Origin of the sequence: Dyella telluris, from assembly GCF_014297575.1 — a bacterium.
GTDB lineage: Bacteria > Pseudomonadota > Gammaproteobacteria > Xanthomonadales > Rhodanobacteraceae > Dyella > Dyella telluris.
In genome coordinates, this window is record NZ_CP060412.1 from 57,672 (window position 1) to 282,023 (window position 224,352).

Sequence of the window (224,352 nt, forward strand, 5' to 3'; positions counted from 1 at the left end):
TGCCGGTTGTTGGGCGCATTGCTGGCCAGCGTATCCACCGGCTGCACGCCGGCATCGTCCTCGATGGAAAAATCGAGCCGCTGGGGAATCGCCGTCCAGTTGGCCTGCGCGCTGAGCGTGCCCTGCGTCTGACTGTCGAAATTGCTGTTGCTGTAATCGAGGTACTCCGCCGTACCCACGACATTGGCCTGGATGGTGGAACCCAGTTGTCGATAGGCGAAGTTGACGCCCGGTATCAGAATGCTGCTGCTGGCCGGGTTGTCGGTGGCCAATGCAATGTTGTCACTGTGTTCCACGCTGACGAACGCCGAATAGGCGAAGTCACCGGCCCACGAGCAGCCGGGGATGGCGACCAGCGCGAGCATGGTGGCGCGGGCAAGCCTGTTGTAAGCCGGCATATCCATTCCTCTGACCTTCCCCCTCAAGATGCCGCCGCTCCCTTCGCCGGCATCTCGTTCCCTATCCGTCTAGGGCGCCTGGTTGAACACCACTCCAGCAAGCTTGCTCGGTTCGAAATGACTCAACGCCTGACTGATGGCCCCTGGCGTATCTTTTCCATACCCCGCCACCACCACCACGAAATCCGCGAGGTCGGCGAGGATGCGCGCATCGGGAGCGCCCTTCACGGACGGACCGTCCAGGAACAGGTAACGGTCGGCATAGCGCGAGCGCAGCGAATCGATCACGGCGCGCATGCGATGCGATGTGAAGTACTCACTGCTGCTCTCGCGCGGCTTGCCAGCGGGAATCAGCCGCAGGTGCGGCACACCCGTGTGGTAGATGATCGATTCGATGCCGATGGCCGGATGATCCATCAGGTCGCTCAGGCCACCACGCAGCGGCTCCACGCCCATCACCTTGTGCTGGTTCGGGTAGCGCACGTTGCAGTCGACCAGCAGGCTGGTCTTGGCTTCATCGAACGCAAATGCCGCGGCAAGGTTACGCGCCACGAAGCTGCTGCCCGAGCGCGGACTTACCGCGACCACCAGCGTCACGAAATTCTCGCGTCCGCCCATGGCGAGCAGGCGCGTGCGGATTTCGCGGAAGGCATCGGACTGCTGACGCACTGACTCTTCGCGATGAATCATCCGCCGCTGCTCAAGCTGCACCGGCGCCAGCGCACCACCCGACTCGTTCATGCGCGCAATGGACTGGCTGGACGATTTGCGAAGCTCAAGGTTATGCGCGGCCGCTTCAAGCACTTCGCTGATGCGATCGGACATGTTGTCGTTTTCCGGATTCTTCATGGTCATCCCTTCAGCCGGATCCATACGGCAACGAGGTAGACGGCGATCACGCCCACGACGATCAACCCCACGGTCATGTTCTGCATGCGATCGCGGCGGCGATCACCCGGCGTGGGATAGAACGGGATGGTCGCCAGCACCGGCGCACCGATGGCCTGCTCCAGCTGCCACACCGAGCGCACGCGCGGATCAAACCAGACCAGCGCAAGCAGCAGGCCCAATGGCAGCAGCACCGAAAGCGCCATGCCTGCCAGGCCGAAATGCATGAAGCGCAGGCCGGAGGGCGTCAACGGCAGCACGGCCGGGTTCTGTACCAGGAAATTCAGGCCACGCTGCTCCGCGTCCAGGTTCATCGACACGCGGGCGTTCTCGCGGCGCTTGAGCAGATCCTGGTAGACGTCGCGGTTGACGTTGTAGTCGCGGGTCAGCTCGGCGGTGACGTTCTCCGAGCTGGCGATGCGCGTGCTGCGTTGCAGCTCCGCCTGCAGCATCGACTCGCTCGCCCCCATGCGCGCTGCCGCAGCCGCACTGGCGGCGCGGGCCGATGCCAGCTGGGTCTTGATCTGCTGGTAGGCGGGGTTGAAGGTGACGTTGCTGTCCAGCGCGGTGGGCGTACCGGCGGCCTGTGCGGCTTCCCGGTGCTGCTCGGCGCTGGCCAGCTGCTTCTTGAGGTCTTCGATCTGGTGGCGGATGCGAACCACATCGGGGTACGAATCGGTATAGGTCAGCAGCAGCTTGTTGAGCTGCGCCTGCAGTTCACCCAGCTGCGCCTGCACCACGCCGTCGGCCGTCTGCACCGTGCTTACTTCCGACTCGCCGGTGAGCTGCGAGGCCAGCGATCCTTCCTGCGAGCGGCGCTCCATCATGTCCATGCGCGCCGTTTCGATCTGCGAACGCAACTGGCTGATGCGTGCCGCCGTGTCGGCCTCGTTGCCGGGCCGCGCATCCGGGTTGGCGTCGCGGTAAGACTTCAGCTTGTCTTCGGCATCCGTGAGCTTCTTGCGGTAAGCCTCGACCTGGCTGTTGATGAACTCGTAGGCCTCGCGGCTCTCGCGCTGCTTGGAGGCCAGGCTTTCGCTGATGAATAGCTGCGCAAAGGCGCGGGCCACTTCATAGGTGCGCCGTGCGCTGTTGTCGCTGTAGGTGATGGTGATCAGGTTGTCATGCGTGATCTGCACCTGCGTGCGCGTCTTGATGCCCTCGGCGATGCGATCCTGCTCGACCGGCGTGGGGTTGGTGGCCATCCAGCCACCAGCTTCGAGGATCTTCGACATCACCTTGCGGCTGAAGATCACATCGCGCGCCATGTTCGCGCGGTTCTTGTTCGCCGTCGGTGCTGCCGCACCTTCCATCAGCGGCGTGATGATGCTGCTTTCCTGCGCAAGAATAGTGGTCGATGCCACGAACTTGCGCGGCCACAGCATGCCAGCCGTCAGGGCAGCCAATGCGATGATCGCAAAGGCGATGCCCACCGCCAGGCGCCGGCGTCGCGCTTCGTTGACCAGTGCCGGCACCAGACTTGCCATCGGCCTGAGTTCCCCGCTCATGTCGACGTCCTCCCTCTCCCTTGCACGGTCTTAGAACGACCGCATTGGCACAGTGACAACATCCCCCGGCTGCACCGGGTAGTTGGTGTCGAGATCACCCTTCTGCAGCACCTTGTCCAGGCGCACGGCATAGGGTGTGGTGACGCCGTCGTGGCCCTCGCGGAACAGCTCAGTGCGATCAGGCGCGGCGAATTCGGTAGTGCCGCCCGCGGCCAGCACGGCATCCAGCACCGTCATGCCCTGGCGATAAGGAATCGACACCGGCTGGCGCACGGCACCGGTCACTCGCACGCGAGACAGGTATTCGTGGCTGCGCAGCTCGGTCAGGATCACCGCCACCTGCGGATCGCGGACATACGACGCCAGCTTGGTCTTGATCTCGGCAGAAACTTCTTCCGGCGTCTTGCCACCGGCCATCACATCGCCAATCAGGGGCACGGTGATCTTTCCATCCGGGCGCACAGGCACGCTCACGCTCAGGTCCGGGTTCTGCCAGACCGTGATCTGCAGCTGGTCGTCGACACCGATCCGGTAGGTGGTAACCGCCTGGGCGGCCGGGTCAACTTTCGGCGCTTCCTTGGAACCGCCGCCGGTCGTGCAGGCCGACAGCAATACGGATACGCCAAGAGCAAGCAAGACAGGAAGAACTTTCATGGTGGGCCCCCTGCAGACAAAATGTGAACTGCGTCACTGTCGAGTATATCTACGGCCCGAGATAACTTGACAAAGCCATAGGTTCTATGTCTTGACGCACATGGATTCTGCCGAAAACGCACTTGCGCTACGCCAACCTCGCCATCCTGTGGCCTTGCCAAAGCCAGCGGCGCCGCGAAAGCGCAAAGTCCTTGCGAATACCCCGGCCACGCCCCTCCTCCGGCTTTAGGCCGTTTGGCCGATGACGGGCGTCGACGCACCGAACGACTCGCCCACATCGCAACCTGGCTTTAGCCTATGCAGTCACATCGCCGTGCATGCCTGCCCTTGGCGCAACACCAGATTCCGGGAAGCTCCATGATCCAGACGCCCGCCATACAACCGTTTGAAGCCTTGCCGCTCGCAGGCAAAACCATGCTCATCACCGGCGGCGCGCAAGGCATAGGTCGCGGCATTGCCCAGGCCGTACTGGGCGCCGGTGGCAACGTTTTCATCGGCGACCTGGATGCCGAGGCCGGCAAGGCATGTATGGCGGAATGGGCGGTCGGCAAGCGCGCAGCCTTCGCCGTGGTCGACGTATCGCGCGAAGCCAGTGTCAGCCGCTGGGTTGCCGCGGCACTCAAGCGTTTTGACCACATCGACGGCCTGGTGAACAACGCCGGCATTGCCAACGCACATAGCGGCCCGCTCGGCGAGTTGTCACTCGAGCACTGGAACCGCTACCTGGCCACCAACCTCACCGGCCCGTTCCTGTGCAGCAAGCACGCACTGCCGGCACTGAAGCAGCGCCACGGTTCCATCGTGAATATTGCTTCCACCCGTGCCCTGCAGTCGGAAGCGGATTCGGAAGCGTACGCCGCCACCAAGGGTGGCCTTCTCGCCTACACCCATGCACTCGCCGTAAGCGCAGGGCCGGACGTGCGCGCCAACGTGATTCTTCCGGGATGGATCGCCACCGATGCATGGCGCAAGCCAGCCGAGCGCAGCGCAACCAGGCTCAGCCGGCGCGATCACTCGCAACATCCGGCCGGCCGCGTCGGCACACCGGAAGATATCGGCGCCCTCGCCGTCTACCTGTTGTCAGCGCAGTCATCCTTCGTCACCGGCCAGAGCTTCGTGGTGGACGGCGGCATGACCATCAAGATGCAGTACGCGTAACACGTATGACCGTAGCCCGGATGAAGCGAAGCGGGAATCCGGGAACACGCGTGCGACATCCCCGCACTCTTCGCGCCGCCGCATAACCCAGCCCCAAACCTTCGCAAACACCGATTCGTGACGAATCGCTGGATCCCGGATTCTCGCTGCGCTTCATCCGGGCTACGTCGCTGCCGCACACTCACCCGTAGCCCGGATGAAGCGAAGCGGGAATCCGGGAACACGCGTGCGACATCCCCGCACTCTTCGCGCCGCCGCATAACCCAGCCCCAAACCTTCGCAAACACCGATTCGTGACGAATCGCTGGATCCCGGATTCTCGCTGCGCTTCATCCGGGCTACATCGCCGCCGCACCCACCCGTAGCCCGGATGAAGCGAAGCGGGAATCCGGGAACACGCGTGCGACATCCCCGCATTCTTCGCGCCGCCGCATAATCCAGCCCCAAACCTTCGCAAACACCGATTCATGACGAATCGCTGGATCCCGGATTCTCGCTGCGCTTCATCCGGGCTACATCGCTGCCGCACACACCCGTAGCCCGGATGAAGCGGAGCGGGAATCCGGGAACACGCGTGCGAAAGCTCCGCATCCATCGCGACACCGCACAGCCCTACCCCAAAGTCTTCGCGAAGATTGATTCGTGACGAATCACTGGATCCCGGATTCTCGCTGCGCTTCATCCGGGCTACGGGTTACGGGCTACGTGGTTGCGCAATCTCCGGCATGCACGCGGAATACTCGCCACGCCTTGCGCGGGCCACATCCTGACGCCACGCCACTGCAGAATCCCTACAGCGCTTGCACGGCGGCTTGCTAACGTGTGCAAGCCGCCTGCGGGTGTCTTCGGACGGGGTTTGCAGGTGGCCGCGGCAGCGATGTCGTGAGTAGCGCGGGCCGCATGGGCGTAGGACCCCACGCGACCCGCTGACCACCACCAACTTCGAAGGAGTTGATCATGGCTACGCTTGATCTTAAGGCAACTGCACGCCCGCTTTTCAGGCCGTGCAAGCACCTCACGGCATTTCCTGACAGTTCGCATAGCGCGAACACGACCTCACCTGCGCACCGCGACGCGTCTTCCGCGTCCATGCCCCGCCTAGCTGACACGCGCCCCGTCCGTCGACAACGAGGCGTGCCTCTGCGCGCGACGACGCGAGTCGCGTGCAGAGACGGGCGACCACGCATGGGCCACGCGCCCACTCCAGGGCCGCGCGCGTCGCGCGCAGGCAAGGCGGACAACACGCCGGGATAGTCGGCATTCGTCGACGTGAGCAATGCATCGCTGAAAGATCACCCCCGTGGCGTGACGGCTTCATCGCCGACACGCCACACCCGGCATGCCACGTCGCGCCTTCAGGCGATCTTCGGCAACTGCCAGCCAAACCGTACCGCGGCCACGCGCAGCGCAAAACACACCACGCCACCCAGCGTCGCCGCGACCGCCGGCGGGCACCCCAGCCGACGCGCCACCACCAGCACCGCCGCGCCAAGCAAGGCCGCACTCGCATAGATATCCGCCACCAACACCATCGGTATGCGCGAAAGCAGCATGTCGCGCACTACACCGCCGCCACAGCCCGTGATGGCGCCCAGCAGCGTGGCCATGAACGGATGGATGCCGAACTCCAGCGCCTTCTCCGCACCCGCCACGGCGAACAACGCCAGGCCTGCCGCATCCAACGTGCTCAGCAGCAACGCTGGCAGGGCTTCGACCTGCGCATGCCAGACAAACGTCACCAGCCCCGCGACAAAGGCGAGTACGGGATAGCGCCAGTCGCGCATTGCACTCGGCGGCGTGTCGCCAAGCAACAGGTCGCGAACGATGCCGCCACCCAGCGCCACAATAAACGACAGCACCAGCACGCCCAGCAGATCCAGCCCGGCATGAATGGCGGTCGTAGCACCTTCGATGGCAAACACCACCGTGCCTGCGAGGTCAGCCACCAGCACGATGTGTTTGCGGATCATGCGAACTCCCCCATGGATGACGTCGCACGATGCAACAGCCGCTCGCGCGTCACAAGCACCCAGGCACTAAACAGCTGGAACGGAACGAGCGAGGCAGGCCGAAGTCGCGACACCGCCATGATCTCCAAAGTCTTCGGCAAATAAAGCCGAACGACTCCGCTTGCATGACGACAAGTAGCGCTGTCGAATGCCTTGAAAATGGGCACAAAGAAAAAGGCGCTTAGCTTTCGCTAAGCGCCTTTCGAGTTGGTGGGCCGTGTAAGATTCGAACTTACGACCAATTGATTAAGAGTCAAAGATTATGTATGTAAGTTCATACACTTATAACCATAGTCTTTGCTAACCCCTTGTTTTGACGCCCCTCTAGATCCCCTGACATCCTTGACGATCCCTGTAGGTCCATTTTGGACTGTAGCCCCGCTGTAGCCCGGCGTATTTTCTTGTTGATGATTATTCGTCAACGGGTTTAATATCCCTTTCCCACCCGAGACGTTAGATCTTGGGGGATTATCGGAGAAGAGAAGATATGCCAAAGATGCGCCTGACTAAGCAGGCGGTCGATGAGTTGCCGTTCCCTGAAGTATCCGGAACCCGCATCAACTACATCGACAGCGAATGCTCAGCCCTCTACCTGCGTGTTACGACGACCGCAAAGACCTTCTATTACGTCACCTATAACGCTGCTGCGAAGAAGCGTGAATGGGTGAAGATCGGGCGACCGGATGAGGGTCACACCCCAAACACCGCCCGTGAGTTCTGCCGGAAGGTAGCCCGTGGAGAGATCAATCTCGCGGAGCCGGCAGTCAACGAAGACGAACCCACTACCCTTTCCCTTGTCCCGGAAACCGACTCGGGAGCCGCACCTGCGCCGGAAGAGATGACCTGCCGACAGCTGGCGAAAGACTATCTGGAGCAGTACGCCGTCAATAAGAAAGACGGTGGAAAGTCGGATCGTCGCTTTCTGGAGATCGACTTCCTACCCTCCTTTGGGGATCGGGTCGCGGCTTCTGTGAAGCGTTCGGAGCTTCAGAAGCTCTTTCAGGACAAGGCGAACGGTGATCCTGACCTGGGGAAGAAAGCCGCCCCGGTCGCAGCGAACCGTCTTCGTGCCGTCGTTTCCAAGATGTTCTCCTGGGGTATGCCGACCCTCGATGACGGTGTTCAGGTCAGTCCGGTCATGGGAACCCATCGTCGGAAAGAGCAAGCTCGCGACCGCGTTCTCTCCCATGATGAGCTTCGCCTCGTGTGGAGAAAGCTGTCTAGCTTTCAGTCGGACTTGATTCGCAGTGCGGTGAAGATACTGATCATCACCCTTCAGCGTCGTTCCGAGGTAGCTCTCATGGAATGGAAAGAGATCGACTGGAAGCACCGCATCTGGACTATCCCGAAGGAAAAGTCGAAGAACGGACACTCGCAAACCGTCCCTCTGTCGAAGATGGCAATCCGTGAGCTGGAATACATGAAGCCCCTAACCGGGCACACGCCATACATCTTCTGGAGCAACAAGAGGAACAACGCGAAGGTGCTGGAAGCAGGAGTTATTCACCCGGACTGGATCACTCACGCAATCGCGGACTTGCGCGCCCGCGACGAGGAACTGAAGGTCTTGGACCGTTTCACTCCCCACGATTTCCGTCGTACTGCCGCTACCAATATCGGTGAGCTGATGGAGAGTCGTGAAGCGGTGAAGCGTCTGTTGAACCACGTCGAAGGTGGTGCGACGTCGATTTATGACCGTGCGACGTACACGGGGTTGAAGCGCAAAGCCCTCAACCTTTGGGCAGATCGCCTGTCTAAGATCATCCGAGGCGAGCACATTCCCATCGCGGATCTGGACGAAGCCGCATAAGCAAAAGGGGCACCCTCATCAGGTGCCCCTCTTTCTTTACCAGCTGATTTCAGCCTTGTCGGTTCGCAGTCGCTTGAAGACCGGGTGTCGGAGCGAGCCTGCCGGCGTCACCTCCTGATACTGCACCTCGGCCAGCATACCCATCACCTGACGGCCCGCCGTCTTCTCCATGTCGGCATTCAGGGCTTCCCAAAGCTCGCCACGCTGGGACAGGCTGAAGCCCGAACCCACCTTTACCTGCTCGCCCTTGAAGTCCACGACGATCCCGCCGAGGGTGCCCACCATTGCCCCGGTGCCCTCGAAGAAGCCGATGATCTGCAGATCCATCGTCTCTTCCGCCTTGATCTTCATCCAGGCGTAATCGCGCTTCTTGCGGTAGAAGGCGTCGGGGTCTTTGATGATCAGACCCTCCAGGCCGTTGTTGCGAGCTGCCTCGTACATTGCCCAGATTTCGTCTTCGGATGCCGCCCAATAGCTGCCCGGCAACTCCAGGAACTTCGGCTTGTTCGTTTCCTTGTATGCCTTGAACGCAGCCTCCAGCAGCTTTCGACGCTGACGCTGGGTGCCCATTTCCTCCAGCTGGGCGTCGGACGCCTCCAGAAGGTTCGTGCCGGGCAGACCCAGAACGTCGAACACATGGAGGGTGCCCTCCTCGATGGGGTCATCCGAACGCAGGGCTGAGACCGACTCGTTGAAGGAGCCCGACGTTGCTTCGGCGTCCAGGCAGACGATGCGACCCATCTCCTTCTCGTCCATGACCACACGAACGAAGTCGATGACTTCCATCGTCATCGGGACGAGGCTCGGGATCGGGTTGCCTGCGCGGGTGTAGAAGTCCACGACCCAATCGACGGTATCGACGACGACCAGGGTGCGCATGCCATCCAGCTTCGGCTCGATCATGCGGGGCCAGCCGCTGACCTTCTTCACGTTGAAGGGGTGAGCCAGCATGACGCCGAACTCGGACAGCAAGCCGGGGATGACTTTGTTCACGCTCGATGCCTGAATGCCGATCTTCAGGTTCTTGTCGAGCGCCCACAGGGACCACTTGAGCACCGGCTGCTCGTACTTGGTGCGGATGTCCTCCAGCATCTTGATCCGGCGATCCGTCGCACCCGTGCCCGTGGCGAGCTGAATCTCGCGCATGGCGATGAAGTAGTCAGAGTCCAGGTCGTTGCCCTCGGTGACGTGAGCCACCGAGAAGTCGGTCAGTTGCTTGGGAAGCTGCTTGCTGGTGATGCCGAACTTCACCTGGTCGTCGAACCAGAACTTGAGCAGGCGCTTCAGGTAATCCACCTGGGTTTCGTCGGCGTCTTTGACGAAGTTCTCCAGCAGCTCCAGCTTGGTCTTGCCCTTCGCTGCCCCGATGGCAACGAGCAAGTCGTGGATTGCGTCAATATTGGGCGTCGTGCTCATTTCCAAGTTCCTCAAGTGCCTGGTTGATCGCTCCCTGGATGATGTTCTGGGAGGCAAGGTCGGTGTCGATGTGACCGTTACGCTTCACGGGCGCGGTCACGGGTTCAGCACGCTCGCGCTTGACCTTGATCGGGTCGGCGTCTGCGATGGTGTTGGTGTCGGTCGGGACGAAGCCGCGCTGGGAGTTACCCCGGCGATAGCCGATGCCAGCTCGGGCGGCTTCGGACTGTTTCTGGAACTCGGCCAGGGTCTTGTGACGGTCGCGGAAGTACAGGGCGTGACCCACCTGCATCTCTTCCTTGCGCATCTTGATCGCCGGACAGGTTCGGCTGCAGATGGCGTCCTGGCAGCTCGTGCGCAGGTTCGGGCGCTTCTCCAGCACCGCTTCGATGGTGTGCAGGCAGACTGCATAGTTCGAACGGCCACTGTACTGGTCACACCAGAAGTAATAGCCGTTGCTGCCCGAGCGAGATTCGCCCATCGGCAGCTTGTCTTCATTGATGGGGTCGTTCGGGATGTCCCGAAGCTCGATCTTCTCTTCCACGCTCTTCTCTCCTGTGCGCGCATTTGCGCTTCACGCAATTATAGTATGTGCATACATACCATTACAGCGAAATCGTTAGGGGCTTCTCTGGGTAGCGCTTGGCCACCTCCCCCTTCAGCAGCACGATGTCCACGCCCGTCCTGATCCGCTTAGCGTTCTGGATCGCGGACAGGATCTCCACCGGCTTCGCTTCGCCTGGGTCTTTGTCCTTCGGGAGCATCGCCACGTAGCACTCAAACCCCATCTTCAGGAGGCTCAGACACGCCTTGGCAGCTGCGAAGGTCGCTTTCGCCTCCCCATCCCAGAGGAAGGTCAGGCGCTTGACGCCCTTACCCCTGAGCTTGATGAACTGGCCCAGCTGGTCATTCCCTTCGTTGTTGCCCTCGGACAGGTGCATGCCGAAGGTGCCCACGGCCAGGGTGGTCTCACGCTTGGAGAAGTCCGTGTCCAGGGCGATCTTTGCCCCGATGACGTCAAACGCACCCTCGCAGATGACCACATGGTCTACCCCAGGCACGACGTTCCACCCGTTGTAGAGGTAGGAGCCGGTAGACGCGAAGCCAGGCGGGAACAGGTAGCGCTTCTCGTGCTCCCCAGTGCCGTCTCGCCCCTGGAACGTGACCAGCTCACCCTCCAGGTCGAAGACCGGGATGATCACGCGCTTGCCGTAGTCCTGCTTCATCTTGCGACCGTCAGGGCTGACGACTTCGAAGGAGCCCTCTTCACACCAGCGGAGCCCGAAGTATTCAGCCAGGGCTTTATCCACCCCTCGGCGTGCCAGGTATTCGGGAACCTCCTCCATCTCCGCGACAGGCTTGCTCTCGGGGAGATAGAGGGAATTGAGGTCCGCGATGGTCAGGACTGACGTTCGCTTGGGCCTCCAGCCCTGCTCCTGAGCCAGTTTCCTGAGCGTCAGAAGCAGCTGGTTGCCAGCTTGGGAGTACAGACCCTTGAGGAAAGTCCATTTGGAGAAGGTCTTCTGGGGGCAACCGCCAGAGAAGCAGTTGCCGACGCCAGAATCCGCGTTGACGTAGACACGATAGTCGTTCGACCCGCAGAACGGGCATGCCCGGACGTTGAGCTGACGACCTGAACGACCGTAACTGTCACGGTGGGACACGCCTTCACGGTCGAGCACCCACTCCATGTCGATCTGGTCGAGCAGTTCTTTTGCCTCCTCCCACATGACGCCTATGCCTCGATTTCGATGATGGACTCGATCATTCGTGCCTGTTCAAGGTTCGTCTTGACCCGGACGATGAAGTTGCCCTTCTGGTTACGGGACGCGGCGAAGTAGAGCTTTGCCTCGTTGTTTGCCTTGTCCTCGTCGCTACTGTTGATGGAGATCAGCAAGTCCACAGTTCGGACCTTGTTGATGTCTTCAGCGACGTGCTCCATCTTGCTGACCGTGGACTTGAAGCCCTCACGGTTGGTCTGGGTCGCAGACAGAAGCGCGCAGTTGAACTCGTAGGAGATGGCACGCAGGTCGATGTAGATCATGCGGCTGTTCTCGCGCATCTCCGACGACATCTGATCCGGACGCATCAGGTCGGCGTAGTCCACCACCACCATGTCGTAGTGATTGCCCTTTGCGGCTTCCCGGTGAAGCAGACGACGGAGGTCGCCAGGGCTGAAGCTGCCCGTGGGGAAGTCGAACAAGGAGAACTTGCCGGCCTTAGCAGACGCTGCCTTTACCTTGTCGCGAACGGCACCCAGAGCGATCTGGAGATCCTTCATCGCGGTCTTGGCGATGTTCGCGTCCATACGATCCGCGATGATGCGAGCGGCCACTTCCAGCGAGACGTACAAGACGTTGTAGCCGGCGAGACAGGCATTGACCGCGAACGCGATCAGCGACATGGACTTGCCCGCTTTCGCAGCGCCCATGATCACGCTCAGCTCCTTGCGACCCCATCCCTTGTTGTAGAGAACACGGTCCAGCTCCTTGAAGCCGGTGGTGATCCCGTCATAGGTGATGCGACCCGCCAGAAGCTCCTTGCGGTATTCCGCACGCCCCTCGATCGTTTCGAAGAAGTCGATCTTGGAGTTGTCCTGGTTCTCGCCCACCATCAAGGCTTGCTTGATGGCCTTTTCGATGGCCGGGAAGTCCCGCTTATCGACCAGCTCTGCAGACTTCAGGATGGCCTCGGTCATCGCAGAGTGACGAGCGAACTCGGCCACGCGGTCGATGGTGAAGTCCTTGTCGTCCAGCTCGACTGCGTACAGCTGACGCAGCGCCTGCTTCATGTCCTCAACGAGGTCGCCACGGATGGTCTTGTTCTTGACCGCATCCGTGAAGAGCATCACGAACGCCGTCTTGGACGGGATCATCTTGTACTTGTTGAAGTAGTCGAGAGCCAGGCTCACGATCTGACCGAGGCTTTCGCTGGTCATGTAGCGCGGCTGGACGAGCCCTTCGGTGCGCTGGTTGAAGTCCGTGTCGCGAAGCACCCAGGCAGCGATCTGTTCCTGGAAGTTCTCGTCGAACTCATAGGTAACGCCCTCTTCGGTCGCTACCACCTCTTCTTCGACCGCCGACATTTAAGCCACCTCGGCAACGGTGATCTCTTCGAGGGCGTGCTTGAACAGCAGGCGCTTGACGGCACCGTTGTTGGTGGAGATCAGGATGGTGTAGCGATCAACCTCCAGGACGTAGCCGTTCAGGACGACATCAGCGCCCAGCACGAATTCCAGCTCGGTCTCGGACTCGCGCATCTCCTGCAGCCACTGGTCATGGCTCCAGGGCTTCGGCTGGGGCGGGAGGACGATCTTGGTCGGCGGGGTTACTTCGGGACGGCGGGCCTTGCCGTTCAGGTGGAGGGTCTTGCGACGGGGAAAGTTGTGATCCTTCATTCTCTTCTCTACTGCGTATGTATGTCGATACATACATTGTAGCGAGGAAAAAGTTACGCGATCAGTTCAGCGGGAAGCAGCTTCTCGGCAGTCGCTTGGGACAGCACTCCCTGGTCGATCAGACGCAGGGCGACCATCGAGCTGCCCTTGGCACGGATCATCTTGCAGAGCCATTCGTCGAACGCGCCCTTCCACGGGGCAGTCGAGTCGGCCATGAGGGTCGGGGCGGTGAAGTGCAGCGCTCGGATGGGGAGTTCCTCCTTCCAGCGCATTGCGATGAAGCCGATCAGGGGCAGGACGCCGGGACGGGCCTTGCCGTAAAGCTGACGGACGTTGGGGAGCCTGCTCCACCCGCGATCCACTGCCTCGTTGATCCCGAGACGGACGAACGTGTCATAGGGCATCCCGAGAGCGTCAGCGGCCTGTCGTGCCCCGAATGCGTCTTTCATCTGCTGCTCTTTTATAAGAGACGTGAACAGCTTCGACACAGCGATAGGGGCGCGATAGATGCCGGTGTACTTCTCCTGCGACTCGACGTAGACCTTGTTGCAGAGCTTCCCAAACAAGCGCGTGCGCTTGACGGGGTGCATGCCCCTGTATTCCCACCAGCAGGCTTTCGCAAGCTTGCGCTCGCGCTCACAGATCGCGTCAAAGTCGTTTGGGAACGAGCGCATCAGCGCTAGATCCATGTCCCTGGCTTCCATGTCGAAGCCAGGGAACTCGATGGTATGTGTGATGGTCGCCATAGTTAGTGCTTTGTCTCTGAGCACTAATTATATGCGCTCACATACTTATTTTGTCGCAGGATCTCGATACCGCCTCAAGATCTCCTTGACCAGGCCCGAGCGCACAACGTCATCCTCGGTGAACTCGATGACCTTCACGCCCTTGAGACCCTTCAAACGCTCCATGGCGTCCTTCAGGCCGCTTTCGCCAGGGATGTCCTTTTGGGTGATGTCGCCATTGATGACCACGGTCGAGTTTTCACCGATGCGGGTCAGGAACAGCTTCATCTGCTCCGGGGTGACGTTCTGGGCTTCGTCCAAGATCACGAAGCAGTTGTCGAAGGTCAGGCCACGGATGTACTCCAGGGGCTGAATCTCCACCTTTTCGAGGCGCTGGAGGTTCTCCAGATGCCTTGCGCCGAGGACCGAACTCAGGATGTGCCGGAACGGGGCGAAGTACGGTTCGAACTTCTCGTGGATGGTGCCGGGAAGGAAGCCCAGTCCCTTACCTGCTTCGACTGCCGGACGGGTCACGATGATCTTCTGGATCTTCCGCTGAAGCAGCAGGTTCGCAGCGTGCGCGGTGCAGACGTAGGTCTTGCCCGTGCCAGCGGGACCGATGCCGAAGGTCAGCTGATTGGATTCCATCGAGATGAGATAGTGACCCTGCACCTCATTCTTCGGCACGACTTCCTTGACGTAGCCGTAATCCTCTTCCCCACGGTGACGCTCACTACCCACACGCTCCTTGCCAGTGCGTTCCCGGTTCTCACGTTCCATGCGCTCGTTGCGCTTACGTTCTGCTCGGCGTCCCACGTTTGTCCTTCCTTGGTTGTGAAAAAGGGCGTCCGTCCTAGACACCCTTGGGGTTTAGTGATTCTTGGTGGTGAAGAGCGTCGTTGGTATCCCGGCAAACTCGCTCTTGTCCCGGTAGTAATACTTGCCACCCACCACAGCGAAGTTGGTGATCGGGAAGTATTCGATGACCGTGGCCTTCGTCAGCGTGTCGATGTGTGCCAGGGCGAAGCCGTTGTGCCACTGCTCACCGTTGCAGTAGCTCGCGGAGCGCTTGTGACCGCTGCCTAGCTGATGCCATTCGTATGCACCGTAGATCGGGGAGAACATCGGCCACACTTCATGCTTGTGGTGATGACCGTTGACGCCGGGCAGACCCATGTGGCGCGCATGCGGAAAGTGATGTGCGAGGAAGGCGTCCCAATAGATGCGGTAGTTGTTCTTCACTTCCTTGGTCGTGTCCGACTTCGTGAACGCCGTCATGTCGGCCTGGGCCACGTAGTTCATTTCGAACTCTTCCAGACCCAGCAGCTTGCTGATCGTCATGCCGTGGAGGTCGGAAAGGACCGCACGCAGGGCCGGCGTAGCATCAGCCAGGTGACGCAGGAGGCGGTGCTCGTGGTTGCCTTCGATCAGGTCCATCTGCGTGCCTGGGCAGGCTTCACGGATGGGAGCGAAGATCTTGGTGTGGGCGAACTTGATGCGACCCACCACGTCCCACTCACGCGGATCCACGCCGTACTTGCCGAACTCGGGCAGATCGAAGATGTCGCCCACGAAGCTCACCACGTCGGGCTGCACTCGCTTGGCGGTGTCGATGAGGACGCGCAGGAAGAACGGGTCAATCTCGATGTCGTGGAGGTCCGAACACAGCAGGATGGTCTTGAAGCGAGCCTTGTTGTCGCGGGTGTACTTGTCGCCCCACTCCCGGCGCTCCTCGTTCATGCGCTTGTAGTGGTCAACCGAGGCGTGCTTGGCGATGGCCTTCTCCATCGCACCGACCTGACGTGAGCCGGTGATGCCCGCCTGGCGCTTGAACTCGTGGAAGGTGCCGAAGTGCATCGTCCAGACGGACTCGGCATAGCGTCCGTGGACGCGGTAGTAGTTGCGGGTGATGAACCGTTCGGGGTCCGCTTCCGCCATCGCACGAATGTCTGCGATGCAGTCTTCGGCAGTGCCATCCTTCAGCTTGGGGATGATGGTTTCAGAGAGTGGGGCTTCCTTGCCCCGTGCAGCCTTCACTGGCTTCTTACTCGCTTTCACTTGCCGATTCCTTGTTTTCTGAGCTGTTCCGTCAGCCCATGGTGGCGGTCCTTGCACTCCCAGTAGAGGTGCTGGACTTGTTTGTGGTTGGCTTGAATGGCTTCACGTTCACCGGATTGAAGCTCCGGCAGCTCTTCAGGGCAGTCCTCAAGGTATTTCGCGTTGAGAAAAATCTGCCCTCTTGTTTCCGAGGTTCCAGAGGCGCAGCTCGTCAGCATCAAACACAGGCTGATCCACGCTGCGCTCAGAAAGAGCCGGTATGGGTTCATGGGTGTCGTCCTTCGGCGGATTCCGTGCCTTGGGTTCAGTCACGGGGTATCCGGGCTCCTGTGCCCGGCGCTTGTTGTAGAAATCGACAACGGCGGTGTCAGTCCAGGAGAAGAAGCCGTCCCTGGCTACATCCTTCCCTGTTTGCTCCTCCTGGACTGACATGGCCGCTTGGGCGTTGTCTGCCGTTTCCTTGCTCACCGCAGCGGACTGCTGGGACTTCTCAATGGCGTAGCCACGCTCAGTCCAGGTGTGGCCTCCGTAGAAGCACAGACCCGACCAGGCCACGACGAGCAAACCAATGAGAAGTCCCTGCTTCATGCTGCTTCCTTGAGTTCCTTGCGTTTCTGCCAAACCACGTAGATCGAGGTGCCGATGCTGACGGCCACCAAGGTCAGAGCGATCACTCGGGTCCACTGCGTCATGCCGGCAGTGTCCGAGGCGATCTGTTTGATGGCTGCCACCGTGGGAGCGATCTGGCTGTAACCAGCGGTGATCGCGCCTGCGATACCCGTCACGATGGTCGTGATGGATGCCTTGCCACCCGGCACTTCAGTCACCTTCTGGACGGGTGCCGTGGGCACTTCGTTGGCGGTGTCGATACGGATGGCTTCCTGGATGACAGGAGCTGCCTTCGGCACTTCGATACCGGGCAGAGTCATCTGCGGAGCCGGCACGGAGATCTTCCCGATGGGAGCGATGTCCTCGACCGGGAGGCTCCACAGTCGGATTTCCAGGTTGCGACGGTTCACCAGGCCCGGCAGATCTTCCTTCCAGGTCCGAACCTTGCCGTCAGCAAGCTTCTCGGTCTTGGTGATCTTGACCCACTTGGCCAGCTCAATCGGGACAGCCTTGTAGTCGCCCTGGTTGAGCTTGCGCAGCAGCGTGCTGGACGCGAACTGATCCCAGCCCACGTTGAAGGCGAAGGACACCAGTGCGCCGTACTGATGATCGTTCAGATCAACCAGCACCTTGCTGCACACTACGTCGATTGCTTCGTGGAGATCCTGGTCGAAGATGCGCCAGGCTTCGGCTTCGGTGATGACCAGGCCAGAGCGAACCTCGGGACCGGTGTGGCCGATACCGATAGTCCAGACGCCCTTGCTGTCCTTGTAAGCCTTGAGGACGGGTTTACCGTCAGTGCCAGGAGCGCCCTCGCACACAGCGAGGAACTTGCGGCACTCTTCAGTCAGTGGACGGAAGTTCACGGGGAACCTCCGCTGAGCTTGGGGATGTTGACGTCCGCTGCCTTGGCAGTCAGATAGATCAGCAGGAGCCAGAGACCGATCTTCGTAGCCCACGCGAATACGTGGCCCATGAAAGAGTCGGTCAGCTTGTCCATGCGTCGGTGGAACTGTTCCGTGATACGGATCAGTTCGAGAACCTCTTCGGGCTTTCGGTCCCCGAAGTGGCTGATGAAGCTTTCCCGGACTTCGGATCGGACGACAGACCGAATTGCCTCAAGCAACTCGGCCTGTCGGCCTTTCTCAATGAGTTCCTTCTCACGTCCGGACATTCCATTGTCCAGGTCTTTCTCGCTCACCGCTCAGTCCCTTGTAGCCAGTGTGTATGTATGCGCTTACGTATTCTACAAGGGACGGAAAGGGTTAGCCACCCTTGGTGGAGTTGCCCTTGCCGGTCGGCTTCGACTTCAGCTCTTCCAGCTCGCTGGTCAGCTCGGCAATGCGCTGGGCCTGCTCCTGCAGGTTGCCGTGGATGATCTGCACAGCCTGGCGTGCGGCCTGGACGAACGGACCACGGGCAGCGCCTGCGAGGGTCTGGGTCAGGTCATCGGATGCCTGGGCGAGGAACTGCACGGCTTCCTGGGTTTCCTGCTTGATCACGGGGTTTCTTCCTTGTTGGTTTCAGTGGTGGGTTCGATGATCGTGACGGTTTCGTCCACGACCGGGGGCGGTTCTTCCGAGACGTTCGGAGAGTTGGGGTTCAGGGTGCTCTGCAGGGTCTCGCTTGCGAAGCCCTTTTCGTTTGCCAGGCGGTCGAACGCGAGCTTGAACATGTTGACGACGCCGGCTCCCGAGATGTGCTCCAGCGGAACACCAGTGACGGGATCGAGGTCTTCGGGCTGGGCAAACAGACGCGGGAGCACTTCCATGCCATTGACCCAAAGGGTATCGCGACGACCCTGCACGTCCACGTAGGCACCGTCGATGTAGATGTATTCCTGGCACTCGTAGATCAGCTGGATGTTGCCGCTGACCGGATCCCACTTCATGCGGATCTCCGGGGCGACCATTTCAGCGACGACACCGTTACCCAGCTCCCGGAATCGCTTGTTCACAACATTGGTCATAGGTATGTCCTAAAAGGTGACTATTACATTATACGTATGCAGATACTTACACGGTCAGCCCGGCCCTAAGACCGGGTGACATTTCTTCGAATTGCCTTACACCGTGTTGAAGTAGTTCATGCTGCAACGTGCGGTCACGGTCTGGGACGAGACGCCATCAGAGATGTCGCACGCCACATCCACGTAGCTGCCCCCATTGAGCAGAGCCGTACACTGCGCGCTCACCTGGTTGGTGTTGCTGCCGGCAGTAGCGCCAGATGCGCCACCACCCCACCCGATCACACGCCAGTTGTAGCTGAAGTTGCCCGTGCCACCGGATGCGTATGCGGTGGCCAAGGTGCTCATCACGCGGGTCGTCGGCGTGGTCTTGTTGCCGAGGTTGAACGAGACCGTCGAGCCGGTTGCAGACGCAGTGAACGGGACGTAGTTGGTCGCACCCACGAACTGCGCGAGTTCCAGATACCACGAGTTGTCCGAGACGCCGTAGTTCTGCGAGATGTTCGGGACGAGACCACCACCACGGGCATACGAAAAGAGGTCGCCAGGGCCTCCGAAGACATTCACTAGATCCTGGAGGCTCGGGTTGGCGGGAACGGTAGCCATTACAGGCCACCGTCCGTCAGACGCTTGTCCAACATCTGCACCGCTGCGACGAGGGGAGCCAGCAGCTCGGCCACCGACAGGGTGAGCGTGTCGGGACCAGCAGGGCCGTCACCGGAGGTCACCATCGTCGGATAGTGGTCCTCCATCTCCTGAGCGAAGAACCCGAACTCCCAGTGGCCGTCCTTGAGGTAGGAACGCGGGATCAGCTTCTTGATCTTCTCAAGCTCCTGGCGGGGGTTGAGCTTCTCCGCGAAGCGCTTCAAGCGCGCGTCGGAGTTGATCTTGAAGTTCGGCGCATACACCCAGGCGGAACAGTAAGCGTCACCGTTGGATTGAACCTTGAACTCGCCAGCACCGTTATATGGCCCGTTGGGTCGCATATAGATCGTGCCCGCCGTGCCGTTATTGCCGAGAACAAGGTGGCCCTGGTCGGAGTTGACGTAGCCGTTGCGCGCCTTCAGGGTGTTGCCGCTTGCTTCGCCCCAAATCGTTGCAGAACCGCGTGCGACGAGATCGCCGCGCATATTGAAGTGGCCGTTACGAACGTCAAACCAATGCGAGTATTCGCCCAAAGGCACAGCCTGTCCGGAAATGGTCGGGGCAAAGCCGATACCGTTCCACGACTTGATGGCAAGGTTGTTCGCAGTGATAGAGCAGTTGTCACCGTTACCCGGATAGATGCCGTTGCCGCCACCGTTACCGTTAAACGTGATCTCCTTCATCATTACGCCGCCGACGTTCTTGTCTAGCGGGGTGATAAGAGCAGACGTCCAGATGGTGCCGCCTGCGGCGAGGGAGGCGGTAAACCCAGCCTGCTCGTTATAGAAGCTGAACTGTCCGCCCTGCTTGAAGATGTACGAGTTGGCGTTTCCGAAGTAGACAACGCCATCAGTGGCAGTGCCGTTCCAGCCGGAAGCTCGGAGGGAAGCGTTGTTCGCGATCACCGTGCCATTAACGGTCGTCGTGCCGTCAGGCGCGACCGTGACCCTGGAGATCAGGGCACCGCGCTTGGCCCCAAAGCTGATGTTGAGCGCACCGCCCACCGAATAGAGGGCGATGTCATTGTCACCATCAGAGATCGCATAGCCGCCGCCGTAGCTGCCGCCAGCCTGGTATGCCATAGCGCCGACGCCCTGACCAGGGCCACTCCAGACGTGCGTCGAGACAACGGACTTCGTGACCGTAATCTTGTTCTGAGCCTGGAGCGAAATGTCGGTGCCGTTGATTGCGATGGGCGCGTACTTCGACGCATCCGAGTTGACGGCATCCAGGGACACGCCATCCGTGCCGAAAGGCATGAAGCGAGAGAGGCCAGTCGTGCCGTTCACCGGCTTGAAGTACACGATGTCGGAGAACGTCGGCCCGACAAGGTTCGCCTTGCTATTCGGGTTGAAGTTGCCGTCGTGCCACACATTGCGCCACGGACCCCAAGTCGTTGCGTTGGTGCCCTTACGGATTGCCAGGCCATCGCCAAAGCTGAGCTGCGATGCGTAGCCGCCCGATCCGCCGATGTCCCAACCCATCATGGTCAGAATGTGCGCATAGGTGCCGCCGTTGTTGACGGGCGGGTTATTGACCGACGCAATGCGCTTGAAGCTCGCGAATACCTGCTTAGCCCCGAAGTCGCCCGGAGCATCCACCACGTCGCGGGTGTCCACCACAGCAATCGAGGTTGCGGATGCAGCGGTGGCGGTCTTGTCGAGCTTCGTGGTCGGATCGAAGTTGGCACTCGTCCACAGCTTGTTCCAGGTGGCGAACTGCGAGCCATCCGAGGTGCCGCCGACGAAGGAGTCAGAAGAGCCGGCCTGGATCCACAGACCCGCCCAGCCGCCCGAAACGTCGCGATTGGCGATCTTGTGGAAGTAGCCGTAGTTGTCGTTGGGCGCACCACCTGCAATGCCGATAGTGCTGCTGTTGCCCATATAGCTGGAGTAGCCCATCGGGAGCGCAGCCCAGGCAGCGGCGGTGTTCGTTACGCCGTCGTAGGTCTGGTTGCCAGTTTTGCCCAGCTTCGTGGCGAGCAGCGGAAGCAGACCCAGATCATCGGTCACGTCGATGATCGAGACGTCATCAACCGTCAGCGTGCCGACCGTCTGGTTCGCATTCACGGACAGCTGGAGACCGGTCACGCCCGGCTGCACGGTGTAATCGCCAGTGACCTGAGTCCAGCTCGTCTTGTTGCTGGAGAACGTCGGGGCGATCAGCAGACCACCGCCCGAGTCACCCAGGCGCAGCTTGGAGTTGTTGGATGCCCCGTTGTAGTCGGCGCTGGTCTTGTAGTAGCACGAAATGCGGTAGGTGCGGCCCAGCACAACCGGGATCGTCTGCACCGGCATGCCAAAGCTGACATCACCGCTACCAGGTGCGATCTGAATGGCCGTGCTGCCGCTGCGGGAGTCCGTCACATAGGTCACACGCCCCTGAGCGCCCGACTGCGTGAGATCCCACAGCTTCTTTTCGAAGTTGCCGTCCGAAACGAGGTTGCGACCAGCCGTGAAGTTGATCAGGTCCAGCGAACGCTGGAGGTTCGTCACTTCACTGATGGCGTGCGTATGCGCGCTCGGAGTGAACGTGGTCGGCTTGTTCGCCAGGTTCGCCCAGGTGAAAGCAGCAGAGTCGAGCTTGGACGACTCCAGGGCGGCAACCGAGGTCAGGTTGCGGACATGCCAATCCGTCGCATACCAGATCGAACCGTAGTCCGGCGAGTTCTGGTTGATCTGGAGGAACGGCAGGATCCAGCGAACCGAGCCATTTGCGGGCACGGTATAGCGACCCACCACCTTCACCCAGCCTGCGCTGATGGGCTGGCTCTTGACGTTGGTGTAGGTGTAGGTGCCTGCGCCACCCGGAGCCCACGGGCTGAACTGCGACTGGCGGACGTAGAGATTGAAGGCATTGGTGCCAGGCGTGCCGACACTCGATGCCACGACAGCCGTCATCTCGATCACATCGCCCGGCTGAACCGGAATGGGATCGAAGTTGGGCGTGTGGTCGCGCACAGCCAGCTTTGCCACATAGGGCTGCGGGCAGCCAGCCGGGACGTCCGGATCGGTCGAAGCGACGACCGTGAAGCCCATGCGGTCGTAGCGGGTTTCGAACGTCGGGTTCGGGATCAGGTCTTCACCCGCGTTCAAGGCCGACTTGACCGCGTAGGTCAGCGTATCCAGGTTCGTCTGGAGGCTGCTGATGTCACCGATGCCCAGCGTGACCGCACCAGTGCGACCGGCAACGCTCGTCACCGTCTGCTGGTTGTCGATGCGATCCCAGCCATTCTTGTCATTGGCAACGATCATGTCGCCAATCTTGTAGCTCACCGAGCTGACGGTGCCCGCCACGCTGATGATGTAGAAGTCACCCTTCTTCGGGGTGGCCGGCAGCGTGCCCTTGGAAGCGTCCCACGAGCCCATGTAGACCAGGGTGCCCGTCGATGCAGCCTGCATCGTTTCCGCCCAGTGGCGAGCGGAGAACTTGCCCGGCTGGACTTCGGTGTTGCGGGGAGCGTCAGCCCACTGCTGAGCCAGGTCGCGAGCGGTCTCGGCAGCCGTCTTCGCACCGCCTGCAGCCGACGAGGATGCGGCAGCGCTCGTTTCCGAGGACTTCGCGTTGGTCTCGCTCGTTTTGGCGTTGGTCTCGGAGGTCTTTGCGTTCGTAGCCGAGGTGGCTGCAGCCGTAGCCGATCCAGCAGCTGCCGTCTTCGATGCAGCAGCATTGGTTTCGGACGTAGCAGCGTTCGTTTCCGAGGTCTTGGAGTTGGTCTCGGAGGTCTTCGCCTTGCTCTGGGAGTCGGCAGCAGCAGCTGCGCTGTCAGAGGCAGCCTGGCTGTCCGTGATGTCCTCGATGTAGAGCGCCTGCAGCTCGATGGTCGCGCCCGTGCCAGCCGTCGCAATGGCCTGACAGGTGGCATAGGGAGCCGTGCTGCCGCTGGTGAACTGGAACGAGACCGTCTGCCACGCGCCGTCCTTGGGGAGGTTCGCGTTCGCAGGGATGTTGGCCATGACGGAGGTCGCCATAGCGTCGTTCACGGTCAGGATCGACAGACCCAGGGTCGAAGTGCCCGCAATGGATCGAGCGACCGCAGTTGCACGATAGGTGCGACCGGACGCATTGCGCAGGTAGCCCTTCGGACGCGGATACACCGGGCTGGTTGCCGTGGACTTGAAGACCGTGCCAGAGCCCGCTTCAACGACGAAGTTGGCATCCGGGATGTCAGTCGATCCCGGACCCACCGAGTTGGTCAGGGTGAAGAACTTACCCTTCTGCGAGAACTCGCGGGGCATGGCGAACATTGCACCGGCAGTCGCAGCGGTCGCACTGTTGGCAGCGTTCGTTTCACTGGTCGCAGCAGCGGTCTTCGACGCAGCAGCAGCGTTTTCCGATGCCTTGGCATTGGTTTCGCTGGTCTTTGCATTCGTCTCGGAGGTTGCAGCAGCCGTTTTGCTGGCAGCAGCAGCATTCTCGGAAGCCTTCGCGTTGGTTTCCGAGGTGCCGGCAGCGGTCTTGCTCGCAGCAGCAGCCGTCGCGGAGCCAGCAGCGTTCGTTTCGCTGGTTTTCGCGTTCGTTTCGGAGGTCTTGGCGTTGGTTTCCGACGTCTTTGCGTTCGTTTCGGAGGTCTTCGCCTTCCCTTCCGACGTGGAAGCATTGGTGGCCGACGTAGCAGCAGCCGTAGCGGAGCCGGCAGCAGCGGTCTTGCTGGAAGCAGCGTTCGTTTCGCTCGTGGCCGCAGCCGTCTTGCTCGCAGCAGCGTTGGTTTCCGAGGTCTTGGAGTTGGACTCGGAGATCTTTGCGTTCTGCTCGCTCGTGCGGGCAGCTGCAGCCGAAGCCGCCGCATTGGTCTCGCTGGTCTTGGCAGCGTCACGCGATGCGTTCGACTTGGCCAGGTTGTCGCGAGTCTGGGCAATCGCACCGCCCAGCTCATCAGCCATCTTGGTGCCGCTGTCCAGGATCTGTGGCAGCGAGTAGACCTCCATCGCCACGCCGTCGAAGCTGGTGATCGTGACCTTGGTCGGATACACCGGGTCATCGGATGCCGGCTTCGTCGCCCAATCGGTCAGCTGACGCTCGCGCAGGAGCGACTTGCTGATGAGCTGGAGCTGGGCAGCAACAAGCTCGGCACCGGGAAGCACCGAGAAGTTGCGGATGACCGCGTAGGTCGTGGTAGCCAGGCTCGCGCCCTTGTAAGGGGACGCGAGCACCAGGGTATCGGCACCAGTGACGTCCGCGATCTCGTAGAACGCAGCGCCGTCGATGGTGAAGAGATCACCAGGGCGGATCGGGTTGCCAACATTCCAGAACGTCGAGGTTCCGGAGATGTTGGCCGAGTCCTTGGTTACTTTGACAGTGCCGGCTCGATACCAGCGGCTGTAGTCCGTCATTCGATCATCCTTGATCTATGGAGGTATGTATGTGCCTACATAGTATAGCAATCAACGAAGACCAAAGATGTAGCCCTGCACGAGGTTCACATGGAAGTTGCCATCACGGTTGCCGCCCGAGGTGGTGTGGACTCGGTAGGCTCGCGACCCGTTGATCATGTCGTCCGGGATCAGGAACGTGTTGACCGCACTGTTGCGGGAGCCCAGGTAGATGTTCACCTGGCGCATGGGCACCCACGAGCTGCCCACCAGCTTCTCAATCGTCACCGTGCCGTTACAGGGGTCACTGCCGCTGTTGTACGAGTTCACTTCCATCATCACGACCGGACGGTGCCATTCACCCGAACGAACCGGGTTGTCCAGCCAGAAGGCGTCAGTCGCACCACCGGACGCAGTGATGTCGCCCGACCAGCTGATGATGTTCGACGCCTGGAACTTGCCCGTGATCGAGCCAGCCGTCAGGTCGCCTCGGATGATGGCGTTGTTGAAGATGGCCGTGCCGTCCTTGCGGATCTGCCAACCATTGTTGCCGTCGTAGTTCCACGACTGGATCGTGTCACCGATCTTGGCGTTGGTAATCGTTCCGTCACGGATATAGGCGGCATCCATCCACACGCCACGGTAGTCACCCGAGGTGATCACCTGGAATGGGAAGACGTTGGCGATACCCGGCGCACCCACGAGGAACTGGTCCGCACGGACGATGAACTGCGAAGTCGGGCCTGCACCCGGCTTGCTAGTCACACCCAGGCCGAAACCTGCCACGTAGCCATTGACGTCGATACGCAGGCTGTACTGGCTCTGGAAGTCCGAGATCGACAGGCGCTGTTCGATAGCCTGGCGCACGGTGCCGCCCGCGTTGTAGGTGTCGTAGCTGAGCTGGTTGACCTGGCTCACCAGGTTGCCCGAGCCGGTGAACACGATGGATTCCAGGTTCGTGATCTTGGCCTGAGCCTTGCCAGCTTCAGAGGTCGAGTCCGCGAACATCTGGCGTGCCCACTCCGTCACGAACTTGCCGTTCTGGAGGTCCGACACAGAGGTCTGGAGCGAACCAAGGTAGCTGGAGTTCGTGATGGTCGCGCCATCCTTGGTGCCCGTCACCTTCAGCGACAGCTGCTCCTGGCTCGTGATGGTCGCGTAGTTGTCCTTGACGAGCGCCTGGATGGTCTTGTCATAGGCGGCGACCGACGAGGACACCTTCTGACCAATGGTCGAGTCGTCGGTGACAGCGGAGCCGTCAGCCTTACCCACGATCTTGGCGATGATGTTGTTGCGGGAGGTCGCTTCAGCGCTGTCACCATCCGAGCGCGCCTTCTGCTCGTTCGTGATCGCGGTTTCAGCCGCACCCATGCGGGTAGCCAGCTTGCCCACGTCCGACGAGATCGCCCCGTCAGCGTCCACACGAGCCTGCTTCTCGGACGAGATGCCCGCAGCCAGGTCGTCCGCCATCTTGGCAGCCAGCGTCGTGCGGGCAGTCGCTTCTGCAGAGTCAGCGTCAGCGCGAGCCTTCGACTCGGAAGCGATTCCAGCCTCAGCCTGCCCCATGCGCACAGCCATCGCGTCCATCGACTTGGCGAAGGCTTCGTCAGCAGCAGCGCGAGCCGTGCGCTCTTCCACGATGCCGGCAGCGATGTTCTCGTTCAGCTCGGCATAGAACGTGGTGATGCGCTGAGCCAGAGCCTCGTCTTCGCTCTGGCGCACATTCTCTTCCACGCTGATGCGCGTCTGGTGGTTGTCAGCCAGCGTCAGGAGACGCCAGGTCTCAGCGATGGTATCGACGAAGGTGGTCATATCCACCTTGCCGTTGAGGTCGCTGCCAGCCAGCAGATCGAACAGCTGCGGGATCTGGTCGATGTTGGTGCGCAGCTCCTTGTCCAGCATGCCGGCGCTGACCTTCTCGCCGTTCTCCTCCATGATCTGCTGGATGGAGGTCTGGGCAGTGCCGATCACACCGTCCTTCGGGAACGGGTCGCCCTTGTTGCCAGCCGTGTCCTTCAGGCGGATCCAGTAACGGAACTGCCCTTCCCCACGGTTCGTATGGGTGAACGAGAACGCGCTGACGGTATCCGCAAGGGTAGCGTCTGCGAAGCTCTTAGACGGCTCCTGGTCGATTCCGAGCGTGTAGTAGATCTCGGTCTGCGCGACTCGCGTGGCGTCGCTCACAGCCCAGCTGAGACGACATGCGAACGGGAGCGTCGTGACATTCAGGTCGAGCGGGGTCACAGCTGCCGTGATAGCAGCCTTCACCTCGACCGTGACGGTCGGAGCCTTGGAGAACGGCGCACGGTTGCCCACGCGGTCGATAGCGACCACGCGCAGGCTGAAGACGTCATCCTTCTCCGCTTCGAACGAATAGATGGTGTAGCCGGCAGTGACCTTGCCCACCGACTTCCACTCGTCGGCGTTCGGGTCCAGGCGGAACAGCTCAGCACCGTCGTAGTCGCCAGTCTTCGGGCGCTCCCAATGCACGTCCACGTAGAAGCGAGCCTTGATGTCGTCGTAGCTCACGTTCGGGGACGCGACCAGGTTCTCCACCTGACCGATGTAGAGGGGCACGCCGTCACCAGGCGGCTTGGGCGCGATCAAACCACTGGTGCTGTAGACCTCAGCGTTGTACTCCAGGGCCGTGATGCTGGCCGTTTCAGCGGTCGGACCACCATTGATGCCCGTCACACGGTAGAGGCGCTTCACAGCCTCCAGCGTGCCGAACAGGAAGTGGGTGCGGATCGGGGCGGACTGCAGCAGCTGGCTGAAATTGCCGTCCAGGTCCACGTAGTCCTGAACACCAGTCTTGGCGGGAGCCTTGACCGGCAGCTCCACCACTACGTCACCCGCCACGAGCTGCACGAAGGCGCTCGTGTTGACGTCAGAGGTGGACCAGGGGTCAACCCAAGCCAGTGCGGTGCCGTCGTCCTGCTCTTCCCACTGGTTGACGCGCATTTCCTTGTAGGACTTGCCGTCAGCACTGCGGACGCGGAGGAACTGGGCCGTCAACGGGCTCACCAGGCCACCCTTGAGCGCCTTGAAGCCGGACACGCGGATCCAGCCACCTGCCGGCGAGTAGGAACCCACTGCGCACGCGGAGCTGAACTGGTTCACTTCCCAGCTGGCTGCGAACAGCAGCACGGTCTGCTTGAGGCCCGCCTGGACAGTCACGTCCTGGTCGAGCAGCAGGTGGTTTGCCGTCGCATCAGCGATCAGGCGACCCGAGGCGACCGTCTTCTGGGCCAGGTGCTTGACCACGATGACGCTTCCCAGAGCACAGCCCAGAGAGTCGTATGCCGCACTGAACTCCACGGTGCGGGTGATCAGGCGGTTCATGTTGAGCTGGAGGTTCAGATCCTCCATCGCACGCTGACGGCTGGTGACGCCGATCATGTCGATGGACGCAACCACCTCACGGAACGGGACGCCGGCGATGTCGTCGGAGATCTTGATCGTGGACTTCTTGAAGTCGTCGTCGCGATCCCAGAAGGTGCCCTCGACTGCGTTCGCGCGGTCGGCAGTGCTGAGCCAGCTGACCTTGAGGCTGTCCTTCACGATGTTCGCTTCGGAGAACATCATCACGGGCTCATCAGCGCGCTCGATGACGACCGTGTAGCGCGTGCCCGTGCGGATAACCTGCGCATGACCGCAGCGGGAGACCAGCTTGAGCGCTTCCCAGATGTTGCTGGCACTGTCGATGACGCCGTTGAACTCCAGGGGAGCCGGTGCCAGCGTGTCGCAGTAGTGCGCCCAATCCTTGAACGACTCCAGGTCGAGATCGTCAGCGGACACATCTGCGCCCAGGCGGTCGTCCAGGAGCATGTCCAAGCAGACCCACGCCGGGTTGCTGCTCGCACCGATCATCCACTGCTTCGTCGCACGATCCCAATAACGGATGCGGCGACCCTTGTTCAGGTAGGTGATGTTCGGGAGACCATTCAACTGGTCGGACAGCTGCACACGCACAGCCACCAGGGCCGTGTTGTTGTAGGCGACCGATGCCGAGGTGATCTCACCGATGGCCTCGAAGTTCACTGCGTCGATGCCCTTGTCATCGGCCAGCTTCGGGTTGGTGCGGCAGACAGCGACCTTGTAGTAGCCAGGCTTGAGCGGAGGCGTGTAGTAGCTGATGCGAGTCGGGTAGCGCGTGTTGGACGAGAACGTGACCTTGCCGTCCTGCGACTTCTGCGTGTAGACCGGATCCTGGATCACCTGGCCAACGATGTTGCCCTGGCTGTCCAGAATGTCATCGCCGTCGATGGTCGAGTTTGCACGGAGCTTCTCGGCAATCTCGGCCTTCAGGGCATTGGAGATCTTCAGCCCAGTGTCGGGGGCAAAGGTCAGCTTGTCCCAGTAGTAGAACTTGTTCGTGTAGCCGGCGATCTCGTAGGTGCCGATGGTGTATTCCCACGCAGCGCCTGGTGCCGGGCTTCCGTCCGCATTGACGCGCATGTAGGCGATACGCAGGTCCACATTGGCCCACTGCGTCTTGCCCTTCTTGTCCACCGTCATCAGGCCCGTGGGTGCGGACATGTCGATGCGCAGACGGTCCACCGTGCCGCTCGTGAAGCGGACAAGGGGGCTCGTGCTCGGGTCGGCGTTGTAGACCGGAACTTCCGGGTTGCCGGTGTCGGTCGCCAGCTCGTTCGTCGAGAACCAGGGGATTACAGCCTGGTCTTCGTCGCCAAGGCGGATCTCCGTCTGGACGTTCTTGAAGGAATCGAGCGGCTGATCGTTGATGCGGATGTCTTCGATGCCCGCGACCGGGCCTTCACCCGCGTTCACGAGCATGTAGACGATCTGGGTCTTCTGCTGGTTTTCGGTGTGCAGGCCGATGATGTTGCCAGCCATGCGGAACTGGCCGTAACAAACGGGGATCGGCATGTCCTCGTTGGACGTGTTCACCGGACCCGACAGGCCATACGTGCTGCTCTCATCCGAGCCACCACCCAGCTTTGCCGTGGGCAGCGGGATCAGGGCGTTCACGAGCATCGAGCCTGCAATCACGATACCCGCTGCGAACGCGCCTGCGTAAGCACTGGAGCCCATGATCGTGGTGGACAGGGACGCACCCCAGCCAGCCGAGAAATACGTGATGACAGCCAGCGCAATGATGCGCAGGGCCATCTTGCCACCGTTGCCACCGTGCATGACCGGGACGATCACCACGCTGTCGCCAGGGTTCAGCGAATAGCTGTCCCACAGCTCATCAGGCACAGCAGAACCGTTGACGCCCGCAACGAAGCGGCCATCAGGAATGAAGTCAGCGATTACCGCGCCTTCGCGGAACTCTTCCCAGCGCGCCTCTTTGATCTCAGGGGCGAGAGGGTTCCGAATTTCGATGACGCGAATGTGGGTGTCGAACTTGTCAACCGACGAAATCGACGAACCCAGCGATACGGTGTTCCCAATCCCGGAACTTTTCCGAAGCAACTCCAAGGCCGTTCTCCATTGTGTGTACGAAGCGATCTTCCGTGATCGCAAAACCGACATGACAAACGTATCGGCCCATGCGGAATAGTACAGCAACGTGTGGCTGCCTCTCCACGGATTTCCACACCGAATCCCGCTGAATCAGCAGGTTCGATTCGTTTAGAAGTCCATTTGTGGAGCTGGTTACGTCCGGGATGATCACGCCCTTGCGTCGATACATCTCCATCAGCAAACCGTAGCAATCCATTCCGTTGTGGTCCCGCCCACCGTAGGCGAACGGGACGTCCAACAGATCGGCATACGCGATCATCGGGTGCCTCGCGGCTTGATGCCTGGGAAGCCTCCGAAGTTGAGGTTGTTGTTATGCGCCTGGCAGCCGTTCGGGCCGACCAGGGTGTAGTCGCAGCTCGGCATGGTGCCGGCGTAGCGACAATACTTGTCCCTGTACTTGTGACCGCAGAAGTCCTTGCGCTGCTTGCGACGCGGGAACTCCATCGCGAGCATGTTGTTCGCGCCCAGGGTCCAGGAGATGTTGCGACCGTCCACCGAAGCGCCCGTGACGATGAACTTCTCCGTGGCTTCGAAGTTGGAGCCTTCGCCGTCCAGGATCACGTACATCGTCACCAGGAAGCCCACACCACCCTGGAACTGGTCCAGCTGGTCGCGCACGAGTCCGGTGATGTCAGTGATGGTCAGCGTCACAGCCGACACGTCGCCCTGGCTTTCCTTCACGGATAGGTCGAACCAGGCGGGCTGGTAATACTCGCCCCGGAAGGTCACGCCACCCGTCTGCAGGATGTCGTCATTGCCCGAGTCGTCCGACACGAGCTTGGTCGTGTGGACGATGCGGATCACGTCACCGCTCTGCTGCTGGGTGAAGCGGTCAACCGGCGTGACAGCCAGGAGCACCTGATAGACGCGCTCGCTGTCCAGCTGCGCGTTGTCGATCATCGCGGTTAGCGAGATGGTCTTCCCTACACGCATCACACTTCCTCCAACGTGATGCCCTGGACATCCCAGCGCAGGTTGGAGCCGAAGCCGACAGGCGTGAACTTCATCTGCTCGCCCGACTTGAAGCGCACGTACATCCGATACGGGGCCTTATCGACCGTCGCTTTCGGGTTCGTCTTCTGCGCGTTCCAGAGCGCGGCCTCGTACTTGTGCTTGTCGAGATAGATGAAGATCAGGGAACCGCCCCTGACGTCGTTCCAGAGCGTCTGGAGCGCATCTGCATCACTCGGAGACAAGTCAGTGAACCCCGTCGAGATCGTGCGACGGAGTTGCTTGCGGGCATGGCGAGGACGGCTAGCAACGTAGCCGCCCTCGAACTCAGTGGACTTACTCGGATCTTCGACCGTCACCGAGTAATACTTCCGGTCCTCGCGCTCGGCAAATGCCGTTACGCGGTCTTCCCAACGAATCGTGGCCATCCTTACCTCACTGCGTTCCGCATTCCTTCGCGGAACGAACCTGCGCTGTTCATGGCTTCCAGAACCACGTCGAGCACCATCTGTTTACCGTCGAAGCGACGGCTGCTTTCCTTTGCCTGCACCTGCTGGCCGGACTGGTTGATGACGTTCACCTGGACGTTCATCTCGGGCTGGGCGCTTCCTGCGCTACCGCCCTTCATCGTCACAGGGATCGTCCTGCCATCCGGAAGCGGGACATACGCTTCAGGGAGGCGACCTTCGCCATACAGAGCCAGCTGCGGCTTGTTGGCGATGCCACCCATCGAATACTTCTTCAGCGGGATCGAACCCTTCGGGCCGAACACGCCACCGTTCGCATGCTTCACGACGCCGCTGTTGGCATCGGCTGCGAAGTCGAACGAGTAGCTGCCACCACCGTTGCCCGAACCCTGGACAGCCGTGGTCTTGCCCATCGTCATAAACGACTCAGCGATGCCGGCGATTGCCTTCTGAAGCTGGATGCGAGCGATCTGCTTCAGGATGTCCGTCGCGAAGCTCTTGAACTGGAACTTGCCGGTCTCGACGAACGTCAGGGTGGCTTCCACGCCCGAGTTCATGGCATTGCCCCAGACATCAGCCATGCGCTCAGCCAAGTTCTGCCAGTCGTCCAGCTGTCGCTTCCACGACGCACGGGTGTCGAACTCGTAGCGGTCGTTGATCGAGCGGATCGCCTCGTTGGACTTTTCCTCCAGGCGCACGCGCTCATCACCCGTCAGCTGGGTCGCGCTGACGCGCTCACGCAGGAGACGGATCTCCTCGTCAGCCTCGGCACGCTTGCGAGCGTTCGGGTTGGCGTTCATTGCCGCGCCGTTCTGGTTGATCGTCTTGACCAGATCCAGCTGCAGCTTGTTGGAGTCGATCTGAGCCTGGACCTGGCGCAAGTTGTCGAACTTGGCAGCCAGCTCGTCGGTCCACTTACCGTTGTTGCGGAGGGTCTGCTCCAGAACAGCCAGCTGACGATTGAGACCAACAGCGCCGGCAGCCTGACGACCGTAGAGATCGCCCGACAGCTGGTCCTTGCTGGCATCGAGGTCAGAGTTCAGACGCGCCTGGATGTCGTCGAGCTGGCCCGTAGCCTTCTCAACTTCAGCCAGCGACTTCTTCTGTGCCTTGAGCTTGACCTGGAGGTCTTCCAGCTGAGCGATGCCGGCTTCCATCTGCTGAACCCAGCCAGCCGTCTCGCCGCGCTTCTTGCCTGCTTCCAGCTCAGCCTTGAACTTGGCCAGCTCACCCTGCCCGCCCTTCAACTCGTCGGTCAGCTCCGCGATCTTGCCCTTCAGGGTCGCGAGTTCGTCCGCACGAGCGGGGCCGGTCTTCTTTTCCTTCTTGTAGGCGTCGAGCTTGCCCTGGTAGTCGGCCAGATCGTCGAATGCCTTCGACTGCTCCTGGAACTCCTTGTTGGTCGCCAGCTCGGACAGGAGAACCTTCTTCTCCTTGCCAGCAGCCTGGGCGAGACCCTCGATCCACTTTTCCTTGCGGTTGAGAGTCTTCTGGCGGGCATCCATGTCCCGCTCTTCCCACTTACGCTGGGCGTCGCTGCGCTCCTGCTCGACGTTGCCACCTTCCTTGTTGGCCTGGGCGGTTCCGGCAGAACGCAGGTTGAAGGTGTCCTTGAAGGCGTCGCCCAGCCCAAACAGGCCGCTTGCAGCCTGCTTCAGACCTTCCAGGCCCGACTTCGCACTGTTCGCCTTGTCGTAGATCCCGGACAGGTATTCCTGGATGCCGCCCTTACCCGACCAGGTGGTGCTCAGCACGAGACCCGAGTTGCGACCGATCTCCTGGTTGAGCTTCTCCAGTTCCGGCGTGAGCTTCTCGACCTTTTCCTTGGCCGCATCGTAGGTGCCAGTCATCTTGGCCCACTCAGCGCGCAGGCCCTGGAAGCCGTTCATCGCCTCAGCGCCGAGCATGCGGCTCATACCGCCGTACTGGCTCTCCTTGAGGGACGCCTCACCAGCGTTCCACTTGTTGATCTGCTCCTGGAGATCGGAAACCTCCTTGAGGCGGTCCTGAAGCTCCTTGGTTGCAGACGCACCCTTCTCGGCAGCGTCATTCACCGACATGCTGGTGGTCGCGCGCTGGAATTCCTTGTTTGCGGCTACCAGCTGCTCGCGCATGTCCTTGATCGACTGAACGGAGCCGGCGATCTCCTCCTTCATGGCCTTCGCCTTGGAGCGAGCATCCATGAACGCGAAGCCGACCGTGGTGACAGCCGTGATCAAGAGACCGATCGGTCCACCCACCAGACCCAGCGCGGTCGTGCCGATAGCCTTGATGCCCGTGCCGATCAGCTTGAACGCGCTCGATGCCTTGGCAGCTGCATTTGCAGCGGCGTTGGCAGCCAGCGAGGTCTCACGATGGTTCAGCTCGATACCCTTGAGGGCTCCTGCAGCCGCTCGGGTGCGAACGATTTCCTTCTCGGTGATCAGCAGCGTGCGAGCGGAGTTGAGGCGCTGAGCCTCCATCTCCTTCTCGATAGCCCACTGGTCGAGCAGCTTCTGGTTGTTGGCGATGCGACGCAGTGCGTCCTTCTCCGCACGAGCAGAGCCGGCAGCACGGGCAGCCTGGAGATCCATCTCAGCCTTGAGCTGGTCGCGATTGATCTCCTTGGTGATCCGGCCAATCTTCATCAGCTGGACGCTGGCCTGGTTGTACTCCTGCTGGATGCCTGCGGTGTTGCCACCGAAGATCGCGGAGAACTTGTCCACGCCTGCGTTCTTGGCCTGCTCGCGGGCGAGCTGCTGCTTCGCCTGGAGATCAGCCAGAGTCGCCTCAGCGGAGCGACGGTGAGCCGTTGCGATGTCAGCGGTCTGCTTCAACTCGACGGCGTTTGCACGCGCCTGGTCAGCGTTGTCGCGAGCCTGGCGTGCCTTGTCGATGTAGCTGTTCAGACCACCGGAGTAGTTGCCGTCAGAGCCGCGCTTGCCCACGACCAGGCCCGCACCGAAGCGAGCCAGCGAGATGGCAGCGATTGCCGTGGCGACGTTTGCCAGGCGCTCCAGGTTGTTGGTCATCAGGCGGATCGAGCCGATAGCCATGTCCGAGAACAGGCCATTGCTCATGTCCACCTTCAGCTTCAGCCAGGCGTTGCTCAGGCGGTTCAGCTCGGCGTTCATGCCGTGCGACGCCTCTTCCCAGCCGTTGCCAGCTTCGGAGATCGCCTGAATCAGGGCCGGCAGCACGTCAGCGGTGACGAGCTTGCCCTGCTGCATGAGCTTGTCGAAGGACTTGCCTGCGTCCTCGGTGCCTTCCTTCATCTTGAGGACGGCATGCTCGAAGCGAGGCACGATACCGGGAATGGCCTGACCCAACTGCAGACGCAGTTCCTGAGCCTGGACCTTACCCTTGGAGAACATCTGCTCCAGCGCGAGCAGTGCGCGGGAGGACTGGTCAGCGCTCAGGTGCATCACGGTCGATGCCTGACCTAGCGCGGTGAACAGTTCCTGCTGCTTGCTCATGGCGATGCCATTGGCGGTTGCAGCAGCGGACAGCTGAGCGAAGCCCTGGCCTGCGGAGGCAAGGTTCAAGCCCAGCTTGTCGGAAGTCTTGACCACGAAGTCGAACGCCTGCGCAGCCTGGCTGAGCGAACCCAGCGCGCCGACAAGCGTGTATTTGATCGACTGCATCGCCACCTGAGCGTCGATCAGGGAGGTCACGCCCTCTTTGATAGCAGTGAAGCCGACGAAGCCCACCATGAGCTTCTTCAGGTCATCCATTGCCTTGAAGGTGGACTTGCTCTGACGCTCCAGCTGTTGCATGGAACGGGTAGTCAGGCCGAACGACGCAGAAGCCCCGACCGTTGCGCGGTCGAGGCCACTCATCTTTGCTGCGATCTCTTCGGTGGTCTTACCGAAGATGGTCAGCAATTCGCCTGCACGTTTGATCTTGGCGGAGAACTGACCACTGTCGAGGTCGAGTTCTACTTCCATCGCAGCAATGTCGGTCACTCACATCATCCTTGATGTTTAGCCGGCGAGTCCTTTGAGCTTGTTCCAGCCCTGGCTATCGAAACGCGGCTTCTCTACAACAACGACACCGATGCTGTCCTCCAGCTCGGATACGTATTCCCTGCGGGTGTCAGCCTCCGCGTGCTCCATGCTTGCCAGCCTGAAAGCGGAAAGGCGTTCCGTCGCCTTATGCCGATTCATCTGCCGGTAGCAGGTCCAAAATGCGTGGATTGGCGTGGACATGGTTTGTTGCCACGTCCACGAGTAGAACCGCATGACCTCAGTTACGAGGAACGGAAAATCGACTGACTCGATTTCCCTTACGGAGTCGGCTCCGCTTGCTGCGTCGGTTCGGCTTCCGCTGCCGGAGCTGCGTCGTTTCCCTTGTCACCTTCGTCGCTGGGGAAAGCGTCGAAGATCAGGTTCACGACGGCGTACATCTGGCGCATGGTCAGCTTGCCGACGAGTTCACCGGGCATGTCCGGCAGCGCGTTGCTGATGATGACCTTGGCAAGGCGTGCGACCTTGGCGTTGTCACCGACTTCCTGCGCTTCGAACAGCTCATCGGCTTTCGCCTGGATGTCCACGAACGACTCAAGGTCGAATTCCTGGATCTCGTATTCCGTCCCCTTGAGAGTCACGACGCGGCGGGGAGCTGCCAGTTCGTCGAGGTTGATCAGTCGCGTCATTTCTTCAATCCATGAAGAGAGGCGGGGAGGTTTCCCTCCCCGCGTGGTTGGTTACGGCGTCGGGAGATCCGGGCCGATGGTGAACAGCACCTTGGTTGCCGGGTCCGGGTAGCCGTTGAACACGGCATTGAACACGCGCTCGTCGTCCACCTTGTAGGCGAACTTCAGAGCGCCGGCAGTGGCTGCCAGCGGGATCACCAAGTCTTCCGACTGGTCGGCGTCGTCCAGGCCGATGGGATGCAGAACCAGCTTCTTGGCCTGGTTCAGGAGGTTGATGCCAGTGCCCACCTGCACGAGCGCCTGCTTCTTGGCAGTCGGACCCGTGCCCTCGGTCACGACGGTCGTGCCGGGCATGATGAGCTTGAGGTTTTCGACCGTGGTCTCGGCCAGCGGGCACGTCACGGAGATCTTGCGACCCATGATGTACTCGGAGATCGGCGTGTTGCCGAACTGGTCCACGTTCACGGCATGGGTGTCCGTGGTGACTTCGACGTCCACACCGCCCTTGGTATAACCCAGGTCAGTGCCATCCAGAGTCACTTTGCACACGCCAATCTTGACGTTCTGAGTGCTGCTAGTGCTAGGCGTTGCCATTTTGCTTCCTTGCCTCTTCGGTTATCTGCGGCTTCCTGCCCCAGGGCGATACGTCTATGTATCTACATACATACTACCACAGGCGAAAACAACCTCAACGGTTGATGGGTGCCCAGGTAGCCTGCAGGTTGATGAGCATTTCGATCATGTCGCCCGGCGTGTCAGGAAAGGTGATCGGATCGTGGGTCGCACGCATGCGCTTGATCTCCAGCTGATCCGGGATGATTCGGCGGTGAATGTCCAGTTCCCGCACGATGGCCTCAGCACGCTTCACGCACGCCGAGTAGTCGGTATCACGCACCACCACCTTGAAGGGCGTGCGCTTGAGGTCCGGGATGTCGTCGTCACGTTCGGTGCCCATCAGGTCGTCCATGATGAGAACGCCAGTTCGGATCTTCTCCGGCATGTTGTGGATGAACAGCGTCTTGGTCGGGATGCCGTGCTTCTTCTCGGTGAGAATCGCGGCTACTGCTTCAAGGATCATTTGCGCCTCTTGTTGCTGATCTGGGTGATGGTGTCTTTGAGCCCGTCCTTCACGCGCTGGGCGATACGGGGTTTCAGCTCTCGATAGGCGCGCTCCAGATACTTCGGACCCACCTTCTTCCCGTTGAGCAGCGCTTTGGCTAGGCTCAACCGTCCGAGGCGATACTCACCGGCATGCTTCTGGTTCCAGATGAAGCCTTCATGCAGCTGCCAGGCGTACTTCGCTGCCCTACCCTGCACGCCGATCTTGTAGGTGAAGCTGGACGAGTTGCTGTCACGACGGGCACGAATGCCCATCTCCAGGTCGCCCTTCTTGAACGGAGCGTAGGAACGAGCAAGGGCGCTCATCTCCTGAGCACCCTCTCGCACTGCTTGCTTGGCGGCGTCCGTGCATCGACGGTCCACTTCCCTGAAGGTCGAGACCGTGGATTGGAGCCCTTTAAGCTTGAGCCCCATCCGCCTTCTCCGTGGTGATCAGGTCCACCTGCCAGTGATCCAGCTTGCCGGGCACGTTGTAGCGAGGGAAAACCCCGCTGATGCGCATCCGGAAGTCCATGAACTCCACCAGGTCGCCTGCCTTGGGCGTGAAGGTCTTCGGGAACAGCATGCGTGCCTTGGTGATGGCCTCGTGAGCCGCACTGTGCGACGCGGAGCTGTCCGTTCGCACGCTGGTCGTGTCCTCGGACTGGATCAGGGTGACGATGGCGCAGCGGATCTTCTGGGCGGGTCCGAACTGCTGCATGCCGTAGAGGTTCGCCCCAACCAGGCGACGAACCTTGCAAGTCGTGTTGGGGATGAACATCAGACAGCTCCCACCACGGCGGTCGAACGCGGGTGGAACACCTCGTCCGCGAGATCCAGGTAGGTCGGCAGCTCCAGACCATCCACCAGGGCGATCTGACGACCGTTGTTCTCGCTGTCCGCGCTCAGGGTGACGATCTGGGCGGTCTCGTGACCATCCAGACGCAGCAGGTTCATCTGCACCTCGTTGAACAGGTCCAGGGCAGCCTTGCGCATGGTCAGGTAGACGAAGTTCTGACTGGTCATCGACTGGCCGGCACGGTTGAGCGTGCGCAGATCGGTGGACAGCGGGACAGCCGTGCCCTGACGCGAGGCGACCATGTAGCGGAACTTCCGCTGGTAGATCTGTGCGACCTGGCCGAAGTGATGCTGGATGCTGTTGCCGACCAGGGGAACGCTCTCTGCCAGCGGCTGACGAGTCGCCTGCCCTGCCAGAGCGTCATCACCCTTTGCAGCGCTCAGGAACTCGACCATCTGGCTGCCGAAGTGCATCAGGCTCGATTCCGCCATGATGCGGGCAGACGTCAGCACGGACGGGAGCACGTTCTGGAACGCACGGTATCCCAGCAGCGACGGGCTGCGATGAAAGTGCGTCTCCAGCGCCCCGTCGAGCGTCATAGTGTGCATCTCAGACGCTTGAGCAGCACGGGTAGCAGTTTCATCGAGAAGCGCCCAGATCGACGCATAGAGCGACTTACGAGCGTCCAAGGTTCACCTCCCAGATGACGTAGCCGCGCAGCAGATCCATGGTCCGGCGATTGACCGGCATGAGCAGCGCCTTCTCGGGGCGGAAGAACATGGTGCTCTCGCCAATCGACTCGGACAGGAGACCCTGCTGTCGCTTGTAGGCGATGCTGTTGGTGTCGAGCAGCTCGTTCGCTTCGGCAACCTGTGCCAGGCGCAGCGAGTCCACGAACTGCTTGGGAAGGTCGAGGTAGTCCTCAGCCTTCAGATTCAGGAGACCAGTCAGGCGCAGGCGCTCGTAGCCACCATTGGCCGTTGGCTTGGTGACAGAGAACGTCAGGCGCGAGATCTGCTGGTAGGCGGTGGACAGAGCCACGACCTTGTTGCGACGGTCTGCCTCGTTGAACGCTTCCACGTTGGCCATGGAGGCACCGTTGACGATGGCCTGGCCGTAGGTCTGGAAGCTGTTCGTGCCAGTCTCCAGAGCGTTGGTCGATTCGATCACATACTCGGAGGTCAGAAGGTAGGTTGCGCCATCCTTCGTGACCTCGGCTTTGATCATGCGGAATCCACGTACAGCGCCGGCAGCAAGCGTGTTCGCTTCTGCGGAGACGCGCACGAACATCTCCAGCTCACCCTCGACGGGGAGCGGGTCCATGTTCTCGGTATGAATCTCGCCACCATTCTCGTCCAGGACGGTAATGACGACGGCTTCGGGTGCAGTCAGATCCAGGCCCGAGTCGTCCTGCAGCTGAAATGCGACCGTTACCGGACTGCCGGCGAAGTACGTGTCCACGATTAGCCCGCCTTCGCCAGGATGGCTTCGATCAGCTCGGCAATGCTGCGACCACGGACGCCGAGGGTGTCAGCGATCTCGCGAACGCCGGCAATGCCACGCTGGTCAGCAACCTTCTCCAGGTCTTCGCGGGTGTACTGGGCCGCTTCCTCGACCTTCTGGTGTTCCTTGGTCGCTTCGTTGGCGGTTTCCACGTCGATCAGGGTCGATTCCACCTTGGCCGGCGTGTCCTTGTTCGCGAGGTAGTCGCTGTTGCTGGTGATCTGCGCTTCCGAGTCGCACAGTTCGATGCGGACCAGGGAGCCCAGCTGACGGGCGACGGAGGGAGCCACGGCTTCGACCGAGAGGCTGTTGAGGAACTCGACGCCACCGAAGGTGCCGTTGAAATTACCCCAGCCCTTCTCGACGATCTTGATGCGCTGTGCAGAATTCATGCTTTGTCCTTGTGCAAAAGAAAAAGGGACGGGCGATAAGCCCGCCCCTTTCGGGTTGCTCTAAGCCGATGGCTTAGACGTTGGTGATGCCCTTCAGGCGAGCCATCGAGCGCGTGGACTTGAGGGCCAGGCCCACATACCACTTCAGGCGGTAGCGCCAGGCGTCCTTGTTCTGGACGGTGCCGAGAGCTTCCAGGCGGATGCCCGCAGCTTCGCCACCGTGCAGACCGTGCAGGCCGTCGTCTTCGTTCAGACGCAGCGCGTACACGCTGGTCGTGGCATCGGCGGAACCCTGGGCTTCCGTGCCGATGTAGTCGTTGACGATGATCGGCATGCCGTTGTGGCACAGCATGGGGCGACCGAAGTTCGGCAGGATCAGCTCGGACGGCGAGGTGCCACCAGCTGCGCGGAGCAGCGCACGGTATGCGCGGACGGTGCCCGAACGCATCACGAGGCAGTCAGCGCCGTTCGGCACCATGTCCACCAGCTCGTCGAGCATGGAGAGGGTCAGCGCGGAACCGTTGGCACCCACGACCTGCACCTGGCTCGAACCCAGACCGTTGGAGATCGCGGCGATACCATCGAATTCCTTCGAATGGACCGAGCGGTCGCCGTTGATGAGGGTCTTCTGGAACTTGGTGCGCAGACCCTTCGCCTTCGCGGCGATCTGCAGGGCCACCTGGTCGTTCACATCGCTCTCGGACGAGGCGAGGAACTTGTCGATGTCCACGTCATGCGCCAGGACGCGGAGCGCCGTGGTGACTTCGGTGAACTTCGCAGCACCTTCCGGCACTTCCTCGTTCGGATCCAGGAACTCGGCTTCGACCACACCGTTCTCACGGTTGTAGACGTAAGCCTTACCATCGGTTCGGGTGAACGGCAGCACGGCGAACAGGTCGTCGCGGTCGATCACCTCTTCGATCACGCCACGGACGAGATCGTTGTTCGAAAGCTTGTCAGCTTCCACTTTCAGCAACGGCATTTAAGACACTCCTTGTCTTGTTTCGGTATGTATGTGGTTACGTACTTGTATTGCTACAACCGAACCCGCCAGTTCCCTTTGGCGTGAACTCAGTTAGAAGCCGCTCGACGGGAGCTTGATGGCACCCGCGTTGACGGCAGCTCGGATGCGATCACGGCCCGAGCCCACGTCCACATCAGCCTTGGCACCGTCCTGGTTCTTGGAACCGGAGCCGGCGCGCATCTGCGAGCGGAGCATGTGGTCACGGTCGGGATCGCCATTGACGATCTTCTCCAGCGCCTTTTCGAATTGCAGCGGCGAACCGTTGCCATCGACCAGGACGGAGCGACCAGCGGCACCGACCGGCTTGTCATAGCCGACGACGTTGCCGTCCTTCACTTCGAAATGTCCGCCGTACACCGTGCGAGCCTTGGCCGGGGTCAGCGTGAGCTGATCGCGGACGAAGGACGAGTCACCGAACGAACGGCCAATCGTCAGCTCGATGATCTGGGCACGCGAGGCTTCCAGTTCCGCCGACATCGAGGTGAGCTTCGTGCTCGTCTCGTTGGTCAGCGCTTCCAGCGCCTTGTTGTGCTCGTCGATCATCTGGGTCTTGACGCTTTCGAACTCACCGCGCTTTTCAGCTTCGGTGCGTTGGCGTTCGGCTTCCAGGCGGTCGCTTTCTGCCTTGTCCTTGAGCAGCTGCTTCACTGCCTCGGGATCAATGCCTTCGAACTTCTTCTGGTGTTCGGTCAGGGACTCTTCCAACTCGCGGATGCGGGTCTTCTTGTCCATGACTTCCTTCAGGAGCTTGGCTTCGGCGTCGGACGGGGTGTTCTTGCCACCCTCATTGCCCGGACCACCTGCGCCCTTGCCCTGATCTTCCTTACCAGCCTCGTCCATCAGGCGGCGATTGCGAAACTTGTTGAACATTCCGTGTTTTCCTTGATGCCATTCACTTGGCAATCTCTTGGCCAGTCACTTGGCCGTTAGTTGTTCCCTGGAGTGGGCTTGCCGCCGCTGTTGTCTTTCGACGAGACGGCACCCTGGTTCGAATCCTTCGAACCGTCCTGGGCTGGTGTATGTATGTTCATACCTACACCATTAAGCGAAGTGTAGGCACTGTCGTCCCAGGAATCAATAGCCTTCTGCAATTCCTGTTTCTTCTCTTCTGCCAGCATCGGCCAGATCTTCTCCACGATGCCGGTCATCAGTGCGCGACGCACCTCGATGGGAGCTGCGAGCAAACTCATGCCCTGCGCAATCGCCATGTCGTCGGACAGACCGCGCACGTCGAAGCTCGTGCTGTACTTCACCGTGTTGGTTTCGGGATCGAGCAGGCTGGTCTTCTCGCCGTTCCAGATGCGCACCAGGGTTTCCATGCGGTTGGAGAACTGCTCCATCGCATTGGCCTTGGCCGAGAGCAGCGCGTTCACACGTTCGAAGTCGTATGCCTTTGCTACGCCCGAGCTGTTGTCGATGCCGACCGAGTTGTCCTGCTTGGTGCGCTCACCGGCAAGACCGACCGTGTGGTAGATCTCGTTGATGATCTGGCGGATCGCCGTGATGATCAGGGATGCTTGGCGCGGATCGGGGCTGATGTAGGTGGGGGCTGCGCCGTGCTCACCGTCGAACAGAAGCACCTGGGAAGTGCCCATCTTCATCAGGTTGCGCTTGGCTTCGTCCTCTTCCTTCGCACTGTCTTCCGGCGACAGACCCACGCCCGGCAGCACACCCTGAGCCGGCATGACGAGCTGGCTGAAGGTCTGGTCGTTGATGATCTGGTCCAGGCACGACAGGTAGTTCGCGGTGCCACGGTCCATGTAGGCGATGTCTTCGATCAGCCCAGGGTTGTGGTAGCGAGCGTCCGACTCGACGTGATCGGCCTTGATGACCGGCACGACGCCCAGGTTGTGATCGCCCTTATCGACGAACTCGATCTTGTCCCTGACGGTCTGCTTGAAGACGAACCACTGGGTCTTGGTCCACAGGCGGAAGCGGGACAGCACGCGGCCCGAGCCCGAGAACGGGTTGTCGTCGTCGCGGTAGACCTCTTCGATCAGGATCCACTCCAGCTGGCCGAAGTCGTCGTAGCCCATGTCCAGGACATGCTTGGGGGTGACGATGTACGAGTAGAGGCGCACCGCACCATTCTTCTCGTCGGCAATCGACGCGATCTCGGAGTTGCTGCGCTTGTTGTTGTCCACCACGACCCAGACGCGACCATAGATCGACGTCTTGCGGGCGACCTCGCGTTCGAACTGGGACAGCGTGAGGCCCGTCAGGGTGGCTCGCTCGCGGAAACGCAGCACCTGGTCGGGGACGTCCGGCTTACGCACGGGTGCCACCTTGAACAGATACTTGTTCACCAGGTCCACTACCTCGCGGGTGTGGTTGAAGCGGTAGGCGCGCTCCACACGCTTGGCGTAGGTCGTGTCACCCTCTCGCGTGAAGCGGAAGATGTTCTTCTTGAACCAGGACCGCTCGCTCTTGTAGGTCTCTTCCAAGAACTCCCAGTGTTCCAGCTTCTCCCGGTAGTCCGGGTGACGGCGCTGGGTGAGCGCCGCCATTTCCTTTGGCTTGTAAGTCATCAGACGTCCTTGTCTAGTGTATGTATATGGTTACATACATCTTTGGTCAAAAGCTAACACCCAGGACCGGCGTCTTGCGGGTCGGGAAGTTGTACTCGATGGCGTAGCCGATACCGTCCGCGATGTGCTCCTTGTTGAGCGACTTGTCGATCTCGGTCGTGCCCTCGCGATACGTCACCTGTTCGAAGGCTTCGATGGTCGCCCTGCACTTCTCGTTGACCTTCAGTCGCACCTGGTTGCTGGCACTGCGGAGCAAGGCGTTCACCGAGTTCACGCGGTCCTGCACGAACGGATGCTTCTTGTGATACATGATCCGCTTGAAGCCTCGGCTGCGGAAAATGTCCAGGGCCGATTCACCACGGGCATGCGAGCGCGAACCACCTGCCGGGTCAGGGAAGATGGTGATCTGGCTCATGTTGCGCCAGTAGCGCTTCTCCAGCTCGTCGCAGACCTCGGTCACGTTGGAGTTGAAGAGCACGATCTCATCGACCACCCACAGCTCGCCGTTCGGCTGAGGCTGAAGCACAGCAGCCGACATCGGGGAGATGTTGAAGTCCTGCCCGATCCAGATCGGCAGCTTCGGGTTGAATGGGTAGTTGCCCACATGCCGGCTGCGTTCGAACGGGTAGTAGACGCGGCCCGACATGGTTTCGAAGCTCGCCTCGTACTCCTGACGGAACGTGCGCGGATCCAGGTCGCTGCGTGCCTGCTCGATCTCTCGCATGGGCACGAACGGGGACGCGATGGTCGGGAACTGCCAGCTCGCCCACTCGGGGTTCTTGCGGTTGCGCTGACGGACGCCCTTGGCGTAGTTCTCGTACAGAAGGTTGTGGGACTTGGGCGTGCCGATGAAGAGCGCCCTGCCCTCCGTCGTCGCCAGGGTCGGACGGAGCACCTGCTCCCAGACCTCGGTGCGCATATCCTGGTATTCGTCGAGCACCACGAAGTTCAGACCCACACCGCGCAGGGTGTCAGGTCGGTCGGCACCCTTCAGGGAGATCAGCGCGCCGTTGACCAGGCGCAACTGCAGGAGCGTTTCGTTGTACTTGTCCACCCAATCCGGAGGCGTGGTCGCCTTCAGATCGTTCCACATGATCTCTCGGGCCATGCCGTAGGTCGGGGCCACATACCAGATCTTGTCGCCGGGATTGGCACGCGCACCTTCGCGACGAAGCTCGGACAGTGCGAGCGTCGTCTTGCCAAAGCGTCGGCCTGCAACCAGGGTGCGGAAACGCGCAGGATTGCGATACACCTCCATCTGGGCACGATGGAGGCGCGTGCGTGCTACCTCGCTCATTCTGCTTCCTCTTCCTCGGACTCCGTGTCCGGTTCCGGGAAGGACTCAGCTGCGGCTTCGATCTCTTCGATGGTGGGCGCGGGTGCCTCTTCGTCGGTTTCCTCACCGAACGAGGACGTGCGGTTGCGGAGCGCTGCCTCTTCCTCGGCAGTCATCTCTTCCACGACGATCTTGGTCTTCTCGCCCGTGCCGGCGTCCGGGTTGATCTCCAACAGGCAATACAGCTCTTCGCGGGCGAGCTTCAGTGAAGCGACCGATTCGCGCAGGGCTTTGGCAGTTGCCTGGAGGGACGCAAGCGAATGGCCACCCTCACGGATGACCTTGAACTCGCGACCGAAGGCTTGCAGGAGGTTGAGCTGGATGCCGGCGAGCTGTTCCTTCGCGTAGATCGAACGGAATGCCATCTTCTCGGCGTATTCGCGCTCCATCGCAGCGATCTTCGCCAGGTTCTCTTCACGAACCTTGTCCAGCTTCTCGCCGCCCTTGATCTTGGCAGCGGTCATGTGTCGGGAGACGGTTTCGATGCGGATGCCGAACTTTTCAGCCACCTCTTTCTGGGTGTGGCCGTTGGCATACATCTCTTCGGCCTTCGCCCACTCCTTCGGAGTCAGACGGCGACCGGCGCTTGCAGCTTTTGCACTCATTACAACTCCATCCTTGGAGATATGAAGACGGGATCTACAGCGCGTCCCATCCTTGGGGGCTGTAGATCCCGTCTGTTAGAAAATCCCGGCTCGGTCCATCGGAGGAGAGAAGAGATGGTCTTTGGCGACCGCTGCCGGGGTGTCCTTTGTATGTATGTGCTTACCTATTATACCGGGCACAACACTAAATTTCACACCTAGCTTCAACTTTCTTCCTATTTCGAGCCGGGTCTTCATTCCGGGATCAACGTAACTCTGAGCCGGGTATAATTCTCTACAGTAGCCCTTTAGTTATTAGTCCTGTAGAAACTAAAGAACTACGGTAAATAGAGGGAAATTCACGCCGGCTCCAGCGGTTCGATTCCCATAAGACGGAACCCTAGATCAGTGGGTTTCAGCAGTGACCGGCTCCGGCTCCTGCGTATCTCCTTCCCATCCCGGATCACGTAGCCCTCTTCCAGCATGGGACGCAGCGTGCAGTGCATGCTCGCCTTCGACGTGACCCAGCCGTACTGCACGACCAGGCTCTCAAGCAGCTGGTCGATGTCCAGGACGCTCCCATCGGGATTACCCCGGCACAGAAGCGTCATCACCTGTAGCTGCCGATTCGTCATCTTCATGGCAGGTTCTCCAATTTCAGCGGTTCGTCCGGACGCTGCCAATCGAAGGCTGCCAGAGGCAACCTGGTCGGGATCTCGCGTCCGTGATCAGGGTTTAGGTAGAAGCCATACATGGGCTGGGAGAACGCCAACTGGTTGAGGTTCTTCAGCAGCTCACGCGCCGGCATTGCGTCCACACGGGTCGTGCCGTTCTCGCGGTTCTTGCCGGTCTTCTCCAGGCTGGAATGCTTGAAGTAGAACGTGCGCAGGTCGCTCAGGGCACGCTCCCTGTACGCTTCTGGCATCTTCTCCAGCTCTTCGAGCAGTGCGACTTGATCGACAGGGTTGGAATCGAACCAGCGCGCATACAGACGCGATGCGGGGTCTTTCAGCTTCGGGGGTTCGGGCTCGACGAACTGGAACCCAGCTCGATGAGCAAACTGGTTGAACTTCGACATGGACGACTGGATCTCGCACACACGCCGGCCATCAATGCGGGCAGCCAGGTTGAGCATGCGGTATCCCACGCCCACGCCTCGGAACATGGTGTCGTTGACCGTGCGAGCGTTCAGCCCGAAGGTCCGGTTCAACCACTTGTAGCGGTAGGTGTTGGTGAGCTTGGTGTCCTGACCATCCGGTTTGATGTTCGGGAACGCCTTGTGACGGTCCCTGAGCAGCCCGCGTGGGTAGCACATGACGCACACACCCACCAGGCGCGAGCCGATGCTCACGCGGTAGTAGCGAGCGCCCATGACGTGCCCTTCCGACTTGTAGTGGAACTCGTGCAGCTGAGCCCAGTCCTCGGCGGTGCCTGGCTCGATCACCATCTCGTGCAGCATCGGGAACGCGGGGCGTGCCGTGTCGTCGCGGGTTGCAATCCAGGTCATGCCGGCAGCCACTCGTACTTGGTCAGGTCCACACGCTCGCCGTAGAGCTTCTCCACGGTGAGGGTCGGCCCGAGATACTTGGTCAGGTCCGTGTGCGTCGTCGCCACGACCAGGGTTGCACCACGGGTGCGGGCAGCCTTGGAGATGTTGAACGCCACGATCTTGGCGGTCTCGCGGTCCAGCACGGCTGCGAACTCGTCAGCCACCCAGACATTCGCGCCCGACTCCAGCACTTTGGCTAGGCGGAAGCGGTAACGCTGACCATCGGACAGCTCAGAAGGCTTTCGCACCCATACGTAGGCGTCGTTCAAGCCGGCCTGGCTCATCAGCTCCAGTGCCTCGCGGGTGTCCGAGCCGATCTGATCAACCAGCGGGACATCCAGGAGGGGCACCTCGTCGATGGAGATGACGTTCTTGCCACCCTCGCGCAGCTGCTGGGCCACGTCGCGGAGCAACAGGGACTTGCCCGAGCCGGACTGGCCCGTGATGTAGAGGATGTCGCCGTCGTTGACCTCGATCTCCAGGTCTTCGTAGATCACAAAGCGCTTGTCGGAAAGACCGAGCCCAAAGGACTCGGCCACTTCCAACACGCGGCTGGATTTCTCAACGCGGGTGTCGAAGGACTTGTTAACCCGCAGCAGCATGGCCAGCCTCGATGTCCAGCATCAGCTCCTGGACGAACGCACCGAACGCTTCCCCACCCTTCTTGCCGGTCTTCATCTCGGCCTGGCCCTGGAATCGCGCCAGAGCACGCTCAAACGCGACAGGAAGCGCGCTGAAGCCCAGCACATGATTCACTGCGATGAACTGCGAGCGCTCTTCTGCGGGCTTCTCAGACGTGATGGTGACGGACGTGGTGCGGGCAGCTTCGATAGCGCCCACGAGGGACGAGGTATCGACTTCAGCCAGGTCGGTGAACAGGAACTCCAGCTCCTTGTCGTCGAAGCCGATGGTCTCCAGTTCGAAGCCTTCGTCCTTCAGCGAGTGCAGTTCGCTGTTGATCATGTCCACGTCGAAGTCACCGAGGGCGACACGGTTGTCCGAGAGGCGCGCAGCCTTGGTCTGTGCCGGGGTCAGGTCACTGCGGACGATGACCGGGACTTCCTTCAGACCCAGATGGATCGAAGCCAGGCGACGACCGTGGCCCTTGATGATCACGCCATCGGCGTCCACCACGATGGGCACGTCAAAGCCCTGGGTCTGGATGACCTTCGCCAGCGCCTCGACCTGGGCCGAGGTGTGGATCTTGGGGTTCTTGTCGTAGGGCTTGATGCGATCAATGGCCCACGATTCGATAGTTGGTTTGTACGGCTTCCCTGCCATAACAGCTCCTGAGTTAATCCTTCTGGCTCCAGTTGGAGCAGAGATAGACGAGTGCGTCGCCGGCATTGGCCAGGGAGTCCTGTCCCGTAAAGCCCTGCCGCTTCATCACCGCCTCCATGATTCGGGTCACACGATCCGCGTCTTCGAGGGGAACCTTGAAGCGCATCATCTGGTGCGTCTGAGGTGCCGACGTCACCTCATCCATCGGGCTGGGCTCCTCGGGTTTGGAGAAGCTCAGATCGAGTTCCAGGTCCAGCGAGTCCAGGTCGATGGAATCGCTCTGGAAGATCTCTTTGAGGTCGTTGTCGCTGAAGGGCATGAACTCGGTCACGTCGCCTTCGATGTCCTTGAGCAGGCTCGACAGCTTCAGCGTGTCTTCCAGCCCGTAGTGACGGTTATCGACAACGGCAATCTCCTTCGCACGCTTGTCGTCAATCGGACCAAGGTTGTAGACGTCGATCTGGTCGTAGCCGATGGCAATCGCTGCGCGGGTCGTGTGCTCGCCGGCAATGACTTCCAGCTCGCCTGTCGGTAGCTCGCGCACAACGACGGGGCGGAACAGACCATTGCGGCGAATGCTCTCTTCCAGTCGTCGCTGGTTGTCCGGGGAGACGTGATTCGCGTTCCACGGACTGAATTGCAGATTTTTTGGATCAACGCACTGCGTTTTCACTCAAACGTCCTGTATAATATGTATGTCCATACATAGTCTAAGGCTTATAGGGAAGCGCCACAAGGCAAACATGAACGTCAAGATCGCAATGAATGCGGTCGTCGCCAAGCTGATCACGGATGATCGCGAACTGAAGCTGGCTGTATCCGACCTCCTCTCCTACAACGTCGCGGGCGCTGAGCACTCTCAGTCGTTCCAGACGGGCGGTTGGTCGGGTCGTTCCACTCTCTTCAGCTATGGCACTTCGACCTTCCCTGCTGGCCTGGTCAGCATGGTCTACACCTGGCTGAAGCAGAAGGGCTACAACCCGCAGCTCATCCGGAAGCCTGCCCCTGAACCTCTGGGCAAGCCCGAACCCATCGTCAACGAGTTCGGCAAGTCCGAGGCATACGACTACCAGTACGAGGCTGTCCGGCAGCTCATCCGTCACCGCGCCATCATCGCCCAGGTCGCAACGGGCGGTGGTAAGTCGAACATCGCCTCCATCGCGGTGGGCTGGATCAAGCGCCCGACCCTCTTCCTGACGACGCGCAAGGTGCTCATGCACCAGATGAAGCGCACGTTCCAGAAGTCGCTGAAGTGGCGCGCTCGCAACGGTGAGCCCGAGATGGCCGGCGTGAAGGTCGGTGTCATGGGCGACAGCGAGTTCAACCCTCGCAAGCACATCAACGTCGGCATGGTGCAGACCATCATGGCCAAGCTGACGTCGGACGACCCGAAGGTGGTCGCCCAGATGAAGGCAATCCTCGCCATGTTCGAATTCGTGATCCTCGAAGAGGCCCACGAGTCCAGCGGTGGCGGCTACTACGAGATCATGGGCAACTGCACCAACGCCCACTATCGCCTGGCGCTGACGGCTACCCCGTTCATGCGTGAGGACGAAGAAGCGAACATGCGCTTGATGGCGTGTTCGGGACCGATCGCCATCCACATCACGGAGAAGATGCTGATCGACCGTGGCGTGCTTGCCCGGCCCGAGTTCAAGTTCATCACGCCTCCGCAGAGCCAGAAGGTCCGTCGCAACAGCGACTGGCAGCGCTCCTACAACTACGGGATCGTCAACAACGAGGCTCGCAACGGGATCATCATCGCGGAATCGACGCGAGCTGCCCGTAACAGCCTGTCCGTGATGATTCTGGTGCAGCGCCAGGAGCACGGCAACAACCTGGAAGCCCAGCTCAAGGAAGCCGGTGTCCGCGCCCGCTTCATCTTCGGTAAGTCCGAGCAGGACGAGCGCGACGAAGCCCTCGCCTCCCTGATGTCCGGTGAGCTTCAGGTGCTGATCGGCTCGACCATCCTCGACGTGGGTGTGGACGTGCCGGCAGTGGGCATGGTGATCCTCGCAGGCGGTGGCAAGGCGGAAGTCGCCCTTCGTCAGCGCATCGGTCGAGGACTGCGAAAGAAGCCTGCTGGCATGCCGAACGTCGCCTACATCATCGACTTCATGGATGCCATCAACAAACACCTGGTCGGTCATGCCGCCCAGCGTCGTCAGATCATCGAATCCACCCCTGGATTCGCGGAAAACATCCTGCCTTCTGGCAGGGACTTCAGCTTTACCTACAAACTCAAGTGAGGAAGAACATGGAACAGAAGATCGAGACCCAGAGCGAGCGCAAGACCCTGATGGTGGACGAGAAGACCTACGACAAGGTGTCGGCGGCTGCCAAGCGTGGCGGTTCCGGTGTCACCCGTGGTGTCGTGGTCGCCGCCCTGATCGACCTGGTGGGTCAGGACCAGCTGGATCGCAAGCTGGCCGAAATCGCTGCCGAGGCGAAGGCTGCCCGCGAGAAGAAGTCCGAGCAGCGCTCCAAGCTGTCGGAGCTGGCCGAGGTGCTGAGCCCGGCTGAGATCGAAGCCCTGCTGCGCCAGGCGCGTCAGCGTCAGGGCAGTTAACGTCTCTTGAACTTGGGGTTTTGCGCGTGCTGTATAATATGTATGCGCATACATCACGCGCATCACCCCAAGCAACAAGAGGCAATATGTTTTGGTATCTACACTCTCTTTCCTTCTACGGACTGCCGTAGCGCTCACCTCCCTCAATCCCCAACCTACGCAGGCTGAAATGCACTGCATGTCCGTCACCGCATACGCTGAAGCTCGCGGTGAAGGTGTTGAAGGGATGGCCCTGGTGGTCGAATCCCTCCTCCAACGAAAGCAGATGACCGGGCAGGACGCCTGCTCCATCGCCAATCGCTACTACGACGGCTTCAAACTGATGAAGCGTCGCCCCTCTCCAGCCAAAACGGATACCGAGAACTGGATCCGTGCAAGCGCAGTCACCGCGCTCACCGTCAATGGCGCCATCAACCTGGGCAGCTGCTCGGGCGCAACCCACTTCTATCGCAAGCTTCCAGGTCGCCGGGCACCCTACTGGGCCAAGCCGGAGCATCGCGTGTGCAAGTTGGGCAACCACATCGCCTATCGCTACGTCATGCGCCCCGCTGTGCAAGGTCAGGTTGCAGGGTGAACGCATAGGGAGGGGTAACACCCCTTCCTAGACTGCGCTTACCACAACAACGGAGACACCCAGATGCCAAGGAAGGCTAAGGGCAACAAGAAAGACCAGGCACCACCCAAGCCTGTCAGCATCATCACGCTCCGGTCGAGCAGTCGCGGGTATCACACCGAGGCTTTGCTGTGGGCCAGCCAGGAAGACATGATCCGCGCCCTCAGTGTCTACAGTGCAACGCCGGCCAACGTCGGGGCTGCGTTCGTAGGCTTCTCGCGCAAGGAGAAGAAGGCCAAGTGGGGCAAGCTGCCCTCCAGCGCTCTCCTGGGCGAGTTCCACTTCTACGTGGGCGGCTGGGACATCGAAATCGTTTCGCACGAAGTCACCCATTCCGCCATCCATCGCATGCGTGTGCTCGACCCCGATGGTGAGGATGTCCTGGACGATGGCGTTGCTGCTGACGGGGAGCCCCTGGAAGAAGTGATCGCCTACGAGTCGGGCTTCTGGACGAGCGACATCCATCGCTGGCTGTCTACGACTGATCCAACTGAACGCCCGGTTGATCACGGGCGCTAACGTAAGTATCCACATACGTATAATGTAAAGACACCAACAAGGAGCAACACCGCAATGGAACTGCAGCATTACATCGGCGTCGCGATCTTCCTGATCGTGCTCATCCTCATCTTCCGTCCGAAGGTGGGCAAGCACGAAGAGAAGATCACCGTCGCCACCTACGACATCGCTGTGCCCGACGTCCCGGCATACGCCGACTTCGAACAGTTCGCCTACGGTCGCAAGGCCGGCGAGTCCGAGAACCTGGGCGAAGTGGCCAGCATGTTCATCAACCTGATCGAGGAAGATCTGCCGGCACGTCCGTCGCAGGACAACCCGATCCGCGTCCTGATCCGTCGCCACGGTGAAGACGTGAGTCCCGTGGAGCTGTTCATTGCTCCCACCCCGATGGGCGTGGGCGGTGGCATCGGTTTCCATCCGGTGAAGCAGATCCGCTAAGCGTCAACCAAGACGCTCTATAGAAAAGGCCGGGAAATTCCCCGGCCTTTTTTGTGGCTCACAGACAGGCTTCTGCTTCGCCTCGTCGCTTGGAGAAGGAGCTGATCGAGGGAAGCGTGCGCATCGCAACCTCCGTGCCCGTAGCCGACTTCGTGGCAGAGAGCGTGCTCAGCACCTGGCCCTGCGCACCCGTGCCGGGATTGGGCATCACCAGCGTCCGGTCGTCACCGTTGGGCACGATATGCGCGAACGTGTTCTCTTCCATCCACTTGGGCTGGACGCACTCAAGATAGGTCTGGGGCGACTTGTCCGTGTGCGCAGTGAACAACGGCTTGCGCTGCTGGATCTCTCCGTAGGACACGCAACCCGTCAGCAGGCTACCGATCACAGCGAACGCCACCAATCCCATCTTCAGCTTCATCACCACTCCTGAGTTCTGTTCTATGTAGTTCTATTTTATCGACGCGGTGCATTGCCACCGGGTCGTTCCGTCTGTGTATGTACGCGCATACGTATAATCAATACATACGAACGCACAGAGAGAGCCATGACGGAAGAAGCCCCTACCCCGCGAAACAGCAAAGCCGATCAGGAGGCAGTAGCTGACGCCCTGGTCGATCAGCTGCACAACACGATTCGCACCCAGATCGCTCGACGCAAGATCCGAGTAGCCGACATCGCAAGAAATTATGGCTGCTCACAGGTCTATATCTTCAACCTGTTGAAGAACAAGGAAAACGTATCCCTGCGCGTCTTGGGCAAGCTCGCCCTGGCGATGGGACTGCAGGTGACGCTCGCCTTTGCACCCATCGAAGGCTGGGAAGACCGCGACAACGACATCCCCGGCACGTCGGGCCGAGACCTCGACTCCATCGACCTGGACAACGAGATCCAGGAACTGCTCAGGAACTTCGCATGATCACGCACATCACCATCGTCGTCGCCGTAGATCGCAAGATGGGCATCGGGAAGGACAACGCCCTGCCCTGGCCCCGTCTGTCCAACGACATGAAGCGATTCCGGGCTATCACGCAGGAGATCGGCACGGTCGTCATGGGCAAGAACACTGCCCTGTCGCTGGGCAAGCCTCTGGACGGTCGCATCAACTACGTCCTCTCGCGCACGAACCCCGAGCTGCCCGAGGGCTTCATCGTGGTCGAGTCGGTGGACGAGCTGGACGAGCTGCACCAGGGTCCGATTGCAGTGATCGGCGGCGCTCAGGTCTATGACGAGTTCTTGCCCGTTGCGGACGAGCTGAAGATCACCTGGGTCCACGAGGAGTTCGACTGCGACACACGCCTGCACCTAGCTCCCGAGTTCCTGGAGCGCTTCCACATGACGGAGCAGGATCACCGGCCACCGAATCCGGGTTCGACGATCCAGCTGACCTTCGAGAGCTACCGCTACGCCACCTCCCCCAATGCTGAGGGCGAGTTCGTGGATATGGGACCGCTCTCCGGAGATCCGGTCGAGTTGCTCAAGTCCTGGGCAGCATAGTCATCAGCGAGGTCTACCAGCTCCCGGACAAGCGCCGGGACTGGTGCCCTCTTGTAACGCTCTGGAAGCTCACGCCAGGTCCGTAGAAGCTCTCCGAGATCCAGATCCTCCCTAGGGAACACCAGCATCCCCCGACCGTCACAGACGGCGCACCGTCCGCCCTGCTCACCGTGGCATGGTCCACACGGGATGCACACCCAGAACCGTCTCCCGATGAAGACGCCCTTCCCACAGTGGAAGCACACGGCCCCTTCCTGATCCATCGAGACACACCGCCCATAGCAGTTGTCGCAGAAGGCAGGTGGCCCCAGCAGGTAGTAGTTCACTCTCCGTCCCATGTGCGAAGGGTAAGCCTGCCCTGTCTCAATCTGCGAGCGTCACCTGGTCGCCTGTATAAGGACAGCCTGGTCGGTGGTCGCCAGCGGTAGGTCAGCCGGTCAATGGGTCGGTTGGTCTCCGGTCGCCTGTATAAGGACTGCCGGGAACCTGGTGCCGGGGTGCCTGTATAAGGTTACGTGGAAATCGTCGCACTTCGGAGGCATCCGGCTGGCGATGTTGCGCGATTTCTAGGACTTCGAAAACGAAAAAGTGAGCTAGATTTCTCTAGCTCACTCTCTCATTGTTTGCTTTGTTCGCTTACGCTTCCAGTGCGAAGCGCTCCCATTCTGCGCGCTTGCTGTCAAGCAAAGCGAAAGACTTGTCAGACACGTCAGAGCTGATCCAGTTGAGCGCACGCAGCGCCTTGAGACTGCTAGAGGCTTGCGTGGGAGCGGTCGAGCTGCCAATGGGGAGTTTCTTCAAAAGCGCATTGGTCACGCCTTTGGTCTGCAATTCGCCAGCATCACGCAGAATGCTGATCGAAGCGTAAAGCGTCACATTGGGCTTCTCACGCTGCAACACTTCGCGCCAATGGCAACCCTTGCCGAGTGCAGTCACGACAGCTTGCAGCTTGTCCTGCGCGTAGATAGCGGCGCGCATGGCGTAGGAGTGGTCAACGTGCGCAGTGTAGGCGGCGAGAATCTTCTCATCCTTCAGCATGCCGACCCACTTATCAGCGCGACGCTTTGCGTTCTTTGCGCTTGTCACTTCGTCGCTGCTCTTATTCTTGTCTGCAATGATCGCAGCAAGCTTGTCAGACTGCGCAGCGTAGTCTGCGCGGAAGTCGATAGCGTCAGCGACAGTAGCAGCGGCGACGGTCTTAGCAGCGGTCTTAGCGGTCTTAGCCATTTTAGTATTCCCTTTGGTTTGGTTTGGGTTAGTGCGGTCTTGCCCGACCGCACAAACATAGTATGCGCATACATACTTCCCGTCAACAGATTTATTCAACTTTTTTTGATGGAAAAAACATGGTGTATGTATTGACATACTATGCAAGTGCATGTTAGTCGCGTGCGCGCTTTCATTCTCTCTCAGTGCATGCTTTTTGCTGCGCTGCATATAGACGTCTATACGTCTGTGTGATAGTCGCGCACTCCTACGTGCGATGCTCCTATGCGACGCGCACGAGCAATCCATGGTTTTCCCACCGAGCACCGGTTTAACCAACGTCTTTCCACCGGGAGCAGGAAAGCCCTGGTGGCCGCCAAACCTAGAGGGAAACCTATGGGACGCCAACTTACCTATAGGGGCACCCATAGCCGGGTAATCCATGGGTCAACCTGCCCTATGCCCAAAAGAAAGCCCAGAGGTGATCTGGGCTTGCTGACTACGGTGGACAGGGCAACTGCAGGAGATTGAGATTTAGCATGGGCTAAGGACGCTCTTTCGCTTCATGGTGCGTTGGGCGCGACGATCCAGGTTTCGGGCTTTCTCACGCTGTCGATGGCGGTGATGCGCTTCGACAAGTTCCAACGCAGAGTAGTTGGTCGTGTAACCACCATTGAATCGTTTGCTAGCTTTCATGCTATCTCTCCATCTCCATGTGTCTCTTATGTCGGGTGTCATCGCAGCTGTGAACTCGTTCAAAGTTCTTTGCGATGTGTGAATTTTGCGCTTATGCGCTATTTCCGAGAACAAATGGAACTAGGTAGAAGTCGATTTCCAGGAGAGACCCTATCAACGTAACTCTAGGGCGAATGCCTGTCTGAAACGCCCTGTATCGAGCCCTAAGCGCCTCCTAGGGTTTCTCTATATCTGCGTCGCTCTGTAGGGCTGCGTGCGCTGTGTGACGCTGTAGGCCGCGTTTAGGAAGACCGTCCTAGGCCAGGTGTAGGAGAACCCATGGGTTAGCCGGCGACACAGTAGAAGAGCGCCCATAGGACGCTCTGTATCGCTCAGTATTGAACGCGCTGCAATGACAGCATCAGTTCACTGATTCGCTGCGCGAGCGCGTCGCGTGACTCGTACATCTCGCATGCAACGCGCTCTTTTTCGATGTCGTCGCTATTGCAGTAAGCGTGCAGATCACGAGTGTCGAGAAGTCCATCGGGTGATTTCTCACTCATCGAGTCGTAGACGTTCAGCGTATACATCGTTTCGTCGCTGTCGATCCACTGGTCATCAATCATCGTGTGCTGTGCTGCGATCACATGCACGACATAGCGTTCTTGAATCAGCATGAACGCGAAATTGTAAAAATCATCATGGTCTTGCACGTTTGCGACAGTGAAAGCTTTCATAGTTGCATGCTCTTGCGTTGTGAGTGAGCAAGCAGTGTCGCGTTGGATGCGAAACCCGACTATCGGCACGTTGAAGGTTGTCATGCCGGAGTAACCATGGGTGATCTGCAGACAAGAGAAAGCGCCTACAAGAGGCGCTCTCGCTATCAGACGTCGAGGTCGATCTCAAAGTCAGACCATGAATCGCGCTTGTCGAACTCAGCGTAAGCCTGCATGAGGGCGCTCGATGCTTGCACGACATTCAGACCCAGCTGTAGGCATGCGTTGCGACTGATCTGCACGTCGTAGAACAGGTCATTGAGGTCGTCATCTTCACGAACGAGGTCAAGCGTCGCGAAGCGAACACCATCGCTCGTGACTTGAAAGGTCGTCGTATCGTTCGCTTCGTCGATGATGATTTCGAAAAGAACCTTGATCTGCATAGCGTTTTGCTCTGTGAGTGAGTGTGTAAGCATCATCTGTGAGGTCGCAACGCCCGAGAATCGGCACGATGCCGGTGATTCCATGGGTTATCCATGCGCTCGATGCGAGAAGAGCGACGCTAGGTCGCTCTGTAGGTTCAGTCGTTCTCGCGATCAATAACCATGCGTTCGACGACGTGTTCCATCGCTGCTGCGATGCTGTCGTGCGTCTCATCGAGGAGCACGCAGTTGACTTGAGAGAACACGTCAACACCTTGGTCGAACGAGAGCACGCGATACTGTCGCGTTTCGAGGTTCTGAAGGAGGAAATAGTGATTTCCTTCATAGATCTTCGCTTGCACGCTGTAGGTTGTGTCAGCGTCATCGACGACCTCAGCGTTGAAATCTTGCGCGAGCAAGTAGCGAACCAGCGCGATGTGATTCGTGTCGATGTCGTTCGTGTCAATCTTCGCTGCAATCTTCATACGTAGGTCTCATGTGAGTGTGCGTCGCTGCATTGCGACGAGACACATGATCGAGTTGGACGCGAGTTCCGAGAATCGGTGTGTTTGAGGACTCATGCCGGCGAATCCATGGGTTGCCCAGGAGGTGCGCATGAGAAGAGCGACACGAGGTCGCTCTATAGGACTCAGAGGGCTTCGAGCACGTCTTCGTCAACACCAGCTTCGCAACAGTTGAACTCGAAAACACCAGCTGCGAGAGACTTCATGTGCTCACGAGCGCGCTGTGCAAGTTCCAGCTGCTGCTCTTTAGGACGTTCTGCGATTGCTTCGCTGAGGTGATAGCTCAAGCGCACGAAGAGGTCATACTGCTCGCCCTCACTCTCTTGAAACGCGAAGAGCGCGAGGTCGTAATCGACGTAGACGAGAGTGTTGTTGAGGAACTTTTCGACGTACTGCTGAGCGTTCATAGGTCTATTTCTCTGTGAGTGAGTCGCTATCTGCGACACACGCATGATCGTGTTGGATCTGATTTCCGACTATCGGCACTCTTGAGGCCAGGATCACCCATGGTCTATCCATGGCTTGCCCTGACTCTCACCCAAAACAAAGGCCCGATGGCACTCACTCCATCGAGCCTCTGTCCCAGCTGACTTGTCTCCCCTACTGAGTCCTGGTCATTCTCAGTAGGGCACAACTAATAAGGTGGTCATGTCCTTGTGGTCCCTTGGCCGCTTACAGGGCGACTGCGTGGATGCCGGCTTCACCGTTCATGGCGCGCTTCATCAGCTCAGCCACGAGTTCTTCGGTCGTCAGGGCGCTGACACTGGTGGTCGCTTCCACTGCCGGACCCTGGTTCGCATGGTCGTCGAAGGTCTCCAGGACATCGAGGATCTCCTCCGCGATACCGTCGATGCGGGGCGTCACCAGGTCGTTCGGACGCTTGCTGGGCTGACCCATCACGATGGGACGCAGCAGATCCTGCAGCAGTGCCAGCTGGACGTTGCCTTCCTCGTCACCCTTGGCCTTGCGGAACTTGGCGAGCATCCCGGCGACCTGGTGGAGATACGCACCGTGCATCAGCACTTCCTCGGCGTGATGAGCCAGCTCCTGACGCAGCTCGTTCTCGGTCATGTTGCGGACCATCTCACCGTGCATCAACAACTGGTCTTTCTTCTGCTGCTCGTTCATGGCTCTGTTTCTCTCTGTGCGCTGCGCGCTTTGTGTTTGTGTGCTTAGTGTATGTATGCGCTCACATATCGTCAAGCGCATACGTATGGGATCTACTTGGCAGTGCGTGACTCGTGGCGGTGCATGAAGACGATCAGGCCGATCCACATGACCAGGCCAATCACCCCACCCACGGCCATCATTGCATCGACCTCGCTGGTGTTCATCAGGACACAGAGGGCCAAGATGAGATAGAGGCTCAGCAGCACCACGTCCAACAGGTTGGCACCTCCCTTCTTGGCCGGCTTCCAACCCTGTGCCATGCGGTAGACATCACCTGTGGCCTGAAAACGGGTCATGCCTGCCTCGATAGGAATGCCGGCGTACTGGTGTGCAATCACGTTCATAGCGTTTGCTCGCTGCGTTGTGTGTATGTGCATACATAGTAGCGCATCAGCAACAACCGACAATCGGCACGTCATAGGACTATTGGCGGCCCCTCCATGGGTTATCCATGGCTCACCCTAGGGCGGCTCCACCCAAAAAAGTGCCCCTGCGAGCGGGCAAGCTCCAGGGGCGTGGTCGAACAATAATCAGAGCCCAAAGGGAGGCCGAGGACGGGAGTCTTTGGCCCACCTACCCTGTTACTGCAGACAGGGTGATTTTAGTCGGTTTCGCGGAAGGGGGCCACCTTGTACTGGTCGTGGATCTGGACGAACCAGGTCTCGGTGATGAAATCGAGGATGCTATGCACCAGGCGCAGGTCAAGCGTCCCCTGGTCCTCGTCCGTGGTCTCCTGGTGAATGCCCATCCAGTCGTTCCGGAAGGACAGAGGAAACAGGACTTTGGTGCCATTGATGGTCAGCTCCATCAGGACAATATCCGGGTCACGCATCAGATCACCATTGGACTCGCCGTAGCTGGCAATGGAGTACGTGGGCTGGCCATAGTGGTTGCTGATGACCTCGACCAACACATCCATCATGCCCTGGGACTTGAACCGCGTATTCCGGCGATGACCTTCCATCAGCAGATCGAACTGCTCATAGGCCCAGGTCATACGGCCAAAGGTTCTGTCTTGTGTGGCCAGCTGCTCGATGGCAGTGATCACTTTATGGTCCGTCATGCTGTGCTCCGTTGTCAGTTGCTGCGATGAGCAAATGATGATTGTGGCGCATGACCCCGACTATCTGGGAGAGATCAGATACCTGCCCTAGGCTGGGCCATGGTTGTGCCATGGGCTCACCTGCGGTCTATCCATGGTCTGCTGATGGTTGGCCCACCGGCCCTATGGTTTGTGGCTGCTCTACGTGTATAGAGAGATAGAGATATGCACGCTTGTCCCTAGAGCCTATGGGAAAACCTATGGTCGGCCATCCATCAACCTATGGCACCTTGGCTGCTGGTCCACCCTAGTCCCAGTGATCATGTCCCTAGTTTTGATTAGTTATAGGGAAATATAGAACCCGTAGGCCGCCTATTTCCCAAGAATCACTGCTCAATAAACCTATTTGTTATGGCCGTCTAAATAGATACGTTTACTTTTGGCCATCCAGAACATGCTCAAAACAGCCAAAAACCATGTTGACGTACTGTTTGAGGGGTTAATGACTAATTTCCCTATGCTAATAAACATGAGGGAATGGCCAACCAGTGTGCCTAGTGCCAAGGCCAACCGCTCCCATGGTTCAACCATGGATAGACCTAGGGGAGAGTGACGGTTGGCTCATGGGATGGCCGGCTATGGGAGAGCCATGGTTGAGCAGAGGAGGTGCCAATACAGGGGAAACCATGGATAGACCATGGGCAAGCCTAGGGCCGGGTTGGCACCACTATCCCTATAGGGAACCAGGTCATCTGGAGCCGGGAGTATCTCTTTCTCTATGGAAGTGCCTATCTGATGCCGGAGCTATCTGACTGACCTAGTACATGTGCTACGTAGGCCAGGATTAGGAAGACCGTGTTTGCTCCGGATGAGCGACAGCTCGGAAACTAGGCAATCTGAGAACTCAGGATATGACGCCCCCTACCCCGTGACGATGCACTGAGTAGGGACACATCCCGGCCTTCAGACTGCCTTGGGGAGTTTGACTCCCTCCCGGTGGTGATCCACAGGGGCAACCTTCAACCTCATGCCATTGCGACAGTCACTGTTGTTCCTCGGTGCGCATGAGCCTGGGCAAGCCAGAACAGGTAACACCGTGTCACTCACCCGCCTCGCTGTCGCACCTATCGGTGACGCCCGAGTCCTGTCTGCGGGAAATCCTTCATCAGGGTCATTGCTACAAGAGCTGCCAGTGGCCGAACGTATGGGTGCCGATAAACCGCTAGCTGACCTGAGTATGTTAGCGCGTACATACCGTGGCGGGCAATGCTGGATAGAGCATGGGTCGGCCGGACTTGGGAGCGCCTGGACATGGAGGGGCCATGGGAAACCCTTGCAATATATGTGGCGCGGGCCGGCACCGTCATTTGCCCTTCCCTTCCACAGGCACCTCGGCTCTCCCATCCCTCTATACCCCGGCCTGTCTCTTCCCATACCCCTATGCGTAGGCCATCCCTACTGCTACTCCCCATAGCTCTCTCCCCTAGGGTGTGTGTGCTCCTCTATCCCTTCTTCCCTATACCCACAAGTCTTCTCCTGCATCCCTATAGCCGGACACAATACCGACCTCGACCTGGTGCGATTCGTGTGTGTCTGTGTCGTTCTCTATGCGTGGGATGAGCGCTCGTTCTTTGTATCGTTCGTGCTGCTTATCTCTATGCGAGAAACGCGCTAGATCGACGCGAGAGACATTTCCCTTATGCGAGCGCTGTGCTGCTACTCGTTCTATGCGGGGAACGTCACAGTGATCGTTTTAGCGTTCGACGATGTTGACGATATGGGTGTGTTTCTCATGCGGGAGTGTTGATTTCGCGGAAAGCGTGTCAAGTTCCCTTTACATGTGTTGGCGATCGAGGCGTTTGCGAATTTAAGTTATTGATCCGGCAGGTTTATTTGGAATTTTGGTGGGTTCGATACAAATAATTTCTGTAACGGAGGGACTTAACAGATTCGTTGAGTGACCGCTTTGCAGGAATTGACCAACTTGCGCCCTTACATCAACACCTATAAGGCTTAAACATGAATCAACATTTCAGTAGTAACGACCCGAACCACCGCATCCAGATGGCACACGTCAAGGAGCTGTCCACCGACAAGCTCAGTGGCGAGTCCTTCAAGTACACCTTCCATGACGTGAAGAAGCTCTGGGAGGGACACTATGGCGGTCCATCGGGCTGGGCACAGAAGACCGCCAAGGAGCGCGACGATTACCTTCAGGGATTGAAGGACTGTGCCAACGCAGTGAAGAAGATCGCGGAGATGGAGCCGGACATGGGACACAAGCGCAGCATGCTTGCTTGTTACCACGGGACCATCTGGATCTATGCCTGGATCAGCCACCTGACCGTCGACGGTCAGTTCTGCGATGACCTCTTGGACGCAGTTGGCTCCTAACCAAAAGAAAGCCCGGTCATGTGCCGGGCTTCTCTGTGTAAGGGTGGATGGTCAGTCGTAGTCTTGAACCTCGCACTGGATCGCCCTGTCGAGGATCAGTCGCATCTTGTCGCCTTCATCCCGCTCGCGGTCAGTGCCACCCTGTAGACGCTGGGAGATCAGCTTGAGCTTGTCGAAGTCCTCAGCCTCGATGCAGTAGTCGATGTAGATCCTGGTGGGTTCCCCGATTGTTGGCTCGGGTGCATCGAGTATCCGGCGAATGTCCTCGTTCGGGTCTGTCGAAAGCTCGCCCACCTTCAATAGTGCTGGGTCATCCCAAACGCCTTGAATCCTCGCCCTGATGGCTTGAAGCTTCTCGTCCTGGCTCAGCGTCACTTGATGCTCCTTAGCTGCCCCTGTGTAAGGCATTCCATGTGCCCGCTCTTCCAGCCAGGCACTCCCTCTTTGTCTGCGTAGACCCGTTCGGTCCCCAGGTAGCCGTCGAACCGGACCCAGGGTGCTTCAGAGGTGCTCTGCACGACGGTTCCACACATGCCAGGTTCGATCCACTTGGGATCGTCCCGGTCGATGGACGCTACACAGACGCGATCACCTGCTTTGAACTTTACCATCGCCCCTCCCCTGCCGCTGGCTTGAGCTTGGGAACACTGTCAGCGTCGCCATAGCTGACGTTGAGGTTCCTGACGATCTGCTCCACCACGCTGCGCTTGACCTCATGGCCGTTGGTTTTGTTGAACTCGCTGATGACCCGCTGGACGATCCAGTCGAGGTTCAACTCATGGGTCGTCTGACGAGCACGCTCCTGCACCGCCTCCTTGATCCACTCCTTCACCTCGGCCTTCGTGATGCCCAGGTCAGCAATGTGTTGGCGCAGGGCGAGCGTGATCTCCCGGCGTCCTACCTCGTCAGCCTTCATGCGTTCAGCGCCTTCTTGATTGCTGTCTGCACCTCACGACGGCCACGGTAGCTCGCCTCCCTGGCGATCTCCTTGAACAGTTCGGAGGCAGTGGGTGCCTTGAAGAACGTGTGGAACAGATCGTTCTCGTGCTTCCACCACGGTTCGGTGGGATTACCAGCTGGCCAGGTCTCCTTGAAACCGAGAGCCTTCATCACTTCCGGGCTGAGCTTGGGTTCGTTGGACTCACTCATGCTCGATCACCTGGTCATCATCGACGCGCTTGAGGATCTCGATCTTGGGCATCTCGACGGGATCGTAGGTCAGCGCGGTGTTCTTCAGCGCTTCCATGCCGGCACGTTGGATCGTCTGCACAACGTAGGCATCGACTTCCGATTTTGCGCTTTCGACCGTTTTCTCCATGTGTTCGTCGAACATGTCCGCGACGAACTTCATGTTGCCCGTCATCTGGGCGCGTGCAGTGGACGCCTTCAGCTGTAGGGCTGCCTTCTGTTTGATGGGCAGCTTCAGCTCACCCAGCATCTTGTGCAGCTCATCCACCTCGCTGAGTGCGGTCTCCAGGCGCTTTCTGACCTCGCCCGCGAACTGCTTGGTTCGGGACTGTGGCGGTGCCAGCTCCGGGACATAGCCATTACCACCAGGCTCGCGATAGCGGAGCGTGCATTGGCTACCCATGCCTACGTTGGGGCTGGACACGAAATGCGCCCACTGGGCTTCGCTCAGATCCACCTCGATGTAGGGCTTGGTCGCTGCATGCACCCAATCGGTAGACAGGTCACGACGAATGGAGCTGCTCGCGATCCGAATACGGATGAAGTGCTGATGGTTGAAGTCCGACCCGTACAGATTGGTCATCCCACTGATGCGAGACGCTCCGATCTGCGCGTAGGCCGGGTGTTCGTAGATCAGCCCACCCATCGGGCCAGCCTCTTCACGAACGGTCGGTTCCAGGAAAATGCGCTTCATGGCTTATGCCTCTTTGCCATTGGTTTCGTTGTACTTCGCGACACGCCAATTGACGTGCTCGGGCTGGATTTCGTCGGGGTTGGATCCGCACAGGTAGACCTGGGCCGGCTCAACCTCATTCAGGGCTTTGCCACGCTGATGAACCAGGGTGATTTCGCTGGGCGGGAGATCCTCCACCACGTCGTCGTCGTAGTTGACGACCAGGACATCCATTGCTTCAGAGGTGGCGACAAACTGGACGACTCCAGCTTGGATCGTGACCACCACGGCGGGCAGCTTCTTCTCAGTGTCGGCGGGCATTCCAGTTCCTTCGTTGTTTCCCGCGATGCGGGTGCTTGTGTTGGTCGTTGAAATGGATCTTGGGCAGGCTGATGACCGAGTAGTCCGGCTTGCGAGGGACGACTTTGGAGAACTCGACGATCTCCACAGCTGCCTTGGCCATCGCTTCAGCAAGCCCCTTCATGGACCCGCTCAGGTCGTCGATGATCAGGATGCGGTGCTTCACTGCTCACCCCACTGCTTCTGCGGGCCGGCTTCGTCCCAGCGCATCACGAAGTTCTCCAGCCAGTCGCGCTGCTCCGAGGTCAGGTAGTCGAGCCACAGAAGCTCGTCAGCGCTGACCCAGGGGAGGCCCTGCTCCTCGCACCAGGCTTTGAACTCGTCGTAGAGGGATTGCCCGTCCATCAGTGAACCCTCACGAACTCGAAGGACTCACGGGCCGGGTTCAGCGGGCGACCCACGCGGTCATCGAAGCCATCGCAGTAGATGCGGTAGCACAGCTCACCCCGATAGTCCTTCTGGAACTCCCGGACGGTGAAGGTGAAGTCGCGGGCGATGGTGCCCATCTTCGGTTCCCAGTTCAGGTAGCGAAGCTTGCGACCTACGTTGTGCTTCATCTCCTCGGGCACGTCGTTCGGATCCACGTACAGCCCGAGATCCTTCATCAGGGACTTGACGTTCACGACATGAACCTCTGGGCGACGATGTTGATGGACGCGGCGATCACGAGAGCGCTCGCGGAGTACAGGAGCACGCACAGGGCGCGGACCAGGCGGGTTTCGTTCTGCTGGGACATGTCAATGAGCCTCCTGGGCGTTCGTGCGGTCTCGATAGAACTTCAGCAAGCTGTCCACGACGTCCTCCACGTCACTCTCGGACACCTGCGGGCGCATGGATTCCACGACTTGCTCCAGCGCTTCGCGGAAGCCCTTGTCGTAGTTGTAGGCTTCGATGGGTTCGTCCAGGTCGTCGTAGAGCGTCAGATCGAGGGGAATGGCGTCCTTGATCGCCTGCATGCAGTCGCGGGTCGTCTCGCCCTTCAGAATCGCCTGGATGTAGTCGCAGTCTTCCTTCTCAGCGTCGCTGAGGAGATCCCATGCCACGCGCTCCCAGCTTTGATGGTTCACGGATCCATCCTTGAGCAAGGGAGTGACCATCAGGGACTCTCCTTCATTGCTCGGACCCATCGCGTAAACCTTGCCTTCGGTGCGATAGAGGTTCTTCATGCAACCTCCGGAACAAGCTTCGGACGAGCTGCGATGCGAGCTTCCTCGGCAGTGATCATTTCCATGCTCGGGGGTGCGGGGAAGCCAACGATGTCGTCCTGGAACACGCGACAGGCGATGCACGCGAGATTGGGATACTTCTCAAGCGTGGCGCGATCCTCGAAGGTGGAACGGCTGTAGACGTTCTCGATGGATTCGACTTCGCTGATCTGGTTCTTGGTCTTGAGGAAGAACGCAGAGCTACCCAGGTGGACTTCGTACTCACAGGTCTCGTCGTCGTAACCCACGATGCAGAGCTGCTGACCATTGGGAAGATCGGCGCGGACTTCGTAATCCACGACACGAGCCGGGTTGCTGTCGATGAACGAGTAGGACTTCAGCATTTCTTCCCACTGGGCATCAGTGAGAGGCGCGAACTTGGGATCCAGCAGGAACAGGAGGTCGCGGTCGAAGATCTCCTGAAGGTCGTCCTCGCAGATACCCCAGTCACGGATGTCCTGGCGGGTGTCGGCACCCTGGATGTTGAACATGTCATCAACGTCTTCCGGAGCATCGACGGGCACGCAGTAGAGCTTCTGCTCGCCATCCACGGAGACGAGGAAGTAGTTGTAGCTCAGGCCCACGGTGCGGTAGCGGTCGGGCATCTCGACAAGGATGGCTTTGATCTTCATCGCTTGCTCGTGGACTTCTTTCACTGCTCGCTCGTACTTGGTCATGTCTCTTCTCTCGTTGCGCGTCGTGCGCTTCTCAGTGCGAGCAGATTAAGAACGGCTCACACACCCGACTATCGGCACGTAATAGGCGCACGACGCTCTCTGTCTCGCTCTGCGCGTCGCGTGACGCTCAAGCTAGACAGTGATGTGATTTCTAGGGGAAGCGCTTAGCGCTCGTTCTACGCAGTCACAGACATCGCCCTGAAAGACGTGTCGCGCTGCGTCTCTTCTCTACCTGGTGAACCCAAGGCTGAACTGATCAGCCAATGTCACGTCATGGAAAACGTGACAAGTTGGCTTACCAGAGACCCTGCAGTGGGTTGACGATCACTTCGACCACCTCGGGCTCATTGAGGTAGCCAGGCCATGCCTTCCCACCCATGCTGTAGACCCGTTGGAGCACTGCTCGGGCGTCGCCATACCCAGTTGGGTTGCTCTCGACTTGCTTCATCAGTTTCTTGTTGTGGATCTGACGGGTCTCAAACTTGATGACGGGTGCCTCTACCACCGTGCAGAACGCAATGTCCTGGCCCGTGTGGTAATGCCGGTAGACCATCAGCCCACCGCCAGGGCTCGTGTAGACCGTATCGAACCCTCGACCGCGAATGTACTTCTCCAGGTTCAGCCACTTCGCCTCACCGAACTGGATCGTCACGTCGTCCGGCCTGGCCTTTGGGGCTCGGAGGAACGCTGGCATCGTCTGCCTGCCCAACTGGTAGACGCGAGCAAGCACAACACGGATGTCGTCGTGCTTCTCCGGGTCTCGCTCGATCAGGGACATGGTGTTCCCGTTGGCGACATCCCGGTGGTCGAACTTCATCAGCGGGAAGTCGATCTTGAACCTGATCGCGAGACCCAGCTCAAGGTGACGATAGACGTTGGAGTCAATCGTCACTCCTTCCAGGGCGAACCCTTTCGCGGCAAGGAGCTTCTCGATCAGTGCCCACTCATCTTGGCCCAGGTGCAGCATCACCAGCGCCCCTCGCTCGGGTTGTCGGTCGGCTTGGGCTTCTTGAAGACGATCCTCTGGTTCTGCTCGCGATACATCCGACGTTTGTAGCGCTCCGCTTCCGTCAGCTTGGACTTGGGCTCATAGAGCGGCAGGAAGACATTCGGGTCAGCCTCCAGGAACTCCGGAATGGGCAGCTCAGCCTTGCCATACACCCAGCGCAAGGCAGCCTTGGGGTAAAGGAGCGTCTGCAGGCCGTGGGCGTCGTAGACAGCCTCAATAGCCTTGCCATTGGGACCGCCACTGGTGTCGAAGTAGACCGCGATTGAGTCCGCTGCGTCGATGCGGATCGACTTCAGCTGGATCGTGATGTTGTCGTCCTCGTGAAAGTAGTCCTCGACCACCGACATGTTCGGGTGGATCTTGCTCTTCTTCAGGGCGAAGCCGTACTCAGCCAACTTCTCTGCGAGCTGCACCCAGTCGGCGCACATGAACTTGATTACCATTGCCCCTCCAGAGGGTTCGTCTCGACAGCCATCGACATCGTTGCGGTGGCGAATTTCATATCGGGTCCATCATCGAGACTGGACTCCCAGGTAGCTTCAAAGGCCAGGCGACGGACGACTTCAAAGAAGTCCTGGGCGAACTTGTCGTAGGTGTCGCGCTGCTGCGGGAACAGGAGCGTCAGATCGTGCCCGTTGATGCCATCGTTGTTGACGACCCGATGTATGACCTCAGCCGTCAGCGACACGCCTTTGAAGCTGCCGTGCTCACGCCGGAAGCTGATCGTTCCAGGCCAATCGGGGCTGGGCGCGCTCTTGAGGATCGCGAAGTGCGTGTCCTTGCAAGCAGCCTCCAGGTTCTTCCCGTTGATGCGGACTTGGAGCTTCTTGTACTTGATCACCACTGACCCTCCAGCGGGTTCGTCGGGCGTGCTGGTTCAGCAGGCTTCGCGAAGCCATAGCGCTCGCTGAACCGCTTGACCATTTCAGGGTTACGCTCCATCTGGTCCAGGCGGGCTTTCAGCTCCTCGACCTCGATCTTCTTCCTCAAGTCTTTCTCGTAAGCCGCCTTCTTGACCGCCTCAATCGAGCCCTCCTCGATCTCTCCGAACTCGTCGAAGATCATCGAGATACCCTTCATTCCACGGATCTCCGACTTCTTGCTCGGAAGGCCAATGGCTTTCGCAGCCTCTGCCAGCTCGTCGTAGATCTCCTTGGCCGGCTTGGGCTTGGGCAGATGGGTGGTCTCGTCCTTACCAGGCGAAGCCAGGCCCATCAGCTCGTGAATGCTCTTGCGCTTAGGCATAGGAATGCCGGGCGCACCGATCTTGATGAGGGCGTAATCATTCAGCGCCCTGCGCAGATCCCTATCCGGACCCTCGTCGTAGATGTCCGGGTAGTGGATGTGCAGATCCCAGTGCTCTGTGTCTCCGCCCATCGCAGCCATTGCTGCCGAGTCGATCCGGATGTTCCGCTTGAACTCACCCGTGAACGTCGCGTAGCGCATCTGGATCTGGATGTAGCCGTCGCTCAGCTTCTCCTCCAGGATGTTGAACCCGCACTGATCAACCACAGCGCGCAGCTTCTCAAGGGAAATGTTGTATCGCGTGGTCATCACCAACGTCCTGCGAGTGGGTTGGAAAGCATCTCCTGACGGGCGCGCTCAGCTGTCTCTTCCGCGAGCGCAGCAGCCTTCATCTGGAGGACTTCTCGGTTCGAATGACTGACGTCCTTCAACTTCGCGACGGCAGTGCGGTAACGGATCGCGTTCGACTTGGGTCCGTCCAGCTCCATCGGGAGGTCAGCTTCAATGACGGTCTTGCCGTCGTACTCTTCGACGTTTGGCCAGCGGACGTCGATGTACTTGCCGCCATGACTGCCGAAGTTGATGAGGATCTGTGTCGGATCGACGTGCTCGTACTGAACCTTGGCCCATCGCAGCACAGTGAGCAGCTGGTCATAGGTGCAGGTGACTGTCGTCCTTTGGTTATGTCGCGCCTTCATTTGCGAGGCGGAACGTATTTCTCGACCACTTCACCGATACGCTGCGTGGTCATGTTGATTTCTACGATCACCCACGGGTATTCGCCCTTGCGCGGACGATAGGTGTGCTCGGCGGGTTGGATCCAAATGGGAGTGGCGGGACTCCGGACGGAGCTGCCGATAAACATCGCGTGATGGTGCATGTCTCTCTCCTCCGCAGGGAGCGCGCATGTATGCACATACGCACTCCCCAAGCCAGGTTTAGAACGCGGAGGCTTCGATGCGACCACGCGACTCACGACGGATCACGTCGCCCAGGAGCGTCAGAACGTCCTTGTGCTTGGTGCCCTCGGCATCGTTGAAGTTGATCACTTCGTCCTGGCCGCCCTTCGTGAACTTGGCGACGGCCTTGTCCAGGATGGACTCGGCACCATTGGAGCTGTCAGCGTTGTCGCCATACAGTTCGAAGTCGGCGCGACGCAGTGCGCCCACGGTGCAGAAGCACTTCGCGTTCAGCGCTTCGGAGTGGACGCCGGTGCGACCATTGCCCTTCTTGTCGGTGGCGTAGGAGCCCTTGATCCAACGGGCCGGGTTCTTCAGGATCAGGAATGCGCCGACGAGAGCCTGGAGCTTGGCGTTCTTGAGCTTCTTCAGCTTGGCGATCTGTTCGGGCTTGAGGATGTTCTTCGACATGGTAAAACTCTCTTCTCTTCAGTGATTTATGGTTGATGGCTAGTTGAAGGACGCGACACGACCCGCCATCTGGGTCAGCGCGTTGCGGTGGTTACTGATACGCATGGCTGCACATCTGCTTGCCATCGGTGCCCAGGCGTGGTGTCAGGCTCTGTCCGGGGACGGAGATGTACTGGCAGCCGGTCTGCGGGTCGTTGACGATGCGAAAGCCCGCGATTTCGTTCTGGCGTTCAGCTCGTGCCTTAGCCTGGCGAGCTGCGAAGCCCTTCGGGTCTTTCCACTGCTGGTATTGCGGGATCGCAATGGCAGCCAGGATCGCGATGATCGCCACGACGATCATCAGCTCGATGAGGGTGAAGCCTTTCGCCTTCATGCCTTCACCCGCTTGCCACGGTAGAAGCCAGCCGGGATGCGGCGAGCAACATTTGCGGGCTGCCAGTGGTATGCGATGCCGTCGATCACGCCGCTCTGACCAGGGAACAGCAGGCCACGGATCTTGTTGTCGTCAGCATCGAACCACTCGGGCGGCAGGTTGTAGATGCCCAGCTCGCTCTGTGCCGTCGCGATAGCCTGGTTCAGATCGACCCACTCCTCCACCTCGGCGGGGGATTGGTCGCGATCAGCGAGCAAGTCCGCGATGTACTTGTTGCTCGCCTCGGCTGCCAGGATCAGGCGGATGGCGGTCTGCTTGGAAAGCCTCACGAAGCGCTCTCCTCACTCAGGACGAAGGCTTCGACCAGCTCGTCCAGACCTTCCTGATTCGCCAGGAAGTTGATGAAGCGACCCGCGACACCATCGGTGCGCTGAATCACTGCCATCGTGCCAGCAACCTTGATCGCCTGGATCTCGGTCAGCTTCACGGTCTTGGTTGCACGAACGCCTTTCGGCATGTCCATCTCCTCTCTCAGTTCAGGTGGTAGATCGTGTTGCGGGTCTCAGCGATCTTCTTGGCGAAGTCCACGGAGACAACGGTGCTCGTCCGGATCCACGAGCCGCTGGGGAAGCGGTCGTCTTCGAAGACCCGTCCATGCAGAACGTGGTTGACACCGACCCGTTGAAGGGTCCAGTTCTTGATCGTGCGAACGGGCTTAGTGGAGCCGGTCACGCTGGATCTCCTTGATGTAAAGCATCGCGTCGTCATAGGCGTCGAGGGCTTCCTCGCTCTTGTCAGCAGCGCGGGCACGACGCAGCGCCTGCAATGCCTGCTCCAGCGTGATCGTGTGCAGGTTCACTGCGCTCACGATGACCTGGTGGCGTCCGTAGAGGTTCAGCGCGCCAGTGATGACTGCGATGGTTTCGCTATCGAAGTCGCTGGTCTTGATCAGGTCGCGTGCGCTGTAGGTCGCGGTCTGTTCGAAGTTGTTTGGTAGGCTCATGTCAGGACTCGGGTTGTCGTATGTACGCGCTGCGATATGTCAGCGCGTACATACTATTAACGACGCAACAACCCTGCTATGCGTGGGTCGAGGGTCTTACGCGGCTTTCTTCGCGGACGCGGTGCGCTTTTCCTTCGCAGTCTTCACCGGGAGGTTCAGACGAGCGTTGAGGTCCGCGACCTTGCTGACCGGGAGCTGGCGATTGGCAGCCTCCGGAATCTCCACGAAGGGCTTCACTTCCGGCCAGGACTCCAGGAGTTGCTTGTAGGTGTTGAAGCCGGCCAACGCAGCTTCCACCTCCTGCAACGCCTTCGAGAAGTCCGTCTTGTAATCGCGGTCTTCAGCATCGAGGGCGTTGCAACGCGCCTCCAGCTTCGCCCCGATGCTCGTCTTCTCCAGGAAGCGGTGGCCGCTGCCATAGTGGGCGTTCACGTTGCCGGGCAAGTAGTCAGCCAGGGCGTAGTTGTGGGCGTAGCCATTGATGACCACAGACACGTTCGCGGAGACCGGCAGGAAGCCGCTCGGGAGCTGCGACATCAACTTGCGCGTCGCCTCGGGGTAGATCAGGTTGTAAAGGTCCAGCGCCAACGCATTGCGCTTCGCCTTCAGCTGCTTCGCCGTATCGCCAAAGCGATGGTCCAGCACCTTGCGAGCGATGTCCTTGCGGACGGAGATGCTCAGCTTGGCGTTCAAGTTCTTGGACATAGGTCTCCCCTTAGTCGTGGTCGTATTCTTCGACTTCGACGCCTGCCGAGGTCACGGTGATCTTGGCGTGGCTGCCAAAGATGGCCTGGAGGGTGTCCTCCATCGGGCCGGACGTCAGCAGGTTCTCCAGCTCGTTGAGGGCCAGGTGGGTATCGGCGCTCACTTCCTCGCACTGGCGGTAGCTGGTCACTTCCAGCCAGCCTTCGCCGTAGTGATGGTTCTCGCGCTCGTCCACGACCGAGTAGTTGAGGCCGTTCACGCTGAACACGCACTCCTCGCCATCGTTGAAGTACGGCACATACTGGGTCCAGCACAGCGCCTTCACTTCCGGATGGTCAGCGAGGAAGCCCTGCAGGATGGGGCCGATGCGACCCTGGAGCTTCTCCTGGAGTTCGGCCTGCATGCGAGCCTGTTCGGCCACCAGTGCGCCCACTTCCTTCAGGGCTACAGTCTTGATTTCATCCAACATATTCCTCAGTCCTCGTCGTGATTGAATGTGATCGCCATGCGGCGCTTTTGTGTGCCACTCATCCAGCCCTCGATAGGCATGGTCTTGAGCCAGTCCTCCATCGTCGGGATGAAGCCGAGGTCTTGGATGATGTGTTCCTCTGCGATGTCGCGGGTGGACACCTTCTTGCCATCGGAATTCGTGATCAACGTGCCAAAGACACGTTCGACCAGGTAGCAGCCCCAGGCGCTGTGCAACATGGCACGATGCCGGACATCGGGGACTGCGATCTTGGAGCTGTCGATGAACTCATGGATGGGCATGTAGTCCTCGATCTGCCCGCCATACTTCTTCTGGGTGACGCGAGCGTGGAGATGCGGCTTCACAGCGCCTCCTTCGGATCCAACTCGATTTCGTACAGGGTCTTGAGACTGCCTTCCGTCCTGCGACCCGAGAAGGACACCTTCATCCGCTTTGCGGGAGCGCCGGGAGGAAGATCAACGATCAGCGGGCGTGTCTTGCGAGGGCAAAGTCCCGCATCCATTCCAAGACCCTTGAATACCTTCACCAGCTGCTTGCGGGTGACGAGGGTCTTCATGCGCTCACCTGCTTGTTCAGCAGATCCTGCAGGACGCGGCTGCGACGCTTGCTGTAACGGACAGCGATGCGCTGGGCGAACTCGTCAGCGTCCACGGTCTCGTTGTGCTTGATGAGGTGGCCGTAGTCGCCCAGGAGGAACTGGAGCGTGATCTTGTCCTGCTCCGGCATCTTGGGCAGACCGACCGTGTGGACGCCCTTGTGGACGCGAGTGATCTGGACCGTGGCCATTACTGCTGCCCCTGCGGGGTGAGCCACTGGTCAGCGATGCAGCTGATACCCTCGTTGTGGGCGTAGCAAGTCACGCCACGCTTCGTGTCGTGCCACACAGTCGGGGCACCCACGTTCCACTCGACCATGTTGACGTTGTAGGGAACGTCAGCGACTGCGCTCTGGGAGCAAGCAGTCAGAAACAGGCAATAACCCACCACGAGCGTCAGCGCTCGGCTCAGATAACGGTTCATTCTCTTCTCTCTGGGTTGAAGCGCTAGCGCGCTTTCTCTATGTGCGCACAGTATGCGCATACATACTCGTAATTGCAACAGCTGGCACTAGGCACAAACACTATCTACCTACCCTCCAGAATCCGACGCGATTCGCTGATATTGGCCAACACACTCAGCTGGCCGAGGTAACGCTTGACGATCCGCTTGGCACGCTTGAGGTCGTTACCCTCCAGTGCCTCACCCTGCTCGATTCGCTCGGCATAGTGGGTGATGGGAAGCCTGTGGAAGTGTTCGATCACATCCGTTCGTGCTGCGTCCGGAATCATTTCCTTCCGGGCGTCACGACACAGTGCGAGCACTGCCCTTTCCACTGCCCTAGCGTTCGTCTCAAGAAGCTCCAGAACCTTAGCTCGGTCCCACATTTCTCGATCCTCTCTCACCCGCAGCACTCTTGCTGCGTGCGATCAGTTTCGATGTGGTAGCTACTTCCGAGAACAGCTGGATCGAACGTGCCTGGTCACTGCCTCAGCCCTGCCCCACGTCGTACTTCTCAAGGAAGAGGTTGCAGTTGAAGGCCATCTTGATGAAATAGGCGTCGGTCTTCAGGCGGTTGAGGTGGCCTTCCCAGCGGGCGTCAGTCATCCAGCCAGGTCGTGCGGCTTCAAGGCCGGCGTGGAACTGCAGGTGCCAGCGCATGTGCTGGGCCAGGTCGAGGGGCTCACCACCATGATATTCGTGGTGATGCACGTCGAAGCGCCCCTTGTATTCCTCGCCATCGGCAAAGACCACGGTGAAATCGGTCTTGTCGTAGCTGCCGTCCTTGGGTGCGAAGCCGGCGATCTGACGCAGGCGGGCTTTCGCGTCCTCCCAAGACGTCACCGTCCACGACTTGCCCGCGTAGAAACCCTCGGCGGGTGCAATGACGATGGTCGCCATCTGAATCTTGCTCACGTTACCTCCTTCCAGTCTGCTTTCCATTTGTCGTCCCAGGTCTTGTAGGGATGACGCTCATAGGTCTTACCTTCGAACTCGACCCGCTTGCCCTTCCCGAAAATCTTCGGGTGTGCCTGGTCGATCTTCTGGTTCAGAAGCTCCTGCTCCGTGTAGGGCAGCTTGCCCTCGCGCTTCAGACCCTCTTCGATGCTGTCCACGCGGCGCATAGCAGCACGGAGATCCGCCCTACCCTTGTTCGGGTTGTTGCCGTCATAGCGGTCGCAGAAGTCACTACAGGACTTCAGCTCAGCCTTGGCCTTCTCCAGCTCTTCCAGCGTGTAGTAGTTCGTCGTCATGGGTTGCTCCCGTTGCTTCATGTCTATTTTCTCAAGACACAGAAAAGCCAGCTAGCGCTGGCTCAAGGGTCTCTGTTGGCTCTCTGTAGAGGGCGGTTCCTATCCACCGCCAAGTCACAGCTGTCACCACCGCTGGCAACTTTCGAGAGTAGGGCGTGCCATTCACCCCTTCCCATCCTTGGGCAGAGAATTCGTTACTTGTTCTTGGTGGTCTTGGCTTCCTTCGCCTCGGGCTTCATGCACCAGTCGAAGTAGATGTCCGCAGTTTGGGTCGCAGACGCATCCGGGTTCTTGTAGACGACATCGACCAGGTTGGCCAGATGGTCATAGGCGACCTGATCCTTCTCGGTGCCAGAGTTCTGCTTGTTGAGGCGATCAAGCATTTCAAACTTAGGCACGCCCTCGTCACGTTCCTTGGCGACGAACTGCATGAAGCGGGCGATGCTCGTGCAGTAGTCGCGATCCGGCTTGGCGGCTACGTTGGTGACGGCGAGAGTGGCAATGAGGGCGATGATGAGGCGACGCATGTGTGTTCCTGAAATTGGCTGAAGAGACCAGGGGCTTTCGCCCCTGGCGTCCGTTGGTGTGAGGGTTAGGCAGCAGCTGCGGTTGCGGCGGGGGTGCAGGCTTCGATGCACTGGACGATCATGCTGTCCGCGCGGATCTTGATCGCCTTGCCCACACGCTCCGCGACCTTCAGGACGGGGAACAGCTGCATGAGCTGATTCGCCTGGCTGCGGGCGGTGCCGATGGTGTAGCCGTTCGCCTGGAGGTGCTCGGTCAGCTCCTTCGACGAGGCTTCGCCCTTCTGCATCAGGAACTCCAGGCCCAGGCGGGTGTAGACCTGCACCTTGTCCTTGTTGTTGCGGAAGCGCACCAGGTTCACGCCCTTGTCCGCGACCTTCTTCGCGAGCCCGTCCATGTCCTTCAGGGCCGTCTGGACCGCTTCGTCGCTGTCCTCGCCCACGGTCAGGGTCATCGCCGCCTTGAGCAGCTCCGGATCCTTGTTGAAGGCGTTGGTGAGGATCTCGGAGGGCTTGTCGCCCGTGAGGCGCGGGGTGCGCTCAGCCTTCGCCTTCTTGACGGCCTCGATGGTCGTCACCTTGTCAGCGGGCTGTTCCTCGTAGTGCTTGCGCTGCTCTTCGGCAAGCTCGGCGTGCTCTTCGATGCGCTCCAGCTCCTCGATGGTGAGGTCAGCTTCCGGCGTCTTGGCTTCGACGACTTCGGTCGTCGTGGTCTTGTCGTCGTTGGTGCCCGTCACTTCTTCCAGGAGGGCTTCCAGCTCGGCGTCGAGCAGGCTCGGGTTGTTGCTCATGGTTGAATCCTCTCTTCTCTCGTTTTGGGTGCGTCGCTCTCTGCGACAAGTGAATGATGTATGCAGATACATAGGGGCATCAACACTAAAACGCAGGCACGTTGTAGGGACTGTGCCGACGCTCTGTAACGCTCTCTAAGCGCGTCGCGTCTCTTATGCGTGCGACGTGTCGCAATTGCAGCGCGTTACGCTAGCAGCGCGTTACGTGAAGCGAGAAACAGAAAAGCCGACTGCAACGTCAAACGCTACAGTCGGCTCATGGGAGAGAACTTCTCAGGCTGCGATGGGCAGCTTGTAGTAGCCGAGGTCGATGCCCTTCCAGAGGCACTGCATCATGCAGTCCACGTCGTACATCGCCGCGTGAGCCTTGGACGGGTCATACGGGACGTTCAACGCCCAGCACAGCTCGCCCAGGTTAGGACTCTTGCCGGTCGGGGTTGCCCAGCGTCCGTTCTCCATCGTGCAGAAGGAGTCGATGTTCGGAACCTCCAGCCCGATGCGTGCCAGCTCCAGGCCAATGAACGGGCCGTCGAACATGACATTGTGTGCCACGAAGACCTTAGCCAGGCCCAGAGCCTTGGCAACGATGGGCGCAACCTTCTCCCAGGTGGGACACTCACGCAGATCTTCCAACACGATCCCGTGGACGGCAGTTGCTGCCGGTGGAATCGTGCGCAGCGGGTTGATGCGCTGCTCAATCTCCTTCACCTTTCGGCGGGTGTCGAAGTCCCAGATCTGGAAGGCGACTTCAATGATTCGGTCGCCCTTCTCGCTGTCGAAGCCAGTGGTTTCGACGTCACCTCCAACAATCAAACGCATTAGTTCAGTTCCTTGTAGCCCAGGCGGGCAAACGATTCGATATAGCCATCGAAGCGACCGCGAGCCACTTCGTAGGGGTTGAGTTCTTCGGAGAAGTCCAAGACCTTCGTGCTACTCCAGGTCATGCGCGTCGTCTCCGACCAGTTCAGCTTGTGCAGCTTCACCACTGGCTCACCGAACGTGTACTCCAGGCAGTACAGGCACCCATCGCTGATGAACAGCCGGCGAGCAGTTGCCTCGCCGGTCTTGTCCGCGAACTCCTTGCTTGCCTCGGAGATCATGTCGAACAGATCGTCGGTGATGAGGCCAGAAACAGCCTGGAAGAGCGTCTGAAGGCTGCTGCGAGCCTGCTCCACCGAGATAATGCCGGTCTGGTAATCGACGACGATCCGCTCAAGCGTGTCGAGCGCCTTACGGTTCAACTCGTCAACAAGCGTGTGGGATTCGCTCACGTCCAGCTCCTTACAGGTAAGCGCCAGTCAGATCACCGGCATCGGTAAGCACGCCCAGGCCGACACCGCACTTGAACACGCCTGACAGGAACTCCTCGTACTGGTCACGAGTGATCAGTTCCGCGAACTTGCTGTCAGCCTTGGCCATGTCGTCGTAGGTGACGTGCATGGAGATGGTGCTCAAGATGGTGGCCTCGACGGCACCGTCAGCAGTGATGGCGACGTTGGTGACTTTTCCTTTGATCATGTCTCTAACCTTCCTAGTGCAACGTGTTCGAAGCCTTGGCTTCGATAGTGTCGAGGGCGTCTTCGATGACGCGAATGCAGATCGCAATGCGGCGGTCGTGGTCGATGACATGCTTGGCGATGCCATGCACGCGGATCGAATGCGGCAATGCACGCACGAGACCCTCGGCCACGTAGTCGAAATGACGGATGTAATGCAGGCAGGACGGGGCCTTGCCTTCGGTCTCGGCAATCTCGATGCCGGGACGGACGTGGATCAGCTGCGCGAAGTAGAGCTGGGTCAGTTCGACAGCGCGCTGGAAATGGCGCTCGACGACGGATCGCTCCTCAATCGTGCCCAGGGTGGCACGCTGAATGTCGGTCAGCGTGTACGCAGCAACGTCCATCGGGGTGCGGTCGGCAATGAAGATGCCGGTCGCAGCTGCGTACTGACCCGCCAAGAATTCAAGAACGCTGTCTTGGATCTTGAGACGCGCCTGGAAGTCGAGGTTTTCCTTGGGGTCTACGCCCTGCTCTTTCAGGAAGCCGCTGACGTTGGTCTCCAGGAACTCAAGATCGAACTCCTTGGCCAGGTCTTTGGCGAGGGTGGTCTTGCCCACCCGATGTGCTCCAATGAAACCGATCATGCGATTTCTACCTTTACTCGCTCGACGCTGAGGGTGCGGGGGTCGCGACCCTTAGCGATCATTTCGTCTCGTAGGTTGTTCACCCGGCTCTTCGTGCTCCACATGTCTTTCCCAGCGGCGGAATGCCACCGCTGGTGAAAGTCGTCCCAGAGCCGGAACTTGATGTCGATGGCCCACTTGGAGCGCTTGACGGCGCTCTGGGTCATACCGCGACTTCGCCCTTGATCGCCGGGTGCGGGTCGTAACCCTCGAACTTGAAGTCCTCGAAGCGCATCTGTGCAGGATCCGTCACGACGTCACGGGTGATGCGGTTGATCGAGAGCTGCGGGTATGCCTTCGGGGCGCGGGTCAGCTGCTCCTTCACCTGCTCGATGTGGTTCGAATAGATGTGGGCGTCGCCAATGATATGTATGAACTTACCGACCTTGAGGCCCGTGATAAAGGCGATGATGTGGGTCAGCAGCGCATACGAGGCGATGTTGAACGGGATGCCCAGGAACATGTCACCGCTGCGCTGATACAGCTGGCAGCTCAGCTCGCCATTGCGAACGTAGAACTGGAACATGACGTGGCACGGTGCCAGGGCCATCGCCGGAATGTCAGCAGGGTTCCAGGCGCTCACGACCAGGCGACGGCTGTTCGGGAACTCGCGGATCTCCTTGATCACATTGGCGATCTGGTCGATGGGCGATGCCTCGACCGTGAAGAGCTTGCTGTTCTCGCGTGCCTCGTCCTCGTGGGCGTGGATCTCGGGCTTGCCAGCCCAACGACGCCACTGCTTGCCATAGACCGGACCAAGCTCACCCGATTCGCTGGCCCACTCGTCCCAGATGGTGACGTCGTTCGCCTGGAGGTAGCCGACGTTCGTGTAGCCGTTGAGCATCCAGATCAGCTCATGGATGATCGACTTGAGGTGGAGCTTCTTGGTCGTGACCAGCGGGAAAGCCTTCGCCAGGTCGAACGACATGCGCAAGCCGAACTGACTGATGGTGCCGATGTTCGTGCGGTCTTCGGACTCGATGCCATTGGCAAGAACGAATGCCAGTGCGCGCTCGTACTCACCGGATTCGCTATCGAAGATGGCGGGATTGATGTGCAGATCCTTCATAACCCACCCTTAGTTCGCGCCAGTGGAACCGAAACCGCCGTTACCGCGATCCGTCGCCTCGTCGAAGTTCTCGACCTCGATCAGCTGCGGGCACACGACCGGCGTCAGCATGAACTGGGCGATACGGTCGCCACGGGCGATGTAGATGTCATTGTTGGAGCGGTTCAGCAGGGACACCTTGAGCGGCCCCTGGTAGTCGCTGTCGATCACGCCGACGCCGTTCGCCATCACCAGGCCACGGGTGCCGAGACCACTGCGGGGAACGATCAGACCCACGAAACCGGGGTTCTTGATCCAGATGTTGATGCCCGTGTCCATCATGTGCTGCTCGCCAGCGAGAAGCTCGATGTCCTCGGTCGCACGCAGGTCGATGGCAGCGGCGCCATCGGAGCCACGAGCCGGCAGACCGAAGTCAGCGTAGAGCGCCTTGTCACGAACGATGGTCGAAATCGGGTGGGTGTAAACGCGGTCGAGGGCCGCGCCAAATGCGTGGTGATTCACTTCTCTTCTCTCCTGATATTGCAGGGGAGGTGGTCCCTCCCCTGCTGTCTTAGCGCTTATGCTGCGCTTGTCTCGTCATTATACGTATGTTGATACATATTTTGACAGGGACGTTCAAAGTTCCCGGAGGTAAGCCCCGAGTTTGTCCGCCCCGCCTACCAGCTTCCCGTTGTGAAGGATCTGGGGAACGCTGCGTGCGCCCGTCTGCTCGTAGAACTTGGCCCGTTCAGCGTCATCGTCCAGGCTGATTTCAGTCCAGGTGATGCCCTTCTGCTTGAGCATGTTCTTGGCCATCGTGCAATAGGGGCAGATGGTCTTCGTGTAGACGATCCACTCCGGCTTTGCCGAGACGACCGGCTCGTCCAGCTCCGCGAACACGTCGCCCCAGGTGCCCTGGGTGGCAGCCTTGGCATACTCGGTGCCACGCTGTTCGAAGAAGTTGACGTGCTCCACCGCGTTCAGCATTTCGTCCAGCCACGGCAGCGGGTTCTCCTTCACCTTGAAGATGCCCTTGTAGCCCAGCTGGATCAGGCGACGGTCTGCGATGTAGCGGATGTACTGCTTGATTTCCTCGGCAGTCATGCCCTTCACGCCACCCATTTCGAACGCCAGGTCGATGAAGGCGTCCTCGTGGGCAACCACGTCACGGCATGCCTGCTCGATCTGAGCCCGCAGCTGTGCGTCGTTGACCTCGGGGTTCTCGCGCAGGACATCGTGGAACAGCCGGATGATGTTCTCGCAGTGGTGCGACTCGTCACGAACCGACCAGGTGATGATCTGGCCCATGCCCTTCATCTTGTTGAAGCGCGGGAAGTTCAGCAGCATGGCGAACGAGGCGAACAGCTGGAGACCCTCGGTGAAGGCACCGAAGACAGCCATCGACAGAGCCAGCTCACGCACGTCCTTCGGCTCGTAGAAGCCCTGGAGATACTCCCACTTCTCCTTCATTTCGCGATACTTGAGGAACGCCTCGTACTCCACTTCCGGCAGACCCAGCGTGTCGATCAGATGGGAGTAAGCCGCGATGTGAATCGTCTCCATGTTGTTGAAGGCGTTCAGCATCATCTGGATCTCGGTGGGCTTGAACCACTTCAGATACAGGCTGTGGTAGCTCTTGCTGATCTCCACGTCCGACTGCACGAAGAAACGGAAGATGTGGTTGAGCAGGTTCTGTTCGGACGGGCTCAGGTTGCGACGCCAGTCCTGCACGTCGTCAGCCATCGGCACCTCTTCGGGTAGCCAGTGCATCTTCTGCTGGGTGTGCCAAGCCTCGTAGGCCCACGGGAAGGAGAACGGCTTGTAGGCCGTCCTCTCAGTGAACAGGGTCTTCCCTGCAGGGATGGTGGGGTTGTAGGTCACAGCGAGAACCTCAGAGCAGCGCGAGCCACAGCACGGAAGATGATGTCCTTCACCTTCTGCACTTCCGGAAGTTCGTCGTAGCTCACGAGGCACGGGTGCGTCTTCGCCTCAGAGTCCTTGACGGGGCCATAGACCCAGCCCTCAGCGATCTTCTGAGCGCTCCAACTCGCATGCAGCTCCACCGGGGACAGACCCGACTTCGCAGCGAGCACGCCATTGCGAGCGCTTTCCTTCTGCCAGGCGGGTGCGATGGACCAGGGCACCTGGCTCTCGTCACCGATGCTGATGCAGTATTCGCGATTGGCTTCGTGTGCCATGCGCGCCGCGTTCTCGTACTGGAACGCCTGCTTGTTGCAGAGCTGATAGCCCTCCAGCGCCCAGATCTTCCGGATCGCATCCTTGCGTGCCAGCGTTCGGCCCAGGTCAGCGTCGAAGTTCGCAGGCGACGCGCATGCGCTCTCGCCCGTGACGGTGAAGCCGTTGCGCAGCTTCAGGGTGCAGATCGTCAGCGTAGTGCCCTCGGGGACGTAGTAGTCCTCCTTGGAGACCAAACCCTCGATATGCTTCTCAGTGACACGCGGGGCGTCCAAGCCCTTTGCTGCCAGATAGTCGTGAATTTCCTGCTCGTTCATTTCTTCAACTTCCTTATTGGCAAGCCAAGCACTCGTCGTACTTGGTCTCTTCGGTGGTGGATTCGCTCTTCTGAGCGACCTTGACGTTCACTGCCTCGGCACGCTTCACAGCGGTCGAACGGCAGTAGTAGAGCGACTTCACGCCGGACTTCCATGCGTACATGTGCAGGTCGTGTAGCTCGCGCTTGTGGGTGTCGGCATGCAGGAACAGGTTCAGCGACTGCGACTGGCAGATGTAAGGCTGACGCTCTGCTGCGTGCTTGATCATCCAGCGCTGGTCGATTTCGAACGCCGTGCGGAAGATCTTCTTCTCCTCATCGCTGAGGAAGTCCAGGTGCTGCACGCTGCCCTTGTTGGCAACGATCGACTGCCAGGTGGCTTCATCGTTCTTGCCATGCAGGTCGAGGCGCTGGGCCAGATACGGGTTGCGGACGATGAAGCTGCCCGAGAGCGTCTTCTGGAGGAAGGCGTTCGTGCTGCGTGCCTCGGTGCTCGGGCTGGTCGTGCCAGCGATCACGCTGATCGAGGCAGTCGGGGCGTGGGCGAGCATGTTGGAGAAGCGACCGACCATGCCGGCGTCCACAGCATCGGGGTTGGAGCCGCGCTCTTCAGCCAGCTTCAGGTTCGCAGCGTCAGCCTGCACCTTGATCCGCGAGTGCATCTCCTTGTTGATCAGGGATGCGAGGTCGCTCTCGATGGCGACACCCATCTTCTGCAGATAGGCGTGGAAGCCCATGACACCCAAGCCAACCGAGCGCTCACGCTTGGCAGCGTAGACGGCACGCGACATTTCGGGCGGGGCGTTCTGGATGAAGTCCTCCAGCACGTTGTCCAGGAAGCGCAGGATGTCTTCGATGAACTGCGGGTTGTCCTTCCACTCGTCCCACTTCTCCAGGTTCACAGACGACAGACAGCAGACCGCCGTGCGCATGTTGCCCAGGTGGTCCTTGCCAGTGAACAGGGTGATTTCGGCGCAGAGGTTCGACTGCTTGACGAACAAGCCCAACTTCTTGTGATGGGCCGGGATGGCACGGTTCACGTTGTCGATGAAGAGCATGTACGGCTCGCCCGTCTCCATACGGAGGTCGAGCATGCGGCTCCACAGATTGCGTGCCTTGATGGTGCGAACGGTATGACCGTCCTTCGGGCTCACCAGGTCGTAGTCCGTGCCCTTCTCCACCGCAAACATGAAGCCGTCGTCCACGACAGCGCCGTTGTGGATGTTGAGCGCCTTACGGTTGGGGTCGCCACCAGTCGGCTTGCGGATCTCCAGGAACTCGTCGATTTCGGGGTGCTTGGTCTGCAGGTAGACCGCTGCACTGCCACGACGCAGGCTGCCCTGGCTGATCGCGAGGGTCATCGAGTCCTGGACCTTGATGAACGGGATGATGCCGGTGGTCTGACCGTTGTGACCAACCTTCTCACCCATCGAGCGCACTTCGCCCCAATAGGTGCCAATGCCGCCGCCCTTGCTGGCCAGCCAGGCGTTCTCGTTGATCGAGTCCAGGATGCCCGGCATCGAGTCCTGCACGTCGTTGAGGAAGCAGCTGATCGGCATGCCACGGGTGGTGCCACCGTTGCTCAGCACGGGCGTCGCCGGCATGAACCACAGTTGGCTGATGTAGTCGTAGAGGCGCTGGGCGTGTGCTTCGTCGTCGGCGTAGTAGCCGGCCACACGGGCGAACAGTTCCTGGTAGGACTCGCCCTTCAGCAGGTAGGAGCGTTCCAGGGTCTCCTTGCCGAAGGCAGTCAGGAGTGCGTCGCGTAGGGGGTCAAGCTTGATCTTGGCGCGCATGTCCACGGCGCGCTGCTTAATTGGGGAATTCATGTCTTTCCGTTTCGTCGTTGAAAGGGCTAGGGAGTGTATGTGCATACATCTCCCTGCCCTGACAGTGGTTGAGCCATTTCTGGCCTTACAGTGCTAGCTCAGTCGGCCCGCAACGCTGCGATAGACAGCAGCCATGCGGTTGAACTCAGCGGTCTTGGTAGCTGCGTGAATGACCGCTACCGCGTCAGCCATGTGCTCGGCCTGCCCCACCGTGATCGACATCTGACCCTTCTTTTTGGACATGGGCCAGTTGATCGTCGGGTATTTGCCGGAAGCCCAGGCGATGATTTCGTCCTTGTCGGCGTACTTGTCGCCCACTGCTTCCTTCACCTCGCGGGGCAACACCTGGATCAGGGGCTGGTCGATGGCAGCGAGCGTGCCCACCGCGATACCCAACGCCCAGGAGGCTCGTGCTGACTGCGTGCCCGTGGGGACTTCGCAGCAGACCAGGTGGATGCCGTGCTCTTCGACTGCCTGGCGAACGCCGGTCACAATCTCGCGGGCTCGTCGCAGATCGTCAGAGTTCTTGCGGACGACCTTCTTGCTCTCTTTGTCTGCCTCCGTCTTGATCAGCTCCACTCGCGTCACCGCGATGTGGGCGTCAGAAATGACAGTGCCCGACAGGTCAACTTCTGCAAACGCCATCCCGGTGTGTGCAAAAGCCGCGTCGAGCCCCAATACCTTCAACTTCATGTTGCCTCTCCGTGGTGTGTATGTCGTTACATACACTCTATGTTAGCGACCCTCTTTGATGAAGTAGCGCGGCTCGTACTCGGCAAATTCAGTCAGCTTGCGAAAGGCTTCCATTGCCTGCTCTGCCTGACCTCGATGCTTGAAACCGGCCATCTTGTGATCCTCCAAGAGCTTGCCCATGAACGTCGTCATGGGCGGTCGCTTCTCAAAGGTTCTCCACACTTCAAAGCGGTCGCGTTTGCTGGGGTTGTTGTGCCTGTCCCTGCTCCAGGCTGGTTCGCGCTGATACATCGTTGGGACTAAAAGAAAGCGCCCCGAAGGGCGCTCTCTCGTGCCGTTCGTGTTAGTTCGGCAAGACCATCATCGTGTTGCTGTCCTTGCCGAGCTGGGTGACAGGCAACTTGCCGTCCCACTTCTCGATCCAGTTCAGCTGTGCGACGCCGGGGTTCTCACGCAGGGCCTTACCACGCAGGGCGATGGCTTGGGCTTCGGCTTCCGCCAACTTCAACCGGGACTGGGCCTGACCATCAGCGACAGCGACTTCCTTCTCGGCTTCGGCCTTTGCCTGGGCCACTTCGTTCTGACGCTGCTCGGCCATCTGGGTTGCCTGGATCTTGGCGTTGATCGAACCGACCACGTTCGGCGGCAGACGCAGCTCACCAATCCAGTAGACCTTCTCGACCACGATGCCGACCGGACCAACTTCGTTCTGCACGTCCGCTTGGACCGACTCGATCAGTGCCGTCTTGCCCTTGCCATAGACCGACTCGATGTCGAGGCTGCCCGCCTGTTTGACCAATGCGTCACGAACCATATTGCGCAGGTAGGTGTCCGTGATTTCGTCGATGCCCTTCCGATACTTCTGGAAGATCGTCGTCACCTTGGTCGGGTCGATGTGGTAGGTGATGCCGACGTCGGCGTTGACCGTCAGACCCTGAGCCGTCTGGAAGCTGATCGACTCGTCCAGGTTCTCGCGCTGCTGCCACGTTGCGGTCTGGGTGAACGTCGGGAACGTGTAAAGCTCCTCGTTCCAGCCCACCCAGTAGCGACCCGGCTGGAGTTCCTGCATCTGCACGCCCTTGTCGGAGCCGTACAGGTTGAACTTCACACCCACGTTGCCAGCGGGAACCTTCGAACAGGCGGCGACCAGGAGAACGAACGTCGCGACCATCAACTTCAGGAACATCTTCTTCATTGAATTGCCTTGTGTATGTATGTGTTTACGTACTTTCAGAACCCGAAATAAGCGGCAGCGATGCGCTTGCCGAAACTCCGGACTCCCCAATAGATCATGCTGATGGAACCTACGACGCCCACGATCACTTCAGCGTCATCCTTGGCCGAGACGAGTCCCGGCGCCACGAACAGGAACCAGATCACCAAAGTCCAGAAGTAAACGTGTCCGTTACGCCAGAACTTCAGCTTGTTGCCCTTTCCTTCCTGCATATCACTCTCCAGGTTTGCTCTCCTTCTCTTTCAACCATCCGATGTCGCCTCGTGCGATAGCAGCCATGATTTCAACCACGAACCACTCGGTCGAATCGGCATCCGGATCGCGCTTCGCCTGCCTGGCGAAGAACAGACCCACACTCTTTGCTTCTTCCTTCAGCTTGTCGCCCCTCGGGAGAGGCTCGTGCTCGTAAGGATTGAAGTTGACGTTCACAGCCAGCCCATACGACCGTCAGCGACTGCGCGAATGACTTCAGCCACGAACCAGTCCGTCTCGTTGATGTCCGGGAGGGCTTCCGTCTTCGCCTTCACGTAGCCCGATGCGAACGTGGCGTGCAGCTTCAGCGCTTCGCCTTTGGGGAGGCCCGTCACCATGTACGGGTTCTCGGCTACGTTCAGCGGCTTGAAGGTGATGGGCTCCGGCTTGGCATGTGCGACAAGCTTGGCGATCTTCACTTCAGCCTTCGCCTCAACGGCCTTGCGGGGAGCGGCGCGGAGACAGCCGCAGGACTTCGTGTTGCCGCCACGCAGATTCTTGGCGAGGACGACGGTCTTGTTGCCACAGTCGCAGACGCAGTGCCATTTGCCACCGTAAGCGGGATGGATGTGCGACAGCGAGGTCACGACCAGTCGGCCAAAGCGCTGACCCGTCATGTTGATGACGTGGCGACCAGCGTGAGATACGGCAAAACGTGCGTGCTTCATTCCTTAGATCCTCTAGTTCTCGGTGTTCGTGTTGATGGTGGTCGTGGTCACAAATCGTCGCCTTCGTCGTAGAAGTGCCACATGTAGGGGATGTCGCAGACCGTTCCGATGTACTCGCCATCGGGAACGCTGTGACCAGTGCCGGCGCAGGCGATGTAGCGATTGACGGTCGGGTTATCCGTCTCGACTTCAGCCCAGAGGCAAGTCACACCGCTCGGGTCTTTGCCGACGTGCATGACTTGCGCGCCCTTGTGAATCAGCAGCGTCGTGCCATGTACGCTCAGCGGAAACTTGAAGATGGTCTTGCTCACTGCACATACCTCTTTTTCTTGTAGTCGTAGCCAATGGCCTTGTAGAACTTCCAGATCGAGTCGTGCTCCGCGATAGGCTTCAGCTCAGCAGGCGCTGGAATCTCAAGCCGCTTCGCAATCTCCTGGTCACGTTCCCAGCGGCTCATCGCGTCATCCATCGTGTGAACGCTGCACCACTCAACCTTTGCAGCGCTCTCCTTGGTCCAGAGAGGGCGACAGTCTTTGTCCATCGGGAAGCGGCGATGCAGCTCACGACGACGAAAGGCGCTGATCGAGGTGATCTGCCGGTAGAACCCATCCTCGACAACTTCAGGCGTTGTGACGACGTGGTATTCCGACTCCCTGCCTGGTCGAACGTGCTCGATCCACCACTTCATTCCGTTTCCAGCCTGGTCAACGTCGCCTTGTTCTTCTCGTAGTAGGCGGGCGTCACGAAGTACACTTTCTCGGAGAACGTCGTGCCTCCAATGGTTGCCCCGATGCGCTCTCCTGCCCCACCTTCCAGCTTCCAGTCGGACATGTAGCCCAGCGTCCGGTCGTAGTCGTGACCGAAGATGCAGGGGTGGACGTTCAATTCACCCACGTTGGAGAAGAACGATTCCCTCGTGACCGGGATAAGGCTCTTCAAGCGCTCGGGGAGAATCTGGAGAACCTCTTGTGCAGTCAGCTTGCTCACGTCCGCTCCTTTTCGCGTTCTTCCAAGCGCGTGACGCGCTCCAACAGGTCGATCAACAGTTCTTGCTTGGCGTATTCATCGACCGGGTGTTCGTGGTCGCATACCGGGCAGACGTGCGCATTGCGGATGATTTCTTCGGGCGTGGGACTTGCCATCCCGTTCTCACCCTTGCACTTCTCGCAGTAGCGATAGGTCACGCAGCCTCCTCGATGATCGACTGACCGCCACTCTTTCGAACGGTGATGTGATCGCGCACCCAGTCACCAATGTCGTTGTGGCTGATCGTGAGCACGGTGCCGGTGGTTCGAGCCTTGTCTTCCAGGATGCCCATCAGACGTTCCAGACCCGACACGTCGAGTGCGTCGTCCACTTCGTCAGCCACGAACAGCTTCAGAGGCTTGTGGGCACGACTCGCCACCAGGTCTTGCAGTGCCATCGCGGTCGCAATACGGACCTTGCGCTGCTCACCACCGGACAGACCCTCGAAGTCCTCGTCGCCGTGCTTGTTGTCAACGTCGATGTGGAACTTCTCGCGCAGCTCGCCCTTCTCGGTCTCACCCACGGTCAGCCAGGTCGCTTCGATGTTTCCATCCGACAGAGCGCCCAGATACGTGGCAGTCCGGTCGTTGAGGAACGGAGTCACGCTATCGAGCAGCTCGCCACGGATACCGTTGGGCGCGAACACTGCGACGGCAGCCTTGGCGACCTCCACCGCTTCGTTCTTGAGATCCAGCTCCTCGCGGGTGGCTTTGCGAACGTCCAGAACCCGGTCGAGTTCCTCGCTGCGCTTCTCCACTTCCTTCTCCCACGGGTTCGTGGCAGCTTTCAGCTCCTCCACGCGCTCGCGGATCGTCTTCGCCAGGGTCAGGGTGGTCTTGATGTCCGCCACGACCGAATCGAACGCCGTCAGCTCGCTCTGTGCGACTGTGAGCGCTGCCAGTAGCTTCGACGTGTCGAGCTTCGCGATTGCTGCCCGATGCGCGTCTAGCGCTTTCTGATGCGTCTCACGCGCTTCCTCGTATTCAGCGTCGAGTGACGCGCAGACAGCACGATGCTCATCCGCAGCGAGCGAGTTCTCCAGGTCAACTTCCTCGATCTGGCGCTTGTGCAGCTCTTCCAACTCCCGGATCGAGGCTTCGTCAGCTGCGATCAGGGAAATCAGGGTGTCGCGTTCCGTCTTCAGCTCACCCGCCTGCTTGGCGATGGTGGTCTTGCGAGCAGCCAGGTCGCCTTCCTCGTAGGTCTTGGAGCACTCACCACAGGCGGTGCCCACCTTGTCGTTGAGGTGCTTCAGCTCGTGAGCCAGGTTGCCCAGTTGCTTGGTGGCGTGTTCCAGCTTCACCTTGTTCTTGCCGACGTTCACAGCCAGCGCAGCAGAACCTGCAGGCGGGAGCGGACGGGGCTTGGGATAGGCAGCTGCCGGGTATGACGGGGCCACCGGAGCAATCGGAGCGGGTGGCGGGGAAGCCACTGACGCAATGTCCGCCTTGATGGACTCGATGCGAGCCTCCAGCCCTGCACGAGCTTCGGGGGTCGCCTTCTCCTTCAGACCCTTCGCCTTGGTCAGCGCGTCATTCACCGACTTCTCGGCTGTGGCGATCTGACCGGCGTTCTCGGATGCCCAGCCGGTGACGTTCTCGCGAGCCTCTTCAATCTGAAGCTCCAGAGCGCCCTGGGTGCGTTCCTGGGTCTCGTAGCGCGTCGCCACTACCAGGGCAGCCTTCTCAGCCTCCTGGGCGCGTTTGCGGGCGATCTCGTAGGCAGCCTCAAGGGCTTTGCCACCCGCAGCCTCTTCGACAAGCTCCTTCAGCTCCTTGTCGGTCATCGCCGGGAGGTTGGGCATGCAGCCCTGCCCCGCGTAGATGGACGCCATGAAGACTTCCTGGCTACAGCCGAGAATCTTCTCCAGCTGTTCCTGGGTGAGCTTGTCGGTGCCGAGGGTCAGGTCGCTCTCGCCCTTGAACAGGTGCAGGCGGCTCTTGCCCTTCGTGTGCTTGCGGTAACGGGTGACGGTGTAGACGTCCTCACCCTCGCGAAACTTGACCTCGACGCGGCAGTTCTTCTTGGCGGTGCGATTGACCACCTTGTCGCCAGAGCGACCGCGTGCAGTGATTCCGTAGAGTGCCCAGCTCAGGGCATCAACGACGCTGGACTTGCCGGCACCGTTGCTGTTCGCGCTGGAATCGTCCTCGTTGATGCCCTGGATCAGGAGCAGTCCACGATTCTCCAGATTCAGCGTGCCCTCTTTGATCGAAAGGAAGTTCTCGATCTGAAGGGTCTCAATGGTGATCTGACTCACCGCTCTCTCCTCGTGCGTATGCGCTTACATACTATTATCGACAAAAGACGACTGCCGACTATCGGTGCATCTCTCAAGAAAGGGCTCTCGTCGGGGCTGCTAAGCCCCAGGGGCAAGAGGTCCAAACCAGGGTTCCGAGTGTTCAGCGCATCGGGTAGCGCAAGCACGAGAGCCCTTTCTTGATCCCACTGATGCGCTCAGTGGGGAAGCGTATTGCCGTCAAGACCCCAGCTTGTGCAGGTATCGACGTTCCAGCTGGTCAGCGACTTCACGTAGGCGTTGGACGACCCACTGCATGCTGCTGACCTCTTTGCCCAGCGTGGCAAAATGAACTGCGTTCTTGATGACCCCATTGAACATGCTGTGGCTCATCCGACCGCGTGCTGGTCGAAGATCACGCTTGGGGTTCATCAGTCATCCTCTCCATCATCGCGCTCTGGACCCGGATCTTGGAAGCAGTTGTACTGGTCATCCCAATCGCCAAAGTGCAGCTCGTCCGGGAAGATGTCGGTGCCCTGCTCCGCTTGCTCGACCCGGTATTGCAACGCAAAGCGGTCGATTCGTGCCTTCTCATCAGCGACCCACTCGTCAAGCGTTATGGGTCTAGGGCCAATGCTCTCTTCCATTCCTGCCATTCCTCGTATTGAGCGCACCAGGTCATGTGGGGCTGCTCGGGGTCTCGCCCGTTCATGGAGGGAGCGAACCCGCCGCAGTTGCAGTAGTGCTTGAAGGACTTCAGCTGCTCAGCTTCTGTGCGGGTCACGTTCTTCTCTCCGTGCGTGCTTTGCTGCTACATGCTTATTATATGTATGTTGATACTTATTTTGTCGTCCCCGCGAAAATAATTCGCAGGGACGTGTTGCTTACCAGCTCATGCGCACGACGTAGTGACCCTCGGGCAGGATGCCCTTGTTGCACAGGTCATTGAGGAAGATGCCCAGGTTGTAGCACTCGAAACCGCCCGACTCGACCGCTTCTGCGATGGTCTCTTCGTCCCACTGGTCCAGCTCCTCACGCTTGACGTCGTGGGCATAGTCCGTGTCGTTGGGCGACTCCAGCATCTCCAGCTTCTTGCCGTAGGCGAGTTCGAAGATACCCTCCATACCCAGCGTGCCCTTCTCGCGGTTGAACGAGTAGGTCAGCCAGCTACAGTCGATGGTGGTTTTGACGTCGTGAGCCAGCTTGTCGATGGTGACGGGCTTCTGCTCGGTGTTCTCGCTCATTGGGTTTCCTTTTCGACTACGTACTTGAGGGCTTCGCGCTGCACGAGGGTCTGTGCGAGCGTGAGGGATTGGTATTCGGAGACACCCTGGAGGACTTCGGCAATCTCCCGGACGCGGCCATTGGGGAGGATCGAGGTCGTCGCCCATTCGATCAGCTCAGCGCATGCCTCACCCACATGCTCCTTCGCCATCGCCTGAGCCTTCGCCATCGCCTCGACGTACATATTGGTGCTCATGCAGCCTGTGCCTCGTTGTATTTCAGGGCGGCGTTCCAGGCGATCCAGCGGTCATTGACCCGGAAGTCGCAGTAGCCGCCATCGAAGTTCTGACGGAAGGACATTGGCTTGCCCCGGAGCTTGCACGTCTTGTAGCCGCTCGTGGTCTGGAGCCAAGCCTCGAATGCCTCACGGCTGGGGTGGTCGAAGCGCTTAGCCATTGGGGTGAGTCCTGCGCCAGATTTCGTCAGCGCGGGTCAGCTCCTCAGTGCCCTTGCCCACCATGTCCACGACAGCCTCGGCCAACGAGGGGAATGACTTGCTCGCGGTGAAGCAGTGCCCGTCCGGCATGACCACCGACCAGAACCAGCGATCAGAGGGCGCAATCGAGCGGGTGACGCTCAGCTTGCACTGCGGGTGGAGGCGCTCGCAGCGCTCGACGCACTTTGCCTCCTGGCGATTGGCCAGGCGCACAGCAGACGCTGCCAACAGGGATCGACCGTGACCACCAACACCGTGAGGAACCAGGGCACCCGCGTCGTTGAGGTTGATCAGCGCCTTGATCGAACGGACCAGGTGCGCGTCGTCGCCACGGAAGTCGTCAAAGATGGGCTGCTCAGTCATTGCCCTTCCCGTCTGCCAGTGCCAACAGCACTTCGGTCACGTTGTTGCCAAGCTTGTGATGATCCGGCGTGAGGACGTGGTTCCAGATGTGGTCGGACTTGGAGTGCTCCATCAGCGTCCGCCACATGAGAGCGTCATGGGCCATCAGCTCGATGAAGTGGAGGAAGGCAGTGCCCTTGCCCAGACGTGCAGCGAAGACAGCGACCTCGCTCTTCGTGGCACCCGCTTCTGTGGAGACCAGTGGCGTGGGCTCGCGCTCTTGCTTCAGGGCGCGGAGCATTGCAGCAGCCTCACGACAGCAGCCGTAGGCGTCGAGCTTGCCCAAGCGGCGAGCCAGGGCTTCGATTTCGTTATTCGTGATCATTGGAGATTGCCTTCAGTTCACCCTTCGAAAGGGCAAGAGCGACGTTGATCGTGTTGAACCAGTCGCAGTGAGTCCGGTCGTCAACCGTGTGGCCCTGTCCTACGACGCGAGCCTTGCTCATTTCGAGCCACACGCGATTGAGCTGGACATACCAGGACGGCGCTTCCAGCCAGTCGTAAGGCGGAATGGTTTCCTGCGTGGGAGCCAGCAGAGCCAGCAGGCGCTTGTTGGAGTCATCGAGCGCTTTGTTCATCGCCTTCAGCCACTCGACGTCTTCGATTGCCGGCTGCTTCAGGAATTCCTCAGCCTCGCGGGCCAGGCTGAAGTAGCTGTAGGTGTTGAAGGCTGCCTGCATGCGCTTGATGAACTTGCGCGGGACCAGCACGTTGTCGTTGTCAGCCACGGATGGCCTCCAGGATGAAGTGAAGGATCGTGCAGAAGCCCATGCACATCAGTCGCTCCTTCCAGTGGTGGAGCTTGTGGGCGCGTTCGTCGGGCTTGCCCAGGTGGGTGTGATGCGGTTCGTCGCAGTGGTGGTCGTCGCCGGTCTGCGTGAACACGAAGCCATTGTCAGAGCGCGAGCCCATCAGACAGCCTCCTGTGCCGGCTTGTGGGCGTAGGCGCTGTGCTGGCAGAACATGTGGAAGAAGTACGCAGCTGCCATCACCGGATGCCCATACCAAGCCAGGAACGAGCAGATCGACAGGTCATAGACCACGTTCATCCACTCGGGGACGGACGGACCCTGCTTCGCCATCGCGACCTTGATCTCCGGCACGAACACGAAGAGGGTCAGGATGACCGTCACCCAGAAGTAGAACTTGAAGAGGTATCGCGCCCCTTCGATGTCGTAGGTGTAGCCGGCGACCATCGCAGCAGCGAAGGCACCGTTCAGCAGGAACCACAGAATTGCGCGCTTAGCCTTCATTGGCCGTTTCCTTCTTGAAGTTGTGACGGCAGCCGAGGCAGCGCTTCGTCTCGTCGGAGTTGCCACAGCCGCCACAAGCGACCAAGCCAAGCTGCGCTTCCAGCTCTGTGACCCGACGTGCAATCGGGCGATGGGAACGCAGGAACTGGACTTCACGCTCCAGGAAGGACGTGCGGGCATCGAGCGACTTGCTCAGGTAGTCCGCCATCCAGTCCATACGCTCGTGGTGGGGCAAGTCGGTGGGACACAGCGCGTGCGCCTGGGAGACCATTCGTGCGGTGATGGCGCTCATTGCTTGAGTTCCTTCACCTGGTCGATCAGATGCGCGTGGCCACGGAACTGGACACCCTTCTTGCCACCGGACAGACCCAACACCGTCAGCCAGCGTTCGAAGTAGGCATTCAGCTCAGCCGAACGCTCATGCTTCCCGTCGTGATACGTGAGGAAGTCCTTGTAGTTCTGCACCTTGTCCGCGATCAGCATCTTTTTGACGTGGAGCAGCGGACCCGGATCGGGAGCACCGTTGAACATGATCCCGAGGGGCGACGAGAACACCTTGTCCGACAGCCAGGCGTTCGCCTTGTTGCGGTATTCCATCGCGACCGCCACGACCCGCAGCGAGTCCGTCATGGTCGTCAGCTCGCGAAGGTTGCCCTTCAGGGCTGCGTCTGACTGGAGCATCGGGTGCAGGCACCAGGCGCGCTGTGTGATCGCACTCGCCTTCAGTGCTTCGAGGATGATCAGACCCTCGTCGATGTGGTTGATCAGCGGAACACCGCTGCGCTCAGCCACCTTCTTGCCGTAGAAGCGCTTGACCGCCTTGTATTCCTTGAAGCTCATGCCGCCTGTGCCTCCTTCAGGATGTCCACGCACAGGGCATGGGCTGCTGCCGGGAGGCTGCGCTTCGTCACGAACTCCTTGATCGAGTTCTCGATGGAGTGTCCACCGCTCGGTGCCGGCGTGGTCGCACGGGTCATCACGGTCTTCTTCATGGCGTGAATCACGACGCCTGCGGCCCCGTAACCCAGCAAGCCCAGGCGGATCGTCTCCAGCTCGGACTCCGTAGCCACCTCGATCTTGACGCGGACGAAGTTGCCATTGACCTCCAGCAGCCCCTCCTCGTCCTCGACGTTATCCACGTCCATGAACTTGGGTGCCGTGGTCTCGTAGTGCTTCACCTGGTCGTCGGTGACGATCAGATAGCCAGCCTTCGAATTCACGTCGCCCCACGTCTGATGCGTGAGAGCGCCCACGGAATACACCTCGTCGCCCATGTGTCGGTGATGGTGGTAGTGACCGCAGAACACGCGATTGAAGCCAGTGCCGGACAGACCCTCATGCGTCAGCCCGTGCTCGGGCAGATGGGGCAGCACGCCGTCGATGGGTGCATGGATGACGGCATCGAGCCAGGGCTCCTGGTCGAACTCACGCTCGTCGAAGGTCAGCTCGTCGCGCCAGGACATCATGGCTTCGATCAGATCCTTGGTCGTGGCATACCAGGGGAACAGGACGACCTTGTGGTCATCGCTGAGGTCCACGACCATCGGTTCGTGTGCGACCTTCACGCCCAGGGCTTCCAAGGCAGTGACGGCGTTGCCCACGCGCATGGACTCGTTGCGCTCCAGGTCGTGATTGCCGGGGATGACGTAGATTTCGAACCCTTCCGCAACCAGCTCGCGGAACAGATCCATGACCGGGTTCAGGACGCTTGGAGCGACCTCGCCCCGCTTGTGGAAGGTGTCACCCGCCAAGAACAGCTTGTTGCCACCGGCTGCCTTGACCGCTGCTGCGTGCTCACGCATGGCGTCGAGGGTGGCTTGCAGACGACTGTTCACGCCCTTGTCGTTGACAGTGGCGAAAGCAGTGAACGAATGGAAATGGTGGTCTGACGATACCCCAAACGGCTTGCTCATTCTCTTCTCTCCTGCGCTATGTATGCGCTTACGTACTATTGTACTTATAGAAACGTCAGCGTCTACGTCCCAGCTTCACTTCCCTGCTCAGTTGCCTGAAGTGATGCACTGGGAGATACCGCTGATCCGACCCGCCTCGCCCGCCGTAGTCCCGGCGCTGATACTTGGTGCGGTCGAAGAAATTCTCGATGGGCGTGATGAAGAGCCAGTTCAGCTTCCTCACCCACACCGCGATGCTTTTGCACCCTCGACGCCTGGCCATTTGGAGATGGTCGTCGTCGATGGCCCATGCAGCTGTCTCGTCTTTCAGAGCCTCACTGATGGACTTGAACTTGTTGGACCCCTCGCGCACCGTTTTGAAGATGTCACCAGGGGTCCGAAACGCGCAGTAGACAGGAGCGCTCGACAGTTCGAAGAACGCTCCATAGACCCGCTTACCCTTACGAACCAGCTCCACTTTCGATTCTCTCCATGTAGATCACCGTGCAGGTGGTCTCCCGGTTGAATCGGTGGGGTCCATAGTTCTTTCGCATCACCTCTTCCAGGTCGAGATCCTCGCCCTCGACAGCTGCTGCAATCGAAAGATGGTTATCGACGCCAAACTTCTCGTTCATCGCCGCAAAGGAGCCGGTGTGAACTTGCTTGACGACTGCCCTGCCGATTTCTTCACCGCCTGCCATGCTCAGCGCGACGGTTTGACCTTCGACCACCCTGGCTCCCCAGGCTGCTCCAACACGGAACGTGTTGAAGTCGCCATGAAGCCCAGCTGGGTCGCGAAACTCGATCCTCACAAGGAAGCTCTCACATTCCAGGAGTCCGAGCTTCGCGCCCACCTTGTTCTCTTCCAGTCGTGTGAGGATGCCGCGAATGGAACACTCCACGTTGCCGCATCGCTCGCACAAGGATTCGAACTGCTCCAGCACCTGACGCCTCTCAAGCGTGTATTTGCCGGACTCCAACCTCTTCAATCGCTTCATCAGGGACTCCCGTCTTGTGATGTTTCTAGTTCACAAAACGGGAGCTGATGGCGTCAAGGTTGGTTACGTCGCTTTTTTCGCTTTCGCTGCATCTTTCGCAGCGACGATCACGGCAACGAGTTCCTTGTACGTCATTTCCGCCTCCAACTTACGAGCCAGCGGGCCGACGTGGTAGCTCTTGCCTTCCCAGATGACATACGAGCCGGACGTCTCGATGTAGCCCTTGGCCTTCATGTACTCCAGGGTGCCTTCGAACACGTCGAACTTGCCCGTGCCGTCTTCCATGAACTTGAAGTCCCACTCGGCGCTCAGGAACGGACGGTTGACCTTGTTCTTCTTGCAGACGGCGGTGATCGCCTGGCCCTCGACTTCCTTGGTCTTCTTGTCCTTCTCCACGCGACGCGAGAGCTGGATGCGAACCGAAGCGAAGAACTCGGGAGCGTTGCCACCCGGCGTCGTCGTGGGATCGCCGTATGCGACGCCCGGCTTCTGACGCTGCTGATTGAGGAAGATGAGGCAGATGTTCAGCTCGCTGGCGTGCTGCATCAGAGCCGGGAAGGACGTCGAAGTCGCCTTCGCGAGTGCCAGGTTGTCGTGCATGCCCATGCTGCTCGACTCGCGCATTTCACCCTTGTCGTCCATCAGCTTGGACTGCGGGACCATCGAGGCGAGCGAATCGAAGACTGCCACGATGGGAGCCTCGTCGGGGATTGCCTTCTTCGCACGAATGGCACGGGCCAGCTTCACCGTGTCGTCGATGGACTGTTCGAACGTGCGGGGCATCTTGTAGACCCAGCGACCCGGCGTCGGGTCGAGACCCAGCGCGACGCCCAGACCAATGTCGAAGGAGCGCTCGTGGTCGTTGAACATGGCGATGCCGCCCATCTGCTGCGCCGACTTCATCACGGCGGTTGCGATAGCGGTCTTGCCTGCGCTGGGCGGGCCGAAGATTTCGATCAGACGGCCACCCGGAAGACCCTTCTCCAGGTCTCCCGAGATAGCCTCATTCAGGGGAGCGTAGCCGGTGTCCAACCATACGGTGACTTCCTGCTGCTCGTCGTTTTCGCCAATTGCTGCGGCGACCAGGGACGCGAGATCCAATTCCTTGCTCATGCTTTCTTCTACCGTTTGTTATTGAAGGGAGAGACGAACTCTTCGTACTTCTGGAGGATCGACATCAGGCCCATCTCCGCGCAGAACTCCTTGAAGGCGTCCTCGTCGTACATCGCAGGCAGGCTCCGCATCGCTTCACGCGGAATGTCCACTTCCATCAGGTTCATCATTCGCTGGTTGCGTGCGAAGTTCGCCTGCTTCTCCTCGCTCTTGGTCAGCTCGGTGACGTGCTTGCGAACACGCGACAGTGGGGTGCTCTTGGGGATGGTCGGTTCGAACTCCGGCCAACGCTCCAGGAGATCCGCGTAGTCCTTGAACTCAGCGGTCAGAGCCTCTGCGCCCTTGTCGCCAATGCCACCGACGCCAGGGAGGTTGTCGCCCTTGTCACCACGCAGGCACTTGCCGAACAGGAAAGCGTTCGGGTCCGCGTAGCCAGTGAAGGTCTGGAAGTTCTCCAGGACGACCAACTTCTCTTTGTTGCGGTCGAACCAGTTGACGTTCTCGCTCACGAGCTGGAGCCAGTCCTGGTCGTTCGTGACGACCGTGACCTTGCCGGTCTTGCTGAGACGAGTAGCCAGGTAGCCGGCCATGTCATCAGCCTCGTAGCGCTTGGCGAACAACTGACGGATGCCAAGGAGCTGGAGAGCCTTCTGCACTTGCGGGCGCTGCGGCTTCAGTGCTTCCTTGATCTTGACCAGCTCGGCGTTGTCATCACGGGTGCCCTTGTATTCGGGGTATTCCTCGTGACGCCAGGTCGGACTGGAATCCCACAAGAACGTGGGCTTGGCGTTGGGGAAAGTCTTCTGCAGGTAGCGTGCGCTAGCCAGGGTGCCGAAGATCGCGGTTGTTTCGACGTCGCCGGACATCAGACGCCGTTCGCTTCCCGCCTGGGCTGCGAACATGACGTTGTTGGCGTCGATCAACAGATGGTGATCCATGTTTCTCCTCCAGAGAGAAAGAACCCCGCGCTGGGCGGGGTTCCTTCGTTCGGCTCTTAGGCCAGGCCGTTTTCCATCAGGAGAGCGTCCAGCTCGTCCAGCTCAGCGGATGCAGCACCCGTCGAGTCGATGGTCATCGGCTCCACCTTCGACAGGCTCGCAGCGCTGGCGTCGATCACACGCTCCGCTGCCGGGGCAGCAGTCGAGGTCTTGGCGGGCGACACGTCCTTCACTGCGCGGCTCGGTGCCGGGAGCAGCTCCTGGTTCGCGTGACCCAGGCGGGCGAAGTTGACACCAGTGACAGCACGCAGGTTGGTCAGCGCCTTCTGCAGACCCGCCTCGTACTCCTGAGCCGCGTAAGCATCCAGGTCACGGGCCTTCGACATCACCGAGGCATCCACCGGACGAGCCTTCGGGCTTGCCATCACGGTGTACTTCGTGTCGCGACCGCTGCCGGTCTTGGTGATCACGAAGTCGTAGCCCTCTTCCAGGCTGAAGACGTCGATGCTGTGCTGCTCGGCGTATTCCTCGGCAATCGCCAGGATCATGTCGAACACGGACGGCGGCAGTTCCATCAGCACCGGCTCGGTCTTCGCATTGGCATGCGAGCCGTTCAGGTAGATGGAGTTGATCAGCACGCGACGCGACGGACGGGCTTCGTCCAGGATCTTCGTGACGGTCTCGTCCAGGCCCGGCTGTGCAGCGGTTTCAGCCATCGCAGCGCAGACGTCGCACGGCTTGCCGAAGGTTTCCTGGGTGCAGATGTAGACCGCCTTGACGCTGCCGTCTTCCGCCTTGATGAAGTGCTGACCGAAGTCGTGGAAGAACTTGCCCACCGGGTCGCTGTTCCAGTTCGGGAGCACGCGCACAATGTTCTTGTCCGACGTCAGCTTTGCCGGCTTCTCGGTGTTGCCACCCTTCGCTGCCAGTGCCTGACGCTTCTTCTTGATGAGATCCAACAGTCCGCTCATTTGGGTATTTCCTTGTTGTAGTGTTTGAGTGTTTGCAGTGGCACTCGACTACGCGGGTTTTCGCTTCGTCGTCATGCTCGTGCATCGTATGCGTTTTGTATGTATCCGCATACGTATTTTTCTAGGCAGAGCTTAGGTGTGTGATCGCGACAGGGCTTCTGCCCGAGCCTGGCGCAATTCGCGTGCGGCGTCGGCACGAGAGTCGCCAAGAACGCGAACCTCGCCCTTCATCTCCTCACGCTTGTTGAAGGCTGCTTGAATCAGCATGTCCTTCCGATGCCGGAATGCTTCTGCATATCCCTTTGCGATCCCGGCGATCATCTTCGCCTCGTTGTACGCCATGACCGCAGCTTTCATCTGCGTGTCCTGCGACACCTTGGCCTTGATCTGTCCTTCCGTGGCTTTCGTGCCCATCGCTGCGGCTTCGTCGCGATACTTGCGATCCAGCTTGGCTTCGGTCACTTCGACGAGGTGCTCAAACTTGCTTGCCTGATGCTCTGCTCGGGCCGCCTGCTCCGCGTAGTACGCGAAGAGCCCTGCTTGACGCATCATTCCCGCATCCAGATCCAAGGGGTTGATGTTGAGGTCGCCCTTGGCGAGGTTGGGGTCAATGAACTTTTCCACTTTGCTTCTCCATTCGTTCCATCATGTGAGCACATCGTTTGTATGTATGTGCTCACATATTATACCCGTTACGAAATTAGCTCGGCGGCCCGGATGAAGATTGCGTCGAGAGTTTCTTGTTTCGCAGGGTCGAACGCGACCATGCCGGGATTGATGCCAAGGATGATGCTCGCGTCCAGCTTGCGGTCGAACACCACCTTCCCAGCCAGGTCCATGATGGATCCACGTTCGTCAGGGCATAGCGTGCGCGAGACGTTCGAACCCAAGGCGATGATCAGCCCCGGCTTGAGGATCTCGATCTCCTTGTCCAGCCAGGGCCGTGACGCGGAAATCTCCTCGTTCGTGATCGTCTTGTCCTTCTTCGGCACCTTGAGGAACGAGGTGATGTAGAGGTCGTTCGTGGTCAGCCCAGCTGCCTTGATCGCCTCCTTCACCGGCAGTGCCGAGTCAGATTCGAACAGCTTGCCCTTCTTCTCGTCCTTCGACGATGGAGCCTCCAGGATCACCATGATCTTGGGTTTGGAGCCGAGCTTAGGCAGCGGTGGCGCTCCCAGTGCGTCTCGCATCTCCAGCAGCGTCCGTTTGAGGATGTCCAACACCGGCCCGTCACAGACGATGGGTCGATCCACCCTGACAGACGCCGCGATCAGACCAGGTAGGCGCTCCAGCTGAGCCTTCACGCGATCAGGGTGCCTGGCTGGCAAAGCTCCAGGCGTGATCGAAGCGAACGCTCCCACCTCCTCCAGGAACTCCCGTTGGCGCTTGTTGCACTTGCCAGGCACATGCTTGTCGAAGTGAGCCCGGTCAATGAACTTGCCGCCCGCAAGCTCCCTGCCATCCAGCACCGCCTTCTCGGAGATCTCCGACAGCCCCTTCACTCGGGAGATGGGCGCTACGAGAGCGTCACCCACCCGCTTGAAGCCATAGGTCGATTCGTTGACGTCGGGCGGGAGGATTTCAATGCCCCGCTTGGCTGCATCCGCAACCAGGCCAGCCAGCTTGTCCTCCTTGTGGATTTCCAGTGACGCAGCGTAAAAGGCGTGGGGGTAGTGAACCTTCAGATACATCGTCCAGACGGAGATGATCGAGTAGGCAACCGAGTGGCTCTTGTTGAAGGCGTAGCCCGCGAACAGCACGATCTTGTCCCACAGCTCCTTAGCCTGGTCTTCACCCATGCCGGCGACATCGACGCAGCCTCGGACGAACTTGTCGCCCTGCTCTGCCATCTTGTCCTTGTCCTTCTTGCCGATGGCCTTACGGACGTTATCTGCTTCCGCGAGGGTGAATCCCGCAAGGTCGCGGGTGAGCTGCATAACCTGTTCCTGGTAGACGATGACGCCCTTGGTCGCCTTGAGCGCGGGCTCCATCGCTGGATGCTCGTAGTGCTCCATGACGATGCCCTGGCGGACGTTCACGTAGTCGTCCAGCAGCCCTGAGTCCAAGGGGCCAGGTCGGAACAACGCAGTCGCAGCAGCAAGCTCTTCGAAGGTCAGGGGCTCGTACTTCGCCATGTCCTTGAGCAGCTTTCGCATGCCGCCCGATTCGAACTGGAAGACGCCGACAGTCTCGCCCCGCCCGAAGGCAGCCATCGTCTTCTCGTCGTCCAGGTGGAGATCGAGCAGGTTTATCCGCTCGCCATAGTCATGGAAGATCTTGTCGATCGCTCGACGCAGGATGTCCAGGTTGGAGAGGCCCAGCACGTCGATCTTGACCAGCCCCTGCTCCTCGACCACGCGCTTGTCCCAGTTGACCACAGTGTCTTCCCCGCGATCCTCGACGACAGCCATGCCCTTGATGGGTCGGCCAGCCACGATCACACCGGCAGCATGCGTGCCCATACTTCGCATCGTGCCCTCGACACGCTGGGCGATGTCGAACGCCTGCGGGTGTTTCTTCTGGTAGGTCTGAAGCTCGGGCATCTTGTCCAGGGCTTCAGCCAGGCTCATCGACTGCCCGTGCTCCTTCGGGATGTAGGAGCTGCAGGCGTAGTCCCGGTCAGGGATGTCCAGAGCCTTGCCCACCTCACGCAGCGCAGACGGGGCACCCAGCGTGTTGTAGTTGGAGATCGACGCTACAGCCGCCTTCCCGTAGGTCTCGCGGAGGTAGGTGATGATTTCGTGCCGGCGCTCAGACATGAAGTCCAGGTCGGCGTCGGGAAGATCGAGACGGCTCGGGTTGATGAAGCGTTCGAACAGGAGGTCGAAGCGGATCGGGTCCACCTCAGTAATACCGATCACGTAGGCGATAAGACTGCCGCCCACAGATCCTCGACCAGGACCGACCGCGATCCCGTTGTCCTTGGCCCAGCGACAGATGTCTGCCACGAGCAGGAAGTAGCCACAGAAGCCCAGCTCCTTCAGGACCATCAGCTCGGTCTTGAGGCGTGCCTGGTAGACGGGCAGCAGCGAAGGATCGGGCTTGTAGCCCAGCACAGGCTTGTCGATGCGGTCGCTCCAGTATTTCTTGCACTGCCTGACCAGCTCGACAAACTCGTCCTCTGCCATCTTCGGGATGGAGATGTCCGCCTTGGTCCAGCGATACGAGAGCATGGGTGTCGGGTCGATGGGTAGCACCGTTCCCCAAGCCAGACCCATCTCAGTAGCCAGGTCGAGACTTCCCATCACCCCTTCCATCAGGGTGTCGAAGTCGCGGATGTGGAGTCCGGCGATCTGCTTCGGGGTCGCACCGTGGGAGTAGCGAAGGTTCCTAGTGATGGCGTTCACCACGTCACGAGCTTTCGCGTCCTCCTCGGTCGCATACATCGCCATGCCGTTGATGATGACGCCATCGCTGCCGACAATCGTATGCTCCAGGACTCGTGCGTTCTGTCGAGCGAATACCGGGGACGCTACTGCGACAAGCTCTAGCACAAGCTGAGACGCGCTTACGTCGTCGCGCATACGCTCAATGAATGCTGTCACGTCGTCGTCAGACATGACGCTAGAAAACGCGCTCAGAGCGTCGCCCGTGGTGACGACGAAGTTGCCCGTCTGCACAAGGCGACGGAAGGCGAACCAGTCGAAGAATCGACCGATCTTCTTGGCGCTCTCGCACTCGGACAGCGCAGCCAGGAGATCCACGAAGCCCTGAGCCTCTTTCACGTAGACCTTCGGGTAGAAGAACTTGCCCTCGTGATCCCAATGCTGGACTCGGAGGGTGCAGCCGGTGATCACTTCCACACCAGCTTTCTTGGACGACTTAGCTAGGTCGATGACTGCGGACACGGACATCGTGTCTGCGATGGCGACGTGGGTATAACCCACCTCCTTGGCCTGCTTGAGCAGATCGTCCGGCTGGAGAATCGACTCGCCTACTGAGAAGTGGGTGCGAGCGCCCCACATGGTCTTATTCACGGGGACACCATATTCACGCCCACGAACTCCAGGGCGTCCTTTGTCAGTTTGTAGTTGGAGGTCAGCGATGCGACCGACCATTCCGCGCCGTCAGCGGTTCGGAGCAGCTCGTTCACACGACTGATGTGTTCCTTACGTGGGACCAGGTGCGATCCCAGGGTCTCGCGCAGCTCGTGGTAAGCCTGCACAAACATCGCCGGGAACTTCACCTCACCCTTGAACGGGTTCGCACCTGAAACGATGCTGCCCAGGTCAAAGCCCTTCTTGTTCCAGCGATCAACAGCTTCCGCAGCCTTCTTCGCAAGGGTCACGGTCTCGCCCGTGCTCGTGAGCACGATGGTCGGGGTGATCTTGGCTTCAGTCTTGGCGGGCTTCTTGGTCGCGAGCTTGCGAGTCGTGCGGACATGAGCAATGGCCATATCGAGCGCGGTCTTGGGCTTCGCTTCACCTTCAGCACGGAGAGCTGCGATTTCTTTACGAACTTCCTCCACCTTTTCCGAACATGCTTTGAAGAACTGGCAGTTGGAGCAGTAAGCGTCAGCGGCGTCGTGGAGGACTACGCTTCCGAAGCAATCAAGTTGGTCAGACATTTACACCTAGCCCAGAAACAGTTGTGCCTTGCGCTCGATTTCGTGGCGGCTACGACGCGCCACGCTCGGGTGAATTTCCATGAGGGAAGCAACGAAACTCAGGGTCAGCTCCTTTCTGGCTCGGGTGGCATAGCCGGCGTTACGACGCAGCTGTGCCCCACGTTGGTATTTGTCGAACTGGTTCAGGACCACTTCGGGCGGGTTGATCACGCACTCCAGGAGCTGACGGGCGTCGGCACTCAATGCCTTCACCAACTTGTCCGTGGAATCCGCATAGGTCACAAGCTCTTCCGGCGTCAGCTCGTCCGAAGCGATCACTGCCCAGAGGCTTTCGCCTTCTTCGTCGTCAGCACGCTGATCCGGATGGAGCACGGAGCCATGAAGGACGGCCTGCTCGTCTCGCGTGACCAGGCGCTGCAAGTTCTTCCAGCTGGCCTGAATGAAGAAGTTGATGAAGGACGCACCCTTCTCGTCGTCGTAGGACTGGTCGCAACGGACGAAGGTCAGAGCCAGCTCTTGCTCGATGTCGTCCAGGTCGTAGGGGGCACCAGTGGCCATCACACGAACCATGAACTTGTTGGCGAGCTTGTTGATGAGCGGGTAATACTGCTCGACCGTCCTCTTCTCGGAGTGGTGGGTCTTGCGGACCCACACCTCCGACGTTGCTTGGACGTTTGTCTGCTCGGTCATGGTTTCGACCTCAGCCGAACATGCGCTGCATGACGCTGGTCGCGAACGCTGCCGACTGGGGCGGCAGACGATTGATGTAGGCACAGGTGATGCCGTACTTGTAGTCGCTGCGAGCCAGGCCCAAGCGGGCTGCAAACTGGAGCGAACGCGGGGACAGCGGGTTCGTGACCTCGCGGCGGTCGAACGAGTTGCGCATCATCTTGGCGAACTCGACCAGCTTCTGTGCGACTTCCTTCGCCACGGTGGTCTTGCCCATGAGAAGAGCGATTTCCTGCTTCTCTTCCATGTAGTCCTTCTTCATCACGATGCCAAAGCGCTCGTAGTTCGCCGCGTTCTGGATCTGGGTGCCGGCGTACAGACCCGACTCGTCACCCGAGCCGTTCGTGTTTCCCGTCGCAACGAAGCGGAAGTCGGGGTGGGGTTTGACCACCTTGTTCGCTGCCTTGATACGCAGGGGCTTGCCTTCCAGCACAGCCTGGTAGATCGAGCAGACCATCGGGGAGGCGAAGTCGTACTCGTCGGCGTTGTAGATCAGACCGTGTTCCATCGCGAACGGAAGCGGGCCGTCTTCCCAGACCATCTCGCCGTTCTTGACGCGCCACTGGCCTTCGATGTCGGCTTCTTCGGTGTTCGCGGTGTGCTGGACGCGGAGGTAGCCACGACCCGTGCGGGCTGCGCACTCTTCGAACAGGGAGGACTTGCCCACGCCCGAGTGACCCCACATGAGGATCGGGATGTTCATCTCCAAGGCCATCATCACCGTCTTGGTGTCGGCAATGTCGAAGACGTACTTGGAGTCGGCGTCGGGGACGTGAGCCTCGATCTCCGGACGATGACACAGCGAAACCTTGATGGCTTCGCCCAGAGCGTTCATGGCAGCCTTCGCGGTCGCGGGGAAGCCGAACAGCTCATGGAGAGCGCCGGTCTTCTTCTCGGGGCCAGCAGTGGTGGGAGCGACGGTCACGGACTTCGCAGCCGCGCCCTTCTTCATGTCGATCTGAGCCTGGGCTTCCGGGGAGAGCGTCGGGGCCAAGGGATACTTCTCCTTGTACGCCTCCAGGGTCATCTCCGGATGGTCTTTCGACAGGTGAACTGCGATTGCGTGGGTGGTAGCACCGCACTCCTGGCAAGTGATAGCAGCCATTGGGTCTCTCCTCTCTTCTCTCTGAATTGTTCGCGCTGCGCGCTTTATGTATGTACGTACATACTCTAAGCGTCGCAGCGCGGGGTTTCAATACTGGTTCGTCAGGTAACAACGATTTTCTTGAGCAGTGCCAGGATGCGCTCCGGGATCTCCTCGACGCGACCGATGACCTCGGCGTTCTTGTAGAACTCCTTGACGGAGTGATCCATCAAGCCAAGGCCGTAGATCTCCAGTCCAGCACGCTCCATCTCCTTGATGACCTTCTTCAGGTGGGAGCCGAGACCGTGCGCGCAGTAAGCAGCGGGTGCGCCATCGGACATGACGATCATCACCTTTCGTGCTTCCTTCTGGGCAACCAGGCGAGTCGCTGCCTGTTCGATAGATTCACCATCGACGTTGTTGCGGAGGATGCCGTAAAGCTCGGGCATGTATGCCAGCGCTTTCTTCTGGGAGTCGTTGAAGCGCTCCTTGAACTCCTTCAGGACGTAGAGTGCGAGCGGTTCCACGCGACCGTATTTGAAGCCACCTGTGCCGCCTTCCCAGATCGCCTTGTAGACCTCGCCTGCTCGTTTGAAGCCCAGCGAGTCCGCAATGCGGTCGTCGAGCGTGGAGAACGCCACGATTTCACAAGCCACGCCGATGCGTTGCAGCAGGGTCGCGAAGATATAGGCAGCGACGCACGCAGCTTCGATCTTGCCACCGGACATTGAGCCCGAAGCGTCGATGACCAGCTGCACTGCGACCGACTTGGTAGTGGTCTCTAGCTTCGTGCGGAACACGCGGTCGTCGCCAGAGATCAGCTTGTGCAGTCCAGCTCGATGGAGCTTGCCCTTCTTCTGGGCAGGCAACCAACGGGCAGCACTGCGGGCGCGGAACACACGCTCGACCTCGGACTGAAGACCCGGCGACATGCTTTCCGCCTGGCGGGGAATCTTGCTTCCGGAGAGGGTCTTCCCGTCCCACTGGTTCGGGTAGGGCAGCCTGCCGACGTAATCCCCGTCTCGACTGTAGGGCAGATACTTGCTGGGCGACTTCGAAAGGTGCGCAGCCAGGTCAGACGAGATTGCCTCGGACATGGTGTCATCCATGTCCTTCACATCATCGGTGTCGAACGCTGCGACGGCGGACTCTTCACGCGAATGTCCACCAAGACCGCCCGTGCCTTCGTTCGGCTCGTCGTCCTCTTCCTCTTCTTCGTCCTCGTCGTCGTAGTCGTCAGCACCCGTGCCGCCGTCTCCGTCACCCTCGCCGTCACCGCCCTCGCCTTCCCTGGAGTCCTCACCCTCTTCGGACTCGTCCTTCTTTTCCTCGGACTCTTCCTCGTCACCACCCTCACCCTCTTCGGACTCTTCGGGCTTCTCTTCGGGCTTGGGCTTTTCCTTCTTCTCGGGCTTGGACTTCTCGCCCTCTTCCTCTTCGGATTTCTTTGCGGGCTTGCCGGACTTGGTGCCGGAGCTGGACGACTTACCACCGCCCTTGCCCGACGCAGACTTTTTCTTCCCACCGCCACCGGAGTCACCCGGCTCGCCTTCACCCTCGGACTCTTCGGACTCTTCGTGCATGGCATCGAAGATCGCCTGGGCGACGCTGACAGCGGTCGTGGTGGAGTTGACGGACTTGATCTCCTTCTCCATCGACTGCAGCACGGTTCCGACCTTCCCCATCAACGGCCACTTGCCGTCCATGAAGTTCGCGAACTCGGTGTAGCCATAGAGCGCACGGATCGCAGCTGCAATGAGGATGCCGGCGAACTTGTACTGATCGGCACCTGCTGCGACTGCCTTCTCGTAGGTGGGAGCGATCATGCGGCTGATCGCGAAGATGCGCGTGTCGCCCAGGTTGCGGCCCGACCCGTAGAACTTGTCGGCCATGCGCTTCTCGATCATGCAGTCTTCGAGAATGTTCCAATAGGCGTGCTTCTCTTCGCTCTTGCCCTTCTTGTGCAGCTCCTTGATGACGTAAGCCATGTCGGTGAAGAGCAGATGCGCGACCTCGTGATCCAAGAAGCCCTGGATCGCAATCATCAGATCGCGGGGTGCATCATCGGGAAGCGACGGCAGGGTCACGCACTGCGGCTGACCGTCTTTGTTGTACGCGACGTGGGCCTTCAGACCCTCCTGGCGGACTTCGATGTTCGAATCCGTCAGGGCGCGAGTGACTCGCCCAATCGTCTCGCGCAGATACTGCACATCCTGCAAACCAGTGGCCATTCTCTCTTCTCTCCGTTATGCGTCGCGCTCGCATTGAATATGTATGCGCGTACATACGAGTATAACGAGAGACAAGCAGGGGCATCTAGTCCCCTGCTCACATTGCCTACCGATTGCCTGTTACAGGACTTTCGTAGCGAGAGGGATCAGCAACGAGAACGCAGCGGTCAGCGCGTGCGCTCCCAGCAAGCGGACGTGAGGCGTCAACGCATGGGTTGCAAAGAGAACTACTGCCGAGGTGCTCTGGACGATATACATCAGTCCGACCTTCGGGTGCTTCGCGACGGTGAGCATCAGCCCATCCATGTCGCGGCTTTGAATCTGGGTGCTTTCGGAGAGAACTTCCTCCAGGGCGTCCGTAGACAATTCCCACGGCTGCATCTGCTGGTTGGGCAAAGCGTCCATCGTGTCCCACTTCAACTGCTTCATATTTTTCTTCCTTCAGGGGTCAACCAAGTTTCTTGTTATGCGTTGCGTAAGAAATTGTAGGAAGCTTGTCGTAAGGAAGGTATTGGCATTTCATGCAGTAGGAAAAGGACTACAAGCTCCCATACGGTGACGTAGTTGGTCACTTTTCAGCCGAGTCACATGGTCGCGAGTTCGATCAACCCAAGAGCGACGGACACGGCACATAGGGCGGCTTTGTTTCGCACCCCTAATCGGTCACTGGCCATGTTGAGGTGCGCATTGACGGTGCGCATGGAAATCCCAAGGCGTTCAGCAACTTCCTCGGCAGTGAGTCCTTGGGCGGATAACTCAACGACCGCAACCTGCTGAGGCGTCAAAATTTCGACGCTCGATTTCACTCCGTCATCCTCTCGACTGAGGGCGTAGTGCATGTGCCCAAAAAAGGCATACATGTCGTTCTCCCTCTGCATCGCGTGCCAGAGAGGAATGTCAGCTTTCGTGGCAAGACACATGATCATCCAGTTCCGAGCGGTGTGTCGGTCCTGGAGGATGACGCCGGAATGGATCCCGTTCTGTCTCCACAGATTTATCGCGCACGGTTCTTCGGTGAGGACTTGCAGCGCTGTGTTGTAGACAGCCTGCCCGTCATCACGCCATGCGGTTACAGGAGCAGTGCTCCAGAGAATGTCGTAAGCATCTTTGCCTCGATTCTCTTTCCATATCTGGATGCGCTGTTCCCAGGCACCCGTAGGCATGTTGTCGAACGTATAGATATGACCGGAAGCGCGGCGGCCTATCACCGCCAGAAACTCATAACCGAGGTTCGTTGCGATCCGATAAGCGTGTTCCCTAAGCCGATTTCCATCCTCGGAAGCCAGTCCGGAGATGTCCCTAGGCATGGGGCAGCCCTCCGTAAGAACCGGAAATTGTGAGGCTTTTCTCTTGTATAAGTCTTTTGGGACGGGGCGAAAAGTCTTGCGATTTACTCGTTGTTAAGCGAACTAACTATTGGTAACGTAGTCCCCGCATATAATCAGTACGTACATACATCGTCACACGGAGAGAAGATTTCATGCCTGCGAACCCGGTATCCAACTACCTGAAAGCGAAGATCGAAGCGACCGGCAAGACGCTCAAGGAGTTGGGAGCGGAAGCCGGCTTCAAGCAAGCGAACGCTTTCGTCCTCCTCAAGAGCGGCGACATGCGTCTGCCGATGGACCGCATCCCTGGCGTTGCGAAGGCCATCGAGGCTGACGAGAAGGAACTCTTCGAACTCGCCCTGAAGCACTACGAGCCCACCGTCTACAAGATGATGCAGAAGCACTACGCAGCCGGCGCAGTCGATCCTGAAGAGGTGAAGCTCCTGGCTGAGATAAAGCGCGCCATCGGCGGCAAGAGCATCAAGCACGATGCCAAGACGCGCTCTCTCATCCAGGAGGTTGTGAAGAACGTCTACGTCGGCGCAGCGCTCAAGAAGGCTTAATTGATCGTCTTCTGGCGATGCTTGCGAAACCAATCTAGCGTCGCTCCCAACTCGTAACGAACGATTCGGCCCGTCTGGATAAAAGGCGGGCCTTTTCTTTGCCAGCGGTTGTTGATGAACCACTTCTCGCTCAGTCCGAGCAGTGCGGCAATCTCTTCGGTCGTCAAAGGCATGTCAGGCGCAGTCCTGGCCATGCGCTCCACACGCTCGTCCAGCGTGAGCGTTCTCAGTGCTCCCATCTCTTCTCTCTCTCGTTTTATGTGTAGGGCCATACGTATGTATGTGCCTACATATAGTCTATGGAAAAGATTTCCCGCTGGCAACACCAACGGGATGATCGGCAACTGCGGTGTCGAGCGGACACAAACACAGAGAGAAGAGAAGAAAGAGACGCCGACCTGAAGTGCAACAACCGCTGTGCCCGATCACTGTAGCCCGAGGGCTGTTCTGTAGCCTGGGCTACAGTCGGGCTACAGTTTTGTAGCCCGGCTACAGTGCTCTTCCCTCTCGATCCCAACCGGACTGTAGCCCGGCTGTAGCCCGAGGCAAGGTGAAGGGCAATTGTTAAAGAAAAAGGGGTTACGATTGCTCGTAACCCCTTGTTCCAATTGGTGGGCCGTGAAAGATTCGAACTTTCGACCAATTGATTAAGAGTCAACTGCTCTACCAACTGAGCTAACGGCCCGTAAACTGATTGTTCTTGCTTCTCAACTGGGGTGGAAGATGGGACTCGAACCCACGACCCTCGGAATCACAATCCGATGCTCTAACCAGCTGAGCTACATCCACCGCAAAACTTGAACTGGCGCGCCCGACAGGAATCGAACCTGCAACCGTCGGCTTAGAAGGCCGATGCTCTATCCGGTTGAGCTACAGGCGCTTGTGCACATTGTGCATAGCATCTGCATGGTCGGGGCAGAGGGATTCGAACCCCCGACATCCAGCTCCCAAAGCTGGCGCTCTACCAGGCTGAGCTATACCCCGATTTCGAACCCTCAACCGCTTTCGCGGGCTGAAGCTTTGAAATGCTACGGGTGACGCCTAGCCTAGTCAATCCGTATCAAAGCACACCGGATTTCCATTCGTACATCCGGTCCGATTGGCGATTCACTGCCTTGCGGTGCAAGCCGTGATGCGAACATCACACCTTGCTGTTAAATGGCGCGCCCGGAGAGATTCGAACTCCCGACCACCAAGTTCGTAGCCTGGTACTCTATCCAACTGAGCTACGGGCGCGTTTTAACTTTTGCCTCTTCGCTTAACCACCGGAGTGGAAAGCGCCGAAGCCAGAAGCGGAATTATTCAGATTCGAGAGCAGTGCGTCAACCTTTTTTTTCAGTTTTTTTTCATTGCCGTGTGGAAACTTTCACGTTCGGCGATGAATGCACTTCACTCGAGCCGCTAAGTTTAGCCATCTGTTTCACATTCGGCTAGACCTTTCGGTGATTTTTTTTCACAGATGTGAAGACGAGTGCCGCGATGCGCATGAGAACGCCATCCGGCAACCATGGTTCGATGATCACCGATCGTCGCTGTGCGCAGGATGAAGCCGTGCCCATGACTGGCAGCTTCCCTGCCCTGCAAAGAAAAAGGCGGCACATGGCCGCCTTTTTCCTGTTCGTGGTGCGTGTCGACGATCAGCGATCGGCAATGCGACTCTGGATAGCCGGATCACCCACCTTGGCGCCGCTGTCGCCACGCGGCGGCGGAGGCGGCGGCGTGGAGCCGGTGCCGGAGTTCTTCGACCAATCCGCCGGCGGGCCCGGGATACGGCCAGCCATGACGTCGTCGATCTGGTGCGCGTCGATGGTCTCGTACTGCAGCAGTGCGTCGGCCATCACGTGCAGCTTCTCGATGTTGTCGGTGAGCAGCTGCTTGGTGCGCGAATAGGCGCGATCCAGGATGGAGCGCACTTCCTCGTCGATCTTGCGCGCGGTTTCGTCGGAGACGTTCTTGTGCTGCGTCACGGCGCGGCCCAGGAACACTTCGTCCTCTTCCTCGCCGTACGTCACCGGGCCGAGCTTGTCGGACAGGCCCCACTTGGTGGCCATGTTGCGGGCCATCTTCGTGGCACGCTCGATGTCGTTGGACGCACCGGTGGTGACCTTGTCTTCGCCGAAGATCAGCGCTTCCGCCACGCGACCGCCATACAGCGAGCACAGCTGCGATTCGATCGCCACGCGGTTCATGCTGTACTTGTCGCCTTCCGGCAAGTACATCGTGACGCCCAGCGCGCGACCGCGCGGAATGATGGTGACCTTGTAGACCGGGTCGTGTTCCGGCACCAGACGGCCGACGATGGCGTGGCCGGCTTCGTGATACGCCGTCAGCTTCTTTTCGTCCTCGCTCATGGCCATCGAGCGACGCTCGGCGCCCATCAGGATCTTGTCGCGTGCCTTGTCCAGATGAATCATGCGCACGTCGCGGGCGTTCTCGCGGGCGGCGAACAGGGCAGCCTCGTTGACCAGGTTGGCCAGGTCCGCGCCGGAGAAGCCGGGCGTACCACGCGCAATGGTCATGGGGTCCACGTCGGGTGCGGTCGGCACGCGGCGCATGTGCACCTTGAGGATCTGCTCGCGGCCCTTCACGTCCGGCAGGCCCACCACCACCTGGCGGTCGAAGCGACCCGGACGCAGCAGCGCCGGATCCAGCACGTCAGGGCGGTTGGTGGCGGCGATGACGATGACACCTTCGGTGCCTTCGAAACCGTCCATTTCCACCAGCAGCTGGTTCAGGGTCTGCTCGCGTTCGTCATGACCGCCGCCCAGGCCGGCGCCACGATGGCGACCGACGGCGTCGATTTCGTCGATGAAGATGATGCACGGCGCGTGCTTCTTGGCCTGCTCGAACATGTCGCGCACGCGGCTGGCGCCGACGCCCACGAACATCTCGACGAAGTCCGAACCGGAGATGGAGAAGAACGGTACCTTGGCTTCGCCGGCGATGGCCTTGGCGAGCAGGGTCTTGCCGGTACCCGGCGGGCCCACCATCAGCACGCCGCGGGGAATCTTGCCGCCGAGCTTCTGGAACTTGCCAGGGTCACGCAGGAACTCCACCAACTCGCCCACTTCTTCCTTGGCTTCGTCGCAACCGGCGACGTCGCTGAAGTTGACCTTGATCTGGTCCTCGCCCTGCAGCTTGGCGCGGGAGCGTCCGAAGCTCATGGCGCCGCGGCCACCCGCACCGGCCTGCATCTGGCGCATGAACCAGATGAACACGCCCACGATAAGGATGATGGGCAGCCAGTTGAGTAGCAGGCCCAGCAGTGAGAAGCCGTTGTTGGACGGCTCCTGGCGCACTTCCACGCCCTTGTCCTGCATCTGCTTGACCACCGAGTTGGTGGACCAGCCCAGGACTGGCGCGACGGTGCGGAACGAGCTGCCGTCCTTCAGCTTGCCGCTGATGGCGGCCGGCTGGTCGGCACTGATGGTGGCCGAGGCCACGTTGCCGTTGTCCACGCTCTGCACGAAGCTGCTGTAAGGCAGATCCGAAGCGGACGCGCCATGCGGATTGAAGCTCTGGAACACCGTCAGCAGTACGACTGCGATGATCAGCCAGAGCAGCAGGTTTTTCGCCATTTCATTCATGCACGGTTCTCGCCCGATTGCCCGCCATGGACCTTTCGCCCTGTGGCTAATGCATACACCTCCCGCGAACGCGCGCGGGAGGCCTTAGGTTTACGCATCGTTACGCGGGTGAAGTCTGCGCGCAAGTTGCGTACGTAATCGTCAAAGCCGGTCCCCTGGAACAACTTGATCAGGAATGACCCGCCCGGCTTCAGCCACTGCCGGCTGAAATCCAGGGCCAGGTCGGCCAGATCCATTGCCCGGATCTGGTCCGCCAAGGCCACCCCACTCATATTGGGGGCCATATCAGACAGCACAAGATCGACCTGCTGACCCTGAAGGCGGCTTTCCAGCTCCCGCAGCACGGACTCCTCGCGGAAGTCCCCCTGCAGGAAGTCCACCCCGCCTATGCCCTGCATGGGCAGGATATCCATGGCCACCACGTGGCCGGTATCGCCCAGGCGCTGGCGCACCAGCTGGGACCAGCCGCCCGGAGCGGCGCCCAGATCGACCACGCGCATGCCGGGCTTGAGCAGCCGGTCCTTGTCGATCAGCTCTTCCAGCTTGAAGACCGCGCGCGAACGCAGGCCCTCGGCCTGGGCCTTCTTCACATAGACATCATCGAAGTGTTCCCGCAGCCAGCGGGAACTGCTTTTGCTGCGAGACATGGGTCGGCAACTGCCACAGATACGGGGGAGATGGCCGCATGATACCCTTTGCGGTCCTATCGCAGTGAATCCGAGACTGAACGCATGGCACTTTCCCCCTCGCAGCGCCGTTACCTGCGCAGCCTTGCGCACGATCTGAACCCGGTCATCCTGATGGGCGCCAAGGGCGCCACCGAGGCCGTGCTCAAGGAGCTGGACCTGGCCCTGTCCCACCACGAGCTGGTCAAGGTGAAGCTCTCCGGTGGCGACAAGGACGAGCGCCAGGAGCAGATCGACTACCTCATCGAAGGCACCCGGGCCGAAAGCGTGCAGCAGATCGGCCACATTGTGGTGCTGTTCCGCCGCAACGAGGACGAGCCCAAGCTCGCCCTGCCGCGCTGAGGCATCGCTGATGGATCTGTCGCTCGACCGCCCCGGCAGCTACCTGTTCGTGCGCCGCGTGGACACGCGCAGCATCACCGTGGTGGACCGCGAACTCACCGCGAGCTTTCTGCTCTCGCCCGAGCGCGCCGTGGAGAACTGGCCGGTCAACGCATCGGGCCAGCTTGATGCCAGCCACGTGGATGCCATTCTCGAGCTCAAGCCGGAAGTGGTGCTGCTGGGCACCGGCGAGCGCCAGGTGTTCCCTGCCCCCGCCTTCATGGCCGGCCTGCTCCGCAAGGGAGTGGGCGTGGAAGTAATGGACAACGCCGCCGCCGCGCGCACCTACGACCTGCTTGCTGGCGAAAGCCGCCGCGTGGTTGCCGCGTTCATTCTTCCGGGCTGACAACCCCGCCATGCTGTAGGAGCGCACCCTGTGCGCGACAGCAGCCTGGCAGGATCACTGCACCCTCCAACGCCGGTCGCGCACAGGGTGCGCTCCTACAAGGGGCGACTGCCCTTAGCGTGAGGGCAGATAACCCAGTGGATCGACCGGGTTGCCGTCCTTGCGGATCTGGAACTGCAGTTCATCGCGCGATGCGCCGGTGGAACCCATCTCGGCGATCTGCTGGCCGGCGGTGACGCGCTGACCTTCCTTCACCAGGCGCTTGCTGTTGTGGCCATAGGCCGACAGGTAGCTGTCGTTGTGCTTCACGATGACCAGCTCGCCATAGCCCACCAGGCCGTTGCCGCTGTACACGACCACGCCATCGGCGGCTGCACGGACCGGGTCACCGGCCTTGCCGCCGATCTCGATGCCGGGAATGGCATCGCCTGACTGGAACCGCTTGATGAGCGTGCCGTCTGCCGGCCAGCGCCAGGTCACGCCGCCGTTGTTGCGGGTGCCGCCGGCAGCCACCGGGGTGGGCGGTGCCGGGGGCGGTGTATTGCTGGCCGTGGCGGCCGGGGCGCCGGCCACGGGAACCACGGGCGTGGTCACGGAGGCGGGGGCCTGGGTGGCGGCATGGGCAGGCGCGGACTGCGCGGCGACCTCGGCGGCGACTTCGGCTGCCGGGCTCGATGCCGTTGCCGTTGGCGCCGGCTGGGTTCCCGGTGCAGGCGTTGCAACATGCGCCGGTGCCGACGGCTTGCCGGTGGCGACGACAACCGGGGCGGCGTGGGTCGCCACCGGGGCGGCAGCGGGCTTGCCGCTACCTGCCGGAGCGAGTTTCAGCTCTTGGCCCGGCCAGATCGTGTATGGCGAATCGATGTGGTTCCAGCCCGCGAGATCGCGAACGTCCACGCGATTGCGGAAAGCGATGGAGTACAGCGTGTCGCCCTTCACCACCTTGTAGGTGCCGCCCGGCGCGGGGCGCGCGGCAGGCGTGACAACGCTCGGCGAGCTGCTGGCCGCCGGTTCCACGACCACGGATCGCTGGGTGCCACAGGCCGCCAGCAGGAGGACGGAGGTCAGACTCAGTGACCGGAGATATCCATTCATGTCGGTCAGCATAACGAGGCGCCGCGGTATTTTCATGCGTACTGCGCCGACGGGACGTGTCGCCCGTCGGCATCGGTTCAACGTGACAGGAACCACCAGGCCGCCAGCGCCGCCAGGATGATCAGCGCCGCCCAGCCGATCCACTCGATGTGCTTGTGCAGGATGCGCTCGGCGCGCTCACCGAACAGGCGAATCAGCAGGGCCAGCAGCCACACGCGCTTGCCACGACCCACCGCCATGCAGACCAGGAACGGAATGACCGGCACGCCGACAATACCGGCCGCCCACGTCACGAACTTCATCGGCACCACCGGCTGCAGGGCCGCCAGCGCCAGCACCACCATCAGGCCAAGCCAATGCTGGTTCATCTGCATGCGCAGGTTGTCCACGCCTTTCTCGATGGGCGCCAGCAGGTGCAGGCTATCGAGCAGCGGCGAAAGCGCGTGAAAGGCCCAGTGGCCCAGCGCATAACCCACCAGCGAACCCAGCAGCGAGAACAGCAGGCTGATGTTGGCGTAGAAGAACGCCTTGTGGCGCTTGCCGAGCATCATCGGCGCCAGCATCACTTCCGGCATGATGGGGAAGATGAAGGCTTCGACGAAACTCAGGCCACACAGGTAATACACGGCCTTGGGATCGCGCGCCCAGGTGAGTGCACGCGCGTACAGCGGTCCGAACAGACGCATTCTCAGTCGCTTCCTTGTTGGCGCATCAGCCGATGCCGCCGAGCAGCGGCACGAAACTGACGGCAGCTAGTTCTTCCTGGACGAAATCGCCCTGCCCGTCGCCGCGCATGCGGATCAGCGTCTGATTGCTCGGTGAACCCACCGGTGCCACCAGTACGCCGGTGGGGCTGAGCTGATCGAGCACCGCGTGCGGAATGGCATCGCCGGCCGCGGTGAGGATGATGGCGTCGAACGGCGCCTCATCGGCCCAGCCCAGCTTGCCGTCGTCGTGCCGCGAGCGGATGTTGGTAAGGCCGAGCTGACGGAAACGGCGACGGGCCTGCCGCAGCAATTCCTCGATGCGCTCCACCGTATAGACCTGCGGCACCAGCTGCGCCAGCACCACGGCCTGGTAACCCGAACCCGTGCCGATCTCCAGCACCTTCCGCGGCATGCCCTGCTTCGCATCGAAGTGCTCGAGCAGCGCTTCAGTCATGCGCGCCACCACCCACGGCTGGGAGATGGTCTGGCCATGGCCGATGGGCAGCGCCGTGTTTTCGTAAGCGCGCGAGTGCAGCGCCTGATCGATGAAGTGGTGACGCGGCGTATTGCGGATCACGTCGATCACGCGCTGGTCGCGGATGCCCTCTTCCTTCAGCTTCACGGCCAGGCGGTCGCGCGCGCGTTGCGAGGTCATGCCCTCGCCTTTCAATGCCGATGGTGGCAACGGATGCACGTTCATGCCCTCACGCCGCCTCGCCCGCCGTCTTGCTGCCCGCCACGCCCTCGTTCAGCGCACCCACCCAGCTGCTGACCTTTTCCAGCGCCTGGAAGCGCGTCAGGTCCACGTGGATGGGCGTCACGGAGACGTAGCCGCGGTGCACGGCGTTGAAATCCGTACCGGGGCCGGCATCGTCGACATCACCCGCCGGGCCGATCCACCAGATTTCCTTGCCGCGCGGATCCTTCTGCCTGATGCACGGCTCGGCGCGATGGCGCTTGCCCAGCCGCGTGACTTCAAAGCCGCGGATCTGATCCCACGGCAGGTCCGGCACGTTGACGTTGAGGATGGTGTCCGCCGGGAGCGGATCGACGCTCAGACGCTGCATCAGCAACAGCACGGCATTGGCCGCCGAGTCGTAGTGCTCGCCCTTGTGATCCTTGCTGACCAGCGACACGGCAATGGCGGGCAAGCCGAGGAAGCGCCCTTCCATCGCGGCCGACACCGTGCCGGAATAAATCACGTCATCGCCAAGGTTGGCCGAGTTGTTGATGCCGGAGACGACCATGTCGGGTTCGTGATCCAGCATGCCGGCCAGTGCCAGATGCACGCAGTCCGTCGGCGTGCCGGCGACACGGTAGTAACCGTTGTCCATGCGCAGCGCACGGATGGGTGCGTCGAGAGTGAGGGAATTGCTTGCGCCGGAGCGGTCGCGGTCAGGCGCCACTACGGTCACCTGGCCGATCGCGCCGAGGCGCTCGGCGAGCACGCGGATGCCCGGTGCATCCACGCCATCGTCGTTGCTTACCAGAACTCGCATGATGATCCGTTCAAAGCCAGTCGCGGCGGCGCTGCCTGGGCAGCACTCGCCGGCTCAAGCCTGAAGTCTACCGGACCGGGCCGGCGGTTTCACATCACGTCGGCTCACGTTTCAGAAGCCTGACATCGCCGCGCCCGCGCTCGTCGACTCAGCCCCGGCGCGACACCGCCGGCACGCGGGTGCATTAGGATTCAAGCCATGAAACCGCGCCAGCCCAGCCCCATCTCCGACGACGACGCCCGCCTGTTCCGCGACGCCATCGGTGAGGTGACGCCCCTCGCCCCGGTGGAACCCGCGCCCTCCGTACCCAAGCCCGAACCGCTGCCTCGCATGCTGGAAGCTGACGAAGCGGCGGTGCCCGGCGAACTGCTGGACATGGCCTTCGACCCCACCCTGCTCGAAGTGGGCGAAGAACTGAGCTACTTGCGGGATGGCTATCCGCCCAAGCTGCTGCGCCAGCTAAAACGCGGCCAGTTCAGCATCCAGGACGAAATCGACCTGCACCAGATGAACGCGGCCACGGCCCAGGCCGTGATCGCGGACTTCCTGGCCGAGGCGAAGCACAACGGCATCCGCTGCGTGCGGATCGTGCATGGCAAGGGGTTGCGCTCGCGCGCGACGGGGCCGGTGCTGAAAGTGCTCACCGATCGCCTGTTGCGGCGTCGGGATGATGTGGTGGCGTTTGCGTCGGCGCGGCCGATGCAGGGGGGGACGGGGGCGGTGGTTGTGTTGTTGAAGGGGTGATGGGGCGGGGTTTGTGCTTGGGCGCCTGGGCGGGTTGCCGGGAAGTGGTGTTGCCTCGCCATTGCATGGAGAGCTGTCGTTTCGGGGTGCTCCACAAAGAGGGGTGAGGACCGGAGGCAGTCTGGAGCAGGTGAAGGGTTGGCCGTCCGGAGCCTCTGACGTTGAGTCGTGCCTCGCCACATCATCGAAACCGTCATCCCAGCGGAGGCTGGGATCCAGTGACTTTGTTCTGGGCCTTCGGTAGTCATGCCGGCGCCAGGTTGCCGCTTACGCAGCGGAGGCGTTTCGACCTCCTGCCGGAGGCCGAGTCACTTTTCTTTTGCTGGCCCAAAAGAAAAGTAACCCAAAGAAAATGGCCTTAAGAGCTGGCAGCATTCCGGTGAGATAAGCCCGAACGGTTGAGGAACGTTGTTGCTTGGCAACCTCCGCCTCTACACAGCGGGTACTTCCAAGCGCTTCGCAACGCGCCGAAGCGCTGAGGACTTAACGCGGAGCGTCGTGCCGCTGCGCGGCCCTTCCTTCCATGCCACTAGGTCGTTCACGTTGAACATCACCTGTCGCTCGTCCTCTCCCGTTCGGGAGAGGACTGGGGTGAGCACTGAGGCGAGAAAGAAACGGGCTTCACACGGTGCGAGACACCCCTGTAGGAGCGCACCTTGTGCGCGACCGCAGCGCCATGTCGATACCGCTCCGTCAGGCTGTCGCGCACAGGGTGCGCTCCTACAGAGAAGCTGAGTCGGCACGCGATGCACCTCCGCGCCATGCGACGCGATGTGCAGCTCCGCTGCACGAGCCGTCGGCTCTGTGCTTTTGACCTTCCGGCCCCCTTGAGCGGCGGTGAGGGGCGGACGACAGGCCCGCAGGGGGATCGGCAGGGATGCCGATCCCTTTTCGACAGGACATGGATGTCCTGTCGAAAAGCCCGGCCGACCCTCACGGACCGGCCGGCTCCACCGGCCGGCGCCGCGATGGGGGTGCCTTTTCTTTTGGTTACTTTTGACGCGAAGCTAATCCCCGTGGGACTTTGGGCAAGCAAAGAAAAGTGACCCGGCCTCCGGCAGGAGGTCGGAACGCCCGCCGCGTAGGCGACCAGGTGGCGGAAACGCGCGAGACCGAAGGCCAAGAACAAAGTCACTGGACCCCTGCCTACGCAGGGGTGACGGCTAAAGAAGGAAACGGTGAGGCGAGCCGCCGCTCCCCACACAGGGAGAAAGACCAACCGGATTAACCGGTGCGCGCCAACTCCCGCACCACCGTCGTCGCATACGCGCCCGCCTGCAACTCAAAACTCAACTCCAGCGAGGTGTCATCCAGCCACCGCCACTGCAGGTTCTGCGGAATCATGCGCAGCGCCCTGCGCTCCTGATCCATCTTCGCCGCCACCAGACCATCGGCAAGGTCTGCATTCTCCGCCGCCATGGCATTCTCCAGCGCGGCCACTTCCCCCTGCGCGGGCACGTCACCACGACCCCACAGGGGCCCCGACGGATGGATGTCTCCGGTCGCCAGGCGCTGCGACAACGTCTCGTCGAACGGCTCGGGCCCAAACCACGAGCGTGACCCGGCGAGCGACCAGATTTCGCCTTCCATCGGCGAATCCCACGCATCGCGCTCCACGCGCGCGGCGAGCACGGCGTTGAAGATGTGCGAGCGCGCGGCCGACAGCAGGAAGTGCCGCTTGTCGCGATCCACGCGACGTCCCGCAAACATCGCGCGCGCCTGCGCCACGTTGCCACCTTCGCGCCCGAAACGCTGTTCGCCGAAGTAGTTGGGCACGCCGCGCTGGGCGATCTGCCTGAGCACCTGTTCGGCCACGGCGCGATCACCATCGACCTGGCGCAGCACCAGCACGAAGCGATTGCCGCGCAGGGCGCCGCGCTTGAGCTTGCGCTTGTGGCGGGTCACTGCGAGTACTTTCACGCCTTCTGTGGTGAGCGTCGACCAGTCCGGATCGGGCTTGCCGGCCAGTTGCACGGAAAACGTCTGGCGCGTGACGGCGTGACGATCCTTCAGGCCGGCGTAGCCCACGTTGAGCGGAGGAATGCCGGCGAACTTGGCCAGCTCCTTGGCCACCCAGTCGGTATTGGCGCCGCGCTTTTCCACCCACAGCAGCGCGTGCTCGCCTTCGCCGTCAGCGTCGTAACCGAGGATCTCCTCGACCTGGAAATCTTCGGGAGCGCTGCGCAGCACGGCGGTCAGCGGCGGGTTGCCATAGGCATAAGGCAGTTCGATATCGGACATGGGACTCCACCGGCTTGGCCGGCTCATGGATCGAAAACATCGCGCGAAGACGCGTATTACATCAGGAACAGCGTGGCGAGGCCGAGAAAGATGAAGAAGCCGCCCGAATCGGTCATGGCGGTGATCAGCACGCTGGAACCCAGTGCCGGGTCGCGCCCCAGTCGCATCATCAACAGCGGGATGCCGACGCCGCAGAACGCAGCCAGCACCAGGTTGAGCGTCATGGCCGCGGTCATCACCGCGCCCAGCCAGAAGTTGTCGTAGAGCAGCCAGGCCACCACGCCAATCACGCTACCCCAGACCACGCCATTGATCAGGGCAACGGCAATTTCCTTGCGCCACAGCCGCCGCGCACTGGCCGGGGTGATCTGGTCCAGCGCGAGGGCCCGCACGATCATGGTGATGGTCTGGTTGCCGGAGTTGCCGCCGATGCCGGCGACGATGGGCATCAACGCGGCCAGTGCCACCAGATGCTGGATCGAACCTTCGAACAGGCCGATGACACGGGAGGCGATGAAGGCCGTGACCAGGTTGATCGCCAGCCACGCCCAGCGGTTGCGGATGGATTTCCACACCGAGGCGAACACGTCTTCTTCTTCGCGCAGGCCGCCACGGCTCAGCGCCTCGCTTTCACTCTCTTCGCGCAGCACGTCCACCATCGCATCGATGGTGATGCGGCCGATCAGGTGGCCGCTGCCGTCCACCACCGGCGCGGTGACCAGGTCATAGCGTTCGAACGCCTGGGCCGTTTCGTAGGCGTCGTCTTCCGGATGGAAGGTGTTGACGTCGGGCGCCATCACCTCGCTGACCGGGCGGTCCGGCGAATTGACCAGCAGCCAGTGCAGCGGGAGCACGCCGGTAAGCAGATTGTCGTGATTGACCACGAACAGCTTATCGGTTTGCGCGGGCAGTTCGTCGAAGCGTCGCAGGTAACGCAATACGGTTTCGAGGCTGATGTCTTCGCGGATGGTGACCATCTCAAAGTCCATCAACGCACCGACCTGATCTTCCGGATAGGACAGCGCCGCCTGCACGCGCTCGCGCTGCTGCGCATCCAGGCTCGCCATGAGCTCGGGCAGCACTTCGGTGGGCAGATCCTCAACGAGGTCGGCGAGCTCGTCGGCATCCAGCGGCTCCACCGCCGCGAGAATCTCGCGCTCGTCCATGTCCGCGATCAGCGACTCGCGCACCGCATCGGACACTTCGAGCAGGATTTCGCCGTCGCGATCAGCCTTCACCCGCTGCCATACCGCCAGTCGATCCACCAGCGGCAAGGCTTCGAGAATGGTGGCGATATCGGCCGGATGCAGCGCATCCAGCAAGGCCTGCAGCCGGGCCTGAGCTTCGCGGAAGCCCTCGTCGCCATCAGGCTCGGGCAACTGCCCGAGGCCGCGCACACGCCTCAGCAGTTCGCCGATATGGTCCAGCTGATCATGCAGACGCGAGGCCGAACCGCGGCCTGCTGTCTCGCTCATGCCATGACCAGCAGCACGCAGGCCTGTGCCGCGATGCCCTCACCGCGACCGGTAAAGCCAAGCTTTTCGGTGGTGGTGGCCTTGATGCTGATGCGGTCGAGTTCGCAGCCCAACTCTTCGGCCACGGCTTCGCGCATGGCGAGTGAGTGCGGGCCGACCTTGGGCGCCTCGCAGATGACGGTGACATCGGCGTTGCCCAGCGCATAGCCCTGTTCGCGCATCAATTTGGCGGCATGGCGCAGGAAGATCCGGCTATTGGCGTTGCGCCACTGCTCCTGGCTCGGCGGGAAGTGCCGGCCAATGTCACCCAACGCCAGCGCGCCGAAGATGGCATCGCACAGTGCATGAATCACCACGTCACCATCGGAATGTGCCACGACACCACGCGTGTGCGGCACGCGCACGCCACCCAGCATCACGTGGTCGCCGTCGCCGAAGATATGGACGTCAAAGCCCTGTCCGATCCGCATCATGGGAACTCCTTGAAGCCCTGGCGGGCTTTACGTCATGCGCGACAACAGGAATTCGGCCAGTGCGAAATCCGTTGCCGTCGTAACCTTGATATTGTCTTCGGCGCCCTCGACCAGCAGCGGCGCGAAACCCGCGCGCTCCATGGCCATCGCCTCGTCGCTCACGGTAATGCCGGCGGCATGCGCGGCATGCAATGCGGCCGACAGCTCAGCGCGACGGAACATCTGCGGCGTGAAGGCACGCCAGCGATGATCGCGCGGCTCCGTGACCTCACTGCGACCCTCGTTGCCGGCACGCTTGAGCGTATCGCGCAGCGGCGCACCCAGCAGGCCACCGCCCGCAGGCATGCCCGCGTCCATCAGCCGGGTGATATCCGCCTCGCGTACGCACGGCCGCGCGGCATCGTGCACCAGCACGAAAGTGTCTTCAGCGACGTCCGCAGGCAAGGCGCGAACGCCAGCCAGCACCGAATCGCACCGCTCCGCGCCGCCGATGGTGGTGCGCACGGGCTTGCCATACAGGTCGTCGATACCCGGCCAATGGGTATCACCCTCGCCCAGCACGACCATCAGCCCGGCGATGCGCGGATGCAGCGCCAGCCGCTCCAGCGTATGCAGGATCAACGGCCGTCCCGCCAACGGCAGGTATTGCTTGGGGATGCTGCCACCCACGCGCGTGCCGCGCCCCGCCGCCGGCACGACACACCAAAGTACCGCGCTCATCGGGCGCCGTTGCTTGACGAGGCGGCAGCGGGTGCCGCTGCGGCGGCTGGCTTCTCGACCACCTGGTAGAACGTCTCGCCCGGCTTGATCAGGCCAAGCTCGGCGCGGGCGCGGGCCTCCACGGCCTGATCGCCGTGCTTGAGGTCGCTCACATCCGCACCGAGGGCCTGGTTGCGCTGGGTCAACCGGTCGTTGTCATCCCCTTGTTTCTTGACGGCGGCGCGAAGGGTTTCCACCTCGTGCACGCCGCCGTGACCGTTCCACAGTTTCACCTGCAGGGCGATCAACACAAGAATCAGGATCAGGGCGACCCAACGCAGCATGGACTAAGCGTCTCCTCAGCCCGGCAGCTTGGCCAGGTTCGGGAACGCGTTGCGGCCGGCATAGACCGCCGCCGAACCCAGTGCTTCTTCGATGCGCAGCAGCTGGTTGTACTTGGCCACGCGGTCGGTGCGGCACAGCGAACCGGTCTTGATCTGGGTCGCGGTGGTCGCCACGGCGATATCGGAGATGGTGGTGTCTTCCGTTTCACCCGAGCGGTGCGACACGATGGCCGCGTACTTGGCCGCGTCGGCCATGGCGATGGCTTCCAGCGTTTCGGACAGCGTGCCGATCTGGTTGACCTTGATCAGGATGGCGTTGGCGATCTTCTTGTCGATGCCTTCCTTGAAGATGCTCGGGTTGGTGACGAACAGGTCATCGCCCACCAGCTGGATGTTCTGGCCGAGCTTGTCGGTCAGGTGCTTCCAGCCATCCCAGTCGCCTTCGCCCATGCCGTCTTCGATGGTGACGATGGGGTACTGCTTGGCCCAGCTGGCCAGCACGTCCACCCACTGCTCCGGCGTGAACACCTTGCCTTCGCCTTCCAGGTCGTACTTGCCGTTCTTGAAGAACTCGGAGCTGGCGACGTCCAGGCCCAGCAGGATGTCGCTGCCCACCTTGTAGCCGGCCTTGTTGACCGCTTCCAGGATGGTGTCCAGCGCTTCCACGTTCGAACGCAGGTTCGGTGCGAAGCCGCCTTCATCGCCCACGGCGGTGTTGAGACCCTTGCCCTTGAGCACGCTCTTGAGCGCGTGGAAGATCTCGGCGCCGGCGCGCAGCGCTTCGGCAAAGGTCGGCACGCCCACCGGCAGCACCATGAATTCCTGCACGTCGACGTTGTTGTCGGCGTGCGCACCACCGTTGATGATGTTCATCATCGGCACCGGCAACGCGCCCGGCTTGCCGGTGGTGCCGTTGATGGTGGCCAGGTACTGCCACAGCGGCTGGCGGTTCTGCGCGGCCACGGCGTGCGCGGCGGCCATGGAAACACCGAGCAGCGCGTTGGCGCCCAGCTTGCCCTTGTTCGGCGTGCCGTCAAGGTTGATCAGCTTGGCATCCAGGCCGCCCTGGTTGGCAGCGTCGAAGCCCTTCAGTTCGCTGGCGATGGAGTTGTTGACGTTGAGCACGGCGTTCTTGACGCCCTTGCCCAGGTAACGCGCCTTGTCGCCATCGCGCAGCTCAACCGCTTCGCGCGAGCCCGTCGATGCACCGCTCGGCACTGCGGCGCGGCCGAAGCCGCCGCCGGCGAGGGTCACTTCCGCTTCAAGCGTGGGGTTGCCGCGGGAATCGAGGATTTCACGTGCGTGGATGCGGGTGATTTCTGTGCTCATGGGATCCGTAGCTTGATGGGGTGAATGAAGCGAGGGGGATACATCCTGCCTGATTTGCGGGGGATGCGCTTCATTCGCCTCCCCCAAGGTCGAATCAGAGCGTGTGTTCGAGGAACGAGTGTCGCTTGGTGACCTGGTCGAGTTCGAGCAGGGTTTCCAGCAGCGCCTCCATCTTGTCCAGCGGCCAGGCGTTGGGGCCGTCGCTGAGTGCCTTGGAGGGATCGGGATGCGTTTCGGCGAACAGGCCGGCCACGCCCACGGCCACCGCCGCGCGCGCAAGCACCGGCACGAATTCGCGCTGGCCGCCGGAGCTGGTGCCCTGCCCGCCCGGCAGCTGCACCGAGTGGGTGGCGTCGAACACCACCGGGCAACCGGTGTCGCGCATCACGCTGAGCGAGCGCATGTCCGAGACGAGGTTGTTGTAGCCGAAGCTGGCGCCGCGCTCGCAAACCAGGATGTCGTCATTGCCGACGGCCTTGGCCTTCTCCACCACGTTCTTCATGTCCCACGGCGCGAGGAACTGGCCCTTCTTGATGTTCACCGGCTTGCCGGCGCGCGCCACGTTCTGGATGAAGTCGGTCTGGCGGCACAGGAAGGCCGGCGTCTGCAGCACGTCGACCACGGCGGCCACTTCGTTCATCGGCGTGTATTCATGCACGTCGGTGAGCACGGGCACGCCGAGCTGGCGCTTCACCTCGGCCAGGATCTTCAGGCCAGCTTCCATGCCAGGACCACGGAAACTGGTGCCCGACGAACGGTTGGCCTTGTCGAAGCTGGACTTGAAGATGAAGTTGATGCCGAGCTTGCCGGTGATTTCCTTGAGCTTGCCGGCCGTATCCATCTGCAGCTGCTCGGACTCGACCACGCAGGGGCCGGCGATCAGGAACAGCGGCTGGTTCAGGCCGACCTCAAATCCACACAACTTCATGCAACGGACTCCTTCGCAAGACGCTCACCCTCGCGCACCGCCTTGAACTCGCGGGCAGCCTGCACGAAGCCGATGAACAGCGGGTGGCCATCGCGCGGGGTGGAAGTGAATTCCGGATGCGCCTGGCAGCCGAGGAACCACGGGTGCTTCTGCTGCGGCAGCTCGACGATCTCGACCAGCAGGTCGTCCATCGACTTGCCGGAGATCACCAGGCCGAGGTCTTCGAACGTCTGGCGGTAACGGTTGTTGAATTCGTAGCGGTGGCGATGACGCTCGCGCACCACGTCCTGGCCGTACAGCTCGCGGGCCAGCGTGCCGGCCTTGAGGCGGCATTCCTGCGCGCCCAGGCGCATGGTGCCGCCCAGATCCGAGCGCTCGCTGCGGGTTTCGACTTCACCAGCGGCCGTGGTCCACTCGGTGATCAGGGCGATCACCGGATCCGGACTGTTGCGGTCGTTCTCGCTGGAATCGGCGTCGGTGAGACCGGCCACGTTGCGGGCGAAGTCCACCACCGCGGCGTGCATGCCGTAGCAGATGCCGAAGTACGGCACGCCCTTCTCGCGAGCGTACCTGGCGGCCAGCACCTTGCCCTCGAAGCCGCGCTTGCCGAAGCCGCCCGGCACCAGGATGGCGTCGGCATTGCCCAGCACCTTGGCGGCACCTTCGGCCTCGACCTGCTCCGAATCAACCCAGTTGAGATTGACCCGGGTGAGCTGCTTGATGCCGCCATGGCGCAGCGCCTCGCCCAGGGACTTGTAGGCGTCCTTGTGCTCGACGTACTTGCCGACGATGGCCACGTTGACCTCGTCCTTCGGGTGTTCCACGGCATCGACCGTGCGCTGCCACGAGGAAAGATCCGCCGGACCGGCCTGCAGACCGAGGCGCTTGACCACGATCTCGTCCAGGCCCTGCTTGTGCAGCCACAACGGCTGCTTGTAGATGATGTCCACGTCCGCGGCGCTGATCACGGCGTTCTCGGGAACGTTGGTGAACAGGGCGATCTTGCGGCGCTCGCCATCCGGCAGCGGCTGCTCGCAGCGGCACAGCAGCACGTCCGGCTGGATACCGATGGAGCGCAACTCCTTCACGGAGTGCTGGGTCGGCTTGGTTTTGATCTCGCCGGCGGCCTTGATGTACGGCACCAGGGTCAGGTGCATGAACATCACCTTCTCCGGGCCGTGCTCGATGCGCAACTGGCGAATGGCTTCCAGGAACGGCAGCGACTCGATGTCGCCCACTGTGCCGCCGATCTCGACCATGGCCACGTCGTAGCCGCGCGTCGCCTCGTGAATGCAGTGCTTGATCTCGTCGGTGATGTGCGGGATGACCTGCACGGTGGCGCCCAGGTAGTCGCCGCGGCGCTCCTTGCGGATCACCGACTCATAGATCTTGCCCGTGGTAATGGAGTTCTTGCCCGTGAGACGGGTGTTGACGAAGCGCTCGTAGTGGCCCAGGTCCAGGTCGGTCTCAGCGCCGTCGTCGGTCACGTAGACCTCGCCGTGCTGGAAGGGACTCATGGTGCCCGGATCCACGTTGATGTACGGGTCGAGCTTCATCATGGTGACCGAAAGGCCACGCGCTTCCAGAATGGAAGCCAGCGACGCCGCGGCGATGCCCTTACCGAGAGAGGACACCACACCGCCGGTGACGAAAATCAGGGGGGTCATGGGATGCAGCCGTGCTGGAAATTTGTATTTTAGAGGAAGAATGGTCTGGCCGCGAGGGTTTGCGGCGGGGTAAATGACTGGAGCGTTCAAGTTGAGGGCCCGGCCAGGCCTTGCGGCCCATCCATTCCGCCCCGTTCCTCGCACCGTCTCGCGCCCCGCCCACCCTCACCGACATGACGGCGCTGGCCGGAATGTCGGGCGTGAGGAGTGAGGACAAGGTCGGCAGGCCGCCGCAACGCCAATCCACCTCAGAAACCACGAGGGCGCCCCACGGCGCCCTTGGCGGAACCACATCGGATATCGGCATGCCACCGGTGTCACCCAATACGCCGGATTCCCCGCGCTCACATGGCCGATCAGGGGCTGCGAGATCCCGCCTCCGCAGCACCACCGCCCACATCCGCCTGCACAGGCGCTTCCGCCCGATACCCACCCCCAAGCGCCCTGGTCAGGGCAATCTGCTGGTTGAGCCGCTGTCCATCGATGAACAACAAGGCCGTCTGCTCGCTGATGACCGGCAAGCGAGCCTCCATCGCGGCAACACGACTGCCCAGTCCGCGGTCGTGCATGGCGTCGACCGAATGCTGCGCGAACCGCGCCGCCTCGACCTTGTCCAGCTGCAGCTTGCGCTCGTCCTCCAGCGCCTGCAGGCGGCTGGCACTGACGGCCACATCGCGCACGGCATCGAGTACCGCCTGGTTGTACTGCTCGATCAACAGTTGGCTGGTCGTTTGCGCGTTGTGCAGGTTGGCATTGAGGCGACCGCCGTCGAAAACCGGTAGATAGAGCCCCGGGATAAGGTTGATCTGCTGGCTCGCGTGCTTGAACAGATTGTCCAGGTGGATGGCGTCCAGCGCGTAAAGCATCTTGATGTCGAAACTCGGGTAGAACGCCGCTCGCGCGGCCGCCACCTGATCCATCGACGCCTGCACGTACCAGTGCATGGCTTGCAGGTCGGGCCGGCGGGCCAACAATTCATAGGAGAGCTCGCCGGGCAAGCCGACCGAGGCGCCGGGTATGGCCACGGCGGTGATATCGGGGAAATCGTCAGGGCCGGCGCCCAGCAAGGCGCGCAGGTTTTCCCTCGTTTCCCTGATCTGCCCGCGGGTGGAAGCGATCTGGCGATCCACGGCCAGCAGCTGGCCACGCGCACCTTGAAGCGGCACTTTCGCTTCCAGTCCACGTGCCGCCTTGCCCTGATGCGCCTGCACGGCATACGCCAGAACGTCCCGCGCCTGCTGCAGCAGATCAAGCAACTGGTAGCTGGCCTGAAGGGCGCAATAAAGCTGAGCCACGCTGGTGGACAAACCCAGCTCCACGTCGGCCAGCTCGGCCACGCGCGCGTTTTCGGCCCCGATCGCGGCCCGGACGGCGGAGCGCCGAGTACCCCAGATATCCGGGCTCAGGCTGCCAAACAGCCCGACCGTACCTTCGGTATACCAGGGCCCGGTCATGCCCAACGCCGGTGCACTCGTGCCGTAAGGGCCAAGGAAGCCGTTTGCCGAGGCCCGTTGGCGGTCCAGCATGGCAAAAGCCGACACCTGCAGGTTGGCACCGGCATTGAGCAGCTCTGTCTGTGATCTGGCCTGGGCAATGCGCAGCCGGGCCGCGGCCATGGTCGGCGAACCCGCCAGTGCCCGGTCGACCAGCGCATTGAGTTGCGGGTCGTTGTAGCGCGTCCACCATCGCGCATCGGGCCAGCCATCGCCGGCCAGATGGATGTCGCTGGCCAATTGGATGCGCGCGATACCCGGCGACCCGGCGGGCGGCAGGTTGTCGCTGCGCACGCGCGCGCAACCCGCCACGGCCACGAGCACGGAGAACAACGCCGTCAGACAGAAAGTGGATTTTTCGATGGTCATCACATCACACCTGTTGGGCTGCAGCCGGCTCAGGGCCGCGCGCCCGGAGCGCCGGGCCATTCGGGCAAGCCATTGATCTCATCCGCCAGCCGCCGGGCCCGTGTTAACCAGGCCGATGAGCCCTCCGGCACGCCCAGCGGTTGCTGCGGAAACGCGTTGGCACCACTCTCGACAGAGCCCGCAAGCCCCTTGGCGTACTGACGCAGCCAGTTGCCGGCCTCCTCCTGCCATGCGCACAACACGTCCTCGGACGGCCAAGGCGTCGAGTCTTCTGCGCCATGGCCAACCAGCGCGTCCCAATCGTCCACCACGCTCCGACTGCGCACCATGGCAAGCTCGCTGCGCGCGAGCAGGCTCCGCCTCATGCCGTCGTCGAGTTGACCTTCCATCGACACACGCCGACGCATGGCCCGGCAGGCATCCATGGCGGCAATGCAGGTCATCCGCTGCTGCAGATAACCCAGCCAGGCCGCGTTGCCGCGCTGGCTCGGCCGGCTTGGTAGCTGGCCAACCCGGTCGATCATTTCGGCGAGCTTGCGCTTGAGCGTTCCTGTCTCGCTCTCCGGCCAGATCAGTGTATATACGAGACCGGCAACGACTGCGCCAAGGAGGATGCCGATCATGCGATCGCGAATTTCCACCAGGTCGGTCGATGGACCGAAGTGCCCCAGAAAGCCAAGGCAAAAGGTAGCCACCATCTGCACGCCAACGTAGGACGTACGCTCCGGGCCGGCAGCAATCCACCCGGCAACGAAGAATACCGGCGTGATCGTGATCAACAGACCGACGATGGTGTCGATGTGTGGCATCACAAAGAGACTGAGCAGAAAGGCGAGGAGCCCACCCAGCACCGCGCCGCCTATGCGCAGCACGATTTTCTCCGATGACGCGCCGACATTCGGATTCGCCACCAGTGCGCACGTGATCATGCTGGTGTGTATGCCGTCCCACTGCACAGCGTGATAGAACACGTAGCAGATCAGGCTCGCCAGCAGCGTCTTCAAGGCAAAATTGGATATACACGGGGTTGGTCATCGCATCCGGCACGAACGCACTGACCTTTTCTGCGGCGCCAGCCGTGTCCGGTGTGGCGCGGACGTGGGCCAGCGCCACCAGGGTCCGGCAGAACCGGTCCAGCCCCATCCGATGGGCCACCGCCTGGTCCGCCGAGGACATCGACCATGCGGGTTGATAAGGCTCTCGCCGGACCATCGCTTCCAGCAGATCCCCCACCTGTGCACGCAGCGTGCGCAACAATGCCTTTTCTTCGTGGCCATGAACGGAAACGCTTCGCGGCGCATCCGTGGATAGGGCAACGAGATAAGCCACGGCATCCAAGCAGTTCGACCAGTAAGCCTGGGTGGCGCGATAGACCTTGTCCTGCGAGACAACAAGCCCATGCAGCTTGCGTAGCACCATGGCGCCCTCGTCACAGGCATCCACGGACGGCAACTCATCCGCCTGCCGTCCTTCTTCCACGTCGCGCAAGCGATCCATCACTCCTGTCAGTTGCCGCCGGAGCTCCCGATTCAACTGCAGCGATGGTTCCTCAAGCGGAAACAGGAACAGATTGAACAGCCACAACACCGCGATGGGATAAAGACAGGCCACGCCGGACCAGAGCATGGCCCGTACCGCCAGCTCCGGAAAATCCAGCGTATCCATGGTTGTCTGTCCGTAAACCAGCACCGTGCCGATAGCGAAGAAGATGAGCCCGGCCTTGTGGACACGCATCAGGTACATGCATGCGAGGAAGATCAGGCTTGAAACAACCATGCGCACGAACGGGTAGTCGTAGGTGAACCTGAGCACCAGCAAGACGGTGATCACTTCGAGCACTGGACCGACGGCCAACACCACGGCGGCGATGCGCGTCACCACGGCGTTCGGCTGCAGGCCGTAGAAAACCACGACAGCCACCGAAAGAACGATCAGCGGCACCTCGAAGGTCATCGAGATCAGCACCACCACCAGACTGGTGCCCAGCAGGCGTAGCGCCCAGTTCATTCTTCCCGGTCGGTCGGCCAGCTCCGTCCGAAGCAAGTTCCAGAACGCCCATACGCCATCGGGAACAACATCGCGCCCCTTCATGGCTTACTTCCCGCTGCCGTTCCGGGGTACATCACCCGAAGGAAGGCGCCTCAACGTGGCAACTGCCGAAGCACCCACGCGAAACAACTCAGGGTCAGCATCGTCGATCCGGATCTTGACGGGAAAACGCTGCGCCACGCGCACCCAGTTGATCGTGCGCTGCACCCGCGGCAGCCCTTCCAGGACCAGGCCGCCGTCACCCGGCAGCACACCGTAACCAATGGAGTCCACCGTACCGTTGAACCGTTTGCTCGTGTCACCCATCAGGTACACCGTTGCCAGGGCGCCAACCCGGATGTCCTGCAGCTCGGTTTCACGGAAGTTGGCCACGACGTACCACTGTCCGGTATCGATCAGGGTGAACAAGGGCTTCATGGGTGATGCAAACTGGCCGACGGTGGTCTTCAGCGACACCACGCGCCCATTGAACGGGGCACGCACCGTGGTCATGTCCAGACGAAGCTGAGCCAGTGCAATTTCCGCGCTGATGACGTCACGCTGCGCCACGAGGGCATCCACACCGGATACGGCGACCGCGGCCTGCTGGGCCTGCAATCGTGCGGACACCAGATCCGCTTCGGCGGCGCGCTGCGTGGTGCGCGCCCGGTCCACGTCCTCGGCCGATACATAACCCGGATCAAGCAACGGCGCCGTGCGCCGCAGCCTTTCGGTTGCCTGCGCCGCCGCCGCTTGTGCGCGCCCAACCGCCGCATGGGCCGAATCCGCGCCGTACTGCTGCGCCTTCACGCTGCGCGAGGTCAGCTCGATCTGCTTGTCCAGCGCCACCAGCGAAGCCCTGGCCCTGCTGAGCTCATCCTGGAACGGCCGAGGATCGATACGAAACAGCACGTCGCCCTTCGCCACCCGCTGATTGTCCCTGACAAGCATCTCGACGATCCGTCCGCTGACATCGGGTACCACGTCGATCACGTCGGCCTGCGCGTACGCATCATCGGTACGTGGCGCCGAATCCAGCCGCCACGCCACATAGCTGCCCATGGCCAGGGCCAGGCCCACGAAGACGAGCGCCGGCCACTTTGCCGTCGGCTTCTTTTGTGGCGACTCAGTCATAGATACGTCTCCGTCAAACCTGCATCAGAAAAAGATCAGCCAAAACAGCAGCGAGAAAAGGGCATACAAGGCCGAATACAGGATGACCGGCGGGCCGAGTACCCGCGGCTTGCCCGCATGGACCAGCATCGCCCTGACCAGAAGGGTCAACACAAGTCCGCCGGTCATGCAGAACAGCCACCCCGGGAAATAGGCCCCCATGACGGGTATGGACGGCGGAAGCGAACACCCCGCAACAGATGCACAGAGGAGCGCCAGGAGCGCGTGCTCTGCACGAAGAACAAGGGCCAAGATTTTCGTTCGCATGTTTTATATCCAGGAACAGACTTCTTCGTGGGGCGCGGTTCGCCCGCCTTGCCATCAGGCCTTCGCACCATTCGTGGCGCGCCCCGCAGCCAACAGGTAAGAGACAAAGCAGATGTTGTGCGCAGCCCCCAGCAGGCCGACCGTCATGGAGAAGACGCGACCATCGCTGTCATGCGGCACAAGGTCGCCGTAGCCGATGGTCAGGAAGGTGATCAGCGTGAAATACGCGTTGTCCAACGCGCTTGCGCTGCCAATCAGTGCGAACTTCTGGCAGATCAGCCACAGTGGCTGCTGGAACAGCAACGAAGTGAACAGGTAAGCCATCCAAAGGGACACGTAGCCACCCTGGCTGCTGGCCCGCTCAAGCCAGCCACTCAATGCGCGAAGCATGAGCGGATACATCAACGTCATGAGCCCCAGCCCCAGCAACATGGCCGCCAGCGACCACCCATTGTGCGTGTGCTTGTCCGGCGCCACGACGATCACGAGCAAGGTGATGAGGTAGACCACCATCGGTGGCTTGCCGACCGCATACAGGTGTTTCAGCGCCACGCCCCATCGTCGGATGCGACCAAGGGGCAGGCTCACCCCGGGCCGTGCTGCCGCGTCGTTCAATGACCTCTCGCTCCCGCTCGCCCTTTTCCGATGCACGCCGTATCGATGGAACCCCTGCGCGCCGAGTCAGAAGAAACCCGCAGGCCGCGGATGCACAGGGATGAATAAAGTGACCGGTGGATCGTATGGCACGACCGCGCGCAGCATCTATCGTCGCCCCGCTTTCCCTGCTGTAGGTTCTCGCTCACTCGCGCGCAAGAAACCAATTTTCGGACGTTCGAACGCAGACCACCCGAGCGCCCACCCCAGAAACGACAAAGGCGCCCGAAGGCGCCTTTGTCTTCCAACGAACGAGCCGGCTTACTCCACCGGCATCATCTGGGACGTCGGATGCATCATGTTCACGTTCATGTTGTGCAACACCCACAGCGAGCCGACCACCACGATGGCCAGGATCAACAGGGTGAACAGCATGATCGCGAAGTTGCCGCGCTGGGACGGCGACATGCCCATGTGCAGGAAGTACTTCAGCTGGACGATCAGCTGGGCCACGCCGAACACGACGATGCCGGGCATCATCAGGTCGTGCGGGACCTTGCCGCTCATCACCACGCCGAACGAGGCCAGGGTCAGCACCACCGACAGGATGAATCCGGTCAGGTAGGACTTGGTGCTGCCGTGGTCGGCATGGTCGGCGCCGTGGTGGGCGTCGTGCGAATGGTGGTTGCCGGACATCAGATGGCCCCCCGCAGGTAGACAAAGGTGAAGACGCAGATCCAGACGATGTCCAGGAAGTGCCAGAACAGGCTCAGGCACGACAGACGACGCTGGGTGTCAGCGTTCAGGCCGAAGCGGCGGATCTGATCCATCATCACCACCAGCCAGATCAGGCCGCAGGTAACGTGCAGGCCGTGCGTGCCGACCAGCGTGAAGTAGCTGGACAGGAACGCGCTGGTGCTCGGGCCCGCGCCCTCATGGACGAGCTTGGCGAATTCGTACACTTCCATGCCGATGAAGCCGGCACCGAACAGGAACGTGACCGCCAGCCATGCCACCACGCCGCCCTTCTGGCCGGCATGCATTTTGAGCATGGCCATGCCGAAGGTGACCGACGAGAACAGCAGCAGCATGGTCTCGCCGAGCACATACGGCAGCTCGAACAATTCCTTGCCGGTGGGGCCGCCCGCCGTGCTGTTGGCCAGCACGGCAAACGTGGCGAACAGGCCCGAGAAGATCAGGCAGTCGCTCATCAGATAGATCCAGAACCCCAGCAGGGTCTTGGATCCATCGTCGTGGTGATGCTCGCCGCCGTGGGTGACGTCGTCGTGCGCGCCGTGGGCGACGCTTACTGCAGGACTGCTCATGGGTTACGCCACCTTCTGACGCTGCGGTGCCGCTGCCGGCGCCACCTGCGTGGTCTGGAACTGCTTGAGCTCGGCGTGGCGCGAACGCTCGATGCGCTCGACCTCGGCCGCCGGGACCCAGTAGTCCACGTTACGGTCATAGGCGCGGTAGATGAAGGCGCCGATCATGCCCAGCAGGCCGGCAGCCGCCAACCACCAGATGTGCCACACCAGGGCAAAACCCAGGACGGTACCGAACGCGCCCATGACCACACCGACGCCGGTGTTGCGGGGCATATGGATGTCTTCGTACTTGGCAGGTTGCACGTAAGCGACTCCGTTTTGTTTGTCTTCCCAGAACTGGTCCAGCGCGTGGACCTGGGGCAGCGATGCGAAGTTGTAGAACGGCGCCGGCGAGCTGGTGGCCCATTCCAGGGTGCGGCCACCCCACGGGTCGCCGCTGGGATCGGTGAGCTTCTTGCGGTCGCGGATGGAGACATAGAACTGCACGAGGGTGCAGAAGATGCCGACCGCAATGACCGCGGCGCCAAGCGCGGCGACGATCAGGAACGGCTGCCAATCCGGGTTGGCGTAGTGGTTCATGCGACGCGTCATGCCCTTCAGGCCGAGCACGTACAGCGGCGCGAAGGCCATCCAGAAACCGACCAGCCAGCACCAGAACGATGCCTTGCCCCAGAACTCGTTGAGGCGGAAGCCGAAGGCCTTCGGGAACCAGTAGTTGATCGCCGCGAACACGCCGAACACCACGCCACCGATGATCACGTTATGGAAATGCGCGATCAGGAACACGCTGTTGTGCAGGACGAAGTCCGCACCCGGCACGGCCATCAGCACGCCGGTGACGCCACCGATCACGAAGGTGACCATGAAGCCCACCGTCCACAGCATCGGCACGTTGTATTCCACGCGGCCGCGATACATGGTGAACAGCCAGTTGAACAGCTTGGCGCCGGTGGGCACCGAGATGATCATCGTGGTGATGCCGAAGAAGGCGTTGACGCTGGCGCCCGAGCCCATGGTGAAGAAGTGGTGCAACCACACCACGAACGACAGCACGCCGATGCACGAGGTGGCGTACACCATCGACTTGTAGCCGAACAGCGGCTTCTTGGAGAACGTGGCGACGATTTCCGAATACGCACCGAAGCACGGCAGGATCAGGATGTAGACCTCCGGGTGACCCCAGATCCAGATCATGTTCACGTACATCATGGCGTTGCCGCCAAGCTCGTTCGTGAAGAAGTGCATGTCCAGGTAGCGGTCGGCCGTGAGCAGCGCCAGCGTCACCGTCAGGATCGGGAACGCGGCCACGATCAGGATGTTGGTGACCAGCGCGGTCCAGGTGAACACCGGCATCTGCATCAGCTTCATGCCCGGCGTGCGCATCTTCATGATGGTCACGATGAAGTTGATACCGCTCAGCGTGGTGCCGAGACCGGACAACTGCAGCGACCAGATGTAGTAGTCGACACCCACCGTCGGGCTGTATTTGATGCCCGACAGCGGCGGATACGCCAGCCAGCCGGTCGCGGCGAAGTCGCCGACAAACAGCGAGACCATCACCAGCACCACGCCCGACATGAACAGCCAGAAGCTGAGCGAGTTCAGGAACGGATAGGCCACGTCGCGCGCGCCGATCTGCAGCGGCACCACCAGGTTCATGAGACCCGTGATGAACGGCATCGCCACGAAGAAGATCATGATCACGCCGTGGGCGGTGAACACCTGATCGAAGTGGTGCGGCGGCAGGTAGCCGGCGGCATCGGATGCTGCCATGGCCTGCTGCGCGCGCATCATGATCGCGTCGGAGAAGCCACGCAGCAGCATGACCAGCGCCACGATGACGTACATGATGCCGATCTTCTTGTGATCCACCGAGGTGAACCACTCCTTCCACAGGTATCCCCACAGACGGTACTTGGTGACGATGGCGAGCATCGCGATGCCGCCGAGAATCACGGCAGCGAGCGTGCCCATCACGATCGGTTCGTGATACGGGACCGCGTCAAGGGTGAGCTTTCCAAACATGGCTTACTTCTCTGCCTGGGTCGGGGAGGTGTTCGAGGACATGGCATCCCCGCCCTCGTGGTGGTGCATGTCCATCTGCATGCTTTCCTGCGGCGCGTCGTGCTGCATCTGCATCTCGCCGTGCATGGCGGCGTCATGCGACATCTCGCCCATGTGCTTGTTGACCACGCTGCCGAACAAGCCCGGCGTCACGTTGCCGTAGTAGGAAACCGGCGTCTTTTCGCTCGGCGTGGCCAGCGTCTTGTAGCCCTCGGCATCCAGCGTCGCCTGCGAGGCCTTGGCCTTGGCGATCCAGTCCTTGAAGCCGTCTTCCGAGGTCGCAATGGCCTGGAAGTGCATGTCCGAGAAGCCTTCGCCGCTGAAGTTGGTCGAAAGGCCGGCGTAGTTGCCCGGCTCCCGCGCGATCAGGTGCAGCTTGGTTTCCATGCCGGCCATGGCGTAGATCTGGCTGCCCAGCTGCGGGATGAAGAAGGCATTCATCACCGAATCGGAGGTGATCTGGAAGTTCACCGGGCGATTGGTCGGGAAGGCCAGCTCGTTGACCGAGGCCACGCCGTATTCCGGGTAGACGAACAGCCACTTCCAGTCCATCGACACCACCTGCACCGTCACCGGCTTGGCGTCCGATTCCAGCGGCTTGTACGGATCGAGCGCGTGCGAGCTCGTCCAGGTGATCACCGCCAGGATGGCGACGATGATGGCCGGGATGGTCCACACCACCAGCTCGATCTTGGTCGAGTGCGACCAGTTCGGCGCGTAGGTGGCGTTCTTGTTGCTCTTGCGATAACGCCAGGGGAACCACAGCGTCATCGCGATCACCGGGATCGCCACCACGGCCATCAGGCCCAGCGCAATCAGGATGAGGGACTTTTCATGGGAGCCGATATCGCCCTTGGGCGTAAGGACTTCCAGATTGCAGCCGCTGAGCAACACAGCGACGCCGACGCCTGCGTAGCGCAGGCGCGAAAAGAGGGCTTGCATGTTCACTGACTACCTGGGGTGCAGCGTGGGGACGCGGCATGGTAGCCATGTTAGGTTCGTGTTGGTACTTGTTTGAGACACAATGCCGCACATGCAACATTTTGCGCATGAGTCCGCGGCCACTTGACTAAAAAAAGCAAGTGCGTGCACCCGCATTCGACGGTCGACTTTGGTAGAAAACCGCAGAAATTTCGGCTTCCACTGCCCCTGCTACCATGCGCCGATGGAACCCACCACGCCCGCGAAACTGACCGCCCTGCGTCATGCCATGCTGCAGCATGACGTCGCTGCCTGCCTCGTCCCCTCGGCCGACCCGCATCTGTCCGAGTACCTGCCGGCACACTGGCAGGCCCGGCAATGGCTGTCGGGCTTCACCGGTTCGGCCGGCACGCTGGTGGTCACCGCCGATCACGCAGGCCTGTGGACCGATGGCCGCTATTTCGCCCAGGCGGCCAACGAGCTGGCGGGCAGCGGCATCGACCTGATGAAGCAGCGCGTGGCGCACGCGCCGGAACACATCGACTGGCTGCTGGAGCACCTTGGTGAAGGCCAGACGTTGGCCGTGGCCGGTGACAGCTTTTCGCTGACCGCGGCGCGGCAGCTGGAGAAGCGCCTTGAACGCATCGGCGCGCGCCTGCGCACCCACCTGGATCTTCCTGCCCTGATCTGGCCAGATCGCCCCGCCCTGCCCGCGGCGCCCGTGGTCGAACACCCCTTGCGTTACGCCACCCAGCCGCGCGGCGACAAACTGGGCCGCGTGCGCACCGCCATGCGCAAGCAAGGCGCCACGCACCATCTAGTGTCCAGCCTTGACGACATCGCCTGGCTGACCAACCTGCGCGGCAGCGATGTGGAGTGCAACCCGGTGTTTCTCGCCCACCTGCTGGTGCAGGCCGAGGGCCACGCCACGCTGTTCGTGGATCGCGGCAAGCTCACCGATGCGCTAGTCAGCGCGCTGGGCGCGGACCAGGTGCGCATTGCCGAGTACGCCACGGTGACCGATGCGCTTTCCGAGCTGGGTGAGCGCGATCGCCTGCTACTGGATGGCAACCGCGTGGTGGTGGCCGTGGCGGCCGCCATCCCGGCCAAGGCCACGCTGGTCGAAGCCGCCAACCCTTCCACCCTGCTCAAGGCGCGCAAGACCGAAGCCGAGCTGGAACATATCCGCGATGCGATGCGTCGCGACGGCGCCGCCCTCGCCCGCGCCTTCCGTCGACTGGAGGATCGCGTCACCGCAGGCATGACGCAGACCGAGCTGGACGTGGACGCCCTGCTGCTGGAGGAGCGCTCGGCGCAGCCGAACTTCGTGGGCGAGAGTTTCTCGACCATCGCCGGCTACCAGGCCAACGGCGCATTGCCGCACTACCGCGCCACACCCGAAGCCCACAGCACGCTCAAGGCCCAGGGCCTGCTGCTGGTGGATTCCGGCGGCCAGTACCTGGGCGGCACCACCGACATCACCCGCGTGCTGGCACTGGGCGAAACCACCGCCGAACAGCGCCGGGATGCCACCCTGGTGCTCAAGGGCATGATCGCGCTGAGTCGCGCCCGGTTCCCCAAGGGCGCCAGCGGTCCGCAGCTCGATGCGCTGGCACGCGCCCCGCTGTGGGCCAGCGGCATGGACTTCGGTCACGGCACCGGCCATGGCGTGGGTTACTTCCTCAATGTGCACGAAGGCCCGCACGGCATCCGGCCTCCCGCCTCGGGCGCCACCCTGGTGCCGCTGGACCCGGGAATGATCACCTCGATCGAGCCAGGCCTGTACAAGCCCGGCCGCCATGGCATACGCCACGAGAACCTGGCCGTGGTGATCGAAGCCGACAAGACCGAGTTCGGCGAGTTCTACGCCTTCGAAACCCTGACCCTGTGCCCGTTCGACCGACGCGCCCTGGAGCCCGGCCTGCTCAACCCCGAGGAACGGGCCTGGCTGGACGACTACCACGCCACCGTGCGCGCCGCCCTGTCGCCCCTGCTGGAAGACGCGGACCTGGCCTGGCTGGAGCGGCACTGCGCCCCGCTCTGAGACCTTATTAATGTAGGAGCGCACTTGTGCGCGACCCGAGGACACCCCGGCGCCGGTCGCGCACAAGTGCGCTCCTACAAGGACTTCCGGAAACGCTTGACCTCCCCGCCCGCTCAACCCATCCTCCCCGCCTTGACCAGCCTGAACGCCCTCGCATGAGCAGTCGCTACAACGCCGCCGACATTGAAGTCCTCTCCGGTCTTGACCCGGTCAAGCGCCGCCCCGGCATGTACACGGACACCTCCCGCCCGAACCATCTGGCGCAGGAAGTGATCGACAACTCGGTGGACGAGGCCCTCGCCGGCCACGCCAAGTCCATCGAAGTGATCGTGCACACCGATGGCTCCGTCGAGGTCTCCGACGACGGCCGCGGCATGCCGGTGGACATCCATCCGGAAGAAGGCGTGCCGGGCGTCGAGCTGATCCTCACGCGCCTGCACGCGGGCGGCAAGTTCTCGGGCAAGAACTACAACTTCTCCGGCGGCCTGCACGGCGTGGGCGTGTCGGTGGTGAACGCGCTGTCCAATCGCGTGGAAGTCACCATCCGCCGCGACGGCAATGAATACCGCATGGCCTTCGAGAATGGCGACCGCGCCAGCGAACTCGAGATCATCGGCTCGGTGCCGAAGAAGAAGACCGGCACCACCGTGCGCTTCTGGGCCGACCCGAAGTATTTCGATTCACCGAAGATCTCGCTGGGCAAGCTGCGCCACCTGCTGCGCGCCAAGGCCGTGCTGTGCGCCGGCCTCAACGTGAAGCTGGTGGATGAAGCCACCGGCGACGTCAACGAGTGGTACTACGAAGACGGCCTGCGCGATTACCTGCGCGACGAACTCTCCAGCGCCGAAGCGATTCCCGCCGAACTGTTCGTGCACCACGTGCAGCGCGAAGCGGACGGCCTGGACGTGGCGCTCGCCTGGCTGCCGGAAGGCGAGCTGGTGCAGGAAAGCTACGTCAACCTGATTCCTACCGCGCAGGGCGGCACCCACGTGAACGGCCTGCGCTCGGGCCTCACCAATGCCATCCGCGAGTTCTGCGACATCCGCAACCTGCTGCCGCGCGGCGTGAAGCTGGCGCCGGAAGACGTGTGGGAGCGCCTGGCCTTCGTGCTGTCGGCCAAACTGCAGGATCCGCAGTTCGCCGGCCAGACCAAGGAGCGCCTGTCCTCGCGCAACGCCGCCGGCATGGTCGAAGGCGTCATCCACGACGCCTTCAGCCTGTGGCTCAACCAGCACGTGGACCTCGGCGAACGCATCGCGCAGCTCGCCATCGAGCGCGCCAGCGCGCGCCTGAAGGCCGCCAAGCAGGTCGTCCGCAAGAAGATCACCCAGGGCCCCGCCCTGCCCGGCAAGCTGGCCGACTGCACCGCCACCGACCTTTCCCGCACCGAACTCTTCCTGGTGGAAGGCGACTCGGCCGGCGGCAGCGCCAAGCAGGCGCGCGACAAGGAGTTCCAGGCGATCCTGCCGCTGCGCGGCAAGATCCTCAACACCTGGGAAGTGGAATCGGGCTCCGTGCTCGCCTCCGAAGAAGTGCACAACCTTGCCGTCGCCATCGGCTGCGATCCGGGCAAGGAAGATCTCTCCGGCCTGCGCTACGGCAAGGTGATCATCCTCGCCGACGCCGATTCGGATGGCCTGCACATCGCCACCCTGTTGAGCGCGCTGTTCCTGCGCCACTTCCCGGCACTCGTGCGCGAGGGCCACGTGTTCGTCGCCATGCCGCCGCTGTTCCGCGTGGACGTGGGCAAGCAGGTGTTCTACTGCCTGGACGAAAACGAGAAGAACGCGATGCTCGAGCGCATCCAGCGCGAGAAGATGAAGGGCCAGGTCAGCACCACCCGCTTCAAGGGCCTGGGCGAGATGAACCCGGGTCAGCTGCGCGAATCGACCATCCACCCGGACACGCGCCGCCTGGTGCAGCTGACCGTGGATACCGACGACGGCACGACCAAGCTGATGGACATGCTGCTGGCCAAGAAGCGCGCCAGCGACCGCAAGGCATGGCTGGAAGAAAAGGGCGACCTGGCCACGCTGGAAGTCTGATGCGTCACTCCCTCCCCCCTTAGGGGCGAGGGAGTACTGACCCACATCAACGCAACGCTCACGCGCCGTCGCTAGACTGCGCAGATGCACGCCGCCTGGACCCGTCTCGCTGTCCAAACGCTTGAAGCCGAGGCCCATCGCTCGGCGGATACGCACCTGATCCGCCTGGATCTTCCCGCCTTCCCCGGCATCCCGCTCTATCTCAAGGACGAATCCGTCCACCCCACTGGCAGCCTCAAGCACCGGCTGGCGCGCTCGCTTTTCCTCTACGCCATCTGCAATGGCTGGCTGGAGGAAGGCCGCCCGGTGATTGAAGCCTCCAGCGGCAGCACCGCCATCTCCGAGGCCTATTTCGCCAGGCTCCTCAACCTGCCGTTCTTCGCCGTGATGCCGCGAAGTACGTCACGGGACAAGGTCGCTCAGATCGAGTTCTTCGGTGGCCATTGCCACTTCATCGACGATACGGACGTCTACGGCGCGGCGCAGCGCCTGGCCAGCGAATTGGGCGGCCATTACATGGACCAGTTCACCTATGCCGAACGCGCCACCGACTGGCGCGGCAACAACAACATCGCCGAGTCGATCTTCCGCCAGATGCAGCGGGAGCCCGACCCTTCGCCACGCTGGATCGTGGTGCCGGCCGGCACCGGCGGCACCTCCGCCACCATCGGTCGCTATATCCGCTATCGCGCCACGCAGGCGGACCGCACGCAGTTGGCCGTGGTCGATCCGGAACATTCGGTGTTTTACGACTACTACTACAGTCGCGACCCAAACCTGCAGCTCTCGCGCGGCTCGCGCATCGAGGGCATAGGCCGTCCGCGCGTGGAACCCTCGTTCATTCCCGGCGTCATCGATCGCATGCTGCGCATTCCCGACGCCGCCAGCATCGCTGCGCTGCGCCTGCTGGAAACCCTGCTTGGCCGATGCTGCGGCGGCTCCACCGGCACCAACCTGGTGGGTGCGCTGCAACTGATGAGCGAGATGAACAGCCAGGGCGAACGCGGCCCCGTGGTCACCCTGATCTGCGATGGTGGCGAGCGCTACAAGGGCAGCTACTACGACACCACCTGGCTGGCGCGCGAAGGCCTGCAACAGCCCGACGTGCTGTCCCGGCTCGAAAGCGTGGTTCGGGACGGCCGCTGGATCGACTGAACGGGGGTGCTTACACTCCACTCTTCTGGCCCACTGACGGAATGCCCATGGCCCTGACACCGCCGATCGACCTTGAGCGCTGGATCGACGAACACCGGCATCTGCTGAAGCCGCCGGTGGGCAACAAGTGCATCGTGGACGGCGACTTCATCGTAATGGTTGTGGGCGGCCCCAACGCGCGCACGGACTTCCACTACGACGAAGGCCCCGAGTTCTTTTATCAGCTGGAAGGCGAGATGGTGCTGAAGGTGCAGGATGAAGGCACGCCACGCGACATCCCCATCCGCGCTGGCCAGATGTTCTATCTGCCGCCCTGCGTGCCGCACTCGCCGCAACGCATGCCCGACTCGATCGGCCTGGTGATCGAGCGCCGCCGCCTGGCCGGCGAGAAGGACGGCTTGCTGTGGTTCTGCGAGCGCTGCAACCACAAGCTGTACGAGGAGTATTTCACCCTCGACAGCATCGAGCACGACTTTCCGCCCGTGTTCGAACGCTTCTATCGTTCGATCGATGCCCGCACCTGCGTGGAATGCGGGCACCTGAACCCGGCTCCCGCCAAGTACGCCTGATACTGACTATTGCCGGTGGGAGCGCACCCTGTGCGCGACGGGTCATGCGATAGCCTGCAACGCCAGTCGCGCACGGGGTGCGCTCCCACAGGTCATCGAAGGGCTTTGCTCAGCCGCGCAGCAACCACTTCCCCGCCATGCGGCGCAGCGATTCGTCACCGGCCGGATCCGCGGCGATCTCGCGAATTGAGCGCCACGCCAGCGCGTGTGATTCCTCGCTGACTTCAAACGATTCGCTGGCACCTGCACGCACCACGTAACGCACGTCGTAGTGCCAGTGCTCCGGCTCCTGCCCGCGCGCAGGAATGCGGTGGCGATCGAGATCGAACGGCGTCGGCTCGACGCTCAAGCCGGCAAGGCCGGACTCCTCTTCGGCCTCACGCAGGGCCACCCGTGAAAGATCGATGTCGCCATCGGCATGGCCACCCAGCTGAAGCCAACGCTCCAGCTTCTTGTGATGCGTCAGCAGCACACGTTCTCCGTCGGCGCTGACCAGCCATGCCGACCCGGTGAAGTGTCCCTCGAGGTTCTCGCGGACAAATCCATGCACGCCGGCTTCCAGCTGCTGCACGAAACAGGACGTATCGGTTTCATTCGGCCATTGCCGGGCGTAGGCGAGGAATTGCTGAAGCAGTTCAGTCACGGATGACAGGATCCTTGGCGATTATCGGTCTGCCGGACACAGAGTCGGCCTGCACATTATTTCAGGTTGCGCCGCTGTCGGCGTACGGGAAGCGATCTCTAGCATCAACCACGTCCACAGCTTGTGGTCGACCACGTCTTGATAGGGACACGTCTGATGCGCCGGTCCGCGACCATCCTGCTATCGCTCCTTGCCTGCCCTGCCATGGCAAGTACGCAGGAAGCCAACTTCACCGGCCCCCTGATTACACCCAATGCGTCAACGCTCCCGGCCGGCATGGTTCTCGTCGAACCCTATGTGATGTACACGGAGACCCACGCGAACTACGACGCACAGGGCGACCGCCACACCGACCGGCCCGGAACCCATCAATGGCTGCTGCTGGTACCCGTCACGCTCGGTATCGCGCCCCGCTTCAATATCCAACTGACCGGTGGCGCCGCGTACAACGTGTCGGGCAGATACCACAGCGATGGCGCCCATCTGGCGGATACCACGCTCACCTTCCAGTACATGTTTTTCGCTCCCGCAGCGGACGGAAGCGGCACTGCCGTCTCAGCCAGCTACGCGCACGTCTTTCCTTCAGGGAAATACGATCGGCTCGACAACAACCCACTCAATGCCACCGGCAGCGGTGCGTCGGTCGATCGTCTGGCCCTGTTCGCACAGCGGTTGTTCTGGCTCGATAACGGACATCCGTTGCGCGTCCGCGCGCAGCTGGCATGGAGCCCCGCGCCGGCACGCGTCAACCTTGATGGCATGAGTGCGCATGGCACCTCCCAGGTATTCCAGGGCTGGGTCAAGCCAGGATCGTCAATGGGTGCCACGGCCGCCATCGAGTACGGGCTCGACCAACACTGGGCGCTGGCCGCCGATCTCGCCTGGAGTCACCAGCGCAGCGGCACGCTGCAGGGAGCGGACTGCTGGCCCGACTCGTACGAGATGGTCGCGCAACGCAAACCGGTGAGCTGGACCTACAGCATCGCGCCCGCCGTGGAATACAACGTCAGCGGAAACCTGGGCTTCATCGCCGGTGCGCAGGTCAGCCTTGGCGGGCACAGGAGCGCGGCCTACGTGACTCCACAGGTTGCCGTAAACATGGTGTTCTGAAGGTGCTGCTGCGCAACACAGATCGCTCGGAAAACCGCGTCGCACGGCCAATCGTGCGCGATGCGCGCGGGCCGCCGAGGCATCCGCAACGCAGCTTGTGCCTCTGCACCCCGCTGGGCTATGGTGGCCTGTCGTCGCAGGGGAAGCGACGTAATGACCATGGCTGACGTCACGGTCTCACGCTCTATAAAAAACGATAGATCCGGTGGTAGGGGAGAAACATGCTGAAAAACCTGTTCGCGACGCATCCGATCCAGGCGTCGCCACACGTCGATGCCGGTGAATTGCCGCACGACGGCCTGCAAGGCGAAGCCAGCCTCAAGCGCGTACTGACGGCAAAGCACCTGGTGACGCTCGGCATCGGTGCCGTGATCGGCGCGGGTATCTTCGTCATCACCGGCCAGGCCGCAGCGGAACATGCCGGCCCGGCACTGATCATCAGCTTCATTGTCGCCGGCATTGCCTGCGCATTCGCCGGCCTGTGCTACGCCGAATTCGCCGCGATGATCCCGGTCTCCGGCAGCGCCTACGCCTACTCGTACGCCACGCTCGGCGAAATCGTCGCCTGGTTCATCGGCTGGAACCTCGTTCTTGAATACCTGTTCGCGGTAGCCACCGTGGCGGCAGGCTGGTCAGGCTATTTCAACGAATGCCTTTCCATCCTGGGACACTGGACAGGCATGTCGCTGGCCCTGCCCGACTATCTTTCCAGCGCGCCGCTCAAGTTCACCGAGGGGCACCACATCGTCACCACCGGCGCCATCCTCAACCTGCCGGCCGTGCTCATCGTCAGTGCGCTGACCTGGCTGTGCTACGTGGGCATCACGCAATCGACCTTCGTCAACTCGCTGATCGTGACCATCAAGGTGCTGGTCATCGCGCTGTTCCTGATCTTCGCGTTCCGCTACATCAACCCGGCCAACTGGCATCCGTTCATTCCGCCGGAAGAAGGCCCGGGCCGCTTCGGCACCAGCGGCATTTTCCGCGCTGCCGTGCTGGTGTTCTTCTCCTACGTGGGCTTCGACGCCGTGTCGACCGCGGCAGGTGAAGCGAAGAATCCGCAGCGCGACATGCCGATCGGCATTCTCGGCTCGCTGGCTATCTGCACCGTGCTTTACATCGCGATGGCACTGACCCTCACCGGCATTGCGCCGTACCACATGCTGGGTACGCCGGAGCCGGTGGCCACGGCCCTGAGCCTCTATCCCCAGCTGACCTGGCTCAAGGCCATCGTGTCGTTCGGCGCGCTGGCGGGCCTGTCATCGGTGATCCTGGTGATGCTGCTGGGCACCTCGCGCATCTTCTTCAGCATGGCGAGGGACGGACTGCTGCCCAAGGGCATGTCCAGCGTGCACAGCAAGCACCGTACGCCGCACGTGGCCACGATCATCGCCGGCGTCACGGCGCTGGTGATCGCTGGCCTTTTCCCGGTGAGCATCCTGGGCGAACTGGTGTCGATGGGCACCCTGCTTGCCTTCACCACCGTCTGCATCGGCGTGCTCATCCTGCGCTACACCCGTCCGGAGCTGCCCCGTTCGTTCCGCGTGCCGGGCGGCACCGTGGGCGTCTGGCTGGTCTGCGTGCTTGGCGCCCTGATCTGCCTGTATCTGTTCTGGCAGTCGTTCCGTGCCAACTGGCCCCTGATGCTGGGCTGGACGGCAATCGGTATGCTTATCTATGTGATCTATGGGTATTCCCATAGCAAGCTCCGCAAGCAAAACTCCTGATCCGACACGAAGGGCCGGCCCAGCGCCGGCCCTCTCGTTTTGACCCGCGCCTCCCGCAGCACCCAGGTCGACGCATGCTCAAACAGTTATTCGCCCGCAAAACCGATTTCTCCGACGCCGACGACGCCTCCCACGGCCCTACCCTGCGCCGCACGCTTGGCCCCTGGGGCATCACCGCGCTGGGCATCGGCGCGGTCATCGGCACCGGCATCTTCGTGGTAACCGGCCAGGCCGCAGCGGAACACGCCGGCCCGGCGGTACTGATCTCCTTCATCCTGGCGGCGATCTGCAGCGGCTTCACCGCGCTGTGCTACGCCGAGTTCGCCACGCTCATCCCGATCTCGGGCAGCTCCTATTCGTACGCTTACGCGACGCTGGGCGAGCTGGTGGCCTGGTTCATCGGCTGGAACATGGTGCTGGAATACGGCATCTCGGCATCCGCCGTGGCGGCAAGCTGGACCGGCTACTTCACCAGCATGCTTGACCAGGTGGGCATCCACCTGCCCATCGCGCTGACGGAGGCACCACTCGCCTTCACCGACGGCCATCTGGTGGCCACCGGTCACCTGATGAACCTGCCGGCGGTGGCCATCGTGCTGGCACTGACCGCGTTGTGCTACGTGGGCATCAAGGAGTCGTCCGGGCTCAACGTGCTGATGGTGGCGCTCAAGGTGGGCCTGATCATCATCGTGGTGGTGGCCGGCTATCGCTACGTGGATCCCGCCAACTGGCACCCGTTCATCCCAGCAAACCAGGGCGACGGCAAATACGGCTGGTCGGGCATCATGCGCGGCGCCGCCATGGTGTTCTTCGCCTACATCGGCTTCGAGGCCACCTCGACCGCGGCACAGGAATGCAAGAATCCACAGCGCGACCTGCCGTTCGGCACACTGGTTTCGCTGGTGATCTGCACCGTGCTCTACCTGGCCATGGCCGCGGTGCTGACAGGGCTGATCTCCTACACCGAGCTGGGCACCAGTGAACCGGTGGTCACGGCCATCAAGAACCACCCGCAGCTCGGATGGCTGCGCTGGGTGGTCGAGATCGGTGCGCTGATTGGCCTGTCCTCCGTCATCCTGGTGATGATCATCGCGCAGCCGCGCATCTTCATGATCATGTCGCGCGACGGCTTGTTGCCGAAGGTGTTCAACCGCATCCATCCCAAGTACCGCACGCCGCACATCAACACGGTGATCACCGGCCTTGGCATTGCCGTGCTTGCGGCAGTATTCCCGCTCGACCTGCTGGCCGACCTCACCTCGATGGGCACGCTGATCGCCTTCGTGGCGGTGTGCGCCGGCGTGCTCATCCTGCGCTACACCTCGCCGCAGCTGCATCGCGGTTTCCGGGTGCCCTGGGCCTGGTTCATCTGCCCGGCCGGCGTGATCAGCTGCCTGGCCCTGCTCTACTTCATGAGCTGGTTCAACTGGTTGCTGATGATCATCTGGACGGTCATCGGGCTGGCCATCTACTTTGGCTACGGCGTACGCCACAGCCGGCTGCACAAGCGCCCGAACCCGGCATAAGGCGGATTCGGCGGCGATTTGACGCCAACGTCGCCGAAAACCTCCCCGGAGGCTACATCACCTCCGGGGAACGAATGATCCCCCCTCGGCGATTATTCGTGAGGCCCAGTCTTTAATGATTTCCTAAGTCTTTGTTTTTTATCGTTTTAACGAGACTTTTTCGAGAAAATCTTGGGGCCTACGGGCCCCAAAATGCCCCGCCAGGAGTATCATCTGTGCTCCGTGGGTTGATCACTTGGCAGTGGGCCCCGGATTGCCGCCCGGCGCGTCAGGCGGGTCAGCTCCTCGGCCTGACGCGTCTGGGCAGCATCTTCTCTCTCACCGAGTTCTTCGGTTCGAGTTCTCCTTCGACACATGCGAAAAGCGCGATAGGCGCCGCCTGATGGCGTGAGTGTTCGCGTGCGTGATGATCGTGTCGTGGAAAAGAAAAGGGCCGGCATGCATGCCGGCCCTCGGTTCGCTTGCTTGGCTGAAGCGATCAGGCTTTCTTCGGAGCGTGCGACACGCACCAGCCCTTGGCATTCACGGCCTTGCCCGGGAACAGCTGGCACGGGCCATAGCCGGTCGCGCCGCCGGAGTAGAACTGGCAATTGGCGCAATCGTCGCCGGCCTTGTGCTTCGCGTCGGCGGTCTTGCTGGCGTCCTCGACATAACCCAGCGCCTTGGCAGTCGGATCGGAATCGGCCAGGTGCGGCAGGTCGGCTGCGCGCGACACGCGCGGCAGGGTACCGATGACCGCGGCAGCGACAGCCGTCCCGGCTGCAGCCTTGAGAAACCGGCGACGCGATTCGATATCTTTCTCGTGCGACATGGGTCCAACCTCCGTCGTGAAGCATTCATGTTCGCCACGCCCGTGACGAACGATCTCCCGATCCTACTAGCCCCGCCGGTAAGTGGTGAGAATGGATCGCATTTTCGGCCTATGCCCTGAAACGGGCGTGGTATAGTGTCAAACCATTTGGACGTCCATACACCATGAGCCAGGCTCTTCCCGCCACCATTTCGCCAGCGCTGTTCGCCGAGCGTTCCGACGCCATCGCCGATGCCGCGCGCGAGCTCGCCGCCGCCGGCTGGACGCCTGCCACCAGCAGCAACTTCTCGATGCGTATCGACGGCGATCACGCCGCCATCACCATTTCGGGGCGTGACAAGGGCAAGCTCGGCCGCGACGACATCATGTTGATCGACATGAATGGCAAGGCGGTGGGCACCAGCGCCCGCCCCAGCGCCGAAACGGATCTGCACACGCAGATCTACCGCCGTTATCCCGAGATCAACGTGGTGCTGCACACCCACTCGCGCACCCAGAGCGTCGCCTCGCGCCTGTTCGCGAAGGACGGCGTGGTGAAGCTGGAGGGCTGGGAGCTGCAGAAGGCCATTGCCGGCGAAACCACCCACGACGCCGAACTGTCGATCCCGGTGTTCCCCAACACGCAGCACATGCCCGAGCTGGTGGCCCAGGTCGATGCATGGCTGGACAGCGGCCGCCCGCTGCACGCGTACCTCATCAATGGCCACGGTATCTACACCTGGGGCCGCGACATGGCCGAGACGCGCCGCCACCTGGAGGCGCTGGAATTTCTGCTTGGTTGCGAACTCGATCTCCGGAGACTGTCTGCATGAGCCGCCTGCGCATTTTCAACGACACCCAGCCCCAGTCCCCGCTCTCGGTCCATACCGAGCACGTGGATATCGCCCACGAACTGTCGAAGATCGGCGTGCGCTTCGAGCAGTGGGACGCCAGCCAGCCCATCGCCCCCGGTGCCAGCCAGGACGAGGTGATTGCGGCCTACCGTGGCGACATCGACCGACTGATGGCCGAAGAGGGCTACCAGGCCGTGGACGTGATCAGCCTGAAGCCCGATCACCCGGAGCGCGCCGCGCTGCGCCAGAAGTTCCTTAGCGAGCACACGCACAGCGAGGACGAAGTGCGCTTCTTCGTCGCGGGCGCCGGCCAGTTCACCCTGCATGTGAACGGCAAGGTCTACGACGTGCTGTGCGAACAGGGCGACCTGATCGGCGTACCGGACGGCACCCGCCACTGGTTCGACATGAGCGAATCGCCCTACTTCGTGGCCATCCGCCTGTTCACCAACAAGGATGGCTGGGTGGCACAGTTCACCGGCGAAGAGATCGCCACGCAGTTCCCCCGCATGACGCCGCACGCCTCCGCCGAGGCCGCCTGAGTGCTCACCCGGCCGGCCACCGGCCGGAGCGGTGAACCCCATCATGAACCGCGGCACCGCCCCTCGCTCCCGGGGGGCGGCGCCGGGTAAGCTTGTCGCCCCCTGTCCCGGCCTCCCCGCATGACCGTCATCCGCGCCATCGTCACCGACATCGAGGGCACCACCAGCTCGATCAGCTTCGTGAAGGACGTGCTGTTCCCGTACGCCCACAAGCGCCTGCCCGCTTTCATCGAAACGCACGGCGACACCCCGGAGGTGCAGCACTGGCTGCACGAGGCGGCCAAGGAAGCTGGCATCGTCGAGGCCCCTCGCCAGGAAATCATCGAACTGCTGCTGCGCTGGATCAAGGAAGACCGCAAGTCCACCGCGCTCAAGGCGCTGCAAGGCATGATCTGGCAGGAAGGCTACGCCAACGGCGAATACCAGGCGCACGTCTACCCGGAAGTGTCGGCCAGGCTGCACGCATGGCGCGGCGAGGGCCTGCACCTGTACGTTTATTCGTCAGGCTCGGTCCCTGCACAGAAGCTGTTCTTCCGCTACAGCGAGGCGGGCGATCTCACGCCGATGTTCTCCGGCTATTTCGATACCGAAACCGGTCCCAAGCGCGAGCGCGTTTCCTATGAGCGCATCGCCGAGGCCATCGGCGAGCAGCCGGCGCACCTGTTGTTCCTCTCCGACATTGTCGAAGAGCTGGATGCCGCGCGCGCCGCGGGCTACAGCACGGGCTGGCTGGTGCGCGAGCCGATGGCGATGCCGGATGCGCCGGCCCACCCTGCCTACCGCACGTTCGACGACATCGTCGTCTGATCGTCACGAGCCCCGCCATGCGTACTGCCCTGACCGCCCTGCTCGCTTTCGCAGCCGGCGTATTGCTCATGGTGGGCCTGTCCCATCACGCAGCCGGCCCGGCGAACGGTAATGGGCAGGCGCAGCCGGCACCGGCAGCATCGGCTCCCGCCCCGCCCAGCTCCACGACCACGGACGAAGACAACTCGACCGCCGATAACTGGCCCGCACAGGCCCCGTCGCCGGAACAGGTCATGTACGCCCAGCGCAACATGGTGCACAAGGCACTGGCTGAACTGGGCCCGCGCACGCCGGGGCGTCCAAACCTCTATGTGGTGGCGTTCGGCGCCGACGGCGGCGAAGACGTGTTCCGCAACGAAGCCGAATACGCCGCAAAAATGTTCCCGCAGCGCTTCGGCGCGGATACGCATGTGGTCGTGCTGGAGAACAACCCCGGCTCGCTGGAGAAACATCCGCTGGCGAGCTGGAGCAACCTCGAGGAAACGCTCGACGGCCTCGCCAGCCTGATGAAGCCCGACGAGGACATCCTGCTGCTCTACCTCACCACGCACGGCGACGAAGACCACAACCTGCTGGTGGACATGGATCCGCTACCGCTGGACCAGATCGGCGCCAGCGACCTGTCGGACATCCTCGCCAAGCGTCCCTTCAAGTGGAAGGTAGTGGTGGTGAATGCCTGCTACTCCGGCGGCTTCGTGCCGCCGCTGCAGGGCCCCGGCACGCTGGTCATCACTGCCGCCCGCGCGGATCGCAGCTCGTTCGGCTGCGGCAGCGACTCGGACATCACCTACTTCGGGCACGCGTGGCTGGTCGACGGCCTCAACCGCACGCCGGATTTCATGGAAGCCTTCCGCCTGGCCTCCAGTGAGATCTCTCAGTGGGAAGCCAAGGACAAGCTGACCCCCTCGGAGCCGCAGATGAGTGTCGGCAGCGGCATTGCCGAGCAGCTCGCCCTGTGGCGCAAGCACATCACGCCCGGCGCGGCTGTACCGTTCAAGCCGGCGGTGCCGGCCACGCTGCTCAATCGCCCCACCGAACCACGCTGACCTGCCGGTTACGCGGGCACGGGACTCCGCGCCTGCCAGATCCATCGCTCCGCACTGAGCGGACCGTTCGGTCCATCCAGCGGAAACAGCACGGCGCTGCGTGGCGCAACCCGCAGCACCGTGCCCGCATGCAGCCCCAGGCGAGACAGATCCTCGCTGGCCACGTCGGCCTCCAGCGCCAGGTCGAGCGAGGCGACATGCAGATCCAGATGCGCCACGCTGCCCGCCAGGTAGACATGACGCAGATGCGCCTCCCAGGCCGGCTGTGACGGTGGCACGGCCAGGCGCAATTGTTCCGGCCGCACGTACGCCACGGCCTCGCCAAACCGCCCCTGCCAGGGATCGTCGCCCAGCCCCCAGCTGCCCGCACCCAGGCCACCGGCATCACGTCGCACCGTGAAGCGGTTGACCTTGCCGATGAACTCGCACACGAATGGCGTGGCGGGCTGGTGATAGATCACTTCCGGCGGGCCCACCTGCTCGATGCGTCCGTTGTTCATCACGGCGACGCGATCGGCCAGTTCCAGCGCCTCTTCCTGATCGTGGGTGACGAAGATGGTGGTGAGCTCCAGCTCTTCATGCAGCTCGCGCAGCCATCGACGCAGATTCACGCGCACCTGTGCGTCCAGCGCACCGAACGGCTCGTCGAGCAACAGCATGTCCGGCTCGACCGCCAATGCGCGCGCCAGGGCCACGCGTTGCCGCTGGCCACCGGAAAGTTGGGTGGGATAACGATGCCCCATGCCATCGAGCTGCACGCGCTGCAACAGCCTGTCCACGCGCGCGCGGATCTCGCTGCGCGAAGGGCGGGAACGCCACGGCCGCACGCGCAGGCCGAAGGCCACGTTCTCGATCACGGTAAGGTGGCGAAACAGCGCGTAGTGCTGGAACACCATGCCGATGCGACGTTCACGTGCCGGCGTGGCCAGGAAGTTTTCGCCATTGCCCAGCACGCTGCCGCTGTCGGGGTAATCCAGCCCGGCCAGGATGCGCAGCAGGGTCGTCTTGCCCGAGCCGGAGGGCCCCAGCAGGGCCAGGAACTCACCCGGCGCAATGCTCAGGCTGACATCGTCCAGCGCCTGGAAGCCGGCGAAACGACGATGGAGTCGGGACAATTCAAGCAACATGCCGTTCCCTCAATGACCGCCGGGCGCATGGGCGGCAATCTCGTCGCCATAGCGCCATTCCAGCAGCGTCTTCACCGCCAGCGTCACCAGTGCCAGCAGGGCCAGCAGGGAGGCCACCGCAAAAGCGCCGACGTACTCGTACTCGTTGTACCGCATCTCCACCTCCAGCGGCATCGTGGTGGTTAGCCCACGGATGTGGCCCGACACCACCGACACCGCGCCGAACTCGCCCATGGCGCGGGCATTGCACAGCAGCACGCCGTACAGCAGCGCCCAGCGGATGTTCGGCAGCGTGACACGGAAGAACATCTGCCAGCCGCTGGCGCCCAGCACGCGGGCGGCTTCTTCCTCCTCACTGCCCTGCGCCTGCATCAGTGGAATCAGCTCGCGCGCAACGAACGGCAACGTCACGAAAATGGTCGCCAGCACCAGGCCGGGCACCGCGAAGATGATCTTGACGCCATGACGGTCCAGCCACGGACCAAACCAGCCCTGCGCGCCGAACAGCAGCACGTAGACCAGGCCCGAGACCACCGGCGACACAGAGAACGGCAGATCGATGAGCGCACCCAGCAGCGCCTTGCCGCGAAACTCGAACCGCGTCATCGCCCATGCCGCGGCAACGCCAAACAGCACATTCATCGGCACGGCGATCACCGCCACCAGCAGGGTGAGGTGGATGGCGGACAGCGCCTCCGGCTCCTTGATGGCTTCAAGATACGGCCCGACACCTTGCCGCAGCGCCTCGACGAATACCGTTGCCAGCGGCAGCAGCAGGAACAGCACCAGGAATACCACTGCCAGCGCGATCAGCAGCAGATGCACCAGCCGACGCGGCCAGGCCACCGGGCGTGAACGTGCCGGCGCACTCATGCGGCACGCTCCGCCCAGCGATGACTCCAGCGCTGCAGCAAGGCCACCAGCACCAGCAGGCCAAACGACAGCGACAGCATGGCCACGCCCAGCGCAGCCGCGCCCGCCACATCGAACTGTTCCAGCTTCTGCACGATCAGCAGCGGTGCAATTTCCGAGCGCATTGGAATGTTGCCGGCGATGAAGATCACCGAGCCGTACTCGCCCACCGCGCGCGCCAGCGCCAGCGCGAAACCGGTCAGCAGCGTCGGCGCCAGCATCGGCAGGATCACGCGGAAGAAGGTCTGCCAGCGCTGTGCGCCAAGGCTTTCGGCAGCCTCTTCCACATCGCGCTCCAGCGAAGCCAGCACGGGTTGCAGCGTGCGCACCACGAACGGAAAGCCCACGAAGACCATGGCGATGAAGACGCCCAGCGGCGTGTAGGCCACCTTGATGCCCAGCGGCTCCAGCCATCGCCCGATCCAGCCGTTGGGCGCGTACAGCGTGGTCAGTGCAATGCCGGCCACAGCCGTAGGCAGCGCAAACGGAAGATCCACGAGCGCGTCGAACAGGCGGCGCCCGGGAAAGCGGTAACGCACCAGCACCCAGCCCACCAGCAGGCCGATCACCGCATTGATCAGCGCCGCGACCACCGCGCCACCCACGCTCAGGCGCAGCGCCGCCAGGGTGCGCGGTGCCGACAGCAGCCGCACCAGTCCTTCAAAACCGATACCGGAGGCTTTCCAGGCCAGCGCCGCCAGCGGCAGCATGACGATCAGGCCGAGATAAATCAGCGCGTAGCCGAGGCTGAGGCCGAATCCCGGGAGTACGCGCCTGCGCATGATCTCAGCTTCCCGGCCCCAGCTGATCGAAAATCGCCCCATCGGCGAAGAACTTCGCCTGCACCTGACGCCAGTCGCCAAACAACTCGGCCAGGGTGAAGGTATGCGTCGCGGGGAACTGGCTGGCGTAGCGCGCGGCCACGTCGGCGGCGCGTGGGCGATAGAAGTTCTTCGCGGCGATGTCCTGTCCCTGCGGCGAATACAGGAACTCCACATAGGCCTGCGCGATGGCCCGCGTACCGTGCTTGTCGACATTGCTGTCCACCACGGCCACCGGCGGCTCCGCCACGATGGTCACCGACGGCACCACGATCTCGAAGGTATCGCCGCCCAGCTGCCGCTTCGCCAGCAGGGCTTCGTTCTCCCACGCGATCAGCACGTCACCCACGCCACGCTGCACAAAGGTGTTGGTGGCGCCACGCGCGCCCGTGTCGAGCACCGGCACGTGCTTGTACAGCTCCTTCACATAGGTCCGTGCCGTGGCCTCGCTGCCACCGGCCTGCTTGAGCGCATAGCCCCATGCGGCAAGGAAATTCCAGCGCGCGCCGCCGGAGGATTTCGGATTCGGCGTCACCACCTGGATGCCCGGTCGCACCAGGTCGGCCCAGTCCTTGATGCCCTTGGGATTGCCCTTGCGCACCAGGAACACGATGGTGGAGGTGTACGGCGTGGCGTTGTTCGGCAGCTTCTTCTGCCAGTCCTTCGCGAGCAGGCCGCGATCGGCAATGGCGTCGATGTCATAGGCCAGCGCAAGAGTGACTACATCGGCGGGGAGTCCATCCACTACCGAGCGCGCCTGCTTGCCTGAGCCGCCGTGGGACATCTTGATGCTGACGTCGTCGCCATGCTGCGACTTCCACTGCGCGGCGAAGGCGGTATTGATCTGCCGGTACAGCTCGCGCGTGGGATCGTAGGAGACATTCAGCAGCGAGGCATCCCCGGCACAGGCGGCGCCGGACAGCCACATGCCTGCCGCCACGAGCCATACCAGGATCGATTTCTTCATGACGCCTCCTGCGGAACGATGAAGCAGCAGACTAGCGTTGGCCGGCAAAGCTGCAAAATCGCAATATGTCATATCGTCATGTCGGGACCTTGCGCGACATCAGCCCATGGGTGGCCGATTTGCGCAAGGCGACACTGGAAGCCACGTTCACGGCAATTCGCTGGCACTCTCGCGCGACACCGGGCTTTGCTGCGACAGGCGCACCGCCAGCCGATGTGCCGCTACGCGAATCTCCGGCATGGCCGTACATTCCCACAGGTTGCCGCGTAGCAGCGAACCGATGGCATGCAGGCCCGGCACGGGTTTCCCCTCGCCATCCGTCAGCTGGCCATCAGGCCGGGCAAGCACGCCCAGTTGCAGCGGATCAGCAACCGCCAGGCCATCGCGCAACAGCTGTGACAACAGATCATGCGCACCGTAGGCCACCGCTGTATCCAGGCCCGTTGCCTGAATGACCAGGTCCGCCTCCAACGCGCTGACCAGCTGCGTGGAACGCTCGCGCAGGGTCACCTGCAGCGGCGCCGTGCCGTCCACGTCCAGCACGCGCGCGGCAAGCACCTGCAGGCGCCCTTCCTCCTGCAGCTGATAGATCGCCTCGCCGGTGGCCGGCGCCATGCGATGGCGTGCAGCCTCCCACACCCAGCGCGCGTGACGCAGGAACTGGCGTCGCCGTGGATGCGAAAGCTGCTGCCACAGCTGTGCATTGACCGGCCGCATGCCGTCGATGATGCTGCGCCATTCGGCATCGCCAGCGTCGCTCATGGCGGCGCGCACGTGGCGGAACATCGCCGCCGTGCCTTCGCTGGCAAGCAACGCACGATTGAGTTCTTCCTGCCGTGCATAAGGCGTCAGCGGCAAGGCGGCATGGGTGAACGGCAGCAGCCCGTGGCGCGATACCGCGACCAGTTCCGCATGCGGCCATCTGATGGCGGCGGACAGCAGCGTATCGACCGCCGTCAGGCCGGTGCCGATCACCATCACACGGCGAGGCGACTGCGGGTGGCGATCCAGCCGCCACGGGTCAAGCTCGTAGGCGCCGCCCGCCAGTGCCGTGGTCGACACGCTACGCAGCGGACGCTGCGCCAGTGCGCCCACAGCCAGCACAACCTCTCCCACTTCGAGCCAGCGATCGGCGCCTACACGAACGGCATAACCGCCGGGGCCACGCGACACCACTTCGCGGGCACTCTGGGGATGGATGCGGAAGCTGCGCCCGGCGCGACGCGCAGCGTCGATGCGCGCACCCACCTGGGCCTGGATGAAATCGCCGAACAGGCGACGCGGCAGGAAATCCGTGCCCTTGACCTGCCCCAGCTGGCGCGCGGCATGCTGGATGAAATCCTCGGCATGCTCCTGGAACACGCCCATCGCCGACGCACGCACGTTCAACAGGTGCTGGTCGTCACTGGTGCCATAGGCCACGCCACGACCCGGTGCGTGCTGCCCGACGATCCAGTGCACCGTACCGCCATCAAACCGCGACAAGAGCTCGCCAAATGCCGCTGCTCCCGCGGCACCACCACCGATCACTGCGATATCAGCCATAACGCGGTCCTCGATTGGGGGATACAAAACCCTCGCGACCTGCACGTGGCCGGTCACTATGCGCTGCATCCCCTTGAAAGAAATCCCAGGTGAAGGCTGCCTTCACATCCATTGGCAGCCGCATGACTCGTCCGCTCAGCGATCGACACCCCTCGGGCGCATCCAGCCGGCACCGGTTGGAGCGGAACCCTTCGGCAAGGTGTTCCCCAACCGGTACATGCGCCTTGGAAACAAGAGACCACAGCTGCCGTTAAGGCTGCGCTAGTCATCCGTGGACTTGTGGCGCGGCTTATGACCGGGAAGTTATGACGCCACGCGCACCGCGTGACGCTGCGCCAGCACGGCCGATACGTCCGACAACCCCAGCCCGCGCGCGCGCAAGGTCACGGCAAGGTGGTAGATCAGGTCGGCCGCTTCGCCGAGCAATGCCTCGTCGTCCTGCGCCACGGCCGCCAGCGCCGTCTCGACGCCCTCCTCGCCCACCTTCTGCGCCATGCGCCGAATGCCGCCCTCGAACAACCGGGTGGTGTAGCTGCCCGCCGGGCGCTCCGCGTGACGCTGCGCCACCAGTGCATCCAGCTCGGCCAGGAACCCCAGCGGCGGCACCGCCTTGTCGCCGAAACAGCTGCTGGTGCCGTTGTGGCAGGTCGGGCCGTGCGGCTCGGCCAGTACCAGCAAGGTGTCGGCATCGCAGTCCATGCGTACCGATTTCAGCTCCAGCACGTGGCCAGAGGTTTCGCCCTTGGTCCACAAGCGCTGCTTGCTGCGGCTGAAGAAGGTGACGTGACCGCTGTGCTGGGTCGCAGCAAGGGCTTCGGCATTCATGTAGCCCAGCATCAACACCTCGCCCGTCAGCCAGTGCTGGATCACCGCCGGCAACAGGCCGTCGCCTTTGGACCAGTCGAGTCGTGCGGGATCAAGGGTGATGGTGTTCATGGGCTGTCTCTCTGAAATCTTGGTGATGCACGGCACGAAGCCGACCCTGCGCGATTTTTACTGCCTGACCGGCACGCCCCAGGCGTGCAGCGATTGCTTGAGCGCGGGGATGGCGATGGCGCCGGAATGGAACACGCTGGCGGCGAGTGCGCCGTCCACATCCGCGTCCAGGAAGGCATCACGGAAATGTTCGGGCGCCCCGGCGCCGCCGGATGCGATCAGCGGCACCACGCACAGGCTGCGCACCACCATCAGCTGCTCCAGGTCGTAGCCCTGCCGCACGCCATCGCTGCCCATGCAATTGAGCACGATCTCGCCGGCGCCACGCTCCTGCGCTTCGACCACCCAGTCCAGCGTGCGACGCGGCAGTGCCTGCGTGCGCGATGGGTCGCCGGTGTACTGACGCACGCGCCATTCGCCATCGGCGTCGCGCAGGCTGTCCACGCCCACCACCACGCACTGCACGCCAAAGGCGGCGGCCAGCTCGTTGATCAGGTCGGGCCGCTCCAGCGCGGGCGAATTCACCGAGATCTTGTCAGCGCCGGCATGCAGCACGGCGCGCGCCTCGTCCACGCTGCGGATGCCACCGGCCACGCAGAACGGAATATCGATGGCACTGGCCACGCGCTCAACCCAGCCGCGATCCACGCTGCGGCCTTCCGGACTGGCCGTGATGTCGTAGAACACCAGCTCGTCCGCGCCTTCGTCGCGATAACGCAAGGCGAGATCCACGATTTCGCCCATCACCACGTGGTCGCGAAACTTCACGCCCTTCACGACCTTGCCGTCGCGCACGTCCAGGCAGGGAATCAGGCGACGGCTCAGCATGCGAGGGCGTCCTTCAGGTTGAATCGACCTTCCAGCAGGGCGCGGCCAAGGATCACGCCGCGTGCACCGGCGTCGCGCGCCGCTCGGATATCGTCCAGCGAACGCACGCCGCCCGAGGCCTGCACCGCCATCGATGGCACGGTGTCCGCCAGGTAGCGATACAGATCCAGATTGAAACCGGCCAGCATGCCGTCGCGATCGATATCGGTGCACAGCAGGTGCTGCGCGCCGCGCTCGGCGTACCACGGCGCCAGATCGTCCAGCGTGCGCGATTCGGTTTCCGTCCAGCCGGCGCTGGGCAGCGTCCACGCACCATCGCGATACAAGGTATCCAGCGCCAGGGTGAATCGCTCCGCGCCACGCGCCGCCAGCCATGCTTCCACCATGGCGGGTTCGCGGATGGCCAGGCTGCCCAGCACCACGCGGGACACGCCTGCATCGAACAGGCGCTGCACGTCGGCCTCGGTGCGCACGCCACCGCCCGCCTGGATCTTCATGCCGTCCCGGGCAATCGCCTCGATCACGGCCAGGTTCTCCAGGCTGCCACCGCGCGCGCCGTCCAGGTCCACCAGGTGCAGCCAGGCCGCGCCAGCCTGGGCGTAATCACCGGCAAGCGCGCGTGGGTCGAACTCGTACGTCGTCTGTTGTGCGTAATCGCCCTGCTTAAGGCGAACGACGCGACCGGCGCGCAGATCAATGGCGGGAATGACTGTAAAACTCATAGTTCGAGGAAGTTCTTTAGCAGGCGGGCGCCGACCTTGGCCGAGCGCTCGGGGTGGAACTGCATGCCGTGGAAGTTGCCGCTCGCGATCACCGAGGCAAACTCGCCGCCGTACTCGGTGGTGGCCAGCGCGTAATGGCCCGCGGGCACGGCGTAGCTGTGCACGAAGTAGGCCCAGTCACCATCGGCCAGGCCGTCCAGGAGCGCGTGACCCTGCTTCTGCTGCAGGCGGTTCCAGCCCATGTGCGGCACGCGCAGGCCGGGTTGCTCGACAAAGCGCTGCACCGTCGCCGGGATCACGCCAAGGCAGGCGGTGTCACCCTCCTCCGAGTGCTCGCACAACAGTTGCATGCCCAGGCATACGCCCAGCACCGGCTGCGTAAGCGAACGCATCAGCTCAACCAGTCCCAGCTCCCGCAGGCGCGCCATGCCGGGGCCGGCTGCACCCACGCCGGGCAGGATCACTTTGTCCGCCGCGCGGATAGCCGCCGGGTCCGAGGTAAGCGCCGCATCCACGCCCAGGCGTTGCAAGGCGTAACGCACCGACCCGATGTTGGTGCCGCCGGCATCGACCAGCACGACGCTCATCAGAGCGCTCCCTTGGTGCTCGGCAGGTCGCTGCCTTCGCGACGGATCGCCTGGCGCAGCACGCGGGCCACCACCTTGAAGCAGGCTTCCACCATGTGGTGCGCGTTCTCGCCCTGCACGCTCAGGTGCAGGTTGGCGCCCAATGTTTCGCACAGCGAGCGGAAGAAATGCGGCACCAGTTCGGTCGGGATGTCACCCACGCGCTCACGCGGGAACTGCCCTTCGAAAATGAAGTACGGCCGCCCCGACAGATCCAGCGCCGCGCTCGCCTGGGACTCGTCCATCGGCAGCAGAAAACCGTAACGACCGATGCCGCGCTTGTCGCCCAATGCCTGGCGCAGGGCCTGGCCGAGCGCCAGCGCGCAATCCTCGATGGTGTGATGCTCGTCGATGTGCGTGTCGCCATCGCAGCGCAGCGCCAGCGCGAAACCACCGTGCTTGCCGATCTGCTCCAGCATGTGGTCGAAGAAGCCCAACCCGGTGTGGATCTGCGGCTCCGCGGCCTTGTCCAGGTTGACGCTGACCGTGATGCGGGTTTCGCGCGTATTGCGCTCCACCGTCGCCATGCGCGGCCCATCCAGCACCAGGTGGGCAATCTCGTCCCACGACAGCCCGTGCGGGCCGACCTGGAAACCGCGCACACCCATATTGGCCGCAAACTGCAGGTCGGTTTCGCGATCGCCCACCATCGCCGACGATGCACGACTCCAGCCGTCATCGGCCAGGTAGGCGCGCATCATGCCGATGCCAGGCTTGCGGGTGTCCTTGCGCTCATGCAGGAAACTGCGGTCGATCAGCACGTCGCGCACCTTGATACCCTGCGACGAGAGTATGCGCATCAACAGGTCGTGCGGCCCCACGAAATCGGCTTCCGGAAAACTGCTGGTGCCCAGGCCGTCCTGGTTGGTCACCATCACCAGCTCATAGCCGCTCGCCACAAAGCGCTGCAATGCGGCGATCACGCCCGGCAACAGGGCGAACTTCTCGTAGCTATCGATCTGGAAATCTTCCGGCTCCTCGATGAGGCAGCCGTCGCGGTCGATGAAAAGAATCTTGCGGCTCATGCTTGCTTGCCCATGGCCGTTCCTTCGGCAAACGTCCGGCCTTCCGCGGCCGGCTGGTTCAGAAGGTCGAGCACCCGGTCATTCTCGTCCGGGGAGCCCACGGTAATTCGCAGCGCATCGCCGAGCTGCGGGTAACGGCGCACGTCGCGCACCACGATGCCCGCGTCCAGCAAGCGCTGGTAGACCGCCGCCGCATCGTCGAAGCGCACCGCCAGGAAGTTGGCCGCCGACGGCAGCACCTCACGCACCCCCGGTGCGTGCCCGAGCATGCGCGCCATGCGTCCGCGCTCGTCACGGACGGTGGCGATATGCGCGCGCGCCGAGACCTGCCCGGCTTCTGACAACGCTTCCAGCGCCAGCGCCACACACGGTCGAGGCAAGGGATACGGCGCCATGATGCGCTTGAGCAGGGCGATCACTTCCTCGTTCGCCAGCAGCGTGCCGATACGCGCACCGGCCAGCGCCCATGCTTTCGACAAGGTACGCAGCACGGCCAGGTTCTCATAGCGGTCGATCAGCGGCGCCACGCTGGGCGCGTCGGAGAACTCGATATAGGCTTCGTCGACCACCAGCAGCGCGCGACCGGCAAGCGCCTGCACCAGCCGCTCCACGTCGGCCTGCGGCACCAGCTGGCCGGTCGGGTTGTTCGGCGTGCAGACGAACACCAGCTTCACCGCAGGCGTGACTGCACCAAGTACGGCATCCACGTCCAGCGTGAAATCCGCGGCCAGCGGCACCGTCACCACCTCAGCATTCTGGATGCGCGCACTCACCGCATACATGCCGAAGGTCGGCGGCTGGATGGCGATGGCATCCTCACCGGCGCGGCAGAAGGCGCGCACCAGCAGATCGATGGCCTCGTCGCTGCCACGCCCCACCAGCACCTGCGAGGCACGCACGCCATAAAGACGTGCCAGCGCCTCGACCAAGGCGGCCGGTTGCGGATCGGGGTAACGATTGCAGGCCAGCTCATGGTCGCCCGGCGGTGCCCAGGCGGATTCGTTGGCGTTGAGCATCACGCGGCCGCCACTGGCCTCCATGCGTGCCGACGAATACGGCTGCATCGCGCGGATCTCCGCCCGTGCCAGATCGAGCACGCTCATGCCGCGTCCTCCAGCGCCGCCAGGCGCAGGGTGACGGCACGACGATGTGCTTCTAATTGTTCGGCAGCGGCCAGCGTCACGGTGCACGGACCAATGGCGCGCAGACCATCCGGGGACAGCTCTTGCACGGTGATCTGCTTCTGGAAGCTGGCCACCGACACGCCGCTGTAGCTGCGCGCATAACCGTAGGTCGGCAGCACATGGTTGCTGCCACTGCAGTAGTCGCCGACCGATTCCGGCGTCCATGCGCCCAGGAACACCGAGCCAGCGCTTTGGATATCGCCCAGCAAGGCGCGCGGATCGGCCACCTGCAGGATCAGGTGTTCCGGCGCGTAGCGATTGCTCACCTCGACCGCCTGCGCCAACGAGGCCACGGCAATCAGGCGACTCTGCGACAGCGCCTTCTCGGCAATATCCGCGCGCGGCAGCGCCGCCCACTGCTGCGCCACTTCTACCTCCACCGCATCCAGCAGCGCAGTCGACGCGCTGAGCAGGATCACCTGTGAATCGGGGCCGTGTTCCGCCTGCGACAGCAGATCGGCGGCGACGAATGCCGGGTTGGCTTCATCGTCCGCGATCACCAGCACCTCGGACGGACCGGCCGGCATGTCGATGGCGGCGCCCTCGGGGTCGGCCGACACCTGCAGCTTGGCTTCGGTCACCCAGGAATTGCCGGGACCAAACAGCTTGTCGCACTTGGGCACGGACTCCGTGCCATACGCCATGGCGGCAATGGCCTGCGCGCCGCCCAGCTTGAACACGCGGTGCACGCCGGTGACGCGCGCAGCGTACAGCACGGCATCGTCGCATCGGCCATCCGGCCGGGCCGGTGAGCACAACACCACTTCAGCGCAACCGGCGATGCGCGCCGGCACGCCCAGCATCAAAGCCGTGGACGGCAACGGCGCGCTGCCTGCGGGCACGTACAGACCCACCCGCTGGATCGGGCGCAGCATGCGTTCCACGCGCACGCCACCGGCGGTATCCAGCGCCACCGGCTGCGGCGCGGCGGCGCGGTGGAATGCGTCGATGCGCGACGCGGCTTCGTCGATGGCGGCCTTCAACTCGGGCGCCAGGCGCGCTTCCGCCTCGCGCCATTCCTTGTCCGGCACTTCGATGGCATGCAGTTCGCAGCGGTCGAACTTGGCGGTCAGCTCGCGCAGGGCCGCGTCGCCATCGGCACGCACGCGGGCAGTGATCTGCTCGACGCCGGCACGCAGGCTTTCGGCGCGCGATTGCATGGGACGTGACAGCGCCGCGCGCTGTGCTTGTACATCCAGGGTAGTCCAGTCCAGGCGATTCATGGTGTTTGCTCGTTCATCCCGCCTGCGTCACGCAAGCATCTTCTCGACCGGCAACACGAACATCTCGCGTGCCCCGGCCTTCTTGATTTCTTCCAGTTGCCGCCAACTCACTTCGCCGGCACATAGCGCCTGCAGCATGAGCTGGTCAGGCTGACCGGCCACGGGCAGCAGGGTCGGCTGCGGGCCGCCCGGCAGCAGGCGGATCACGGCATCCAGTGCGCCACGCGAGGTCTGCAGCAGCAGCAAGCGCGATTCACGCACCTGGATGACGCCGTCCAGGCGCTTGAGCAGCAGGTCGATCATGTCGCCGCGCTCATCCGTGGGAAGCACGGCCGGGCCGGCCAGCACCGCTTCGCTCTCCAGCAGCACATCCACTTCGCGCAGCTGATTGGCGACCAGGGTGCCGCCGCTCTGCACGAGATCGCAGATCGCATCGGCCGTACCCAACCGCGGCGCAATCTCCACCGAGCCGGCCAGTGTCACCACGCCCGCGTCCACACCACGCTCGCGCAGCCACTCGCCGAGCAGGCCCGGATACGACGTGGCGATACGCATGCCCTGCAACTGGGTGGCGTCGACGTAGTCGATTTCCTGCGGCACGGCCACCGACAGGCGGCAGCGGCCAAAACCAAGCGAACGCCATTCGGCCAGCGCGGGGCCACCCATGCCAGCAGTGAGGCTGTATTCGCTGAGTACGTTGCGCCCCACGATGCCCAGGTCGCACACGCCTTGCGCGATCAGGCCGGGGATGTCGTCATCACGCACCAGCAGCAGGTCGACGGGCTCGCCCTCGCCGAAGCAGAACAGCTTGTCGCGGCTCTGGCGGAAGGTGAGCCCGCAACGGTTGAGCAGGTCCAGCGCCGGCTCGGTGAGTCGGCCGGACTTCTGCATCGCTATACGCAGTCGATCGCGCGGTTTCATGCCTTTACCTTCTTGCTTGCCGCACGACGTCGCGCGGCGCGGGCACCGGCGGCGAGGTAACCGCCGCTGCCCTGGTTGAGATAGCGGGCGACGCGCCCGATGGTGGTAATGCTCACGGCCGTGCGCTCGTGGATTTCGCGATAGGACACACCGTCGAGCAGGTACGGCACGACGCGCCAGCGGTCCACCATCACCTCCAGCTCGGCGGGCGTGCACAGGTCATGCAGGAATGCCGACATCTCCTCGGCGTTCTTCAGCGAGAGCAGTGCCTCGCAAAGACTGAGCTCGGCGGACTCGGCGGGTGTCTCGGGATCGAGCGATCGGCGCTTCATAATGTACTAACGCGTTAATACGATGGAGCGCATCATACGCGGGCGGAACACGTCGGGCAACCGGGCCGCCCGACGCCCGATTCAGGCTGGCGCAGGCCTCGACGGCAATTTTTTGCGATCGAAGCCAGGCATGTGCGAACAGGCCTGTTGTACGACTCGGTGCGTGTACGCCGCGGCACAAACCCACCCAAGCAATACCTCGCAGCGACGGCCCCCTGCTTGCCGGTATCGGCCCCCGCCTCAACGGCGCTGGTCAAGCCGTGCCACGACCGCTAAACTAGATAGGTAGCCTACCTATTCAACCTCCCCAGGCAGCCATGAGCCCCAACCCATCCGCCGAGGCCGATGCCCGCGAGCTGGCCGAACAACTGCGCCCCGCGTTGCGCCGGCTGTTCCGCCAGCTCCGTCGCCAGCAGGACGACCACGACATCTCGCCACTGCACGCGCCGCTGCTGCTCACCATCCTTGAGAACCCCGGCATCGGCGTGGGCGAGCTGGCGCAACTGGAGGGCCTGCGCAGCCCCACCATGACCGGTCACATCAACAGCATGGTGGCCGCCGGCCTGGTGAAGCGCACCGAGCCCACCGAAGGCGATCGCCGACGCGTGGGCCTCATGGCGACGCCACATGGACGCGCGCTGATCGACGCCAAGCGCAAGCGCCGCACCGACCAGCTCATCCGCGCACTGGCGCAGCTGTCCACCGAATCGCGCGCCACGCTGTGGGCGGCCATCCCCGCCTTGAACGACATTGAACTGAACGACACCGACGCATGAGCACTCCCAGCCTTACCGCGGCCGCCACTGCACAAGCCATCCACCCGCCTACCGAACAGGAGATCAGTCGTGTCTTCGTCGGCCTGGTGATCGTGCTGGCGCTGGGCGCCATCGACCAGAGCATCGTCGCCACCGCCCTTCCCCGCATCGTCAGCGACCTGGGTGGCATGAGCCACCTCTCCTGGGTGGTGACGGCGTACGTGCTGGCCTCCACCGCCACCATGCCGCTGTACGGCAAGCTCAGCGACCAGTACGGCCGCAAGCCGGTGATCTACTTCGCCATCATCACCTTCCTGCTCGGTTCGGTACTGAGCGGCGCGGCGCGCAACCTGATGGAGCTGATTGTGTTCCGTGCGATCCAGGGCGCCGGCGCCGGTGGCTTGCTGCCCCTGGCGCAGATCATCATCGGCGACATGGTGCCGCCCACGCAGCGTGGCAAACGGCAAGGCGTGGTCGCGGGCATCTTCGCGCTGTGCAGCGTGGTGGGCCCGGTGATCGGCGGCCTGATCACCGACATGCTTTCCTGGCACTGGATCTTCTACGTCAACCTGCCGGTGGGCGCGGTCGCACTCATCATCATCGGACGCACGCTGCGCCAGTACACGCCGCTGCATGCGCGACGCATCGATTACCTCGGTTCCGTGCTGATGACGGCCAGCACCGTTGCGTTCCTGCTGGTGCTCACGCTCGGCGGCAGCGAATGGCCGTGGGCATCGGCGCCCATTGCCCTGCTCGGCGCCTTCGCCCTGATCACCGGCGTGCTGTTCGTGCGCCACGTGAAGCACGAGCCCGAACCGGTGCTGCCGCTGGCCTTGTTCCACAACCGCCTGTTTGTGATCGCCAGCCTGGTGATGGCACTGACCTTCATGGGCCTGATGGGCGCCAGCCTGTTCTTCCCGTTGTTCTTCCAGTTGGTGATGGGCGTGAGTCCCGCGCACTCCGGCCTGTTGACCGGCCCGCTGATGGTGGGCATTGCACTCGCCTCGCTGCTCAACGGACGCGTACTGATGCGCGCCGGTCGCTACAAGCGCATTGTGGTCGTGGGCCTCGCCATGTCCACGGTGGCGTTCGGCGTGCTGGCCTGGAGCGCGGCCACCTCGCAGAGCCTGGGCATCATTGAACCGTCCATCTTCATCCTCGGCGCCGGCCTGGGCCTGGTGACACCGAACGTGACCATCGCCGTGCAGAGTGCGCTGGCTCCCGTGCATCGCGGCGTGGGCACCGCCACACTCACCTTTTTCCGTTCGCTGGGCGCACTGCTCGGCGTGGCGGGCTCGGGCGCCATCTTCGCCTGGCGCCTGCGCGCGCAGGGCGGAACGACGCCATCCGCCGGCATGTCGCCGGAGGGTGGCATGGCGAGTGCGTCCGCGCTGCATCACGTCACGGACGCCGCAGTGATGATGTACCGGCATGCCATCGCGTCGACATTCACCATCGGCGCCTGCATCGTCGCCTGTGCCTTTGTGCTGATCCTGATCTTGCCGGAGGTCGCGCTGAACGATCACCATCACGCCACCCCTGCCCCGGCCGCTGACTAAGGATGCTGATGACGACCTACCGGCGCGACACCGCACTCGCCCTGTCCGCCGGCTGGATTGCATTGGCCGCCCTCGTCTTCGCGGCGACCGCCGGCATCCTGCAGTGGACCCGTGCCGACCTGGATCCGGTCGCCATGCCACTGAGCGCGTATCTGCGCGGCCCCGGGGGCGTCTGGTTGCGCGGCGCGTACTACCTCATGGCGAGCGCACTGGCCTGCCTGGCGTGGTCCGGCCAGCGCGCGACGCACCGCAATCTGCGCAGTGGGCTCACCAGTGCCTTGTTCGTGGCGGCAGCCGCGGCGCTGCCGGTAGTGGCCATCACCGTGCTCTACGAGCACACGCCGGGCGAGAACCTGGCGCACCTGCTTCACGGCATGGCTGCGCAGGGCACCTTCCTCTGCCTGGTCGTGGGCATGCTGTTGCTGTCGACGCGCTGGCTGCGCGATGAACGCATGCAGCACCATCGATACGCAGGAGTCGTGCTGGCCTGGCTGGCATTCGTGCAGATGTGGGTGCTGGCCTTGTGGAAAGGCTTGCCGCCGGGGCTGACGCAGAAGGCATTGATCGCGCTGATCCTGCTATGGCTGGCGTGGGTGGCGCGGCAGTTATGGCGGGCGGGCGCGTCGCAGGATTGAGTCGCGCACAGGGCGCGCTCCCACAGGACAGGCGCGACCAACAGACAAAAAAAAGGGGCGCCCGTGCGCCCCTTTTTCCTGGCTTGCCGATCAACCAAACACGCGTTGCCGGACCAGCTCGCACACCGTCCGCACATCGCCATCCATCGCGCGGTCACGCGACATGAAGCCGATATGCTTGCGCAGTGCATCGTGCGCCTTGCGCACCGTGGAACCCGCATGGAAGTCGCCGACGTTCGCCAGCGCAGCCGTCAGCTGCTTCACCTCGTCGACGAACTGCGCGTAATGCGCGTGATCCTCGCGCGGCGCATTGGACACCTTGCCGGCCAGCGCCTGCCAGTCGCCACGCGAGGCGAGTCGGCAAGCGGCATTCAGCATGGCCTGGCGGAAATCCAGCGCCTGCGCAGCGGTATAGAGCTCCAGCGCAACGACGTGGCCAAGGTCTTCCATCATTTCCAGCACGTGGCGCGCCTCGTTGGCACCCATCGACACGTGGTCTTCCGCATTCGCACTGGTCGGCACGGAATACACGCTGGCCGGATGTGCGCGCGTGGCCAGGTCGTTCACCAGTGCCGCAGCGGTGTACTGCACGATCATGAAACCCGAATCGGTACCGTCTTCGTTGCCGGTAAGGAAAGCCGGCAGGCCATCGTTGGTGGCCGGATCGACCAGCTTGTTGAGGCGACGCTCGGAGATAGAAGCCAGCACGGGAATCGCCGCCTTCACGTAGCTCATGGCCAGCGCCAGCGGCATGCCATGGAAGTGGCCGGCGGAAATCACCTGCTCCTCGATGAACTCGGCGTTCTCGGCATCCGGGAAGATCAGCGGATTGTCGGTGACCGAGTTGAGTTCAATGTCAATCACGCGACAGGCCTGCGCCCATGCGTCACGCACCGCGCCGTGCACCTGCGGCATGCAGCGCAGGCAATAGGCATCCTGCGGCTGGTGCTTCTTGCCGCCCTTGAACGGCAGGAAGCGCGCGTAGAAGGCCTCGCGACCGTGACGCTGGTTGGCCGGCACCCAGTCCCAACCGATATCGAAGGTAAGTGCCTGATCCGACGGATCAGCCCAGGCCTCGGCACTCCACTGCCGGAAGCGCGGCACCAGGTGGTAGGGAATGTCGACCAGGGTGCTGCCTTCGAGCAGGTTGCGCACGTTGGCGGCCGCTTCGATCTGGCCCGGATGCGGACGCAGCGCGTGCACTTCCGGACGCAGGGCGCCACTGCGACCCGCGAACGCGTCCAGCGTCATTGCGGCGGCCAGGTCGGCAAGTTCCAGCAGATGTTCCAGCTCGTCCAGCGCCAGCGTGGCGGTGGCCAGCATCTGCGCCGTGCCGTTGTTGAGCGCCAGGCCTTCCTTGAAGGACAGGCGGATCGGCGTGAGGCCGGCGCGCTTGAGCGCATCCGCGCCCGACAGTCGCTCGCCCTGATAGAACGCCTCGCCACCGCCCAGCAGCACGATGGCCAGGTGCGACAGCGGCGCAAGATCGCCACTGGCGCCCACCGAACCCTTCTCCGGCACCACCGGCACAACGCCCGCGTTGAGCATGGCGGTCAGTGCCTTGAGCGTTTCTACGCGAATGCCGGAATGACCACGCATCAACGTATTGATGCGGATGACCAGCATGGCGCGCACCACGTCCGGCGCGAACGGCTTGCCCACGCACACGGCATGGGTGGTGATCAGGTTGTGCTGCAGCTCTTCCAGCAGCGTGCCTTCGGGCTTGTCCGGGTTGCCTCCCGGCAACTCGTCGCGCAGGCGATGCGCGCCCAGCAACTTGTCGGCGTTGCTGCCGAAACCGGTGGTAACGCCATAGGTCGGTTCACCGCAGCTCACCTTGTCGGCAAGGAAGTCGGCGGCGCGCTGCACGCGCTTGAGCTGCGTCTCGTCCAGCTCCACGCTCAGGCCATGGCGGGCCACGGCCACCAGCTGTTCGCGGGTAAGGCTGTTGCCGTCCAGGAGTATGGTCTTTGCGGTCATGCTTGGCTCCAGCCCGGACGGGCTTTCAAATTGTCTGTGTGCAACCGCCGCGCCTCTTGGCAACGGCGGCGGGGGATCACGCAAAAACGCTCAGGCGCCGACTTCAGCCTGCGCCAGCTCGACGCGCAACGTCTTCACCAGCTCCGTGCGCTTCACTTCGAACTGGTCTTCGCGACGCAGGTCCTTCACGGTGACCACGCCCTTGGCGAGTTCGTCTTCACCCAGCACGATCACGAAGCGGATGCCCGCGCGATCGGCGTACTTGAACTGCTTGCCGAGCTTGCCGCCGTCCAGCACCACCTCGGTGGCGATGCCCGCACCGCGCAGCTCACTGGCCAGCGCGAGATAAGCCGGCAGCTGCGCCGGATCCATCTGCGTCACCAGCACGTCGACCGTGCTGCTTGCCGTGCTGATCAGGCCGGCGTCGCGCAGCTGCCAGTACAGGCGCGTGAGGCCAATGGAAATGCCCACGCCAGGCAACTTCGACTTGGTGTACTGACCGGCGAGATTCTCGTAGCGACCACCGGAACAGATCGAGCCGATCTGCGGATGATCGTTCAGCGTGGTCTCGTACACGGTGCCGGTGTAGTAATCCAGGCCACGGGCGATGGAGAAGTTCAGCATGAAATACGATTCCGGCACGCCGAAGTCACGGATCATGCCCAGCACTTCCTTCAGCTCGGCACGCCCTTCCTCCAGCGCTTCGCTGCCCGAACCCAGTGCATCGAGTTTGTCGAACGCATCCTGCAGCGAGCTCGAACGCCCCTGCGAGAAATCCAGGATCTTCTGTGCCGTCTCTGCGCTCAGGCCGAACTGTTCACCGGTCAGCGTGTCGCGCAGGTAGTCGGCGCCACGCTTGTCGAGCTTGTCCACTTCGCGCAGCACCAGCGTCTGCATCTCGCCGTCAAGAATGCCCAGGCTTTCATAGAAGCCGCGGATCAGCTTGCGGTTGTTGATCTGGATGGTGAACGGGCCGATGTTCAGTTCGCGGAACACGCTGTAGATGACGGCCGGCAACTCGGCGTCGTAACGCACCGAGAGGCCGTCCTTGCCGATCACGTCGATGTCGCACTGGTAGAACTCGCGGAAGCGACCGCGCTGGGCGCGCTCGCCGCGGTACACGCGCTGCATCTGGTAACGGCGGAACGGAAACGACAGGTCGTGCTCATGCTCGGCCACGTAGCGGGCCAGCGGCACAGTCAGGTCGAAGCGCAGAGCCAGTTCGGGCACGCCGTCGCCCTTCTCGGCATTGGCCAGCGCACCGGTGGACTGCACGAAGTACACCTGGCGCTCGGTTTCGCCGCCCGTCTTGGTGAGCAGCACGTCCGAGAATTCCATCACCGGCGTCTCGACCGGCAGAAAACCGAAGCGCTCATAGTTGCGGCGGATCACGTCGAGCATGCGCTGGAACGCAATCTGGTCGAGCGGCAGCAGCTCGAGCACGCCGGGCATGGTACGGGCCTGGGTAAGCGCCATGAGATCCTCTGCTTGAACGGTATGGAAAGGCCGGCCAGCCGCCTGTTGGCGACACGCCCGACAGAGCCGTATAGGTTAGCAGAACGCCATCGCCCGGCCCTGCTCATCAGGGTCTGCGACGGGCCCGTGAACTTTGTGAAGAATTTTTTTCACAAAGTGTTGCCAACCCCCCGGGGTGTCGTTAACATACGCGGCTCCCACGGGGTGTAGCTCAGCCTGGTAGAGCGCTACGTTCGGGACGTAGAAGTCGCATGTTCGAATCATGTCACCCCGACCAAAATTCGAAGTAAGCAAGCCCCTGAAAACGCTGTTTTCAGGGGCTTCTTCTTTTCCGGCTCCCGAAACGCCATGCCGCCGCATCGCCATCGGCGCAACGCTCCGAACACGGCCTTCCCGTCGCTGTGCCGGCATGACCCTGCTGCCGGCACCGTATCACCCGTTTTCTACCGCAAGTCCTGCCCACGCAGGGACGTGCTGCTGGCGTCCTCAATCAACAACAGGTAACTCGCGGCCGACCAGCTGAAGTTGGGCGACTGGTAACCGTGACCGGTCAGCGGATCGTAGTTCTCGTACGTGGTGCCCTGCCCGGTCAGCCCCTGCGCGTTGATCACCAGGCGGCGCGCCATGTCGTCGGCCTCGCTGCGCAATCCATAGCGCCGCAATGCCTCCACGCCGAAGTACGCCTGATCCAGCCAGACCGGACCGCGCCAGTAACCCTTGATCGGGGAGAACTTCGGGTTGTCCCTGGCCAAGGTAGGGAAAGGCATCAGCGTGCCGAACTTGTCCGGCGCCATCATCACCCGGCTCACCGCTTGCGCCTGCTCCGGCGTCGCCACGCCCGCCCATAGCGGCATCCATCCCTCGGGCCCATAGACGCGCACAGGCTCGTGGCTGCCCAGTCGGATATCGAAGAAATAGCCAGCCTTCGCGTCGAACATCGCCTGCTGGATCTGCGTCTTCATCGCGGCCGCTTCCCTCAGCCACATCGCCTGATCCGCCCGCTTGCCGAGCACGCCAGCGAGTTCGGCCAGTTCGAGCTTCTCGCGATACAGGTAAGCATTGAGGTCGACCGACTCCTGGTTCAGCGACCATGCGCCATCGCCGTTGCGAACCATGGAGGCGCCATCGAAGCGTACGGCGTTGTCCATGCCGCTCTCCCACGCCGCGGCGATGCGCGTGCCGTCGGTGGAGCCGTATTCGGCGAGCCCATCGTGATCGTGGTCGCGCGCCTTGAACCACCAGCGGTGATAACGCAGCAGCTTGTCGTACATCTCTCCGACGAACGCGCGGTCGCCGGTCGCGTGGTAGATCGCCAGCGTTGCCCACGTCGCCAGCGGCGGCTTGGTGTCGCGCCAGTTGTTCTCCGCCTTGTCCAGATACAGACAGTCGGGAACCATGCCGTCGTCGGCCTGATAGTCGAACATCGCGCGCATCTGCTCGCGTGCGAGGTCCGGCGCAAACTGCGCCAGCGCCGCGGCGTGCTTCCACGAATCCCACGCCCAGAAACCGTTGAAGTCAGGGTTCGAATACGAAGGGATCACGCCATCGTGATGCAGGTCGCCACGCGCGGCGCGCCAGTTGCCGAGCAGGATGATCTTCGCCTTGGTCGCCACCCGGTCCGCCACATCATCGGCAACGCCAGGCAGGTGGTACGGCGCGGCATGCTTCAGATAGCCAGCCCAGCGCTCACGGTTTGCCGACCATGCCGCCTCACCGTCCACGCCAGGCAAGTGGGCAGCGGTGCCATCGAGCAGCGCCTGCTCGACAAAGATGGTCGCCGTCTGCCCCGGTTTCAGGCGCAGCGGCCGCGCCAGTTCGAGCCGGTAGCCATTCGCGGTAGCGGACGCCGCTGCCTCGTTGGCCAGCACCGTGGTGACCAGGCGCCATGGGGAACCGTCAAACGTCTGCACGGCCTGCCTGCCATGCGCTTCCAGGCGGGAACCCTGGACCGCCATGGTGGCGCTTTCCATCGAGAGCGCGACGTCGCGGGTATCGGCGGCCGTGATCTCTGTCCTCACCAGCGCGCGCATCGAGTCGGCAAAGAACAATGTCTGGCGCACCGTCAGCCCCGATGCCCCATAGCTGCGCTCAAGGAAGCCCGGCCCCGCGTGCTCCGCGACAAGCGACAGCGGCAGCGCCTGCCGACCGGTCGCATCGCGCAACGTCAGCGTGGCGAAACGCGTGCCGGCCCACTGTCCGCCCGCCAGGCTATGCACGAACGGACCGGAAAAGCCGGACGACGATTCGCCCGCGGCCGGCAGGCTGTAGCCATGCCAAGCACCGGCGTCGAAGAAGATATTGAAGCTGCGGTCGCCCGCGCTCTTCGGCGATCCGTGCATGTCGAGCAGGTCGAGGTAACGCGCTGCGTCCCCGGTGGCGTCGGCGGCACGGGCACCGTGTCCGCCACCCGCCAGCATGCACGCCAACGCCAGCGCCGCGAAGCGGCCACGCCCGATACGGGAATCCTTCACCTGACACTCCTGTTTAATCGATCTCGTTGCGCACACCGCGGGCCACGCGTGCCGTCAGCGCACCGAAGACTAACCACGTCCCGTGCCTGGCACCAGCTCGGTCATCCGATTCGCACGCCCGTCGTTTACAGCGGTGACCGGACCGCGGGCCGCGTCCGTTCGAACCACGTTATGCTAAGTTCCGAAGGACGCTGCAACGCCACCTGCGTACGCAAGGAATCCCTGCCTGGCGCGCGAATCATTCCGGACTTTTGTCGACAAGCTCCTGCCGGAGAAGGATCCATCATGAAACTTTCGGACGCTCGCAGTTTGCACGGCCAGGTGGTCCGCGAACTGGGCACAAGGATTGTTGCCGGCGACCTCAAGCCCGGCGATGTGCTGCCGCGCGAGGAAGCCCTGGCAGAAAGCATGCAAGTGAGCCGCAACGCCTTGCGCGAGGCGCTGAAGGTGCTGGCGGCCAAGGGCCTGATCGAGGCGCGCCCGAAAACCGGCACGCGCGTGCGCGCCACCGAGGCGTGGAACCAGCTTGATGCGGACGTGCTGTCCTGGCGCTGCGCCTCCATGCCCACCGACGACTTCATCGAGAAGCTGGTGGAAATGCGCGAGATCATCGAACCGGCCGCCGCCGCTTCTGCCGCCAAGCGACGCACACCGTTGCAGCTGGCCAAGATTGATACCGCCTACCAGCAGATGGATGCTGCGCAGGACGCCAGCGAATGGGCCGAGGCAGACCTGAGCTTCCACAATGCCGTGCTGCAGGCCACCGGCAACGAAATGATGATTTCGCTGTTCACGGTGATCGAAAGCGTGCTCGGCATGTTCTTCGTGCTGTCGGCGCAGACCGCCAGCAACTTCAAGTACTCGCTGCCGCACCACCAGAAGGTGCTGGAAGCCATCCGCCGCGGCCAGCCCGAAGCGGCCCGCAAGGCCATGCACGCCATGATCGTGGACTCGCGCGCCAACCTGGAAAAGCGCCGGAAAAAGAGCCTGAAGAAGGCCTCCTGAAGCCCTTCGGAAAGACCGGATTTACGACTGCACGGCGAGCTCGGTCAGCCGATCGAGCTCTTCATCGTCAAAGCCCGCCTCCAGCCGCGCGGGTCGATTGAACGGACCGCGCAGATTTCGCCCCATGTAATCGCGCAGCAGATCCAGGAAAGTCTCCCGCGGATCGATGCCATCGCGTTCGCAGCAATGACGGAACCAGCGCGTTCCCGCCGCCACATGCGCCACCTCTTCACGCAGGATCACCTGCAGGATGGCCACGGTGCGGTCGTCGCCCACGGAGAGCAGGCGCTCGATCATCCCCGGCGTCACATCCAGACCGCGCGCTTCGAGCACGCGCGGCACCAGCGCCATGCGCGCCGTGTCGTGATGGGCGGTTTTCTCGGCCATTTCCCACAGGCCGTTGTGCGCGTCGAAATCGCCGTACGCATGGCCCAGCTCGGCCAGACGTTCGGCGAGCATGGCGAAATGACGGGCCTCGTCGTGCGCGCAGCTCGCCCAGTCGCGGTAGTAATCGAACGGCTTGCCGCGAAAGCGGTACACCGCATCCCAGGCCAGGTTGATCGCGTTGAACTCGATATGCGCCACGGCGTGCACCAGCGCGGCACGGCCTTCGGCGGTACCCAGGCCACGATGCGGCACCTGGCGTTGCGGCACCAGCTGCGGGCGCGCCGGGCGCCCGGGCATTCCGATGGATTCGGGCGGCGGGGACGCGTCGTCCGGCCTCAGCTCGCCAGCCAGAAAAGCCTCCCACGCGGCATGCGTCAGGCGCAGCTTTTCCGCGGGATCGGTGGCGTCAAGGCAACGCTTGGCGGCGGCGTGTAGGTCGGCGGTCATGGGCGATGATCGCGGGAGCGAGAGTGCATTGTAGGAGCGCACTTGTGCGCGAGAACCCGGCACAGCGAAAACTCTGCCATGCCCAGGTCGCGCGCAAGCGCGCTCCTACAGAGGTTTGATCGCTTACGCGCTGCGACGGGCCGCCTTGGCGTCGTCGGAACGCAGCATCTCGATCTGCTGCAGGTACTGCTGGTCCAGGCCGGTCACGTATTCGCCGGAGAAGCACGAGGTGTCGAAGTGCTTGAGCTTCTCGTTGCCGTCCTGCACAGCCCACACCAGGTCCGGCAGATCCTGGTAGATCAGCCAGTCGGCGCCGAGTACCTGCTGCACTTCCTTCTCGGTGTGCCCGGCGGCGACCAGCTCCGAGGCGGCCGGCATGTCGATGCCGTACACGTTCGGGTAGCGCACCGGCGGCGCGGCGGAGGCGAAGAACACGTTGCGGGCGCCGGCATCGCGGGCCATCTGGATGATCTGGCGCGAGGTGGTGCCACGCACGATGGAATCGTCCACCAGCAGCACGTTCTTCTTGCGGAATTCCAGCTCCACCGGGTTGAGCTTGCGGCGCACGGATTTCACGCGTTCGCCCTGCCCCGGCATGATGAAGGTGCGGCCGATGTAGCGGTTCTTGACGAAGCCCTCGCGGAACGGCACGCCCAGCGCTTCGGCCAGCGCCGATGCCGCGGTGCGGGCCGTGTCGGGAATCGGAATCACGGCGTCGATGCCGTGGTCCGGACGCTCGCGCAGGATCTTCTCGGCCAGCTTCTGGCCCATGCGCAGGCGCGCCTTGTACACCGACACGTTCTCGATCATCGAGTCCGGGCGGGCCAGGTACACGTATTCGAAGATGCACGGCGCGTGCACGGCGCCATCGGCGCAGTGGCGGGCGAACAGCTGGCCGTCGTTGGTGATGAACACCGCTTCGCCCGGCTCCACGTCACGCAGGCGCTTGAAGCCGAGGATGTCCAGTGCCACGGACTCGGAAGCAACGGCGTACTCGCGGCCTTCCGACGTGATGCGCTCGCCCAGCACCAGCGGGCGAATGCCGTTGGGGTCGCGGAACGCCAGCAGGCCGTAACCCAGCACCAGGGCCAGGCAGGCGTAGCCGCCGCGCGCACGCTGATGCACGCCGGCCACGGCCTTGAAGATGTGGTCGGGCGTCAGCGCCATGCGGTCCTGGATCTGCAGCTCGTGCGCCAGCACGTTGAGCAGCACTTCGGAATCCGAATCGGTGTTGATGTGGCGACGATCGTCTTCGAACATCTCGCGGCGCAGCGCCTCGGTGTTCACCAGATTGCCGTTGTGCGCGAAGGCAATGCCGTAGGGCGAGTTCACGTAGAACGGCTGCGCCTCGGACGAGCCGTCGGAACCGGCCGTGGGATAACGGCAGTGTCCGATGCCGATGCGACCGTGCAGGCCACTCATCGCGGTCTGGCTGAACACGTCGCGCACCAGTCCGTTGCCCTTGTGCAGGCGCAGGCGCGCGCCGTCCACCGTGGCGATGCCGGCGGCGTCCTGTCCGCGGTGCTGCAACACGGTCAATCCGTCATAGAGTGACGCGGCGACCTCACTGGTGCCGACGATGCCGATGATTCCGCACATGGTAGTAAAGCCTGTAATTTATGAACTGGTTGCCGGTGCGACCGTGGTTGCGGCCGCGGGATGGATCTCGTGCCCAGTCGCTGGCAAAGCGCCCGGGATGCCCGCCGGCAGGGCGGGCAAATGGTCAAGCAGGGCCGGGGGATTGAGATAGTGACGGACATTGTCCGGCACCCGCTCGCCCAGCCACGCAGCCACTCCCTTGAACTGCGGCATTAACACCGAATCGTGCCACCACGGGTCGCGTGTGAACGCGGTAAACCCGAGCAGGAACACCCCGAGCGTCACCAACAGCACGCCACGGGCAAAACCAAACACCATGCCGAGCAGGCGGTCGGTGCCGGACAACCCGGTACCCTCCACCAGCCGGCTTACCAGGAAGCGCACCAGCGCCCCCAGGATCAGCACCGCCACGAAGCAGGCGCCGTAAGCCACGAAAAGCCTTGCCGACGGCAGCTCGATGTGATGCTCGAGCCCCGTCGCCACACCTGGCCCGAACGTCCAGGCCACCCAGAAGGCGGCAATCCAGATGCCCAGCGCCAACACCTCGGAAATGAGGCCACGCCACAGCCCGATCAAGACCGACAGGCCCAATACGGCAAGAATGATGTAGTCGGCCCAATTCACCGGGTCACCTTACCGTGGCGGATTCTGGTCAATGTTCAGGGAGCGGTGACGACGTTGCCGTCCACGCCCAGCTTGCTTTTGATCTGGTCGCGGATGCGCAGGGCGTCCGCACGCTGCGTCTGCGGCCCGGCGCGCACGCGCCACAGCTGCTTGCCGTTGGCGTTGACCGTATCCACGTAGCCATCGAAACCGCTCGCGCGCAGCTTGTCGCGCAGCGCATTGGCATCGGCCTGCGTACCCATGGCCGCCACCTGCACGGCCCAGCCGCCGGGGCGCGAGGACGTCGGCGCCGCCGTGCTGGCGGCGCTGGCTGCCGCAGCCGCCGGCCTGGCCGTCGGCGCGTCATCCTGCGAGGGCGTGGAAGCGCTGCTTTCCAGTCGCGCCGGGGCGCCCGGGATGGTCTGGGTGATCTTCAGGCGGGCAGCCTCGGCCGCCGCGCGGGATTCGAACGGACCGGCAGTGACCATGGTGAGCTGCTTGCCACCCTGGTTGATCGCGCGACCGGAGGCGGGATAGCCCAGACCCTTCACGCGCTGGATCAGGTTCTGCGCGCTGGCGCTCGACGCATAGGCGCTGAGATTCACCGAATAGGCGCCGTGCGCGGCGGTAGCCGGCGCCGAAACAGGCTGCGGCGTCTGCTGGGACGCGATGGCGGGCTTGGCGGCCGTGGTGCTGGCCGAGCCGGTCACGCCCGTCGAGCCTGCGCCCTGCACCGGAATCACCGGCTGCGCGGCGCTGGAACCCGGGCGCGTCACCGTGGTGGGCTCGGGTTTCTGGCCGGCGGCCGGGTCGGTTTCCACGTCACGCGGGCGGTTGGAGCCGATGTTCACCGTGGCCAGCTGGTCGGTCGACCCCACCGGCGCTGCGGTGGCGGCGGGCGTCGGCACAGCCGGCTTGGGCGCCGGGGCAGACGTCGAGGCCGGCGCCGAACCCGGCGTCAGGCTCATGGTCTTGGTCTGCAGGTCGCGGTCGGGTGCCGGCGGGATCGCAAGGCTTACGGTTTCATCACCACTCGTGGTCGGAGGGTTGCTGGAGATGAACATCGGCACGATCAGCACAGCCAGCGCGATGAGAACAGCAGCTCCCAGCAGACGTGTTTTCAAGACGGGCTCCAGACGACAGGGGGTGCGAGAACGCGGCGATTATACCTGCCCTTGCCATCACTCAGGCCCAATCGAGCCGAGCCGATTCAGCAAGCACCGCCGAGGCGACAAAAAACGAGCCGAAGGCCAGCACGCACTCGCCCGGCCTGGCGGCGGAACGGGCCGCCTTCAGCGCCGACGCCACGTCGGCATGGGCATCGAAGCGCGCGCCTGGCAGCACCGCGGCGAGTTGTTCGACCAACGCTTGCGCCGACAGACCGCGCGGTGTGTCCTGCTCCAGCCCGGCCAGATGCCAGTGCGCGATGCGCTCACCCAGGGCACGGATCACGCCGGCCACGTCCTTGTCCGACAGCGCGCCGTAGACCGCATGCACACGCATGTCGGGGCGCGCATCCAGCCATTCGGCCAGCGCACGCGCCGCCTGCGGATTGTGGCCTACGTCCACCACCAGCGCCGGGTCGCCGCCCAGCACCTGCAGGCGTGCCGCCACCCGTGCCGTGCGGAGACCGCTGGAGGCCGCCGCGGCCAGATCCATCGTGGCCAGCTCCGCATCCATACGTTGCAGGGCATGCAGGGCCGCCACCGATGCCGCGGCGTTGGCGTACTGCACGGGTGCCGACAAGGCCGGATCGGGTAGCGACAGGGTCAGGCCGTCGCGATGGCGCCACTGCCAGCCGGTGGCTTCGCGCTGCACGGTGAAATCCACGCCGGCACGTTCAACCGTGGCGCCGATGCGCGCCAATGCCTGGAGCAGGCCAGCCGGCGGCTCGACTTCGCCAACGATGGCCGGCCGCCCTGCCCGCGCAATGCCGGCCTTCTCCACGCCAATGCTGTCGCGATCCGGCCCCAGCCAGTCCATATGATCCAGATCCACCGTGGTGATCACGGCCACGTCGGCATCAATGATGTTGACTGCATCCAGCCGGCCGCCCAGCCCCACTTCCAGCACTGCCACGTCCAGTCCCGCGCGGGCGAACAGGTCCAGCGCGGCCAGCGTGCCGAATTCGAAATAGGTCAGCGGAATCTCGCCCCGCGCCGCTTCGATGCGCTCGAAGCTGGCCACCAGCGCGTCATCGTCGGCATCGCGGCCATCGATGCGGATGCGCTCGCGGTAATGCAGCAGGTGCGGCGAGGTATAGCAGCCCACGCGCTGGCCGGCCGCGGTGAGCATGGCCTCCAGCATGGCCACCGTCGAACCCTTGCCGTTGGTGCCCCCCACCGTGATCACCCGGCGCGCCGGCGCAGGCGCGCCCATGCGCTGCCACACCTCGCGCACGCGATCGAGACCCAGCTCGATGCTGCGTACGTTCACGCGTTCCTGGTAGGCCAACCATTCGTCAAGGGTACGGGTCATAAGCGGAGCTTGTTCAGGCGTCCAGCGGACGCAGCCAGAAACGCAGTCGATGGCGCGTGGATTCGAGCGCGCCGGTTTCGGTCCAGTCCAGCGTGCAGAACATGTCGTCCTGCCGCTGGTAACCGCGTGCGGTCCAGAACGCGTCGTTGGGGCGATAACCCGGCGGCTGGCGCGAGTCGTTCGCTGCGCGTTCCACCGCGCAGAACGCCGTCCAGCGGTAGCCGTGCAGCAGGCGCGCGTGATGCTCGCGCGCATCGAAGAAGCGATGGCCGATGCCCTGCCCGCGATACGCCGGCAACAGCACCGATTCGCCGAAATAGAACACCTCGCTGAGCACCATGCCGCGCTCGACGAACGGCTGCTGGATGGCGGGCACTTCGTCCACCAGTGGAATGCCGGTCGAGCAGCCCACCACCTCCTCGCCGTCCAGCGCCAGCACGAACACGCTGCGGCGCGAACGCGCATAGGCTTCCAGGTAACGCTGCTCGTAGCCCTTGTCGCCGTCGTACAGATAAGGGTAGTCGCGGAACACCGTCATGCGCAGGCGCGCCAGCGCCGGCAGATGCGGCCGTACCGCCTCGCCCACGCTGGTGAGGATGCGCACGCCCATGCTTCAGCCCCCGGATACCTGGGCGATCCAGTCCTGCAGGTTGTAATAGTTGCTGATGCGCGCGATGCGGCCACCGCGGATATCGAAGAACGCACCGCCCGGCAACACGTAACGCTGGCCATGCGCCGCCGGCAGGCCTTCGTCATCGGCAAGGTACTGGCCGTGCACCACGTACTCGGCGGCGGCTCGCGCGTCATCGGAGCCCGCCATCAGAACGACGTCGCGCAGTTCTTCGCGGTAGCTTCGGTTCATGCGTGCCAGGAAGGCGCGGAACGCATCACGCCCGGTTTCGCGATGGCCCTGGTTGATGTCGTGCGCCACGTCATCGGTGAGGCACTCGAGCATGGCCTCCCAGTCACCGTGGTTGAACGCGTCGTAATAACGGGCGACCAGGGCAAGACTGGAGGACATGGCGGCTACCTGCGGGGAACGGGGCGCACAGCTTAAAGCATGTGCCGTCACCGTGACCGTCACCCCACCAGGCGCAGCGCCTCGGGCGACGCCTCAGAAATGGATGCCGCTGGCCCGCAGTGCCCAGTACATGCCGAACGCGGTCCAGAACATTTTCTTCAATGCGCGGCCGGCAAGCAGGGCCACCAGCAGGCCCAACAGCAAGGGCATGTGCTTTTCCAGCGTGCTGCGGGTGTCGTTGATGATGTTCATGATGAAGTCCTCCCCGCACCCCATCGGTGCGGAGAGAATCATCTGCCCTGCCCCGTTCGCGAGGCAGGGCATGGCGTCAGCCATCGCGGGTGACAATCATCACAGGGCGGCGCGCCGCAGCCGCAGGGCATTGGTTACCACCGATACCGAGGACAGGCTCATCGCCAGCGCCGCCACCATCGGCGACAACAGCAGGCCGGTCAGCGGATACAGCAGGCCCGCCGCCAGCGGCACGCCCACGGCGTTGTAGACGAAGGCGAAGAACAGGTTCTGGCGGATGTTCGCCACCGTCGCCTGCGACAGCGCCCGTGCCCGCACGATGGCGGTGAGTTCGCCCTTCACCAGTGTCACCTGCGCGCTTTCCATGGCGATGTCGGTACCGCTGCCCATGGCGATGCCGACATCGGCTATCGCCAGCGCGGGTGCGTCGTTGATGCCGTCGCCGGCCATGGCTACGCGATGCCCCTGCGCACGAAGCTGCTGGACCACCGCCGCCTTGTTGGTGGGCGAGACATCCGCGTGCACTTCGTCGATGCTCAACTCGCCGGCCACGGCCTTGGCAGTGGCCAGGTTGTCGCCGGTGAGCATCACGATGCGCAGGCCGGCCGCGTGCAGGTCACGAATGGCCTGCGGCGTGCTTGCCTTCACTTTGTCCGCGACGGCGATCAGGCCGGCGAGCTGCCCGTCCACGGTAAGGAACATCACCGTGGCGCCTTCGCCGCGCAGGGCATCCGCCCTGGCCAGCACGGCACTGTCCGGCTGCACGCCGGCGGTCGAGAGCAGGCGCAGATTGCCCAGCGCCACGGCGTGGCCATCGACCACGCCTTCCACGCCGGCGCCGGTCAACGTGCGGAATTGCGTCACTGCTGGCACTGGCACCCGCTCCGCTTCCACGCCGGCAAGAATGGCCCGCGCCAACGGATGTTCGCTGGGACGTTCCAGCGCTGCGGCCATGGCGAGCAGTTGCTCACGCGGCTGGCCGCCAAGGCTCACCACCTCTTTCAGCGTCGGCCTGCCCTCGGTGAGCGTGCCGGTCTTGTCGACCACCAGCGTGTCGATCTCGCGCAGCGACTCGATGGCGGCGGCATCACGGAACAGCACACCGTTCTGCGCGGCACGTCCGCTCGCCACCATGATGGAGATCGGCGTGGCCAGGCCCAGCGCGCACGGACAGGCAATGATCAGCACGGACACCGCGGAGATCAGCGCATAGGCCAGCCTCGGATCCGGCCCCAACCATGCCCACAGCACGAACGCCAGCACCGCCACCGCCACCACGGCCGGCACGAACCACGCCGCCACCCGGTCGGCCACGCGTTGCAGCGGTGCCTTGCTGCGTTGCGCCTGGGCCACCAGCGTGACGATCTGCGACAGCATGGTTTCCGCACCGACCTTGTCCGCACGCATCAACAGCGCGCCATCCTGATTGACCGTGCCTCCGGTGACGCGCTCGCCCTTCGCCTTGCTGACCGGCAAGGGCTCGCCAGTGAGCATGGATTCGTCGACGTGACTGTTGCCGTCGATCACCACGCCATCCACCGGCACTTTCTCGCCAGGACGTATACGCAAGGTGTCTCCGGCATGGACGTCATCCAGCGGCACGTCGTGTTCGCTGCCATCGGTGCCCACGCGTCGCGCCGTTTTCGGTGCAAGGCCCAGCAGCGCCTTCAATGCCGCACCGGTGCGGCGTCGTGCGCGCAACTCGAGGAAATCGCCCAGCGTCACCAGCGTGACGATCACCGCCGCCGATTCAAAGTAGACGCCCACGCGGCCATGCATGTCGTGGAACCCCTGCGGGAACCACGAGGGCGCAAGGAACGCCACGGCGCTGTACAGCCACGCCACGCCCGTACCCAGCGCAATCAGCGTGTACATGTTGGGCGACCACGGCCTGAGCGACTGCCAGCCGCGCGCGAAGAACGGCGCACCACCCCACAACACGACCACGGTGGAGAGCAAGGCCTCCGCCCACGCCGCCACACCATCCCACGGCGACGGCAGGTGCCAGCCGAACAGGTGCGGCCCCATCGCCAGCAGGAACACGGGCAGGGTCAAGGCCACCAGCGACCAGAAGCGCCGCGACATGGCGGTGAGTTCATGGCCGTCGTCCTCGTCCAGGCTGGGCATCATCGGCTCAAGCGCCATGCCGCACTTGGGGCAATGGCCCGGTCCGATCTGCTGCACTTCCGGATGCATCGGACAGGTGTAGACGGCACCGGCGAGCGCGGGCGACGGCGCGGCGGGCGGCGCCAGATAACGCGCGGGATCGGCAACGAACTTGTCCTTGCAGCGCTGTGCGCAGAAATAGAACGTGTTGCCGTCGTGCCCTGCCTGATGCTTCGCCGTTGCCGGATCCACCGTCATGCCGCACACCGGGTCCTTGATGGCCTGAGCGGCGTGATCGTGATGCCCCGCGTGATCGTGGGAGTGAGGGTGGTGGTGCTGTTGATGATCGTGCGGCGCAGCGGTCCCAGCGGCGGCCGTCTGACCTCCGCAGCAGGATGGCTTCGGTGCCGGCTCGGGTTGCTTCGTGCTGCAGCAGCTGTGTTCCTCCATGCTCATGCATCGTCCTCCGTGTCGGTCAGCGCTTTCAGGATCGGGCACTGGTCCGGCGCGCCATGCCCCGGACAAGCGTCGATGAGTTGTTCCAGGCCGTTGCGCACGCGGGTGAGTTCCGCGATGCGTTCGTCGATGGCGGCAAGGCGCTCTTCCGCGCGCTGCTTCACCGCCTTGACCCCGCGATGCCGGTCGGCGGACAGGGTCAGCAGGTCGCGGATTTCTTCCAGCGTGAAGCCAAGATCCTTGGCGCGACGAATGAAGCGCAACTGCCGCACCGCGCCTTCGTCGTAACTGCGGTAACCGGAAGCCCGCCGCAGCGGTTCCGGCAACAGCCCTTCGCGCTCGTAATAGCGGATGGTGTCGATTGCCACGCCGACGCGCCTGGCGACGGCCCCGATGGTCATGGATGAGGTGGGAGTAGTCATGGAGCAAGTCTAGACCTTTGATCAAGGTCTAGAGTCAACCCCTCCGACCACTCATCGCCCTCTTCCACCGCTCACCGCTCAAGAGCCCATGCCCGTGCGACGTATCGCCCCCGATACAAATACGCCGCGGCCTGATCTTTACGGTTGATTTACAAATACGAATCATTATCATCCGTTATACATAAATCAACGAGCTGTGCGCCACCGCCGGTGCCACGGCCAAGCTGCCTCGGGAATCACCGTCCATGCCCGTCCCCTTCACCAGAAGTGCGCTTCTGGTAGCGATCACGCTTGCACTGGCCGTACCGGCCCACGCCGACGACCAGACCGAGGCCACGTCGCCCTCTTCCGGCAAAACCACGCAGAAGGACGACAAGAAGCCCGTCGCCCTCGATGCGGTCAACGTCGTCTATTCCACGACCAAGACGGAAACCCCTGTCGTGGCGATTCCGCAGTCGGTCAGCACGATCACGCCCGACCGCATGCAGTTGTATGGCGTGCAGGGTCTGGACGAAGCCGTGCGCTATATGGCCGGCGCAGTGGGCGGCAGCTACGGCGCCGACCCGCGCAGCGACTGGATCCTGGTGCGCGGTTACGACCCCGCCAAGTTCCTTGATGGCCTGGCCCTGCCCAGCGGCGACTGGACGGCCGACTCGCGCATCGAGCCGTATGGGCTGGAGCGCGTGGAAGTGAACAAGGGCCCGTCGTCGGCGATGTACGGCCAGCAGCCGCCGGGCGGCATGATCGACATGACCACCAAGCGCCCCAGCCTGGACGCACCACACGAAATCACCGCCACCATCGGCAGCTTCGGCCAGAAGCAGCTGTCCGGCGACACCGGCGGCCAGCTCGACAACGACGGCCACTGGCTGTGGCGCCTGGTGGCGCTGGCCCGTCAGGGCGATTCGAACATCAAGCATTCGAAGGATGATCGTTATTACTTCGCGCCCAGCCTGACCTGGCAGCCGGACGACAACACCTCCTTCACCCTGCTGCCGCGCTACCAGCGCACGCTCTCCGATGGCGTGGGTGGCTTCCTGCCCTCGCAGGGCACGCTGTATCCGAACCCAAACGGGCAGATTCCGCGTGACGTGAATCCAGGCGAGCCGGGCTACGACCATTACTGGAAAACCGACGAGTCGATCGGTTACGCCTTCACCCACCGCTTCAACGACATCTGGTCGTTCCGTCAGGACCTGCGCCTGCAGAATGAAAAGGTGGATCACCGCTCCATCGGCAGCCTGGGCCTGCAGGACGATCTGCGCACGCTCAACCGCTACAACTACCCGCTGGTGGACCACGCCAACGTGTTCGCGGTGGACAACCAGGTCGAGGCAAAATTCGACCAGGGCAACGTGCAGCACAACGTGCTGATGGGCGTGGATTACCTGCACAGCCACAACGACTACAAGTCGGGCTTCGGCTCCGCACCGTCCATCGACATCTTTGATCCCGTCTACGGCCAGCCGATTCCGGCCGCGCCGTACACGTATCACACCAACAGCCTGCTGGAGCAGCTGGGTGCCTACGTGCAGGACCAGATCACCATCGGCAAGTGGGGCATCACCGCCAGCGGTCGCGAAGACTGGGTGAGCAACGACGTGCGCGACCTGATCGCCAACACGCGCGACAAGCAGAACGACAACGCGTTCTCCGGCCGCCTGGGCGTGAACTACACCACCGACATCGGGCTGGTGCCGTACGTTGCGTACTCGCACTCGTTCAAGACCACGGTGGGCACCACGTTCGACGGCAGCGCGTACAAGCCCATCACCGGCGATCAGTTCGAAGGCGGCCTGAAGTACCAGACACCCGATGGCCGCACGCTGATCACCGGCGCGGTGTACCAGCTGACGCAGAAGAACGCGCTCACCGTCGACCCCGACCACCTGTTCTTCTCGCTGCAGCAGGGCCAGACGCGCACACGTGGCGCGGAGCTGGAAGCGAATGTGGCAGTGACCGATCACCTGAGCATGACGGCGGCGTATGCCTATACCGATGCCAAGGTCACCCATGCCAACGACGCTACGCTGGGCAAGCAGGTAGCGCTGGTGCCCAAGCAGCAGGCATCGGTATCGGCCGACTACAGCGTTCACGAAGGCGTGCTGGCGGGCCTCGGCTTTGGCGGCGGCGTGCGCTTCATCGGCGAACACTACGGCGATGCGTACAACCAGTTCCGCACCGGCGGCTACACCCTGTTCGACGCCAACGCGCACTACGACGTGCAGAACTGGCGCTTCCAGGTGACCGCGGCAAATCTGTTTGACCGCGAGTACGTCTCGGCCTGCAACAGCGCCATCTGGTGCTACTACGGCTATCCACGCGAGATCACCGTGTCGGCGCGTTATCGCTGGTAAGCATCTATCCGCTTCATCGGGATGGACACAACGCCGGCGCATGCCGGCGTTGTTCGTTATGGAACATGGCAGCAGCTAACGCCAACGCTCAAAGACTCCCCTGCGCGCATTGCGCATCAGCGCGCCCAACGTCAACAAGACAGTCGCCAGAGCTCACCCCGCCATCCGTGGGATGTCCAAGCACCACCAACTTTGATAATGTGAACCAGTTCACGCTTGGCGACAGGACCGTCCGCCCGGCGATCTCATGGGAAGGGGCCCATGTTCCAACGCATCCATTTCATTTCCGGCCTGCCACGGTCGGGTTCCACGCTGCTGGCCGCACTGCTTCGCCAGAATCCTCGCTTCCATGCTGACATGAGCGGCCCGCTGGCCGGCCTGTTCACCTCGCTGCTGGGTGACATGAGCGAGCGCAACGAGTTCTCGATGTTCATCGACGAGGGCAAGCGCCAGCGCGTGCTGCGCGGCCTGTTCGAGAATTTCTACGCCGACGCATCCGCGGACGTGGTGTTCGACACCAATCGTGGCTGGTGCGTGCGCATGCCTGCCCTCGCCACGCTGTTTCCCCAGAGCAAGGTGATCGCCTGCGTGCGTCACGTGCCGTGGATCGTGGACAGCGTCGAGCGCCTGATCCGCCAGAACGCGTTCCAGCCCTCCGCCATTTTCAATTACAGCCCCGGCGGCACCGTCTACACGCGCGCCAATGGCATCGCCGGTTCCGATGGCTTGCTCGGCTTTGCGTACGACGCACTGAAAGAAGCGTTCTACGGCGAGCACGCCAACCGCCTGATGCTGGTGCAGTACGAAACCCTGGTGAGCCAGCCGGCCAAGGCCCTGGCTGCCATCTACGATTTCATCGGCGAGCCGACTTACCCGCACAACGTCGATCAGGTGGAGTACGACGCCACCGCCTTCGACACCAAGGCCGGCACGCCGGGCCTGCATGCGGTGCGCCCGAAAGTCGAAGCGCGCGAACGCGAAAGCATTCTCCCGCCGGATCTGTTCCGCCGCTTCGAGAACGACGCCTTCTGGCGCGATCCGGGCCTGAATCCGCGCGGCGTGCGCATCGTCTGACCAACAACTCGCAGGGCCGCCGTTTGGCGGCCCTTGCTTTTGCACATTCTCTACAGGGGCAGTTTTCATGAACCGGATCTATCGGCTCGTCTGGAATCGTTCGTTGCGCGTGATGCAGGTGGCTTCCGAACTCGCGCGCCCGGTGCGCGGCGGTGATGCCACGAACAGCGGTGAATCCGTGCTGCGTCGGCATCCGCTGGTGATGGCGTGCCTCACGGCGCTTGCCGTGACGGTCTGGGCACCGCCCACATGGGCCGCAACCTGCACGATCTGCGGAGCGACCGGCGGCCCTGGCGGCACTGGTTCGAACACGGCTGGCACGGGCGGCGCAGGCGGCCTGACCGGCGCTAACAACGGTGGCTCCGGCGGGATCTACAACTACGCCACCCAGGGCTCATACAACGGCAAGAGCGGCGGCGGTGTCGGCAGCAGCGGCGGCCAGGGCGGTACTTACAACTTCGGCCCCCTCATCGCGACGGGCGGTCTGCCCGGAAGTGCGACCCGCGGCGGCGGCATGGGTGGCGCGGGCTACTCCTCCAGAACGCCGTCCGCCGGCTCGGGAACGACCGTAGCGGGCGGCGGCGGCGGTGCCGGTGGCGGACTCAGCACCCATGGCGCGGGCGGCGGCGGCGGCGGCGGCATGGGCTCTACCGGTTATGTCAGCGGAGCCGGCGGCGGCGGCGGTGGCGGCGGCGGCGGTGGTCTGGGCCTGGATATCGCTGCGGGCACCTCCAGCACCGTCAACGGCACCGACACTGTGAGTGGCGGCGCGGGCGGCAACGGTGGCAAGGCCGTCACGGGCACCTACGGCACGGGCGGCGGCGGCGGTGGTGGCGGCGGCGGCGCAGGTGCGTATGCGGGAACGTCCTCCACCCTTATCAATCAGGGAGCGATCAACGGTGGCCAGGGCGGCGCTGGCGGTGCCAGCGCTGCTGGCGGCGGCGGCGGTGGTGGCGGCGGTGGCGCGGGCGTGCTGATGAACACGCAGGCCACGCTGGTCAATACCGGGTCCATCACCGGCGGCAACGGTGGCGCAGGCTACGCCACAGCTGGCAAAAACGGCGGCAGCGGCCTGGGTGGCTATGGCGTCACAGGCTCCGGCAACGACAGCATCACCACGAGTGGCACCATCAGTGGTGGCCTTTCCGGTAGCACATCGCCGCAGCGCGCCAATGCGGTGTACCTCTCTGGCGGCAACAACACGCTGACGCTGCAGAGCGGCTTTTCGTTCGTCGGCAACGTCGTCAGCAGCGGTGGTGACACGCTCGCGCTGGGTGGCAACACGGCCTCCACCTTCAATGTGTCGTCCATCGTTGCCACGGCGCCTACGTCCTACTCCGGGACGACGCAATACGGCGGTTTTACCTACTTCGCGAAAACCGGCACGAGCACCTGGACCCTCACCGGTGCGGCGTCGACGGCTACCAACTGGAACGTCACGCAAGGCACGCTGGCATTGCAGAGCAGTGCGTCACTCGCGGCCAACAGCGCGGTGACCGTCACGGGCGGTACGCTGGCCGTGCTGAACGGCAGCAACCTGGGCGCGGGCAGCACGGTCACCCTCAACGGCGGCACGCTGGAGGCAGTGAGCGGCGCCTACACCCAGAGCCAGGCAACGACGATCGGCGTCAACGGCGGCACGCTGGCGGTGGATGCCGGCGCCAATCTCACGCTGTCTGGAGCAGTCTTGGGCACGTCGGGCAACCTCACTGCCGTCGGCCCCGGCACGCTAACGCTGGCGGGGAATGTCAGTACGGGCAGCGGCAACCAGACCTACAGCGTCAACAACGTTGCCCTGGGCGGCGCTGCCACGCTCATCAGCGCCGGCACCATCACCTTCAACACCGCGATCGACTCGACGACGAGCGGCGCAAACAGCCTCGCGCTCAACGCACCCACCGTATGGCTAAGCAACGCGGTAGGCGCCACGACGGCACTCGGCTCGCTGAATGTCACCGGTGGCCAGGTTTCGTTGGGCGGCAACGTCACGACGAGCGGCACGCAGAGCTACGATGCGGCGACGCTCAGCAACAACGTCACCTTGACCAGCACCGGCTCGGGGGCGATCACGCTTGCCTCGACCGTGGACGGCGCTCATGCCTTGATCGTGGATACCTCGGGCATCGCCAGCTTCAATGGGGCTGTCGGCGGCACGACGGCGCTCACCAGCCTGGTCAGCAGCGGCTTCGGCACGACCAAGCTGTCAGGTAGCGTCAATACGACCGGGGCACAGACCTATACGGGTGAAGTGCAGCTCACCGGCAACGAAACGCTCGTGAGCAGCGGCGGTGGCAACATCACTTTTGGCCTCGGCACGACGGGCAACTATGCCCTGTCCGTATCCACCGCGGGCAGCCTTTCTTTCGACAACTATGTGTCGGTGAACGGCCTCTCCACGAATAGCGGCAGCTTCTCCGCATCGGGTGCCGTGTCCAGCCTTGGTTCGCTGGCCATCACCACCAGCAATGGTGCCATCACTCAGGCGAGCAGCTTTTCGGCCACCGGAACCTCGACGTTCAATGCCGGCAACCATGCGATCACGCTGACGAACCTGGGCAATGCGCTTGCCGGCACCGTGTCGTTGAGCAACAGCGGCGCCAACAACGTCGCCCTGACCAACAGCCAGGCGCTGTTGCTCGGCAATGTCGCCACTGGCAGTGGCAGCCTGTCACTGGCCAGCGCGGGCAGCATGACGCAATCGGGCGCCATTTCGCAGGCAGCGGGCGCCGGCGCCGTCTCGCTCAACGCGAACAGCAACGCCATCACGCTGACGAACTCGGGCAATCTTTTCACCGGTCTGGTCTCGGCCTCGGGCAGCAGCGTGGCCCTGAGCAACAGCACTGACCTGGGCATTGGCAACATCACAGGCACCAGCAGCGTGGCGCTGAGCAGCACGGGCGCCCTCACGGAAGCAGGCACAGGCAAGATTTCCACCGCGACGCTCACCGGCAACGTGAGCGGCGCGGCCACGTTGACCAGCGCACTGAACAGCATCAGCGCATTGGGCAACTTCACGGCAGGCAGCCTGTCGCTGGTCAACAGCGGGGCGTTGAACGTGTCGGGCAACGTGAACGTGGGTACCGGCAACGTCGGCCTGAACGTGGGCAGCAACGCCTTGACGGTCTCCGGCAGCGTAACCGGCGGCAACGTCACGCTCGATGCAGCGGGCAACACGCTGCTCACGGGCACCCTGACTGCGAACAGCACCACGCTCAACACCGGCACCTTGCAAGTCGGCAACGGTGGCACCACAGGAACGCTCGCCAGCAACGTGGTCGACAATACCGGGCTGAGCTTCAACGGCAGCAACAGCCTGAGTTATGCCGGCATCGTCTCCGGCACCGGCACGCTGGCAAAGCTGGGCTCAGGCACGTTGACGCTGACTGGCAGCAGCACCTATGTCGGCGCTACCACCATCAGCGCCGGCACGCTGGCGCTGTCCGGTACTGGCAGCATCGCCAACTCATCGGACGTCAACGTGGCCATCGGTGCCAGTTTCGACATCTCCAATGCGTCGACAGGCGCGTCGATCACGTCACTCGACGGCGTCGCTGGTAGCAGCGTCAGTCTCGGTGCCAATTTGCTCACGCTGACTGCCGCCCAGGGCAGCTTCGGCGGCACCATCGGCGGCACGGGCGGCGTGACTGTACAGAACGGCAGCGAAACGTTCATCGGCGTCAACACCTATACGGGCACGACGACCATCAACTCCGGCGCCAGGCTGACCCTGGGCAACGGATCATCGAACGCCACGATTTCCGGCAACGTGGTGAACCAGGGCACCCTCGCCTTCAATCCCGCTGGCTCATCCACCTTTGGCGGCGTGGTATCCGGCAACGGTGCGCTGACGAAGGCCGGCAGCGGCACGCTCACCCTGACCGGCGTGAACACATACGCCGGTGCAACGTCGGTCAGCGGCGGCACGCTCGCCCTCTCGGGCACGGGCAATATTGCCCAGTCGTCCGACGTGAACGTCGTCAGCGGCGGGACGTTCGACATCTCTGGCACCGCGGGCGGTGCATCGATCGAGTCGCTCGACGGCGGTGGCATTATCAATCTCGGCTCGAAGGCGCTCACGTTGAGCAACGCCAGCGGCAATTTCGCCGGCGTGATTGCCGGCACCGGCAACCTGATCCTGCAGGGCGGCACGGAAACCCTCACCGGCCCCAACATGTATGCCGGTGCCACGATCATCAACGGCGGCACGCTCGCCTTGGGCGTGGGTGGTTCGATCGGCACATCTTCCGGCGTCAATGTCGCCAGCCTGGGCACCTTCGATATTTCCGGCGCGGGTACTGGCGTTGGCAGGTCCATCCTTTCGCTGGCCGGTGCTGGCCAGGTGCACCTGGGCACGAATGCGCTGGTGCTGACCCAGGCGGCCGGCAGCTTCAGCGGCGTGATCGATGGCAGCGCGGGCTTCACCGTGCAGCATGGCAGTGAAGTCCTCACTGGCGACAACACCTACACGGGCGCCACCACCATCGCCAGCGGCGCGACGCTGCAGATCGGCAACGGCGGCACCACCGGCGCAGTCGCCGGCGACATCGCGGACAACGGCGCGCTGACGGTGAACCGCAGCGATGCATATACCTACGCGGGAGCGATCTCCGGAACCGGCACGCTCACGCAGGCCGGCACCGGCACGCTGACGCTGGACGGCAACAGCAGCGGCTTTGCCGGCAGTACCGACGTGGCTTCGGGCACGCTGGTGGTGGGCAGCGTCGCCGGCAACGGTGCGGCACTGGGCGGCAATATCGCGGTTGATGCGGGCGCCACGTTGCGCGGCCACGGCACCATCGGCGGCAATGTCGACGTGGCCTCCGGCGCCGCGGTCGAACCTGGCGACTCCATCGGCACGCTCACGGTCAATGGCAACTTCACCGCAGCCCGGGGCAGCGTGCTGAACTACGCCTTCGGTGCGCCGGGTGCCAGCATGCAGACCGCGGGCACCGGCGACAGCATCGTGGTGGGCGGCAACCTCACGTTGAATGGTGCGACGCTGAATATCTCCGATGCCGGCGGCATGGGTGCGGGCCTGTACAACCTCTTCAGCTACAGCGGCACGCTCTCGCTCACCGGCGGCGGGCTGGCCGTTGGCAGCACGCCGGCAGGCCAATCGCTCACGCTGCAGTTCCTTACGGGCCAGAAGCAGATCAACCTGATCGACACCACGGGGTTCACGCTCGACTTCTGGAATGCCAATGGCCAGGCCACGGCCACGCAGATGGGTGGCGGCAGCGGTGTGTGGTCCAACTCGTCGGCGAACTGGACCGACGCCACCGCCAGCATGCCGAACGCGGCCATGACGCCGCAGCCGGGCTTCGCCATCTTCGGCGGCACATCGGGCACGGTGACGGTGGACAGCGTCAACGGCGGCGTCAGCGCCACGGGCATGCAGTTCGCCGTGGACGGATACCATTTGAACGGCGACACGCTGACGCTGGTGGGCAGCAACGGCAGCCCACCAGTGATCCGCGTGGGCGATGGCTCCAGCGCCGGCTCCGCGATGACAGCCACCATCGACAACGTGCTGGCTGGCAGTGACGGCCTCACCAAGAGCGACCTGGGCACGCTGGTGCTCAATGGCGTCAACACCTATACCGGCGGCACCACCATCACCGGCGGCACGCTGTCGGTATCCAGCGATGCCAATCTGGGCGACGCATCGGGTGGCCTCTCGCTGCAGGGTGGCACGCTGGAAAACACCGCCGCGTTTACCACGGCCCGCAGCATCGACCTGAGCGGCAATGGCACGTTGCAGACCGATGCCGACCTGACCGCCAACGGCGTGATCAGCGGCAACGGCACCCTCAGCAAGAGCGGTACCGGCACGCTGCTGCTCACCAACACCAACATCTACACCGGCGCCACCACCATCGGTGCCGGCACGCTGGCCTTGTCCGGCAGCGGCAGCATCGCAACGTCGTCGGACGTGAGCATCGCCGGCGGCGGCAGCTTCGATATCGCCGGCACCAGCAGCGGTGCGTCCATCGTGTCGCTGGATGGCAACGGCAGCGTCAAGCTTGGCCAGCATTCGCTCACGCTGAGTGCCGCCAACGGCAGCTTCGGTGGCGTGATCGGCGGCACCGGTGGCGTCGACCTTGCCGGCGGAACGGAGACACTCACCGGCACCAACGCCTATACCGGCGCCACCACGATCAGCGGCGGCACGCTGGCCCTTTCCGGCAGCGGCTCCATCGCTAGCTCGAGCGGCGTGAACGTGGCCAGCGGCGCGACGTTCGATATCTCGGGGACGTCCAGTGGCGCATCCGTCGCTTCGCTGGGTGGCAACGGCGCCGTCAACCTGGGCCAGCAGTCGCTCACGCTCACGCAGGCCAACGGCAGCTTCGGTGGCGTGGTCGGTGGTGCGGGCGGTCTGACGCTGCAAGGTGGCAACGAGATATTCAGCGGCACCAACACCTATGCCGGAAGCACAGCGATCAACGCCGGCACGCTGGCGTTGTCGGGCACGGGCAGCATCGCCGATTCGTCCGGCGTGAACGTCGCAGGCGGCGCATTCTTCGATATCGCGGGCACGTCCAGCGGCACGTCCGTCACGTCGCTGACGGGCAACGGCAACGTGACGCTTGGCACGCAGCGGCTCACCATCACCCACGCCAGTGGCAGCTTCGATGGTGTGATCACCGGCACGGGCGGCCTCTCGGTGCAGGACGGCAGCGCGGTCCTCACCGCCACCAACACGTATACCGGCAACACCATCGTTGGCAGCGGCGCAACGCTGACCCTGGGCAACGGCGGAGCGACGGGCTCCGTCGCAGGTGATGTCACCGACAACGGCGCGCTGGTCTTCAACCGCAGCAACGCAGCCTCCTTCGTTGGCGTGGTTTCCGGCGCCGGCTCGCTGACGCAGGCCGGCAGTGGCACGCTCACGCTCACCGGCATCAACACCTATACCGGCGCCACGGCGATCAACGCCGGCACGCTGGCGCTGTCGGGCAACGGCAGCATCGCCGGTTCGTCCAGCGTGAACGTGGCGAACGGCGCGAGCTTCGATATCTCGGGCACCACACAAGGTGCATCGGTTGCCTCGCTGGATGGCAACGGTCATGTCGCGCTGGGCCAGCAGTCGCTCACGCTCACGCAGGCCAGCGGCAGCTTCGGCGGTGTGATCGCCGGCGCGGGTGAGCTGGTGCTCGCCGGCGGCACCGAGACGCTCACCGGCGCCAACGCCTATACCGGCGCCACCACGATCAACGGTGGCACGCTGGCGCTGTCGGGCAGCGGCAGTGTTGCCGGCTCGTCCGGTGTGAGCGTGGCCAGCGGCGCAACGCTCGACATCTCGGGCACGTCCAGTGGCGCGTCCATCACCTCGCTGGATGGCAACGGCAACGTCGCACTGGGCCAGCAGTCGCTCACGCTCACGCAGGCCGGGGGCAGCTTCAACGGCGTGATCGCCGGTGCGGGCGGCCTCACCCTGCAGAGTGGCATCGAGGTACTTACCGGTGCGAATACCTATGCCGGCGCCACTACCATCGCCCACGGGGCCATACTGCAGATCGGTAACGGTGGCACCACCGGTGCCATCGCCGGCAACGTGGCCGACAACGGTACGCTGATCTTCGCGCGCAGCGACGACACGACGTTCTCCGCTGTCATCGCCGGCAGCGGCTCGCTGGTGCAGAACGGCAGCGGCACCCTCACTCTGGCCGGCGCCAACAACTACAGCGGCGGCACGCTGATCAACGCCGGCATGCTGAAGGGCGATGCGAGCAGCCTGCAGGGCAACATCGTCGACAACGGCAACCTCCAGTTCGATCAGGAGAGCGACGGCATCTATGCCGGCGTGCTTTCCGGCCAGGGCGGCTTCACCAAGTCCGGCAGCGGCACGCTGATCATGAATGGCCAGAGCACGTTCAGCGGCATCACCCACGTTGCCGCCGGCACGCTGGAAATCGGTGACGCGGCCACGCCGGGCGCCACGCTGGGTGGACAGGTCGACGTGGACAGCGCCGGCACGCTGCGCGGACACGGCACCATCAACGGCAACGTGCTGAACGATGGCGTGGTGCGTCCGGGTGGTTCGGTGGGTACGCTGACCATCAATGGCAACTACACGCAGGGCAGCACCGGCCAGCTGATGATCGACACGTCTGCCGATGGCACGGGCAGCCGTCTGGTGGTGAACGGCTCGGTGGCGCTGGCAGGCAGCGCGCTGCTGATCCTGCCCTCCTCCGACTGGAAGGCCAACACCAACTACGAGCTGCTGACCTCCACGGGTGGCATCAGCGGTCAGTTTGCATCGGTGACGTCGAACTTCGCCTTCGTCAATCCAACGTTGTCGTACGGCAGCAACCAGATTGGCCTGGTGCTGGCTCGCAACAACGTGGCCTTCCCCACCGTTGCCGGCACCGGCAACGCCAAGGCGGTGGCGGCAGCGGTCGAATCGCTGGGTGCGGGCCAGCCCGTGTATGACGGGGTGGTCACGCTGGACAGTGCCACGGCAGCCAAGGCCTTCGAACAATTGCAGGGCGACATCCACGCCAGCACGCGCACCGCCATCCAGGAGAATGATCGCTACGTGCGCGACGCCATCGGTGCGCATCTGTCCGGCGTCGCCAGCGGCGCAGACGGCCACAGCGCGAGCAACGAGGCCGGCGTGTCCGCATGGACGTCCGCATGGGGCCACTGGGGTTCGCACGACGGCAACGACACCGCCGCGCAGCTGGACAGCAACGGCAGCGGCCTCGTGGTGGGCGCGGACCTCGGCGTGGCCGGCGACAGTCGCGTCGGCACCCTGCTCGGTACGGGCCAGGGCACGGCACGCAGCGCCACGCCGTACACCTCCGCGCATCACCTGGATACCTACGCGGGTCTCTACGGCGACACGAAGCTCGGCGCCGTACGCCTGCAGGGCGGCGCGGTGTATGGCTGGCAGAAGGTCAACGCCTCGCGCACGCTGGACTTTGGCAACCTCAACGGCAGCGCCGACAGCCGCTACAACGCCAACACGGCGCAGGCCGTCGTCGATGCCAGCTACGAATTCGCCGTGGGTCGCTCCACCGTGGCGCCGTTCGTCAACGTGGCCTACGACCACCTCAGCACCGATGCCTTCCATGAAAACGGTTCGGCCGCCGCGCTGAATGTGGCCGGCGACGACAGTGCCGTCACCGTCAGCACGCTCGGTGTGCGCGGCAGCTTCCAGCTCGATGACCGCGGAGGCCTGCATGCCAACGTGAGCATGGGCTGGCAGCACGCCTCGGGCGACGTGACGCCGGTGGCCAACGAGCGCTTCGTGGCGGGCGGCAATGCGTTCTCCGTCTATGGCGTGCCGGCGGCGAAGAATGCGGCGGCGCTGAGCGGTGGCATCAGCTTCCAGGTCACGCCCAGCGTGACCGTGGATGCCACCTATAGCGGCCAGTTCGGCACCGGCGTGACGGACCAGGCAGCACGCATGAGCCTGACCTGGATGTTCTGAGTCCCGTTGCAAGCCACAAGAAAGGCCGGTCGTGTGAACGACCGGCCTTTCTTTTTTGCAAGATCAGGCATGCATGGCTACATCGGAGCCCGCAGACTTCCGCTCCGGAGCACCATCATCAAGGTGGCGCTCCCGATAGCCCCCGCGCGTCGCGCAGCCCATGCTTCAAACGACGACGCACAGTACGGCCCGCGACAGTGATCGACGATCTGGCCGTCTTTCGGCAACTCGTCCCGTCGACGCTCCACCGGGTTTGACGGCATGCTGATCGCGTCCGGCGCCTTTCCCGGCGCGAATGCCTCACCGAGGCGCACGTCCGGCACCGTAACCATGTCATCCTTCAGGCGACTCAGCAGCGACCGGATCCAGCAAGGCGAGGCCATGACATTTCGCCAGTTTCCGCATCAGCCCCCGCGTAACACCTGCGGCCTGACCACAGGCGCGGGCATCGTCGCCCGTGTGGCCCGCCCGAAAGGCAGCGCACGGATGACCGCGCCGTGACCGCCACCGTCAACCGTCGGACCATCGCCCTGGGCCTGCGTGAAAACTGGCGGCAGTTCGCACTGCTGGTGCTGATCAACGCCTTTGTCGGCGGCATGGTGGGTATCGAGCGCACGGTGGTGCCGTTGATCGGCGCGGAAACTTTCCATCTGCAGTCGACCACGCTGATCACCTCGTTCATCGTCAGCTTCGGCGTGGTGAAGGCGCTGGCCAATCTGGTGTCGGGCCAGCTGGCGGATACCTGGGGACGCAAACGCGTGCTGGTGATCGGCTGGTTGCTGGGCCTGCCCGTGCCGTTCCTGATCATGGCCGCACCGGCCTGGGGATGGATCGTAGCCGCCAATGTGCTGCTGGGCCTGAGCCAGGGCTTCGCGTGGTCAATGACGGTCATCATGAAGATCGACCTGGCAGGCTCGCGCAGTCGCGGGCTCGCCGTTGGCCTCAACGAGTTCGCCGGCTATCTCGCCGTGGGCGCCACGGCGTTCTTCACCGGTTATCTCGCCAGCCGCTATGGCCTGCGGCCGGTGCCGATGTACCTGGGCGTCGGTTACGCGGTGTTCGGCACCCTCCTTTCGATACTCGCGGTGCGCGACACGCGCGAGCACGTGCACGCCGAAACGCGCGATGCCGGACAGGCCACCGCCACGCTCGGCTTCCGCGAGGTGTTCGCCCTCACCTCCTTCCGCCAGCGCAACCTGTTCGCAGCTTCGCAGGCCGGCCTGGTGAACAACCTCAACGACGGCATGAGCTGGGGCATCTTCCCTTTGTTCTTCACGTCGCTGGGCTTGGGTGTCGAGCGCATCGGCATGCTCAAGGCGGTGTATCCGGTGGTGTGGGGCATGGGCCAGGTAGTGACGGGGCCGCTGAGCGACCGCTGGGGTCGCAAGGGCCTGATCGTCGCCGGCATGTGGGTACAGGCCGCCGGCCTTTTTCTCACGGCGGCCACCGGCCGTTTCGCGTGGTGGCTGGTGGCCAGCATCCTGCTGGGCGCAGGCACGGCGATGGTCTACCCCAGCCTGATCGCCGCCGTGTCGGATGCCTCCGCACCTGCGTGGCGTGCACGCTCACTCAGCGTGTACCGCTTCTGGCGCGACCTGGGTTACGCGATAGGTGCACTTTCCGCGGGACTTATCGCAGATCGCTATGGCCTTGCTTCGGCGATCGTTGCCATCGGCGCGCTGACCTTCATCTCCGGTGTTGTCGTCGCCGTCGTCATGACCGAGCATCGACCCCACGTTGCGCCCTGAGGAGCAAAGCCGGCCATGATGCCCATCTACCTCGACTACAACGCCAGCACGCCCATCGACCCGGCCGTGCAGGCCGTCATGGAACCGCTGCTCCACCATGCATTCGGCAACCCGTCGAGCGGGCACTGGGCCAGCACGCCGGCCAGGGACGCGCTTGAGCAGGCGCGCGCTCAGGTAGCGAACCTGCTCGGGGCTCAAGCAGACGAGATCGTGTTTACCAGCGGTGGCAGCGAGGCGAACAACTCGGCGCTGAAGGGCAGCTTCTTCGCACTGCGTGAACGTGGCGACCACATCATCACGCAGGCCACCGAACATCCATCCGTGCTGAAGCCGCTCGCCTTCCTGCAGCGGCTGGGTGCATCGGTCACCGTGCTTCCGGTGGATGGCACCGGCCGCGTTGATCCGGACGAGGTGCGCCGCGCCATCACTTCGCGCACCGTGCTGGTCAGCATCATGCATGCGAACAACGAGACCGGCACGCTGCAGCCCATCGATGCCATCGGCGCCATCGCCCGCGAACATGGCGTGCGCTTCCACACCGACGCGGCGCAGTCGATGGGCAAGGTAGCGGCACGCGTCGATGACCTCGGCGTGGACCTGCTCAGCATCGCCGGCCACAAGTTGTACGCGCCCAAAGGCATCGGCGCGCTGTATGTCCGCCGAGGCACGGCGCTGGAGCCGCTGATCCACGGCGCCGGACACGAACAAGGCCGCCGCGCCGGCACGGAAAGCGTGCTGCTCGCCGCAGCGCTGGGGGAAGCCTGCCGGCTCGCGGGTGACCCCGAACCCGTTGCACGCATCCGCGCGCTGCGCGACCACTGCTGGCAATCGCTGCAGGCACTTTATGGCAATCGCATCGTGCTCAACGGCCACCCCGAGCATCGGCTGCCCAACACGCTGAATGTCGCCTTCATCGACCAGATCGGCGCCGACGTGCTCGCCCGACTCGAAGGAGTCGCCGCGTCCACCGGTTCCGCCTGCCACGCCGGCCGGATCGAACTGTCGCCGGTGCTTGCCGCCATGGGCGTGAGTGAACGCGTTGGCATGGGTGCCGTGCGTTTCAGCCTGGGACGAGGCACGACGCAAGCGGACATCGATAGCGTCATGGCACAGTTCCATGCCATCGAAGCCGCTCGTCGGCACCACGCCTGAGCAACATCGCCCGAGCCGCGTCCCGGGCGAACCCGGCAATGACTACCGGCATCTTGCGCGCCACGGCGCTCATCACCCAGCGTAGGCAAGGACACTGAAGGAGCGCCCTGATGATCCTTGCATGGAGTTTGATCGCAGCCGCAGCCACGACCAGCGCGGCAAGCCACGCGCAGGTTGTTCCCACCGTTTTCGAGGCCGGGCATTTCTTCGCCACACCGGAAACGGTCACCGGAGAACGGCTCAAGCTGCTGGTGGACACGGGCGGCGGCGGCGCGGATGGCCTCTATGTGCTCGGCACGCCGACGGCCCAGCGGCTGAAGCTGCCAGCCAGCCCCTGCAAGCTCGGCAACCCCAAATTGACTACGGCAGCCCTTCCCGCCTATCAACCCGGCCGTGGGATTCCAGCGCACGACGGGGCCTGCGACGCTGTGCTGACCATGGACGACCCGCACCCCATCAGCGCCGCGGACGGCATCCTCGGAGCGCCCTATCTCGATGGACGCGTATGGACGTTTGACTATCCCGCAAGAAAACTGGTGCTGCAAGGCACGGCCTGGACACCGGCAAAGGACGACCACGCGGAAGCGCTGGGTTTCCAGAATAACGATCAGGGCAAACGCGTGCAGGCCTTTCCCCGCGTGCAGATCCGGGTCGATGGCGAGCCGATCGACATGCTGCTGGATACCGGCGCCACCGCCTTCCCTTCCGACACAGGCAGGCAGGTCACCGGCACGCCAACCGTCAACGGCTTTGGCGTCACCAGCTATATCACGCACAGCCAACTGGAAAGCTGGCATGCAAGGCATCCCGAATGGCGCGTGCTGGAGAACGGCGACGTGTTGTTCGCCAAGTACTCGCCACGCATGATCGAAGTGCCGTCACTGGAAATCGCCGGCTGGTCACTTGGCCCGGTGTGGTTCACCGAGCGGCCCGACAGCGCCTTCCACGGCATGATGGCCGAACTCATGGACAAAACGCCTGAAGGCGCCATCGGCGGCAACGTACTGGGGCACTTCGTGCTGACCATCGACTACCCCAAGGGCATGGCCTATGTCGCGTGCCCGCAGGGTTGCCAGGCCAGCGCCGCTTCGTCGACACGGTAGCGGCAAGCCACCGTTTCGGCGCTGGACCGCCTAGCCCGGTTCCATGAGGGTGCATGCGTGAATTCCGTTCACTTGCGCTATCGAGCGAGCCCCATTCCTGCAGGCGCGCGAAGGCCCGCCACCGGTCGCCCCATCGCTTCACACAACTTTACAAACCCTACAAACGGCAACAACACCGGGCCGGCACCATGCCTCTCGGGGAATCATCCCCGTAGCGACATAGGAATCAGACATGACCACTGCCTCGTCCTTTCGAAATCCCGGTCCTTCGGTGCGCTATCGGTTCACCTGGCGCATCGCCGCACTTTGCCTGACAGGCTGTCTTGCAGCTGTCGGCGGCGCCGGTGCATTTGCACAGCCCCCGCTGGATCCGGCGCGACACGGCGCTACCGCGGGCGCGGCCGGTGAATCCGTCGGCATCGTCGCCCACGTAAGCGATATGCTCCAGCATATGCCCGGCAACGCAGAGCCCTCGGCAGCGCAGAAGTCCAGCCTCTCGGCCATCATCCAGAAGGCCAATGCAGATCTCACTCCACTGCAGGAAAAGCTGAGCGACAGCCATGCGAAGATGTTTTCTCTTCTCACCCAGCCAACGATCGATCGATCCGCCGTTGAGGTCATTCGCGCGGCGCAGATGGATGCCGCCGCCCAAGTGTCGAAGCGATCCACTCAGTTTGTCATCGACGTAGCGGAAGCACTCACGCCAGAGCAACGCAAGCTCATTGCGGAGCACATGGCACACCACCAAAGCTGAGCATCCTTTTGAGTCAACGGCTGATCAACATGCATGGCTGAACGCATTCTCCTGGTAGAAGACGACCCCCGCCTCGCCGATATGCTTTCCCGGTATCTCGTCGAGGCGGGATTTCGCGTGGAAATCGCCCCGCAAGGCGCACTCGCTCTCGAAAGGCTTTCTGCTGCGCCATACGACGCCATGGTCCTCGACCTGATGCTGCCGGATATGGATGGCCTGGACATCTGTCGCCAGGCACGCCCGAAGCACGACCTTCCCATCCTCATGCTCACGGCGCGTGGCGATGCCATGGATCGCATCATCGGGCTGGAACTAGGCGCCGACGACTATCTGCCCAAGCCCTTCGAGCCACGTGAACTACTGGCCCGGCTTCGGGCGATTCTTCGCCGGCGCAACCGGGTGGGCCCTGTCAGGCCTCCGATGTCGTTCGGTCGCCTGGAGATCGATCGCTCCGCACGCGTGGTGCTGATTGATGGCAAAGAGTGCGCCATAACCTCGTACCAGTTCGCGCTCCTTGCTGCGCTGGCGGAACATGCCGGGCGGGTATTGTCGCGCGAGGCGCTGCTCGACCTTGTCAAAGGGGAGCCACTGGAGGCTTTTGACCGGTCGATCGACGTGCACATTTCGCGCATCCGCGCCGCCATCGAGGACAACCCAAGAAGGCCGCGCCGTGTGATTACCGTGCGCGGTGCCGGCTATGTACTTGCCAAGGCCCAGGACTGACATGTCTCGCTTGTATCTGCGCTTTTATCTCACCGTACTGGCCAGCCTGCTCGCCTTTGCCTTGATTCTTCTCGTGCTATGGCATCTCGACGGGGGCGGCCCCGTCAGTCACCGCGTAAGCACACTTATGGCGCTGCCGTTGGTTGCCGTCATCGTCAGCATCACGGCTTACCCGATCACACGTCGGCTCACGAGGAGACTCGAACGCCTTCAGTCGGCAGTGGAGTTGCTTGGAGCCGGTAACCTTGCCAGCCGCGTCACCGTCGAAGGCAATGACGAGGTGGCGAGGCTGGCCATCAGCTTCAACCGTGCCGCCGGCCGTATCGAGGAGTTGATCGGCGCTCACAAGACACTGCTGGCCAATGCATCCCATGAACTTCGCACCCCGCTTACCCGCATCCGGCTTTCCGTCGATCTGATAGCGAATGTTGCCGAACAGGAATGCAAGCGCGGGCTGGAGCAGGACATTGCCGAGCTTGATCATCTTATTGACGAGATCCTTCTCGCCAGTCGACTTGACGCCATCGTCGAAGCAGACATCGATGAAGAAGTGGATCTTCTGGGATTGGCGGCGGAGGAATGCGCCCGATACGACGATGTGCAGGTCGAAGGAGTCCCCATCGTCGTACGCGGCGATGCGCGATTGCTTCGTCGACTGTTGCGCAATCTTCTGGATAACGCGATGCGCTACGGTGCGCCACCGGTTGCAGTGAACATTTCCGAGAATGACGCCGTGGCGGAAATTGTGGTGCACGACCACGGGCGAATCATCCCACCGCACCTGTCTGGCCGATTGTTTGAACCTTTCTATCGTCGCCCTGATACCGTCCATCATTCCGGCGCAGGCCTTGGGCTTGCCTTGGTAAGCCAGATCGCAAAGCGCCACCGCGGTACGGCGCACTATCGAGAAGCACCAGACAGTGGAAACTGCTTCTGCGTGACCCTACCGACCTCCCCGCATCAGTGACCCGACAGGGAGTTCGTCGCGCACGCAGTGCGCTCCCACAGCGATATCGTCCGCAGGGAGAAACGCATTCCGTTCGTGACACGCCGCGGCATCACTATTCGAATTTCGAATAGATTTGATCATGTCATTTCATTGGTAAATAACTGAATCCAGCACTAGGGTAAGCAGCCTCCCTCACGCCCCGCCACGCCAACATCCCCAAGGCTTCGTCCTTCGCGTGGTTCGCGCCCCACTCCGGACCATGCCATGTTTGATCGTCTGTTCGACAACGCCGTGGATAGGCACGGCCAGCGCATTTCACTTGCCGTTCGCAATGGACATTTCGTCGAGGTGGCGCCGTCCTGTCATGCGTCGCTGGCACGCGAACGGATTGATCTGGAAGGCCGGCTTGTGCTGCCCGGCTTTGTCGACGGCCATATCCATCTCGACAAGAGCTTCGTCGGCGACCAGTGGAAGCCGCACGTACCCGTGACGTCGCTGCGCGAACGGCTGGCCATCGAGAAGACCCAGCTTGCCTCGGCACGCCCGATGACGGAACGCGCGGATGCGCTAATTGCCCAGGCGGCCGCGTTCGGTACCACGGCGATGCGCTGCCATGTCGATGTCGATGCCACCACGGGCCTCTCGCACCTGCATGCGGTACTGGAAGCGCGCAAGCGCTGGCAAGGCATCGTCGATATCGAACTGGTGGCGTTCCCGCAGGCCGGCATCATCACCTGCCCCGGCACGGCGGACGTGCTGAACGAGGCCATGTCCGCCGGTGCGCAGGTGATCGGCGGCATTGACCCGACCACGCTGGATGGCGATGCGAAGGCGCACCTTGACGTGGTGTTCGGCATCGCCGAGCGCCATGGCGCGAAGGTCGACATTCATCTGCATGAGCCCGGCGAACAAGGCATCGCCCAACTGATGGCCATTGCTGAGCGCACGCGTGCGCTGGATCTGGGCGGTCGCGTGGCCGTGAGTCATGCCTATGCACTGGGCGAAGTGCCGCTTGCAATGGTGGATCGTGCCGCTGCCACGCTGGCCGAGGCAGGCGTGGCCATCATGACCAACGCGCCCGGCGACCACCCCTTCCCGCCGGTCATGCGGCTTCGCGCTGCGGGTGTCCATGTCTTCGCGGGCAACGACAACATCCGCGACGCGTGGTGGCCTTACGGCAACGGCGACCTGCTGCAGCGGGCCATGCTGATCGGCTACCGCTCGGGCTTCTATACCGACGACGCACTGCGCGTGGCACTCGACATGGTGACGCACGCGAGCGCACAGGTGATCGGCAAACAGGACTACGGCCTGGCGCCCGGCAGCGAGGCCACGTTCGTGGTGCTGGACGAACCCAACGGCGCGGCGGCGGTTGCCGGCGTGCCGGGTGAACGTATCGTGGTGCGTCGAGGTGAGTGGCCTAGCCGCGATAGCGTTCCAGCATCCGCCCGAGTTCGCCCGCCAGCTCTTTGACCACCGGATCGGCCGTGGGTCGATGCAGCAGGGCGATGTCCATCGTTTCGATGGCCGGAAGCCCCTGCCTGCGCGTCAGCACGACATGCTCGCTGGTGACGGCGCGCGCAGGAATCAGGCTCACGCCGAGGCCACCGGCCACGGCGGACTGCACCCCGAACAGGCTTGAACTGGTGAAACTGATGCGCCAGCTTCTGCCCTGCCCCTCCACCGCCTTGACCATCTCCTCGCGATAGAGGCCGCGCGGCGGGAAGGCCACCAGCGGCAGCGGATCCTGGCTCACGGCCGGGTTCTTCGCGCTGTCGATCCACACCAGCTTCTCGCGCCAGCGCGCCACCGCTTCGCGTGCATGTCGACGCTGCTTGACGATGACCAGGTCGAGCTCGCCGTGATCGTAGCCGTGGGCGAGATCCCGGCTCAGCCCGGTGGTCACTTCCAGCTTTACGTCCGGATGCTTGCGGTTGAACGCGGCGAGCAGCTGCGGCGTCCGCCCGACCACGAAATCCTCCGGCACGCCCAGACGCACAGTCACAGCCACGGCCGTGCCGGCCAGTGCGTCGAGCATCCCGTCGTTGAGCGACAGCATGCGTCGCGCATAGGCCAGCAGTTTCTCGCCCTGGTCGGTGGGGCGCACGTCGCGATTGCCGCGCACCAGCAGCTGATGACCAGCCTTCTCTTCCAGGCGACGGATCTTCTGGCTCACCGTCGACTGAGTGGAATGAAGGCGTGCGGACGCGGTGGTGAAGCTGCCGCAGTCGGCCACCGTAACGATGGCGCGCAACAGGTCCAGGTCAAACAGCGCCCTATTTGGGTTTGCACTGGTAGCCATTTGAATATTTGGCTTCTAAATGACAAAGCCGACTTCTAACATCGATCGACGCACCGGGCAACGCCCGCTTTCCCGCCACGAGGAACACCACGCGTGAAGAAGCTTCTTTCGGTCGCCATCGCTTCGGCGGTGGCCCTGGCCTCCCCGGCCTTTGCGGCGTCGTCAGTCGGCGACGTGATCATCCGCCATGCCAACGTGGTTGACGTAGAACACGCGACCGCCATCCAGGACCAGGCCGTGGTGCTGCGCGGCAACGACATCGTCGCCGTCGGCCCCGACAAGGACATCGCCAAAGCGTGGAAGGCAACCCAGACCGTGGATGGCGATCATCGCTACCTGATTCCCGGCCTGTGGGACATGCATGTGCACTTCGGCGGCGGCCCCGAGCTGATCGACGAGAACAAGGCTCTACTGCCGCTGTATATCGCGCACGGCATTACCACCATCCGCGATTGCTCGGGCGACCTGCCCGACCAGGTGCTGGCGTGGCGCGGGGAGATTGCCGACGGCACGTTGTTCGGGCCGCAGCTCTTCACCTCGGGCGCGAAGATCGAAGGCATTCATCCGGTGTGGAAAGGCACCATCGAAGTCGGCAGCAAGGCCGATGTCGATGCCGCGTTCGTGAAGCTGAAGAAGGACAAGGTCGACTTCGTCAAGATCACCGACAGCACGCTGGATCCGCAGTTGTTCCTTTATGCGGTGTCTGAAGCGCACAGCTTCGGTATCCGCTCCTCGGGCCACATCCCAATGGCGTTGACGGTGGAACAGGCGGTCGATGCCGGCATCAGCTCGATCGAACACATCGACTACGCCTACAAGGCCGGCGTGAAGGACGAAGCCGCCATCACCGCGGATTACGCCGCCGGACGCATCACGCGCGCCGAAGCCAACAAGCGCCTGGACGCCGGCTTCGACAAGGCGACGGCGATGAAGGCCTACCAGCTGTTCAAGGACAAAAACGTATTCGTCACGCCGACGCTCAACGGCGGCCGCGTACTGGATTTCCTGGACGTGGACAACCACGCCAACGATCCCTACCTCGCCTATATCGGCCCGAAGCTGCGCAAGACCTACGACTGGCGCATCGAGCGCGCCGCCAAGGCCACGCCGGAACAGATCGCCGCGCGCCACGCGCACTACGAAAAGCTGGCTGCGGTGCTGCCGATGCTGCAGCAGGCGGGCGTCACCATCATGGCGGGCACGGATGCCGGCTTCCTCAACTCCTTCGACTACCCGGGCATCGGCCTGCATGAAGAACTGGGCCTGTTCGTGAAGAACGGCCTGACTCCGGCACAGGCCTTGTCGTCGGCCACCCGTGCGGGCCCGGCGTGGTTCGGCAAGCTGGATCGCTACGGCGCCATCACCACCGGCCACGCCGCCGACCTGGTGCTGCTCAAGCGCGATCCGCTGAAGGACATCGACGCCACGCGCGACATCGACACCGTGATCCTGCGCGGCCACGTATACGACCGCCACGCGCTGGACGGCATGCTCGAACAGACCCGCGCCCAGGTATCGGCCTGGAACCGGCAGGCGGCGAAATAAGCCACTGCCGTGCGGGCAGGCCTGCCCGGCAGCACCCCAACGTTGATTCGAAGGCCGGCGCCATGCCGGCCTTTCTTCACGCGGCGCAGCATGACGCCCGACACAATAGCCGCCAGGAACGCCAGACACCGGGACTCCACGCCCGGCGCTGCACACGGTTTGCGGCCTTGGGGTAACCATCGGCCGCCATCCGGCGAAGTCAGGACATCCACCTGTCATTCCAGGAGTGCCGCATGACCGATCCGTCTCCACCGCCGCCGTCACGCCAACCCTGGAGGTGGGCCGTGATTGGCCTTGCCGTCGCGGGGCTCGCCTTTGCATTCGCCTGGGTGGCGGGATGGATCACGCCGCAGCGCCTGACCTCGCACCGCATCGTGGATGCGCTGCAGGGCAACACCGTCCACCCGGGTTTTCGACGCAACCACGCCAAGGGCGTCTGCGTCGCCGGTTACTTTGAAAGCAATGGCGCCGGAGCCGCCTATTCCACGGCGAGCATCTTCGCGGCGGGACGCACGCCGTTCGTCGGTCGCTTCGCCCTGCCCGGCGGCAACCCCTATGCGCCGGACAGCAGTGTTCCCATCCGCAGCTTTGCCTTGCGCTTTTCGCTGCCGAATGGCGAACAGTGGCGTACTGGCATGAACAGCATGCCGGTGTTTCCGGTGGGCACACCCCAGGCGTTCTACGATCAGGTGGTGGCGACCAGCCCCGACCCGGCCACCGGCAAACCCGATCCGAAACGCGTCGGCGCGTTTTTCGCCGCCCACCCCGAAGCAGGCCCTTTCCTCGCGTGGGTAAAGACGGCCAAACCGTCGGCGAGCTACGTCACCGAAACCTATGAATCGATCAACGCGTTCTACTTCATCGACCCTACCGGCAAGCGCCACCCGGTCCGTTGGAAGGTGACACCGGAAGCGACTGACGATGCAGGCACCAGCCCGCAGGCCGGCGATCCGGATTACCTCGCGCGCGACCTGCAGCAACGGCTGGCACAGGGGCCGCAGCGCTGGCACCTGCGCGTGACGCTGGCGTCGCCCGGCGACCCCACCAATGACGCCACCAAGATGTGGCCGGCGGAGCGGCACGTCATCGACGTGGGCACGCTGGTGGTGGAAAGCGAACAACCGCAGGACAGCGGCCCGTGCCGCGACGTGAACTACGACCCGACCATCCTGCCCGCGGGCATCCAGATCTCCGACGATCCATTGCTGCCGGCAAGATCCTCCGCGTATGCGGATTCGTATCTGCGCCGCACCAGCGAGGAGGCGCACATTCCCGGCGCTGCGCACGTCAAGACGCCTTCGGAGCAGCCGCAATGAGCACACCCCATGCATTCCATCCACTGGCGCGCCTGCTGCACTGGCTGATGGCCGTGCTCATCCTCGCCATGCTATTCATCGGCGTGGGCATGGTCTCAACCGTGTCCGGCAAACATACGTGGCTGCTGGCCATCCACAAGCCGCTGGGCGCGACCATCTTCATCCTCGCGCTGATCCGCCTTGGCGTGCGCCTGCGGTTTCCCCCGCCGCCGCTGCCCGCCGACATGCCCCTGCTGATGCAGTTCGTGGCGAAGGCCTCACATTGGGTGCTTTACGGCTTGATGCTCTCCCTGCCGCTGGTTGGCTGGGCGATGTTGTCGGCTGGCGGTTATCCGATCTCGCTGGGCGGTTCCCTGCACCTCCCGCCGTTGCTGGCAGCAAATGGCGAGACGTTCGCCTGGCTGCGTGAAGCACACCGCTATCTGGCCTATCTGCTGTTCGTCACCGTGCTGGGCCACATGGGCGCTGCGCTTTTCCATGGCCTTATCCGCCGCGACGATGTGCTGCCCAGCATGACGTTTCCGTCGATGGCCCACCATGAAGCGGTGACTGTCGAGGCACCCGCAACGCAAGCGCCCCCACAGGCATAGCCACCGGCCACACGCCGGCATCGCGGTGCCATGGCACTTGCGATGCCGGCTGTCAATAGTATGATTGGCGTCATACCAGTTGAGCGGAGCCGCCATGCGGTACGACGCCGAACACAAACAGAAAACCCGCAGCAAGGTGCTGGAAGTGGCCGCCAAGGCCATTCGCCAGGACGGCCCCGACCGCATCGGCGTGGCCAGCGTGATGGCCGAGGCCGGTCTTACCCACGGCGGTTTCTACGCCCACTTCAAGTCCAAGGACGAACTGGTGGCCGCCGCGATCGGACAGTTGTTCGAGGAGTCGCGCGCACGGCTGCAGCGTGAAACCGAAGGCCGCGAGCCTGCGCAGGGTTTGGCCGCCTATATCGATTTCTATCTTTCGACGACACATCGCGACACCCGTGGCGCCGGCTGCCCGATGGCGGCGCTGGCTTCCGACCTGCCGCGGCTGCCCGAGGCCACGCGCCTGCTTTTCGCCGAAGGCGCGCGCCGGCTCACCGAGGCACTGGCGGAAAAGATGACGGCCATGGGCTATCCCGATCCGCAGTCACTGGCACGCTCTACGGTGTCGGAGCTGGTTGGCGCCCTTTCGCTGGCTCGCGTGGAAACCGACCCGCAGCGATCCGACGCCATCCTCGCTGACTCCCGCCATCGGCTCAAACAGCGACTGGGGCTGGAAGCGGCGGCGTAGGCATGATCTTCACGATCGGCCAGGGCGCAATCCGAAAACAACGGCATGAAACGTTGGACCTGTCAGCTCCCCTCGGCGCACCAAGCGTTGCCCATGGGCCGCAGGTTCGCTTTCGACCCATGGCTGACATGGGAAGTACGGCACGCCATCCGTAGCCCGGATGAAGCGCAGCGGGAATCCGGGATCGCCGCGCCCACGCAGACATGACATGCACCGGATGGGTGGATCCCGGATTCCGCCGCTGGCTCCATCCGGGCTACATTCGACTCAAGGCGAACCTTTCAGAATCAGGTCGGGGCTGCAAGTCCACATCAGGGAGAAGAAGTGGTAGGACTAACCGTCAGTCGCCGCTATGCCCGCATGATCGCGCTTGCATCTGTTGCAGCATTCGGCTCGTTTCACTCACTGCCCATGCGCGCTCACTCGCCGGACCTGATTCTTCGAACGATTTCGGAGAACCGCGTGACCCCGCCCGCCCGGGGATACTGGGACCTGCCAAGTTATGGCATGGCTTTTGATGTCAAGCCGTCATCCGTGGATGTCTATGATCACGCGGGTGGTCTGTGCTGGCGCGACACCGAGTATTCCGGGATGCAAGCGGCTACTGAACTTATTCCCTTCTTCACGACGAGCGCATCCGGTTCGCTGACATCCTTTGCTTCGTCCCCGGACGGAACGCGATATCAGCCCCATCGGATGGCCGGGATGCCCATCGCGTGCACCGGGACAATGGATCGAACGAATCCCGAGTACATCTTTGACGCGGTATCCGCGTCACTCACCGAGTTCTACCCGTTTGCGCGGGAACACCATGTCAACTGGTCAGAGCGCGCGACCCGCCTAAGGCCTCGCATCCTCCAGGCCAGAACCGAGCAAGACCTGCTCGCCGTTCTTTCTGCGCTGTTCCAGAACGTGGAAGATCCTCATACCAGCATTTCGGGACAGATCAACGGAAAACCCTTCCGGCTGCGCAGCTTTCGCGGTGACGACTTTCGAGCGCTCAACCAGAAGTTCTCCCTCCAACGTCAATACAACAATTTCCTGAGTTGGGTGATCGACAGCTGGATGCCTGGCGAACGAAGGCAGGCGGCCGCAACGCTCCTGCCAGGCACGCATCGCCAGGCACTTGGAAGCGCGCTCGTATGGGGAAAGTTGACGGGAAACGTCGGGTACCTGGCCATCAACGAGATGACAGGTCTCGGTGCCGATACGGATATCGAGGGCGAACGTACTCGCCTGCGCCCGGCGCTGGATCTTGCCCTGACCGACCTGAAAGACACGAGCGCACTGGTTCTCGACATCTCGCACAACCTGGGCGGCGATGACGAGGTGTCGGCGGACATTGCCGCCCGTTTTGCCGACAAGGTTCGGCCGGCCTATAGCAAGCAAGCCTTCCATGGCGGCCAGGTGCAGCGATTCGACATCGTTCCCCATGACGGCGTTTGTTATCGAAAGCCGGTCTACATGCTCACCAGCGAACTCACCGCCAGCGCAGCCGAAGTCTTCGCCTTGAGGATGCGCCAGCTCCCGAATGTGATTCAGGTCGGCGAGCCCACTCAGGGGATCTTCTCCGATGCCACTGAAAAGGGCCTCCCCAACGGTTGGATCCTGTCCATGTCCACGGAGATCTACCGTGGGCCCGGGGGGCAAACCTATGAAGGGCTCGGGCTTCCCCCTCGGATCCACTTTCAGGTCATTGGCTTGAAGCCCTCGACAGGCGATTATGGAGATGCCATCCGCAAGGCCGGTGCTCTTGCAGCAGGTGAGTACGGGGCGGGCCCTGCAGGCAGGTAAGGGATTTGTCCGCGCAGGCGCGGTACGGGATGTCCGCCTTCGGCCCAGGCTGGACGCATGGCAGAAGGGTGGTGTCCGGCCGCACGAGGTCCAAGGCAATCCTGTACCACGAGCCGTTATTCGGCCAGCAAGAGCGTCAAGAGAAATTCCAGGTTCTCTGAGGAAATCCTTCCACCGTACTGGAGTGCCCAATGCGATCTTCGACTTCTATCAGGCGTGATTTCGCCCTGGAGCTATGGGTCGGATTGAAGATTATTTGGCCTGTCCTGTCAGCACTGCTGCTGTTCGTCGCCATCGTTGGGCTTGTCATCGCACACCTGGAGGGGTGGTCCGCCGGCGATGGCCTCTACTTCTCTTTTGTTACGGGGTTGACCATCGGATATGGCGACATGGTGCCCAAGCGCGCTTTGTCCCGGCTGCTTGCGATCGCCATCGGATCCGTTGGCGTCGTGCTGACCGGGTTGATCGTTTCAGTTGGCGTGGCGGCGTTCCAAAGGGCAAGGAACAAAGATGACCCCTGATAGGGGCATTGAATGGCTGGCGCATGATGGGCATGTCTCCGGTCGACTTTCCCAGGGCGACTGAGGGCGTGCCGCAGGAGAAAGTCGGCTTCAACCGCTGCCACCCCGCCTGCTGTTTTGCCCGCGCCAGACATGTTCACCGCCTGTGCGCCCTCCAATAGCTGGCGACGAGGATGTCCTTCATGCCCTGCGGCCAACGGAATCAGTGATAAGTAAATCTACTTATTGCAGGTGATGCACAGCGCAGAGTTCGCGCCTGGACGAATGCGTGCCGCAAGGAAGGCGCCAAACACGCCGTTCCTTTCTCGCAGAAAACACATGGGCTGGCTGAACATCACGACGCCGCGTCGTCCGGGGAGCGTCGGCAGGGGCCACCAGACACACAGGCTTGTCGCTCGCGCATCTCTCACTGCCATCAGCAAGGAGATCATCGATGCTGTCTACGCCGATTTCCGAGAAAGCCCTGTCCCGCGGCATGCTCGACGTCCTGATACGGGCTGGCCTTATCGCGATTCTCACGCTGTTCTGCTTTCGCATTTTCTATCCATTCGGAAGCTTGATGGTGTGGTCGCTGATACTCGCGATCACGCTTTATCCGTTGCACCTCCGGCTGCGAAAAAAACTTGGCAACAAGGATGGACTGACGGCCACGGTCATCGTGCTTATCGCGCTGATCATCATCGCCGTGCCCACCTACCTGCTGGGCCTGGCGCTGGTGGAATCGGTGGAGCATGGCGTTGACATGGTGCACAGCGGCAGCATGCACATTCCGCCGCCGTCCGATTCGGTAGCCAACTGGCCACTGGTGGGCGGCAAGGTCTATGCGTTCTGGTCGCAGGCCTCCACCGATCTGACCGGCCTGCTGCAGAAGTTCACGCCGCAATTGAAGGGTTTGGGTGCAGACCTGCTTGGCGTCGCCACCGGCGTGGGCATGGGGCTGATGATCTTCATCTTTGCCCTGATCATTTCCGGAATCTTCATGGCCTACGGCGAAGAATCCAAGCAAAGCGCCATCCAGATTGCCTCGCGCATCTTTGGCCAGGAAACGGCTCCGAAAATCACCGACCTGTGCTCCGCGACGATACGCGCGGTGGCGCAGGGCGTCGTCGGCATCGCCTTCATCCAGATGCTGCTGGTCGGCGTCGCCTTCGTGCTCAAGGGCGTTCCCGGTGCAGGCCTGCTGGCACTGGCGGTGCTGCTGCTGGGCATCATGCAGCTGCCGGCCACGTTGATCACCGTGCCGGTGATCATCTTCGTGTTCGCCAAGGAGGGCTTCACCGCAGGCACGATCGTGTTCGCCGTCTACGTGTTCATCGCGGGCCTTGCAGACAACGTACTCAAGCCCTTGCTGCTGGGACGCGGAGTCGATGTGCCGATGCCGGTGGTGTTGATTGGCGCGCTCGGCGGCATGGTGACGGGAGGCGTCATCGGCCTGTTCATCGGTCCGGTGGTGCTCGCCGTGGGCTATCAACTGTTCTGGCGCTGGGTGGAGGACCAACCACAGGCCGTCGAACCACCTGCCCCGCTTGAGAAGCCCTGACCTTGGCGGATGACCCGCGAGTCGAACCTCGCGGGTTCAGGCCTTCTGCTGCCCTGAGGCACCCGTGCAGGCCTGCCCTGAACTTGCACTACCTCGCCCGCCGTTCAACGCGTTCGGGCACGCATGGCACGGGTACGTGCCGCGCGCGTCGCACCGGCCACCCGTGACGATGCGCGCGTCCTTGCCGCCTTCTTCGCCGCCGCCTTGCGCTCGGCCGGCCCTTTCGTGCGGGCAGCCTTGCGGGCAGATTCCGAGCGTTCGGCCGGCGTGCGTTCCGCGGCACTCACTTTTGCGTGGCGAGACAGCGCTGACGACGATGCCGCAGCAGTGCCTTCGCGCTTCAGTGCCGCCGTGGTGGCGCGACTGCGCTTGGCCGTCGTGGCCTTGCTCGCCGAGGTTTTCTTCGCCACCGGCTTCTTGCGGATGCTTTTGCCGCTCTGCGCCTTGGCCGGCACGTCGATGCCGGCACGCCGGGCTTCGGAAAGCCCGATGGCGATGGCCTGCCTGGTCGAGCGCGCGCCGTGCTTGCCTTCCCGGATGTGCTCGATTTCCTCGCGCACGAACTCGCCGGCCTGCGTACTGGCCGACTTGCCTTCGCGTTTGTCCTTGCGGGCGCGTGCCACGGCTCGTTCTGTAGGCATCTCGCTGCTCCGTTGGAGTGAAGGGTCATGCTGCCGTGACCGGCGTGAACGCGGCCACAAATAAACCTCAAGCCTTCGGGTGGGCATTCATGCTCGTGGCACGGCGTGTGCGACACCCCACCTTGCCTCGCCCGCCTTTACCGGCGCGTTAGGCCAGCGCGCTGTCCTCGGCGGCATCTTCCGCCGCCACGAATCCGCCGGTCTGGCGCTTCCACAACCGGGCGTACAAGCCGTCCCGCGCAATCAGCTCCGCATGCGTGCCGGTTTCCACGATCTGTCCCTTGTCCATCACCACCAGGCGGTCCATGCGCGCAATGGTGGAAAGGCGATGCGCAATGGCAATCACCGTTTTGCCGCGCATCAGCACTTCCAGGCTGTCCTGGATGGCCGCCTCGGCGTCCGAGTCCAGCGCGGAGGTGGCTTCGTCCAGGATCAGGATAGGCGCGTCCTTCAGCAGCACGCGTGCAATGGCAATGCGCTGCCGCTGGCCGCCGCTGAGCTTCACGCCGCGCTCGCCGACGTGGGCGTCATAACCCACGCGCCCTTCCCCATCCACCAGCTGCGGGATGAATTCTTCGGCGCGCGCCTTGCGCACGGCCTCGATCACCTGCGCCTCGCTGGCGTCCGGGCGGCCATACAGCAGGTTGTCCCGGATGGAGCGGTGCAGCAGCGAGGTATCCTGAGTCACCACGCCAATCTGCGCGCGCAGGCTTTCCTGCGCCACCGACGCAATGTCCTGGCCGTCGATGGCAATGCGCCCGCCTTCCAGGTCGTACAGCCGCAGCAGCACGTTCACCAGCGTCGACTTGCCTGCGCCGGAGGGGCCGACCAGGCCGATCTTCTCGCCGCCACGCACGTCCAGGTCGAGGCCGGAGATGACCCCGCCCTGCTTGCCGTAATGGAAGTGGATGTCCTCGAAGCGCACGCCACCCTCGGTGACTTCCAGCGGCATGGCGCCTTCGCGGTCCTGTACGGTACGCGGCCTGGCGATGGTCTCGATGCCGTCCTGCACGGTACCGACGTTTTCGAAGATGCCGTTGATCACCCACATGATCCAGCCCGACATATTGTTGATTCTGATCACGAGACCCGTGCTCAGCGCGATGGCGCCCACCGTGACCTTGCCCTGGCTCCACAGCCACAGCGCCAGCGCCGAGGTGCCGACAATCAGGAAACCGTTGAGCGTGGTGATGGTGGCGTCCATCGCCGTGGTCAGGCGCGTCATGGCACGCATGCGCTTGATCTGCTCGCCCATGGCATCGGCCACGTAGGCCTCTTCGCGCTGCGTATGCGCGAACAGCTTGAGCGTGAGGATGTTGCTGTAGCCATCCACGATGCGGCCCATCAGGCGCGAGCGTGCCTCGGACTGGCGCCACGAACGCTCCTTGGTGCGCGGCACGAAGTAACGCAGGGTGGCCACGTAAGCCACCAGCCACACGATCAGCGGCACGGCCAGCCAGTAGTCCGCCCGGGCGAACATCACGATGGCGCTGCCGGTGTAGATCGCCACGTACCAGATGGCATCCACGATCTGCACCGCCGATTCGCGCAGCGCGCCGGAGGTCTGCATGATGCGGTTGGCGATGCGGCCGGCGTAATCGTTCTGGAAGAAACCCAGGCTCTGGCGGATCACATAGCGATGGTTCTGCCAGCGGATACGGTTGGTGAGATTGGGCACGATGGCCTGGTTCACCAACAGATCGTGCAGGCCGATCAGCACCGGGCGGGCGATCAGCGCCACAAAGCCCATCCACAGCAGTTCGTTGCCGTGCAGGCGGAAGAAATCCGCCACGGGCGCGCCTTTGGCCAGATCCACGATGCGCCCGATGAAGCCGAACAGCGACACCTCCACCAGCGCCACGCCAAAGCCCACCACCAGCGCAGCGGCGAACACCGGCCACACCTGGCGCAGGTAGAACACATAGAACCGCCACACCGTGGACGGCGGCATGCCGTCGACGGGCTCCTTGAACGCGTCGATCAGCGATTCGAACCAGCGGAACAGCATGGGGTCGTCCTTGGGGAGAAACCGGCGGGGAACGTTTTCTGGGTGAAGGCTAGTCGAAGGTGTTTCAAGGTTCTGTGGCGGAGAGATCGCAGCCTGGGCGAGTGATGGCGTCGCGCTGACCAGGCTGAAGGGGCTGGATTCCGGCCTGCGCCGGCATGACGGACAAACGGTGGCGAGGTACCTGCGAAAGGCGTCATTCGCCGCTTATCGCCCGCTCTTGCGCCCCCGCGGAGCCGGGATCTACAGGTCCCGCGGGCCCCTGATGGCCGTCATTCCGGCGCAGGCCGGAATCCAGCGCCTTGAGGTCGCCCGAACCTCACGTTTCCCAATGGCCCTTGCAATCCGCAAAACTCACGATATATCTTAAGACTGTTACTTACGATATATCGGAGTCAGTCATGGGTTTTCATCATCTGTTTGGTCACCGCCACCATCACCACCACTGCCACGAAGGCCGCGAGGGCTGGGCCCGCGAGGCCATGGGCATCGGCCGAGGGCGCGGACGGCGCGGTTTCGGTGACGACGAGGGCGAAGGCGGCTTTGGCGGCATGGGCGGTCGTTTCCGCGGCGGGCGCGTGTTCGGTCACGGCGACCTCAAGCTCATCCTGCTCGCCCTGATCGCGGAACAGCCGCGCCACGGCTACGAGCTGATCCGCACCATCGAGGAAATGTTCGACGGTGCCTACGCACCCAGTCCCGGCGCGGTTTACCCCACCCTCACCCTGCTCGAGGAAATGGGCCACGCCAGCGTGCAGAGCGACGAGGGCAAGAAGCTCTATTCGATCACCGAAGATGGCAAGACGTTCCTGGCGGATAACAAGGAAACCGTCGACGCCGTGATGGCGCGCATGCAGCAGACCGCGAAGATGTTCGCCCGCGCCGCCGCCCCCATGGCGTTGCGCGAAGCCATGCACAACCTCAAGCGCGCCCTGTTCATGCACGGCGGCCCGTGGAACACGGAGGAAGTGAAGCGCGTGGTCGACATCATCAAGCGCGCCGCGGACGACATCGCCAAGGGCGGCAAGGATGCCTGAGGCCCTGCCCGCCGCGCCGGCCGACCTCCCGCAGTGGCTGGCGCGCGTGGGCATGCGCGCCACGCCGCCGCGCCTGGCGATCTGGCAGGCCCTGCATGATGCGAAGGACGAACCGGACGCCGTGGAACTGATGGTCCTCGCCCAGCAGGTCGAACCCCGCACCAGCCTGGGCACGGTTTACCGCTTCCTGCGCGAACTGGAACAGCACGGCCTGGCCAGCTCGCGCCCGGTGGCGCACCAGCGCTCGCGCTGGCGGCTGGGCGCGTCGACGGAATCCAGTGCACGCAACGAGGCGGCCTTGGCCGCCGTCGCCCGCCTTGCCGCTGCCTTCGGTTACCGCCTGGTGCCTGCAGCCTGAGCGACCGTGTCAGCGCCGCACGCCGCCGCGTCGCGAGGCCAGTCGATCGGCCAGGCGCGTAGGCTCGGGCAGGCGGTATGTGCTGCCGAAGGCCAGCACCAGTTCCGGCGCGGTCGCCAGGCTCACGCGATGCCCCGGCGACACGATCAGCGGGCGGATGCGATCCTTGCTGCGCAACACGCAGCCAATCACCTCGCCCTTGTAGGTCAACGGCTGACGATCGCCGCGCCGGGGGCCAACCTCCTCGTGCGTACCGACCAGAATCGACTTGGCCACGCCAATGCACGGCAGGCCGGTCACCACGCCCAGATGCGCGGCAATACCCAGGCGCCGCGGGTGGGCTATGCCCTGGCCATCGACGAAGACCAGATCCGGCGTTTCCGGCAGTTCCGCCAGCGCCTGCAGTACGGCGGGCAGCTCGCGAAACGACAGCAGGCCCGGGATATACGGCATGCGCGTTGGCTGCCGCGCCACCACTTCAGCCAGCGGCGCGTGTGTCCGTGCATCCAGCAGCACTGCAGCGGCACGCGTCACCGCACCACCTTCCTCGAAGCCCACGTCCACGCCGGCCACGCGTCGCAGCGGCGGAAAGTCATCCTCCAGCCGCACCCGCGCGGCCAGTTCGGTCTGCAGCTGGCGCGCCTTCGGCACGTCGCCATCCCAGACGGGTATCGCTTGCGTCATGTCGATCGAAATCATCACGCCAGCGTGAATGCCCGGGAATCAACGAACCGTCAAGACTTACGCTTCAGGACATTTATTCATTGACCGGTTCAGGACGGGTCCGGATCATGCGCCGCATGCCTATCCTGTATCGCCTGCTGCTGATTCTCGTCATCGCCCTCGGTGGCGCATTCCCGCTCTACGCGCAGGATGCCCAAAGCAACGCGCAGATCCAGCAGACCGCGCTGGCCACGCCCGACCAGCTGAGCGCGCAGTTGGACAAGGTCAAGCAGAGCCTGATCGACAAGACCAAGCTCACCGACGAGATGCTGACGGCGGCCCGCTCTTCCACGCAGAGCGTGCAGCAGCAGGCCGACCTGCTCACCGCCAGCCTCGCGCCGCAGGCCGATTCCCTCAAGGCCAAGCTCGATGTGCTGGGCCCGGCGCCGGAAAAAGGTGCCCCGGCGGAAGCGCCGGAGGTGGCCAGCCAGCGCAAGCAGCTGCTGAAAGACCAGGCCGACCTCAACGGCCAACTCAAGCAAGCCAAGCTGCTGAGCCGCGACAGCCAGCAGATGCTCACCGAGATCAGCGCGCTGCGCCGCGACCTGTTCAATGCGCAGATCAGCCAGCGCACCGCTTCGCCCGTGAGCGTCGCGTTCTGGAGCCGGCTGCGCCAGAGCTTCCCCGATGACCGCGCCAACTTCAGCCAGCTGTGGCAGTCGCTGAAAGGCGCCCTTGGCCAGGCCTGGCAGCCGGATAACCGCGCGCCGTTCATCCTGTGCCTGATCGCCGCCATCGCCCTGATGGCCGGCGGCCGTCGCCTGCTGGAACACCAGTTGCTGGAGATCGCCGCACGCTACCTGCCTTCCGGCCACCTGCGGCGCAGCGCCATGGCCCTGCTGGTGACCGTGGCGACCATGCTGGTCTATGGCACGGCCGCCTGGCTGATCTACCTTGCCGTGAACTGGAACGGCGTGTTCGATCAGGACCTGGACAACCTGGTGCGCCCGCTGGTGCGCCTGATGTTCTTCACAGCAACCATGGCTGGCCTGGGTCGTGCCCTGCTGATGGTCAAGCATCCGTCATGGCGCCTGCCGCCCATTTCGGATGACCTGGCCACGCGGCTGTGGCCGTTCCCCACGCTGATGGCTCTCTGCGCGCTGCTGATGGCCATCATCGAGCGCATCACCAACGACATCGGTGCAAGCCTGGCCACCGCCATGGCAGCCAATGCCCTGGTGGCCACCCTGATCGGCGGCCTGGTGGCCTACGCGCTGGTATTGATGAGCCGCGCGCGGCGCGCCCTGCTCGCCACCGGCGAAACGCCGGCCAAGCGCCCGCTGTGGGTCGGCCTGCTGGTGCTGTGCGCCTTCATCGGCATGGTCATCTCGTTGCTGTCGGTGTTGACCGGCTACATCGCGCTCGGCTTCTACGTGGCCCAGCAGATGATCCGCGCCGGCTTCCTCATCGCCGCGCTTTACGTGTTCATGCACATCATCAACGACCTGTGCGAGTCGCTGCTTTCGCCCGACTCCCGCACGGGCCAGCGCATGCAGGACAACTTTGGCATCGCGCCGGCGCGCCTGGAGCAGACGGCCACCGTCCTGTCCGGCGTGGGACGCGCTTTCCTGCTGCTGTTCGCCATTCCGCTGATCCTTGCACCCTACGGCGCGGGCCCCACCGAACTGGTGGATCGCGGCACCCGCTTCTTCAACGGGCTATCGGTAGGCACGCTGACCATCGAGCCCACCAGCATCTTCAATGCCGCGCTGATGCTGCTGGTGGGCAGCGTCATCGTGCGCCTGGGCAAACGCTGGCTCAGCCAGCAGTTCCTTCCCAAGACCTCGCTGGACGTGGGCATGCAGATGTCCATCGTGACCCTGCTGGGTTACGTCGGCGGCATCCTGGTGTTCGTGCTGGTGCTCGGCGCGATGAAGGTGAACGTACAGAGCATCGCCTGGGTGGCCAGTGCGTTGTCAGTGGGTATCGGTTTCGGCCTGCAGGCGGTCGTGCAGAACTTCATCTCCGGCCTGATCCTGCTGGCCGAGCGTCCGGTGAAAGTGGGCGACTGGGTGAGCATCAGCGGCGTAGAAGGCGACATCAAGCGCATCAACGTGCGCGCCACCGAAATCCAGCAAGGGGACCGCTCCGTGGTGATCGTGCCCAACTCCCAGCTGATCACCCAGAACGTGCGCAACGTGACCCTGGCCAACGCCCAGGGCCGCGTGCAGATCCGCCTGCCGATGCCGCTGAGCTCGGATGCCTCCAAGGTTCGGCAGATCATCTTCGACATCCTGCGCAATCACACGGTGACGCTGAATACGCCCTCGCCTTCCGTCACGCTGGACAGCATCGATGCGGGCTCGATGATGTTCGTGTGCACCGCCTATGTGAGCAATCCGCGTGAGGTGAGCACGGTGAAGAGCGACCTGCTGTTCGAGATCGTGGACCGCCTGCGCAAGGCCAACCTGCCGCTCACCACGCCGCAGGACATGGTGGTACGCACCATGCAGCACGATGCCGCCACGGCACCGCAGCCATCCACCACCGTGATTCCGGGACAGTCGACCTGACACGCGCGCCCCATCGGCCTAGACTCGGGTAACGACCGGAGCCAGCCGATGGGACACCTTGTCGTTGCACCCGCGCCACCACTCGATGCGCTGATCTCCCGCCTGTGGGACTGGGACATGCCCCCGGCAGCCCATCACCTGGAGCGGGTGCTGCCTGTGCCGGGCGCGTCGCTGATCATCAACCTCCACGAGAACGAAACCCGGGTCTACCAGGATGACGCCGGGAAGCGATGCGTGCGGTCGGCAGCATCAGTCATCGGCGGGCCCTGCCTGCGCAGCCAGATCATCGACACTGCCGAACAGGTGCGCGTGATGGGCGCGGTATTCCGGCCCGGCGGCGCGCATGCACTCACTGGTGAAGATCACGAGACACTGGTGGATCGCGACATCGGGCTGGAGGACATCTTCGGCAGCAGCGCGCACGGTCTGCGCGAGCGCTTGCTGGATACTCCGTGCGCCCACGCGCGACTGGCCCTGCTGGAACAATGGCTGCTGGCGCACATGCGCATGCCACGGCTGGCGCCCGAAGTGCTTTACGCCCTGGGCGAAATCGGCGCGCGACCGCAGGTGGCGCGCATCGGCCCGTTGGTACGCGACACCGGGCTGTCCGAGTACCGCTTCGGTCGCCTGTTCCGCCGCCAGGTGGGCATGGGACCGAAGCACTACGCGCGACTCATGCGTTTTCGCCACGTGGTGGATGCGGTGTACGCCTCGACCGGGGTGGACTGGAGTGGCGTGGCGATCGACGGCGGCTACGGCGACCAGGCGCATCTCGTGCACGAGTTCCGCGCCTTCGCCGGCATGACACCCACCGCCTTCATGGCAGCGCGCGGGCCTTATCCGAATCATCTTCCACTCGGCTGAGGCCGGCGGGTCGCGCGCGAGCAGTCACGCGTCCCTTCACCCTGGCCATGGCATCATGCGCCTCCCTTGCGAGCCCGCCCCGCCATGCCCAGCGACCTGTTTTCTCCCGCGCCCACCGAGGGCCCTGCCTCGCGTATCCGCACCGGCATCGGCGGCTGGAATTTCGCGCCCTGGCGCAACAACTTCTACCCTGCGGGCCTGGTGCAGCGACGCGAGCTCGAATACGCCAGCCGGCACCTGCGCGCCATTGAGATCAACGGCACCTACTACGGCGCGCAGAAGCCGGCGACATACGCGAAATGGGCGTCCGAAACGCCGGATGGTTTCGTTTTCTCGCTGAAGGCACCGCGTTATGTCACCGAAGGCAAGCGCCTGGCCGACGCCGGCCGCGGCATCGACGGTTTCGTGTTCGGCGGCCTGGCCGAATTCGGCGACCGCCTGGGCCCGGTACTGTGGCAGCTCACGCCGTCGCGGGCGTTCGACGCCGGCGACCTGGCCGCCTTTCTCGACCTGTTGCCACGCGAACTCAATGGCCGGCCCATGCGGCACGTGCTGGAAGTGCGCCACACCAGCTTCCTGGACGAGCGCTACGTGGAACTCGCGCGCTCGTATCGCATCCCCACCGTGTTCACCGACTCGCCGCAATATCCGTCGCTGGCCGACCTTACGGGCGATTTCGCCTATGCGCGGCTGATGCGCAGCGAATCGCATGTGGAGACAGGTTACGCACCGGCCGATCTCGATGCCTGGAGCCGGCGCGCGCATGCCTGGGCCAAGGGCCATGACCTCCCTGAGCTCCCGCACTCGTCGGCGGCGCTGTCGCAGCAAACCCCGCGCGACGTGTTCATCTACTTCATCAGCAGCGCCAAAGAACGCAATCCGGCCGCCGCCATGGCTCTGCAGCAACGCGTCGACGACGCCGGCTGAAACCGGCATGCCGACTCGCATTCCAGAGGCCACGCTGGCCGTGATACTTGTCCGGCGTTGCCCTAAAATCGCGCCACCTTGCCCAGGCCACTCATCATGCGCGCATTGAAGCCCCTGCTCCTGCTGGCCGTGCTGGCCATTGCGGCGCTGCTGTGGGGCCGGCACACGCCCGAATCCTCACCGCACGGCAGCTTCGCCCCGCCGGCCACCACGGCCACGCCCGCCGC

General features: G+C 62.6%; 241 protein-coding genes, 7 tRNA genes and 1 pseudogene (2 of these 249 running past the window's edge). 54 read left to right on the forward strand and 195 right to left on the reverse strand.

The features are described 5' to 3' along the window. From H8F01_RS00195 to H8F01_RS00210, 4 genes are all read right to left on the reverse strand, one after another. Positions 1-398 carry the beginning of an outer membrane beta-barrel protein gene (locus H8F01_RS00195; protein WP_187057096.1) on the reverse strand. The gene continues 946 nt to the left of window position 1, outside the view, so only the first 398 of its 1,344 coding nucleotides appear in the window; its start codon is at positions 396-398; the stop codon falls past the left edge of the window. A gap of 69 nt (positions 399-467) precedes the next feature. Beyond that, positions 468-1,247 carry a P-loop NTPase family protein gene (locus H8F01_RS00200; protein ID WP_238481099.1) on the reverse strand — a complete coding sequence of 260 codons (780 nt, stop codon included), beginning with the start codon at positions 1,245-1,247 and terminating at the stop codon, positions 468-470. A gap of 2 nt (positions 1,248-1,249) precedes the next feature. Next, entirely contained in the window at positions 1,250-2,794 is a 1,545-nt protein-coding gene (locus H8F01_RS00205; RefSeq protein WP_238481100.1) for an XrtA system polysaccharide chain length determinant, read from the reverse strand. 30 nt (positions 2,795-2,824) lie between these two features. Then, positions 2,825-3,448 carry an XrtA/PEP-CTERM system exopolysaccharide export protein gene (locus tag H8F01_RS00210; protein WP_187057098.1) on the reverse strand — a complete coding sequence of 208 codons (624 nt, stop codon included), beginning with the start codon at positions 3,446-3,448 and terminating at the stop codon, positions 2,825-2,827. A gap of 357 nt (positions 3,449-3,805) precedes the next feature. Here H8F01_RS00210 and H8F01_RS00215 point away from each other — a divergent pair, with 357 nt between their 5' ends. Further along, positions 3,806-4,606 carry an SDR family oxidoreductase gene (locus tag H8F01_RS00215; RefSeq protein ID WP_187057099.1) on the forward strand — a complete coding sequence of 267 codons (801 nt, stop codon included), beginning with the start codon at positions 3,806-3,808 and terminating at the stop codon, positions 4,604-4,606. A 1,355-nt stretch (positions 4,607-5,961) separates the two neighbouring features. Here the strand turns inward: H8F01_RS00215 and H8F01_RS00220 are convergent. Both H8F01_RS00220 and H8F01_RS00225 read right to left on the reverse strand, forming a co-directional pair. Further along, positions 5,962-6,576 carry a trimeric intracellular cation channel family protein gene (locus tag H8F01_RS00220; protein WP_187057100.1) on the reverse strand — a complete coding sequence of 205 codons (615 nt, stop codon included), beginning with the start codon at positions 6,574-6,576 and terminating at the stop codon, positions 5,962-5,964. A gap of 247 nt (positions 6,577-6,823) precedes the next feature. Further along, positions 6,824-6,922, reverse strand: a tRNA-Ser gene (locus tag H8F01_RS00225). A gap of 180 nt (positions 6,923-7,102) precedes the next feature. Between H8F01_RS00225 and H8F01_RS00230 the strand changes: the two genes are divergently transcribed. Then, entirely contained in the window at positions 7,103-8,425 is a 1,323-nt protein-coding gene (locus H8F01_RS00230) for a tyrosine-type recombinase/integrase (RefSeq protein WP_187057101.1), read from the forward strand. Between the two features lie 36 nt (positions 8,426-8,461). Here the strand turns inward: H8F01_RS00230 and H8F01_RS00235 are convergent, their stop codons facing one another. The 39 genes from H8F01_RS00235 to H8F01_RS00425 form a co-directional block, all read right to left on the reverse strand. Beyond that, on the reverse strand, positions 8,462-9,841 hold the full coding sequence (locus tag H8F01_RS00235) for an ATP-dependent DNA ligase (protein WP_187057102.1): 1,380 nt from the start codon (positions 9,839-9,841) through the stop codon (positions 8,462-8,464). Then, positions 9,819-10,385, reverse strand: a complete 567-nt coding sequence (locus tag H8F01_RS00240; protein WP_187057103.1) for a hypothetical protein — start codon at positions 10,383-10,385, stop codon at positions 9,819-9,821. Before H8F01_RS00240 ends, H8F01_RS00235 begins: the two co-directional genes overlap by 23 nt. Before the next feature lie 61 nt (positions 10,386-10,446). After that, positions 10,447-11,571, reverse strand: a complete 1,125-nt coding sequence (locus tag H8F01_RS00245; protein WP_187057104.1) for a DNA primase — start codon at positions 11,569-11,571, stop codon at positions 10,447-10,449. Positions 11,572-11,576: 5 nt separating this feature from the next. Then, positions 11,577-12,926, reverse strand: a complete 1,350-nt coding sequence (locus H8F01_RS00250; protein WP_187057105.1) for a DnaB-like helicase C-terminal domain-containing protein — start codon at positions 12,924-12,926, stop codon at positions 11,577-11,579. Further along, on the reverse strand, positions 12,927-13,238 hold the full coding sequence (locus H8F01_RS00255; RefSeq protein WP_187057106.1) for an RNA chaperone Hfq: 312 nt from the start codon (positions 13,236-13,238) through the stop codon (positions 12,927-12,929). A 53-nt stretch (positions 13,239-13,291) separates the two neighbouring features. Further along, a complete protein-coding gene (locus H8F01_RS00260) occupies positions 13,292-13,984 on the reverse strand; it encodes a hypothetical protein (RefSeq protein WP_187057107.1) in 693 nt (230 codons plus the stop codon). A 45-nt stretch (positions 13,985-14,029) separates the two neighbouring features. Next, entirely contained in the window at positions 14,030-14,743 is a 714-nt protein-coding gene (locus H8F01_RS00265; protein ID WP_187057108.1) for a PhoH family protein, read from the reverse strand. Positions 14,744-14,833: 90 nt separating this feature from the next. After that, a complete protein-coding gene (locus tag H8F01_RS00270; RefSeq protein WP_187057109.1) occupies positions 14,834-16,021 on the reverse strand; it encodes a hypothetical protein in 1,188 nt (395 codons plus the stop codon). A gap of 147 nt (positions 16,022-16,168) precedes the next feature. Continuing rightward, on the reverse strand, positions 16,169-16,609 hold the full coding sequence (locus H8F01_RS00275) for a hypothetical protein (RefSeq protein WP_187057110.1): 441 nt from the start codon (positions 16,607-16,609) through the stop codon (positions 16,169-16,171). Beyond that, a complete protein-coding gene (locus H8F01_RS00280; RefSeq protein ID WP_187057111.1) occupies positions 16,606-17,496 on the reverse strand; it encodes a lysozyme in 891 nt (296 codons plus the stop codon). The genes H8F01_RS00275 and H8F01_RS00280 overlap by 4 nt, the downstream gene beginning before the upstream one ends. Then, the gene (locus H8F01_RS00285) at positions 17,493-17,831 is read right to left on the reverse strand and encodes a hypothetical protein (RefSeq protein ID WP_187057112.1); all 339 of its coding nucleotides are present in this window, start codon (positions 17,829-17,831) and stop codon (positions 17,493-17,495) included. Before H8F01_RS00285 ends, H8F01_RS00280 begins: the two co-directional genes overlap by 4 nt. Positions 17,832-17,895: 64 nt before the next feature. Continuing rightward, entirely contained in the window at positions 17,896-18,132 is a 237-nt protein-coding gene (locus tag H8F01_RS00290; protein ID WP_187057113.1) for a hypothetical protein, read from the reverse strand. After that, on the reverse strand, positions 18,129-18,599 hold the full coding sequence (locus H8F01_RS00295) for a hypothetical protein (RefSeq protein ID WP_187057114.1): 471 nt from the start codon (positions 18,597-18,599) through the stop codon (positions 18,129-18,131). Before H8F01_RS00295 ends, H8F01_RS00290 begins: the two co-directional genes overlap by 4 nt. Before the next feature lie 96 nt (positions 18,600-18,695). Continuing rightward, the gene (locus tag H8F01_RS00300; RefSeq protein ID WP_187057115.1) at positions 18,696-19,202 is read right to left on the reverse strand and encodes a hypothetical protein; all 507 of its coding nucleotides are present in this window, start codon (positions 19,200-19,202) and stop codon (positions 18,696-18,698) included. After that, a complete protein-coding gene (locus tag H8F01_RS00305; protein ID WP_187057116.1) occupies positions 19,202-24,574 on the reverse strand; it encodes a carbohydrate binding domain-containing protein in 5,373 nt (1,790 codons plus the stop codon). The genes H8F01_RS00300 and H8F01_RS00305 overlap by 1 nt, the downstream gene beginning before the upstream one ends. A gap of 51 nt (positions 24,575-24,625) precedes the next feature. After that, positions 24,626-30,043, reverse strand: a complete 5,418-nt coding sequence (locus H8F01_RS00310) for a phage tail tip fiber protein (protein ID WP_274380601.1) — start codon at positions 30,041-30,043, stop codon at positions 24,626-24,628. Continuing rightward, positions 29,928-30,302 carry an NlpC/P60 family protein gene (locus H8F01_RS00315; protein WP_187057118.1) on the reverse strand — a complete coding sequence of 125 codons (375 nt, stop codon included), beginning with the start codon at positions 30,300-30,302 and terminating at the stop codon, positions 29,928-29,930. The genes H8F01_RS00310 and H8F01_RS00315 overlap by 116 nt, the downstream gene beginning before the upstream one ends. Then, on the reverse strand, positions 30,299-30,976 hold the full coding sequence (locus H8F01_RS00320) for a DUF1833 family protein (protein ID WP_187057119.1): 678 nt from the start codon (positions 30,974-30,976) through the stop codon (positions 30,299-30,301). Before H8F01_RS00320 ends, H8F01_RS00315 begins: the two co-directional genes overlap by 4 nt. After that, complete coding sequence (locus H8F01_RS00325) at positions 30,976-31,422, reverse strand: hypothetical protein (protein ID WP_187057120.1); 447 nt, start codon at positions 31,420-31,422, stop codon at positions 30,976-30,978. The genes H8F01_RS00320 and H8F01_RS00325 overlap by 1 nt, the downstream gene beginning before the upstream one ends. Before the next feature lie 2 nt (positions 31,423-31,424). Next, entirely contained in the window at positions 31,425-35,405 is a 3,981-nt protein-coding gene (locus H8F01_RS00330; protein WP_187057121.1) for a tape measure protein, read from the reverse strand. Between the two features lie 18 nt (positions 35,406-35,423). Beyond that, positions 35,424-35,648 (reverse strand): hypothetical protein, encoded by a 225-nt coding sequence (locus H8F01_RS00335; RefSeq protein WP_187057122.1) that lies wholly within the window; start codon positions 35,646-35,648, stop codon positions 35,424-35,426. Between the two features lie 77 nt (positions 35,649-35,725). Continuing rightward, the gene (locus tag H8F01_RS00340) at positions 35,726-36,094 is read right to left on the reverse strand and encodes a hypothetical protein (RefSeq protein ID WP_187057123.1); all 369 of its coding nucleotides are present in this window, start codon (positions 36,092-36,094) and stop codon (positions 35,726-35,728) included. A gap of 51 nt (positions 36,095-36,145) precedes the next feature. Then, on the reverse strand, positions 36,146-36,688 hold the full coding sequence (locus H8F01_RS00345) for a hypothetical protein (RefSeq protein ID WP_187057124.1): 543 nt from the start codon (positions 36,686-36,688) through the stop codon (positions 36,146-36,148). Between the two features lie 94 nt (positions 36,689-36,782). Beyond that, the gene (locus tag H8F01_RS00350; RefSeq protein ID WP_187057125.1) at positions 36,783-37,172 is read right to left on the reverse strand and encodes a phage tail terminator protein; all 390 of its coding nucleotides are present in this window, start codon (positions 37,170-37,172) and stop codon (positions 36,783-36,785) included. Continuing rightward, a complete protein-coding gene (locus H8F01_RS00355) occupies positions 37,169-37,519 on the reverse strand; it encodes a hypothetical protein (protein ID WP_187057126.1) in 351 nt (116 codons plus the stop codon). Before H8F01_RS00355 ends, H8F01_RS00350 begins: the two co-directional genes overlap by 4 nt. Positions 37,520-37,610: 91 nt before the next feature. After that, on the reverse strand, positions 37,611-37,973 hold the full coding sequence (locus H8F01_RS00360; RefSeq protein WP_187057127.1) for a hypothetical protein: 363 nt from the start codon (positions 37,971-37,973) through the stop codon (positions 37,611-37,613). Beyond that, positions 37,973-38,590, reverse strand: a complete 618-nt coding sequence (locus H8F01_RS00365) for a hypothetical protein (RefSeq protein WP_187057128.1) — start codon at positions 38,588-38,590, stop codon at positions 37,973-37,975. The genes H8F01_RS00360 and H8F01_RS00365 overlap by 1 nt, the downstream gene beginning before the upstream one ends. A 76-nt stretch (positions 38,591-38,666) precedes the next feature. Beyond that, entirely contained in the window at positions 38,667-39,452 is a 786-nt protein-coding gene (locus H8F01_RS00370) for a hypothetical protein (protein WP_187057129.1), read from the reverse strand. A 2-nt stretch (positions 39,453-39,454) separates the two neighbouring features. After that, entirely contained in the window at positions 39,455-39,886 is a 432-nt protein-coding gene (locus tag H8F01_RS00375; RefSeq protein ID WP_187057130.1) for a hypothetical protein, read from the reverse strand. A gap of 73 nt (positions 39,887-39,959) precedes the next feature. Beyond that, complete coding sequence (locus H8F01_RS00380; protein WP_187057131.1) at positions 39,960-40,868, reverse strand: major capsid protein; 909 nt, start codon at positions 40,866-40,868, stop codon at positions 39,960-39,962. A 93-nt stretch (positions 40,869-40,961) separates the two neighbouring features. Next, positions 40,962-41,780: a DUF6651 domain-containing protein gene (locus tag H8F01_RS00385; RefSeq protein WP_187057132.1), complete on the reverse strand. Its 819-nt coding sequence runs from the start codon at positions 41,778-41,780 to the stop codon at positions 40,962-40,964. A gap of 56 nt (positions 41,781-41,836) precedes the next feature. Next, positions 41,837-43,438: a phage portal protein gene (locus H8F01_RS00390; RefSeq protein ID WP_187057133.1), complete on the reverse strand. Its 1,602-nt coding sequence runs from the start codon at positions 43,436-43,438 to the stop codon at positions 41,837-41,839. Between the two features lie 46 nt (positions 43,439-43,484). Next, on the reverse strand, positions 43,485-44,735 hold the full coding sequence (locus tag H8F01_RS00395) for a terminase large subunit domain-containing protein (protein ID WP_222615703.1): 1,251 nt from the start codon (positions 44,733-44,735) through the stop codon (positions 43,485-43,487). Continuing rightward, positions 44,732-45,379 (reverse strand): helix-turn-helix domain-containing protein, encoded by a 648-nt coding sequence (locus H8F01_RS00400; RefSeq protein ID WP_187057134.1) that lies wholly within the window; start codon positions 45,377-45,379, stop codon positions 44,732-44,734. Before H8F01_RS00400 ends, H8F01_RS00395 begins: the two co-directional genes overlap by 4 nt. Before the next feature lie 338 nt (positions 45,380-45,717). Beyond that, positions 45,718-45,999, reverse strand: coding sequence for a hypothetical protein (locus H8F01_RS00405; protein WP_187057135.1), 282 nt, complete (start codon positions 45,997-45,999; stop codon positions 45,718-45,720). Continuing rightward, entirely contained in the window at positions 45,996-46,865 is an 870-nt protein-coding gene (locus H8F01_RS00410; protein ID WP_187057136.1) for a hypothetical protein, read from the reverse strand. The genes H8F01_RS00405 and H8F01_RS00410 overlap by 4 nt, the downstream gene beginning before the upstream one ends. Continuing rightward, positions 46,862-47,509 carry an ATP-binding cassette domain-containing protein gene (locus H8F01_RS00415; protein WP_187057137.1) on the reverse strand — a complete coding sequence of 216 codons (648 nt, stop codon included), beginning with the start codon at positions 47,507-47,509 and terminating at the stop codon, positions 46,862-46,864. The genes H8F01_RS00410 and H8F01_RS00415 overlap by 4 nt, the downstream gene beginning before the upstream one ends. Beyond that, positions 47,493-48,188 carry a ParB/Srx family N-terminal domain-containing protein gene (locus H8F01_RS00420; protein ID WP_187057138.1) on the reverse strand — a complete coding sequence of 232 codons (696 nt, stop codon included), beginning with the start codon at positions 48,186-48,188 and terminating at the stop codon, positions 47,493-47,495. Before H8F01_RS00420 ends, H8F01_RS00415 begins: the two co-directional genes overlap by 17 nt. A gap of 13 nt (positions 48,189-48,201) precedes the next feature. After that, positions 48,202-48,861: a ParB/RepB/Spo0J family partition protein gene (locus H8F01_RS00425; RefSeq protein ID WP_187057139.1), complete on the reverse strand. Its 660-nt coding sequence runs from the start codon at positions 48,859-48,861 to the stop codon at positions 48,202-48,204. Positions 48,862-48,931: 70 nt separating this feature from the next. Here H8F01_RS00425 and H8F01_RS00430 point away from each other — a divergent pair, with 70 nt between their 5' ends. From H8F01_RS00430 to H8F01_RS00450, 5 genes are all read left to right on the forward strand, one after another. Beyond that, positions 48,932-50,437 (forward strand): DEAD/DEAH box helicase, encoded by a 1,506-nt coding sequence (locus H8F01_RS00430; RefSeq protein WP_187057140.1) that lies wholly within the window; start codon positions 48,932-48,934, stop codon positions 50,435-50,437. Positions 50,438-50,445: 8 nt separating this feature from the next. Beyond that, a complete protein-coding gene (locus H8F01_RS00435) occupies positions 50,446-50,757 on the forward strand; it encodes a hypothetical protein (protein ID WP_187057141.1) in 312 nt (103 codons plus the stop codon). Positions 50,758-50,935: 178 nt separating this feature from the next. Then, positions 50,936-51,331, forward strand: a complete 396-nt coding sequence (locus H8F01_RS00440; RefSeq protein WP_187057142.1) for a cell wall hydrolase — start codon at positions 50,936-50,938, stop codon at positions 51,329-51,331. Between the two features lie 63 nt (positions 51,332-51,394). Continuing rightward, positions 51,395-51,889 carry a hypothetical protein gene (locus H8F01_RS00445; protein WP_187057143.1) on the forward strand — a complete coding sequence of 165 codons (495 nt, stop codon included), beginning with the start codon at positions 51,395-51,397 and terminating at the stop codon, positions 51,887-51,889. Positions 51,890-51,943: 54 nt separating this feature from the next. Next, positions 51,944-52,327 (forward strand): hypothetical protein, encoded by a 384-nt coding sequence (locus tag H8F01_RS00450; protein WP_187057144.1) that lies wholly within the window; start codon positions 51,944-51,946, stop codon positions 52,325-52,327. Positions 52,328-52,385: 58 nt separating this feature from the next. Here the strand turns inward: H8F01_RS00450 and H8F01_RS00455 are convergent, their stop codons facing one another. After that, the gene (locus H8F01_RS00455) at positions 52,386-52,748 is read right to left on the reverse strand and encodes a hypothetical protein (RefSeq protein WP_187057145.1); all 363 of its coding nucleotides are present in this window, start codon (positions 52,746-52,748) and stop codon (positions 52,386-52,388) included. Positions 52,749-52,874: 126 nt separating this feature from the next. Here H8F01_RS00455 and H8F01_RS00460 point away from each other — a divergent pair, with 126 nt between their 5' ends. Together H8F01_RS00460 and H8F01_RS00465 are read left to right on the forward strand one after the other, a co-directional pair. Continuing rightward, a complete protein-coding gene (locus H8F01_RS00460; RefSeq protein WP_187057146.1) occupies positions 52,875-53,246 on the forward strand; it encodes a helix-turn-helix domain-containing protein in 372 nt (123 codons plus the stop codon). Continuing rightward, a complete protein-coding gene (locus H8F01_RS00465; protein WP_187057147.1) occupies positions 53,243-53,824 on the forward strand; it encodes a dihydrofolate reductase in 582 nt (193 codons plus the stop codon). The genes H8F01_RS00460 and H8F01_RS00465 overlap by 4 nt, the downstream gene beginning before the upstream one ends. Positions 53,825-54,460: 636 nt before the next feature. Here the strand turns inward: H8F01_RS00465 and H8F01_RS00470 are convergent. The 8 genes from H8F01_RS00470 to H8F01_RS00505 form a co-directional block, all read right to left on the reverse strand. Continuing rightward, positions 54,461-55,051 (reverse strand): hypothetical protein, encoded by a 591-nt coding sequence (locus H8F01_RS00470; RefSeq protein WP_187057148.1) that lies wholly within the window; start codon positions 55,049-55,051, stop codon positions 54,461-54,463. Positions 55,052-56,097: 1,046 nt separating this feature from the next. Next, positions 56,098-56,526 carry a hypothetical protein gene (locus H8F01_RS00475; RefSeq protein ID WP_187057149.1) on the reverse strand — a complete coding sequence of 143 codons (429 nt, stop codon included), beginning with the start codon at positions 56,524-56,526 and terminating at the stop codon, positions 56,098-56,100. Positions 56,527-56,588: 62 nt separating this feature from the next. Then, the gene (locus H8F01_RS00480) at positions 56,589-56,864 is read right to left on the reverse strand and encodes a hypothetical protein (protein ID WP_187057150.1); all 276 of its coding nucleotides are present in this window, start codon (positions 56,862-56,864) and stop codon (positions 56,589-56,591) included. Positions 56,865-57,001: 137 nt separating this feature from the next. Beyond that, positions 57,002-57,328, reverse strand: coding sequence for a hypothetical protein (locus tag H8F01_RS00485; RefSeq protein WP_187057151.1), 327 nt, complete (start codon positions 57,326-57,328; stop codon positions 57,002-57,004). 164 nt (positions 57,329-57,492) lie between these two features. Further along, the gene (locus tag H8F01_RS00490; protein WP_187057152.1) at positions 57,493-57,774 is read right to left on the reverse strand and encodes a hypothetical protein; all 282 of its coding nucleotides are present in this window, start codon (positions 57,772-57,774) and stop codon (positions 57,493-57,495) included. Between the two features lie 265 nt (positions 57,775-58,039). Further along, the gene (locus tag H8F01_RS00495) at positions 58,040-58,495 is read right to left on the reverse strand and encodes a hypothetical protein (protein WP_187057153.1); all 456 of its coding nucleotides are present in this window, start codon (positions 58,493-58,495) and stop codon (positions 58,040-58,042) included. 92 nt (positions 58,496-58,587) lie between these two features. Beyond that, positions 58,588-58,881, reverse strand: a complete 294-nt coding sequence (locus tag H8F01_RS00500) for a hypothetical protein (RefSeq protein ID WP_187057154.1) — start codon at positions 58,879-58,881, stop codon at positions 58,588-58,590. Positions 58,882-59,138: 257 nt separating this feature from the next. Further along, the gene (locus H8F01_RS00505; RefSeq protein ID WP_187057155.1) at positions 59,139-59,600 is read right to left on the reverse strand and encodes a DUF6908 domain-containing protein; all 462 of its coding nucleotides are present in this window, start codon (positions 59,598-59,600) and stop codon (positions 59,139-59,141) included. Between the two features lie 1,998 nt (positions 59,601-61,598). On the opposite strand from H8F01_RS00505, the gene H8F01_RS00510 reads away from it, so the two are divergent. Further along, on the forward strand, positions 61,599-61,973 hold the full coding sequence (locus H8F01_RS00510; RefSeq protein WP_187057156.1) for a hypothetical protein: 375 nt from the start codon (positions 61,599-61,601) through the stop codon (positions 61,971-61,973). Between the two features lie 51 nt (positions 61,974-62,024). On the opposite strand, the gene H8F01_RS00515 is transcribed toward H8F01_RS00510, so the two are convergent. The 79 genes and pseudogenes from H8F01_RS00515 to H8F01_RS00910 all read right to left on the reverse strand — a co-directional run bounded on the left by H8F01_RS00515 (position 62,025) and on the right by H8F01_RS00910 (position 108,764). Continuing rightward, entirely contained in the window at positions 62,025-62,348 is a 324-nt protein-coding gene (locus H8F01_RS00515; RefSeq protein ID WP_187057157.1) for a hypothetical protein, read from the reverse strand. Positions 62,349-62,577: 229 nt separating this feature from the next. Continuing rightward, positions 62,578-62,889: a hypothetical protein gene (locus H8F01_RS00520; RefSeq protein WP_187057158.1), complete on the reverse strand. Its 312-nt coding sequence runs from the start codon at positions 62,887-62,889 to the stop codon at positions 62,578-62,580. After that, positions 62,886-63,122 carry a hypothetical protein gene (locus H8F01_RS00525; protein ID WP_187057159.1) on the reverse strand — a complete coding sequence of 79 codons (237 nt, stop codon included), beginning with the start codon at positions 63,120-63,122 and terminating at the stop codon, positions 62,886-62,888. The genes H8F01_RS00520 and H8F01_RS00525 overlap by 4 nt, the downstream gene beginning before the upstream one ends. Continuing rightward, positions 63,115-63,855: a hypothetical protein gene (locus H8F01_RS00530; RefSeq protein WP_187057160.1), complete on the reverse strand. Its 741-nt coding sequence runs from the start codon at positions 63,853-63,855 to the stop codon at positions 63,115-63,117. The genes H8F01_RS00525 and H8F01_RS00530 overlap by 8 nt, the downstream gene beginning before the upstream one ends. A 3-nt stretch (positions 63,856-63,858) precedes the next feature. Further along, positions 63,859-64,155 carry a hypothetical protein gene (locus H8F01_RS00535; RefSeq protein ID WP_187057161.1) on the reverse strand — a complete coding sequence of 99 codons (297 nt, stop codon included), beginning with the start codon at positions 64,153-64,155 and terminating at the stop codon, positions 63,859-63,861. Then, complete coding sequence (locus tag H8F01_RS00540) at positions 64,139-64,360, reverse strand: hypothetical protein (RefSeq protein WP_187057162.1); 222 nt, start codon at positions 64,358-64,360, stop codon at positions 64,139-64,141. Before H8F01_RS00540 ends, H8F01_RS00535 begins: the two co-directional genes overlap by 17 nt. Then, positions 64,357-64,539 (reverse strand): hypothetical protein, encoded by a 183-nt coding sequence (locus H8F01_RS00545; RefSeq protein WP_187057163.1) that lies wholly within the window; start codon positions 64,537-64,539, stop codon positions 64,357-64,359. Before H8F01_RS00545 ends, H8F01_RS00540 begins: the two co-directional genes overlap by 4 nt. Next, on the reverse strand, positions 64,539-64,817 hold the full coding sequence (locus tag H8F01_RS00550) for a hypothetical protein (protein WP_187057164.1): 279 nt from the start codon (positions 64,815-64,817) through the stop codon (positions 64,539-64,541). Before H8F01_RS00550 ends, H8F01_RS00545 begins: the two co-directional genes overlap by 1 nt. Before the next feature lie 114 nt (positions 64,818-64,931). Next, positions 64,932-65,360, reverse strand: coding sequence for a hypothetical protein (locus tag H8F01_RS00555; RefSeq protein WP_187057165.1), 429 nt, complete (start codon positions 65,358-65,360; stop codon positions 64,932-64,934). Continuing rightward, positions 65,357-66,031, reverse strand: coding sequence for a hypothetical protein (locus H8F01_RS00560; RefSeq protein WP_187057166.1), 675 nt, complete (start codon positions 66,029-66,031; stop codon positions 65,357-65,359). The genes H8F01_RS00555 and H8F01_RS00560 overlap by 4 nt, the downstream gene beginning before the upstream one ends. Positions 66,032-66,371: 340 nt before the next feature. Beyond that, complete coding sequence (locus H8F01_RS00565) at positions 66,372-67,046, reverse strand: hypothetical protein (protein WP_187057167.1); 675 nt, start codon at positions 67,044-67,046, stop codon at positions 66,372-66,374. Beyond that, positions 67,043-67,528: a hypothetical protein gene (locus tag H8F01_RS00570; RefSeq protein ID WP_187057168.1), complete on the reverse strand. Its 486-nt coding sequence runs from the start codon at positions 67,526-67,528 to the stop codon at positions 67,043-67,045. The genes H8F01_RS00565 and H8F01_RS00570 overlap by 4 nt, the downstream gene beginning before the upstream one ends. Then, positions 67,522-67,926: a hypothetical protein gene (locus H8F01_RS00575; protein WP_187057169.1), complete on the reverse strand. Its 405-nt coding sequence runs from the start codon at positions 67,924-67,926 to the stop codon at positions 67,522-67,524. Before H8F01_RS00575 ends, H8F01_RS00570 begins: the two co-directional genes overlap by 7 nt. Further along, complete coding sequence (locus tag H8F01_RS00580) at positions 67,923-68,639, reverse strand: hypothetical protein (RefSeq protein ID WP_187057170.1); 717 nt, start codon at positions 68,637-68,639, stop codon at positions 67,923-67,925. The genes H8F01_RS00575 and H8F01_RS00580 overlap by 4 nt, the downstream gene beginning before the upstream one ends. Then, positions 68,639-69,028 carry a hypothetical protein gene (locus tag H8F01_RS00585; RefSeq protein ID WP_187057171.1) on the reverse strand — a complete coding sequence of 130 codons (390 nt, stop codon included), beginning with the start codon at positions 69,026-69,028 and terminating at the stop codon, positions 68,639-68,641. Before H8F01_RS00585 ends, H8F01_RS00580 begins: the two co-directional genes overlap by 1 nt. Beyond that, complete coding sequence (locus tag H8F01_RS00590) at positions 69,025-69,210, reverse strand: hypothetical protein (protein ID WP_187057172.1); 186 nt, start codon at positions 69,208-69,210, stop codon at positions 69,025-69,027. Before H8F01_RS00590 ends, H8F01_RS00585 begins: the two co-directional genes overlap by 4 nt. A 58-nt stretch (positions 69,211-69,268) precedes the next feature. Continuing rightward, positions 69,269-69,700, reverse strand: coding sequence for a DUF6197 family protein (locus tag H8F01_RS00595; protein WP_187057173.1), 432 nt, complete (start codon positions 69,698-69,700; stop codon positions 69,269-69,271). A gap of 277 nt (positions 69,701-69,977) precedes the next feature. Continuing rightward, positions 69,978-70,073 (reverse strand): annotated as a pseudogene (locus H8F01_RS21710) (prepilin-type N-terminal cleavage/methylation domain-containing protein); the annotation flags it as partial. Further along, a complete protein-coding gene (locus tag H8F01_RS00605) occupies positions 70,070-70,402 on the reverse strand; it encodes a hypothetical protein (RefSeq protein ID WP_187057175.1) in 333 nt (110 codons plus the stop codon). The pseudogene H8F01_RS21710 and the gene H8F01_RS00605, both read right to left, overlap by 4 nt. Continuing rightward, positions 70,399-70,590 carry a hypothetical protein gene (locus tag H8F01_RS00610; RefSeq protein WP_187057176.1) on the reverse strand — a complete coding sequence of 64 codons (192 nt, stop codon included), beginning with the start codon at positions 70,588-70,590 and terminating at the stop codon, positions 70,399-70,401. The genes H8F01_RS00605 and H8F01_RS00610 overlap by 4 nt, the downstream gene beginning before the upstream one ends. Positions 70,591-70,604: 14 nt before the next feature. Beyond that, a complete protein-coding gene (locus tag H8F01_RS00615) occupies positions 70,605-70,805 on the reverse strand; it encodes a hypothetical protein (RefSeq protein ID WP_187057177.1) in 201 nt (66 codons plus the stop codon). Beyond that, complete coding sequence (locus H8F01_RS00620; RefSeq protein WP_187057178.1) at positions 70,789-71,076, reverse strand: hypothetical protein; 288 nt, start codon at positions 71,074-71,076, stop codon at positions 70,789-70,791. Before H8F01_RS00620 ends, H8F01_RS00615 begins: the two co-directional genes overlap by 17 nt. Before the next feature lie 96 nt (positions 71,077-71,172). After that, positions 71,173-71,781, reverse strand: coding sequence for an Nmad5 family putative nucleotide modification protein (locus H8F01_RS00625; protein WP_187057179.1), 609 nt, complete (start codon positions 71,779-71,781; stop codon positions 71,173-71,175). 10 nt (positions 71,782-71,791) lie between these two features. Then, positions 71,792-72,250, reverse strand: coding sequence for a hypothetical protein (locus H8F01_RS00630; RefSeq protein WP_187057180.1), 459 nt, complete (start codon positions 72,248-72,250; stop codon positions 71,792-71,794). A 5-nt stretch (positions 72,251-72,255) separates the two neighbouring features. After that, positions 72,256-72,615 carry a DUF6915 family protein gene (locus H8F01_RS00635; RefSeq protein WP_187057181.1) on the reverse strand — a complete coding sequence of 120 codons (360 nt, stop codon included), beginning with the start codon at positions 72,613-72,615 and terminating at the stop codon, positions 72,256-72,258. Then, a complete protein-coding gene (locus H8F01_RS00640; protein ID WP_187057182.1) occupies positions 72,612-72,827 on the reverse strand; it encodes a hypothetical protein in 216 nt (71 codons plus the stop codon). Before H8F01_RS00640 ends, H8F01_RS00635 begins: the two co-directional genes overlap by 4 nt. Then, positions 72,824-73,057 carry a hypothetical protein gene (locus tag H8F01_RS00645; protein WP_187057183.1) on the reverse strand — a complete coding sequence of 78 codons (234 nt, stop codon included), beginning with the start codon at positions 73,055-73,057 and terminating at the stop codon, positions 72,824-72,826. The genes H8F01_RS00640 and H8F01_RS00645 overlap by 4 nt, the downstream gene beginning before the upstream one ends. Continuing rightward, the gene (locus H8F01_RS00650) at positions 73,057-73,290 is read right to left on the reverse strand and encodes a hypothetical protein (protein ID WP_187057184.1); all 234 of its coding nucleotides are present in this window, start codon (positions 73,288-73,290) and stop codon (positions 73,057-73,059) included. Before H8F01_RS00650 ends, H8F01_RS00645 begins: the two co-directional genes overlap by 1 nt. Positions 73,291-73,394: 104 nt before the next feature. Further along, on the reverse strand, positions 73,395-73,694 hold the full coding sequence (locus tag H8F01_RS00655; protein WP_222615704.1) for a hypothetical protein: 300 nt from the start codon (positions 73,692-73,694) through the stop codon (positions 73,395-73,397). A gap of 103 nt (positions 73,695-73,797) precedes the next feature. Further along, positions 73,798-74,223, reverse strand: coding sequence for a hypothetical protein (locus H8F01_RS00660; RefSeq protein WP_187057186.1), 426 nt, complete (start codon positions 74,221-74,223; stop codon positions 73,798-73,800). After that, the gene (locus tag H8F01_RS00665; RefSeq protein ID WP_187057187.1) at positions 74,220-74,561 is read right to left on the reverse strand and encodes a hypothetical protein; all 342 of its coding nucleotides are present in this window, start codon (positions 74,559-74,561) and stop codon (positions 74,220-74,222) included. The genes H8F01_RS00660 and H8F01_RS00665 overlap by 4 nt, the downstream gene beginning before the upstream one ends. Before the next feature lie 194 nt (positions 74,562-74,755). Next, positions 74,756-75,088 carry a hypothetical protein gene (locus H8F01_RS00670; RefSeq protein ID WP_187057188.1) on the reverse strand — a complete coding sequence of 111 codons (333 nt, stop codon included), beginning with the start codon at positions 75,086-75,088 and terminating at the stop codon, positions 74,756-74,758. Between the two features lie 65 nt (positions 75,089-75,153). Next, a complete protein-coding gene (locus H8F01_RS00675; RefSeq protein ID WP_187057189.1) occupies positions 75,154-75,876 on the reverse strand; it encodes a hypothetical protein in 723 nt (240 codons plus the stop codon). A gap of 273 nt (positions 75,877-76,149) precedes the next feature. Further along, complete coding sequence (locus tag H8F01_RS00680; RefSeq protein WP_187057190.1) at positions 76,150-76,695, reverse strand: 3'-5' exonuclease; 546 nt, start codon at positions 76,693-76,695, stop codon at positions 76,150-76,152. After that, positions 76,695-77,147, reverse strand: a complete 453-nt coding sequence (locus H8F01_RS00685; RefSeq protein WP_187057191.1) for a hypothetical protein — start codon at positions 77,145-77,147, stop codon at positions 76,695-76,697. The genes H8F01_RS00680 and H8F01_RS00685 overlap by 1 nt, the downstream gene beginning before the upstream one ends. Before the next feature lie 10 nt (positions 77,148-77,157). Then, positions 77,158-77,394, reverse strand: coding sequence for a hypothetical protein (locus tag H8F01_RS00690; RefSeq protein WP_187057192.1), 237 nt, complete (start codon positions 77,392-77,394; stop codon positions 77,158-77,160). Between the two features lie 13 nt (positions 77,395-77,407). Then, on the reverse strand, positions 77,408-78,019 hold the full coding sequence (locus H8F01_RS00695) for an AAA family ATPase (RefSeq protein WP_187057193.1): 612 nt from the start codon (positions 78,017-78,019) through the stop codon (positions 77,408-77,410). 202 nt (positions 78,020-78,221) lie between these two features. Continuing rightward, positions 78,222-79,127 (reverse strand): thymidylate synthase, encoded by a 906-nt coding sequence (locus H8F01_RS00700; protein ID WP_187057194.1) that lies wholly within the window; start codon positions 79,125-79,127, stop codon positions 78,222-78,224. A gap of 9 nt (positions 79,128-79,136) precedes the next feature. Beyond that, entirely contained in the window at positions 79,137-79,628 is a 492-nt protein-coding gene (dut, locus tag H8F01_RS00705; RefSeq protein WP_222615705.1) for a dUTP diphosphatase, read from the reverse strand. A gap of 114 nt (positions 79,629-79,742) precedes the next feature. Further along, positions 79,743-80,987, reverse strand: coding sequence for a ribonucleotide-diphosphate reductase subunit beta (locus H8F01_RS00710; protein ID WP_187057195.1), 1,245 nt, complete (start codon positions 80,985-80,987; stop codon positions 79,743-79,745). Further along, positions 80,984-81,619 carry a Gp49 family protein gene (locus H8F01_RS21715; protein ID WP_222615706.1) on the reverse strand — a complete coding sequence of 212 codons (636 nt, stop codon included), beginning with the start codon at positions 81,617-81,619 and terminating at the stop codon, positions 80,984-80,986. The genes H8F01_RS00710 and H8F01_RS21715 overlap by 4 nt, the downstream gene beginning before the upstream one ends. Before the next feature lie 13 nt (positions 81,620-81,632). Beyond that, a complete protein-coding gene (locus tag H8F01_RS00725) occupies positions 81,633-83,447 on the reverse strand; it encodes a ribonucleoside-diphosphate reductase subunit alpha (protein ID WP_222615707.1) in 1,815 nt (604 codons plus the stop codon). A gap of 93 nt (positions 83,448-83,540) precedes the next feature. After that, a complete protein-coding gene (locus H8F01_RS00730; RefSeq protein WP_187057197.1) occupies positions 83,541-84,140 on the reverse strand; it encodes a RuvC family protein in 600 nt (199 codons plus the stop codon). Between the two features lie 42 nt (positions 84,141-84,182). Beyond that, positions 84,183-84,332 (reverse strand): hypothetical protein, encoded by a 150-nt coding sequence (locus tag H8F01_RS00735; protein ID WP_187057198.1) that lies wholly within the window; start codon positions 84,330-84,332, stop codon positions 84,183-84,185. Positions 84,333-84,483: 151 nt separating this feature from the next. Further along, on the reverse strand, positions 84,484-85,335 hold the full coding sequence (locus tag H8F01_RS00740; protein ID WP_187057199.1) for a prohibitin family protein: 852 nt from the start codon (positions 85,333-85,335) through the stop codon (positions 84,484-84,486). Between the two features lie 35 nt (positions 85,336-85,370). After that, on the reverse strand, positions 85,371-85,586 hold the full coding sequence (locus tag H8F01_RS00745) for a hypothetical protein (protein ID WP_187057200.1): 216 nt from the start codon (positions 85,584-85,586) through the stop codon (positions 85,371-85,373). 1 nt (position 85,587) lies between these two features. Next, entirely contained in the window at positions 85,588-85,803 is a 216-nt protein-coding gene (locus tag H8F01_RS00750) for a hypothetical protein (protein WP_187057201.1), read from the reverse strand. Continuing rightward, entirely contained in the window at positions 85,800-86,294 is a 495-nt protein-coding gene (locus H8F01_RS00755) for a hypothetical protein (protein ID WP_187057202.1), read from the reverse strand. The genes H8F01_RS00750 and H8F01_RS00755 overlap by 4 nt, the downstream gene beginning before the upstream one ends. 47 nt (positions 86,295-86,341) lie before the next feature. Continuing rightward, complete coding sequence (locus tag H8F01_RS00760) at positions 86,342-86,605, reverse strand: DUF7352 domain-containing protein (RefSeq protein ID WP_187057203.1); 264 nt, start codon at positions 86,603-86,605, stop codon at positions 86,342-86,344. After that, positions 86,602-86,982: a hypothetical protein gene (locus H8F01_RS00765; protein ID WP_187057204.1), complete on the reverse strand. Its 381-nt coding sequence runs from the start codon at positions 86,980-86,982 to the stop codon at positions 86,602-86,604. The genes H8F01_RS00760 and H8F01_RS00765 overlap by 4 nt, the downstream gene beginning before the upstream one ends. Then, complete coding sequence (locus tag H8F01_RS00770) at positions 86,979-87,281, reverse strand: hypothetical protein (RefSeq protein WP_187057205.1); 303 nt, start codon at positions 87,279-87,281, stop codon at positions 86,979-86,981. Before H8F01_RS00770 ends, H8F01_RS00765 begins: the two co-directional genes overlap by 4 nt. Further along, positions 87,278-87,478, reverse strand: coding sequence for a hypothetical protein (locus tag H8F01_RS00775; protein WP_187057206.1), 201 nt, complete (start codon positions 87,476-87,478; stop codon positions 87,278-87,280). The genes H8F01_RS00770 and H8F01_RS00775 overlap by 4 nt, the downstream gene beginning before the upstream one ends. Further along, positions 87,475-89,580, reverse strand: coding sequence for an AAA family ATPase (locus H8F01_RS00780; protein ID WP_187057207.1), 2,106 nt, complete (start codon positions 89,578-89,580; stop codon positions 87,475-87,477). Before H8F01_RS00780 ends, H8F01_RS00775 begins: the two co-directional genes overlap by 4 nt. A gap of 219 nt (positions 89,581-89,799) precedes the next feature. Next, positions 89,800-89,991, reverse strand: coding sequence for a hypothetical protein (locus H8F01_RS00785; RefSeq protein ID WP_187057208.1), 192 nt, complete (start codon positions 89,989-89,991; stop codon positions 89,800-89,802). Beyond that, complete coding sequence (locus H8F01_RS00790) at positions 89,991-90,206, reverse strand: hypothetical protein (protein ID WP_187057209.1); 216 nt, start codon at positions 90,204-90,206, stop codon at positions 89,991-89,993. Before H8F01_RS00790 ends, H8F01_RS00785 begins: the two co-directional genes overlap by 1 nt. Positions 90,207-90,443: 237 nt before the next feature. Then, positions 90,444-90,803 carry a hypothetical protein gene (locus H8F01_RS00795; RefSeq protein ID WP_187057210.1) on the reverse strand — a complete coding sequence of 120 codons (360 nt, stop codon included), beginning with the start codon at positions 90,801-90,803 and terminating at the stop codon, positions 90,444-90,446. Beyond that, positions 90,800-91,039, reverse strand: coding sequence for a hypothetical protein (locus H8F01_RS00800; protein WP_187057211.1), 240 nt, complete (start codon positions 91,037-91,039; stop codon positions 90,800-90,802). The genes H8F01_RS00795 and H8F01_RS00800 overlap by 4 nt, the downstream gene beginning before the upstream one ends. Then, entirely contained in the window at positions 91,036-91,239 is a 204-nt protein-coding gene (locus tag H8F01_RS00805; RefSeq protein WP_187057212.1) for a phiTE_015 family protein, read from the reverse strand. The genes H8F01_RS00800 and H8F01_RS00805 overlap by 4 nt, the downstream gene beginning before the upstream one ends. Then, on the reverse strand, positions 91,232-91,642 hold the full coding sequence (locus tag H8F01_RS00810) for a hypothetical protein (protein ID WP_187057213.1): 411 nt from the start codon (positions 91,640-91,642) through the stop codon (positions 91,232-91,234). Before H8F01_RS00810 ends, H8F01_RS00805 begins: the two co-directional genes overlap by 8 nt. Further along, a complete protein-coding gene (locus tag H8F01_RS00815; protein ID WP_187057214.1) occupies positions 91,635-92,006 on the reverse strand; it encodes a hypothetical protein in 372 nt (123 codons plus the stop codon). The genes H8F01_RS00810 and H8F01_RS00815 overlap by 8 nt, the downstream gene beginning before the upstream one ends. Next, the gene (locus H8F01_RS00820; protein ID WP_187057215.1) at positions 91,993-92,409 is read right to left on the reverse strand and encodes a hypothetical protein; all 417 of its coding nucleotides are present in this window, start codon (positions 92,407-92,409) and stop codon (positions 91,993-91,995) included. The genes H8F01_RS00815 and H8F01_RS00820 overlap by 14 nt, the downstream gene beginning before the upstream one ends. After that, entirely contained in the window at positions 92,402-92,593 is a 192-nt protein-coding gene (locus H8F01_RS00825; RefSeq protein ID WP_187057216.1) for a hypothetical protein, read from the reverse strand. Before H8F01_RS00825 ends, H8F01_RS00820 begins: the two co-directional genes overlap by 8 nt. Beyond that, positions 92,593-92,934, reverse strand: coding sequence for a hypothetical protein (locus H8F01_RS00830; RefSeq protein ID WP_187057217.1), 342 nt, complete (start codon positions 92,932-92,934; stop codon positions 92,593-92,595). The genes H8F01_RS00825 and H8F01_RS00830 overlap by 1 nt, the downstream gene beginning before the upstream one ends. Continuing rightward, positions 92,924-93,226 (reverse strand): hypothetical protein, encoded by a 303-nt coding sequence (locus H8F01_RS00835; protein WP_187057218.1) that lies wholly within the window; start codon positions 93,224-93,226, stop codon positions 92,924-92,926. The genes H8F01_RS00830 and H8F01_RS00835 overlap by 11 nt, the downstream gene beginning before the upstream one ends. After that, entirely contained in the window at positions 93,223-93,774 is a 552-nt protein-coding gene (locus H8F01_RS00840; RefSeq protein WP_187057219.1) for a hypothetical protein, read from the reverse strand. Before H8F01_RS00840 ends, H8F01_RS00835 begins: the two co-directional genes overlap by 4 nt. Then, positions 93,771-94,847, reverse strand: coding sequence for a metallophosphoesterase family protein (locus H8F01_RS00845; RefSeq protein WP_187057220.1), 1,077 nt, complete (start codon positions 94,845-94,847; stop codon positions 93,771-93,773). Before H8F01_RS00845 ends, H8F01_RS00840 begins: the two co-directional genes overlap by 4 nt. 55 nt (positions 94,848-94,902) lie before the next feature. Continuing rightward, the gene (locus H8F01_RS00850) at positions 94,903-95,304 is read right to left on the reverse strand and encodes a hypothetical protein (protein WP_187057221.1); all 402 of its coding nucleotides are present in this window, start codon (positions 95,302-95,304) and stop codon (positions 94,903-94,905) included. Continuing rightward, the gene (locus H8F01_RS00855; RefSeq protein WP_187057222.1) at positions 95,288-95,824 is read right to left on the reverse strand and encodes a hypothetical protein; all 537 of its coding nucleotides are present in this window, start codon (positions 95,822-95,824) and stop codon (positions 95,288-95,290) included. The genes H8F01_RS00850 and H8F01_RS00855 overlap by 17 nt, the downstream gene beginning before the upstream one ends. A 63-nt stretch (positions 95,825-95,887) precedes the next feature. Beyond that, the gene (locus H8F01_RS00860) at positions 95,888-96,937 is read right to left on the reverse strand and encodes a RecA family protein (protein ID WP_187057223.1); all 1,050 of its coding nucleotides are present in this window, start codon (positions 96,935-96,937) and stop codon (positions 95,888-95,890) included. A gap of 8 nt (positions 96,938-96,945) precedes the next feature. Next, entirely contained in the window at positions 96,946-97,875 is a 930-nt protein-coding gene (locus H8F01_RS00865; RefSeq protein ID WP_187057224.1) for an XPG/Rad2 family endonuclease, read from the reverse strand. A 56-nt stretch (positions 97,876-97,931) separates the two neighbouring features. Next, positions 97,932-98,846, reverse strand: a complete 915-nt coding sequence (locus H8F01_RS00870; RefSeq protein ID WP_187057225.1) for a hypothetical protein — start codon at positions 98,844-98,846, stop codon at positions 97,932-97,934. Between the two features lie 132 nt (positions 98,847-98,978). Continuing rightward, positions 98,979-99,470 carry a hypothetical protein gene (locus H8F01_RS00875; protein ID WP_187057226.1) on the reverse strand — a complete coding sequence of 164 codons (492 nt, stop codon included), beginning with the start codon at positions 99,468-99,470 and terminating at the stop codon, positions 98,979-98,981. A 68-nt stretch (positions 99,471-99,538) separates the two neighbouring features. Further along, positions 99,539-102,823, reverse strand: coding sequence for a DNA polymerase III subunit alpha (dnaE, locus tag H8F01_RS00880; RefSeq protein ID WP_187057227.1), 3,285 nt, complete (start codon positions 102,821-102,823; stop codon positions 99,539-99,541). Next, complete coding sequence (locus tag H8F01_RS00885; protein ID WP_187057228.1) at positions 102,820-103,413, reverse strand: hypothetical protein; 594 nt, start codon at positions 103,411-103,413, stop codon at positions 102,820-102,822. Before H8F01_RS00885 ends, dnaE begins: the two co-directional genes overlap by 4 nt. Positions 103,414-103,419: 6 nt before the next feature. Further along, positions 103,420-104,103, reverse strand: coding sequence for a sigma-70 family RNA polymerase sigma factor (locus H8F01_RS00890; RefSeq protein ID WP_187057229.1), 684 nt, complete (start codon positions 104,101-104,103; stop codon positions 103,420-103,422). Positions 104,104-104,113: 10 nt separating this feature from the next. After that, complete coding sequence (locus H8F01_RS00895) at positions 104,114-105,247, reverse strand: AAA family ATPase (RefSeq protein ID WP_187057230.1); 1,134 nt, start codon at positions 105,245-105,247, stop codon at positions 104,114-104,116. Between the two features lie 101 nt (positions 105,248-105,348). Next, on the reverse strand, positions 105,349-107,457 hold the full coding sequence (locus H8F01_RS00900) for a cobaltochelatase CobT-related protein (RefSeq protein WP_187057231.1): 2,109 nt from the start codon (positions 107,455-107,457) through the stop codon (positions 105,349-105,351). A 120-nt stretch (positions 107,458-107,577) separates the two neighbouring features. After that, positions 107,578-107,886 (reverse strand): hypothetical protein, encoded by a 309-nt coding sequence (locus H8F01_RS00905; RefSeq protein ID WP_187057232.1) that lies wholly within the window; start codon positions 107,884-107,886, stop codon positions 107,578-107,580. Positions 107,887-108,041: 155 nt separating this feature from the next. After that, on the reverse strand, positions 108,042-108,764 hold the full coding sequence (locus tag H8F01_RS00910; protein ID WP_187057233.1) for a response regulator transcription factor: 723 nt from the start codon (positions 108,762-108,764) through the stop codon (positions 108,042-108,044). A 173-nt stretch (positions 108,765-108,937) separates the two neighbouring features. Here H8F01_RS00910 and H8F01_RS00915 point away from each other — a divergent pair, with 173 nt between their 5' ends. After that, positions 108,938-109,348, forward strand: coding sequence for a hypothetical protein (locus H8F01_RS00915; protein WP_187057234.1), 411 nt, complete (start codon positions 108,938-108,940; stop codon positions 109,346-109,348). Here H8F01_RS00915 and H8F01_RS00920 read toward each other — a convergent pair. From H8F01_RS00920 to rlmE, 8 genes are all read right to left on the reverse strand, one after another. Next, positions 109,345-109,521: a MerR family transcriptional regulator gene (locus H8F01_RS00920; protein ID WP_222615708.1), complete on the reverse strand. Its 177-nt coding sequence runs from the start codon at positions 109,519-109,521 to the stop codon at positions 109,345-109,347. The genes H8F01_RS00915 and H8F01_RS00920 overlap by 4 nt on opposite strands. Before the next feature lie 436 nt (positions 109,522-109,957). Then, positions 109,958-110,033, reverse strand: a tRNA-Lys gene (locus tag H8F01_RS00925). Between the two features lie 27 nt (positions 110,034-110,060). Continuing rightward, a tRNA-His gene (locus H8F01_RS00930) sits at positions 110,061-110,137 on the reverse strand. Between the two features lie 14 nt (positions 110,138-110,151). Then, positions 110,152-110,228: transfer RNA gene (locus tag H8F01_RS00935), tRNA-Arg, on the reverse strand. A gap of 27 nt (positions 110,229-110,255) precedes the next feature. Then, a tRNA-Pro gene (locus H8F01_RS00940) sits at positions 110,256-110,332 on the reverse strand. Between the two features lie 175 nt (positions 110,333-110,507). Then, positions 110,508-110,584: transfer RNA gene (locus tag H8F01_RS00945), tRNA-Arg, on the reverse strand. 401 nt (positions 110,585-110,985) lie between these two features. Then, positions 110,986-112,935 carry an ATP-dependent zinc metalloprotease FtsH gene (ftsH, locus tag H8F01_RS00950; protein ID WP_187057235.1) on the reverse strand — a complete coding sequence of 650 codons (1,950 nt, stop codon included), beginning with the start codon at positions 112,933-112,935 and terminating at the stop codon, positions 110,986-110,988. Further along, entirely contained in the window at positions 112,932-113,582 is a 651-nt protein-coding gene (gene rlmE, locus H8F01_RS00955) for a 23S rRNA (uridine(2552)-2'-O)-methyltransferase RlmE (protein WP_187057236.1), read from the reverse strand. Before rlmE ends, ftsH begins: the two co-directional genes overlap by 4 nt. Positions 113,583-113,666: 84 nt before the next feature. Here rlmE and yhbY point away from each other — a divergent pair, with 84 nt between their 5' ends. Both yhbY and H8F01_RS00965 read left to right on the forward strand, forming a co-directional pair. Beyond that, complete coding sequence (gene yhbY, locus H8F01_RS00960) at positions 113,667-113,963, forward strand: ribosome assembly RNA-binding protein YhbY (RefSeq protein ID WP_187057237.1); 297 nt, start codon at positions 113,667-113,669, stop codon at positions 113,961-113,963. Between the two features lie 10 nt (positions 113,964-113,973). Next, positions 113,974-114,348 carry an Mth938-like domain-containing protein gene (locus H8F01_RS00965; RefSeq protein ID WP_187057238.1) on the forward strand — a complete coding sequence of 125 codons (375 nt, stop codon included), beginning with the start codon at positions 113,974-113,976 and terminating at the stop codon, positions 114,346-114,348. A gap of 114 nt (positions 114,349-114,462) precedes the next feature. On the opposite strand, the gene H8F01_RS00970 is transcribed toward H8F01_RS00965, so the two are convergent. The 4 genes from H8F01_RS00970 to surE form a co-directional block, all read right to left on the reverse strand. Then, complete coding sequence (locus H8F01_RS00970) at positions 114,463-115,455, reverse strand: peptidoglycan DD-metalloendopeptidase family protein (protein ID WP_187057239.1); 993 nt, start codon at positions 115,453-115,455, stop codon at positions 114,463-114,465. Positions 115,456-115,520: 65 nt separating this feature from the next. Beyond that, positions 115,521-116,129, reverse strand: a complete 609-nt coding sequence (locus tag H8F01_RS00975; RefSeq protein WP_187057240.1) for a YqaA family protein — start codon at positions 116,127-116,129, stop codon at positions 115,521-115,523. Between the two features lie 25 nt (positions 116,130-116,154). Next, positions 116,155-116,850 carry a protein-L-isoaspartate(D-aspartate) O-methyltransferase gene (locus H8F01_RS00980; RefSeq protein ID WP_187057241.1) on the reverse strand — a complete coding sequence of 232 codons (696 nt, stop codon included), beginning with the start codon at positions 116,848-116,850 and terminating at the stop codon, positions 116,155-116,157. Between the two features lie 4 nt (positions 116,851-116,854). Further along, entirely contained in the window at positions 116,855-117,649 is a 795-nt protein-coding gene (gene surE / locus H8F01_RS00985; protein WP_187057242.1) for a 5'/3'-nucleotidase SurE, read from the reverse strand. Between the two features lie 198 nt (positions 117,650-117,847). On the opposite strand from surE, the gene H8F01_RS00990 reads away from it, so the two are divergent. Then, complete coding sequence (locus H8F01_RS00990) at positions 117,848-118,393, forward strand: Smr/MutS family protein (protein WP_187057243.1); 546 nt, start codon at positions 117,848-117,850, stop codon at positions 118,391-118,393. Between the two features lie 1,224 nt (positions 118,394-119,617). Here the strand turns inward: H8F01_RS00990 and truD are convergent. From truD to cyoA, 17 genes are all read right to left on the reverse strand, one after another. After that, positions 119,618-120,634, reverse strand: coding sequence for a tRNA pseudouridine(13) synthase TruD (truD, locus tag H8F01_RS00995; RefSeq protein WP_187057244.1), 1,017 nt, complete (start codon positions 120,632-120,634; stop codon positions 119,618-119,620). A 56-nt stretch (positions 120,635-120,690) separates the two neighbouring features. Beyond that, positions 120,691-122,109, reverse strand: a complete 1,419-nt coding sequence (gene mgtE / locus H8F01_RS01000) for a magnesium transporter (RefSeq protein ID WP_187057245.1) — start codon at positions 122,107-122,109, stop codon at positions 120,691-120,693. After that, a complete protein-coding gene (gene ispF / locus H8F01_RS01005; protein ID WP_274380602.1) occupies positions 122,106-122,579 on the reverse strand; it encodes a 2-C-methyl-D-erythritol 2,4-cyclodiphosphate synthase in 474 nt (157 codons plus the stop codon). Before ispF ends, mgtE begins: the two co-directional genes overlap by 4 nt. 30 nt (positions 122,580-122,609) lie before the next feature. Next, a complete protein-coding gene (gene ispD / locus H8F01_RS01010) occupies positions 122,610-123,302 on the reverse strand; it encodes a 2-C-methyl-D-erythritol 4-phosphate cytidylyltransferase (protein ID WP_187057247.1) in 693 nt (230 codons plus the stop codon). Beyond that, positions 123,299-123,625: a cell division protein FtsB gene (ftsB, locus tag H8F01_RS01015; protein ID WP_187057248.1), complete on the reverse strand. Its 327-nt coding sequence runs from the start codon at positions 123,623-123,625 to the stop codon at positions 123,299-123,301. Before ftsB ends, ispD begins: the two co-directional genes overlap by 4 nt. A gap of 15 nt (positions 123,626-123,640) precedes the next feature. Then, positions 123,641-124,954, reverse strand: coding sequence for a phosphopyruvate hydratase (gene eno, locus H8F01_RS01020; RefSeq protein ID WP_187057249.1), 1,314 nt, complete (start codon positions 124,952-124,954; stop codon positions 123,641-123,643). 94 nt (positions 124,955-125,048) lie between these two features. Further along, positions 125,049-125,882 (reverse strand): 3-deoxy-8-phosphooctulonate synthase, encoded by an 834-nt coding sequence (kdsA, locus tag H8F01_RS01025; protein WP_187057250.1) that lies wholly within the window; start codon positions 125,880-125,882, stop codon positions 125,049-125,051. Next, positions 125,879-127,549 carry a CTP synthase gene (gene pyrG, locus H8F01_RS01030; RefSeq protein WP_187057251.1) on the reverse strand — a complete coding sequence of 557 codons (1,671 nt, stop codon included), beginning with the start codon at positions 127,547-127,549 and terminating at the stop codon, positions 125,879-125,881. Before pyrG ends, kdsA begins: the two co-directional genes overlap by 4 nt. 356 nt (positions 127,550-127,905) lie before the next feature. Then, on the reverse strand, positions 127,906-129,411 hold the full coding sequence (locus H8F01_RS01035) for an MdtP family multidrug efflux transporter outer membrane subunit (protein WP_187057252.1): 1,506 nt from the start codon (positions 129,409-129,411) through the stop codon (positions 127,906-127,908). Between the two features lie 29 nt (positions 129,412-129,440). Beyond that, entirely contained in the window at positions 129,441-130,415 is a 975-nt protein-coding gene (locus H8F01_RS01040) for an FUSC family protein (RefSeq protein ID WP_187057253.1), read from the reverse strand. A gap of 1,090 nt (positions 130,416-131,505) precedes the next feature. Beyond that, positions 131,506-132,573 carry a multidrug transporter subunit MdtN gene (gene mdtN, locus H8F01_RS01045; RefSeq protein WP_187057254.1) on the reverse strand — a complete coding sequence of 356 codons (1,068 nt, stop codon included), beginning with the start codon at positions 132,571-132,573 and terminating at the stop codon, positions 131,506-131,508. 24 nt (positions 132,574-132,597) lie between these two features. Continuing rightward, positions 132,598-132,879: a YtcA family lipoprotein gene (locus H8F01_RS01050; protein ID WP_187057255.1), complete on the reverse strand. Its 282-nt coding sequence runs from the start codon at positions 132,877-132,879 to the stop codon at positions 132,598-132,600. A gap of 54 nt (positions 132,880-132,933) precedes the next feature. Continuing rightward, the gene (locus H8F01_RS01055; protein WP_187057256.1) at positions 132,934-133,431 is read right to left on the reverse strand and encodes a potassium channel family protein; all 498 of its coding nucleotides are present in this window, start codon (positions 133,429-133,431) and stop codon (positions 132,934-132,936) included. A gap of 363 nt (positions 133,432-133,794) precedes the next feature. Next, a complete protein-coding gene (gene cyoD, locus H8F01_RS01060; protein WP_187057257.1) occupies positions 133,795-134,169 on the reverse strand; it encodes a cytochrome o ubiquinol oxidase subunit IV in 375 nt (124 codons plus the stop codon). Then, positions 134,169-134,798, reverse strand: a complete 630-nt coding sequence (cyoC, locus tag H8F01_RS01065) for a cytochrome o ubiquinol oxidase subunit III (RefSeq protein WP_187057258.1) — start codon at positions 134,796-134,798, stop codon at positions 134,169-134,171. Before cyoC ends, cyoD begins: the two co-directional genes overlap by 1 nt. A gap of 3 nt (positions 134,799-134,801) precedes the next feature. Continuing rightward, positions 134,802-136,826 (reverse strand): cytochrome o ubiquinol oxidase subunit I, encoded by a 2,025-nt coding sequence (gene cyoB, locus H8F01_RS01070; RefSeq protein WP_187057259.1) that lies wholly within the window; start codon positions 136,824-136,826, stop codon positions 134,802-134,804. Between the two features lie 3 nt (positions 136,827-136,829). Continuing rightward, positions 136,830-137,807 (reverse strand): ubiquinol oxidase subunit II, encoded by a 978-nt coding sequence (gene cyoA, locus H8F01_RS01075; RefSeq protein ID WP_187057260.1) that lies wholly within the window; start codon positions 137,805-137,807, stop codon positions 136,830-136,832. 223 nt (positions 137,808-138,030) lie between these two features. On the opposite strand from cyoA, the gene H8F01_RS01080 reads away from it, so the two are divergent. The 4 genes from H8F01_RS01080 to H8F01_RS01095 all read left to right on the forward strand — a co-directional run bounded on the left by H8F01_RS01080 (position 138,031) and on the right by H8F01_RS01095 (position 143,599). Further along, a complete protein-coding gene (locus H8F01_RS01080) occupies positions 138,031-139,830 on the forward strand; it encodes an aminopeptidase P family protein (RefSeq protein ID WP_187057261.1) in 1,800 nt (599 codons plus the stop codon). Between the two features lie 155 nt (positions 139,831-139,985). Then, the gene (gene parE, locus H8F01_RS01085; protein WP_187057262.1) at positions 139,986-141,875 is read left to right on the forward strand and encodes a DNA topoisomerase IV subunit B; all 1,890 of its coding nucleotides are present in this window, start codon (positions 139,986-139,988) and stop codon (positions 141,873-141,875) included. An 84-nt stretch (positions 141,876-141,959) separates the two neighbouring features. Next, entirely contained in the window at positions 141,960-143,030 is a 1,071-nt protein-coding gene (locus H8F01_RS01090) for a PLP-dependent cysteine synthase family protein (RefSeq protein WP_187057263.1), read from the forward strand. A 47-nt stretch (positions 143,031-143,077) separates the two neighbouring features. Continuing rightward, a complete protein-coding gene (locus H8F01_RS01095) occupies positions 143,078-143,599 on the forward strand; it encodes a 3-hydroxyanthranilate 3,4-dioxygenase (RefSeq protein WP_187057264.1) in 522 nt (173 codons plus the stop codon). Positions 143,600-143,708: 109 nt separating this feature from the next. On the opposite strand, the gene H8F01_RS01100 is transcribed toward H8F01_RS01095, so the two are convergent. Next, entirely contained in the window at positions 143,709-144,242 is a 534-nt protein-coding gene (locus H8F01_RS01100) for an NUDIX hydrolase (protein WP_425490055.1), read from the reverse strand. A 156-nt stretch (positions 144,243-144,398) separates the two neighbouring features. Between H8F01_RS01100 and H8F01_RS01105 the strand changes: the two genes are divergently transcribed. The 3 genes from H8F01_RS01105 to H8F01_RS01115 all read left to right on the forward strand — a co-directional run bounded on the left by H8F01_RS01105 (position 144,399) and on the right by H8F01_RS01115 (position 148,605). Then, the gene (locus H8F01_RS01105) at positions 144,399-145,352 is read left to right on the forward strand and encodes a hypothetical protein (protein ID WP_187057265.1); all 954 of its coding nucleotides are present in this window, start codon (positions 144,399-144,401) and stop codon (positions 145,350-145,352) included. Positions 145,353-145,573: 221 nt separating this feature from the next. Continuing rightward, on the forward strand, positions 145,574-147,079 hold the full coding sequence (locus tag H8F01_RS01110; RefSeq protein WP_187057266.1) for an amino acid permease: 1,506 nt from the start codon (positions 145,574-145,576) through the stop codon (positions 147,077-147,079). Between the two features lie 74 nt (positions 147,080-147,153). Beyond that, positions 147,154-148,605 (forward strand): amino acid permease, encoded by a 1,452-nt coding sequence (locus H8F01_RS01115; RefSeq protein ID WP_187057267.1) that lies wholly within the window; start codon positions 147,154-147,156, stop codon positions 148,603-148,605. A gap of 478 nt (positions 148,606-149,083) precedes the next feature. Here the strand turns inward: H8F01_RS01115 and H8F01_RS01120 are convergent, their stop codons facing one another. Then, positions 149,084-149,416 (reverse strand): high-potential iron-sulfur protein, encoded by a 333-nt coding sequence (locus H8F01_RS01120; protein ID WP_187057268.1) that lies wholly within the window; start codon positions 149,414-149,416, stop codon positions 149,084-149,086. Between the two features lie 164 nt (positions 149,417-149,580). Here H8F01_RS01120 and H8F01_RS01125 point away from each other — a divergent pair, with 164 nt between their 5' ends. The 4 genes from H8F01_RS01125 to H8F01_RS01140 all read left to right on the forward strand — a co-directional run bounded on the left by H8F01_RS01125 (position 149,581) and on the right by H8F01_RS01140 (position 152,644). Further along, entirely contained in the window at positions 149,581-150,228 is a 648-nt protein-coding gene (locus tag H8F01_RS01125; protein WP_187057269.1) for a methylthioribulose 1-phosphate dehydratase, read from the forward strand. After that, positions 150,225-150,791 (forward strand): 1,2-dihydroxy-3-keto-5-methylthiopentene dioxygenase, encoded by a 567-nt coding sequence (locus H8F01_RS01130; RefSeq protein ID WP_187057270.1) that lies wholly within the window; start codon positions 150,225-150,227, stop codon positions 150,789-150,791. The genes H8F01_RS01125 and H8F01_RS01130 overlap by 4 nt, the downstream gene beginning before the upstream one ends. Positions 150,792-150,911: 120 nt before the next feature. Then, positions 150,912-151,598, forward strand: coding sequence for an acireductone synthase (gene mtnC, locus H8F01_RS01135; protein WP_187057271.1), 687 nt, complete (start codon positions 150,912-150,914; stop codon positions 151,596-151,598). Between the two features lie 17 nt (positions 151,599-151,615). Beyond that, positions 151,616-152,644, forward strand: a complete 1,029-nt coding sequence (locus H8F01_RS01140; protein ID WP_187057272.1) for a C13 family peptidase — start codon at positions 151,616-151,618, stop codon at positions 152,642-152,644. An 8-nt stretch (positions 152,645-152,652) separates the two neighbouring features. Here the strand turns inward: H8F01_RS01140 and H8F01_RS01145 are convergent, their stop codons facing one another. From H8F01_RS01145 to H8F01_RS01210, 14 genes are all read right to left on the reverse strand, one after another. Further along, positions 152,653-153,771: a sulfate/molybdate ABC transporter ATP-binding protein gene (locus tag H8F01_RS01145; protein ID WP_187057273.1), complete on the reverse strand. Its 1,119-nt coding sequence runs from the start codon at positions 153,769-153,771 to the stop codon at positions 152,653-152,655. Positions 153,772-153,780: 9 nt separating this feature from the next. Next, a complete protein-coding gene (gene cysW, locus H8F01_RS01150; protein ID WP_187057274.1) occupies positions 153,781-154,644 on the reverse strand; it encodes a sulfate ABC transporter permease subunit CysW in 864 nt (287 codons plus the stop codon). Continuing rightward, entirely contained in the window at positions 154,641-155,465 is an 825-nt protein-coding gene (gene cysT / locus H8F01_RS01155) for a sulfate ABC transporter permease subunit CysT (protein WP_187057275.1), read from the reverse strand. The genes cysW and cysT overlap by 4 nt, the downstream gene beginning before the upstream one ends. A gap of 4 nt (positions 155,466-155,469) precedes the next feature. Then, complete coding sequence (locus H8F01_RS01160; protein ID WP_187057276.1) at positions 155,470-156,471, reverse strand: sulfate ABC transporter substrate-binding protein; 1,002 nt, start codon at positions 156,469-156,471, stop codon at positions 155,470-155,472. 147 nt (positions 156,472-156,618) lie between these two features. Next, on the reverse strand, positions 156,619-158,016 hold the full coding sequence (locus H8F01_RS01165; protein ID WP_187057277.1) for an FAD/NAD(P)-binding protein: 1,398 nt from the start codon (positions 158,014-158,016) through the stop codon (positions 156,619-156,621). A 303-nt stretch (positions 158,017-158,319) separates the two neighbouring features. Next, the gene (gene hisIE, locus H8F01_RS01170) at positions 158,320-158,952 is read right to left on the reverse strand and encodes a bifunctional phosphoribosyl-AMP cyclohydrolase/phosphoribosyl-ATP diphosphatase HisIE (protein WP_187057278.1); all 633 of its coding nucleotides are present in this window, start codon (positions 158,950-158,952) and stop codon (positions 158,320-158,322) included. Positions 158,953-159,009: 57 nt separating this feature from the next. Next, positions 159,010-159,780, reverse strand: a complete 771-nt coding sequence (hisF, locus tag H8F01_RS01175) for an imidazole glycerol phosphate synthase subunit HisF (protein WP_187057279.1) — start codon at positions 159,778-159,780, stop codon at positions 159,010-159,012. Continuing rightward, positions 159,774-160,502 carry a 1-(5-phosphoribosyl)-5-[(5-phosphoribosylamino)methylideneamino]imidazole-4-carboxamide isomerase gene (gene hisA / locus H8F01_RS01180; RefSeq protein ID WP_187057280.1) on the reverse strand — a complete coding sequence of 243 codons (729 nt, stop codon included), beginning with the start codon at positions 160,500-160,502 and terminating at the stop codon, positions 159,774-159,776. The genes hisF and hisA overlap by 7 nt, the downstream gene beginning before the upstream one ends. Further along, complete coding sequence (hisH, locus tag H8F01_RS01185) at positions 160,499-161,089, reverse strand: imidazole glycerol phosphate synthase subunit HisH (RefSeq protein WP_187057281.1); 591 nt, start codon at positions 161,087-161,089, stop codon at positions 160,499-160,501. The genes hisA and hisH overlap by 4 nt, the downstream gene beginning before the upstream one ends. Then, complete coding sequence (gene hisB / locus H8F01_RS01190) at positions 161,089-162,153, reverse strand: bifunctional histidinol-phosphatase/imidazoleglycerol-phosphate dehydratase HisB (protein WP_187057282.1); 1,065 nt, start codon at positions 162,151-162,153, stop codon at positions 161,089-161,091. Before hisB ends, hisH begins: the two co-directional genes overlap by 1 nt. After that, positions 162,150-163,256: a histidinol-phosphate transaminase gene (hisC, locus tag H8F01_RS01195; protein ID WP_187057283.1), complete on the reverse strand. Its 1,107-nt coding sequence runs from the start codon at positions 163,254-163,256 to the stop codon at positions 162,150-162,152. Before hisC ends, hisB begins: the two co-directional genes overlap by 4 nt. Next, on the reverse strand, positions 163,253-164,560 hold the full coding sequence (gene hisD, locus H8F01_RS01200) for a histidinol dehydrogenase (protein WP_187057284.1): 1,308 nt from the start codon (positions 164,558-164,560) through the stop codon (positions 163,253-163,255). Before hisD ends, hisC begins: the two co-directional genes overlap by 4 nt. 27 nt (positions 164,561-164,587) lie before the next feature. Then, positions 164,588-165,481, reverse strand: coding sequence for an ATP phosphoribosyltransferase (gene hisG / locus H8F01_RS01205; protein WP_187057285.1), 894 nt, complete (start codon positions 165,479-165,481; stop codon positions 164,588-164,590). Next, a complete protein-coding gene (locus tag H8F01_RS01210) occupies positions 165,478-165,813 on the reverse strand; it encodes a YerC/YecD family TrpR-related protein (RefSeq protein WP_187057286.1) in 336 nt (111 codons plus the stop codon). Before H8F01_RS01210 ends, hisG begins: the two co-directional genes overlap by 4 nt. Positions 165,814-166,130: 317 nt before the next feature. On the opposite strand from H8F01_RS01210, the gene H8F01_RS01215 reads away from it, so the two are divergent. Genes H8F01_RS01215 through H8F01_RS01225 form a run of 3 tightly spaced genes read left to right on the forward strand, consistent with a single transcriptional unit; the run spans position 166,131 to position 168,762 of the window. Then, positions 166,131-166,589 (forward strand): MarR family winged helix-turn-helix transcriptional regulator, encoded by a 459-nt coding sequence (locus H8F01_RS01215; RefSeq protein WP_187057287.1) that lies wholly within the window; start codon positions 166,131-166,133, stop codon positions 166,587-166,589. Further along, entirely contained in the window at positions 166,586-168,127 is a 1,542-nt protein-coding gene (locus H8F01_RS01220; RefSeq protein WP_187057288.1) for an MDR family MFS transporter, read from the forward strand. The genes H8F01_RS01215 and H8F01_RS01220 overlap by 4 nt, the downstream gene beginning before the upstream one ends. A gap of 8 nt (positions 168,128-168,135) precedes the next feature. After that, positions 168,136-168,762 carry a DUF998 domain-containing protein gene (locus tag H8F01_RS01225; protein WP_187057289.1) on the forward strand — a complete coding sequence of 209 codons (627 nt, stop codon included), beginning with the start codon at positions 168,136-168,138 and terminating at the stop codon, positions 168,760-168,762. 90 nt (positions 168,763-168,852) lie between these two features. Here the strand turns inward: H8F01_RS01225 and H8F01_RS01230 are convergent, their stop codons facing one another. Both H8F01_RS01230 and hisS read right to left on the reverse strand, forming a co-directional pair. After that, positions 168,853-170,742 carry an HAL/PAL/TAL family ammonia-lyase gene (locus H8F01_RS01230; protein ID WP_187057290.1) on the reverse strand — a complete coding sequence of 630 codons (1,890 nt, stop codon included), beginning with the start codon at positions 170,740-170,742 and terminating at the stop codon, positions 168,853-168,855. A gap of 90 nt (positions 170,743-170,832) precedes the next feature. Continuing rightward, the gene (gene hisS / locus H8F01_RS01235; RefSeq protein ID WP_187057291.1) at positions 170,833-172,218 is read right to left on the reverse strand and encodes a histidine--tRNA ligase; all 1,386 of its coding nucleotides are present in this window, start codon (positions 172,216-172,218) and stop codon (positions 170,833-170,835) included. Between the two features lie 200 nt (positions 172,219-172,418). Here hisS and H8F01_RS01240 point away from each other — a divergent pair. Further along, a tRNA-Pro gene (locus H8F01_RS01240) sits at positions 172,419-172,495 on the forward strand. 166 nt (positions 172,496-172,661) lie between these two features. On the opposite strand, the gene H8F01_RS01245 is transcribed toward H8F01_RS01240, so the two are convergent. Then, positions 172,662-174,689, reverse strand: a complete 2,028-nt coding sequence (locus H8F01_RS01245; RefSeq protein ID WP_187057292.1) for an MGH1-like glycoside hydrolase domain-containing protein — start codon at positions 174,687-174,689, stop codon at positions 172,662-172,664. A 285-nt stretch (positions 174,690-174,974) separates the two neighbouring features. Here H8F01_RS01245 and H8F01_RS01250 point away from each other — a divergent pair, with 285 nt between their 5' ends. Next, entirely contained in the window at positions 174,975-175,694 is a 720-nt protein-coding gene (locus H8F01_RS01250; RefSeq protein WP_187057293.1) for a FadR/GntR family transcriptional regulator, read from the forward strand. Between the two features lie 21 nt (positions 175,695-175,715). Here the strand turns inward: H8F01_RS01250 and H8F01_RS01255 are convergent, their stop codons facing one another. The 10 genes from H8F01_RS01255 to H8F01_RS01300 form a co-directional block, all read right to left on the reverse strand. Beyond that, positions 175,716-176,528: a ferritin-like domain-containing protein gene (locus tag H8F01_RS01255; protein WP_187057294.1), complete on the reverse strand. Its 813-nt coding sequence runs from the start codon at positions 176,526-176,528 to the stop codon at positions 175,716-175,718. 123 nt (positions 176,529-176,651) lie between these two features. Then, positions 176,652-178,127, reverse strand: coding sequence for an amidophosphoribosyltransferase (gene purF / locus H8F01_RS01260; RefSeq protein WP_187057295.1), 1,476 nt, complete (start codon positions 178,125-178,127; stop codon positions 176,652-176,654). A gap of 18 nt (positions 178,128-178,145) precedes the next feature. Next, complete coding sequence (locus H8F01_RS01265; protein WP_187057296.1) at positions 178,146-178,751, reverse strand: CvpA family protein; 606 nt, start codon at positions 178,749-178,751, stop codon at positions 178,146-178,148. Between the two features lie 35 nt (positions 178,752-178,786). Continuing rightward, entirely contained in the window at positions 178,787-179,854 is a 1,068-nt protein-coding gene (locus H8F01_RS01270) for an SPOR domain-containing protein (protein ID WP_187057297.1), read from the reverse strand. 61 nt (positions 179,855-179,915) lie between these two features. After that, positions 179,916-181,208, reverse strand: coding sequence for a bifunctional tetrahydrofolate synthase/dihydrofolate synthase (folC, locus tag H8F01_RS01275; RefSeq protein WP_187057298.1), 1,293 nt, complete (start codon positions 181,206-181,208; stop codon positions 179,916-179,918). A 13-nt stretch (positions 181,209-181,221) separates the two neighbouring features. After that, positions 181,222-181,818, reverse strand: a complete 597-nt coding sequence (locus H8F01_RS01280) for a GNAT family N-acetyltransferase (RefSeq protein WP_187057299.1) — start codon at positions 181,816-181,818, stop codon at positions 181,222-181,224. Between the two features lie 3 nt (positions 181,819-181,821). After that, the gene (locus H8F01_RS01285; RefSeq protein WP_187057300.1) at positions 181,822-182,229 is read right to left on the reverse strand and encodes a ketosteroid isomerase-related protein; all 408 of its coding nucleotides are present in this window, start codon (positions 182,227-182,229) and stop codon (positions 181,822-181,824) included. Positions 182,230-182,322: 93 nt separating this feature from the next. Then, on the reverse strand, positions 182,323-182,481 hold the full coding sequence (locus H8F01_RS01290; RefSeq protein WP_165418425.1) for a hypothetical protein: 159 nt from the start codon (positions 182,479-182,481) through the stop codon (positions 182,323-182,325). A gap of 99 nt (positions 182,482-182,580) precedes the next feature. After that, on the reverse strand, positions 182,581-185,037 hold the full coding sequence (locus H8F01_RS01295; protein WP_425490126.1) for a heavy metal translocating P-type ATPase: 2,457 nt from the start codon (positions 185,035-185,037) through the stop codon (positions 182,581-182,583). Between the two features lie 2 nt (positions 185,038-185,039). After that, on the reverse strand, positions 185,040-185,465 hold the full coding sequence (locus H8F01_RS01300; RefSeq protein ID WP_187057302.1) for a heavy metal-responsive transcriptional regulator: 426 nt from the start codon (positions 185,463-185,465) through the stop codon (positions 185,040-185,042). Between the two features lie 245 nt (positions 185,466-185,710). On the opposite strand from H8F01_RS01300, the gene H8F01_RS01305 reads away from it, so the two are divergent. From H8F01_RS01305 to H8F01_RS01355, 11 genes are all read left to right on the forward strand, one after another. Continuing rightward, positions 185,711-187,822 carry a TonB-dependent siderophore receptor gene (locus tag H8F01_RS01305; RefSeq protein ID WP_187057303.1) on the forward strand — a complete coding sequence of 704 codons (2,112 nt, stop codon included), beginning with the start codon at positions 185,711-185,713 and terminating at the stop codon, positions 187,820-187,822. Between the two features lie 261 nt (positions 187,823-188,083). Further along, the gene (locus H8F01_RS01310) at positions 188,084-188,896 is read left to right on the forward strand and encodes a sulfotransferase family protein (RefSeq protein WP_187057304.1); all 813 of its coding nucleotides are present in this window, start codon (positions 188,084-188,086) and stop codon (positions 188,894-188,896) included. A gap of 67 nt (positions 188,897-188,963) precedes the next feature. Continuing rightward, complete coding sequence (locus tag H8F01_RS01315) at positions 188,964-198,332, forward strand: autotransporter-associated beta strand repeat-containing protein (RefSeq protein WP_187057305.1); 9,369 nt, start codon at positions 188,964-188,966, stop codon at positions 198,330-198,332. A gap of 261 nt (positions 198,333-198,593) precedes the next feature. Then, positions 198,594-198,833 carry a hypothetical protein gene (locus tag H8F01_RS01320; RefSeq protein ID WP_187057306.1) on the forward strand — a complete coding sequence of 80 codons (240 nt, stop codon included), beginning with the start codon at positions 198,594-198,596 and terminating at the stop codon, positions 198,831-198,833. Beyond that, positions 198,830-200,080, forward strand: coding sequence for an MFS transporter (locus tag H8F01_RS01325; protein ID WP_187057307.1), 1,251 nt, complete (start codon positions 198,830-198,832; stop codon positions 200,078-200,080). The genes H8F01_RS01320 and H8F01_RS01325 overlap by 4 nt, the downstream gene beginning before the upstream one ends. Positions 200,081-200,095: 15 nt before the next feature. After that, positions 200,096-201,232, forward strand: coding sequence for a cysteine desulfurase family protein (locus tag H8F01_RS01330; RefSeq protein ID WP_187057308.1), 1,137 nt, complete (start codon positions 200,096-200,098; stop codon positions 201,230-201,232). Positions 201,233-201,342: 110 nt separating this feature from the next. After that, positions 201,343-202,335 (forward strand): pepsin/retropepsin-like aspartic protease family protein, encoded by a 993-nt coding sequence (locus H8F01_RS01335; RefSeq protein ID WP_187057309.1) that lies wholly within the window; start codon positions 201,343-201,345, stop codon positions 202,333-202,335. A 232-nt stretch (positions 202,336-202,567) separates the two neighbouring features. Beyond that, the gene (locus tag H8F01_RS01340; RefSeq protein ID WP_187057310.1) at positions 202,568-203,089 is read left to right on the forward strand and encodes a Spy/CpxP family protein refolding chaperone; all 522 of its coding nucleotides are present in this window, start codon (positions 202,568-202,570) and stop codon (positions 203,087-203,089) included. A gap of 33 nt (positions 203,090-203,122) precedes the next feature. After that, complete coding sequence (locus tag H8F01_RS01345; RefSeq protein WP_187057311.1) at positions 203,123-203,812, forward strand: response regulator; 690 nt, start codon at positions 203,123-203,125, stop codon at positions 203,810-203,812. Between the two features lies 1 nt (position 203,813). Then, positions 203,814-204,779, forward strand: coding sequence for a sensor histidine kinase (locus H8F01_RS01350; RefSeq protein ID WP_222615709.1), 966 nt, complete (start codon positions 203,814-203,816; stop codon positions 204,777-204,779). A 246-nt stretch (positions 204,780-205,025) separates the two neighbouring features. Next, positions 205,026-206,234, forward strand: coding sequence for an amidohydrolase family protein (locus tag H8F01_RS01355; protein ID WP_187057313.1), 1,209 nt, complete (start codon positions 205,026-205,028; stop codon positions 206,232-206,234). Here the strand turns inward: H8F01_RS01355 and H8F01_RS01360 are convergent. Beyond that, the gene (locus H8F01_RS01360) at positions 206,182-207,063 is read right to left on the reverse strand and encodes a LysR family transcriptional regulator (RefSeq protein WP_187057314.1); all 882 of its coding nucleotides are present in this window, start codon (positions 207,061-207,063) and stop codon (positions 206,182-206,184) included. The genes H8F01_RS01355 and H8F01_RS01360 overlap by 53 nt on opposite strands. A 93-nt stretch (positions 207,064-207,156) precedes the next feature. On the opposite strand from H8F01_RS01360, the gene H8F01_RS01365 reads away from it, so the two are divergent. The 7 genes from H8F01_RS01365 (at position 207,157) to H8F01_RS01395 (ending at position 215,057) form a co-directional block, all read left to right on the forward strand. Beyond that, positions 207,157-208,608 (forward strand): amidohydrolase family protein, encoded by a 1,452-nt coding sequence (locus H8F01_RS01365; RefSeq protein WP_187057315.1) that lies wholly within the window; start codon positions 207,157-207,159, stop codon positions 208,606-208,608. Between the two features lie 233 nt (positions 208,609-208,841). Continuing rightward, complete coding sequence (locus H8F01_RS01370; protein WP_187057316.1) at positions 208,842-209,924, forward strand: catalase family peroxidase; 1,083 nt, start codon at positions 208,842-208,844, stop codon at positions 209,922-209,924. Then, positions 209,921-210,514, forward strand: a complete 594-nt coding sequence (locus H8F01_RS01375) for a cytochrome b (protein ID WP_238481103.1) — start codon at positions 209,921-209,923, stop codon at positions 210,512-210,514. The genes H8F01_RS01370 and H8F01_RS01375 overlap by 4 nt, the downstream gene beginning before the upstream one ends. 94 nt (positions 210,515-210,608) lie before the next feature. Then, positions 210,609-211,202: a TetR/AcrR family transcriptional regulator gene (locus H8F01_RS01380; RefSeq protein ID WP_187057317.1), complete on the forward strand. Its 594-nt coding sequence runs from the start codon at positions 210,609-210,611 to the stop codon at positions 211,200-211,202. Positions 211,203-211,562: 360 nt separating this feature from the next. Next, entirely contained in the window at positions 211,563-212,996 is a 1,434-nt protein-coding gene (locus H8F01_RS01385; RefSeq protein ID WP_187057318.1) for a S41 family peptidase, read from the forward strand. A 191-nt stretch (positions 212,997-213,187) separates the two neighbouring features. Beyond that, complete coding sequence (locus tag H8F01_RS01390; RefSeq protein WP_187057319.1) at positions 213,188-213,517, forward strand: potassium channel family protein; 330 nt, start codon at positions 213,188-213,190, stop codon at positions 213,515-213,517. Between the two features lie 433 nt (positions 213,518-213,950). Then, positions 213,951-215,057 (forward strand): AI-2E family transporter, encoded by a 1,107-nt coding sequence (locus H8F01_RS01395; RefSeq protein ID WP_187057320.1) that lies wholly within the window; start codon positions 213,951-213,953, stop codon positions 215,055-215,057. A 104-nt stretch (positions 215,058-215,161) separates the two neighbouring features. Here H8F01_RS01395 and H8F01_RS01400 read toward each other — a convergent pair whose 3' ends face one another. Together H8F01_RS01400 and H8F01_RS01405 are read right to left on the reverse strand one after the other, a co-directional pair. Next, entirely contained in the window at positions 215,162-215,698 is a 537-nt protein-coding gene (locus H8F01_RS01400; protein WP_187057321.1) for a DUF6496 domain-containing protein, read from the reverse strand. A gap of 148 nt (positions 215,699-215,846) precedes the next feature. Then, the gene (locus tag H8F01_RS01405) at positions 215,847-217,703 is read right to left on the reverse strand and encodes an ABC transporter ATP-binding protein (RefSeq protein ID WP_187059092.1); all 1,857 of its coding nucleotides are present in this window, start codon (positions 217,701-217,703) and stop codon (positions 215,847-215,849) included. 401 nt (positions 217,704-218,104) lie between these two features. On the opposite strand from H8F01_RS01405, the gene H8F01_RS01410 reads away from it, so the two are divergent. Together H8F01_RS01410 and H8F01_RS01415 are read left to right on the forward strand one after the other, a co-directional pair. Beyond that, a complete protein-coding gene (locus H8F01_RS01410) occupies positions 218,105-218,740 on the forward strand; it encodes a PadR family transcriptional regulator (RefSeq protein ID WP_187057322.1) in 636 nt (211 codons plus the stop codon). Next, a complete protein-coding gene (locus tag H8F01_RS01415; protein WP_187057323.1) occupies positions 218,733-219,098 on the forward strand; it encodes a Fur family transcriptional regulator in 366 nt (121 codons plus the stop codon). The genes H8F01_RS01410 and H8F01_RS01415 overlap by 8 nt, the downstream gene beginning before the upstream one ends. A gap of 9 nt (positions 219,099-219,107) precedes the next feature. On the opposite strand, the gene nfi is transcribed toward H8F01_RS01415, so the two are convergent. After that, a complete protein-coding gene (gene nfi / locus H8F01_RS01420) occupies positions 219,108-219,797 on the reverse strand; it encodes a deoxyribonuclease V (protein WP_238481104.1) in 690 nt (229 codons plus the stop codon). Between the two features lie 92 nt (positions 219,798-219,889). Here nfi and H8F01_RS01425 point away from each other — a divergent pair, with 92 nt between their 5' ends. From H8F01_RS01425 to H8F01_RS01440, 4 genes are all read left to right on the forward strand, one after another. After that, a complete protein-coding gene (locus H8F01_RS01425; protein WP_238481105.1) occupies positions 219,890-222,334 on the forward strand; it encodes a DUF3772 domain-containing protein in 2,445 nt (814 codons plus the stop codon). 48 nt (positions 222,335-222,382) lie between these two features. After that, positions 222,383-223,198 carry an AraC family transcriptional regulator gene (locus H8F01_RS01430; protein WP_187057324.1) on the forward strand — a complete coding sequence of 272 codons (816 nt, stop codon included), beginning with the start codon at positions 222,383-222,385 and terminating at the stop codon, positions 223,196-223,198. Between the two features lie 84 nt (positions 223,199-223,282). Continuing rightward, positions 223,283-224,125: a DUF72 domain-containing protein gene (locus H8F01_RS01435; protein WP_187057325.1), complete on the forward strand. Its 843-nt coding sequence runs from the start codon at positions 223,283-223,285 to the stop codon at positions 224,123-224,125. Positions 224,126-224,221: 96 nt separating this feature from the next. Next, a protein-coding gene (locus H8F01_RS01440; protein WP_187057326.1) for a guanyl-specific ribonuclease crosses the window boundary here: on the forward strand, positions 224,222-224,352 show its beginning. The gene runs 295 nt beyond the window's last position; only the first 131 of its 426 coding nucleotides appear in the window; it begins with the start codon at positions 224,222-224,224; its stop codon lies off the right edge, out of view.

Excerpts from the sequence above, each read along its gene's own strand:
- H8F01_RS00375 (WP_187057130.1), bottom strand. The coding sequence starts at position 39,886 with ATGAATTCTGCACAGCGCATCAAGATCGTCGAGAAGGGCTGGGGTAAT.
- H8F01_RS00735 (WP_187057198.1), bottom strand. The coding sequence starts at position 84,332 with ATGACGACGTTCATGGGCAAGCTCTTGGAGGATCACAAGATGGCCGGT.
- H8F01_RS01130 (WP_187057270.1), top strand. The coding sequence starts at position 150,225 with ATGAGCCGCCTGCGCATTTTCAACGACACCCAGCCCCAGTCCCCGCTC.
- H8F01_RS00800 (WP_187057211.1), bottom strand. The coding sequence starts at position 91,039 with ATGAGCACCAATATGTACGTCGAGGCGATGGCGAAGGCTCAGGCGATG.
- H8F01_RS00745 (WP_187057200.1), bottom strand. The coding sequence starts at position 85,586 with ATGCAGGAAGGAAAGGGCAACAAGCTGAAGTTCTGGCGTAACGGACAC.
- H8F01_RS00475 (WP_187057149.1), bottom strand. The coding sequence starts at position 56,526 with ATGACAACCTTCAACGTGCCGATAGTCGGGTTTCGCATCCAACGCGAC.
- H8F01_RS00210 (WP_187057098.1), bottom strand. The coding sequence starts at position 3,448 with ATGAAAGTTCTTCCTGTCTTGCTTGCTCTTGGCGTATCCGTATTGCTG.
- H8F01_RS01035 (WP_187057252.1), bottom strand. The coding sequence starts at position 129,411 with ATGACCATCGAAAAATCCACTTTCTGTCTGACGGCGTTGTTCTCCGTG.
- H8F01_RS01430 (WP_187057324.1), top strand. The coding sequence starts at position 222,383 with ATGGGACACCTTGTCGTTGCACCCGCGCCACCACTCGATGCGCTGATC.
- H8F01_RS00250 (WP_187057105.1), bottom strand. The coding sequence starts at position 12,926 with ATGTCGGCGGTCGAAGAAGAGGTGGTAGCGACCGAAGAGGGCGTTACC.
- H8F01_RS01320 (WP_187057306.1), top strand. The coding sequence starts at position 198,594 with ATGCTGATCGCGTCCGGCGCCTTTCCCGGCGCGAATGCCTCACCGAGG.
- H8F01_RS01145 (WP_187057273.1), bottom strand. The coding sequence starts at position 153,771 with ATGTTGCTTGAATTGTCCCGACTCCATCGTCGTTTCGCCGGCTTCCAG.
- parE (WP_187057262.1), top strand. The coding sequence starts at position 139,986 with ATGAGCAGTCGCTACAACGCCGCCGACATTGAAGTCCTCTCCGGTCTT.
- H8F01_RS00530 (WP_187057160.1), bottom strand. The coding sequence starts at position 63,855 with ATGAAGCGCATTTTCCTGGAACCGACCGTTCGTGAAGAGGCTGGCCCG.
- H8F01_RS00830 (WP_187057217.1), bottom strand. The coding sequence starts at position 92,934 with ATGAAGGCTAAGCGCGCAATTCTGTGGTTCCTGCTGAACGGTGCCTTC.
- H8F01_RS01345 (WP_187057311.1), top strand. The coding sequence starts at position 203,123 with ATGGCTGAACGCATTCTCCTGGTAGAAGACGACCCCCGCCTCGCCGAT.
- H8F01_RS00205 (WP_238481100.1), bottom strand. The coding sequence starts at position 2,794 with ATGAGCGGGGAACTCAGGCCGATGGCAAGTCTGGTGCCGGCACTGGTC.
- H8F01_RS00920 (WP_222615708.1), bottom strand. The coding sequence starts at position 109,521 with ATGCCTTTGACGACCGAAGAGATTGCCGCACTGCTCGGACTGAGCGAG.
- H8F01_RS00980 (WP_187057241.1), bottom strand. The coding sequence starts at position 116,850 with ATGAACGTGCATCCGTTGCCACCATCGGCATTGAAAGGCGAGGGCATG.
- H8F01_RS00460 (WP_187057146.1), top strand. The coding sequence starts at position 52,875 with ATGACGGAAGAAGCCCCTACCCCGCGAAACAGCAAAGCCGATCAGGAG.
- H8F01_RS00430 (WP_187057140.1), top strand. The coding sequence starts at position 48,932 with ATGAACGTCAAGATCGCAATGAATGCGGTCGTCGCCAAGCTGATCACG.
- H8F01_RS00675 (WP_187057189.1), bottom strand. The coding sequence starts at position 75,876 with ATGAGCAACAACCCGAGCCTGCTCGACGCCGAGCTGGAAGCCCTCCTG.
- H8F01_RS00845 (WP_187057220.1), bottom strand. The coding sequence starts at position 94,847 with ATGAGCAAGCCGTTTGGGGTATCGTCAGACCACCATTTCCATTCGTTC.
- H8F01_RS00345 (WP_187057124.1), bottom strand. The coding sequence starts at position 36,688 with ATGGCAACGCCTAGCACTAGCAGCACTCAGAACGTCAAGATTGGCGTG.
- folC (WP_187057298.1), bottom strand. The coding sequence starts at position 181,208 with ATGACCCGTACCCTTGACGAATGGTTGGCCTACCAGGAACGCGTGAAC.
- H8F01_RS00625 (WP_187057179.1), bottom strand. The coding sequence starts at position 71,781 with ATGTCCAAGAACTTGAACGCCAAGCTGAGCATCTCCGTCCGCAAGGAC.
- H8F01_RS01225 (WP_187057289.1), top strand. The coding sequence starts at position 168,136 with ATGACGACCTACCGGCGCGACACCGCACTCGCCCTGTCCGCCGGCTGG.
- H8F01_RS01160 (WP_187057276.1), bottom strand. The coding sequence starts at position 156,471 with ATGAAGAAATCGATCCTGGTATGGCTCGTGGCGGCAGGCATGTGGCTG.
- H8F01_RS00810 (WP_187057213.1), bottom strand. The coding sequence starts at position 91,642 with ATGACTGAGCAGCCCATCTTTGACGACTTCCGTGGCGACGACGCGCAC.
- H8F01_RS00840 (WP_187057219.1), bottom strand. The coding sequence starts at position 93,774 with ATGAGCTTCAAGGAATACAAGGCGGTCAAGCGCTTCTACGGCAAGAAG.
- purF (WP_187057295.1), bottom strand. The coding sequence starts at position 178,127 with ATGTGCGGAATCATCGGCATCGTCGGCACCAGTGAGGTCGCCGCGTCA.
- H8F01_RS01355 (WP_187057313.1), top strand. The coding sequence starts at position 205,026 with ATGTTTGATCGTCTGTTCGACAACGCCGTGGATAGGCACGGCCAGCGC.
- H8F01_RS00835 (WP_187057218.1), bottom strand. The coding sequence starts at position 93,226 with ATGAGCGCCATCACCGCACGAATGGTCTCCCAGGCGCACGCGCTGTGT.
- H8F01_RS00990 (WP_187057243.1), top strand. The coding sequence starts at position 117,848 with ATGAAACCGCGCCAGCCCAGCCCCATCTCCGACGACGACGCCCGCCTG.
- H8F01_RS01230 (WP_187057290.1), bottom strand. The coding sequence starts at position 170,742 with ATGACCGCAAAGACCATACTCCTGGACGGCAACAGCCTTACCCGCGAA.
- H8F01_RS00320 (WP_187057119.1), bottom strand. The coding sequence starts at position 30,976 with ATGCGTGTAGGGAAGACCATCTCGCTAACCGCGATGATCGACAACGCG.
- H8F01_RS00420 (WP_187057138.1), bottom strand. The coding sequence starts at position 48,188 with ATGGCAGGGAAGCCGTACAAACCAACTATCGAATCGTGGGCCATTGAT.
- H8F01_RS00450 (WP_187057144.1), top strand. The coding sequence starts at position 51,944 with ATGGAACTGCAGCATTACATCGGCGTCGCGATCTTCCTGATCGTGCTC.
- H8F01_RS00825 (WP_187057216.1), bottom strand. The coding sequence starts at position 92,593 with ATGGGCTCGCGCTCTGACAATGGCTTCGTGTTCACGCAGACCGGCGAC.
- H8F01_RS01385 (WP_187057318.1), top strand. The coding sequence starts at position 211,563 with ATGATCGCGCTTGCATCTGTTGCAGCATTCGGCTCGTTTCACTCACTG.
- H8F01_RS00885 (WP_187057228.1), bottom strand. The coding sequence starts at position 103,413 with ATGTCTGACCAACTTGATTGCTTCGGAAGCGTAGTCCTCCACGACGCC.
- hisS (WP_187057291.1), bottom strand. The coding sequence starts at position 172,218 with ATGGCGCTTACCCAGGCCCGTACCATGCCCGGCGTGCTCGAGCTGCTG.
- H8F01_RS00455 (WP_187057145.1), bottom strand. The coding sequence starts at position 52,748 with ATGAAGCTGAAGATGGGATTGGTGGCGTTCGCTGTGATCGGTAGCCTG.
- H8F01_RS00265 (WP_187057108.1), bottom strand. The coding sequence starts at position 14,743 with ATGGAACGTGAGAACCGGGAACGCACTGGCAAGGAGCGTGTGGGTAGT.
- H8F01_RS00975 (WP_187057240.1), bottom strand. The coding sequence starts at position 116,129 with ATGCGTCTGTTCGGACCGCTGTACGCGCGTGCACTCACCTGGGCGCGC.
- H8F01_RS01395 (WP_187057320.1), top strand. The coding sequence starts at position 213,951 with ATGCTGTCTACGCCGATTTCCGAGAAAGCCCTGTCCCGCGGCATGCTC.
- H8F01_RS00220 (WP_187057100.1), bottom strand. The coding sequence starts at position 6,576 with ATGATCCGCAAACACATCGTGCTGGTGGCTGACCTCGCAGGCACGGTG.
- H8F01_RS00555 (WP_187057165.1), bottom strand. The coding sequence starts at position 65,360 with ATGAAGAACCTCTATCGCACCGAAGGCAAGGTTTACGCGATGGGTCCG.
- hisD (WP_187057284.1), bottom strand. The coding sequence starts at position 164,560 with ATGAATCGCCTGGACTGGACTACCCTGGATGTACAAGCACAGCGCGCG.
- H8F01_RS00560 (WP_187057166.1), bottom strand. The coding sequence starts at position 66,031 with ATGAAGATCAAAGCCATCCTTGTCGAGATGCCCGACCGCTACCGCACC.
- H8F01_RS01215 (WP_187057287.1), top strand. The coding sequence starts at position 166,131 with ATGAGCCCCAACCCATCCGCCGAGGCCGATGCCCGCGAGCTGGCCGAA.
- H8F01_RS00295 (WP_187057114.1), bottom strand. The coding sequence starts at position 18,599 with ATGACCAATGTTGTGAACAAGCGATTCCGGGAGCTGGGTAACGGTGTC.
- H8F01_RS01220 (WP_187057288.1), top strand. The coding sequence starts at position 166,586 with ATGAGCACTCCCAGCCTTACCGCGGCCGCCACTGCACAAGCCATCCAC.
- kdsA (WP_187057250.1), bottom strand. The coding sequence starts at position 125,882 with ATGAAGTTGTGTGGATTTGAGGTCGGCCTGAACCAGCCGCTGTTCCTG.
- H8F01_RS00730 (WP_187057197.1), bottom strand. The coding sequence starts at position 84,140 with ATGAAGTTGAAGGTATTGGGGCTCGACGCGGCTTTTGCACACACCGGG.
- H8F01_RS01285 (WP_187057300.1), bottom strand. The coding sequence starts at position 182,229 with ATGTCCTCCAGTCTTGCCCTGGTCGCCCGTTATTACGACGCGTTCAAC.
- H8F01_RS01310 (WP_187057304.1), top strand. The coding sequence starts at position 188,084 with ATGTTCCAACGCATCCATTTCATTTCCGGCCTGCCACGGTCGGGTTCC.
- H8F01_RS01255 (WP_187057294.1), bottom strand. The coding sequence starts at position 176,528 with ATGACCGCCGACCTACACGCCGCCGCCAAGCGTTGCCTTGACGCCACC.
- H8F01_RS00335 (WP_187057122.1), bottom strand. The coding sequence starts at position 35,648 with ATGTCCACGCCAATCCACGCATTTTGGACCTGCTACCGGCAGATGAAT.
- H8F01_RS00645 (WP_187057183.1), bottom strand. The coding sequence starts at position 73,057 with ATGGCCACGGTCCAGATCACTCGCGTCCACAAGGGCGTCCACACGGTC.
- H8F01_RS01105 (WP_187057265.1), top strand. The coding sequence starts at position 144,399 with ATGCGCCGGTCCGCGACCATCCTGCTATCGCTCCTTGCCTGCCCTGCC.
- H8F01_RS01300 (WP_187057302.1), bottom strand. The coding sequence starts at position 185,465 with ATGACTACTCCCACCTCATCCATGACCATCGGGGCCGTCGCCAGGCGC.
- H8F01_RS00700 (WP_187057194.1), bottom strand. The coding sequence starts at position 79,127 with ATGAAGGATCTGCACATCAATCCCGCCATCTTCGATAGCGAATCCGGT.
- H8F01_RS00785 (WP_187057208.1), bottom strand. The coding sequence starts at position 89,991 with ATGAACCCCAAGCGTGATCTTCGACCAGCACGCGGTCGGATGAGCCAC.
- H8F01_RS00435 (WP_187057141.1), top strand. The coding sequence starts at position 50,446 with ATGGAACAGAAGATCGAGACCCAGAGCGAGCGCAAGACCCTGATGGTG.
- H8F01_RS01375 (WP_238481103.1), top strand. The coding sequence starts at position 209,921 with ATGAGCACACCCCATGCATTCCATCCACTGGCGCGCCTGCTGCACTGG.
- hisG (WP_187057285.1), bottom strand. The coding sequence starts at position 165,481 with ATGAAACCGCGCGATCGACTGCGTATAGCGATGCAGAAGTCCGGCCGA.
- H8F01_RS00520 (WP_187057158.1), bottom strand. The coding sequence starts at position 62,889 with ATGAAGGCTGACGAGGTAGGACGCCGGGAGATCACGCTCGCCCTGCGC.
- H8F01_RS00815 (WP_187057214.1), bottom strand. The coding sequence starts at position 92,006 with ATGATCACGAATAACGAAATCGAAGCCCTGGCTCGCCGCTTGGGCAAG.
- H8F01_RS00595 (WP_187057173.1), bottom strand. The coding sequence starts at position 69,700 with ATGTCGAAGAACATCCTCAAGCCCGAACAGATCGCCAAGCTGAAGAAG.
- H8F01_RS01335 (WP_187057309.1), top strand. The coding sequence starts at position 201,343 with ATGATCCTTGCATGGAGTTTGATCGCAGCCGCAGCCACGACCAGCGCG.
- ispD (WP_187057247.1), bottom strand. The coding sequence starts at position 123,302 with ATGAGCGCGGTACTTTGGTGTGTCGTGCCGGCGGCGGGGCGCGGCACG.
- H8F01_RS21715 (WP_222615706.1), bottom strand. The coding sequence starts at position 81,619 with ATGAACGAGCAGGAAATTCACGACTATCTGGCAGCAAAGGGCTTGGAC.
- H8F01_RS01425 (WP_238481105.1), top strand. The coding sequence starts at position 219,890 with ATGCGCCGCATGCCTATCCTGTATCGCCTGCTGCTGATTCTCGTCATC.
- H8F01_RS01435 (WP_187057325.1), top strand. The coding sequence starts at position 223,283 with ATGCCCAGCGACCTGTTTTCTCCCGCGCCCACCGAGGGCCCTGCCTCG.
- H8F01_RS00870 (WP_187057225.1), bottom strand. The coding sequence starts at position 98,846 with ATGAGCGGACTGTTGGATCTCATCAAGAAGAAGCGTCAGGCACTGGCA.
- cyoD (WP_187057257.1), bottom strand. The coding sequence starts at position 134,169 with ATGTCCGGCAACCACCATTCGCACGACGCCCACCACGGCGCCGACCAT.
- H8F01_RS00200 (WP_238481099.1), bottom strand. The coding sequence starts at position 1,247 with ATGAAGAATCCGGAAAACGACAACATGTCCGATCGCATCAGCGAAGTG.
- H8F01_RS01110 (WP_187057266.1), top strand. The coding sequence starts at position 145,574 with ATGCTGAAAAACCTGTTCGCGACGCATCCGATCCAGGCGTCGCCACAC.
- H8F01_RS00490 (WP_187057152.1), bottom strand. The coding sequence starts at position 57,774 with ATGAACGCTCAGCAGTACGTCGAAAAGTTCCTCAACAACACTCTCGTC.
- ftsH (WP_187057235.1), bottom strand. The coding sequence starts at position 112,935 with ATGAATGAAATGGCGAAAAACCTGCTGCTCTGGCTGATCATCGCAGTC.
- hisF (WP_187057279.1), bottom strand. The coding sequence starts at position 159,780 with ATGCTGAGCCGTCGCCTGATTCCCTGCCTGGACGTGCGCGACGGCAAG.
- H8F01_RS01095 (WP_187057264.1), top strand. The coding sequence starts at position 143,078 with ATGGCCCTGACACCGCCGATCGACCTTGAGCGCTGGATCGACGAACAC.
- H8F01_RS00795 (WP_187057210.1), bottom strand. The coding sequence starts at position 90,803 with ATGAGCGAGAACACCGAGCAGAAGCCCGTCACCATCGACAAGCTGGCT.
- H8F01_RS00465 (WP_187057147.1), top strand. The coding sequence starts at position 53,243 with ATGATCACGCACATCACCATCGTCGTCGCCGTAGATCGCAAGATGGGC.
- hisH (WP_187057281.1), bottom strand. The coding sequence starts at position 161,089 with ATGAGCGTCGTGCTGGTCGATGCCGGCGGCACCAACATCGGGTCGGTG.
- H8F01_RS00580 (WP_187057170.1), bottom strand. The coding sequence starts at position 68,639 with ATGACCACGCGATACAACATTTCCCTTGAGAAGCTGCGCGCTGTGGTT.
- H8F01_RS00385 (WP_187057132.1), bottom strand. The coding sequence starts at position 41,780 with ATGTTCAACAAGTTTCGCAATCGCCGCCTGATGGACGAGGCTGGTAAG.
- H8F01_RS00395 (WP_222615703.1), bottom strand. The coding sequence starts at position 44,735 with ATGAGCGAGGTAGCACGCACGCGCCTCCATCGTGCCCAGATGGAGGTG.
- H8F01_RS00415 (WP_187057137.1), bottom strand. The coding sequence starts at position 47,509 with ATGCTGCTGCGGGTTAACAAGTCCTTCGACACCCGCGTTGAGAAATCC.
- H8F01_RS00510 (WP_187057156.1), top strand. The coding sequence starts at position 61,599 with ATGAATCAACATTTCAGTAGTAACGACCCGAACCACCGCATCCAGATG.
- H8F01_RS00965 (WP_187057238.1), top strand. The coding sequence starts at position 113,974 with ATGGATCTGTCGCTCGACCGCCCCGGCAGCTACCTGTTCGTGCGCCGC.
- H8F01_RS00495 (WP_187057153.1), bottom strand. The coding sequence starts at position 58,495 with ATGAACGAGCAGCAGAAGAAAGACCAGTTGTTGATGCACGGTGAGATG.
- rlmE (WP_187057236.1), bottom strand. The coding sequence starts at position 113,582 with ATGTCTCGCAGCAAAAGCAGTTCCCGCTGGCTGCGGGAACACTTCGAT.
- hisIE (WP_187057278.1), bottom strand. The coding sequence starts at position 158,952 with ATGAACACCATCACCCTTGATCCCGCACGACTCGACTGGTCCAAAGGC.
- H8F01_RS00670 (WP_187057188.1), bottom strand. The coding sequence starts at position 75,088 with ATGCGTCGCCTCATCATCGCCCTCATTGCCACTCTCGCCGTCACCAAC.
- H8F01_RS00740 (WP_187057199.1), bottom strand. The coding sequence starts at position 85,335 with ATGAAGAAGATGTTCCTGAAGTTGATGGTCGCGACGTTCGTTCTCCTG.
- H8F01_RS00665 (WP_187057187.1), bottom strand. The coding sequence starts at position 74,561 with ATGACGACGAACTACTACACGCTGGAAGAGCTGGAGAAGGCCAAGGCT.
- H8F01_RS01250 (WP_187057293.1), top strand. The coding sequence starts at position 174,975 with ATGAAACTTTCGGACGCTCGCAGTTTGCACGGCCAGGTGGTCCGCGAA.
- H8F01_RS00500 (WP_187057154.1), bottom strand. The coding sequence starts at position 58,881 with ATGAACGTGATTGCACACCAGTACGCCGGCATTCCTATCGAGGCAGGC.
- H8F01_RS00380 (WP_187057131.1), bottom strand. The coding sequence starts at position 40,868 with ATGCCGTTGCTGAAAGTGGAAGCTGACAAGCTTTCGAACAACGATCTC.
- H8F01_RS00315 (WP_187057118.1), bottom strand. The coding sequence starts at position 30,302 with ATGATCGCGTATGCCGATCTGTTGGACGTCCCGTTCGCCTACGGTGGG.
- H8F01_RS00410 (WP_187057136.1), bottom strand. The coding sequence starts at position 46,865 with ATGACCTGGATTGCAACCCGCGACGACACGGCACGCCCCGCGTTCCCG.
- truD (WP_187057244.1), bottom strand. The coding sequence starts at position 120,634 with ATGTCCGATATCGAACTGCCTTATGCCTATGGCAACCCGCCGCTGACC.
- H8F01_RS00525 (WP_187057159.1), bottom strand. The coding sequence starts at position 63,122 with ATGAGTGAGTCCAACGAACCCAAGCTCAGCCCGGAAGTGATGAAGGCT.
- H8F01_RS00805 (WP_187057212.1), bottom strand. The coding sequence starts at position 91,239 with ATGGCTAAGCGCTTCGACCACCCCAGCCGTGAGGCATTCGAGGCTTGG.
- H8F01_RS00725 (WP_222615707.1), bottom strand. The coding sequence starts at position 83,447 with ATGAATTCCCCAATTAAGCAGCGCGCCGTGGACATGCGCGCCAAGATC.
- H8F01_RS00325 (WP_187057120.1), bottom strand. The coding sequence starts at position 31,422 with ATGGCCACGATTCGTTGGGAAGACCGCGTAACGGCATTTGCCGAGCGC.
- yhbY (WP_187057237.1), top strand. The coding sequence starts at position 113,667 with ATGGCACTTTCCCCCTCGCAGCGCCGTTACCTGCGCAGCCTTGCGCAC.
- H8F01_RS01280 (WP_187057299.1), bottom strand. The coding sequence starts at position 181,818 with ATGGGCGTGCGCATCCTCACCAGCGTGGGCGAGGCGGTACGGCCGCAT.
- H8F01_RS00570 (WP_187057168.1), bottom strand. The coding sequence starts at position 67,528 with ATGGTAATCAAGTTCATGTGCGCCGACTGGGTGCAGCTCGCAGAGAAG.
- H8F01_RS01115 (WP_187057267.1), top strand. The coding sequence starts at position 147,154 with ATGCTCAAACAGTTATTCGCCCGCAAAACCGATTTCTCCGACGCCGAC.
- H8F01_RS01210 (WP_187057286.1), bottom strand. The coding sequence starts at position 165,813 with ATGAAGCGCCGATCGCTCGATCCCGAGACACCCGCCGAGTCCGCCGAG.
- H8F01_RS00355 (WP_187057126.1), bottom strand. The coding sequence starts at position 37,519 with ATGAGCGCCCTTGCTCGTTCCTACGCTCCGTTCAAGAAGGGCGACCTG.
- surE (WP_187057242.1), bottom strand. The coding sequence starts at position 117,649 with ATGCGAGTTCTGGTAAGCAACGACGATGGCGTGGATGCACCGGGCATC.
- H8F01_RS01380 (WP_187057317.1), top strand. The coding sequence starts at position 210,609 with ATGCGGTACGACGCCGAACACAAACAGAAAACCCGCAGCAAGGTGCTG.
- H8F01_RS00400 (WP_187057134.1), bottom strand. The coding sequence starts at position 45,379 with ATGAGTGCAAAAGCTGCAAGCGCCGGTCGCCGTCTGACTCCGAAGGAG.
- H8F01_RS01050 (WP_187057255.1), bottom strand. The coding sequence starts at position 132,879 with ATGCGAACGAAAATCTTGGCCCTTGTTCTTCGTGCAGAGCACGCGCTC.
- H8F01_RS00755 (WP_187057202.1), bottom strand. The coding sequence starts at position 86,294 with ATGAAGCACGCACGTTTTGCCGTATCTCACGCTGGTCGCCACGTCATC.
- H8F01_RS00620 (WP_187057178.1), bottom strand. The coding sequence starts at position 71,076 with ATGAGCCTACCAAACAACTTCGAACAGACCGCGACCTACAGCGCACGC.
- H8F01_RS01140 (WP_187057272.1), top strand. The coding sequence starts at position 151,616 with ATGCGTACTGCCCTGACCGCCCTGCTCGCTTTCGCAGCCGGCGTATTG.
- H8F01_RS01080 (WP_187057261.1), top strand. The coding sequence starts at position 138,031 with ATGGAACCCACCACGCCCGCGAAACTGACCGCCCTGCGTCATGCCATG.
- H8F01_RS01415 (WP_187057323.1), top strand. The coding sequence starts at position 218,733 with ATGCCTGAGGCCCTGCCCGCCGCGCCGGCCGACCTCCCGCAGTGGCTG.
- eno (WP_187057249.1), bottom strand. The coding sequence starts at position 124,954 with ATGAGCACAGAAATCACCCGCATCCACGCACGTGAAATCCTCGATTCC.
- H8F01_RS01360 (WP_187057314.1), bottom strand. The coding sequence starts at position 207,063 with ATGGCTACCAGTGCAAACCCAAATAGGGCGCTGTTTGACCTGGACCTG.
- H8F01_RS00215 (WP_187057099.1), top strand. The coding sequence starts at position 3,806 with ATGATCCAGACGCCCGCCATACAACCGTTTGAAGCCTTGCCGCTCGCA.
- H8F01_RS01400 (WP_187057321.1), bottom strand. The coding sequence starts at position 215,698 with ATGCCTACAGAACGAGCCGTGGCACGCGCCCGCAAGGACAAACGCGAA.
- mdtN (WP_187057254.1), bottom strand. The coding sequence starts at position 132,573 with ATGACTGAGTCGCCACAAAAGAAGCCGACGGCAAAGTGGCCGGCGCTC.
- H8F01_RS00690 (WP_187057192.1), bottom strand. The coding sequence starts at position 77,394 with ATGATCAAAGGAAAAGTCACCAACGTCGCCATCACTGCTGACGGTGCC.
- H8F01_RS00545 (WP_187057163.1), bottom strand. The coding sequence starts at position 64,539 with ATGGACGGGCAATCCCTCTACGACGAGTTCAAAGCCTGGTGCGAGGAG.
- H8F01_RS00895 (WP_187057230.1), bottom strand. The coding sequence starts at position 105,247 with ATGGCTGCTATCACTTGCCAGGAGTGCGGTGCTACCACCCACGCAATC.
- H8F01_RS00890 (WP_187057229.1), bottom strand. The coding sequence starts at position 104,103 with ATGACCGAGCAGACAAACGTCCAAGCAACGTCGGAGGTGTGGGTCCGC.
- H8F01_RS01295 (WP_425490126.1), bottom strand. The coding sequence starts at position 185,037 with ATGGAGGAACACAGCTGCTGCAGCACGAAGCAACCCGAGCCGGCACCG.
- H8F01_RS00630 (WP_187057180.1), bottom strand. The coding sequence starts at position 72,250 with ATGTTGGATGAAATCAAGACTGTAGCCCTGAAGGAAGTGGGCGCACTG.
- H8F01_RS01315 (WP_187057305.1), top strand. The coding sequence starts at position 188,964 with ATGAACCGGATCTATCGGCTCGTCTGGAATCGTTCGTTGCGCGTGATG.
- H8F01_RS01165 (WP_187057277.1), bottom strand. The coding sequence starts at position 158,016 with ATGGCTGATATCGCAGTGATCGGTGGTGGTGCCGCGGGAGCAGCGGCA.
- cysT (WP_187057275.1), bottom strand. The coding sequence starts at position 155,465 with ATGCGCAGGCGCGTACTCCCGGGATTCGGCCTCAGCCTCGGCTACGCG.
- H8F01_RS00765 (WP_187057204.1), bottom strand. The coding sequence starts at position 86,982 with ATGAAGTGGTGGATCGAGCACGTTCGACCAGGCAGGGAGTCGGAATAC.
- H8F01_RS00390 (WP_187057133.1), bottom strand. The coding sequence starts at position 43,438 with ATGACTTACAAGCCAAAGGAAATGGCGGCGCTCACCCAGCGCCGTCAC.
- H8F01_RS00650 (WP_187057184.1), bottom strand. The coding sequence starts at position 73,290 with ATGAACCGTTATCTGAGCCGAGCGCTGACGCTCGTGGTGGGTTATTGC.
- H8F01_RS00480 (WP_187057150.1), bottom strand. The coding sequence starts at position 56,864 with ATGCAGATCAAGGTTCTTTTCGAAATCATCATCGACGAAGCGAACGAT.
- nfi (WP_238481104.1), bottom strand. The coding sequence starts at position 219,797 with ATGATTTCGATCGACATGACGCAAGCGATACCCGTCTGGGATGGCGAC.
- H8F01_RS01290 (WP_165418425.1), bottom strand. The coding sequence starts at position 182,481 with ATGAACATCATCAACGACACCCGCAGCACGCTGGAAAAGCACATGCCC.
- H8F01_RS00305 (WP_187057116.1), bottom strand. The coding sequence starts at position 24,574 with ATGACGGACTACAGCCGCTGGTATCGAGCCGGCACTGTCAAAGTAACC.
- H8F01_RS00535 (WP_187057161.1), bottom strand. The coding sequence starts at position 64,155 with ATGCCCGCCGACACTGAGAAGAAGCTGCCCGCCGTGGTGGTCACGATC.
- H8F01_RS00405 (WP_187057135.1), bottom strand. The coding sequence starts at position 45,999 with ATGAAGATGACGAATCGGCAGCTACAGGTGATGACGCTTCTGTGCCGG.
- H8F01_RS00865 (WP_187057224.1), bottom strand. The coding sequence starts at position 97,875 with ATGGATCACCATCTGTTGATCGACGCCAACAACGTCATGTTCGCAGCC.
- H8F01_RS01350 (WP_222615709.1), top strand. The coding sequence starts at position 203,814 with ATGTCTCGCTTGTATCTGCGCTTTTATCTCACCGTACTGGCCAGCCTG.
- H8F01_RS00860 (WP_187057223.1), bottom strand. The coding sequence starts at position 96,937 with ATGAGCAAGGAATTGGATCTCGCGTCCCTGGTCGCCGCAGCAATTGGC.
- hisA (WP_187057280.1), bottom strand. The coding sequence starts at position 160,502 with ATGAGTTTTACAGTCATTCCCGCCATTGATCTGCGCGCCGGTCGCGTC.
- H8F01_RS00915 (WP_187057234.1), top strand. The coding sequence starts at position 108,938 with ATGCCTGCGAACCCGGTATCCAACTACCTGAAAGCGAAGATCGAAGCG.
- pyrG (WP_187057251.1), bottom strand. The coding sequence starts at position 127,549 with ATGACCCCCCTGATTTTCGTCACCGGCGGTGTGGTGTCCTCTCTCGGT.
- cyoC (WP_187057258.1), bottom strand. The coding sequence starts at position 134,798 with ATGAGCAGTCCTGCAGTAAGCGTCGCCCACGGCGCGCACGACGACGTC.
- H8F01_RS00640 (WP_187057182.1), bottom strand. The coding sequence starts at position 72,827 with ATGAAGACCCTCGTCACCCGCAAGCAGCTGGTGAAGGTATTCAAGGGT.
- H8F01_RS00365 (WP_187057128.1), bottom strand. The coding sequence starts at position 38,590 with ATGACGCTCGACGGGGCGCTGGAGACGCACTTTCATCGCAGCCCGTCG.
- H8F01_RS00695 (WP_187057193.1), bottom strand. The coding sequence starts at position 78,019 with ATGATCGGTTTCATTGGAGCACATCGGGTGGGCAAGACCACCCTCGCC.
- mtnC (WP_187057271.1), top strand. The coding sequence starts at position 150,912 with ATGACCGTCATCCGCGCCATCGTCACCGACATCGAGGGCACCACCAGC.
- cyoB (WP_187057259.1), bottom strand. The coding sequence starts at position 136,826 with ATGTTTGGAAAGCTCACCCTTGACGCGGTCCCGTATCACGAACCGATC.
- H8F01_RS01125 (WP_187057269.1), top strand. The coding sequence starts at position 149,581 with ATGAGCCAGGCTCTTCCCGCCACCATTTCGCCAGCGCTGTTCGCCGAG.
- H8F01_RS00230 (WP_187057101.1), top strand. The coding sequence starts at position 7,103 with ATGCCAAAGATGCGCCTGACTAAGCAGGCGGTCGATGAGTTGCCGTTC.
- H8F01_RS00680 (WP_187057190.1), bottom strand. The coding sequence starts at position 76,695 with ATGCGTTTGATTGTTGGAGGTGACGTCGAAACCACTGGCTTCGACAGC.
- ftsB (WP_187057248.1), bottom strand. The coding sequence starts at position 123,625 with ATGCTGCGTTGGGTCGCCCTGATCCTGATTCTTGTGTTGATCGCCCTG.
- H8F01_RS00245 (WP_187057104.1), bottom strand. The coding sequence starts at position 11,571 with ATGTGGGAGGAGGCAAAAGAACTGCTCGACCAGATCGACATGGAGTGG.
- H8F01_RS00590 (WP_187057172.1), bottom strand. The coding sequence starts at position 69,210 with ATGCACCATCACGCGATGTTTATCGGCAGCTCCGTCCGGAGTCCCGCC.
- H8F01_RS00255 (WP_187057106.1), bottom strand. The coding sequence starts at position 13,238 with ATGAAGGATCACAACTTTCCCCGTCGCAAGACCCTCCACCTGAACGGC.
- H8F01_RS01305 (WP_187057303.1), top strand. The coding sequence starts at position 185,711 with ATGCCCGTCCCCTTCACCAGAAGTGCGCTTCTGGTAGCGATCACGCTT.
- H8F01_RS00340 (WP_187057123.1), bottom strand. The coding sequence starts at position 36,094 with ATGACGCGACTGATCAACCTCGACGAACTGGCAGCTCCCCGCCGCGTC.
- H8F01_RS00470 (WP_187057148.1), bottom strand. The coding sequence starts at position 55,051 with ATGGCTAAGACCGCTAAGACCGCTGCTAAGACCGTCGCCGCTGCTACT.
- H8F01_RS00610 (WP_187057176.1), bottom strand. The coding sequence starts at position 70,590 with ATGCCGAAAGGCGTTCGTGCAACCAAGACCGTGAAGCTGACCGAGATC.
- H8F01_RS00275 (WP_187057110.1), bottom strand. The coding sequence starts at position 16,609 with ATGAAGCAGGGACTTCTCATTGGTTTGCTCGTCGTGGCCTGGTCGGGT.
- H8F01_RS00790 (WP_187057209.1), bottom strand. The coding sequence starts at position 90,206 with ATGGAAGAGAGCATTGGCCCTAGACCCATAACGCTTGACGAGTGGGTC.
- H8F01_RS00900 (WP_187057231.1), bottom strand. The coding sequence starts at position 107,457 with ATGGCCACTGGTTTGCAGGATGTGCAGTATCTGCGCGAGACGATTGGG.
- H8F01_RS00905 (WP_187057232.1), bottom strand. The coding sequence starts at position 107,886 with ATGAAGCAGTTGAAGTGGGACACGATGGACGCTTTGCCCAACCAGCAG.
- hisC (WP_187057283.1), bottom strand. The coding sequence starts at position 163,256 with ATGAGCGTGCTCGATCTGGCACGGGCGGAGATCCGCGCGATGCAGCCG.
- H8F01_RS00445 (WP_187057143.1), top strand. The coding sequence starts at position 51,395 with ATGCCAAGGAAGGCTAAGGGCAACAAGAAAGACCAGGCACCACCCAAG.
- H8F01_RS00910 (WP_187057233.1), bottom strand. The coding sequence starts at position 108,764 with ATGCCTAGGGACATCTCCGGACTGGCTTCCGAGGATGGAAATCGGCTT.
- H8F01_RS00360 (WP_187057127.1), bottom strand. The coding sequence starts at position 37,973 with ATGTTCATCCCCAACACGACTTGCAAGGTTCGTCGCCTGGTTGGGGCG.
- H8F01_RS01390 (WP_187057319.1), top strand. The coding sequence starts at position 213,188 with ATGCGATCTTCGACTTCTATCAGGCGTGATTTCGCCCTGGAGCTATGG.
- H8F01_RS00505 (WP_187057155.1), bottom strand. The coding sequence starts at position 59,600 with ATGACGGACCATAAAGTGATCACTGCCATCGAGCAGCTGGCCACACAA.
- H8F01_RS01120 (WP_187057268.1), bottom strand. The coding sequence starts at position 149,416 with ATGTCGCACGAGAAAGATATCGAATCGCGTCGCCGGTTTCTCAAGGCT.
- cyoA (WP_187057260.1), bottom strand. The coding sequence starts at position 137,807 with ATGCAAGCCCTCTTTTCGCGCCTGCGCTACGCAGGCGTCGGCGTCGCT.
- H8F01_RS01340 (WP_187057310.1), top strand. The coding sequence starts at position 202,568 with ATGACCACTGCCTCGTCCTTTCGAAATCCCGGTCCTTCGGTGCGCTAT.
- H8F01_RS00260 (WP_187057107.1), bottom strand. The coding sequence starts at position 13,984 with ATGGCGACCATCACACATACCATCGAGTTCCCTGGCTTCGACATGGAA.
- ispF (WP_274380602.1), bottom strand. The coding sequence starts at position 122,579 with ATGCGGATCGGACAGGGCTTTGACGTCCATATCTTCGGCGACGGCGAC.
- H8F01_RS00235 (WP_187057102.1), bottom strand. The coding sequence starts at position 9,841 with ATGAGCACGACGCCCAATATTGACGCAATCCACGACTTGCTCGTTGCC.
- H8F01_RS00350 (WP_187057125.1), bottom strand. The coding sequence starts at position 37,172 with ATGATCCTTGAAGCAGTAGCCGCGATTCTCACCGAGAAGAAGCACGGC.
- mgtE (WP_187057245.1), bottom strand. The coding sequence starts at position 122,109 with ATGAGCGAGACAGCAGGCCGCGGTTCGGCCTCGCGTCTGCATGATCAG.
- H8F01_RS00585 (WP_187057171.1), bottom strand. The coding sequence starts at position 69,028 with ATGAAGGCGCGACATAACCAAAGGACGACAGTCACCTGCACCTATGAC.
- H8F01_RS00485 (WP_187057151.1), bottom strand. The coding sequence starts at position 57,328 with ATGAAGATTGCAGCGAAGATTGACACGAACGACATCGACACGAATCAC.
- cysW (WP_187057274.1), bottom strand. The coding sequence starts at position 154,644 with ATGAGTGCGCCGGCACGTTCACGCCCGGTGGCCTGGCCGCGTCGGCTG.
- H8F01_RS00440 (WP_187057142.1), top strand. The coding sequence starts at position 50,936 with ATGTCCGTCACCGCATACGCTGAAGCTCGCGGTGAAGGTGTTGAAGGG.
- hisB (WP_187057282.1), bottom strand. The coding sequence starts at position 162,153 with ATGAGCCGCAAGATTCTTTTCATCGACCGCGACGGCTGCCTCATCGAG.
- H8F01_RS00655 (WP_222615704.1), bottom strand. The coding sequence starts at position 73,694 with ATGTGGGACCGAGCTAAGGTTCTGGAGCTTCTTGAGACGAACGCTAGG.
- H8F01_RS00855 (WP_187057222.1), bottom strand. The coding sequence starts at position 95,824 with ATGAAGCGATTGAAGAGGTTGGAGTCCGGCAAATACACGCTTGAGAGG.
- H8F01_RS00970 (WP_187057239.1), bottom strand. The coding sequence starts at position 115,455 with ATGCTGACCGACATGAATGGATATCTCCGGTCACTGAGTCTGACCTCC.
- H8F01_RS01370 (WP_187057316.1), top strand. The coding sequence starts at position 208,842 with ATGACCGATCCGTCTCCACCGCCGCCGTCACGCCAACCCTGGAGGTGG.
- H8F01_RS01090 (WP_187057263.1), top strand. The coding sequence starts at position 141,960 with ATGCACGCCGCCTGGACCCGTCTCGCTGTCCAAACGCTTGAAGCCGAG.
- H8F01_RS00300 (WP_187057115.1), bottom strand. The coding sequence starts at position 19,202 with ATGGCTACCGTTCCCGCCAACCCGAGCCTCCAGGATCTAGTGAATGTC.
- H8F01_RS01410 (WP_187057322.1), top strand. The coding sequence starts at position 218,105 with ATGGGTTTTCATCATCTGTTTGGTCACCGCCACCATCACCACCACTGC.
- H8F01_RS01330 (WP_187057308.1), top strand. The coding sequence starts at position 200,096 with ATGATGCCCATCTACCTCGACTACAACGCCAGCACGCCCATCGACCCG.